Here is a 230,686-nt window from a genome sequence, read left to right as displayed (position 1 = left end):
CAAAAGCAGCACGTTTTGAAGAAATTGAAAAACAAGGTTATGAAATCGTCGTTTATGTGGGTGATAACCTCGATGACTTCGGTGATGCAATCTACGGTAAACAAAATGCAGAACGTCGTGATTTCGTGGCACAAAACAAAGCGAAATTTGGTAAAACATTCATCGTTTTACCTAACCCGAACTACGGCGGTTTTGAAGGTGGTTTAGCGAAAGATTACTTCAAAGGTGATTCAAGTAGCAAAGTGAAAGCGCGTTTAGATGCGATTAAAGCTTGGGATGGTAAATAATTCCCTTTTTTAGATAAAGCAACACCCGCAGAGATGCGGGTGTTTTGTTTTAGTCGAAAAGTGCGGTCTATTTTCGCATCATTTTTTCTTTATGCGCCGCAAAATCCCCACCTTTAGCAAGCATGCGAAGCTGTAAGATAACGCGTTCTTTTAACAAATCTTGTTCAGCTTTGGTCATATCTAAGGCATTAGAACCTGCCGTGAATACGATGGTTACCATGCCTTCTGCTTGTACATAAGAGACATATTGAGAGTAGTGATTTTTCTTCGCAATGTACTCAGCTAATTCATCGACAAAGTGTTTGATTTCACGAGCGGCTGCGGTACGGAATGCTTGAGAGGTTCCCGAACTTTCACGTAAAAGCAAACGGAACACGTTGGTGCTGTGAGTGATAAACTCAAAAAAGGTTTCAACAGAAACACGGATGACACTGCCGCCGGCATCAATGCGTTTACGCGCTTGGCGCATTAATTGGCGAAGCGTTAAGCCGGCTTCATCCACCATTTCTAATCCGAGCTCATCCATATCGCTAAAGTGGCGATAGAAAGAAGTTGGTGCAATGCCTGCTTCACGCGCAACTTCACGTAAACTTAAATTAGAAAAGCTTTTTTCTGCACTCAACTGATTGAACGCGGCGTCAATCAAGGCTCGACGGGTTTTTTCTTTTTGAATTGCTCGAACGCCTGCCATTTGGTTTTCCTCAGTCTATGATGAATTATTTTTTATTCGCTAAAATTGATTTAACTTGTTCACTGATCGCATTTGCAACGCGTTCATAACGATTACGTAATGGCGATCCTGGGCGATAAACAAGCTCAATAGTACGAGCGGGTTCTGGTGAATGGCAAGGAATATATTTTACGCCTTTACGTGTACCTTCATTTAATACAGCAAGTTCTGGCATAAAGGTAATACCTGCATTAGCTGCCACCATATTGCGTAAGGTTTCTAGGCTCGTCGCTTGGAAGTGAGAGTCCTCTTTCGCTCCTGCCGTAAAACAATAATCTAACGCTTGATTACGTAAGCAGTGCCCATCATCTAACATGAGCATTTCTTGACCTTTTAGGGTGTTCATGGCAATTTTGCTTTCTGAAGCCCATGGATGTTCTTCTGAAACAGCGAGTAACATTTTTTCATCAAAAATGGGTACTTCGATAAAGGCTTCCGTTTCGGGTACACGAGCCACAATTGCGCAATCTAAGCGACCTGTTTCTAATTGCTCTAATAGTTGATGCGTTTGAGCTTCGTAAAGAAAAACTTCTAAATCTGGGAAAGTTTCTTTTAATGTTGGTACAATGTAAGGAAGTAGATAAGGGCCAACAGTAGGGATGAGTCCAATGTGTAATGGACCGGTCATTTCTTTACCTTGATTGCTTGCCATTTCTTTAAGTAATTTTACTTCACGTAATACAGTGCGAGCTTGCTCAACAAGTAACATACCCGATTGTGTGAAGAGCACTTTACGGCTAGTACGTTCAAGTAAAATAATGCCTAACTCATCTTCGAGTTTGCGGATTTGACCACTTAAAGTTGGTTGGCTAACATTGCAAGAATCCGCAGCACGACGGAAATGTTTGAATTCAGAAAGGGCAACTAAGTATTCTAAATCACGAATATTCATAGGGTTCTCACTTTATAGAATATGTCAATTAAAAGGATAGAATTAATTGATTGTAACTATATCACAAAACTTTCTATAATGCCTATCAAGTTTTTAAGGCAAATTCATTTAACTAACAGAGGAGACACATTATGTCTAATATGGAAGGAAAAAAAGTCCCACAAGTTACATTTCGTACTCGTCAAGGTGATCAATGGGTTGATGTGACTACATCTGAATTATTTGATAACAAAACAGTTGTTGTATTCTCATTACCAGGTGCTTTCACGCCAACTTGTTCATCTTCTCACTTACCACGTTATAACGAACTCGCACCCGTTTTCAAACAACATGGTGTAGATGATATTTTAGTTGTATCAGTAAATGATACGTTTGTTATGAATGCGTGGAAAGAAGCTGAAGAAGCACATAACGTGAAATTCATTCCAGATGGTAACGGTACTTTCACTGAAGGTATGGGCATGTTAGTTGGAAAAGATGATTTAGGTTTTGGTAAACGTTCTTGGCGTTATTCTATGCTTGTGAAAAATGGCGTAGTTGAAAAAATGTTTATTGAACCAAATGAACCAGGCGATCCATTTAAAGTATCGGATGCAGATACCATGTTGAAATACATTGCACCAAATTACCAAGTGCAAGAATCAATCTCAATCTTCACTAAACCTGGTTGCCCATATTGTGCGAAAGCAAAACAACTTTTACGCGATAAAGGTTTAAGCTTTGAAGAAATCGTATTAGGTCACGATGCAACAATCGTGAGTGTACGTGCAGTTTCTGGTCGTTCAACTGTGCCACAAGTATTTATTGGTGGTAAACACATCGGTGGTAGCGACGATTTAGAAAAATACTTTGCATAATTGATTGCTAGGTAGGAATTTTTTATATTTTTGATTATTAGGGACATAATGTAAAAGGGAGCGAAAGCTCCCTTTTTTGTTGTTTGTTATATTTTTAAGCATTAAACCCAATGTAGCAAACTGAGATTAAAACGACATAAAAAACGACCGCACTTAACAGTAATAATTTTACGGCTAGTTTTGGTTTATGCTGATGCAATTTATAAAGTAAACGCGCAATTAAGACTAAAACAAAGGGATAAACCCAAAAGATAATCGAGAAAAGATCGATCTGAAAGTCGCTCAGTGTAGGGTTTTTCACAAAAGCAGTAGAAAGCAGAGAGGCCATAGGCCACAGTAAAATGGGTAAACAAAATGCCGCAAGTCCCCAAGCGAAGCCACTAAATCCTGTCGGCATAGTTTGTTTTTTCATAATGAACCTTATATGATGAACAAAATTAAATGAAAAAGGAATATAGCAAATGCAGCCTTTATTTGGTAGCGAAACAGATGGGATTCAAGAGAGAAAATTGGTGAAACGTCTATTAAGAAAGAAAAAAATTACGTTTATTTTGACCGCACTTTGCGCGGTGATTTATCTCTTGCAGAATATCGGATTTGAAGAGCCAATTATGGATTTATTCCATTATCCGGCTTATTCTTGGGAAGATCAGGAAGTATGGCGCTATTTCACTCATGCTATTGTTCATTTGTCGGTACCGCATATTTTATTTAACCTTTCGTGGTTTTGGTTATTCGGTGGCGCGATTGAACGCCGATTTGGTTCTCTCCATTTTTTATTATTAGTTTTAGTCTCAGCTGCAGTGAGTGGAGCTGTACAGAATTATTTTACCGGTCCCGCCTTTTTCGGGCTATCTGGTGTGGTTTATGCCGTGTTAGGTTATGTGTTGGTGGTGGACAAATTGCACCCGCATAGTTTTGACTTACCAGAAGGCTTTTTTACAATGTTACTGGTAGGGCTTGTATTTGGCTTTATTAGTCCGCTTTTTGGTATTAATATAGGAAACGCTGCTCACATTTCAGGCTTTATCTTAGGATTGGTTTGGGGATTTCTGCAGAGTAAAATTAAGGCTAAATTGTTTAGCTAATTCAAATTTATAGGCATTTATATGAAGCAATCATTACGCCATCAGAAAATAATTGAGCTTGTGAAGCTAAAAGGGTATGCCAGTACAGAAGAGCTGGTTATCGAACTGGAAGTCAGCCCACAGACCATTAGACGAGATCTGAATATCCTTGCAGAACAAGATTTAATTCGTCGTCATCATGGTGGTGCCGCTCCTTCTTCTACCGCAGAAAACTCTGATTACATTGAACGTAAACAATTTTTCCCTTCTCAAAAAAGTGCCATTGCTCGCGAAGTGGCAAAACGTATTCCAAACGGTGCATCCTTATTTATTGATATTGGTACCACGCCTGAAGCGGTAGCTAGTGCCTTGTTAAATCATGAACGGTTACGCATTGTGACGAATAATATCAATGCGGCTCATTTATTACGCCAAAATGAAACCTTTGATATTACGATGGCGGGTGGTTCCTTACGTAAGGATGGTGGCATTATTGGTGAGGCAACCGTTAATTTTATTTCGCAATTCCGGTTAGACTTTGGAATTCTGGGAATTAGTGCAATTGATCTTGACGGTTCATTGTTGGACTATGATTACCATGAAGTCCAAGTTAAACGAGCCATTATAGAAAGCTCTCGCCAAACGTTATTAGCGACCGACCATTCGAAATTCTCTCGACAAGCGATTGTGCGATTAGGGGAGCTTAAAGATGTAGATTATCTTTTCACTGATGATGTGCCAAAACAAATTGCGGATTATTTAGAAAATAGCAATACAAGGTTAGTGATTTGCAAATGATAGAAATAGGAAGTGCGGCCAAAATTGACCGCACTTTTTTGGTAAGCATCCATGCCTAGCCACTGCTGTTTCGACCAATTCAAAATTAACTTCATTCACCCAACCTCCTTATTGATGTGAGATGAAACTAATTTTGCTGCAATAGTTGTTAAATTTTAGGGATACAAATGGAGGGCAAATCATTCGACTGCCAATTCTTTATTTAGGACAACGGGGAAGGTTTGCTTGAAGAGTCAAGAAAGACTAGAGCTTGATAGATCAAGTGGGTACATCGAGATCCCTCTCTAAATGTAATTTATTTATACTGCTGTTTTGGTAAAAAGGGAATCTTAAAATTATAAATATGTGATCGAGATCACAAATTAAATGCAAAAAGAAAGCTGCTTATTTTTGTTTAGAAAATAAGCAGCTATTTTATTGGTTTTATCGATTTAAATTCACCGCGCCTTCGTAACCAAGTTGTCGCCAAGCTTCATAAACTGCAACAGCTACCGAGTTTGATAAGTTCATACTGCGGCTATTTGCTGTCATTGGGATACGGATTTTTTGTTCCATTGGCATTTTATCTAAAATAGACATTGGAATACCACGGGTTTCTGGGCCAAACATTAAATAATCCCCTAATTCAAATTGCACTTCACTATGCGCAGGGCAGCCTTTAGTGGTGAGGGCAAAAAGACGTTTCGGTTTTTCACTTTCTAAAAAGGCTTCAAAGGTTTTATGTTTTTTGATTTCAGCAAATTCATGATAATCCAAGCCGGAACGACGTAATTTTTTATCATCCCAGGTAAAACCAAGCGGCTCGATTAAATGAAGACGAAAGCCAGTGTTGGCACAAAGACGAATAATATTTCCCGTATTTTGCGGAATTTCAGGTTCGTATAACACAATATCTAACATAATGATTTCCTAATTTTTTTGATACAGGCGGTAGCTCACCATACCTGTGGTTTTTTCTTTTAGTAATTGCCAATTTTCAGGCACGCTTAGCGGTTTGTCTTTTTCTGTTTCAACATAAATCAACGCATGAGGTAAGAGCCAATTCTTTTCCTCTAATAGGGTAATTGCTTGTTCAGCTAAACCAAAATGAAAAGGCGGATCCAAAAATACCACATCAAAGTGCGGTTGATTTTGCACTTGTTTTAAAAACTCCAAGCTATTTTGATTGATTACTTGAGCTTGTTCATTCGTCGTTTTTAGCGTTTGCAAATTTTTTTTTAATTGATTCGCTACGGTTTTATCCAACTCTAAAAACGTTACCTGTTTCGCTTGTCGAGAAAGAGCCTCAAAGCCAAGTGAGCCACTACCCGCAAAGCAATCAAGACAATGGCTATCCACAATGTAAGGCATTAACCAGTTGAATAAGGTTTCTTTCACGCGATCACCTGTAGGGCGCAAGCCTTCCGCATTTAAAACCGGTAATTTTCGTCCACGCCAAAGACCCGCGATGATTCGAACTTCGCCTTTGGCATTTTGAACTTGCATTTTTTTCATAAAGAAACAGATTTTTAGTGAAAATTGTGCTTAGTTTAGACGATTTTTTGCTAGAATAGGCAGTATTTTTTAAAGATTTGTGTTTAAGAGAAGAATTTATGTCAGAAGAAAAGAAAAAAGGCGGGTTTTGGGCCTCTCTTTTTGGTCGCAATAAAAAGCAAGAAGAACAAAAAATTGAGCCAACTATTGAAGAGTCATCTGTTGAATCTGCCGATGTTTCGCCTACGGAAGAGATTGTTCACAATAGCGAGAACGTTCAATTAGAACAAGTTGAACAGGAAGAATTACAGGAGTTAGCGGAACAGCTGCAAGAGGATAAAGCTGAGAATACCATTGTTGAGCATATTGAACCTGTTGTAGAAGAAGTGATTTCACCTGAAAGTGCGCTCAATATTGAGCCAGTTTTAGATACACCGGTGATTGAGGCAACGGCTGAAGAGACAGAAAAAACAGAAGGAGTTTCTACCGCACTTTCTGAGGAAGAGCCAACAGAAAGCATTATTGAGCAAGATAATGTCGTTGAAGATCTTCCTGTGGTTGATGCTGAGATTGAGCCTGAAATTGTTGAAGATGTTAAAGATGAATTCCGTTCAGATATTAATACCGAAACGCAAGAAAAACCAAGTGAAGGTGGCTTTTTTAGTCGTTTAGTCAAAGGCTTACTCAAAACTAAACAAAATATTGGTGCAGGTTTCCGAGCGTTCTTTTTAGGTAAAAAGATTGACGATGATTTATTTGAAGAGTTGGAAGAGCAGCTTTTAATTGCCGATATTGGTGTGCCAACAACGAATAAAATCATTAAGAATTTAACGGAGCACGCAAGTCGTAAACAGTTACAAGATGCGGAATTGCTTTACCAACAACTTAAAGTTGAAATGGTAGAAATTCTAAAACCGGTTGCCAAACCATTGGTCATTGATACGACTAAAAAGCCTTATGTTATTTTGATGGTTGGCGTAAACGGTGTAGGTAAAACAACCACAATTGGTAAATTGGCTCGCAAATTCCAAAATGAAGGAAAATCAGTCATGTTAGCGGCAGGGGATACCTTCCGTGCTGCTGCAGTAGAACAACTTCAAGTATGGGGAGAACGTAATAATATTCCGGTTGTGGCACAAAGTACGGGTTCAGATTCTGCGTCTGTAATTTTTGATGCGATGCAATCTGCCGCGGCACGTAATATTGATATTTTAATTGCGGATACGGCTGGTCGTTTACAAAATAAAAATAATCTCATGGATGAATTGAAGAAGATTGTTCGTGTCATGAGAAAATACGATGAAACCGCGCCGCACGAAATCATGCTTACCTTAGATGCGGGTACAGGGCAGAATGCAATTAGCCAAGCTAAACTCTTTAATGAGGCGGTTGGGTTAACAGGTATTACATTAACCAAATTAGATGGAACAGCAAAAGGTGGGGTAATTTTCGCCATTGCAGATCAGTTTAATTTACCAATTCGTTATATTGGTGTGGGTGAAAAGATAGAAGATTTACGCGAATTTAATGCAGAAGAATTTATTGAAGCATTATTTGTTCACGAAAATGAAGAATAAAAAGGAATAATAAAGTGATTCGATTTTCAAATGTCTCTAAAGCTTATCACGGTGCGACTCAGCCGGCCTTACAAGGCTTGAATTTTCATCTTCCTGTTGGAAGTATGACTTATCTTGTTGGGCATTCTGGCGCGGGTAAAAGTACCTTGCTTAAATTAATCATGGGAATGGAAAAGGCGAATGCCGGTAATATTTGGTTTAATGGTCATGATATTACGCGTTTGTCTAAATATGAAATCCCATTTTTACGCCGCCAAATTGGCATGGTTCACCAAGATTACCGTCTATTAACGGATCGTAGCGTAGCAGAAAATGTGGCGTTGCCATCGATTATTGCTGGCATGAACCCGAAAGAAGCACATACACGCGCATTGGTTGCATTAGATCGTGTGGGCTTACGTAGTAAAGCGAATTATATGCCGCCACAAATCTCAGGTGGTGAGCAACAACGTGTGGATATCGCGCGTGCAATCGTACATAAACCGCAACTTTTATTAGCGGATGAGCCTACAGGTAACCTTGATGATGAACTTTCTTTAGGGATTTTTAATCTGTTTGAAGAGTTTAATCGTTTAGGCATGACGGTGTTAATTGCGACACACGATATCAATTTAATTCAACAAAAACCAAAACCATGTCTTGTACTTGAACAAGGCTACTTACGCTATTAAGGATAAAAAATGACAAGACGTATTGATGCTTCTTTTGGCGTGCAAACTGCTTATACTTTGCGTTCTGTTTTGAGCGATTTAGTAAAACGTAAATTTGGTACATTGCTAACAATTTTAGTTATTGCCGTATCTCTCACGATTCCAACGGTGAGCTATTTGTTATGGAAAAATTTACACTTAGCGACGACTCAATTTTATCCGGAAAGCGAACTCACGATCTATTTACACAAAAATTTAAGTGAAGAAGATGCTAACTTAGTGGTAGAAAAAATCCGTCAGCAAGAAGGCGTGGAATCGTTAAATTATGTTTCTCGCCAAGACAGTTTGAAAGAGTTTAAAAGTTGGTCTGGTTTTGGTGAAGAGTTAGAAATTTTAGATGACAACCCATTGCCGGCAGTGGTGATGGTGAAACCGTCTAAAGCGTTTAATGAATCAGAAAAACGAGCTGAGTTACGCGCAAATTTAAATAAAATTAAAGGTGTGCAAGAAGTTCGACTAGATAACGATTGGATGGAAAAATTGACCGCACTTTCGTGGCTTTTCGCACACGTGGCAATTTTCTGTACAGTGTTAATGACAATAGCCGTATTCCTTGTTATCGGAAATAGCATTCGATCCGATGTTTATAGCAGTCGTGCGAGTATTGATGTGATGAAGCTATTAGGTGCAACGGATCAATTTATTCTTCGTCCTTATCTTTATACTGGCATGATTTATGCTGTGCTAGGTGGATTTGTCGCAGCTGTATTTAGTAGTCTTATTGTGGGTTACTTTACTTCAGCCGTGAAATATGTGACGGATATTTTTGCGGTCACCTTTGAGCTCAATGGATTAGGTGTGGGCGAGCTGATCTTCTTATTAGTAAGTTGCTTGATTATGGGCTATGTTGGCGCTTGGATTGCCGCAACAAGACATATTGCAATGTTAGATAACAAACTATAAATTTTATTTATATAAAGTGCGGTCATTTTTCCAGGTGAAAAACACTCGAGAAAATGACCGCACTTTTTTATTTGTGGAAATTAATTGAACAAAAAGCTTGCATAATTAGGTGTTTTTGTGTAATATCCACGGGCTTTCAGATATTGAAAGCCGTTTAATGTAATCATTTATTAAACGAGTATTACGATATGTAATACTAACAATGTTTCCGATTTGGAGACTATATAACAGGTAACTTACACCTCCTTTTCTATTTTGAAGTTAGAATTGTGATTGGTGTTAGTTTTTTATTAGCTAAATTTTATTGGAGCTCTGGTCTAATGCAGAACCAAAGAATCCGTATCCGCTTAAAAGCTTTCGATCACCGTTTGATCGATCAATCTACTGCGGAGATCGTAGAAACAGCTAAACGTACTGGTGCACAAGTTCGTGGTCCAATCCCTTTACCAACTCGTAAAGAGCGTTTCACCGTGTTGATTTCTCCACACGTGAACAAAGACGCGCGTGACCAATACGAAATTCGTACACACAAACGTTTAGTAGATATCGTAGAGCCAACAGAAAAAACTGTTGATGCATTAATGCGTTTAGATTTGGCTGCCGGCGTGGACGTGCAGATCAGCCTAGGTTAATTAAGAGGTTATTACAATGATTGGTTTAGTCGGTCGTAAAGTTGGTATGACCCGTATCTTCAATGAAGACGGTGTTTCTGTACCAGTTACCGTTATCGAAATCGAAGCCAACCGCGTAACTCAAGTTAAAACTCTTGAAAACGATGGCTATACTGCAGTTCAAGTTACTACTGGTTCTAAAAAAGCGAATCGTGTAACTAAACCTGAAGCAGGCCATTTCGTGAAAGCAGGTGTTGAAGCTGGTCGCGGTTTATGGGAATTTCGTACTGAAGGTGAAGAATTCACTTTAGGTCAAGAAATCAATGTTGACATCTTTGCAGATGTTAAAAAAGTAGATGTTACTGGTACTTCTAAAGGTAAAGGTTTCCAAGGTGGTGTTAAACGTTGGAACTTCCGTACTCAAGATGCTACACACGGTAACTCTTTATCACATCGTGTACTTGGTTCTATTGGTCAAAACCAAACTCCAGGTCGTGTGTTTAAAGGTAAAAAAATGGCAGGACATTTAGGTGCTGAGCGTGTAACCGTTCAATCACTTGAAGTTGTTCGTGTAGATGCTGAGCGTAAATTGCTATTAGTAAAAGGTTCTGTACCTGGTGCTATCAATGGCGATGTTATCGTTAAGCCGGCAGTTAAAGCATAAGTCTAGGAGATAGAGATGGAATTACAAGTTGTAGGTGCAAACGCACTAACTGTTTCTGAAACTACCTTCGGACGTGAGTTTAACGAAGCTTTGATTCACCAAGTTGTTGTTGCTTATGCAGCAGGTGCTCGTCAAGGTACTCGTGCGCAAAAAACTCGTGCTGAAGTGTCTGGTTCAGGTAAAAAACCTTGGCGTCAAAAAGGTACAGGTCGTGCTCGTTCTGGTGATATCAAATCACCAATCTGGCGTTCTGGTGGTACAACCTTCGCGGCTAAACCACAAGATCACAGCCAAAAAGTGAACAAGAAAATGTACCGTGGTGCTATCAAAAGCATTCTTTCTGAATTAGTTCGTCAAGACCGTTTGGTTGTTGTTGAAAAATTCGAATTAGATGCACCAAAAACTAAAGTATTAGTACAAAAATTAAAAGATTTAGCAGTTGAAGATGCGTTAATTATCACAGCAAGTTTAGATGAAAATCTATTCTTAGCGGCACGTAACTTATATAAAGTTGATGTACGTGATGTTCAAGGTATCGATCCAGTTAGCTTAATCGCTTTCGATAAAGTGATTGTTACTGTTGACGCTGTGAAACAAATTGAGGAGATCCTAGCATGAGTCAAGAACGTTTGCTAAGCGTGCTACGTGCACCGCACATCTCTGAAAAAGCAACTAACAATGCTGAAAAATCTAACACTGTTGTACTTAAAGTTGCTTTAGATGCGAACAAAGCTGAAATTGCTGCTGCTGTTGCTCAATTATTTGAAGTAAAAGTTGACTCAGTTCGTACTGTGGTTGTTAAAGGTAAAACTAAACGCCGTGGTAACAAAATGGGTCGTCGCAGCGACTGGAAAAAAGCTTATGTAACTTTAGCCGAAGGCCAAAACTTGGACTTCGTGGACAGTGCAGAGTAATCGGAGGAAATTAGAGAATGGCTATCGTTAAATGTAAGCCGACCTCCGCTGGTCGTCGTCACGTTGTTAAAATCGTGAACCCTGAATTATACAAGGGTAAACCTTACGCGCCTCTTCTAGATACTAAATCTAAAACTGGTGGTCGTAACAATTATGGTCGTATTACCACTCGCCACATCGGTGGTGGTCATAAACAACATTACCGTTTAATCGATTTCAAACGTAACAAGTTAGATATCCCAGCGGTTGTTGAACGTTTAGAATATGATCCAAACCGTTCAGCTAACATTGCTTTAGTGCTTTATAAAGATGGTGAACGCCGTTATATCTTAGCACCTAAAGGTTTGTCAGTTGGCGATCAAATCCAATCTGGCGTTAACTCACCAATTAAAGTGGGTAACTCATTACCAATGCGTAATATCCCAGTTGGTTCAACAGTACATAACGTTGAATTAAAACCAGGTAAAGGCGGTCAAATCGCTCGTTCTGCTGGTGCTTATGTACAAATCATCGCTCGTGAAGGCAACTACGTAACTTTACGTTTACGTTCAGGCGAAATGCGTAAAGTATTAGCTGAATGTGTTGCTACAATCGGTGAAGTTGGTAACTCAGAACATATGCTTCGCGTATTGGGTAAAGCTGGTGCTAACCGCTGGAGAGGCATTCGCCCTACAGTTCGTGGTACAGCAATGAACCCAGTAGATCACCCACACGGTGGTGGTGAAGGTCGTAACTTTGGTAAACACCCAGTAACTCCTTGGGGCGTTCAAACTAAAGGTAAGAAAACTCGTCACAACAAACGTACTGATAAATATATCGTACGTCGTCGTGGCAAATAATTTAAATTAATAAGAGGATAAGCCATGCCACGTTCTCTCAAGAAAGGTCCTTTCCTTGACCTACACTTGTTGAAGAAGGTAGAGAAGGCGGTGGAAAGCGGGGATAAAAAACCAATCAAAACTTGGTCCCGTCGTTCAATGATCATTCCTTCAATGATCGGATTGACCATCGCAGTCCATAATGGTCGTCAGCACGTTCCTGTTTATGTATCTGATGAAATGATCGGCCATAAATTAGGTGAATTTGCACCGACTCGTACATACCGCGGTCACGCGGCAGATAAGAAAGCTAAGAAATAAGAGGTAAATAGATGGAAACTATCGCAAAACATCGTTACGCTCGCACTTCTGCCCAAAAAGCTCGCTTAGTTGCCGATTTAATTCGTGGTAAAAAAGTTGCGCAAGCATTAGAAATCTTAACTTTTACTAACAAAAAAGCTGCGGCTTTAGTGAAAAAAGTATTAGAGTCTGCTATTGCTAACGCAGAGCATAATGATGGTGCAGATATCGATGATCTTAAAGTTGCTAAAATCTTCGTTGACGAAGGTCCTAGCATGAAACGTGTTATGCCACGTGCTAAAGGTCGTGCAGATCGTATTTTAAAACGTACTAGCCACATCACTGTGGTTGTGTCAGATCGTTAATAAGTAGAGGAATAGCAATGGGTCAAAAAGTAAATCCAAATGGTATTCGCCTAGGTATTGTAAAACCTTGGAACTCTACTTGGTTCGCGAATACACAAGATTTCGCCGACAATCTTGACGGTGACTTCAAAGTACGCAAATTCTTAACTAAAGAATTAGCAAACGCTTCGGTTTCACGTATTACTATTGAGCGTCCAGCGAGAAGTATTCGTGTAACAATTCACACAGCTCGCCCTGGTATCGTTATCGGTAAAAAAGGTGAAGATGTTGAAAAATTACGTAACGCAGTATCTCAAATAGCTGGCGTTCCGGCTCAAATCAACATTGCTGAAGTGAAAAAACCGGAATTAGATGCAAAATTAGTTGCAGACAGCATCGCTTCTCAATTAGAACGTCGTGTAATGTTCCGTCGTGCTATGAAACGTGCGGTACAAAGCGCAATGCGTTTAGGTGCTAAAGGTATCAAAGTTGAAGTTAGCGGTCGTTTAGGTGGCGCAGAAATCGCACGTTCTGAATGGTATCGTGAAGGTCGTGTACCTCTACATACTCTTCGTGCGGACATCGATTATAACACTGCAGAAGCTCATACTACATACGGCGTAATCGGCGTTAAAGTATGGATCTTCAAAGGTGAAATTTTGGGTGGAATGGCTGCAGTTGCGCAATCAGAACAACAACCTGCCGACAAGCCTAAAAAGGCTCCACGTGGCAAAGGTCGTAAGTAAGGAGAAACGCTAAATGTTGCAACCAAAACGTACAAAATTCCGTAAAGTTCACAAAGGCCGTAACCGTGGTATCGCGGGTGGTACTGAAGTTAGCTTCGGTACATTCGGGTTAAAAGCAGTTGGTCGTGGTCGTTTAACCGCTCGTCAAATTGAAGCGGCTCGTCGTGCAATGACACGTGCAGTTAAACGTCAAGGTAAAATCTGGATCCGTGTTTTCCCAGATAAACCAATTACTGAAAAACCATTAGAAGTCCGTATGGGTAAAGGTAAAGGTAACGTTGAGTACTGGGTAGCCTTAATCCAACCGGGTAAAGTACTTTATGAAATGGATGGTGTGTCAGAAGAGATCGCAAGACAAGCATTTGCATTAGCAGCTGCTAAATTGCCAATCAAGACTACCTTCGTAACTAAGACGGTGATGTAATGAAAGCTCAAGATTTACGTACAAAAAGTGTTGAAGAGCTGAATAATGAATTAGTGAACCTTTTAGGTGAACAATTCAAATTGCGTATGCAAACAGCCACCGGTCAGCTTCAACAAACCCATCAGGCTAAACAAGTGCGTCGTGATATCGCACGCATTAAGACTATTTTAACTGAGAAGGCGGGTGAGTAATGACTGATAAAATTCGTAGCGTACAAGGTAAAGTTGTTAGCGACAAAATGGAAAAATCTTTCGTTGTTGCTATTGAGCGTAAGGTAAAACACCCGTTATACGGTAAATTTATCCGTCGTACAACTAAATTACACGTACACGATGAGAACAACGAAGCCAAATTAGGTGATGTAGTAGAGATTCGCGAATGTCGTCCTCTCTCTAAAACCAAATCTTGGACTTTAGTTCGTGTTGTTGAGAAAGCTGTTATTGCTTAATTAACAAATTAAAAAATAAAAGCCAATGGTTATGCCGTTGGCTTTTTTCTTTCCAAGACTTGCTAAAAAGTCATGAAAATTTGACCGCACTTTAAATACGCTAATTTAAGCATAAAATTTTAATTGCGTTTCTAGCTTGATTTTGGTAAACTCCGCCACCTATCCGCCATATATCTTTATAAGGCATGGGTAGGTTCGTCCCGCAAGGGTGTATTATTAACTTAACGGAGCATAAAATATGATCCAAGAACAGACTATGCTGGATGTTGCTGATAACTCAGGTGCTCGCAGCGTAATGTGTATCAAGGTTCTAGGTGGATCGCACCGTCGTTATGCTGCTATTGGTGATATCATCAAAGTTACTGTAAAAGAAGCAATTCCACGCGGTAAAGTTAAAAAAGGTGATGTATTAAAAGCAGTTGTTGTGCGCACCAAGAAGGGTGTTCGTCGCCCAGACGGATCAGTCATTCGCTTCGATGGTAACGCTTGTGTAATTTTAAACAATAACACAGAGCAACCAATCGGTACTCGTATTTTTGGACCGGTGACTCGTGAACTTCGTTCTGAGAAATTCATGAAGATCATTTCTTTGGCACCAGAAGTACTGTAAGGAGAAGTGAGAAATGGCTGCAAAAATTCGTCAAAACGATGAAGTAATCGTACTTGCCGGTAAAGACAAAGGCAAGCGTGGCAAGGTAACTAAAGTGTTACCAAACGGTAAAGTGTTTGTTGAAGGTATCAACATCATCACTAAACATGAAAAACCAGTTCCTGCTTTAGGACAAGCTGGTGGCTTAGTGAAAAAAGAAGCGGCTATCGATGCTTCTAATGTTGCGATTTTCAATCCAAAAACAAACAAAGCTGACCGTGTAGGTTTTAGATTCGAAGACGGCAAAAAAGTACGTTTCTTCAAATCTAACAATGAAATTATCTAACAAACTGGAGTAATGCGATGGCGAAACTGCATGATTACTACAGAGATCAAGTAGTAAACGAGTTAAAAAATAAATTCGGCTACAAATCTGTCATGCAAGTCCCACGAATCGAAAAGATTACCCTGAATATGGGTGTGGGTGAAGCATTGACCGATAAGAAATTGCTAGACAACGCAGTAGCGGACTTAGCAGCAATTAGCGGTCAAAAACCTTTAGTAACTAAAGCTCGTAAATCTGTTGCTGGCTTTAAAATCCGTCAGGGATATCCAATCGGTTGTAAAGTAACACTACGCGGTGAGCGTATGTGGGAGTTCTTTGAACGTTTAATTACAATTGCTGTTCCACGTATTCGTGACTTCCGCGGTTTAAGCGCGAAATCATTTGATGGTCGTGGTAACTACAGCATGGGTGTGCGTGAACAAATCATCTTCCCTGAAATCGATTACGATAAAGTAGATCGTGTACGTGGTTTAGATATCACTATCACAACTACTGCTAAGAATGATGAAGAAGGTCAAGCACTACTTGCTGCCTTTAATTTCCCATTCCGTAAATAAGGCAGGTTATAATGGCAAAACAATCAATGAAAGCACGCGATGTAAAACGCGTTAAATTGGCTGAAAAATTCTTCGCTAAACGTGCAGAATTAAAGAAAATCATTTCTGATGTCAATGCCTCTGACGAAGATCGTTGGAATGCAGTGTTAAAATTACAAACTTTACCACGTGATTCTAGCGCTAGTCGTCAACGTAACCGTTGCCGCCAAACTGGACGTCCTCACGGCGTTTTACGTAAGTTTGGTTTAAGCCGTATTAAGGTTCGTGAAGCTGCTATGCGCGGCGAGATCCCAGGCCTTAGAAAAGCGAGCTGGTAATATACCACTTTATTTTGGAATCGGAGAAAAAGTACAATGAGTATGCAAGATCCAATCGCAGATATGTTGACCCGTATTCGTAACGGTCAAGCTGCGAACAAAGTTGCAATCAATATGCCTTCTTCCAAGCTAAAAGTGGCAATTGCCAACGTATTAGCTGCTGAAGGTTATATCGAAAGCGTTAAAGTTTTAGAAGGTGCAAAACCTGAATTGGAAATTACTTTAAAATATTTCCAAGGCAAACCGGTTGTAGAAAGCATCCAACGTGTAAGCCGTCCTGGTCTTCGTATTTACAAACGTAAAGACGAATTACCAAAAGTTATGGGTGGTTTAGGTGTTGCTGTAATTTCTACATCTAAAGGTGTTATGACTGACCGTGCAGCTCGTCAAGCGGGCTTAGGCGGTGAGATCATCTGTTACGTAGCTTAATAGAGGGGTAGGAAAATGTCTCGTGTTGCAAAGGCACCTGTTAATATTCCTGCCGGCGTTGAAGTTAAACTCGACGGTCAGCTATTAACAGTAAAAGGAAAAAATGGCGAGTTATCTCGCACAATTCATCACTCAGTTGAAGTTAAACAAGATAATGGTCAATTTACTTTCACTCCACGTGAAGGTTTTGTTGAAGCGAATGCTCAATCGGGTACAGCTCGTGCATTAGTTAATGCAATGGTTATCGGTGTTACTGAAGGCTTCACTAAGAAATTACAACTAGTGGGTGTTGGTTACAGAGCTCAAGTTAAAGGCAACGTAGTTGCATTAAGCTTAGGTTTCTCTCACCCTGTGGAGCACACTTTACCAGCAGGTATTACTGCAGAATGCCCTTCACAAACGGAAATCGTTTTAAAAGGTGCTGACAAGCAGTTAATTGGTCAAGTTGCAGCAGATATTCGTGCTTATCGCCGTCCTGAACCTTATAAAGGTAAAGGTGTACGTTACTCTGATGAAGTAGTACGTATGAAAGAGGCTAAGAAGAAATAATTAAGGTAACACTATGGATAAGAAATCAGCTCGTATCCGTCGTGCAGCTCGTGCACGTCATATGATGAGAGAGCAAGGTGTAACTCGTCTAGTTATTCACCGTACTCCGCGTCATATCTACGCACAAGTTATTGCACCAAACGGTTCAGAAGTGCTTGCCGCTGCTTCAACTGTTGAAAAAGCAATTCGTGAGCAAGTTAAATATACCGGTAATAAAGATGCCGCAGCAGTAGTAGGTAAACTTGTTGCTGAGCGCGCATTAGCAAAAGGCGTTAAAGACGTTGCTTTTGACCGTTCCGGTTTTAAATATCATGGTCGTGTCCAAACTTTAGCGGACGCTGCACGTGAAGCTGGTCTACAGTTCTAATGAGGTAAATTGAGATGTCAAACATCGAAAAACAAGCTGGTGAACTGCAAGAGAAGCTAATCGCAGTAAACCGTGTATCAAAAACTGTAAAAGGTGGTCGTATTATGAGCTTTACTGCTTTAACAGTAGTAGGCGATGGTAACGGTCGCGTAGGTTTTGGTTATGGTAAAGCTCGTGAAGTTCCGGCAGCGATCCAAAAAGCGATGGAAAAAGCACGTCGCAATATGATTAATGTCGCTTTAAATGAAGGTACATTACAACACCCAGTTAAAGGTGTTCACACTGGTTCTCGCGTATTTATGCAACCAGCTAGCGAAGGTACAGGTATCATCGCAGGTGGTGCAATGCGTTCAGTGTTAGAAGTTGCTGGTGTACGTAACGTTCTTTCTAAAGCGTATGGTTCAACCAACCCAATCAACGTTGTTCGTGCAACTATTGATGCATTAGCAAATATGAAATCACCAGAAATGGTAGCTGCTAAACGTGGCAAAACCGTTGATGAAATTTTGGGGTAATTGATAATGGCTAAAACTATTAAAGTAACTCAAGTTCGTAGCGCAATTGCTCGTTTACCGAAGCACAAAGCTACCTTGCGTGGTCTTGGTCTTCGCCATATGCACCATACTGTTGAGTTAATCGATACTCCGGCAGTACGTGGTATGATTAACCAAGTTTCATACATGGTTAAAGTGGAGGAGTAAGAGAATGCGTTTAAATACTCTATCTCCGGCTGAAGGTGCTAAGCACAGTGCAAAACGCCTTGGTCGTGGTATTGGTTCAGGTTTAGGAAAAACTGGTGGTCGTGGTCATAAAGGTCAAAAATCTCGTACAGGCGGCGGTGTTCGTCGTGGTTTCGAGGGTGGTCAGATGCCATTATACCGTCGTTTACCAAAATTTGGTTTCACTTCAATGAAGTCAGCTGTAACTGCTGAAGTTCGTTTAAACGAATTAACAAAAGTTGAAGGAAATGTTGTCACTTTAGAGGCATTAAAAGCTGCAAATATTTTAACTAAAGATATTCAATTCGCTAAAGTTATCTTAGCTGGTGAAGTGAAATCTGCAGTTACTGTACGTGGTTTACGTGTAACTAAAGGTGCAAAAGCAGCAATCGAAGCTGCTGGCGGTTCAGTTGAGGAATAATTAGCAAATGGCTAAACAACCAGGTTATCAAAGCAGAAGTACTAATAGTGGTACTGGTGAACTAAAAAGCAGATTGCTTTTTGTATTAGGTGCACTTATCGTTTATCGTATTGGTTCTTTTATTCCGCTTCCTGGTATTGATGCCGCCGTGCTAGCTCAATTAGTTGAACAACAAAAAGGCACCATCATTGATATGTTAAACATGTTCTCTGGTGGTGCATTGAGCCGAGCATCAATTTTAGCATTAGGTATCATGCCGTATATCTCGGCATCTATCGTAATGCAATTGCTTGCTACGGTTTCACCTGCTTTAGCAGAATTGAAAAAAGAAGGTGCAGCAGGACAAAGAAAAATCACCAAGTATACTCGTTATGCAACGGTGGTTTTTGCTACTATCCAAGCTATCGCAATTTCTACCGGTTTACCGAATATGTTGCCACAATTAGTGCCAAATATCGGTTTTACTTTTTACTTCACAGCAGTAGTGAGCCTTGTTACCGGAACCATGTTCTTAATGTGGTTAGGTGAGCAAATTACTGAAAGAGGTATTGGTAACGGTATCTCAATTCTTGTTTTTGGTGGTATTGTTGCAGGATTGCCACATGCAATCATCGAAACAGTTGAGCAAGCTCGTCAAGGACAAATGCATCCTTTAGTTCTTCTACTAATCGCTGCTATTGTTTTTGCAGTAACTTACTTTGTTGTCTTCGTAGAACGTGGACAACGTAGAATTCGTGTTGAATATGCTAAGCGTCAACAAGGACGTCAAATTTTAGGTGGTCATTCAACTCACTTACCATTAAAAGTTAATATGGCAAACGTAATGCCAGCAATTTTTGCTTCAAGCATTATTTTATTCCCTGCTACATTGACACAATGGTTTGGTCAGAATGATAAGTTTGAGTGGTTAAATGACTTATCAATGTTGTTGAATCCTGGACAACCTTTATATCTTCTTGTTTATGCGGTAGCGATTATTTTCTTCAGTTTCTTCTACACTGCAATGCAATATAATCCACGTGATACAGCAGATAATCTAAAAAAATCTGGTGCATTTATCCCAGGAATTAGACCAGGTGAACAAACATCTCGTTACATTGATAAAGTAATGACTCGCTTAACATTAATTGGCGGTCTTTATGTAACGTTCGTATGTTTAGTCCCTTACATTATGACATCAGCATGGGATGTTAAATTCTACTTCGGTGGTACTTCCTTATTAATCGTTGTTGTTGTAATTATGGATTTTATCGTGCAAGTTCAGAGTCACTTAATGTCGTCTCAATATGAATCTGCGTTAAAAAAAGCAAACCTTAAAGGTTTTGGACAGTAATTGTTCATTTAAGTAAAAAGGATAAGCAATGAAAGTTCGTGCTTCCGTTAAGAAGATGTGTCGTAACTGTAAAATTGTTAAACGTGAAGGTGTTGTTCGCGTATTATGCAGCGACCCTAAACACAAACAACGTCAAGGTTAATTAACATTTCTTCTTGCAAAGAACCGGTTGAGTAGTTATACTACTCAACTCATTTATGTCCTTGGTATTCTGTTTGAGTATCCTGAAAACGGGCTTTTCAAGATCAGAATACCAAATTAGTTAAAATAATAGGAGTGCATAGTGGCCCGTATTGCAGGCATTAACATTCCTGATCACAAACACGCTGTAATCGCTTTAACTGCAATTTACGGTATCGGTAAAACTCGTTCTAAAAGCATTTGTGCTGCGGCGGGTATTGCTGAAGATGTTAAGATCAGCGAATTGTCTGAAGAGCAGATTGACAAACTGCGTGACGAAGTTGGTAAATTTACCGTTGAAGGTGACTTACGTCGTGAAGTAACACTAAACATCAAACGTCTTTTAGACTTAGGTTGTTACCGTGGTTTACGTCATCGTCGTAGTTTACCGGTACGTGGTCAACGTACTAAAACTAATGCGCGTACCCGTAAGGGTCCACGTAAGCCGATCAAAAAATAGTCGGGGTAAATAAAGAATGGCTAAAACACCAGTTCGTGCACGTAAACGTGTAAAAAAACAAGTTGTAGATGGCGTAGCACACATTCACGCATCTTTCAATAATACAATCGTTACCATTACTGACCGTCAAGGTAATGCTTTAGCTTGGGCTACAGCAGGTGGTTCAGGTTTCCGTGGTTCTCGTAAATCTACCCCGTTCGCTGCACAAGTTGCTGCAGAACGTTGTGCTGAAATCGTTAAAGAATTCGGCTTAAAGAACTTGGAAGTTATGGTTAAAGGTCCGGGTCCGGGTCGTGAATCAACAATCCGTGCATTAAATGCAGCGGGTTTCCGTATCACGAACATCACTGATGTGACTCCGATTCCTCATAACGGTTGTCGTCCACCGAAAAAACGTCGTGTTTAATGGCGTAATAGGATAGTTGGAGAAAGAAAATGGCAAGATATTTGGGCCCTAAACTCAAGCTCAGCCGTCGTGAAGGCACTGATTTATTCCTTAAATCAGGTGTGCGTGCGATTGATTCAAAATGTAAAATTGATACAGCACCAGGTCAACACGGTGCTCGTAAACCGCGTTTGTCTGACTATGGTAGTCAATTACGTGAAAAACAAAAAGTTCGTCGTATCTATGGTATTTTAGAGCGTCAATTCCGTAACTACTATAAAGAAGCAAACCGTTTAAAAGGTAATACTGGTGAAAACTTACTAGTATTATTAGAAGGTAGATTGGATAACGTTGTTTATCGCATGGGATTTGCTGCAACTCGCGCAGAAGCTCGTCAATTAGTGAGCCACAAAGCGATTGTCGTAAATGGTCGTGTTGTAAATATCCCATCTTTCCAAGTTTCTGTAAATGATGTCGTTGCTGTTCGTGAGAAATCTAAAAAACAAGCACGTATTAAAGCATCATTAGAATTAGCAGAACAAAGAGAAAAACCAACTTGGTTAGAAGTTGATTCTGCGAAAATGGAAGGTGTGTTCAAACGTGTTCCTGAACGTTCTGATTTATCAGCAGACATTAACGAACATCTGATCGTTGAGCTTTACTCTAAATAATAGTTAAGCTTAAAAGCAAAGAGAGGATAAAATGCAGGGTTCTGTTACAGAATTTTTAAAACCACGCTTAGTAGATATCGAGCAAATTAGCTCTACTCATGCTAAGGTGATCTTAGAACCGTTAGAGCGTGGCTTTGGTCATACTCTAGGGAATGCATTACGTCGTATCCTTCTGTCTTCAATGCCAGGTTGTGCTGTAACTGAAGTAGAAATTGATGGCGTATTGCATGAATATAGTAGTAAAGAAGGTGTTCAGGAAGATATTCTTGAAGTTCTTTTAAACCTTAAAGGTCTAGCGGTTAAAGTACAGAATAAAGATGATGTTATTCTGACATTAAATAAATCTGGAATTGGCCCTGTTGTTGCAGCAGATATCACCCACGATGGTGATGTTGAGATTGTTAATCCATCACATGTAATCTGTCACTTAACAGACGAAAACGCATCTATTAATATGCGTATTCGTGTTCAACGTGGTAGAGGTTATGTACCTGCATCTGCTCGTACTCATTCACAAAATGAAGATCGTCCAATCGGTCGTTTATTAGTAGACGCTTGTTATAGCCCGGTTGACCGTATTGCTTACAATGTTGAAGCAGCACGTGTTGAACAACGTACTGACTTAGATAAACTAGTTATCGAGTTAGAAACTAACGGGACTATTGATCCGGAAGAAGCAATTCGTCGTGCAGCAACAATTTTAGCAGAGCAACTCGATGCATTCGTTGATTTGCGTGATGTTCGTCAACCTGAAGTCAAGGAAGAAAAACCGGAATTTGATCCGATTTTATTACGTCCTGTTGATGACTTAGAGTTGACAGTTCGTTCTGCTAACTGTTTGAAAGCAGAAACAATTCACTATATCGGTGACTTAGTACAACGTACAGAAGTTGAGTTATTAAAAACGCCTAATCTTGGTAAGAAATCTCTTACTGAAATTAAAGACGTTCTCGCTTCACGTGGCTTGTCACTTGGTATGCGCCTTGAGAATTGGCCACCAGCAAGTATTGCTGAAGACTAGTTTGGTCATAGGTTAAGATTTTTCTGAGAAGGATAAGATCATGCGCCATCGTAAGAGTGGTCGTCAACTAAACCGTAATAGCAGCCATCGCCAAGCGATGTTCCGTAACTTAGCAAGTGCTTTAGTTAGTCATGAAATCATCAAGACTACTTTACCAAAAGCTAAAGAATTACGTCGTGTAGTTGAACCGTTAATTACATTAGCAAAAGAAGATAGCGTTGCAAACCGTCGTTTAGCATTCGCTCGTACTCGTAACATCGAAACTGTTGCGAAATTATTCAATGAATTAGGTCCACGTTTTGCTCAACGTGCAGGTGGTTACACCCGTATCTTAAAATGTGGTTTCCGTGCAGGTGACAACGCTCCAATGGCATACATTGAGTTAGTTGATCGTCCAGAAGTTGCAGAAGCAGCAGCGGAATAATAATTTGTTATAAAATGAAAAGGCTCACTAATGTGAGCCTTTTTTATATTTCTTTTTCTAGAATTCAGCTTCAGCTCTGAATGTCATTTTTTCACCTGTGATGGGGTGCGTAATCATAAGTTCTTCTGCATGTAAGCATAGGCGAGGTGACATCGCTTTAGCTTGTGGGTGAGAATAAAATTTGTCACCTAAAATAGGATGTCCTAGTGCGAGTGTATGTAAACGTAGTTGATGTGAACGTCCTGTGATTGGAGTCAGTTTAACTCGAGTGCAGTTAGTCGGTAACCGTTCTAAAACTTCATAAAACGTGACCGCTCTTTTGCCGAAAACAAAATCAATGCGTTGGCGTGGGCGATTTTCCCAATCACAAATCATAGGAAGATTAATTTCCCCACTATCTTGTTCTAAGTGTCCCCACACTAATGCTTGATAATATTTTTTGGGCTCACGTTCACGAAATTGACGTTTTAACTCTTTATCTGCTGCTTTACTTAATGCAAATAGAATAATCCCGCTTGTGGCCATATCTAAGCGGTGCGCAGGTTCACAAAATCCAAATTTCTCTTTCACCCGGCTCATTGCACTGTCATAGTATTCTGGCTGATTGCCCGGGACTGAAAGTAAACCGCTTGGCTTGTTTACCACGCAGATATGATTATCTTGATAGATAATATCTAAATACGGTTCTAAAGGTGGATGGTATTCAATAAGTGCCATATTATTCCTTGTTTGTCACTATTACCCGAAGGCTATCTAATCGCCAGCTTGCTTTACTTAACTCTTCCAGAGAAAGCACACGTTGTTTTTCTAATACATTAATTTCCGCTTGGCGAATATTTTTATTTACTGCTTTTAAGGCTATAAGTCGATTGAGCTCAGTGCTCAATGTTTGATCTGCTAATCTACTGGCTTCTTGAATTTGAGCTTGTGCGATTTCAGTTATTTTGCGATCGCCTAGTTTAATTAATTGCTCAATATTTGGACGAGCCATTTTGACCATTTTATTCGCAATGTCTTTGCTTAGTGGCTTAAGTTTATTTTGCAATGTATCAAAATTAACTTGTCCGGCTAGATTATTTCCTTTGCTATCTAGTAATAATCGAACAGGCGTAGGCGGAAGAAAACGATTCAGTTGCAAACCTTTTGGTGATTGGCTTTCAATCATATAAATCAATTCAACCAAAAGAGTGCCTGCAGGTAGCTGTTTATTAACTAATAATGCCATCGATGCTTTGCCGATGTCACCAGAAGCGATTAAATCAATGCCTTGACGTATCATTGGATGATCCCAGGTAAGAAATTCTAATTCCTCACGAGCAAGGGCTAGTTGTCGGTCAAAAGTTACTGTGACACCTTCTTCTTTTAGTCCTGGAAAATCAGGAACAAGCATGGTGCCTGTTGGCGTGATGACAATGCTGTTTTCACCTAAATCATTTTGTTCTACACCAATAATATCAAATAAATTCAGTGCAAAATCGACTAATTGGGGTGAATTATCAGTTTGAGCGATTTCTGCCGCAAGTCGCTGTGCCTTTTCTCCACCATTAGAATTTAATTCTAACAAACGATCACGACCTTTCTCTAAGGCTAAACGCAATGCTTTTGCTTGTTTTTGCGTTTGGAGGATGAGTTGCTCAAAATCTGCTTTATTTTCTGACCGCTCTTTTAATAAAGCTTCATATTGTTCAAACAATGCCATACCAATAGGGCAAGTTTGTTCAAAAGCATTTAAGCCCTCATGATACCAACGTGCTAAATCTTGCTGTACAGAGCCTGCTAGGCAGGGTACGTAAATTTGTACGTCTCTCGTTTGCCCGATGCGATCTAAACGGCCAATGCATTGCTCAAGTAAGTCAGGATTTTCTGGTAAATCGAAGAGTACGAGATGACAAGCAAATTGGAAGTTTCTTCCTTCAGAACCGATGCTTGAACTCAGTAAAACTTGTGCACCATTATCAGTATCTGCAAAATAAGCCGCTGCACGATCTCGTTCAATAATCGACATTCTTTCATGGAAAACGGCACTGCGAATGGCTTCTTTTTCTCTTAAAATTTGCTCAAGTTGAATTGCCGTTTGTGCTGTTTTACAAATGACTAAGATTTTTTCATTTCGGTGTGATTTTAAGAAATCAATTAACCAATGAATTTTTTCATCAGCCTCTGTCGCATCAATCGTTACCTGGTGATAAACCCGATGTGGAAAACCTTTTACACCTTGGCGTGTATTGCGAAATAAAATACGGCTTGTACCATGTCGATCGATAAGATTTTGAATGAGCTCTTGTCGAGCAGCTTGTTTCTCCTCATCATTATGACAGGCTAAAGCTTTGAATAATGGTTCGACATCCTGTTCATTGAGTAAATCAGAAATATGATTTTTTTCGACCGCACTTAGCGGCTTCTCTGAGAGTAAAGATTGAACAGCATCCGCAACAGGCTGATAGTTTTCTTGCTCCTTCAAGAACGCCTGGTAATCATAAAAACGCTCAGGATCAAGCAAGCGTAAGCGTGCAAAATGGCTTTCCAAACCCAGTTGTTCTGGCGTTGCGGTGAGTAATAAAACGGATGGAATAGCGTTCGCTAATTGTTCCACCAATAAATAAGCGGCACTTAGCGCATTTTCAGACCAAGCCAAATGATGCGCTTCATCGACAATTAAGCTGTCAAATTCAGCTTCAATAGCTTGTTGTACACGATTGGGATGGGCTTTCAACCAATCTAATGCACAAATAATTAAACTTTCCGTGCTAAATGGATTGATCGCTTGTTCGGCAAAATCTTCACAACGTTCTTCATCAAATAATGAAAAATGTAAATTAAAACGGCGAAGCATTTCGACAAGCCATTGATGTTGCAAGGTTTCCGGTACAATAATTAATACACGTTGTACTTTTTCAGCAAAAAGCTGATTTTGCAAAATCATCCCTGCTTCAATGGTTTTACCTAACCCTACTTCATCTGCCAAGAGCACGCGAGGATTAACACGATTTCCCACCTCTTGTGCAATATGAAGCTGATGAGGAATTAAACCCGCACGATTGCCTCGTAATCCACGCAAAGGCGATTGGAATTGAGCTTGTTGATGTAGAAGGGTTTTATAACGCAACGCAAAATGTTCACTGCGGTCAATTTGCGATGAAAAGAGGCGATCTTTCGCTTGGCTAAAGGAAATAATCGGAGAAAGTTCTTTTTCATTGACGATAATCTCTTCGCCTTGCGCATTTTTGGCTAAATAAAATAAGAGACCATTCATTTCTTGAACATCAAGAACTTCACCTTGCCAACCAGCCTGGTGATGAAGTTGTTCCCCTTTATTCAATACAATTCGGGTTAAGGGAGCTTGTGCCACCGCATAAATTCGGGTTTCATCTGTGGCGGGAAAGTGAAGGGTAACTGAACGGAAATCTAAGTCAGTAATTATCCCTAATCCGAGGCTATTTTCTGTTTCGCTAATCCAACGTTGACCGATTGCAAATGACATCATCTTCCTCTTAATGAATCTCTTAAAATGGGGCGATATTGTAGTCTGATTATAAGGGAAAGCAAGGTAGGGACATCTAAAAGTATGAAAAATAAAGTGTGATTTATCTCACAATAATCAAATTAAATACCCGCTATGCTTTACTTTAAAAAAGTGCGGTGTAAAAATGGCGTACTTTTTATAAAACAGGAGTGTTCCATGAATTGGACAGAACGACTTAAAGAAGAATTTTTATCCGGTTGGAAGCCTTTTGAAGTGGCATGGGTAGTTATTTTTCTTGCTGCACAAATTATTGCTTATGTTCTTGCACCGGATAGACCATTAGGCATGATTTCGGGGATTGCAGGTATTCTCTGTGTGGTATTGGTGAGTAAAGGAAAAATTAGTAATTATTTCTTTGGGCTTATTTTTGCTTACACCTATTTTTATGTCGCCTGGGGAAACAATTTCCTGGGTGAAATGAATACGGTGCTCTATGTGTATATCCCATCACAATTTATCGGTTATTTTATGTGGAAACAACACATGCAAAACGATAATGGCGGTGAAAGTGTGATTGCAAAAGCCTTAACACCAAAAGGTTGGGCAATTTTACTCGTGAGTGTTGGGATTGGTACATTCTGCTTTGTACAGGCTTTAAAGGCAGCAGGCGGGAGTTCTACGGGATTAGATGGCTTAACCACGATTATCACCGTAGCGGCGCAATTATTGATGATTTTGCGTTATCGTGAGCAATGGTTATTATGGATTGTTTTAAATGTGCTTTCTATTTTACTTTGGGCAGAACAGCCAGCGATGTACTTAATGTATAGTGCTTACTTACTTAACTCATTATATGGTTATTACAACTGGACGAAACTCGTCAAAGTGGAAAACCATTAATCACATCAATAGAAAAGGGCATAGTCATATGCCCTTACATTTTTAAATAAAATGCCTTCGTCAATGCAATAAATTCCTCTGTGTACTGATTGTTTTCGTTATAAATCACCAAGCTATCTTTTACCAGTGGTAAATGCTCTCGGCTAAACGTGAGTAACATTCGTTGTGGTGCTTTCCCTGTCTTTGTAATGACATTAGTCTGCTTAATACAATAAAGTGCGGTTGAATTTATCAATGTTTTTCCCGCCTCATAAGGCAAGACAAAACTGATTTTTCCTTTTTCGGATAAACAACTCGCCGCCCAATTTAACCAATCTAAATGGCTTTGTTGAACATAACGAGCAAGTGCTCGCTCATCATTTTTACATTCTATACCTTGCGCAAAATAAGGCGGATTCGCCACAATTAAATCAAATTGATGTGCAGTTTGTTGGCAATAGGTTTGCACATCTTGGTGTGTTAAATGAAGACGATTGTGCCATGGCGAAGCCTTGAAGTTTTCTTGCGCTTGTTGAGCGGCGAGGGAATCGAGTTCAACGGCTTCAATTTGGCAATGCTCATGACTTCGTTGGGCGAGCATTAATGCAACCAAGCCCGTGCCAGTCCCCATATCTAGAATATACTGACAATCAGACACATCCGCCCAAGCACCCAGTAAAATGCCATCTGTGCCGACTTTCATCGCACAATGTTGTTGATTAATATGGAATTGTTTGAAGGTAAAGCTGCTCATAAAATCTTGCGGAAAATGACCGCACTTTCAGGTATAATCAGCCCAAATTTTAACAAATTAACGCAAAATAATGAATTTATCCCCATTTGAAGAATTCGATCTTTCCCCTGAATTATTAAAGGCCTTAGAAAAGAAAGGTTATACCCGCCCAACCGCCATCCAATTAGAAGCGATTCCGGCAGCAATGGAAGAGCGTGACGTGTTAGGTTCTGCACCAACAGGTACAGGAAAAACTGCCGCATTTTTATTGCCAGCGATTCAGCATTTATTGGATTATCCACGTCGTAAGCCAGGCGCACCTCGCATTTTAATTTTAACGCCAACCCGTGAGTTAGCGATGCAGGTTGCGGAACAAGCGGAAGAACTGGCTCAATTCACGCATTTGAAGATTGCTACGATTACCGGTGGTGTGGCGTATCAAAATCATGGGGAAGTATTTAATTCAAATCAGGATATCGTAGTAGCAACACCGGGGCGTTTATTACAATACATCAAAGAAGAGAACTTTGATTGTCGTGCGGTAGAAATACTGATTTTTGATGAAGCAGATCGCATGTTGCAAATGGGCTTTGGCCAAGATGCAGAGAAAATTGCGGCTGAAACACGTTGGCGTAAACAAACTCTCCTTTTCTCAGCGACATTAGAAGGGGAGTTATTAGTTGATTTCGCAGAACGTTTATTGAATGACCCAGTAAAAATCGATGCAGAGCCAAGCCGTCGTGAGCGTAAGAAAATCAACCAATGGTATTATCACGCCGATAGCAATGAACATAAAATCAAGTTACTTGCACGTTTTATTGAAACCGAAAAAGTGAGCCGTGGTATTGTGTTTGTCCGTCGTCGCGAAGATGTGCGTGAGCTTTCTGAAACCTTGCGTAAGCGTGGCATTCGCTCTACTTATCTAGAAGGCGATATGGCGCAAACGCAACGTAATAATGCCATTGATAAATTAAAATCAGGTGTTGTTACTGTGTTAGTGGCTACTGACGTGGCTGCTCGCGGGATTGATATTGATGATGTGACGCACGTCATGAACTTTGATTTACCTTATAGTGCCGACACGTATTTACACCGTATTGGTCGTACCGCTCGTGCAGGGAAAAAAGGCACCGCAGTTTCTTTTGTGGAAGCCCATGATTACAAATTGCTCGGTAAAATTAAACGCTACACGGAAGAGCTGTTGAAAGCACGTATTTTAGAAGGGCTAGAACCGCGTACTAAACCACCGAAAGATGGGGAAGTAAAATCTATGTCTAAAAAGCAAAAAGCGCGTATTAAAGAAAAGCGTGAAGAAAAGAAAAAATCAGAGGTGAAGAAAAAAGCTAAACTGCGTCATAAAGATACGAAAAATATTGGCAAACGCCGTAAACCTAGCGCAGAAAAAACAGCCGAGAAATAATAAAAAACAACCGCACTTAATTAAGTACGGTTATTTTTTTGACTATTTATTGACTTGGCTACCGATTACGCCACCTAATGCGGCACCACCTAATGTGGTCGCGGTATTACCACCAAGCATATAGCCTGCTACGCCACCAATAGCTGCGCCAGCTGTTGTATTTTTTTGTGTACGGTTCATATTTCCACATGCAGCAAGGGAAATAACAGTCATCGCGATAACAAGTGATTTTCCAATTAATTTCATAGGATCTCTCCGTGTTTAACATATAAAACTATCCATATTGATAGTATTCTATAAGACAAACGGAGATGAATGAAAGTTCAGTAAATATATTTAATAGGATTGTTTATCGTATTTTTAATCGTATTTTTATAAGGGTGTTACATTTAATATATTGTTTTAAAATGATATAATTCCAATCTGGATTTATTTAATAACCCTAAGAGGAATCTACTATGAAAGTAAAACATACTTTATTATTAACTGTATTATCAGTTGCTTTAGCTGCTTGTGGCAGTGGTGGTGGCAGTGGTGATAGCAATAGCAATAGCAATAGCTCTAGCAATAGCTCTAGCCCTGCACCAAATAATTCTTCGAATAAAAAAGTTGAATTGAAGAAAGATAAAGTAACAGGCTTGAGTTTTACAGGAAACAATTCGATTTTCTTCGATTCTTATGAAAGAGACAATAATATTGATAAATTAAGTGTAAGAGGGAAAGATATTCCACTAGTTGGATCTGATATGATTCGTAATGATGGTTGGTTGCAAGATGCTAAGTCGACAACCTCTGGTGTTACAACTCGAATGATTGGTGATAACCTAAAAAATGCTCGTTATGGTTTGGTGGTTGATCAGATGTCGCATGAGGGTATTCTTTTTGCTCAGGGTAGAGAAACTGATGTAGAAAATATTCCAGCTAGTGGCTCAGCAAGATATGAAGGTCAACATTTGATTGAAGTAGATAATAAAGATAACAAGTTTAGCAACGCTAAATATTACCTTGTAACCGGTAAAGCAACACTTGACGTCAATTTCGGTGATAAGACTATTTCTGGCGCTTTTGAAGTTCCAGCTGAAGATGGTAAAGGTAAAGCAGATCTTCCTTTCAATGCTCAAATTAAAGGCAATAAATTTAGTAATGAAGACGCATCCTCAGTTAGAAGTTTAAGAGTTTCTGGTGGTTTTTATGGCAAAAATGCTGAAGAGGTTGCGGGAGTTTATAATAACTTCAATAGATATGGCGGAGCTTTTGGTGCTAAAAAAGTAAGCAATTAATTATTCTATTTGGTTTGGCCCTGTCTACTTGGCAGGGCCATTATCTAATACTTTCGCAACCACTTTCAAATATTCAATCGCCAATCCATGGTGTCCTGTACTCGCATTAAATACTAAATCTTCACTTAATACACCACAAGGCATATCCTCTGGGATTTTACCGTCCTCATAAGCTTGATAATCTTCTCGCCAGTCACCATCAAAATAATAGTGTTCTAAGGTTTTCATTTTTGGTAAGAAAGCCTGCCATTTTTCAAGAAATTGTTCTGCGTCGGCTAAGAAACTCTCTGCTTCATTAAGAAGGTTTTCCATTTCTGAAATTTTATCTAAGCGTGATTGAGGTAACATAGGTTTCTCCAAAATAAGGTAAAAATAAACCGCACTTTATGTGAACAAAGTGCGGTGAGTTTATCATACGTTTTTAGACTTACACATCATAAGTAGTAGATGCAGTATTACCGCCGCGACCTGTCCAGTTGGTGTGGAAGAATTCACCGCGTGGTTTGTCAGTACGCTCATAAGTATGTGCGCCGAAGTAGTCACGTTGTGCTTGCAATAAGTTTGCTGGCAAACGGGCTGAAGTGTAACCGTCTAAGAAGGTAATCGCAGATGCCATACATGGCATTGGAATGCCCACTTCGATAGATTTTGCCACCACTTTACGCCAGTCACTTAATGCGTTTTCTAAAATGCCTTTGAAGTAGCTATCTGAACCCAAGAAGATTAAATCTGGATTTGCTTCATATGCATCGCGAATGTTACCTAAGAAACGGCTACGGATAATACAACCTTCACGCCATAATAACGCTGTTGCACCGTAGTTGATGTTCCAGCCAAATTGTTCAGAGGCTTCACGAATCAGCATAAAGCCTTGTGCGTAAGAAATGATTTTTGACGCCAATAATGCTTTACGTACTGCTTCAATCCACACTTTTTTATCACCTTCAACCGGTTGAATTGTTTTGCCAAATAATTGATTAGCGGCAACACGTTGATCTTTAAATGAAGATACGCAACGAGCAAAGACGGATTCAGTGATTAAGGTTAATGGAATACCAAAATCTAATGCATTGATACCCGTCCATTTACCTGTCCCTTTTTGGCCTGCCGTATCTAAAATTTTTTCAACTAATGGTTCACCATCAGCATCTTTATAACCAAGAATATCGGTCGTGATATCGATTAAATAGCTATCAAGTTCAGTTTTTTTCCATTCTGCGAAGATCGCTTGCATTTCTTCATAGCTTAAGCCTAAACCTTCTTTTAAGAATTGGTAAGCCTCACAGATTAATTGCATATCGCCATATTCGATACCATTGTGAACCATTTTCACAAAGTGGCCTGCACCTTCACCGCCAACCCAGTCACAGCAAGGCTCACCTTGTTCGGTTTTAGCTGAGATTGCTTGGAAGATTGGTTTGACATATGGCCATGCTTCTTGGTTACCACCCGGCATAATAGATGGTCCATGACGCGCACCTTCTTCACCACCAGAAACCCCCGAACCGATAAAGCGGATGCCTTTTTCAGCCAATGCTTTTACACGACGGTTGGTATCAGGATAGTTTGAGTTACCCCCATCAATAATGATGTCGCCTTCTTCTAAATGTGGCAGTAATGCTTCAATGAATTGATCCACTACATCACCCGCGCGCACCATTAACATCACTTTACGTGGTTTTTCTAATTTAGAAGCTAAATCTTCTAAAGAATATGCGCCAATAATATTGGTGCCTTTTGCCGCACCTTGTAAAAATTCATCCACTTTTGACGTGGTACGGTTATATGCCACGACTTTAAAGCCATGATCATTCATATTTAAAATAAGGTTTTGCCCCATTACGGCTAAGCCGATAACACCGATGTCGCCTTTTACTGACATTGTTTTCTCCTGTTTGTGAGGTACGGATGCACCTATCATTTAGTATTTATTGTAAAGTATAAGAAGCTTGTTTCAGATATTCTGTAGCAAAACTTCTTTTAAATTTCTTTAATTAAAGAGCTGCCTTGCTCTAACGTGTCTAGCCACTGCCATTTTTCATGACCGATGAGTTTACTTTCTTCTAAAGAAAATGTTGTACAGCAACGCCCCAAACGATTTTCTAGAGATTGATTTAAATGTTGATACGTAAATTCAATTTGAGTATCGTTAATCCACTTCCCAATTAAAAAGCCTTTTAAAATTTCACCACCACAATATTCGGCCCAAATCATTTTACCTTGTTGATGGTAATGAAATTCTGTTTGGCTACTCACCTCACCATTTGCGGTGTTTTCAACAGCAACAAATTTTTTATTATCTAAATTCAACATTAAAGTCACCCTGCATCTGATGTATCTATATCTTATTTTTGCATAATGTAATGCATTTCTACATTTTTCGCTTTTGCGGCTTTTTCTAGATCTGCTTTATCACTTTGACTATCTCCAACAAGGTATAAAGATACATCCTTGCCGACCTTTTCTGCATTATTTAGTCCATACATAGCAACTGCTTTATTCACAGATTGACTGTTCCCTGCAATTCCAATGTGTAAATTATCTGTAGCTAAAAGAGATACGAGTCGTTTTCCTGAAGTACCACCTGCGGTTCTAATCGTTGCTACAAGCATTCCATTTGAAACTGGGTTTCCTGCTTCTGGAACTTGAAGCATTACTGAGCGATTATCTTTTGGCATTTGTGTCGCTAACTGATCTAAAGATGGACCAGATGAACAAGCAAATAACAACGTTGAAGTAAGTAGTACAAACAGTTTTTTCATTTTTGTCTCCATATCATTCTAATAAATTAACTCTTCGTCCATGCACTCATATGTTGAGTAAATCCAATATGCGGATAATAATCTACTGCTTGTGGAGCAGATAAAAGCACAATTTTGGCTTGTGTATGTAAGGCTTGTTTAGTGTGTTCAATTAACTGCAAGCCGATACCTTGTTTTTGATATTGCTCATCAACCGCTAAATCAGATAAATAACAGCAGTAGGCAAAATCCGTCACGGAACGTGCCACACCCACTAATCGTTCACCATCCCAAGCGGTGACTAATAAATCCGCATGATGCAACATTGCCGCGACGCGTTTTTCATCCTCTAACGGACGGCGTGCCCCGAGCGTTGTTTTATTTAACAATTCAATAAATTGTTTAACTGAAATTGGTTCATTTACTTTGTAGTCTATCATTTTGCAATCCTATGGTATTTGATACTCAACTTGTTATAGCAATTTCGCCGCCGCTTTATCCAAATACCATTCCGTCACGCCATTTTTTGCTTTAATTTTTGCTGCGGGATAAGGCAGATTCTCTGCAGGAGTCGTTTGGATTTCTTTTAAAATGTCTGCTTTGCTTTCGCCAGTGACTAAATAGGTAATGCGTTTGGCTTGTTCAATGAGTTTGGCTGTTTTAGAAATGCGAATTTGACCACTTTCAGGGTGTTTGGCAATGACAGCTAGGTTTTCATCATCAAAATTAGTTTGATGTGGGAAGAGAGAAGCGGTATGACCGTCAGTCCCCATACCTAAAATGATCCAATCAAAAACACCGTTTGGAATGACCGCACTTAATTCTTCTTCGAAACGTTTTAACTCAAAGTGCGGTTCATTTTCGCCACGAATTCGGTGGATATTTTCTGCGGGAATTTGAATATGATCAAATAAGCGTTTTTGCACTTCACCGTAGTTGCTTTCTGAATCTGTTGGCGGAACCATGCGATCATCACCCCACCAAAAATGCAGATTTCTCCAGTTGATTTGTTCGGTATAAGGCGCTTTGGCTAAAGTTTTGAATAACAGCTTAGGCGTTGAACCGCCAGAAAGAGAAATATGCACAGGGTGATTTAATTGGCTATAAATCACAAATTCTTGGGCGATCTTTTCAACAGCGTGTTGAGCCGTTGGGAAGGTGATGGTGTTCATGTTTGTTTCTCTCTATTCGGTGATAAGCCTTCTTCTATTTATTGAAGAAGGCGAGATATTGATGACTAAACCTTTTTCTTCATTTTACCGCTTGGTTTACGCCATACGCGACCACTTTTCGCAATGAGTTTTTCGGCTGCAATCGGTCCCCAAGTGCCCGCTTCATATTCGTAGATTCGACCACCAGCTTCTTTGTAATCCAAAATCGGTTGCACAAATTTCCATGCAGCGTGCACCGCATCCGTACGCGCAAAGAGTGTGGCATCGCCCTTCATCGCATCAAGCAATAAGCGTTCATAAGCCGTGAGCACTTGCTCATCGGCTAAATCGGCATAACGGAAATCCATTGAGACTTCTTTGGCTTCAAAGCCCGCACCTGGTTTTTTCAAACCAAAGCGCATTGAAATGGCTTCATCAGGTTGAATACGGATGATCAATTTATTCTCAGGCGCATTTTGACTGAATACCGGATGTGGTGTAGTTTTGAAATGAATCACAATTTCTGTCACACGTGCCGGTAAGCGTTTACCTGTACGCACATAGAAAGGTACGCCAGCCCAACGCCAGTTTTCGATTTCGCAACGTAATGCCATAAAGGTTTCAGTGCGAGAGTTAGCTGGAACGCCTTTTTCCTGTAAATAGCCTTTAACTTCTTTGCCATCAATTTCCGCTGCAGTATATTGACCAAGCACTAAGTTGTGCTCAACGTCATCTTGCGTTAATGGACGTAAAGAATGCATGACTTTGGCCACTTCATCACGCATTGAGTTCGCATTGATGATTGCGGGTGGTTCCATGGCAACCATGGCTAAAACTTGTAATAAGTGGTTTTGGAACATGTCACGCATTGCGCCAGAACCATCATAATAGCCACCACGTTCTTCTACACCAATGGCTTCGGCACCCGTAATTTCGACATAATCAATGTAATTACGGTTCCAAAGTGGTTCGAATAAGCCATTCGAGAAGCGCAAAACAAGCAAGTTTTGTACGGTTTCTTTACCAAGATAATGATCGATACGATAGATCTGATGTTCTTCAAAGAAACGATGAATTTGGACGTCGAGTTCTTGTGCTGTTTTTTCATCGTAACCAAAAGGTTTTTCGACAATAATACGTTTCCAACCGTCTTTTTCTTCGTTTAAACCATGGGCCGCGAGGCATTCTGGAATTACACCATATAAGCTTGGTGGCGTGGACATATAGTAAAGGGTGTTGCCATTTGTTTGATATTTAGTATGTAATTCTTCTAAACGTGGGACTAATTTACCGTAATCCGCAGCATCAGATGTGTTTACCGCTTGGTAATAGAGATGACTACAAAAAGCGTCTAGCGTTTCTGGAGTGGTTTCTTCTGTTTCAAGTAACGCTTCACGCATTTTTTCACGGAAAGTCTCATCGTTTAATTCTGAACGCGCGACACCTAATACAGAAAATTTGTTTAAACGACCAAATTTGAAGAGATTATAAAGTGCTGGAATGAGTTTACGGTGAGTTAAATCACCGGAAGCACCAAAAATCACGATACAGTTATTATTAGTTTGCATATTATTCCTTATTGTTCCGAGTAGTATTTTTAAATAATGCAATATATTACTGCACTTTACCAATCGAACCAATCAATTAAATTGAAAGACAGATGCCCAATTTTGTGTATTATCTGCCACCATCACAAAGGGTGGATTAATTAAACTTTTACGCTGATTATAGGTGAGTGGATGATACTGCGGATCGAAAATCATTCCATTGATTTCAGTTAATAAAATTTCAGCGCCTGCCGTGTCCCATTCGCCGGTTTTACCGAGGCGAACATAGCAATCAACAACCCCTTCTGCAACCAAACCACTTTTCAAACTGCTCGAACCCACCACAGTAAATTCACATGACAAATTCTTCGCTAAAATTGACCGCACTTTTTCTTGTGAAGTGGTGGCACCTACGGCGATTTTTAACGGTTTGGTAAGATCGATTTTTCTTGGACGTAACGCTTTTATTTCTTTGTCGTTTTGTTTAAATGCCCCAAAACCTTTCATGGCGTAATAGGTAATATTCAAAATAGGGAAGTGAATCACCCCCAGTACAGGTTGATGGTTTTGCACGAGTGTAATCAATACGGAGAATTGATCTGTGCGATCAATAAATTGCTGCGTGCCATCAAGGGGATCGATTAGCCAATAAGTTTGCCAAGTTTGGCGTTGTTCAAAGGGAATATTGCAGTTTTCCTCTGAAAGAACAGGAATGTCAGGGAAAAGTGCGGTCAGTTTTTCGATTAAAAATTGGCTGACAAATAAATCTGCTTCCGTAACGGGGGTGTTATCCGATTTGGTTTGTATTGTTACGTCCTGTTGGTAAAAACGCGCTAAATGTTTTCCCGCTTCATTAGCGAGCCTGCGTACTTGATCGAGAAGAGATTGAGATAATTGCATGTTTATTTCCTACTTTGATTTCGGTAATAACAAGGAGAGTAAGATTGTCGTATAGATTGCCAGGATAGAAGAACCCTCTAAGACGAATAATATACGGTCTGTCAGATATTGGGTATTTTGTGCGATGAGAAGATTGCCGATACTCCAATAACAAAAAAGAATGATGAATGAAAAAATGAGAATTTTATTCCACTGATGACGTAGATAGCCGCGGTATTTAGCAAAGTAAGCGTTGATTATCGCCGGCACGGTGAGTGGCCAAAATGTCAGAAAGAAACCAAATAATGCTGCATCGAAGTTCCCTTCTTTGCAGTAGTCCATTCCGAAAGCGACATAAGCAATAATGCTACCGATTATCTGTGTAACCAATGGGAAGATGATAATTGCTTTTAGATAAGGGGATTGCGTTGACACCTTAAGCTCCTAGAAAAATAGGCTATCCGAGGACAGCCTATTTAAATCCATTATTTCGATTTCTTCGCACGTAATACACGAGAAACGAAAATAAAGATACCAAAGATAAATACGGCAAGACCAAGTAATTCGCCAATATTATCCCAATTTTCTAATCCTAAGGCTAATGGATCTTCAGAACCACCTGATGTGACAGATGCCGCGATAATGAAGGCTAAGATGACGCCCATCAAGCTTTCACCCACAATTAAACCCGCAGCGAAAAGTGTGCCGAAACGTTCTGCTTTTTTCTCCACTTCAGTATCGTTAGTGCGTTTTGCATAGTTTTTAATGTGACGGGTGATAAACCATGCCATTACTGCACCGACTACAACCGGCATATTGATTGATGGTGGAAGGTAGATACCAATCCCCACCGCTAATACTGGTAAGGCAAAGCGGCTGTCACTGGTTTTACGCATGAATGCATCCACAATAATCAACACAATACCTAAACCTACACCAGTTAAAATGTAAGTCCATTCTAAATGGTTGGTGAAAATACCTTGTGAAATGGTAGTCATAAGGGTTGCTTGTGGTGCTGAAAGCGCTTGTGCAGGATCCATGTCTGGACGTGGTAATGCGCCAGTGAAACCATAAGCGTGGTATAGAATTTCTAATACTGGTGCAATGACTAATGCACCAACGAAACAACCGATAATCAATGCAACCTGTTGTCTCCAAGGAGTTGCTTCCACTAAAAGACCGGTTTTTAAGTCTTGTAAGTTATCGTTTGAAATGGTTGCAGTGGTTAAAACGATAGATGCTGTGAATAAGGTCAATGCGGTTAAGAATTTTTGACCGTCCGCTGTTTCAAATAAACCACTGCTTTTACCAATGGTCACTAAAACAAGTGAAATCACGATAACAGAAATAATCCCGATACCAGAAATAGGGCTAGAAGATGAGCCCACAAGTCCAGCCATATAACCCGATGCGGCAGCAACGAAGAAGCCAATTAACACCGCAAGTAGCGTACAAACCACCACTAATAATACGGCAAGCTCGGCAGAAATAGGCGCTGCGGCAACGAAGTGATATAAAGAAATCACGATTAGCACGACAGTCGCCAATAAAATGTAAATGATAGTTTTTGGAGATAAGTCGATATCAATACGATGTTCTGATTCAGCTTGTGAGCCTTTTAACATACGGAAAGAATGAACCATCCCTTCAATCATTGGTTTGAAAAGGATTAATAATGTCCAAATGGCTGCAATACCGATAGTACCTACACCGATAAAGCGAACTTTCGTTTTCCATTCAGCCATGGCATAACTAACAATAGAGGCATCCGTTGGCATATCGCCTGTTGCAGTGAAATAAGGTACCGCGACACCCCAAGCAAGGAATGTCCCGAATAACATAGCAAGACCGCCTACGATACCAATTAAGTAACCTGCACCCACTAAGGCAAGAGAGAATCCCATCGGTAATTGGAAAATCGCTTTGCCGTTAGAGAACCATGCGCTCGCGCTATCAGACATGACACGTAATGCGTTGGTTAAGAATGCAACGGCTCCTGCAAAAATACCACCGTAAGCAATATCTTTTACACCACTGTCGCTTTCGTCATTATTACCCGCTTTTAAGATTTCAGCAGCAGCCACACCTTCAGGGTAAGGTAAGTCACTATTCACCACCATTGCACGACGTAATGGAATAGTGAATAATACGCCCAATGTACCGCCAGCAGCACAGATGAGCACTGTTTGCCAGAATGGGAATTCTTGCCAGTAACCCATCATTAATAGGCCAGGAAGCACGAAAATAACAGAAGATAACGTCCCCGCTGATGAAGCTTGGGTTTGTACCATGTTATTTTCTAAAATACTGGAATCCTTGAAGAATTTTAAAACAGCCATAGAGATAACGGCAGCAGGAATAGAGGACGCAAACGTCATCCCCACTTTAAGACCCAAATAAACGTTAGATGCAGTGAAGATCACTGTAATTAACGCCCCAAGGAACATCCCCCGGAAGGTCAATTCTTTTAAATTATTATGAGACATAGATTTTCCTATATATATTTTTCAAAAAATGGCGATACATTCTCAAAAAAAGAATATTTATGCAAGTTTTCTTTAAAGTTAATCGCTTGCTATTAGAAATTATTTAAATTTATTCAATTAATTTTGGCGTTTTTTTTAAATGATCGCGCAAAGAATAAAGTGCAGCAAGATTTCTGGCCTCATTAAATTCATCACTGACCAAAAGTGCATCAAGTTGCGATAAAGGATAACGCACGATTTCTAATGGTTCAGGCTCATCGCCTTCTAGTTTATTTGGATACAGATCTTCGCCTAATAAAACGTGCATTTTATGCCCCATAATTTGTGGATTGATTTTCATGGTACGTAAAAATGTCCATTTTTTTGCGCCGAAGCCAATTTCTTCCTGTAATTCTCGATTGGCACTTTGTTCGGGCGTTTCTCCCATATCCATTCCACCTTTTACAAAGCCTAACTCATATTGTTCTGTTCCTACCGCGTATTCACGAACAAGAAGTAAATCTTCACCATCAATCGCAATCACCATCACTGAATCTCGATTGAAAGGGCGGAAACGTTCATAAGTGCGGTCAATTCCATTGGAGAATTTGAGTTCGACAGCTTGAATTTCAAATAAACGGGATTTTGCCACGGTGGAAAGGGAGAGAATGTGTGGAAGTTGTTTTTTCATGATATTAGCCCTATTATCTTGTCATTGGCTCATCATACGCAAAGTGAGAGAAATAGGAAGAGTTATGGCTGAAAATAACGAGGTACGATTAGATAAATGGCTCTGGGCAGCACGTTTTTATAAAACCCGTAGCATCGCGAAAGCGATGATTGAAGGGGGTAAAGTCCATTACAACGGTCAGCGTGCTAAAGTGAGTAAAACCGTAGAAGTTGGTGCAATGATTAAACTCCGCCAAGGTAGCGATGAAAAAGAAATTGAAGTGATTGCTTTGAGCGATCAACGTCGTGGTGCGCCTGAAGCACAATTGCTTTACCAAGAAACGGCGCAGAGTGTGAAAAAACGGGAAGAAATGGCGTGGGCAAGAAAAAATAATGCCCTTTCAATGCCACATCCTGATCGTCGTCCAAATAAAAAAGAACGTCGAGATTTATTGAAATTTAAACATCAAGATGAGTTCTAGAAAATAAAAGTGCGGTCAATTTTGACCGCACTTTTGGTATTAATGGTTTTTGTGGCTTGTACTGTAGAGAATTTTGTCGGTATAAGCCATGGCAATCGCTGAAATCAAGAAAGAAAAATGAATAATCACTTCCCACATAATCGTTTTTTCAGAAATTTTTGAGGCATTCACAAAGGTTTGCAATAAGTGAATGGACGAAATACTGATAATTGACATAGAAAGTTTCACTTTTAGTACTGTCGCATTCACATGGCTCATCCATTCAGGTTGATCGGGGTGGTTTTTCGTACGAAGTTTTGAAACGAAAATCTCATAACCACCTAATGTCACCATCACCAATAAGTTCGCAATCATCACTACATCAATGAGATTGAGCACGGCGAGCATAATGGTGTCTGCATCCATTTCATTAACATTGGTGATGAGATACCACAAGTTTTTCATAAACTTGTAGGCATAGATGCCTTGCACGACAATTAAACCTAAGTAAATAGGCACTTGTAACCAACGGCTTGCAAAAATTGTTTTGCTTAGAAAACTGGTTTGTTCGTTATATTTTGCACATGGATCCGTGATTTCTTTTTGTTCCGTTGTCATAAAATTCCCCACAAATAAAAAATTCAAATAAAAAAGCGGCAAGAAAATAGCCGCTTTTAAAGAAAAATTCAACAGGTATGCTTTATTTTACCCCGTTCTCGGTAGTGATAAGGGAGAGTCGCGTTAAATCCACGTCATTATTGAGCAATTCAACGTTTGGCATGCTCTTGTTAGCCTTCGCTGACAAGTCTTTAAATCGCTCTACTTTCCCCACTAAACCTTGTTGGCCCACAAGAGCGGTAACAGTACTGTTATATTGATTACTTACGGTGGAAAGGGTATTGCCCAGTTTGCTCAAACGTTCTGCTACCAAGCAAATCTGGTTGTAAATTTCGCCTGCTTTTTCTGCGATTTCTTTCGCCTCAGCATTACCTCGTTCGATACGCCATAAATTTGCCACTGTGCGTAAAATTGGCATGAGAGTTGTGTGTGAAACCATAATGACATTTTTCTCATACCCATAATTAAACAGACTTGGGTCTAATTTTAAGGCTTCAATATAAGCGGGTTCTACAGCGATGAACATCAAGACAAAATTAGGGCTGCGCATGCCAATCAAATTGCTGTAATCCTTGCGGTGCAAGTCATCAATGTGATTTTTCAGGGCTTTAATATGCTCCCTTAGTAAACGCTCACGTTCAAATTCATCCTCAGAATTGACCGCACTTTCATAAGCATTCAATGACATTTTGCTATCAATGATAATGTTTTTTTCATCGGGCAGATTCAGCACAAAATCAGGATAGTTTCGACCGCCTTGCTCATCTTTAAAATGGGCTTGTGCACTGTAATGCACGTTCTCAATTAAACCAGCCAACTGAAGTGCACGCTCAAGTTGCACTTCTCCCCAGTTACCTAAGGTTTTCTTTTCACCTTTTAGTGCAGAGGTTAAATTATTGGCTTCTTTCGACATGTTTAAGCCAATTTCCAACACCTTTTTGATTTCCGCTTCTAAACCCGCATTGCCTTTCACCGATTCCGAATGGATTTCATTGACTCGTTTTTGAAAGCCTTCGATTTGTTCACGGAAAGGCTTCAACAAGATTTCCAATGCGGTTTGATTGGTTTGATTAAAGGATTGGCTTTTTTCTTCCAAAATACGGTTGGCCAGATTTTGGAATTCCACACCAAGCTGTTGTTTGGATTGCTCAATATGCTGTTGCTGTTCAGCAAAATGTTTTTCTTTTTCAGAAAGCGTCGTTTTTAATTCTGTTAATTCTTGTGAGAGTGCGGTCAATTTTTCCTGCGTTTTTTGCTGCTCTTGTTCTTTTCTAAGTAGATTTTCCTGAGCTTGTTGTAATTGACCTTGCAAGCTTTCGGCTTGAGCGGATGCAATCCCAAAACGTTCTTTTAATGCGGTGATTTGCCCGCCAATTTGATCATGACGGAGCTGTTCTTCATCCAATTCTTTTTCTAAATATTGGATTTTTTCATCACGTTCATTCAGGCGAGTTTGCAAACCTTCTGCATGAGTTTGTGCTTTAACGGCTTGTTGTTCTAATTGATTTTTGACAGCACTTAAAGAATCAAAACGCTCCGCTAATTGATTGTAATCTTCGATAGTTTTATTGAGATCTTGTTGTAATTCTTGCGTATCTCGTTTGCTGCGGCTTAATAGAAAAAGCATCACAATGCTGATGAAAACCAGCACGGCAATGATGATTAAATATTGATTAGAGGTGAGTTCTGACATAAATAGGCTCCTGGAAACAGAAAAATTTTAGCATATTCCCAGAAACTTTTTAAAAATTAAGATTGTTAATTAGGTAAGAAAAGTGCGGTCAAAATAACCGCACTTTTTTTATAAAGATTAGTAGTTAGAGTTAATCAATACTTCTTCGCCGTAGCCACCAAGGGTTGGCATTGGTTGGTAAGTGGAGTTAGCGGCACGCATTAAACGAATACCACGAATACCTGCTTCTTTTGCGGCTAGGATATCGTCATCGCTGTCACCATAGTGAATACTTACTTTGTGCTCAATAATACCCGGTGTTTTATTATATTTAGTTGGAAGTTTGCGACCACCCATGAATTCTACAGGATGCATGTCTTTAATATTAAAGGCTTTTTGTAGCACAGGTGTCACACCATCTTTATCACCTGCTGTACGACCGGTAATGAAATAAATTTGGTCACCACGTGCTTGGTGCATATTAATTAAATCCACCGCAATTTGTTTTGGAATAGAATATTGGTCACAACCCGCATTTACTTCATTCCAGAAATCTTGATTTTTTAAGTAATCATTTTTACCTGGTGAGTATTTTTCTTGGCCGTGATAGAAACAAGGGCTACTGAAAAGGACAGTATCGTCAATGTCGAAGCTCACATTAATTGGTGCTTTGCCTTCCAATTCTTTTTTTAATTGTTCAACAGAGATCCAGTGAATCGGCTTTTGCTCTGTCATTTCACGAGCATTCGTACCTTGTTCAGTGTAAGGTTCTTTGTTTGATGCAAAAGTAGAGACTGCGCTTGCCGCTAAAACTGCAATGGCAGAAAGTTTAAGTAAATTTTTCATGTTTTCCTCATTAAGTAGTTTGTTTTACTTGTAACAAATCATATCCCTTTAAAATATGGGTGTGAAATAATAGCAATCGTTTGCTATTTAAAAAAGTGATCTTTATCACATTTTTTTCAGATGATTGTTTAATAAAGCATCAAAGAAAAATTACCCCTTGAATTTGGCTGAATCGAACGCCATATAACGAATAACTTTTCTTAAAAGAAGGATAAAAAGAATGACAACAATTGTAAGCGTACGTCGTAATGGCCAAGTGGTTGTTGGGGGCGATGGACAGGTTTCATTAGGCAACACCGTCATGAAAGGGAATGCCCGTAAAGTACGCCGTTTATATAATGGCAAAGTTTTAGCCGGTTTCGCAGGTGGTACAGCCGATGCGTTCACCTTATTTGAATTATTCGAACGTAAATTAGAAATGCATCAAGGGCATTTGTTAAAAGCCGCCGTGGAATTAGCGAAAGATTGGCGAACCGATCGTGCGTTACGCAAGTTAGAAGCAATGTTGATTGTGGCGGATGAAAAAGAAAGTTTAATCATTACCGGTATTGGTGATGTGGTGCAACCGGAAGCCGATCAGATTTTAGCCATTGGTTCTGGTGGTAATTATGCATTATCGGCAGCCCGTGCGTTGGTGGAAAATACCGATTTATCAGCTCGTGAAATTGTGGAAAAATCTTTAAAAATTGCCGGTGATATTTGCGTGTTTACCAATACAAATTTCACTATCGAAGAATTACCGAATAAATAAGGAAAAATTATGTCTGAAATGACCCCTCGTGAAATTGTTTCCGAATTAGATCAACATATTATCGGCCAAAAAGAGGCGAAAAGAGCGGTTGCGATCGCATTACGTAACCGTTGGAGAAGAATGCAGTTGCAAGAGCCACTTCGTCATGAAGTGACCCCTAAAAATATTTTAATGATTGGGCCAACGGGTGTGGGTAAAACCGAGATTGCGCGTCGTCTTGCAAAATTAGCCAATGCGCCATTTATTAAAGTGGAAGCGACCAAGTTCACCGAAGTGGGCTATGTGGGGAAAGAAGTGGATTCCATTATCCGTGATTTAACGGACAGTGCGATGAAATTGGTTCGCCAACAAGAAATTGCAAAAAATCGAGCGAAAGCAGAAGATGCGGCGGAAGATCGTATTTTAGATGCATTATTGCCCCCACCGAAAAATCAATGGGGTGAAGTCGAAAACCACGACACCAACAGCAGCACTCGCCAAGCGTTCCGTAAAAAATTACGTGAAGGACAATTAGACGATAAAGAAATCGAAATTGATGTGTCTGCAGGCGTTTCAATGGGTGTGGAAATCATGGCACCTCCAGGCATGGAAGAAATGACCAATCAGTTGCAATCCATGTTCCAAAGCCTGGGTTCGGATAAAACCAAAAAACGCAAAATGAAAATTAAGGATGCATTAAAAACCTTAATTGACGATGAAGCGGCCAAATTGATTAATCCGGAAGAATTGAAGCAAAAAGCCATTGATGCGGTTGAGCAAAACGGTATCGTGTTTATTGATGAGATCGACAAGATCTGTAAAAAAGGTGAATACAGTGGCGCAGATGTTTCTCGTGAAGGTGTGCAACGTGACTTATTGCCATTAGTGGAAGGTTCAACAGTTAATACGAAACACGGGATGGTGAAAACCGATCATATTCTCTTTATTGCATCAGGTGCATTCCAAGTGGCGCGTCCATCGGATTTAATCCCAGAATTGCAAGGTCGTTTACCGATTCGTGTCGAATTGTCTGCATTAACGGCAGAGGATTTTGAGCGTATTCTAACTGAGCCAAATGCCTCTTTAACAGAACAATATAAAGCGCTTATGGCGACAGAAGGCGTGAGCATTGAATTTACACAAGATGCCATTAAGAAAATTGCTGAAGCTGCTTTCCGTGTGAATGAGAAAACAGAGAATATCGGTGCAAGACGTTTACATACCGTTATGGAGCGTTTAATGGATAAAATCTCATTTGATGCGAGCGATATGAACGGACAAACCGTGAATATTGATGCGGCCTATGTGATTGAGGCATTAGGCGAAGTGATCGAGAATGAAGATTTAAGTCGATTCATTCTGTAATGAAAGTTTAGATAAAGAAAAAGTGCGGTTAAAAATAACCGCACTTTTTTTATCTCTTAAATGAAGATTAGTGACCGCCACAACCACAGCCGCCATGACCGTGTCCGTGATCATGATCGTGTTTATGACCACCGCCACAGCAACCGCCGTGTCCATGATCGTGATCATGGTGGTGATGACCGTGACTGCCGCAACCACAACTGTGACCATCTTCGTCATCATGATGGTGGTGATCATGTGCGCCATGTACGTGACCGTGAGCAATTTCTTCTAATGTTGCTTCACGAGTACCAACAACTTCCACAGTGAAGTGTAATTCTTGACCCGCTAACATGTGGTTACCATCAACTACCACTTCATCGCCATCCACTTCTGTGATCACAACAGGAACTGGACCAATATCTGTGTCAGCTAAGAAACGCATACCAACAACGACTTCATCTACGCCTTGGAATACATCTTTTGGTACACGTTGAACCATGTTTTCATTGTATTCGCCGTAGCCTTCTTCAGGTTGAACACGCACTTCAAATTTGTCGCCAACTTCTTTACCTTCTAAGGCATTTTCAAGACCAATGATTAAGTTATTGTGGCCTTGTAAATATTCTAATGGTTGATTTGCTGGTGCTTCATCAACTAATACACCGTCTTGAGTACGTACTTGGTAAGCGATACTCACAACCGTATTTTTTGCTATTTTCATAGTGTTTTCCTTATTAAAAAAATCGTCATTCATTGTATAGAAAATTATTCTTTAAGCAATGCAATTCGCGCATTCACACTGACTTTAATTTTCTCTTTGCCACTTTGAGTGTAAGTTTCATCTTTTTCATCTGAGTAAGAGAAACTTTTTGCCATCATTGCCCCTGCAGCATAAGGGCGGAAATCATTCGCGGAATCATTGGCAGAAGACACGTCAAGGCTTTGGGTGTGATAACCTTTCATCTGCAAAGATTCTTGAATTAATAGGGCTTTATCTTTAACTTTTGCTAAAGCCTCTTTGGTTAATTCATTTTCTAAACTACTTAATTTCTCACGTGAAACAGAGGCACTTACGCGATCAATGGCTAATACGCCATCTAATTCATGTACTAAGGTTGATAACGCTTGAGAATCTTTACTTTCCAAAGTTAATTCTGCACGCGCAATCCAACCTTGCTGTTTGCCTTTATTGTCATAGCGAATCCATGTGTTACGAGAATTGTCTTTAATTTCAACCGCACTTTGTGCTTTTGCTAGCTCAATGGCTTTATTCATTTTTTCTGCCATGGTTTTATTGAGCGCGGATAAATCATTGCCTTCCGCTTGGTAAAAAAGGGAGACTTGCAATAAATCGCGTTCTACCTCTTTTTCAGCTTCAACACTAAAGCTGACATCCGTTGGCTGATGAGATACGGGCTCTGCTGCAAAAGAAGTGATAGGCAAGGCAAGTAATGCTAAAGAAAGCGCTTTGAGTTTCATTTTTTCATTCCTATTTGGGTAAGATAAAAATTAAGGGCGGTTTAACACGCCCTTTGTTATTATTAATGTAAACGTTCGTTGTCGTCTTCGACATCTTCATCGTCAAAAAATTCGCCGTCATCGCCGTATTCATCATCTTCCGCATTCGGATCTTCAAAATACGTGCCCCAGCCATCATAAATGCCTTTGTATTTTTCCACTAATGGTAAAATTTCTTTTTGTTGTGCATCGATAATTTCGGGCTTTAATTCTACTTCACTGATGATGTCAAAGCAGAAAATCACCTTGCCACTTTCATCTTCAAATTCTTCCGCTTCTGACACTTCATAGCCTGCTTTGAAAGCATCTACGGCAATTTTTTCTAAAGTATCAAAATCATAATGGGCGATGTGATGTTCGATAATATAAAGCGCATCCGGATCGCTGCCGTCATTTAATAAATCTGTAATGATTTCACGGGTTTCTTCTTGAAGTTCGTTAAAGTTCGTCATAAGGCATTCCTTTTGTCAGAAAAAGTGCGGTCATTGTAGGGGATAAAGATGAAAATGTCGCTAAAAATTTATGCTCATTTCAGTTTGCCTTGACGGGGAGGAAAGGTTAAAATTCTGCGCGAATAAATTGTGCTTAACATGCCCAGCTGATCACGCTATTTATTGCAGCGAAAAAAGTTGGGCTTTCTTATTTTAGAACGAAAAAAATGGTCAAACATCTCCCTTATTTCACCTTAAAAACACCACCAAAAACGACCGCACTTTTAAAGCAAGCGTTCGCTGATTTTATTGTTAGAGAAGATCTTGGCTATGAAATGTCAGGTGAAGGCGAATTTGTAGCGGTAAAAATCCGTAAAACGGATTGCAATACATTGTTTGTGGGTGAAAAACTTGCCAAGTTCGCAGGCATTTCTGATCGAAATATGGGGTATGCAGGTTTGAAAGATCGTCATGGCATTACAGAGCAATGGTTTTGTTTGCAAATGCCGGGTAAGGAAACGCCAGATTTTAGCCAATTTCAGTTGGAAGGCGTCGAGATTTTAGACGTCACTCGCCACAATCGTAAAATTCGTACGGGGAGTCTTCAAGGAAATGCCTTCGAGATTTTATTGCGTGGTGCAAAAGAAAGTGATGAGTTAAATGAACGCTTAAATTTTGTGGCGAAATACGGTTTTCCTAACTATTTCACTGAACAACGTTTTGGGCGTGATGGTCATAATCTGACCCAAGCGATTCGTTGGGCGAAAGGAGAGATTAAGGTCAAAGATCGTAAAAAACGCAGTTTTTACCTTTCTGCAGCTCGCAGCGAAATTTTTAATTTAGTTGTAGCAGAACGAATTGAACAAAATGTGGCAGATCAGGTTCTAAGAGACGATATTGTGCAATTAAACGGATCGCACAGTTGGTTTAAGGCTGATGAAAATGAAGATTTAGTGGTCTTACAGCAACGTTTGAACGAACAAGATATTTTGCTCACTGCGCCTTTAATTGGCGAAGAAAATTTATCTGCAAGTGCGGTCGAAAATAAAGTCGTTTTGGAACATCAGATTTTCCAAGAATTAATGAAACAAGAACGAATGAAAGCCGCTCGCCGCCCTTTATTGATGCAGACAAAAGATTTCCATTGGACGTTTGTTGAAGAAGGATTGAAGCTCTCATTTTATTTGCCGGCAGGGAGTTATGCTACTGCATTGGTGCGAGAGTTAGTGAATATTAAGGAAGAAGAATAATGCGAATTTTAGTCAGCAATGATGACGGTTTTCATGCCGAAGGGATTCAAGTTTTAGCAAAAGAATTACGCAAAATTGCCGATGTGGTGATCGTTGCGCCCGATCGTAATCGTAGCGCGGCATCAAGCTCATTAACGCTTGTTGAGCCACTTCGCCCACGTCATTTAGATAGTGGTGATTATTGCGTGAATGGCACACCGGCTGATTGTGTGCATTTGGCACTAAACGGTTTTTTATCTGGACAAGTGGATCTTGTGGTATCAGGCATTAACGCGGGTTGCAATATGGGGGATGATACGATTTATTCAGGTACTTTGGCTGCAGCATTGGAAGGCCGACATTTAGGGTTGCCAGCTATTGCGGTATCTTTAGATGGCCGTTTGCATTATGAAACAGCGGCTCGCGTGGTGTGTGATTTGATTCCGAAATTACATCCTCAATTATTGAATAAACGCGAAGTGATCAATATCAATGTGCCAGATTTGCCTTACGAAGAGCTTAAAGGCATCAAAGTCTGTCATTTAGGTTATCGCTCATCCGCTGCAGAAGTGATTAAACAAGAAGATCCTCGTGGCGAAAATATTTATTGGATTGGCCCGTCAGGCTTGCCAGAATATGATGGTGAAGGTACAGATTTCCATGCGGTAAAAAATGGTTATGTTGCCATTACGCCAATTCAAGCGGATCTTACTGCTCATCAGTCAATTGCTGCTTTACAAGATTGGCTGGAAAGTGAATAATGTGCCGTTTTGAAACGAATTTTCCCTATTGAAGCAATAAAGGATAAGTGAATGAATATTTTTGGTGCGATGTATGATAAAACAATGCAATGGTCAAAACATCGCTTTGCCGTGTTTTGGTTATCCTTTGTGAGTTTTATTGAGGCCATTTTTTTCCCTGTTCCACCGGATGTGATGTTGATTCCGATGTCAATGTCAAAACCGAAAAGTGCATTTCGTTTTGCACTTTATACCACGATTGCTTCGGTTGTCGGTGGAATGATTGGTTATGCTATTGGTTATTACGCCTTTGATTGGGTGCAAGGCTATATTCAACAATGGGGATACCAAGCTGCTTGGGAACAGGCCATGGCGTGGTTTAAAGAATGGGGTATTTTAGTGGTCTTTGTTGCCGGTTTTAGTCCTATTCCTTATAAAGTTTTCACCATTTGTGCCGGCGTGATGCAAATGGCATTTATCCCCTTTGTGATAACCGCATTTGTATCGCGTTTTGCTCGTTTTATTTTAGTGGCAAAACTGGCCGCATGGGGCGGAGAGAAATTCGCCGCGAAATTACGTAAATCCATTGAAATCATTGGTTGGAGTGTGGTTGCTCTAGCTGTGATTGCTTATCTTATTTTAAAATAACAGGATGACCTTTTTTATGAATAAATTACTCTTAATTATCTCGAGTGCATTGCTGATCTCAGCATGTACAGGAGAACCACAAAAACAAGATCCCGATGCATTACCTAATGGTATTATGCAACCCGTAGAAGGAACGGGAGCGGTTGCCGGTGGTAGCTTTATGCCGGAAATTGAAAAGAATTCGATGCCAAATCAAATGAAATAAATTTAATGTTAAAGGAAGAATAAATGAAAAAATCGTTTTTATTGCTCCCTGTGAGTATCGCTATTTTAACGGCTTGTAGTTCAAATAGCCCTGCGCCAATTGAAAATGTAGATGGCACACTTTCTCCGGGTGTAATGCAGCCTGTTGATAATAATTCGAGCGGTACATGGCAGCCAGAAATCCAACAAAATACGATGCCAAATACCATGGGCAATAGCGTGCCAACAGGAACTCAAACACCACAACCTAGTTTCCAACCGACTTATCAACCGGTTCAACAACCTGCTGCAGCACAGCCTAAACCAACGCCTGCTCCAGCACCGGTTCAACCACAAACTAAAACGGTAACCAAAACGGTTTCTGATTGCACCAGCTCTGGCGCAATCAACGTGCCGCGTAATCCAAATACCAACGCACCGGATTACAGCCAAATTCAAAAAGGTTCATACAAAGGAAATACCTATAAAGTAAACAAAGGCGATACCATGTTCTTAATCGCTTACTTGACCGGTATGGACGTAAAAGATTTGGCAAGCATGAATAATATGAAAGAGCCTTATAGCTTAAGTGTGGGGCAAACGTTAAAAATTTCAAATTGTTCAACTAAAACGGTTACCACGACTGTACCAGTGAAAACTACAGCACCAGCTGCACCAGCAGCCCCTGCTGAGCCAGAAGTGACTTATACACCAGGTGCGAACGGTACTCAAATTGGTTCTGATGGTACGGTAATTGGTCCAATTAAATCAGGTGTTGCAACAGGTGGTGCATCAACACCAGCGTTTACCAACAATACACCTAGCACACCGGTGACAACGACAACTCAAGTGGAAACCACAAACAATACGCCAGTTAATGCAAACGTTGTAGCACCAGTGGCATCGAATGTGGCATGGCAATGGCCAACCCAAGGCAACGTGATCCAAGGTTTCTCTAACTCCGATGGTGGTAACAAAGGGATTGATATCAGTGGTTCTCGTGGACAAGCAGTTAAAGCGGCTGCGAGTGGTCGTGTTGTTTATGCGGGTAACGCATTACGTGGCTACGGTAACTTAATCATCATCAAACATAATGATGATTTCTTAAGTGCTTATGCACACAACGACAAGATCCTTGTGAGCGATCAACAAGAAGTGAAAGCGGGTCAAGAGATTGCGAAAATGGGTAGCACAGGAACCAATGCTGTGAAACTTCACTTTGAGATCCGTTATAAAGGTAAATCTGTCGATCCAGTTAGATATTTACCGAGAAGATAATCTTTTCTCAGAAAAAAGTGCGGTTAAAAATGACCGCACTTTTTGTTATACTCTCACCAATTTTTTCTCAATGCTTAGAATCTAAGGTTAATTCAATGCGTACAAGTCAATATTTATTCTCAACATTAAAAGAAACCCCAGCTGAAGCGGCCATTGTGAGCCATCAATTAATGCTTCGTGCGGGGATGATTCGTCCTCTTGCTTCAGGTCTTTATAACTGGATGCCAACAGGCTGGCGTGTGCTTCGTAAAGTAGAAAAAATCATCCGTGAAGAAATGGATAAAAGCGGCGCGCTTGAAATCAAAATGCCAGTCGTGCAACCAGCAGAATTATGGGAAGAATCAGGCCGTTGGGAACAATATGGCCCAGAATTACTTCGTTTTGAGGATCGTGGTAATCGTAACTTTGTATTAGGTCCAACACATGAAGAAGTGATTACGGATTTAGTTCGTCGTGAAGTGTCATCATACAAACAACTTCCGATTAACTTATACCAAATTCAAACCAAATTCCGTGATGAAGTACGTCCTCGTTTCGGTGTCATGCGTTCACGTGAATTTATCATGAAAGATGCGTATTCTTTCCATGCGGATCATGCGAGCTTGCAACAAACGTATGATGTGATGTACCAAACTTATAGCAATATTTTCAATCGCTTAGGTTTAGATTTCCGTGCAGTACAAGCGGATACCGGTTCTATCGGAGGGAGCGCCTCACATGAATTCCAAGTGTTAGCAAACAGCGGTGAAGATGATGTGATTTTCTCTACGGAATCAGATTACGCAGCAAACATTGAGTTAGCAGAAGCGGTGGCGATTGGTGAACGCGCCGCGCCAACGAAAGCAATGGAATTAGTTGATACGCCAAATGCAAAAACAATTGCTGAGTTGGTGGAACAATTCAATTTGCCAATTGAGAAAACAGTTAAAACCTTAATCGTAAAAGGGGCAAGCGAAGAGCAACCGTTAGTGGCATTAGTCATTCGTGGTGACCATGAATTAAATGAAATTAAAGCAGAAAAATTACCTGAAGTGGCTTCACCATTTGAGTTTGCGGATGAAGCTGTTATCAAAGCAAAAATTGGTGCGGGTGTTGGTTCATTAGGCCCTGTTAATCTCAATATTCCAGTGATTATTGACCGTTCAGTGGCGTTAGTGTCTGATTTCAGCGCGGGTGCAAACATTGATGGTAAACATTACTTCAATATCAACTGGGAACGTGATGTAGCGTTACCAAAAGTAGCGGATATTCGTAACGTAGTTGAAGGTGATCCAAGCCCAGATGGTAAAGGTACCTTATTGATCAAACGTGGTATCGAAGTGGGTCATATTTTCCAATTAGGTAAAAAATATTCAGAAGCCATGAATGCAACCGTTCAAGGTGAAGATGGTCGTCCAATGGTCGTAACCATGGGATGTTACGGTATTGGTGTAACGCGTGTGGTCGCAGCAGCGATTGAACAGCATTTTGACGAGCGCGGTATTGTATGGCCAACAGATGAAATTGCGCCATTCACCGTAGCTGTTGTGCCAATGAATATGCATAAATCTGAAAGCGTTCAAGAATATGCCGAAGAGTTGTACCGCACTTTACAAGCACAAGGCGTAGAAGTGATCTTTGATGATCGTAAAGAGCGTCCAGGTGTGATGTTTGCCGATATGGAACTTATCGGTGTACCACACATGGTGGTAATTGGGGAGAAAAATCTCGCAAACGGCGAAATTGAATACAAAAATCGCCGCACCGGTGAAAAACAAATGATTGCAAAAGATCAGTTGTTAGATTTCTTAAAAGGACAAATTAAAGCTTAATTAAGTCTTTGATGATTAAAAAGGAGATTGAGGCATCCACTTCAATCTCCTTTTTTATTATTGATTAGTAATTGCTTGAGGTATTACCAGAAGTACCAGTTATAATGGCAATCCCTGCGCTTGCACCAATTCGTGTCGCACCTGCTTCAATCATGGCTAGTGCGGTTTGAGTATCACGAATACCGCCAGAGGCTTTTACTCCAATGTTGCCTACCGTTTTCTTCATTAAAGCGACATCTTCTACGGTTGCACCGCCTTTATTGAAACCGGTTGAGGTTTTAACGAATGCCACACCTAACGCTTTACAGATTTCACAGGCTTTCACAATTTCTTCTTTGGTGAGTAAGCAGGTTTCCAAAATCACTTTAAGTGGCACGCCATGACAAGCGGTTAATACAGCTTGAATGTCGTCTTTTACGGCATCCCATTTATTGGATTTAATCAAGCCGACATTAATTACCATATCGATCTCACCCGCACCCGCTTTGATGGCTTCTTGGGTTTCAAACGCTTTGACTGAGGATAAGTTGGCACCGAGTGGAAAACCGACTACAGTACAAATTTTTACATCTGAGCCAGCGAGTTTTTCTTTGGCTAAAGGAATATAACCTGAATTAATGCAGACTGAATAAAAGCCGTATTGAATGGCTTCATCACAGAGTTTAAGAATATCTTGTTCTGTTTTTTCAGCAGTAAGGGCAGTGTGGTCAATATATTGTGCTAGTTGTTTACTATCCATATTTTTTCTCCTTATAAAATGATGTGATTATCATAACAAAATCTCTGCAATTTTGACCGCACTTTTCCGATCGATTACAATTCACTTATCCTAGATCATGAAATTTTATTGTGAAACTTAAAACCTTATTAAAAAATGCGATTTCGCTCCTGCTGACGTTGATTATCGTAAGCAGTATTCTCGATTTTATTCGTAAGCCCAATATTCCACCTGAAATCAATTCGACAGCACTTTATGATTTACAGGGGAATGCCTTCTTTTTACCCCAATTAGATCAAGCTAAGCCGACGATCATTTATTTCTGGGGAAGTTGGTGTGGTTATTGTCGCTATACTTCTCCAACGATTAATTCACTTTCAGAAGAAGGCTATCCCGTAGTCTCTGTCGCGCTGCGCTCGGGGACAAATAAGGACGTGGAGGATTATTTACAAACCCATCACTATCAGTTTACAACGGTGAATGATCCTCAAGGCAAGATTGCAGAGCAATGGCAGGTGAATGTGACGCCGACCATTATTATTTTAAACAAAGGAAAAATGGATTTGGCCACAACGGGTTGGACAAGTTACTGGGGCTTAAAAGTGCGGTTATTTTTCACAGAGTTTTTTGGCTAAGCGACACAAAATCTATTACAATACACAGACTTATTTTAAAGAGGACAGAATTATGATTATTGTAACAGGTGGCGCCGGTTTTATCGGCAGTAATATCGTTAAAGCATTAAACGATATGGGACGCAAAGACATTTTAGTGGTGGATAACTTAAAAGACGGGACTAAATTCATTAACTTAGTGGATCTTGATATCGCAGATTACTGCGATAAAGAAGATTTCATTGCGTCAATTATTGCAGGTGATGATTTAGGTGATATCGATGCCGTATTCCATGAAGGGGCTTGCTCGGCGACCACTGAATGGGACGGCAAATACATCATGCATAATAACTACGAATATTCAAAAGAGTTATTGCATTACTGCTTAGATCGTCAAATTCCGTTCTTGTATGCATCAAGTGCAGCAACTTATGGCGACAAAACTGAATTCCGTGAAGAGCGTGAATTTGAAGGCCCATTGAATGTGTACGGTTATTCTAAATTCTTATTCGACCAATATGTGCGTGCGATTTTACCTGAAGCAAAATCGCCAGTATGTGGTTTCCGTTATTTCAACGTGTATGGTCCGCGTGAAGGCCACAAAGGTTCAATGGCAAGCGTAGCATTCCACTTAAATAACCAGATTCTTAAAGGCGAAAATCCAAAATTATTTGCTGGCAGTGAACACTTCCGCCGTGATTTCGTTTATGTAGGCGATGTGGCGCAAGTTAATATTTGGTGCTGGCAAAATGGCATTTCGGGTATCTTTAACTGTGGTACCGGCAATGCAGAGTCTTTCGCAGAAGTGGCAAAAGCGGTGATTAAATTCCACGGAAAAGGTGAAGTGGAAACTATTCCGTTCCCTGAGCATTTGAAATCTCGCTATCAAGAATATACGCAAGCAGATTTAACGAAACTCCGTGCAACTGGCTACGACAAACCATTTAAAACTGTCGCGGAAGGTGTGGCAGAATACATGGCGTGGTTAAATAAATAAAAATATTGAACAAATAATGTCGTTCAATACTAGAAAATGAATAAAGTGCGGTTAAAATTAGTCTTATTTTTAGCCGCACTTTTGTTATAAGGTCAAGAATGAATATTTTAATTATCGGCCCGTCTTGGGTCGGCGATATGATGATGTCGCACAGTTTGTATCAACAACTCAAACTGCAATATCCCCATTGCCAAATTGATGTGATGGCACCGAATTGGTGTAAACCGCTTTTAGCCCGTATGCCAGAAGTGCGTCATGCCATTGAAATGCCGCTCGGGCACGGCAAGTTTGCCTTATGCGAACGTTATCGTTTAGGTAAAGCATTACGCAATCAATATGATATGGCGATTGTGTTACCAAACTCGTTGAAGTCAGCCTTTATTCCCGCCTTTGCAAAAGTTGCGGTGCGTCGTGGTTGGAAAGGGGAAAGTCGTTATTTCTTGCTTAACGATTTACGCAATAACAAACGTGATTATCCTATGATGGTGCAACGTTATGTAGCGTTAGCCTTTGAGCAAAATGCGGTACCTAAGGCGGACGATATTCCTGTTTTAAAACCTTATTTAACCGTTGACCCAACGCAACAAGCAGAAACCTTAAAAAACTTTGAAAAACAGACCGCACGTTTAGGCAAACGTCCGATTATCGGTTTCTGCCCTGGTGCAGAATTTGGACCAGCTAAACGTTGGCCGCATTATCATTATGCTAAATTGGCTGAAATGTTAATTGAAAAAGGCTATGCGATAGAATTATTTGGTTCACCAAAAGATGTGGATGCAGGCGAGAAAATCCGCAATGCGCTACCAGCAGAACTACAACCATTCTGTTTGAATTTGGCAGGGCAAACGAATCTTAATCAAGCGGTAGATTTAATTGCTAATTGTACCGCAGTGGTAAGCAATGACAGTGGCTTAATGCATATTGCTGCGGCGACAGATCGTCCATTGGTCGCGCTTTATGGCCCAACGAGCCCAACTTATACGCCACCATTATCGGATAAAGCGGTGATTATTCGTTTAATTGAAGGCGATTTAATTAAAGTGCGTAAAAGCACAGATAGTTCGGAAGGGTACCATCAAAGTTTGATTGATATTACACCTGAAATGGCATTAGAAAGATTAGAGGCACTATTAGCAAAATGAACCCTCTCCGCATACACTTACAATTAATCGGAATGGCTATTTTATGGGGTGCATCTTGGCCTTGGGGGAGAGTGGTTGCTCAAGCTATGCCGACGTTTGTTGCGTCCAGTTTACGATTTTTCTTTGCGATTATTCCGCTCATGATTTGGTTATATGCGGCAAATCGCTTTAAATATGCGAAACAACTAAGAGCAAACCAATGGATAGGGTTGTTTGTGACTGCCTTTTTCGGTGTTTTTGCCTATTCCACGTTTTTTATCTGGGGACTGAAATATCTTCCTGCAGGGCAAGCAGCCGTTATTGTGGCAACAAACCCAGTTTTCACGACGCTTTTGGCAATTTTTTTATTTAAAGAAAAATGGAATCGATGGGTAATACTCGGAATGATTATTGCCATGAGTGGATCGCTATTAGCTCTCACAAAAGGAAATTTTTCACAAATGATGGATTCCTTTGGCTTTGGGCAAATATTATTAATTGGGGCGCTAATTTGTTGGGTCGTTTACACCTTATTGGCGAGAAAAGTACTGGCGGGCATTGATTCACTCACCGCGACCACATTATCTTCCATTTTTGGTTTTTTACTGTTATTTATGAGCGCGTTATGCGTTGAAAGTGCAGATGATTGGCTTACGGTATTGAATTTATCTCAAGGTGAGTGGATCAGTTTGCTTGGCCTCGCATTTGGTGCCACAGTATTGGCCTATGCATGGTATTTTGATGGGGTGAAATACTTAGGGGCAGGTAATGCCTCAGCTTATATTATTCTTGTGCCGATTTTAGGGATTTTATTCTCAGCCATTTGGTTGAATGAACAAGTGGATTCATCCTTAATTATTGGGGGTATTTTAGCGGTATCAGGTCTCGGTATTATGCACTGGGGGAGAAGGTTAATTAAATGAAAGTATGCGTGATCAAAACGTCTTCTATGGGCGATGTAATCCATACTTTGCCGGCATTGACTGATGCGCAGCGTGTTATTCCTAATCTCTCCATTGATTGGGTGGTAGAAGAGAATTTTGCCGAAATTCCACGCTGGCATTCTGCCGTGAAGCAAATCATTCCAATTGCCTTAAGACGTTGGCGAAAATCGCCTTTTTCGATTCAGACCAAAAACGAGTGGAAATCTTACCGCACTTTATTGCAAGCCAATCAATATGATGCCGTGATTGATGCACAAGGTCTTTTTAAAAGTGCCTTTTTTGCAACACGCTTAGCTAATGGCATTAAACATGGCTATGATTGCAAAAGTATCCGTGAGCCGATTGCCTCATTTTTCTACGATAAAAAATACACTATTTCCTATCAACAACATGCGGTAGAACGTATTCGCCAACTTTTTGCTCAAGCCTTATCTTATCCATTATCGAAAGAAAAAGGGGATTATGGCATTGCTCGACATTTCATTTCCGCAGATTCTATCGAACCTTATGTGATCTTTTTTCATTCCACGACAAGAGATGAAAAGCATTGGCCAGAACATGAATGGCGAAATTTAATTGAAAAACTGACCGCACTTTCAGTTCAAGTTCGCTTACCTTGGGGAAATGAAAAAGAAAAGGCAAGAGCAGAGCGATTAGCCGTAGGTTTATCTCATGTGGTTGTTTTACCTAAACTTTCATTGAATGAATTGACTTACCAAATAGCCAATGCGAAAGCCGTAGTGTCCGTAGATACAGGGCTTGCTCATTTAACTGCGGCACTGGATAAACCCAATATTACGTTGTATGGTGCAACTGATCCGACCTTAATTGGTTGTTATGGTCAAAATCAGCATTATTTAACCGCTAACTCAATGGAAAAGATTACTTCGGAGCAGGTGTTCTCTAGTCTAAATACATTAATTAAATAGCCTCTAAAATAATTGAAAATGTATTTATCTGGATTGATTTTAGTCAAAATATTGCCTATTTTCTGATAGTTGGCAAAATTTAGGGTTGACCATTTAGGTTGTAGTGTATAAACTGCAAAAAGTTCAATTTTTTAATAAACTTCATTAAATAATAGGGAAAGCGTTATGAAAAAAACACTTCTTGCTTTATCTGTAGCGGCATTAGCAGCAGGAGCAGGTTCTGCACAAGCTTATAACTTCCACATTGACCAAACTGGTACAGATGTTGATTTTTACGGTTCTTTACGTGTTAAATGGGAAAGCACCTCTAACAAAACTAACTATGTAAACGGTGATGTAACTAAAGAGCACATCAATCACGCAGTTGATAACGACAACTCACGTTTCGGTTTCAAATTAAAACAAAGCTTAGGTGGGGATTTCTACGCTTTAGGCCGTGCGGAATGGCGTATGCGTGGTGATGCGCCTTCACAACATGATTTTGACCATGTTTATACTCGCCAACTTTATGCTGGTTTTGGCCACAAACAATTCGGTGAGTTAACTTACGGTAATATGACAACTATTACTGATGAAGTAACACAAAGTGATTTAGCAAATACTTATAGCTTGACTGATGGTTTATTAGAGACTTCAGCTCGTCGTGTAACACAATATGTTTATAATGGTGACTATGGTTCAAATAAAGTGAAATTTGGTGCGTACTACGGCGGTTCAAGCAAACGTAACATCAAAAACGTAGATTTAAAAAATAACCGTAAAAACACTTGGGGTACAGGTCTTATCTTTGATCATGAAATTGATAGTATCCAAAATGTAACTGTCGCAGCAGGTTTCACTCGTGAAATCTCTGAAAATGCTAACAAAACAGCATATTACAGCAATGCTTACGCTTTAGGCTTAGCATATAACTTTGTTCACACTACTTATGGTTTAGACTTTGCTCACAAAGATACTAAAAATAAAGATGGTGCAGGTAACAAAGTAAAAAATAATGAAGTGACCGCAGTAATTCGCCAAGGTTTAAATGAAGACTGGAATGTATATGCAATGTATTCTTACAAAACTGAGAAAACTTTACCTGTAGGTTCTGCATATTCAAAATCAACAGATCGCCAATTCTTAGTGGGTACTGAATACTATGTGTATAATCAAGGTTCATTAAAAGTGAAACCATTCTTAGAATGGCAAGCTACTCGTACTAAATACGAGAATACCTTCGATAAAGACTCAGGTAAACAGCTTGATCGTAGCCGTGACTTCAAAACTGTTATCGGTTTACGTGCATACTGGTAATTTATCAGTTTAATCTTATAAAACGAGCGGATAGTGAAAGCTATCCGCTTTTCTTTTTGGCTTGTAATTTTGATTTTCACCCCCATAATACTGCACAGGCACGAAGTGCGGTAACAAAACGACATCTTTTTTGAACGTTTTAGATTTATTCACAAAATTGACCGCACTTTTTACTCAAAGAATAAATAGGAACAAATAATGAATTATACTCAAGATAATGACAAACTTTACCGTTACCTTTTTCAAAACCGTGCAGTGCGTGGTGAATGGGTGCGATTAAACCAAACTTTTACTGATACCTTGAATACCCATCATTATCCAAAAGCAGTACAAAACTTATTGGGTGAGATGATGGTAGCGACTAATTTGTTGACCGCAACATTAAAATTTAATGGCAATATTACGGTTCAAATTCAAGGTGATGGCCCATTAAAATTAGCCTTAGTTAATGGCAATGATCAACAACAGATCCGTGCATTAGCGCGTTTGCAAGGTGATATTCAAGATGGCATGAGCCTACATGATATGATTGGCAAAGGTGTGTTAGTGATTACAATTGCTCCAACCGAGGGCGAGCGTTATCAAGGCGTTATCGGTTTAGATAAACCAACCATTACGGAATGTTTAGAAGACTATTTTGTTCGTTCAGAACAATTACAAACCCAACTTATTATTCGTACAGGTGAATATGAGGGCAAACCAGTTGCTGCAGGAATGTTGCTACAGACTATGCCAGATGGCCAAGGTACGCCAGAGGATTTTGAGCATTTAACGACCTTAGCAGCAACCGTAAAAGATGATGAGTTATTTGGATTACCTGCAGAAGAGTTGCTTTATCGTTTATATCACGAAGAAGTGGTGGAAGTTTTTGAACCTCAAGCAGTTTCTTTCTTCTGTGGTTGCTCACCAGAGCGTTCTGGGGCAGCATTATTACTGATTCCAGAAGCTGAAATTGAGGAAATTTTAGAAGAACATAAAGGCAGCATTGATATGCAGTGTGAATGTTGTGGCACGCATTACTTCTTCAATAAAGAAGCTATTGATAAACTTAAACAAGCCCAATAAGAAAAATCCCCGTTCATGATAACGGGGATTTTTTTATGCTCTTTTATTGTTGAACTTGTTCCAAGCAATGTTTGATGGCATCCGGAATCGAGCCACCATGATTTTTATTGGGAATAGAAATAAATTCCACGGAATTACCTTGTTTTTCTAATATTTCCGCCAATTGATGCGCATTGATTGTTCGCATTTGTTTCCGTTGATTAATACGCTGTAATTGTTCTTCAGTCATATTCGGATCCTGTTCAGGATGCTCTTCATAATAGCCTAATGTAATCAGAATATGTGATGGTTTTTTGCTAATCCATGGTTCATTTTGAGGTAGAAATGAGCCGTTCCCCCACCAAAGAGAAGGACTTGCCAAGGTGTAATATTGAAATAAATCCGGTTGATGGAAGAGTATGTACAGTCCAAATAACCCACCAAAAGAATGGCCAAAGAAATATTGTTTTTCCTTATTAATATCGAAATGCTGTTCAATATAAGGCTTTACGTCTTGTTGAATAAAGCGTAGAAAATCGGCTGCTTTTCCTCCTTTGGCGAATTCGGTACCTTCTGCAGGGAAAGTGTAGTCTCTCGTGCGTTCTTCAATAACATAAGCTTTATCAGATACATAACCGATACCGACAATAAGCGGGAGAGGTTTATTGGGATTGACAGCATTCACCGCCATTGGAAATTGAGCATTGCCATCTAAGGTGTAAAGTGCGGTCAGTTTTTGAGATGTTTTTGGCGGTACTGCAATAAACAAGCGGTAATGTTTTCCTTCAAAGGTAAAATCTTTTTGTTGAATTTGATACATTTTTTTCATGCTTTCTTGAATAGGTGGAATCTTAAAGTCAGGTTCTGCTTGCGTGCTTTGCGTAAACATCAGCAGACAAAATAAAAAGGGTAAACGCAGAAATGAGAACATAGGTATTGAGTCTTGAGTTGATAATGGTTCTCACTATATCGAAAATATGATGGGTAAATCAACCTTGTTGTATCTCAGCCTCTTAAACCACCTAAAAAGGGGTAGTATTTTCCAATGAATGTTCAAAAATGAGATCTAGTTAACATTTTTTTTTTGACAATTCCCATACAATAAACATAGGAAAAATTTTTAAACTTTAATCAAGAGGTGAACTATGACTGATGTTAAAAACGTAATTAAAGAACTTGAAGCCGTTGGTATTCATGATGTAAAAGAAGTGGTTTATAACCCAAGTTATGAACAACTTTTTGAAGAAGAAACAAAACCAGGCTTAGAAGGTTTTGAAAAAGGGACACTTACCACAACTGGCGCGGTGGCTGTTGATACAGGGATCTTTACCGGTCGTTCACCGAAAGACAAATACATCGTTTTAGATGATACCACAAAAGATACTGTGTGGTGGACTTCTGATGTGGCGAAAAACGATAACAAACCAATGACTCAAGAAACTTGGTCAAGCTTGAAAGGTCTTGTGACTAAACAACTTTCTGGCAAACGTTTATTCGTGGTTGATGGTTTCTGTGGCGCAAGTGAACAAGACCGTATCGCAGTGCGTATTGTGACTGAAGTAGCATGGCAAGCACACTTTGTGAAAAATATGTTCATTCGTCCGACAGAAGAACAATTAAAAACCTTTAAACCAGATTTCGTGGTGATGAATGGTTCTAAATGTACCAACCCGAACTGGAAAGAACAAGGTTTGAACTCTGAAAACTTCGTTGCATTTAACTTAACTGAGCGTATTCAATTAATCGGTGGTACTTGGTACGGCGGTGAAATGAAGAAAGGTATGTTCTCAATGATGAACTACTTCCTACCACTTAAAGGTGTAGGTGCAATGCACTGTTCTGCTAACGTAGGTAAAGACGGTGATGTAGCAATCTTCTTCGGTTTATCAGGTACAGGTAAAACCACACTTTCTACCGATCCAAAACGTGAATTAATCGGTGATGATGAGCACGGTTGGGATGATGTAGGTATCTTCAACTTTGAAGGTGGTTGCTACGCGAAAACTATCCATCTTTCTGAAGAAAATGAGCCAGATATCTACCGTGCAATCCGTCGTGATGCATTATTAGAAAACGTCGTGGTTCGTGCAGATGGTTCAGTTGATTTCGATGATGGTTCTAAAACAGAAAATACTCGTGTGTCTTACCCAATTTATCACATTGACAATATTGTTAAACCGGTGTCTCGCGCAGGTCACGCAACGAAAGTCATTTTCTTAACTGCGGATGCATTCGGTGTATTACCGCCAGTGTCTAAATTGACACCAGAGCAAACCAAATACTACTTCTTATCTGGTTTCACTGCTAAATTAGCCGGTACAGAGCGTGGTATTACTGAACCAACTCCAACCTTCTCAGCATGTTTCGGTGCAGCGTTCTTAACTCTCCACCCAACACAATATGCTCAAGTGTTAGTTAAACGTATGCAAGCTGCTGGTGCAGAAGCGTATTTAGTTAATACTGGTTGGAATGGTACAGGTAAACGTATCTCAATCAAAGATACTCGTGGTATTATCGATGCAATCTTAGATGGTTCTATCGAAAAAGCAGAAATGGGCGAGTTACCAATCTTTAATTTAGCGATTCCAAAAGCATTACCAGGTGTAGATCCAGCGATCTTAGACCCACGTGATACTTACGCTGACAAAGCACAATGGCAAGCTAAAGCTGAAGATCTTGCAGGTCGTTTCGTGAAAAACTTCGAAAAATATGCGACTAATGCAGAAGGTAAAGCACTTATCGCAGCTGGTCCAAAAGCTTAATTAGATTAGTATCTAGTTAAAATATCGATAAAAAATAACCGCACTTTGATTTATAAACCAAAGTGCGGTTTTATATTAAGATTATTTGCGAGTTATTCTTTTGCTACGGTAAGAATAGACCAAATATAAGCCAATATAACCAATACCGCAGAAACAGAAAACATGATGCTTATCACATCAACGAAAAAGAAACTTTCCAGAATCGGTTTAGTGAAGATGCGTTCTGCATATCTCGCGACAAAAGTGATGATATAAGCCCATAACCCCCAGGTGATTATATCGAGTACAAAGCTTTTGGCTTTAATCAGCAAGGGAAGGCTGCTACCTTTATTAATTACCATCAATTGTTGTAAAGTGGCGGTTGCCATTGTTTAAACTCCTCTGTCAGGGCTTGTCCAGACAGCTAGCTTGGACTTGTTTCTAAAAATCGCTTTTGGGATTCCAATGAGTAACGTTACAGTATTGAGTAACCAATAAACGTAGGGATACCAAATGCAAGAAATTCCATATTGGATCAATCCTTTTTCATAACGAGAGTCGATGTATAAGCTCAAGAGACACTGTAAGAAGAAGGAAAAAAACATGATCGAGATATTTGTTTCAAACAATTCCATGTTTTGAATGCCTATACCCAAAGTAATCTTGCGGTATAGTGCAAGCGCAACCAGTGTAACCAATAAGATTGCCCAAGTTGCGGTAATGAAATATTCTGCATACATAGGCCATAGGCGACGGTTTTTCCAGCGCCAGACCTGTGGGAAATATTTGAGGATGGTTTCTGCACCACCCTGTGCCCAACGCAAGCGTTGTTTATATAATCCGCGCAGGCTTTCGGGCATTAATACCCAACATAAGGCACGGGGTTCATACATGATGTTGTAACCGGCCGTTTGAATTTTCCAGCTGACATCAATGTCTTCCGTGATCATATTGGTGCTCCAGCCACCAATTTCTTCCATCACATCTTTGCGGAATAGACAACATACGCCGGATACCGTGAAGATCGTTCCCATCAAGCTTTGAGCTCGTTTGATTAAACCGATAATGGAGCTAAATTCAGACACTTGTAAACGTCCCAAGATAGTACTGCGGTTACGTACGCGTGGGTTGCCAGTAACAGCACCATAAGCACGGTTTAATTCGAGGGATTGCACCATGTAGTCGATCGCATCGAAATCTAATACGGCATCACCATCAATACAGGCTACATATTCACCTTTAGCAACTAACAAACCATGATTTAATGCGCTGGCTTTACCTTGGTTTTCTTGGTGAAGCGCCACGATGTGCTCATCAGCTTTTGCCCAACGATCAATAATTTCACCCGTGTTATCTTTACTGCCATCATTGATAAAGATCAGCTCATAGTTTGGGTATCGAAGTTGAAGCAAGTAAGGAATAGCTTCATCTAAGTTGTCCCCTTCGTTGTAGCAAGGCACCATAATGCTGACCATTGGCACGCGTTCTTTGGGCATTTGTTGGAAAGTTGGTTGCCCAAGTTTTCCTTCCATAAAAAGGTAATAACACAAACTTGCCGTCACCCAATATATTGCCATTCCAGCAGGATACATGAATACGAAAATACTCACTGCTTCTAAGAATTGTTGGTTCATGATCAATCCTTATTTTTTTCCTGCATTCGTATTTACAGAAAAATACGGTTTCATTTTGTTCAGATCCGGCTGATTAGTTAAAAAGTTATCTGGATAGTAGCCATAGCTATAAATATGATTTTTTTGTAATAGCATCATCCAATCAATCAATTCGGATTCAGGAATTGGCTTTTGAGTTCGCCAATTCACCGCTTGGAATTCAAATAAGACTTTATCTAATGGTGCTTGGGCTTTCACATTTTCAATGAGAGAGGCAAACCATTGATAGGCTTCTTCTTGTGAAATCGGCTGCTCATTTTCCATGTATGGCATCGCCATAATGGCCGTCGTGTCGTAATTGTCAGTGAGCGTTTTTAAGTTTTGTGCCAACCATTCTTCTGCATTGGGATTGGTGATCACTGATGCATAAAGATTACGAGCCGTTTTAAGAGAATATGAACCACGCAAGAAATAAGGTTTTAACGCATCAGTGAGTTGATGGGTTAATTGGATTAAATCTTGTGTTTTTTGTTTTGCTTGTGGGCTAACTATGCCTTCAGCGTGATTGCCTTCTGCGCCTTCAAAATCGGTTAGGAACGCATCATCATGGAATAAAATGCCATTAAATTTGGCGTAGAATGACAAATCGTTATAAATGGATTTAATGATTTCAACATTCTGTTTGTTATAAGGTGAAAGGCGTAAATAAGCCTTTGTTGAAGGCTTGCCCGTGCGGCTATCAATGACATATTCTGCCTCTTTTACGCTTTTGCGTAAATCAAAGGCGAGTACAGGCATCCAGGCGTAGACTTTTACGCCTGCGCGTGTTTGTAATTGCCAAGCAATTCGGCCAAAAATATCATCTCGTACAGGAAGATATTTATTGGGGAAATACAAGGCATCGGCTACACCATCCCCATCAGGATCGGAGAAAGCTTGAAGATAAACTGTCGTCACACCATAGCGATAGATGCGGTCGATTAACTTATCAAGGTTTTTGGCTTGCTGAGCTTTATCCGCATCATAGACATAATCTAAATCAACATGCAGTACTCGTTGAATTTGTTTGCTTTCATCAATGCCATCAAGATAGTTTTTAACGGTATTTAGATCGGTTTCTGCATTAAGTAATAAGCGTCCAATATGTTTATCGCCAACTTTATTGATGATTTTTTCACCTAATGAGAAATAGTGTGGCATTCCTGCTTGTCGTGTAAGTTGCACAGCAACATCATTAAATTGTCCATAAGGCCACACCATTACACGTGGTTTCTTACCGATATGATTGACTAACGTTTGAACAGAACGAGCAAAATCAGATTTCAATCTGTTTTTGTAGGCATCTTCTGTTTCATATTTTCCATTTTTATATTCAGGCGCAATCACTGAGGGTAATTGGCCACCAGATGGGTTAGCATTAATACCGTTATGAAGATTATGAGTATGTGAGGCTACTTCAACGAGCCCACTTTGTTCCATTTCTTTGACTTGCGACCAAGTGGCAAAAACAGAACGATCTAGCATTTTATCGGCATAAGCGATTTTTTGATTTGCCGGTGTATCCAACCAGCCTGTCACTGGCGCAAAAACAGCAGGGTAGTGATAGGCCTTTAATAGAGGGAAGACCACGTTATACATGGTCTCATAGCCATCGTCGAAGCTTAGCAATACCGCATTATCAGGCAATGTGTCTTTACCATTTTCAGCATCGATAACTTGCTGCCAACTGATTACGTTGTATCCGTTTTCTTTTAGCCAATTAAAATGTTTAATTAACGTTTGGGCTGAAATCGTTTGAGGAAAATAATGTTTTTGATTTTCAGCCGCACTTTCATCTACCACAGAGTGATAAGCTAATACGCCATAACGATCTTGCGCAAAGGCAAAAGCCGAAAAAAGGGAAAGCGTGCAAATAATTATTCTTGCAAAATGTTTTAGAGATTTCATAAGGTTATACCGTTAAGTATTTAATAATAAATAGAAAAGTTTAAATTTCCGAAATTGTTGAATTCAGCACTGCCGTCGTAAATATTCTTTTTACGACCAATTTCATAAGACACGCCAAATTTTTTACCAATACGCCATTGGTGTCCGTAACTTATCGACCACATTTTTTCTCGACTGAGTTCTGCCTGTTTATAAGCGCCCACACTGGCTTTCAGGTGATGATTTAAGACTAAGCCATAATTAAGTGGTTGGTAGTAACTTAAATCCGCACCGAATTCCAAGCTTGTCGCTTTTGATGGGTTGTAATATTCAGCAGAATCAATGGTTTTATTTTTGCTGTAATCGACTCTGAAATTGTTGGTGAGCGCCCAACGATCATGTTTGAATGTATTGAGATTCAACCAGAAATTGGCTTCTTTTCTTAAGTTGCCGTCATCAAATTTCATGATTCTACCACCTAGTCCGGCTTGGAAAATATCGGAATAGGAATACGTGGTATGGAAACCAATATCTTTGGTATACACACCTTTATTGACGGCTTTAACTGGGATGCCACTACCATTAATATTGGCATCTAAATTAAATGACCAGTGTTGGTTGAGGGTATAATTTGCCTCTGTAGAGAAATAGGCTTTATCATTAAGCTTAATACCTTTTCCGGTTTCCATTTTCACTTGGAGTGGATAGAAATTGAGCTCAGTTCCTACACCAATTCGGCGAGAAATAAGGCTTTCTTTGTCATAAGGGGAGCGAGTTTCTAAGTAATGAACGTAGAGATCGTGACCATTTGCTGTTTTAGGTGTATAAATCGCATAATCTTGACTACTTTCATTGCTATAACTTATTGGTGAGGTGCGATGCTGTAAGCCGACACTCCCTACAATTTTGCCAGAACGTGCTTGTTCGTAATGGCTTATGAGGGATTGTGCTGACTGACGTTGTTTTTCATTCATTGCATCAATTGTTTTTGAAACTGTTGGTAAATCATTTTGACTTAAGGCAGTTTCAGCTAGGTTATTGCGTGCTTCTTGCTGATCATTTTTACTCAAAAAATAACCGGCTTTTTCGGCCCATAATTTGGCATCATCATAGTTGCCGCGATTTCGCTCAAGTTCTGCTTTTTGCAACATAACCCATGGGTCACCTGGCGTTTTATTAAATAGACGATCATCAATCAGTTGCTGAGCTAATTTGCTGTTACCACGCCATAAGGCTAAACGTGCCAAACCAAAATAGCGAGAATCGTAGCCTGGATTTGTGATTTTTGATGTTCGGGTATAGTCATTGATATAAATATTTGAATTCATACGCTCTAAATATTGTTGCGCCAATTCAAATTTGCCTGCATCGCTTGCGGAGAGAGAGAGTTTATGAAGTAAACCATCACTCACCGCAAGTTTATTGTTTAAGGCTTGCTGTTCAATTGCTTGATAAATTGCTAATGCTTTGTGTGGTGAGCCTTTTGCCGCCCAGTAATCACCAAAGGCTTCTTCTAAATACGCAGGCACATTAGGTTGAGCCTGTAATGTATTGAAGTCATCCTCTATTTCATCAAATTTATTCAAGCGAACACCCATCACAAAACGATCTTGCAATGTTTGTTGATACAAAGGATGCTCAGGATTAATTTTGGCTAAAAGTGCGGTCAATTCTTCAAATGATTTTTCTTGTTGTGTAGGCGTTGTCGCATTTTTTGAAGAGGTAATTGTCTTACCATGCTCAAACCACATCATGTCTTTTTGATTGAATTGATCAGGATAGGCTTTTTGTAATTTCTCTTGTAATGGTTGAAGGTTGTATTTCGATGCTAAACGATACAACTCTCTCATTAAGGTGATATTTTTTGGATTTTGTTCTAACTGACGTTGCCAACGGCCAAGTTTAGCCATGTCGGGTTCGGTAAAATCAAGTAAATAACTTTCTGCATCAAGATAGGCGTTATCTTGTCCAAAACGTTTTTTATAAACACTCAGTGCATTTTTTGCCGCATTGTAGTTTTTGGTTTCTGTGAAAGCTAATGCGCCACCAAGCCAGCCATTTGGATTATCAGGGTATTGCTTTTGCAATTGGGAATAGAATGCAATGGCACGATCGTATTGTTTTTCATTTCGAGCGGCTTTGCCTAAATTTTCGAGTTCATTTTGGGAAAATTGCGCTGGTGCGCAGCTTTCGCAAAGTGAAAGTGCTTTAGCGGATTGATTCGTCCTCAGATAGAGTGTAATTAAATCATCGCGCACTTTCACATCGTGCGTCCTCTTAAATAAGGCCTCAAGTTTTGGAATAGCTTGATTTAATTGGGTATCTCCTTGACGAGAGAAAATGATGATATTTTCTCGTTCGGTATCAATAGAGGAATTTTGGGCATAGGCAACCTGTACTACTGAGGTACTGACACCTACTAATAGCACAGCCTTAAAGACATGGGATAGAGATTTCATTTTTTAGTTCCACTATATTTAATAATAATTATCTAGTGCTTCGTTATTTCAGACAGTGTAAAGAAGTGTAAGTTTTGCAAAGTGGTCGGATCTCTTTGCGGGCAATGGAAAATATTAATTGCGTATGAACGCAGGTGTTTTAGATAGAAAAATAGGCGTTTTAGTAAAATAAAACGCCTATTTGATATTTAGAGAAGTGATTGAAAGTTATTTCAAAATAAACATCGGTGTGTTACTGATAGGATCACGATGAATGATGACATCCAAATCAAACACATCCTTCAGCAACTCTTCGGTCATGACCTCATCAGGTGTGCCTTGTGCCATCACTGCACCTTTTTTCATCACGACTAAATAATCGCAATAGCGGCAGGCTTGGTTGAGATCATGCAACACCGTAATCACAGTTTTACCGTTTTGTTGCATTTGTCGCATCATGCCCATGAGTTCTGCTTGGCGGTTTAAATCCAGATAAGTGGTAGGCTCATCGAGTAGCACTAATTCGGCATCTTGCGCAAGAGTCATGGCTAAAAATACCCGTTGTTGCTGGCCACCGGATAAATCGGAAACTAACTGCTCGGCGAGTTCGGTAGTTTGTGTTTGCGCCATCGCCCAATTAACCAATTCTTCATCTTTTTGGCTGAGTTTGCCCCAGAGATTTAAGTAAGGCGAACGCCCGTAGGCGATCAATTCCCGCACTTTAATCCCTTCGGGTACCAGGTGTTGCTGCGGGAGAAAAGCCAATTCTTGGGCATATTCTTTAGGGGTTTTTTGCCAAATGTCCTTGCCTTTATGGGTGATTGAGCCTTGCTTTGGTTTGAGCAAGCGAGCCACCGCTTTTAATGTGGTGGACTTACCGCAACCATTTGGGCCGATTAATGCAATCACTTTATTTCTCGGGAATTTTAGCGACAGATTTTTAACCACGAGTTTATCTTGATAACCTAAAGATAAATTATTGATTTCAATGCTCATTATTTAGTTCTCATCAATAAGTAGAAGAAATATGGCGCACCGATAATCGCGGTCAGAATACCTGCCGGCAGTTCAGTTGGTGGGTCAATCACCCGCGCCAAAATATCCGAAAGTTGTAATAAGAGGGCGCCAATAATCAAGGCTGCCGGTAATAGGGTGCGATGTCTGCCACCGACTAAACGACGGGCAAGATGCGGCGCAACTAAGCCTAAAAAGGCAATCGGACCACAAATTGCCACAGCTGTAGTGGAAAGAGCTACCGCTAACACTAAAACGCTAATTTGCACTTTATTTACGGTTACGCCCAGGGTGGAGGCTTTGTTTTCACCTAAACCAAGGGTATCGAGATCGCGACAGAAAATAAATGGCAAGGGCAGCAATACCACTAACCATGGCAATACCACATTTAAATAAGACCAGCTGCGCCCCCACAGGCTTCCTGTGAGCCATAACATAGCCGTGTTGATCTCGACCGGATTGGTAAGCATCAGATAATGACTAATGGCTGCCCATAATGCGGAAAGTGCGACCCCAATGATTGCCATTTTGATAGGGCGGAAGTTAAAACCGCACACGATCCATAAAATGACAAAAGAGAGCACGCCGCCTAAAAAGGCAAAAATTGGCATCCAGTAAAATGCTAAGTTTGGCAAGAACATCAATACCGAAACAGCAACCAACCCAGCCGCGTTGTTAATCCCTAAAATGTCGGGAGAGGCAAGTGGATTGCGCACCACGCTTTGCACTAACACACCAGAAATTGCTAAGGCTCCGCCTAATAAAATCGCTAATACTGCACGGGGTAGGCGATATTCCATCAAGGTAAAATAGTTTTTATCATCAGGCTGAAAGGCCGCCCAAATTTCCTCAAAGGAAAGCGTATAAGTGCCAAGGCGAATACTCAATCCAAAGAGTAGTACTATCATACTGAGCGTGATGACATAAAAGCCGATAGCGTGAAAAGATACATGAGAGGTTCGCATTAGTGTCTTCCTCTGGCAAATAATACAAAGACTGGGGCACCGATTAAGGCAAGTACCGCACCAGCAGGCACTTCACTAGGGAAATTAACCGCGCGGGCAATGGTATCTGCAGCGAGCATTAAAATTGCGCCGAGTAACATTGCCATAGGGAGCGATTTTCGCAAGTCATAACCAATCCAATAGCGGGCAAGATGGGGCACGAGTAAGCCAATAAAGGCAACTGGGCCAGCAACACTCACGCTTGAGCCCACAATCAATAACGCCATGATGTTAGCGTACCAACGTAAACGAAAGAGATTGATGCCTAGGGAACGAGCGGATTCATCGCTTAAATTGAGTAAATTCAAACGACTGGCAAAAAACAGGCAGAAAAGTGCGGTCAAAATAAAGAACGGAAATAACGTCAATAATTCATTCCAACGAGCATGTGCAATGCCGCCAGCTAGCCAACTCATAATACCGAAGGCATGATCTTCCGCGATAATGAGCACCAATTTCGTGAGCGCGGCACAAAGTAGTGATACGGCAATCCCCGCTAAAATCACTCGGCTACGATCTCCACTGTTGTCTTTCCAACCATTGCTGATCAGCATTACCACAAACCAACTCAGACCGCCACCGATACTGGCCACTAAGGCAATGCTATAACCAGAAAGAATCAAGGGGCTAAACGCACTGGCGGTTACCATGGAAAGACTGGCTCCCGAGTTTACGCTGAGTAGCGTAGGCGAGGCTAGTGGATTGCGCGTAATGGTTTGTAACAACGCCCCCGCCACCGCAAGATTGGCACCTAAAATCATGCCAACTAATGCGCGCGGTAAGCGTAAATCGGTTACCGTAATTTTGGCAATTTCATCGCCATCGGGGAGGAGCGCTTGTAAAGCTGCAAGCGGTCGAATTTCGATGGGATAATACAAAAACAGGCTTCCCCATAATAGGAAAGCCAGAATAATAAGGGGAAGTCCCCAACGGAAAGTAGACTTCATCATTATTTTTGTTTCACGAAACCTTCAATTTGTTTTGCCATAATTTTGCTCGCTTCTAAGCCACGACCGCGAGCCCACATGTCGGCGTCAACGCTGTAAACATGATTCGCTTTTACGGCAGGAATGGCTTTCCAAAGTGGCTCGGCTTCCCATTTGCGCGCAATACTTTCATCACGATAATGGGCGATGAACAAGTATTCCGGTTTTTCCATTACTAATTGTTCAAGGTTGATTTCTACGAAAGCTTGATCACTATTGAGTTTAGTTGGGGCAAAACCTAATGTCGTTAAGAAACTACCCACATAGCCATTGTCATTTTGGATATTAAATTTATCTTCTCGGGAAGTACCAAATGAGGCTTTTTTGCCTTGTACACCTAGATTTTTTGCAATGTTGGCAATGTAATCATTATGTTCATTGATCTTCGCTTTCATTTCGCTACTTTTACCGACTAAATCACCAATTTTTTGTGCGGTTTCAAGATTTTCTTGGTAGCTTTCATGACGAGAATCGAACATCACTGTTGGCGCAATTTTTTTCAATTCTTCAAACACCGCTGTGTGACGGGAAGGATCGGCAATAATTAAATCGGGTTTGAGGGAAGCAATCACTTCAAGACTCGGTTGAGAACGCGTGCCAACGGATTGCCATGCAGCAATTTTTTCGCGCACTTGCGGCAAAATACGATCGACGTTGTTGTCGTCAGCCACACCCACTGGGCTAACACCGACTTGGGCTAACGCATCCACAAAAGAATATTCCAATGCCACAACACGGCTTGGGGTTTTATCAAGGGTAAATTCACCTTTCGCATCTTTAACCGTCACGGCGCTAGCGAATGCGGATACCATTAATAATGCAGAAGCTAAAGTGGTTTTTAATAATTTTTTCATATTGTGTCCTCAATAATAAAAAGCATTTGGATTATACACTCAAATAATGTTGTTGAGAATAGTTATATTTTATCTATTTGGTCGGACTTCTCTATTTTGCCCGCATTCTAGCAAGCAAGCTGACAGCGATAATGATGACTAATGAACCAATCCAGAAATTTAGGCTTGGTACGTTATCCCAGAAGAGCCAGTCACAGATACTGGAAAAAATGACGCCAGTAAAAGCAAAAGGCGTAATGACATTGGCAGGGGCGTATTTAAAGGCGCGAGTGAGTAATAATTGGAAAATAAGACCGAATCCGCCTACCAAAAGCAGTAATGCAAATCCATGTAATGTTGGCATTTTCCACTGTGCGATGAAAAAGAGTGGTAATAAAATCGAGCCTAATAAGTGAAAGTAAAACACGATATTTTTAGGTGAGTTGTGTTTATTGAGCTCTTGTAAGCTGATAAATGCCATGGCTGCTAGCATAGCAGCACCTAACGCATAGCCTACATGGATAGGGTTGATATTCATTGATCCGTTGGTCAGCATAATGATGGATACACCGATAAAACCCATAAAACTACAAGCTAATACTTTTAATGGTGTTCTGACTTTAAAGAAAAACAGCAATAAAGGCACAAAAAGTGAGGACGTATTCATCAATAAAGTCGCAATGGAAATTGGTAAATATTTAATCGCGTAAAAGGTTAACAACATACTGGCAATGCCGGCGAGATTACGCAAAACGAGAAACTTCCATTGCGACATATCAACTTTGAAATCGCCATCTTTAATTAAAAAGGGCAGGAGAAACACAAAACCAATAAAAAAACGGGAAAATAAAATTTCGCTGGACGGTAATTCATCAGAGGCGTATTTTACAAATACGCCCATTAAGGCAATGCTGATGTAAGCTAACACCATACAAACAACAGCTTTTTGATAATTATTGCGGAGATGTATGTTTGGCATAAGGGTTCCTTGCATAAAGTGCGGTAAAAAATTGCCTTATTTTGTAAGAAAATGGGCTTCTCTTCGTCTAATGAAATGTAATCTGAAGATATTTTCTATAATAAGGAAAGAAAATGAAATATACAAAAACATTTCTCATATTGACCGCACTTTTTGGCGGTTTGCAAAGTAGTTTAACGTATGCTGATCACACAGAATCATCAAAGGAGCAAAAAATGACAATGGAAAGTAAACAAGAACAACAAATTATTTATCTTGCCGGTGGTTGTTTTTGGGGACTAGAAGCTTATATGGAAAGAATTCAAGGCGTGACTGATGCCGTTTCTGGTTATGCCAATGGAAAAGGTGATACCACTAACTACCAATTATTGCATGCGACAGATCATGCGGAAACGGTGAAAGTCACTTACGATCCAAATAAAATTTCGTTAGATAAATTACTGCAATATTATTTCCGCGTTATCGACCCAACCAGTATCAATAAGCAAGGCAATGATCGTGGCAGACAGTATCGCACCGGCATTTATTATCAAAATGAACAAGATAAAGCGGTTATTGAGGCAGCATTGAAAACCTTACAAAGCAAATATCAAGAACCGATTCAAATTGAAGTAGAACCGCTGAAAAATTATGTAGAGGCGGAAGAGTATCATCAGGATTATCTCAAGAAAAACCCGAATGGCTATTGTCATATTGACATCAAAAAAGCGGATGAGCCATTAATTGATGATAAAAAATACCCAAAACCAAGTGATGCAGAATTAAAGCAAAAATTGACCGCACTTCAATATGACGTGACACAAGGCAAACATACCGAACGCTCTTTTAGTAACGAATATTGGGATAATTTCGCGCCTGGTATTTATGTGGATATTACTACGGGAGAACCGTTATTTTCTTCCAAAGATAAGTTTGAATCGGGCTGTGGCTGGCCAAGCTTTACTAAACCGATTGCCGCTGAAGTGGCGGAGTATCAAAGAGATAATAGCTTTAATATGACTCGCATAGAGGTGTTAAGTCGCAGTGGTCATGCTCATTTAGGGCATGTGTTTGACGATGGTCCACGCGATAAAGGTGGTTTACGTTATTGCATTAACAGTGCATCGATTAAGTTTATTCCATTAGATGAAATGGAAAAACAAGGCTATGGTGATTTGATTCCCTTTGTGAAATAAGAGGAAAAAATGAGAAAAATATTGACCGCACTTTTATTGTTTTTGAGTCCATTGAGTTTTGCACAAGAGAAGGTGTCTTTGGCGGATATCCCCTTGAAGACATTGGATAATCAAACCGTCTCTTTATCACAATATCAAGGCAAACCGCTTTATATCAAAATGTGGGCATCCTGGTGTCCAATTTGCTTAGCAGGCTTAGCGGAAATTGATGATCTCAGTGCTGAAAAGAATCTTGATTTTAATGTGATTACGATTGCCTCACCTGGACAAAAGAACGAACAAAATAGCCAAAAATTTATCAATTGGTATAAAGGCTTGGACTATAAAAATATCACTGTATTATTGGATGAAAATGGGGAAATTATTAAACGTGCTAATGTGTTAGGCTATCCGTTTAATTTGCTATTGGATAAGGATTTAAATCTTATCAAAGCGCAGCCAGGTCATTTGAATTCAGATCAAATTAAACAATTTGTGAAGGAATAAAAAAGTGCGGTCATTTTTGACCGCACTTTTTATATTGGCTTGATTATGCAAATGCCTGTAATTCAGGGTTGATTGGGGTTTCAGCAATGTTGTTCACATAGTTACATAATGTGGCGAGGCTAACCCCTAAAATCACATCAATGGCATTTTCTTGGGTATAACCCGCATCAAAGAAGACTTTAAGTTGTGCTTCGGTTAATTTTGCTTTTTGTAAAATCACAGCAAGAGTGAAGCGCGCTAAAGTATCGAGTTTTTTATCGCTTTCAATACGAGCAGTGGCACGAATTTGGTTTACAAGCTCTTCTTCAAGTTTTAACACTTTTAAAGAAATTTTCGTGTGGCCTGCTACACAGAAACCACAACCGTTAACTACAGCCGCAGTAATTTGCACCACTTCGCGTTCTGTTGCGGTTAGGCTGTTACGACCATTAATACCGCCCACTGTGCGATAAGTTTCAAGTGCAGTAGGGGCATTCGCAAGAACACCAATTAAATTTGGAATAAACCCATTGGCATTTTGGACGGCTTTTAAAGCTTCTTGTGCGGCTTCAGGGGCTGATTCAATAGTGTGAATTTTAAATTGAGACATAAACTACTCCTAAGGGATAACTCATAAATTTCCGTTTGATAATACCTTTCTAACTTAAGTAAGAAAAAGAAGAAAAGCTTATTTCATATAGCTAAAAGTTATATTTTGGCGTCGCTAGGCTAAATGCGTTTTAACGACAGACAGTAATCTCTCCAACTCTTTTTTGCCTTTTTCGGAAAGGACTTTGTTGTCGAGCAACATTTGGGTGGCACGAGCTTCAATAAAGCGAAGGTAATCACTGTTTTGGGTTTCTTGGAATTGCTTTTCGGCTAATTGCATTTCGGTGAAGTCTTTATTGGTTTGAGCAATCAGCATTTTTTGACCGATTAACACAATCAGTGCCGCAATTAAGGCGATGACGGCACCATAGCCATTGGTAGGATAATAAAGAATGCCCGCCAGAACAAAAAGTGCGGTCACTAAATTGGATGAATTTTTAATATAGCCTTCAGCCGGTGGTGGCTTAATGAGATCTTTCCAGTTCATAGGATTTATATGTCATGCTAAAAAATTTGCCTTCCCTCAAGAGAAAGAGGGAAGGCAATACCATAATATATTACGCTAACACACCAAAATGATAGCCTAAAATACCCACGCCGAATAAGGCGAAGATGATGTACATGGCGTTGATTTTTTTACGTAATAAGTACATACATAAGAAGGTTAAACCTAACGCCGCAAGGCCAGGGAGAAGATCGTTTAACACGCTTTGTACGGTGGTCACCACTTCTTCGCCCATTTGGTTTTTATAGCGGGAAAGTTCTAATGGAATATTAATACTTGTCCATTTCGATACCAGTGAGCCCATAACAAAGAGACCGAGGATAGACGCCCCCTGCGTTAATTTTTGTAAGCGGCCGCCGCCCATATCGTTAACGATTGTGGTACCTTTTTCATAGCCGTATTTGAAACCATACCAACGAGTTATTGCACGGCAAAGGTTGATACCGATGAAGAAAAGCAATGGCCCTAAAAGGCTACCAGTAATGGCTAAACCTGCACCAAGTGCGGCCAATACAGGACGTAATGTTCCCCAGAAAATTGGGTCACCCACACCGGCTAATGGGCCCATTAAACCGACTTTCACCCCGCTGATTGCTGAGTCATCAATATCGTTACCGTTCGCACGTTCTTGTTCCATCGCAGCGGTTACACCGATGATAGATGATGCGACCCAAGGTTGGGTGTTAAAGAATTCTAAATGGCGTTTTAATGCCGCTGCTTGATCTTCTTTTTTGCTGTAAAGACGTTTAATGGCTGGGATCATGGATACACAGAAACCCATTGCTTGCATACGTTCAAAGTTGAAGGATCCAAGCAAGAAAGTTGAACGCCAGTAAGTGCTACGAATATCGCCTTTTGTTAATGATTTTTTAGTTTGTTCAGTCATAATTTCTTCCTTATAGTCCTTCAAGTTCATCATCAGCTAATTCACGTTTTGCAACTGCTTGTGGTGCAGTAGATTGATGGAAACGTGGGTTCAATTGAATGTAAATCATCGCTAAGCATGTGCCTAAAATACCGAGACCGACAAGGTTGTAATTGGTGAAAGAGGCGATCACGAAGCCTAGGAAGAAGAATGGCATTAATGCGCCTGCACGCATCATATTGATGACCATCGCATAACCGACGACCACGATAAAACCACCAGCGATTTGTAAACCGCGAGTAACCACTTCTGGAATCGCGTTCAATGCTTCGGTTACCGTATCCGTACCTGCTACTAACGCAACGAAGAAGGTTGGAATTGCCACGCGTAACGCTTGTAATGCAAGGCCGCTAAAGTGACAGAATTCAATACCTCGGAAGTTCGCTTTTGCGGCAAAATCATCGGCTTTGTGTTGAAGGAAGATAGTTAAAGTACGAACGAAGATGGTTAATACTTGACCTGCCGCCGCTACCGGAATCGCAATCGCTAATGCGCTCCCTTTATCTTGTCCGCCTTTGATGACAAGGATAGTCGCAATCACACTGGCTAATGCCGCATCTGGTGCCATTGCTGCACCCACGTTCATCCAGCCTAATGCCACTAATTCAAGGGTACCACCGACAATAATACCGGTTTCTAAATCACCTAATACTAAGCCTATTAGGGTACAAGCAACTAAAGGACGATGGGTTTGACGTTCGTCCAATACACTCCCCATTCCGCAAATGGCGGCAACGAGCGTGACTAAAATAATTTCCATTGTTGTCATAATGAATTGTCCTCGTAATTAAAATTGAATCGCATCAAGCTCTTTGTGTGTGAGCATTGATTTCGGGCTGCTCGCCACTTGTTGTAAGCTTAATTCCACGCCTTTATCTAAAAGCTGTTTAAATGCCGCTACATCTGTTGGGTTGACGGCAACGGCTTGAGAAATAAGTTTATCGCCTTCGCGATAGGTCATACCGCCCACATTGACCTTATCAATTTTCACGCCACCCTCGATTAAACGCAGGATGTCCGTTGGGTTGGTCACTAACCAAAGAATATTTTTACCTGCATATTTTGGGTTGTGATACACCTTAATGGCTTTTTCCACAGGAATCACATAAGCTTTCAAATGTTCAGGCGCGATTTGGAGTAATAAATCACGACGAAGCGCATCATTCGCCACATCATCATTTATCGCAAAAATCGCTTCACATTTCACTGCTTTCGCCCAAGAGGTTGCCACTTGACCGTGGATTAAACGACTATCAATACGCAACAAGGAAATGTTCATATTGCCAGAAAGTGCGGTTGGATTTGGAGAGGTTTTTGGTGCTTCAGCTGGTTTAGAGGCTGGCGTTGGAGCAGGCTTGCTTTCTTTAGGTTGACGGAAGGATTTCACGGCAGCGACCCCGACTTCTTTCGCGGTTTCTACCAATTCATCTAAGCTAGCGCCATCTTTAGCATCAAGTACTTCTAGCAACATCGGTAGATTAATGCCGGTGACGATATCGGTATTATCCCTTTCACTGGCAACTCGGCTTGCCGCGTTATAAGGGCTACCACCAAATAAATCGACCAAAAAGAGCACCGGTTCATTTTCAGGCAGCGTGGCAATAATCGCATTGTATTTCTCGATTAAATGCTCACCACCTTCACCCGGTAAGAAAGTCACGACATGGCAGTTTTCATCTTCGCCATACACCATAGCGGCGGAATTGACGATTTCTTCAGAAAACTTACCGTGCGTTGCAACGATAATGTGGGTCATGGATATTCCTCCCATTGAGTTGATAAAATCAGTCTATTTTGCTTTCAATACGCATTACGCAAACGATTGCTCCGAATGGAGTTTAGTGTATGGATTTGAAGATTACCGTCAAATAAAGAATAGTCAAATAGTGATCGAGATCAAATAAACAGGTAAGATGACTTACAACTTTTGAGGTATTTATGAATGAAATGCAAAGTGCGGTTGATTTTTGGACGATTTTTATCGAATGGAAAGCATTTCGCGACAAGACAAATAGGAAAAGGTTAAAATAAGCCAAATTTTCTGTTGGGAGTTTCAATGTTTTTTGTTTATCTCATTATCGCCTTAGCGGCAGGTGTCGCACTCGCGACGCAATCAGCCATTAATACGCAGTTGGCGAAAGCCATGAGTGGCGAAGCAGTGATCGCGACCTTTATTTCTTTTGCAGTGGGAACGATCGTTCTCTTTTTTATTGCTTGGGTAAAAACCGATTTATGGGGCAATTTATCAACCGTCCCTTCACAACCTTGGTGGAAATTAATTGGTGGGATACTTGGTGCAGTTGTCGTGTTCACAACGGTTTTACTTGCACCTAAGCTAGGCATTACCGCGATGTTATTTTTTATCATCGTCGGACAATTAATTACCGCAACCACTATTGATTATTTCGGTCTTATCGGTATGCCGATTCGAGAAGTCAATATCACGAAATTTATTGGCTTAATTATTGTCGCCTTTGGATTAGTATTTTATTTCTTTGGGGATAAGTTGCTTGAGCTATTTAGATAAAATTAATGTTAAGAAAATAGTTTTTATATCACCTAAGTATAAATATTTATAATATGAAAAAAGTTATTTTATTATCTTGTGTATCAAAGAAAGCAAATGAAAAGGCAAAGGCAAAAGATTTATACCTTAGTCCACTATTTAAAAAGAGCCTAGCTTATGCCTATAAACTTAAGCCTGATGCGATATATATTCTATCGGCAAAGCATCATTTACTTGAGTTAGATAGTGTAATAGAACCTTATGATGTAACGCTGAATAAAATGAAAAAAAATGATAGATTGAACTGGGGCAAAAAAGTTATTGAGCTACTGAAATGGAAAGTTGACTTAGAAAGTGATCGATTCATTATTTTAGCGGGTAATAACTATATTTTCCCAATTAAAGATAGCTTAATTCATATTGAACAGCCGTTCTATAAAATGAGATTAGGTGAGAGATTAAGTTTTCTAAATAAAGAACTAGAGGATTATAAAGAAGAATGACTTCATTAGCTTGTGAATTACATTGTCTGCTGAACAAGAAAGAGCGATTTAAGTTTCCTTTTGACAAGTTTAAGCTACCTAAGAATGGTATTTATATCATCTTTGAGAAAGGTGAAAATTTTGGAAAAATGGACAGAATAGTGAGAATCGGTACTCATACAGGCGAAAATCAGTTACGTTCACGTTTGATGCAGCATTTTGTCAAAGAAAATAAGAATAGAAGTATTTTTAGAAAAAATATAGGTCGCTGCTTTTTGAACATAGAAAACCAAGATTATTTAGATTCATGGGAACTTGACATAACTCCAAAAGAAGGAAGAGAAGATAAACTGAAAAGGATTGATCGTGAGTTTGAAAAAACGTTAGAAAAGCGTATTAGCCAATATATTCAGGATAATCTTTCGTTTTGTGTTTTTGAAGTTAATACTAAAGAAGATCGCCTATTTTGGGAAAGTAAAATCACTTCAACACTTTCTAATGCTGCTAAATTTGGTGAAATTAAACCTTCAGAAAATTGGTTAGGTAATCACTCTACAAAAGATAAAATTAGAGAAAGCGGCTTATGGCAGGTTAATGAGTTATATAAAGAAAGTCTAACTGAAGCTGAATTAAAAAAACTAGCGACTTTTGTGAAATAATTATTTAGGTCTAGATATTTTATTCGTAACTGTATAATTGGGGAAACTATGCGAAAGCGTTGCCTGTGGGTGTTGATTATTTTGTTGCTATTGATCGTAATAAGCATTGGCTTATTACGCGTTTTTGCGACCCCGAAACGTGTAGCGCAACTTACCAATCATTTTTTAGCACCGCATTATCACATTGAATTAGCCGATGACTGGCAATGGGAAACCACAGGTTTAACACTGCCAGAGCTAAAAGTGAAAACTGACCAATGTACGCTAGTGAACCTGAATAATACTCAGGTGACTTGGTGGAATACGCATAGTCTTGATGTTGAAAAGGCTAGCTTGAATTATGATTGTTTAACCCATTTACCCAGTGATAATGCTGAAAAAACACCGCCAAATTTGACCGCACTTTGGGCAGCATTGCCTATTTCTCATGTTAACGTCAAACACTTTCAATTAACTAATGCCGAAGCCTTGACACAAGGGGCTTTAAAACCTTTCTTATCGGCTGATTGGGCGTTAGACGCAAACTATAACGGCAACCAATTAGCACTCGAAGCTCAAGCCAATAATGACGGGCTTGAGCTTCATCATCAATCGACTGTCACGCCACAAGATGGTATTTTCCAATGGGCGGGAAGTACCGACATCAAACAAGCAGACGATAAAACCTACGATCTTCATTTCTCTGCGAATTTTGATCCTGATCTTTCTCAACTCCCTCAACAAGGCAATGTCTTACTTAACTGGAATAACCCAGAACTGGCCGTCACAAAAGGCGAGGCAAAAGTGTCATGGCAAGGTGCAGACGGTCAGTTAAATGCTCAAGATTTAACAGCAAATTCGCCGTTGTTGGATGTGCCTTTCGTGTTCACCAAAGATGGCTTGGATATTTCGTGGGGGAAATTTTATTGGACCTTTGATAGCTATCAACCAATCAAAGGTTTCCTTGGGTTATCTATTCACCGTGCGGCAGAAGGCTTGTTGCCATTAAGCATTGATATGAACGTGATCTTACAAACCTTTGGCGAAATGGGCAAAGGGGAGATCGTGATTTCAGGCAAAAATGGTGAAATCGGTGGGGGCGATGACAATAATGAATTGGATTTTGAGCTGAAAACACGCGGGGATTTACGTTATAACGCTACTGTGGCACAAACCAATTTAACCTATCATCTCGGCGGGATTTTTACGCATCCAGTGGTGTATTTTTACCCGGGTTCCGTCTTTAAAATGGATACCATTCAGCCAGATACCAAGTTGCATGTTCGTTTACCGTTAGATGACATTATTATTGGTCGTTATGGTTTGGAAGGTCGTTTGCTCGCAACATTAAAGGGCACGACACCACAGTTTGAAAATCTCGATTTAAAATTAGACGGAAACGCCCATGAGTTTATTGCCGGTATTAAAACCGTGTTTGATTTGCGGGATGAAGAACATAAGTTGCAGTCTGTGGAAAAACAAGCGACAAACCGTTGGGATTGGACAATCAATGGCAGTGCAAACTGGAAATCCTTAAATACGCCAGTCAAAATGGAAGGGAAAGGCTTTTGGGAAGCGGATCATATTGAATTAAATCAGCTTTCTGCACGTTCTAATGAAGTGAATATGAAAGAGGTGAAAATGGCACCGCTTTCGTTGGAACTCAAAGACCGACTTCGCTGGGATTATGAAAAAGAGCATATTCGTGGTTTGTTACAAGCAAAAACGGATTGGGTTGAATTGGCTTATGGCGGTCGTTTTGTTTCGCCTGTTTTCGGTTTAGGTATTGATGGTAAGAGTATCAGTAACTTCAATTTTGCAGGTGATTTAAAGGCTGGTTCGCTTGGGCCTTTAGATGTCTTGGGTGTATATCAAAATACTGCACTTTCAGGCAAAATCAGCTGGAAAGAACAATCTGCAAAAGTATTCCAATCACTTTTCCCTCAACAATGGAATTGGTTAATTCATGAGGGCAGCATTAAAGGACAAAGTGAATTCGCAATCAATGGCAATGGCGTGAAGATGAAGGGGGAGCTGAATCTTAAAAATGGCAAAATCACTATGCCAGATGGCGAGATTTATGGCTTGAATATTCGCTTCCCGATGAATTATGAAAACTCGGCATTGCAAGTGGCTTCGGGTAAACCGATCCATATTTCGACTCAAAATATTCGCTATGGCGCGCTTTCTGTAGTAAATGGAGAGCTGGATTTATTTGGGCGTTATCCGAATACCATGAAAAATCCGCTTACTTTGAGAAATGTGAAACTTTCCTTATTTGATGGCGTATTAACGGTGCCTCAGCTCAGTTTCCCGCAAAGCAAAATGGCGACGCTTTCTTTCACCAATATTGATTTAGCCCAAGTGTTAGCTTTGGCACAATATAACCAAGTAACCTTAACCGGCCGCGCCAATGCTACCTTACCATTTTGGCTTGGACATAAGGAGTGTTTGATTTGTAATGGTACATTGGAACAAGTGGGAAATGTGTCCATCAAATTAACCGATGAAATGGTGAAAGGGTTGAAAAAAGGCGGGTGGACAGAAAATATTTTGGTAGATTTATTAAAAGAAATGGAACTGCAAAATTCCCATGCGGCGGTGACGCTCGATCCGAAAGGACAAATGACATTGCGTGCGAGTATTAGCGGATTTAATCCAACCAAGCGAACTAATAATCCGATAACGTTAAATTATACACATCAAGAAAATATGTTTGAATTGTGGAATATGATTGACTACGGCTCGCAATTTGAACAAAATCTGCAATATAAACTTTATAAGCAATTAGACAAAGACAAATGATAAAACACTTTAAATTTCAACCGCACTTTTTTATTTTGGCAGCAATGTTTACACTTATAGCTTGCACTCCGACCATTCAATTGGACACCCCAAAGGAAGGTATCACCATTAATATGAATGTGGTGGTAGATCACAATATTAAAGTGGAAATGGATGAGAAATCTCAGAAAGCGGTGGGTGAGGTAGAATCAGTGAAGAAATAATTGAATAAAAAAGACAATCTGAAAAGATTGTCTTTTTTGTATAAACTATAAAAATATTGCATATATAAATAATTAGAAGTGCTAGAATAAATCTTATATAAATATCAATTTATTTATGTCTTATGTCTAAAGAAATTTATCTTCCTCGAGTTCTACATGGTACTGATGGCAAAGAATTTAATGAATCTGAATTGCTTTCATTTAAGAATAAAGTGATTATTGTTCTAGCTGAGCCAGGAGCTGGTAAAAGTTGTTTATTGGATAGCTTGTCAGAGCAATTAGGTATCAGAAAAAGTGTTGCCAATATATTTATTCATTCGAATCCACAGCAATGTTCTTCGCTTGCTATTGATGGTTTTGATGAGTTAGTAAAAATTGATCCATCAACGGTAACACAAGCACTAATGATGGCCAGCAATACTTTGGCAAAAAGGATTATTTTATCTAGTCGTTCTAGTGAATGGTCTGAAAGTTATACACTACAGTGTAGAAATATTTTTAGTGAAGATCCTTTGTTGGTTTATTTGAAGCGATTTGATGAACAAGAACAAAAAATTCTCTTTTTACACTATTATCCAGAGCAAAATGTAGAAAAATTTTTAGAGGATGCAACTAACATTGAGTTAGCGTCTCTATTGTCTAATCCTTTATTTCTAAAATTATTTTCAAAATCTTATGTGGAAAATAATCAATATTTTGAAAATCGTCATTCTGCTTTTAAGTTGGCTATTGAAGGATTAGCAAAAGAAAATAATAGTGGTTATTCTTATGATAGAAATATATTACCAGCATCTAAAAAAATTGAATTAGTAGAAGATGTTTTTACTAAGCTGATGCTATCAGGTTCAGAAGGTGTGAGTTTAAGTGATTCTGCATCTAATCATTTCTACCCGCATATTGTTACTTTAAATTCAGATAAAAATATTAATCAAATTTTATCTACACAATTTTTTCTTCCTAGTGATGGAGTAGAACAACACAGGCCTGTTCATAGGATTGTTGCAGAATATTGTGCTGGTAATTATCTTGCTAAAAGATTGACCTCAATAGACAATCCATTATCACTGCTCAAAATCTTATCTATTATTGCTCCGAATAATATTGTACGTGATGAATTACGCGGTTTGTTCGCTTGGATGACTGTATTATCAGAAAATCAACGCATTCAGGAAGAGCTAATTGATTTAGATCCTTATGCTATTTTATCGAATGGAGACCCAGCTTTATTATTACCTTGCTCAAAGAAAAAACTACTATCCAAATTAAAAGTTTTAAATCAAGAAAATCCTTATTTTCGCCGTAGCGATAGATGGCGAAGTTTCAGTATCTCTGGATTTTTCACAGATGAATTGCTCGATGAACTGAAAAGTTTGTTATCTCCAGATAATTCTGATGGGGATTTACAAGGACTGTTATTAGAACTATTAATAGATTCTCCAATAGTTTCAAAACTAACTAATGAACTAAAAAGCATTGTTTGCAACATTAGCGTTGAATCTAGATATGAATATAACCGAAGATTGGCAGGAAAGTGTTTAGCAAAAATTAAAGACTCTAATTACCGAGAGATTTGGGAATATCTAATTGAAGCTAGAGATAATACCTCACTTGCTATCGTAGCGGATATGATGACCAAATCTAATGGTGAATTTGAAATAGATGATTATATTAAATTTTTAAGAATTTGCTCCGAGTTATATCCTACGGATTATCGTATTGAAAGCGTTATTGGTAAACGTTTCTTTATTAAGCGATTTATTCAAAAACTGAGTTTTGCTCTAGTTATACCATTGTTAAATGAGTTATCTGCTAATTTGTCTTGCTCTTGTCAAAGAAAGTATAATTGTCAATGCCGAGTTGGCATCAGTAAAATTATTAGTATGCTATTAGATCGCTATTTTGAGCTATCCCAAGAACCTTGGGATGCCGAAAAAATTTGGGGATGGCTAAAAAATACTTATTTTCAAAGAAAGATAGCAAAAGAAGAAAGTTTGTCAGTAAAGATTTTATCTGAAGATGATTTTTTAAGACAAAATATTATTAGAATTTCATTTAAAAACATATTTGATAATAAATCTATTCATGAAACTAAATTTTATATATTTGAAAAAGGCCATTCCGGCTTAAATTTCCAATTGCAAGATTACAAATGCATCATTGATTTAGCCTTTGATACTGATAATGTTGAATTATGGTCGAGCTTTATGGCTAGACATAATTTCTATGGTCACAAGGGAACCAATCTGTTGCGTCAACACATGCGCATGCAAGCATTTGAAAAGAATGCGTTTTTGCGTGTTTGGTATAGAAATAATATAGAAGATAAAAAGAGTTATAAACGTAATATTTATAGAGATAGTAGAAAAAAAGGACATAGAGAGCGTAATAAGAAACAACGAAATATTCGTTATAAAAATATTCAATATATTCAAAAAAATAGACAATTAATAGAAAGCGGGAAACACTGGAACTCTCTTTTACATTTTTCTAAAATTCTTTTACTCGAACCTAATAAAATTGTAGAAAATTTTGGAGATGAGCAACTGGTTAGGAATGCGCTCTATAACTGTTTAGATTATATACAGCCGAATATCCCAAGTTTATCTAAATTAGCAGAGTCACAATGCCAATCTCAATTTCTATATATTGAGTTCATTCTATATGCCTCTTGTTTAGAGATTTTAAAACGGGATGGAACATTAAATACTGTATCAGTCGAGGTATTAATTGCATTACGTACTAATTTATCTGCTTATTTTCCAGGAGTGAATTCTGATGATAGAGATCGACTAAAACAAGAAGTGGATAGATGTCTATTCTCTAACCCAGCCGATGCAGAAAAATTTTTACGTGAGTATATTGAGCCACAATTGGCTTGCTTGGAGTGTAAAAGTGCACAAGTAAATTGGCTAGCAGATGATGAAGCATTTAACTTTTTGCAAAATACTCTTCCTTTAGAGTGGTTGGAACATTTTCCCGATATGAATTTTTCAGCACAAAAGGAATTATTAAAGTTAGCTATTCAGTTTGGTAATCGCGAAAAACTTAAAGAGATCGTGCAGCAATACTGTGAAAACTTACTCAATATAAATCCTACCTTAGAAGAGGAAGATATTAAATTTAAAAGAAATTTTTGGTTTGCTCACGCTTTTTATCTATTAGATGAAAATTATGAGATTTTTTGGAAAGAGTTAATTAAGGATGTTAATAGTATCTTTATTTTAGAAGAGCATTTTGGCAGTTTTGGTGATTATACAAAATGGATAATGCTTTCGCCTGTCAAAATTGAATTAATTCTGAATGCTTTTATTAAAAAATGGGAAGAAGTGTATTTACCTAACTATTATGGCTCGGATAGCCCAGATTCAGAAAAAGCTTATCGTTTTTTAAGTGAACTAATTGATAAATTAGGAGATAGCTATCAAGATAATCCAATACCTGTTCTAGATCGCTTATTGAATAATAGTCAATATAGAAATTTTTATAATAGTTTAAAAAGTATTCGATTTAATTACTTATGTAAATTAGCAGTCCAAAATTTCCAAATGCCAACAGCGGATCAAGTGGCTAATTTTTTAGAGCGGAATGAAATAATTAGCGTTGAAAATTTACGCGCAGTTATATTGGAAGAATTACGAAATTATCAAAAAGATTTAGATGGACATGATATTACTACAAAATCAATCTTTTATCATGGAGAAATAAATATCCAGAATCGAGTTGATGAAAATACAGCAACACAGCGTATAGCAGAGCGTTTGAGATTACGGCTTGAAAATCAGCAAGTTAATATTATGCGTGAAGGCTATATGAAAGATAATAATCGATGTGATCTTGTTTTTTCTAAGCTGATTAACGGTAAAACAAAAATTCTACCTGTTGAAGTAAAAGGGCAATGGCATCTGAAACTTTATTCTGCATTCGATTCGCAGTTGGATCGTTTATATACTATTCACCCAAATGCCGATGGACAAGGTATTTATTTAGTATTATGGTTTGGTGCAAATGAAAAGGTAGCTAATCGGAGAACTCATGGAATAAATAATGCCAAAGAACTATATTTTGATCTTCAAAAGCACATGTCTGAAGAATTGAAAAAAAGGCTAGATGTTTTTGTTTTAGACTTATCAGTTGATTAAATAATATTCCTAGGGTATTTCTTGAAAGGCGGTCACAGTAATTAATATCCTAGACGCTCTTTTTCATTTCAAAGTGCGGCCAGATTTCAAAGCGTTTTTATAAATCGTCTTCAAAATCTGACCGCTTGTAAGCAGCCTATTTTTTGTAAAACCTCTGCTAATACATCTAATTTTACCGTATCCAAACCTGCTTCGTAACGGGCTTTTTGAAAAGCGCGTAAGGCTTCAAATTCACACGTAGGCTCGGTGATTTTTTTCCTTTTTATCCCACTAAAACCGACGTCATGCTGAGCGATCCGGCAATCAGATTATCGTTGAAAAACGTAATGTCGTCTTGCGGTTCACGTAATGCCATGATATACAGCAACGGCAAGTAATGATCGGGTGTTGGTACAGAAAGCTCAACCTTTTCACCTAGCTGATCATAATGCACCAAGGTTTTATCATCTTGTGTCGCAATTGCTTGATTGATCGATTCACGGAAAGCAAACGCCCAGTCATACCCCGCGCCGATTTGATTGATATGTTCCCAGCTTATCGCTCTCAGATTATGCACAATATTGCCGCTGCCGATAATTAACACGCCTTGTTCACGCAAAGCAGCTAATTTTTTCGCCAAGTTGAAATGCCATTCTGCCGATTGCAAACGGTTAAGGCTAAGTTGCACCGCGGGAATATCGGCATCAGGATACAGATATTTCAACACCGCCCAAGCACCATGATCAAAACCACGCGTCGGGTTCAGCTCCACATTTTCCGACTGTAATAATGACCGCACTTGCTCCGCCAATTCTGGCGAACCGGGCGCGGGATATTGCACTTGGTTGAGTTCATCGGGGAAGTCGTAGAAATCGTAAATCATTTCAGGGTGTTCACCTGATGTTACCTGCAAACGGCTGCTGTACCAATGCGCTGAAATCATCAAAATAGCTTTTGGTTTGGCAAACTTTTGCGTAATTAGGCTGAAATTCTGGTTGAACGGATTTTCTTTATCTAACGCATTCATCGGGCTACCATGCCCAACAAACAATACAGGCATTTTTTTCATTATTTTCTCCTAATATTTTCTCCTAAATATTTGATGGAGCAGATTGTACGGTTAAATCTTTGTGTGAAAAATACCACTTTATGAACAACATCTTTTACTAATCAGAAATAATGAATGATAAGGTTTAGAGAGATTGATGTGTTAAATAAGGTAAATATTACAAAGTGCGGTTAAATTTTACGAAAATTTTACTTAAAATTTACTTCATTCACAGTTTATTATCTTTATATTTAGGCGTATGATGACTATCAGTTTTACATAACCCCTAAATTTATTTAGGTAAATATATTATTTCTATTTAATTGGAGATTGAATGATGAAAAAATTACTCACAATAGTACTTTCTGCGGCAGCGATTGCCGTACCTTTTTTTGCTTCTGCGAATACTGCGCCACAAACAGAACAAAGTGCAGTACAACCGGAAAAAGCAAAAGGCGTTTGGATTGATGTACGTTCAGCCGAGGAATTTAACGCAGGTCATTTACAAGATGCGGTGAATATTCCACACGATAAAATCGTTGAAGGCGTTAAAGCGATTGGCTCAGATAAAGATGCACCAATCAATCTTTATTGTCGTAGCGGTCGCCGTGCGGAAGCCGCACTCACTGAGTTGAAAAATGCCGGCTATACCAATGTAACCAACCACGGCGGTTATGAAGACTTGGTTAAAAAAGGTTTGAAATAAACAACATATATTTAAAGCAAAAATCCCCTAGAGCAGAGCAGTAGGGGATTTTTACTATAAAGAGCGGTCAAATTTTCCAGTATTTTTGCAAATGCTCTTCAAAACTCGACCGCGTTTATTTTTACTTCAATTTAACTGCAATAGTCCCTTATTTAAAGCCGTTTTTTCAATGTCGGCAATATAGCATCCCAAGCCGCTAAGGCCTCTTGCTCACTGAGTGGCGAACCCTTGGTATTTTTCTTATTGGTACCGAAAGTCATCTTAAATCTCACACTGCCATCATCTTTTTCCCAAATAAATAGATATCGATTTCCCTGCCACTTAACCAGTTTTTCACTGCCGGTCATGCCATTGATATTGCGCTTTCCTTTGCGGATGGTGCTGTATTTCGCCCACGAGAAGAGTTTATCCAAAGCACTATCTTTAGTGAAAAGATCTCGTTCTAATAGCGGTTTATCACCTTCCTCCAAAGAGCCACCCGTCGTTAGTTCGGCATAAACGTCTTTATAGTCTTTGATTTTGATGCCCGCACTGCCAAAAAACGGCTCAGTTCCCTTATCGGCAATAAATCCTTCTGTTAAACAGACACCTTGTTGCTGTGGCATTTCAGTATCTTTACGATCTCTCAGCTTGTCGAAAAAATCATTTCGTATCTGCCCAATAGCTTCGTCAACTTTGCTTTTTTCCAGCTGTTTCAGGTTTGGGGGAGCTTTGCCATTAACAGGCATAATGCGCACAAAAGCTCTAATAGAATAGTCATCGTTCTTACCTAGCTTGAAATAGAAATCGACATAATAGAGCATACCTTTTAGGTGCTTTGACACCGAGTGTTCCCAAGAACCCGGAGCCTGTGTCACCATAGCTATCGCTTTATTAGGAAAGATTGTACGGTTTTCTATAAAAATATCACTTCCATTATATCCTTTTTCTTTAACCTCTAATACGGATTCTACTTCTAGATTCCAATAATCTGGTCGCACTCTTATCTGCCAACTATTGTATTTAAGCCAGCCAGTCCCACTTATACGGTTAGATGGTAAGTTAATTTGGTAACGCCCGCTGCAAAATGGCTGCTCAGTCCAATACGTTGCCGCATTTTGAGCATAATTGCTTGCTGTATTTTCTGCTGTTGAGTGGGTTTGGGGATATTGACTGCAAGAAGACAACATAACACTAGTCAAAATAGTGCTATAAAACATCAGTCTAGAAATTTTCATCTTCGGCATGTGATTTCTTCCTTATTGTAAATTTGAGAATGCTAAATAACATAGAAATTCTGCTAATACTTTTCTTTCCATATTAATCTTAATAGATGAGTTTACACGCATTAAGTGTAAAGTGCAACTCTTCACTATTCAAAATTGTGTTGAGTTAATTAAGAGAGGATTCAATACATTTTAGAGAGAATAAAAGGCCTTTTGACATTTCAAAAGACCTTTTTCACGCCAAAGAGCGGTCAGATTTTGTTTACTAAATACAATAATCTTCTTTTAATAAGTGACGATAGGCATAAAGATAAGATGCACCGACAAATGCTGCACCACCCGTGACATTGCCTAAAAAGACAGGAATCATATTGAAGAAGAATTGGCTCCAAGTCACATTAGCACCGGCAAAAATCCCGGCAGGAATAATAAACATATTAGCGACAAAGTGTTGTAATCCGATAAGCACAAAAATCATCACGGGGAACCATATGGCTAGGATACGACCGGAGGTTTGTTTGGCGCCAAAATAGAACCAAATACCCATGCAGACCATCCAGTTACAGGCAATAGCTGAAACAAAGGCACGACCAAAATCCATTTGCACTTTAGCCTCGGCAATCGCGATGGTTTTAGCGGCAGCAGCACCTTCTGATAAACCGACATAATGCCCTAAGAAATAGGCCATAAACAGCGCACCGAGCAGGTTGCCCAAACTCACTACAATCCAGTTACGAAATAATTTTTTAAGGCTTACTCTTTTTGTTAAACGGCCTAATGCCATCATCATCATATTTCCCGTGGCTAATTCACCACCACCGATTAATATACAAATCAAACAAATAGGAAACACAGCCGCACCAAGTAATGTTGATAGCCCACTCCACTCTGGAGGAATACCGCTCACTACTTTTAAATAGGCCATATAACCAAAACTCACATAGCCGCCACCTAAAAAACTTAAAATAGCCAGTGTTTTTAAGTGCCCTTCCGACTTAGCATAACTTTTATCAATAACATCTTGTAAGATTTCATGGGGATAAAGATCGCGATGCTGCATAATTGTACCTCTAGTGAAAATAAGACGGTAAAAATGTAGCAAACCACATAGCAAAATCGAAAGAATTGTTAAATATATGTACTGATTTTTAGTTATAACGAAATTGAATAATAATCTGAACCTAAAATTAGGTGTCTAGGTTCTTTTTTTGAGGGGCAAAGTGCGGTCAAAATTTAATGAATTTTTGCAAGAAATTATAAAAATTTGACTGCTTGTATGTATAGAAAAAGCGTTGTTCTAGCGATATAGAACAACGCTTTTGTTTTTAAATTATATGTAACTTAAAAGGGTTGTTTCTATATAAGGAAAGAATGAAAAATAAAACTCTAATTATTTCAACTTGTTGCAATCAAATATTGATAACTTCCTTAAAAATACGTAAAAATAACCCCGATAACAGAGTAATTATATCATTATATTTTACAATATTAACGTAAAATTTTTACACATTGCTTTCAAGAGCCAACCATTTATGTTCTCTGTTTTACTTTTTGAAAATAAAAACAGAGGACTTCTATACTTTGGTGTAAATAATTCTCTTGAATAAATTTCTGTTCTATAGCTATGCTCTATTTTTGAGTTTCAAATGTAGTATGGAGTTATCAAAATTGACAACTCCATAAATAATATTCTTATTCTTTGTTTAATCTAACAAGAAAATGCTTAAATTGTTCTTCGTCGTTATTCAACTTTCCGAAAAATAACTCATCAATTTGCTCAATTAACGGAACAGCTGTTTGTAATATTTTTTCTCCTTTTGAGACCTTTGCAAAATCCCCTCAAAATCCCCTAAATTCCCACCAAGACATTTAGGGGATTTTTCATGAGCACCTTCTTCCAACAAACCGTCCAAGCCATGATTGCCAAACACATCGACCGCTTCCCGCTATTGAAGTTGGATCAAGTGATTGATTGGCAGCCGATCGAACAGTACCTGAATCGTCAAAGAACCCGTTACCTTAGAGACCACCGCGGCCGTCCAGCCTATCCCCTGCTGTCCATGTTCAAAGCCGTCCTGCTCGGACAATGGCACAGCCTCTCCGATCCCGAACTCGAACACAGCCTCATTACCCGCATCGACTTCAACCTGTTTTGCCGTTTCGACGAACTGAGCATCCCCGATTACAGCACCTTATGCCGCTACCGCAACTGGCGGCGCAAGACGACGCCCTGTCCGAATTGCTGCAACTGATTAACCGCCAACTGACTGAAAAAGACCTAAAAGTAGAGAAAGCATCCGCCGCCGTCATTGACGCCACCATTATTCAAACCGCCGGCGGCAAACAGCGTCAGGCCATAGAAGTCGATGACGAAGGACAAGTCAGCGGTCAAACCACACCGAGTAAAGACAAAGATGCCCGTTGGACAAAGAAAAACGGTTTATACAGACTCGGTTACGAAACAACATACCCGCATCGATTCTGAAATCGCTTTCAGATGGCATTTCCGTATCAAGTGCGGTCGTTTTACAACCAGTTTTTTAGCAGCCCGCGAACAAATCGTTCAGCCCTTCGGCGATGGTCGGGTGGGTGAAGATTTGGTTTTTGACATAGCGGGCAGGGACGCGGAAATCGATTGCCATTTTAAACAGGTTGATGATTTCGTGCGCTTCGGCGCAGAACAGGGTTACGCCGAGGATTTCGCCGCTGTGCGCGTCCACCACGGCTTTGAGCAGGCCGTCGGTTTGGTTGAGGATTTTGGCTTTCGGAATCGCGTCGGCTTTCAGTTTCAACACTTTCACCTCGCGCCCCGATTGCTGCGCGGCGGTTTCGGTTAAGCCGATATGGGCGAGCGGCGGCTCGGTAAAGGTGGCGGTCGGGAACGGGGTGCGGTCGGCGCGGTTGCGTTTGCCGTCGCCGAAAAGCTGTTCGCGCACGATGCGATAGTCGTCGAGCGAGATGTAGGTGAACATCGGGCTGCCCGCCACGTCGCCCATCGCCCAGATGTGGTTTTTGCCTTGCACGCGCAGATGGTCGTCAACGAGGATGAAGCCGCTCGGGTCGGTTTCGATGCCCGCGTTTGCCAAGCCCAATCCTTGCGTGTTCGGCACGCGGCCTACGCCCACCAGCACCGCGTCGGCGGTAAATTCGCCTTGCGAGGTGATGACGCTGGTGTCCGCCGTATTGTCGCGGAACGCTTCAATTTTCACGCCTTGCAACACCTTGATGCCTTTGCTGTTTAATACGCGCAGCATTTCTTCGGCGATGTCGCGATCTTCACGCGGCAGGAAGCGGTCGCCGCCATCGAGAATGGTGATTTCGCTGCCGAAAGCGTGGAACATAAAGGCAAATTCCAAGCCGATGTAGCCGCCGCCGATGATGACGAGGCGGCGCGGGCGTTCGTTCAGCGCGAGTACACCGGTGCTGTCCAGTACGCGCGGGCTGTCTTCGCCCGCTACGCCCAGGCGGCGCGGGGTGGCACCGGTGTTGATGAAAATGCGTTCGGCGGTAAGGGTTTGCTCGCCGCCGTCTGGGTCAGTCAGTTTGACCGTGCGATCATCGAGAAACTCGGCGCGCGCGTTGAGCACGGTTACGCCGTCCAGATTGTCCAGTTTGGCGAAATTGGCGGCGCGCAATTTCGGAATCAGGGTGTTTTTCGCGTTCATCGCCGCCGCAAACACCGCCGCTTTGTCGGCGTTATGCCCGCGCTGCTCGCTCTCGACAATCAGTTTTTTGCTGGGAATACAGCCGATGTTGATGCAAGTGCCGCCGTACATCTGCGCCGACTGTTCCACCAGCACGACCTGTTGCCCGTGTTTCGCCAAATCCGCCGCCAGCGTTTTGCCCGCTTTGCCAAAGCCGATAATAAGATTTTGTGTGTGCATAATTTGTCTCCGTGAAATGATGGATTGCGCACCAATTATAGACCTTATCGATTTGTTTTTACATAAGACCTTTGCAAAATTCCCCCAAAATCCCCTAAATTCCCACTAAGACATTTAGGGGATTTTTTATGACTACCTTCTTCCAGCAAACCGCCCAAGCCGTGATTGCCAAACACATCAACCGCTTCCCTCTATTGAAGTTGGATCAGGTGATTGATTGGCAACCGATCGAACAGTACCTGAACCGTCAAAGAACCCGTTATCTCCGAGACCACCGCGACTGTCCCGCCTATCCCCTGTTGTCCATGTTCAAAGCCGTCCTGCTCGGACAATGGCACAGACTCTCCGATCCCGAACTCGAACACAGCCTCACACTGCAAATGCTTGATCCCGAAATCGCCATTGAGTTTGACAGCGACCCCAAACAGGCACGCGCCAGCCGCCAAGACGCGCTCAAAGATGCCGCCACACGTAAAATCTGGATAGCTGGCGCACATATGCCCTTCCCCGGCATCGGACACATCCGTGCCGAAAGCAACGGCAGCTACACTTGGCTGCCGGTGGAATATACCCCGATCGAAATCGACGGCAAAGTGCAATAAATTAACAAAAACCGACCGCACTCTTCTTAGAGGAAGCCGTCAAATGACGACTTTTTTGTGTTACGGCGATTTTCCTTTATAATACGAAAAATTTTTATGAATTAACAAAGGCAGGAATTATGGCGGTAGAAGCAGCTGACGGCGATTTATTGCACGTGGTGGTGTTATTGGGGGCGGCGGTAGTTGCCGTGCCGTTATTTAAACGTTTAGGTCTAGGCTCGATTCTGGGTTATTTGGCTGCGGGGCTGGTTATCGGACCCTTCGGATTAAAGCTCATTACCGATTCCCACGCTATTTTGCATATTGCGGAATTCGGCGTGGTGATGTTTCTGTTTTTGATCGGGCTGGAAATGAAGCCGTCGCATTTATGGAAATTGCGTAATCAGATTTTCGGCTTGGGTACCCTGCAGGTGACGCTTTCCAGTCTGTTCCTTACCCTAATCGGGCTAGCTTACGGTTTTTCTTTAGTGATGTCGTTTATTGCGGCGGTAGGTTTTACACTCACCTCCACCGCAATGGTCATGCAGATTATGGACGAACGTCATGAAATCAGCACACCGCAAGGTCAGCGCATTGTCTCCATTTTGCTGTTTGAAGATTTGCTGATTGTGCCCATGCTGGCGATTGTAGCATTTCTAGCGCCCGATAATCCCAATGCCGTTGCCGATGCCGTACCGCTATGGCAGAAAATCGGTGTTGCCGCGCTTTCTTTGGCAGCGTTGATTGCGACAGGTATTTGGCTGCTCAATCCGCTGTTTAAAATTCTGGCAAAATCCAAAGCACGCGAGGTGATGACTGCCGCCGCGCTGCTGGTGGTACTCGGTGCGGCTTATTTAATGGAGCTGGGCGGTCTGTCTATGGCGATGGGTGCGTTTCTGGCGGGAGTGCTGCTGTCGGAATCCGACTTCCGTCATCAGCTTGAAGCGGATATCGAACCGTTCCGAGGCCTTTTGCTCGGGCTGTTTTTCTTAGCTGTCGGGATGTCGCTGGATGTGGCAACGGTGCTCAATAACTGGAAGGTAATTCTTTCCGCCACTGTACTGATGATTATCTTGAAATGCTTTGCCATTTATGGAGTGGCGCGTTTTGCCAAAGCAAGCCATTTCACCGCGATACACCGCGCCGTACTGATGTCGCAGGGCGGTGAATTCGCCTTCGTATTACTCGCCTCCGCTGCCGCACAACGGGCGATTAATGCGGAAGTGCTAGCGAATATGACGGCAATCGTGGTGCTCTCCATGATTACGACACCCTTCAGCGTTATGCTGTTCGACCGCTATTTCAAAGAACCCAGCGCAGCTGCGGCAGTGGACGATGTGGAAGAACATGCGGGCGAACTCAACGGCAACGTGCTGATTATCGGATTCGGGCGCATGGGGCAGGTGGTCAGCCAAATGCCGCTAGCCTACGGTGCCACCATTTCCATTCTGGACAACGATCCCGACATCATCAACGTCGCACGCGAATACGGTTTCAAAGTCTATTACGGCGAAGCCACCCGCGCCGACGTGCTGCATGCCAGCGGCGTGGAACACACCGACATCGTAGCGGTATGCGTGGACAACGGAGAAAGTGCGGTCAGAATTGTGGAAAATATTCATCATATCAACCCGAACGCCAAGGTGTTCGTGCGCGCCTGGGACAGACGCAATGCGCTGGCCCTAGTGAAAGCGGAAGCGGATTTCGTAGTGCGCGAAACCTTCTATTCTTCCATGAAAATGGGCGATGAAATCGTCAAGGCATTGGGTGCTAGCGTGCAGGAATTACGTGCCGTACACGACAAAGTACGCGACGCCGACAAAGAACGCTTCGCTTTGGAAATTGCCGGCAAGGAATTTGAAGGGCGCAGATTACTGTTGGGGAATATAAAGAAAAATTCGTAAAATAGAGCGCACTTTTGTAGCTAACTTTTGTAGCTACAAGCGATGGAATTTAAGCGAAAAATTGCAAAAATTCCACCGCACTTTTTACGCCCAAGAGCGGTCAAATTTTCAGGTGTTTTTGCTAAAAGTTATAAAAATCTGACTGCTTGCATGTATAGAAAAAGCGTTGTTCTAGTCACATAGAACAACGCTTTTATTTTTAAATTATATGTAACTTAGAATGGAATGTTGTCGTCAAATGCGTCCATTGGTGGCTCAGCTTGTGGTGTTGGCGCAGATTGTGCTGGACGAGATTGATAGCTTGGTTGTGGTGCTGATTGAGCTGGTGCATAACCGCCCATCTCTTGATTACGACCACCTAACATTTGTAAGTTATCACCTTGGATTTCAGTGGTGTAACGATCTTGACCATTGTTATCTTGCCATTTACGGGTTTTTAAACGACCTTCAACATAAACTTGTGAACCTTTGCGTAAGTATTGTCCCGCAATTTCCGCTAAACGACGATATAACACGATACGGTGCCATTCGGTCACTTCACGGCGTTCGCCTGTGTTTTTATCTGTCCAGCTTTCACTTGTTGCCACGCTGATATTTGCTACCGCTTCGCCATTTGGCATCGTGCGGATTTCAGGATCATTACCTAAATTACCCACGATGATTACTTTATTAATACCTGCCATAGAATCCTCTATATTTTAGAAATAAGGTGAAAAATTTTGGCTATTTTGCCTTAAAAGAAACAAAAGATCCATAAAAATTAACTGGATATTTGCACAGATATTGAAATATGCGATAATAGTCGCAATTTTTGAATTTATTTTCTTAAGGCAATCGCTTTTTTTATGGATACTATCGACATTCGTGGGGCTAGAACTCACAACCTTAAAAACATCAATTTAACCATTCCGCGCGATAAATTAATTGTGATAACAGGCTTGTCCGGTTCGGGCAAATCTTCTTTAGCATTTGATACGCTTTATGCGGAAGGGCAGCGTCGTTATGTGGAATCGCTCTCTGCTTACGCGCGTCAGTTCCTTTCTTTGATGGAAAAACCTGATGTGGATTCGATTGAGGGCTTGTCGCCAGCGATTTCTATTGAGCAAAAATCCACTTCTCATAACCCGCGTTCAACCGTGGGCACGATCACCGAAATTTACGATTACCTGCGTTTGCTGTTTGCTCGAGTAGGGGAGCCACGTTGTCCGGATCATGATGTGCCATTAACGGCACAAACCATCAGCCAAATGGTGGATAAAGTTTTAAGTCTGCCTGAAGAAAGCAAAATGATGTTGCTTGCGCCCGTGGTGAAAAACCGTAAAGGTGAGCATGTTAAGTTGTTAGATAGCTTGGCGGCACAAGGTTATATTCGCGCAAGAATTGATGGTGAGATTTGTGATTTATCTGATCCACCAGAACTTGCTTTACAGAAAAAACATACCATTGAAGTGGTGGTAGATCGCTTTAAAGTGCGGTCAGATTTAGCTACACGTTTGGCAGAATCCTTTGAAACGGCTTTGGAGCTTTCTGGTGGTACAGCAGTTGTGGCGGATATGGATAATCCTAAGGCTGAAGAATTGGTTTTCTCGGCAAACTTTGCTTGTCCGCATTGTGGTTATTCTGTACCGGAATTAGAGCCTCGCTTATTCTCATTTAATAACCCGGCAGGGGCGTGTCCGACTTGTGATGGGTTAGGTGTTCAGCAGTTCTTCGATGAAAGCCGTGTGGTACAAAATGAAAGCATTTCCCTTGCAGGCGGTGCGGTAAAAGGTTGGGATCGTCGCAATTTCTATTACTATCAAATGCTTACCTCGTTAGCGAAACATTATAAATTTGATATTGAAACGCCATACGAAGATTTGCCACAAAAAATTAAAGATATTGTGATGCACGGTTCAGGCAAGGAAGAAATTGAATTCCAATACATGAACGACCGTGGCGATGTGGTGATCCGCAAACATCCTTTTGAAGGGATTTTAAATAATATGGCGCGCCGTTATAAAGAAACGGAATCCATGTCTGTACGCGAAGAATTGGCGAAAAATATCAGTAACCGTCCTTGTGCAGATTGTGGCGGCTCTCGTCTTCGCCCTGAAGCTCGTAACGTGTATATCGGTAATATTAACTTGCCACAAATTTCAGAGAAAAGTATTGGTGAAAGCCTTGAGTTTTTCCAAGGGCTTACTTTAACCGGTCAAAAAGCACAAATTGCAGAAAAAATCCTGAAAGAGATCAGAGAGCGGTTAGAATTTTTAGTGAATGTGGGCTTGAATTATCTTTCCCTTTCTCGTTCAGCCGAAACCCTTTCAGGTGGTGAAGCGCAACGTATTCGTCTTGCAAGTCAGATTGGTGCAGGTTTAGTGGGGGTCATGTATGTGTTGGACGAACCTTCTATCGGTTTGCATCAACGCGATAATGAACGTCTGTTAAATACGCTGATTCATTTGCGTAATTTGGGTAACACCGTAATTGTGGTGGAACATGATGAAGACGCCATTCGAGAAGCCGATCATATTATTGATATTGGCCCTGGCGCGGGTGTACACGGTGGCCAAGTGATCGCACAAGGCACAGCCAAAGAGATTATGGCAAACCCAAATTCAATTACAGGTAAGTTCTTATCGGGTGAAGAAAAAATCGAAATTCCGAAAAAACGAACCGCACTTGATAAAAGCAAACTTTTAAAATTAAAAGGCGCGACAGGGAATAACCTGAAAGGCGTGAATTTAGAAATTCCAGTGGGCTTATTTACTTGTATCACGGGGGTATCAGGTTCAGGCAAATCAACGCTAATCAATGATACCTTATTCCCACTGGCTCAAAATGCTTTAAATCGTGCGGAAAAAACGGATTTTGCGCCTTATAAATCCATTGAAGGCTTGGAGTATTTCGATAAAGTGATCGATATTAACCAAAGCCCGATCGGTCGTACACCGCGTTCTAACCCAGCGACTTACACGGGATTATTTACCCCAATTCGTGAATTATTTGCGGGCGTGCCAGAAGCGCGTGCGCGTGGTTATAACCCTGGTCGTTTTAGCTTTAACGTGCGTGGTGGACGTTGTGAAGCGTGCCAAGGTGATGGCGTGCTAAAAGTGGAAATGCACTTCTTGCCGGATGTGTATGTACCTTGTGATCAATGTAAAGGTAAACGCTATAACCGTGAAACCTTGGAAATCCGATACAAAGGTAAAACCATCCACCAAGTGTTGGATATGACGGTGGAAGAAGCGCGCGAGTTTTTTGATGCCATCCCAATGATTGCGCGTAAACTACAAACCTTGATGGATGTGGGCTTGTCTTATATTCGTCTGGGGCAGTCTTCTACCACACTTTCAGGTGGTGAGGCGCAACGCGTTAAGTTAGCGACAGAGCTTTCAAAACGCGATACTGGTAAAACTCTTTATATTTTGGATGAGCCAACAACCGGTCTACATTTTGCCGATATTAAACAGCTTCTCGAGGTGTTACATCGCTTACGTGATCAAGGCAATACCATCGTGGTGATCGAACACAACTTAGATGTGATCAAAACCGCAGACTGGATTGTGGATCTTGGTCCTGAAGGGGGCAGTGGCGGTGGTCAAATCATCGCGACTGGCACACCGGAAGACGTGGCTAAAGTCAAAGGTTCGCATACCGCGAGATTCCTCAAAGACATCTTAGCAAAAGGCTAGAAAAAACAACCGCACTTTTGAACATCATCAAAGTGCGGTTATTTTTTTGAGGTTTTTTAATGGCGATTTCCAAAAGGTGGTTTGGCGAACCAGACGATAACAAATAATGCTAAGAAAATTATCGCAGATAACCAGAAGATCTCATTAGCGCCAATAATAAAGCCTTGAGCGGTGATTTGTTTCGCGAGGTAGGTGGCAGTTTGTTCTTCACTTAAACCCAAACTTGTCATGGTTTGGAAGAATTGTTGGGAAATCGGGTTGTATGGATTAATCGCTTCCGTGAGTTGAGTATGATGCACGGCTTCGCGGTTATACCACATAAAGGTTGTGAGGGATGTTCCCACTGAGCCGGCAAGGGTTCGAAGGAAATTAAATAAGCTTGATGCCGAAGCCATTTTTTCTGGTGGTAAACCCGAAAGCGTGATGGTGGTCAGCGGCATAAAGAAGCAGGCGACCGCTAAACCTTGCACAAATTGTGGCAATGCAACATCGGCAAAGGTCATGCTAGGCTCAAAGGTCACGGCTCGCCAATAGAAAGTTAGGGCATAAACCATAAAGCTGATCGTGACTAAAATTCGCATATCAATTTTATGCCCAAATTTACCGATGATAGGAGACAGTAAAATCGGTAATAATCCCACTGGGGCAGCTGCGAGCCCTGCCCAGGTGGCGGTGTAGCCATAAACTTGTTGGAGTAGAAGTGGGATAAGCACAACAGACCCTAAATACACCAAAAAGGCGAGACTGGTTGAAAGGCAGCCTACGCTAAAATTGCGTGATTTGAACAGTGAAATATCTACAACGGGATTGTCATCAGTGAGTTCCCAAATGGTGAGTGCAATCAAACACACGACCGCAATCACGGTGAGAACAATAATCTCCGTTGAATTAAACCAATCTTGCTCTCTTCCTTGGTCCAGCATTAATTGTAAACAACCTACGCCGAGAACCAGTAAAACAAGCCCTACGGTATCAATAGGTTGATGAGAAATTTGGCTTTCTCGATTGCCTAGAATCTTCCAACTCATTAAGACGACGGCCAATCCAATGGGGACATTGATGAAAAAGATCCAACCCCAATGAATATTATCGCTGATCCAACCGCCTAAAATTGGACCACAAATCGGGGCGACCACTATCGTCATTGACCAAAAAGCCAATGCCATTCCGCGTTTTTCTGGCGGGTAGTTATTTAATAATAAACTTTGAGAAAGGGGAATGATGGGACCCGCTACTGCACCTTGAAGGACACGAAAAATGATCAACATTTCCAAACTGTGTGAAATGCCACAAAGCCAAGAGGCCAACACGAATAATAAGGTTGAGATTAAAAATAACCGCACTTCACCAAAACGTTTTGCTAGCCAGCCTGTAATCGGAATTGAAATAGCATTTGCCACACCAAACGAGGTGATCACCCAGGTTCCTTGACTCGACGACGCACCCAAATCACCAGCAATAGTTGGAATGGCTACGTTGGCGATGGTGGAGTCTAACACGAGCATAAAGGTGGCTAATGAAAGCACCAATGTGAGCATCGCTAACGCACCGCCTTGTAGCGGCTTGAAATGAGATTGCGGCATAACGAAACCTAATAGCTATTGTCGCGAATAATAGATTCGATCAAATTATTGACCGCACTTTCATCATATTGCAGCACATTCGTGGAATAAAGCGTTGTGGTTGGTGCTTGGTTACGCAAGGTTTCGCCTTGGCTATCACTCACATCCACTTTCACGGTGGCAGAAAGTCCAATACGTAATGGGTTTTCAGCCAGTTGTTGAGGATCTAATTGAATACGCACAGGCACGCGTTGCACCACTTTGATCCAGTTACCGGTCGCATTTTGAGTAGGCAATAATGAGAATGCACTGCCTGTACCCATTTCAATTCCGACAACTTTACCATCAAAGGTTTTATCTTTTCCGTAGAGATCGAAGTGAATTTTAACCGGTTGACCAATTCGCATATGGGTTAATTGTGTTTCTTTGAAGTTGGCGTCTAACCACATTTGATCGGTGGTAACCACTGCCATTAAAGCGCCACCAACAGAAACTGCTTGTCCTACTTGCGCATTGCGACGAGCCACATAGCCTTTAATTGGACTGCGGATTTTTGTGCGTTCTAAATTCAACCAAGCTTGTTTCAAATTACTGACCGCACTTTGAATTTGGGGTTGTTCACTTAAAGGCCCGTCTAGCAATAAGGCTTGATTAGCCTCAAGTTGGTTTTGTGAAGTCGTTAAGTTTGCTTTGGCAAGCTCAACCGCTTCTTTGGCGTGTTGGAAAGATTCTTTATCAATCGCCCCATCTTTGACTAATTGCACACGACGGTTCAAGTTTCCTTGTGCTTGAGCAAGGGTGATTTCATTCGCACGAACGGCGGATTTCAATTGTTTTACAGTGTAATTTAGTTGAGAAATTTGGCGAACCGCATTGGCTAAATTGCTTTTAGCTTGCTCAAAACTTAATTTGGCGTTGGTATCATCCAGTTCTAATAACACGTCACCCGCTTGTACGGGATCCATATTATCGACATTAATTTTCGCAATATTTCCTGCCACCTGTGCTGAGACCATCACCTGATTGCCGCTGACATAGGCATCTTCTGTTTCTTCAAAACCTTTAATAAAGAAAAACCAATAAGCCGCAGAACCGATTGCAATCAGAAGAAGCAAAAGAATAAAAATGGAAAGCCCTTTTTTACGTTGTTGAGATTTATTATTTGAGGAAGTTGGTGTATCTGTTTGTTGTTCGGACATAACGCAAGCCTTATTGGAAAATGCTGAAGTAAAAAGGCTTCAGTCTATAAAATATGAATGTCCGTTCATTATGAACGTGAATTAGAATTATTTCAAGAATGCCCGCGATTGTTTAGATAAAAGTGCGGTCAATTTTAATGACGTTTTTTCATTAAGCCATTTACGCCTAGCAAAATCAAACTGGTCCAAATCGGCACATAAGTGAAGTAATCGGATGGGGAAACTTGTGTGTTGAGCCAAAATATCGCAATTAAAAAGAGCAAAGTAGGTTCGAGATAACTGAGAACGGCGAACACACTGACCGGAATTTGTTGACTTGATTTTAAATTGGCAGACAAACCGATTGCACTCACTAAACCTAATGCAGGCAATAAATACCAATATCGGCTTTCACTGATTACAAAAGAAAATTGCTGTTCTTGTATGATCAAATAAATGATACAAGGAATGGCAATGAAGCACACATCGAGCGTGATGCCTTGCAATGCGGGGATCTTCATGGCTTTACGGCTTAAATAATAATAGGGATAAACTAGGCACACCCAGAGGCTGCTCCATGAAAAGGTTTGATTGTGCCAAAGCTCATGTGCCACACCGCAGGCGGCGATACATAAAGCGATGATTTGAATGGTGGAAAGGGTTTCTTTCAGCCAAATGCGTCCCAGTAATGCCATTACTAGTGGGAATAAGAAATACCCCATTGCAATGTTTACGCCCTCGCCATTAACTGGCGCCCACATAAATAACCAAAATTGACTGCCAGCATCAAGTGTACCGAGCAAAAACAACATCCAACGTTTTTTGTTTTTGCCTAAGGTTTCATTGACTAATTTTGATAATGAACGACAACCTACGGTTGGGAAGATAATCAAAAAGAGTCCAAATACCATCATGACCATTCGCCAAGCAAACACATCCGTGCCGTTAAGCGGCTGTAGCCATAAGCTGAATAGATATAGCAATCCAAATAAAAATTGCGAGATGATGCCGAGAAAAATACCTTGAGCCATTTTTATATTTCCTTAGGTTTGATAACGTCATTATAAAAGTCTGTCGTGGTAAATTTTCTCAATATAAAATGATTGGTGATTATTTTTCTCAAGTTTGAGCGTTATTTTGCATTTATTTTCAAGGTGTAAACATGGAATTAGATAAATTAGATCGGGATATTTTAAATATCCTCCAACAAGATGCGACTTTGCCATTAAAAGAGCTTGCGGAAAAAGTGCATAGCTCGGTAGCAACCTGTCAGCGTCGAATTCAATTACTGACAGAAAAAGGGGTTATTACCAAGCAAGTGGCGGTGGTATCGCCAAAGGCAGTGGGTAGAGGCATTAGTGTTTTTGTGATGGTGGAAATGGATAATCAACATTCCCGCTTTCAAGAGTTATTTGAACGGAAAATGCGACAAGAAACCGATGTGGTGAGCTGTTATGAAATTTCCGGCGATTATGATTTTATGCTGCTTATTCACGCTGAAAGCATGGAAAGCTACCATTCATTTACCCGTCGCGTTCTAACCGGTGAATATCATGTTCGTACTTATAAAAGTTTATTTGTTATGAATTTTACCAAAGCGGAGAGTGGGATTTTGTTGTAGTTGTGTAAATAAAAAAGAAAATCCTTTGCTAAAGTGGCAAAGGATTTTTTATTAAGACGTGATTATCTTGGTAACCTTGTTGTGGCTTTTAACGCGATATACCCCACAATCGCAGAAACAGTGGAACCTAATAAGATCCCTAATCGAGAAAGGGAGCTAATGCTTTCACCAGCATCAGCGTTGAAGGCTAGGCTTGCTAAGAACATCGACATAGTGAAACCGATACCGCATAAAATCGCTACGGCAAAAATTTGTTTAAAATTGATGCCTTGTGGTAGTTTTGCAATGCCAAGTTTAACGGAAAGATAACTGAAACCAAATACACCCAGCGGTTTTCCGATAATTAAGCCAAGAGAAATCGCGAGTAATAATGGTGATGTCAGCATGCTGAGATCAATACCATCAAAGCTTACACCCGCATTAGCAAACGCAAATAATGGCAGGATAACAAAGGATGACCAAGGGGCAAGTATGTGCTCAAAGTCATGTAACGGTGTTTCGCCATTTTTGCCTTTCAATGGAATACAAAATCCGATGATAACGCCAGCAAGGGTAGCATGCACGCCTGATTTTAATACCGAAGCCCATAAGATTGTTCCCACTACCATATAGGCACAAAGTGCGGTCACTTTAAAGCGATTTAATGCGATAAGTACAACAATAGCAACTGCAGCAAAGATGAGTGCTTGTACACTTAATCCGTGTGAGAAAAACAGTGCAATAACGACAATGGCGCCTAAGTCATCAATAATGGCTAAAGCAAGTAAGAAGATTTTTAGTGGGAGTGGCACTTGTTTACTTAATAACGCCATGATTCCAAGTGCAAAGGCAATGTCTGTTGCCATTGGAATAGCCCAGCCATCGGCTAAAGCGGGATCGTGTTGGGCGATAAATACATAAACTAATGCAGGAATAATCAGTCCCCCCACCGCTGCAATAGCGGGGAAAATCGCTTGTTGATAGCTTGAAAGGGAGCCTTCAAATAATTCTTTTTTGACTTCCATTCCTACTAAAACAAAGAATACCGCCATAAAACCATCGTTAATCCAATGGATTAAGGTTTTATCAATGGAAAAAGATCCTACTTGAATGCTGACTGGTAAATTTAAAAAGTCATTATAGGTTTGATTAAGCGGTGAGTTGACTAATAGCATTGCGACTACCGCTGAGAAAAGTAATAAAATTCCGCCAGCTGATTCTAATTTTAAAAAACGCTGAATTTGTTGAGTCAAACTAAGTTTATTCATTCATTCTCTCCTAAAAAAGTAATAAAAAATAATAAAGCTTAGATACTATCACAAATTTACTGATTTTGGAAAAAGCGTCGGTGGATAATGTGAGATTTAATCGGAGTGTGATAGATTTCGTGATCTATTTCACAAAATTTATTTTCATTTTTGGAATAAAAAAACAATTTAATAGTAAAATCCTTAAAATTTATTTATTCGAGAATACTTATGTTTTCAAAAAAAGACATCATCGTATTAGGCATGATGATTTTTGCTTTATTTTTAGGCGCAGGAAATATTATTTTTCCACCGATGGAAGGTTACTCCGCAGGTAACCATTGGGCAACTGCTTCGCTAGGATTTGTGATAACAGGCGTACTCATGCCATTTATTACATTGGTTGTCGTGTCAGTATTAGGACGTGGTGAAGAACTGACTAAGGACTTACCCAAGTGGGTAGGTGTAGCCTTTTTAACCATTCTTTATTTAGTCATCGGTTCAACCTTTGCCATGCCTCGAATTACCAATGTCGCTTATGAAATGGCATGGTTACCATTGGGGCTCGTTGAAGATAGTGCGACGACACGTCTGATTTTCTCTGTGATCTTTAATATTATCGCAATGGGATTCATGATTCGCCCAAGTACCATTATTTCAACGGTGGGTGAAGTGATGACGCCAGCATTATTGGTATTATTACTCGTTGTTGGGATCACGGTTTTTGTTTCACCTCTTTCTGACATTGTTGCCCCGTCGCAAGCGTATGCCGAGAATTCAGCATTAACTACAGGATTAATTAGTGGTTATCAAACGATGGATGTACTGGCTGCGATTGCCTTTGGTGGCATTGTTGCACGGGCGTTGTCTGCAAAAAATGTGACCAATCCACAAAAGATTGTTCAATATACGATTTCAGCGGGTTTTGTCTCTGTCATTTTATTAGCTTGTCTATATTTTGCCTTATTCTATTTAGGGGCGACTTCTGATGCTGTGGCACAAGGTGCAACAAATGGCGGCCAAATTTTCTCTCGTTATGTGAACAGTTTATTTGGCACGGCGGGAACCTGGATTATGGCGGGTATTATCACTTTAGCAAGCTTAACTACATTAGTGGGCGTAACCAGTGCGTGTGGTGATTATTTCTCCAAGTTTTCGACACGTTTTTCTTATCCATTTTGGATTGTCTTCTTCACCGCCATGACGACAATTATTTCACAATATGGCTTAACAAAATTACTCCGAGTGACAATTCCAGCCTTGTTGTTGATTTACCCAATGGCGATCATGTTAGTGGTTTTACAGCTTGTGCGTAATAAATTGCCTTCTATTCGATTGAGCTATTACGTAACCATCTTTGTAACGGTTTGTTTTAGTTTGGTTGATAGTTTGAAAAACTTAGATGTTTTGCCTGAAGGGTTGCATCAAGTCATGATTCATTTCCCGCTTTACTCACAAGGATTAGCTTGGTTGGTGCCTGCATTATGTACTTTACTGCTCTCCATACTATTAGGGAAAACCATTTCCAAATAACAAAAATGCCGACAATGATTTGTCGGCATTTTTTTATATCAAGTGCGGTCGTTTTTTCACGCGTTTTTAGGCGGCTAGACGTTGTCTCACAATTTCAAATAAACATACACCTGTTGCAACAGAAACATTCAGGGATGAAACTGAGCCCGCCATTGGAATACTAATGAGTTGATCGCAGTGCTCACGGGTAAGGCGACGCATGCCTTCACCTTCGGCTCCCATCACTAAAGCAAGAGAACCAGTAAGTTTACTTTGATAAATGGTTTCTGTTGCTTCACCAGCTGTACCCACTACCCAAATATTATGATTTTGTTGTAGATCTCTTAAAGTACGCGCTAAGTTAGTCACACGAATTAATGGCACAGTCTCCGCAGCACCACAAGCCACTTTACGTGCGATAGAAGTGAGTTGAGCGGATTTATCTTTTGGCACAATAACAGCGCTCACACCAGCAGCATCTGCAGTACGTAAACAGGCCCCCAGGTTATGGGGATCTGTCACACCATCAAGCACCAATAAAAGTGGATTTTGTTTACGAGTAAGAAGTTCATCCAGATCATGTTCATTCAGCTCTTTCGCTTCTTGCACACGCGCAATCACACCTTGATGCACTTCACCGTTGGATTTTTTATCTAATGTTTGGCGGTTTACAAATTGCACCGCAATGCCTAAAGCATAGAGCTCATTGAGTAAGGGTTGTAGGCGTTTATCTTCACGGCCTTTCAGCACAAACACTTCAATTAAACGTTCAGGGCTATTTGCTAAAATGCTGTTTACAGCATGGATACCATAGATATTTTCTGACATAGGGTTCTCTTATTTATTCTTTTTTGTCATTATCCTCCCTCTTTAGCAAAGAGGGGCCAGGGGAGATTGGGTAAAAATATTATTTCTTCCGTTTTCTAGTCGGTTTCTTAGAAACATCTTTATTTTTAACCGCACTTTTACGTTTTTTTGACGCTTTAGGTGGCAGTTCCTTAAAGACTTTTTTGGCTTTTTGTTTCGCCGTTTTGCCAACACGACGTGGTTTTCTGGCACTTTCGATTAAGCTGAAATCCACCATTTTTTGTTCTAAATGAACGGCGACCACGCGAATTTTAACTTTATCACCAAGGCGGTAGATCATACCACTATTTTCACCGATTAAACGTTGTTTAGCTGCATCAAATTGATAGTAGTCGTTATCTAAAGTGGAAATATGGACTAAGCCGTCAATGAATAAATCATCTAAACGTACGAATAAGCCAAAGCCCGTTACAGATGAGATCACTCCGCTAAATTCAGCCCCTACGTGATCTTGCATATATTCACATTTCAGCCAATCAGCTACTTCACGAGTGGCATCATCGGCACGGCGTTCGGTCATCGAGCAGTGATCGCCTAATAAATCCATTTCATCAAAGGAATAGTGATAGCCGCCAGTATCTGTTGTTTTACGTTTAGCGCCTTTTTCTTTTGCTAATAAATATTTAATTCCACGATGAAGGGTTAAATCTGGATAGCGACGAATCGGGGAAGTGAAGTGTGCATATTCCTCTAACGCCAAACCAAAGTGGCCGACATTATCCGCATGATAAACCGCTTGGCTTAATGAACGAAGCAACATGGTTTGAATGAGTTCGTGATCCGGACGATCTTTCACTTGCTCTAACAATTTTGCATAATCTTTTGTGGTCGGTTTCATGCCGCCTTCAAGGCTTAAACCGCATTCACTTAAGAATGCACGGAAAGACGTCAGTTTTTCTTCACTCGGTGTGGCATGAATACGATAGAGTGCAGGCTCTTTATGCTTTTCCATAAAGTTTGCTGCTGCAATATTTGCAAGAATCATGCATTCTTCAATGATTTTGTGAGCATCATTTCGCGCAACGGGTTCAATGCGATCAATTCGTCCCATGGCATTGAAAATAAATTTGGTTTCGATGGTTTCAAAATCGATGGCACCACGTTGTTTGCGTGCATTGAGTAATGCTTGATAGAGATGATGCAGTTCTTCTAAATGTGGTACTAGCCCTTGATAACGGGTGCGGAGCTCATCATCGCCGTCTAAAATTGCCGCGACTTTCGTATAGGTTAAACGTGCATGAGAATTCATTACCGCTTCATAAAAATGATAGTCCGTGAGTTTACCTTTGGCAGAAATGTGCATTTCACACACCATACACAAGCGATCAACTTGTGGATTCAGTGAACATAATCCGTTGGATAAAATTTCCGGTAGCATTGGCACGACACGATTTGGGAAGTAAACGGAGTTACCACGGTTATAAGCTTCAGTATCTAATGCAGAACGTAAACGCACATAATAGCTGACATCGGCAATCGCCACCCAAAGCTTCCAGCCTTTACCGCTTTTTTCGCAATATACGGCATCATCAAAATCACGTGCATCTTCGCCATCAATGGTAACCAGTGGCAGATTGCGTAAATCCACACGGCCTTTTTTTGCTTCTTCAGGCACTTCTTCCGTGAATTTTTTAACGTATTTTTCGACCGCACTTGGGAATTGGTGAGGAATGTCATGATTACGAAGGGCGATCTCCACTTCCATCCCTTTTGCCATATTGTCACCCAGAATTTCAGTGATGATGCCAACAGGTTGAGTAAAGGAGGCCGATCGCTCTTGCAATTCAACCACCACAACTTGTCCCATTCTTGCACCATTGCGGTGCTCATTAGGGACTAAAATATCTCGTCCGATACGACTATCATCAGGCACCACATAGCTAAAACCATTTTCTAAGAAGAAACGGCCGACAATTTGTTTTTTACGACTTTCAAGTACGCGAACAATACGGACTTCACGGCGACCACGACGATCCAAGCCAGCAGGCTGTGCTAACACAAAATCACCATGCATTACACGTTGCATTTGGTGATGAGGAATAAAGAGATCCTCTTTTTTGCCTTCGACTTGTAAAAAGCCATAGCCTTCGCGATGGCCAATGACCATGCCTTTGAATAAATCCAATTTTTCAGGCAAGGCATAGCGTTTACGTTTAGTGAAAACTAATTGTCCATCATTCTCCATGGCGCGTAAGCGGCGGCGCATAGCTTCTTGTTGTTCGTCACTTTTAATTGAAAGTGCGGTCAGAATTTCTTCCCGACTCATCGGGGTATTATTTTCACGGATAATTTGCAGAATGTAGTCTCTGCTTGGGATCGGATTACCGTATTTGGCTAATTCTTTTTGATAATTTGGATCCGCTTTTTTAAAAGATTTTTTGGTCATTTATTGTTTATTTTATGATTAATTTTTAAGTTGTGGGGTAGTTTACAGGTTAAAGGGGGGAATGCAAGCTTGTTATCAGACGTTTATGGCAGGACGGTTTAAGACAAACAAAAACCGCACCAAAGTGCGGTTTTATTTTTAAGCTGTTTTAATGCTTTAATTACGCTAATTTTTTGATTTGAGCAGCTAATTTAGCTTTGTGGTTTGCTGCTTTGTTAGCGTGGATTAAGCCTTTAGAAGCCATACGGTCAACAACTTTTTGCATTTCAACGAATGCTGCTTCAGCTGCTGCTTTTTCACCTGCTGCTACTTGAGCATATACTTTTTTGATGTAAGTACGCATCATAGAGCGTTGGCTTGCGTTGTGTTGGCGGCGTTTTTCAGATTGAACCGCACGTTTTTTTGCTGACTTGATATTAGCCAAGGTCAAACTCCTAAAATTTCTGTTAGATGATTATGACAAAATAAGGGCGTAGAATATGCCGATTTTTTATACTTTTGTCAATGAATAATTTGTGTTGATTTCGGTGAGACACAACCGAAAGTAAGCATCGTTATTTAAAAAAAGCGCTTTCTATTGGCTCACACAAACGATGTGGGCAGGATTTTATCAGTTTTTTTCGTTGGAATATAGCGTAAAAACAAAAATTCTATACAATTAAGGCAAATTTTTTTGAAGAGACCCCTATTTTGAGTAAACGACTTTTAAAATCCGGCATTATCGTGAGTGGGATGACATTAGTGTCCCGTGTGTTAGGTTTAGTCCGCGATGTGGTAATTGCCCATTTAATCGGTGCAGGTGCGGCGGCAGACGTGTTTCTATTCGCTAACCGTATCCCAAACTTTTTACGTCGTTTATTTGCGGAAGGCGCATTTTCTCAAGCCTTTGTACCCGTATTAGCCGAATATCAAAAATCGGGCGATCTTTCTAAAACCCGTGAATTTATCGGGAAAGTGTCGGGCACGCTAGGCGGGTTAGTCAGTATTGTTACTTTGCTTGCCATGGTGGGATCACCTGTTGTTGCGGCGATCTTTGGGATGGGCTGGTTTACCGATTGGCTAAATGACGGACCCGATGCGCACAAATTTGAACAAGCGTCTTTACTCTTAAAAATTACTTTTCCTTATTTATGGTTTGTCACCTTTGTGGCACTTTCTGGGGCAATTTTAAATACGATAGGCAAATTTGGCGTGATGTCGTTTTCGCCTGTTTTACTCAATATCGCCATGATTGCGACCGCACTTTTCCTCGCGCCAAGATTAGACAATCCTGATCTTGCCCTTGCTATCGGGATCTTCTTAGGCGGTTTATTACAATTTTTATTCCAAATCCCTTTCTTGAAGAAAGCCGGCTTGCTCGTAAAACCAAAATGGGCATGGCATGATGAAGGGGTGGTTAAAATTCGTCGATTAATGATTCCAGCTTTGTTCGGGGTTTCCGTAAGTCAAATCAACTTATTGCTTGATACGGTCATTGCCAGTTTCTTAATGACGGGCTCCATTAGTTGGCTTTATTATTCTGATCGTTTATTAGAGTTTCCACTTGGGCTATTTGGTATCGCAATTTCCACCGTGATTTTACCGACACTTGCTCGCCATCATGTGAATCGCGAAGATAATTCTTCCCAAAGTGCGGTTGATTTTCGCAACACCATGGACTGGGGCGTACGAATGATTTTATTACTCGGTGTGCCTGCCGCGATTGGTATTGCCGTGTTAGCCCAGCCGATGTTACTGGTATTGTTTATGCGTGGCAGTTTTACCTTAACCGATGTGCATGCAGCCTCTTATTCTTTATGGGCATTCAATGCCGGTTTACTTAGCTTTATGCTGATTAAGATCTTGGCTAATGGCTATTACGCACGCCAAGACACTAAAACGCCCGTGAAAATCGGGATTATCGCCATGGTGAGCAATATGGGCTTTAACGTATTGGCGATTCCATTTAGTTATGTGGGTTTAGCGATTGCTTCTGCCATGTCAGCAACCTTAAATGCTTATTTGCTTTATCGTGGTTTAGCTAAAGAGGATGTATACCATTTTTCACGTAAAAGTGCGGTCTTTTTTCTGAAAGTTTTAGGCGCCGCCTTAGCCATGGGTGGTTTGGTTTGGTATAACTGCCCGTCGATTCAAGAATGGGCAGCCATGACATTTTTAATGCGTATCTATTGGTTGGTTTGGTTAATTGGACTGGCTGCGGTGGTTTATTTAGGCGTATTGGTGCTCTTGGGTGTTCGTAAACACCATTTACTGACAAAACATTAAGTTACCGCTATAATGCACCGATTATTTTTCGTTTTTTGGAATAAGATGTAATGCAATTAATTCGTGGGCTTCATAATTCACAGCCATATTTGTCAGGGTGCGCATTAACCATTGGCAATTTTGATGGCGTGCATTTGGGGCATCAGGCGATTTTGCGTCATCTTCGTCAGAAAGCGAATGCGTTGAATTTACCCATGGCGGTGATGCTTTTCGAGCCGCAACCGCGCGAATATTTTATGGGCGACAAAGCCCCTGCGCGTTTAATGCGATTAAGAGATAAATTGCATTATTTGGCTCAGGCGGGTGTGGATGTGGTGATCGTCGCGAAATTTGACCGCACTTTCGCTAATCTTCCTGCAGAACAATTCATTGAAGATTGGCTTGTACGCAAATTAAATGTGAAGTTTCTCAGTATCGGAGATGATTTCAGATTTGGTGCGAAACGTTTAGGCAATTTTGCGATGTTGCAACAAGCTGGAAAACAGTTTGGTTTTGAAGTTGAAGACAGCCGCACCTTCTGTTTAGACGAGTTACGTATTAGTAGCACCGCTATCCGTGAAGCGCTGGCTAAAGATGATTTACAGCATGCGGAAAATTTACTCGGTAAGCCTTATCGTATTTTTGGACGAGTGATACACGGCAATAAATTAGGGCGAACCATTGGTTTTCCTACCGCGAATGTTCGCTTACATCGCCAAGTAAACCCTGTAAAAGGGGTTTATGCGGTGAAAGTGCGGTTAAAATCGGGCGAGATTTTTAACGGCGTTGCCAACATGGGAAAACGCCCAACGATTAACGGTACGATGCAATTATTAGAAGTCCATTTATTTGATTTTTCTCAGAATATTTATGGGCAAATGGTTGAAGTGGAATTCTGCCATAAGATTAGAGATGAGATAAAGTTTCCGTCTTTTGAAGTGTTGAAAGCGCAAATTGAACAAGACGTAAAAACAGCAAAAGCATTTTTTGCAAAATAGAATTATATTGAAATATAAAATTGGAAAATAACATGACAGTTGATTACAAAAACACGTTAAATTTACCTGAAACAGGTTTCCCAATGCGTGGCGATCTAGCCAAACGCGAACCTGTAATGTTAAAAAATTGGTATGACAAACAGTTGTATCAAAAAATCCGCCAAGCGACGAAAGGTAAAAAATCCTTTATTTTGCACGATGGCCCTCCGTATGCGAACGGCAATATTCATATCGGTCACGCCGTTAATAAAATTCTGAAAGATATTATTGTTAAATCCAAAACCGCATTAGGTTTTGACTCGCCTTATATCCCAGGTTGGGACTGTCATGGCTTGCCAATTGAATTAAAAGTAGAAGGTTTGGTAGGTAAGCCAAACGAGAAAGTGACTGCAGCTGAATTCCGCCAAAAATGCCGAGAATATGCGGCAGAGCAAGTAGAAGGGCAGAAAAAAGACTTTATCCGTTTAGGTGTGTTAGGCGATTGGGATAATCCTTATTTAACGATGAACTTCAATACTGAAGCAAACATCATCCGTACACTCGGTAAAGTGATTGCGAATGGTCACTTATACAAAGGTTCAAAACCTGTGCACTGGTGTTTGGATTGTGGCTCTTCTTTAGCGGAAGCGGAAGTGGAATACGAAGACAAAGTTTCTCCGTCTATCTATGTTCGTTTCCCAGCAGTAAGTGCGGTTGAAATTGAAGAGAAATTTAACGCAGTAGGCAAAGGCCATGGCAAATTATCTGCAGTGATTTGGACAACCACACCTTGGACAATGCCATCTAACCGTGCGATTTCGGTAAATGCAGACTTAGAATACAACTTAGTACAACTTGGCGATGAACGTGTGATTTTAGCTGCTGAATTAGTTGAATCCGTAGCGAAAGCCGTGGGCGTAGAACAAGTCGAAATTTTAGGTTCAGTAAAAGGTCAAGAGCTTGAGTTACTACGCTTTAACCATCCGTTCTATGATTTCACTGTGCCGGTGATTTTAGGTGATCACGTGACCACTGATGGCGGTACAGGTTTAGTACATACCGCACCGGATCATGGTTTGGACGACTTTATTGTAGGACAAAAATATAATTTACCAATGGCAGGTCTTGTATCGAATGACGGTAAATTTATTTCAACCACTGAATTCTTTGCAGGCAAAGGCGTATTTGAAGCCAATCCATTGGTTGTTGAAAAATTGCAAGAAGTGGGCAACTTATTAAAAGTTGAGAAAATCAAACACAGCTATCCACACTGCTGGCGTCACAAAACCCCGATTATTTTCCGTGCGACACCACAATGGTTTATCGGGATGGAAACACAAGGCTTACGCCAACAAGCATTAGGCGAAATCAAAGGTGTACGTTGGATTCCAGATTGGGGTCAAGCACGTATCGAAAAAATGGTTGAAAACCGTCCTGACTGGTGTATTTCTCGTCAACGTACTTGGGGTGTGCCGATGACTTTATTCGTGCACAAAGAAACCGAAGAACTTCATCCGCGTACTTTAGAGTTACTTGAAGAAGTGGCGAGACGTGTAGAGAAAGCCGGTATTCAAGCATGGTGGGATTTAGACGAAAAAGAATTATTAGGTGCTGACGCAGAAACCTATCGCAAAGTGCCTGATACCCTTGACGTATGGTTTGACTCAGGATCAACCTATTCTTCCGTTGTCGCAAATCGCCCAGAATTTAACGGTCAAGATATCGACATGTATTTAGAAGGTTCTGACCAACACCGTGGTTGGTTTATGTCTTCTTTAATGCTTTCTACGGCAACAGACAGCAAAGCACCATACAAACAAGTATTAACTCATGGCTTCACGGTGGATGGTCAAGGCCGTAAGATGTCAAAATCTATCGGTAACATCGTGACACCACAAGAAGTCATGGATAAATTTGGTGGTGACATTTTACGTTTATGGGTTGCTTCCACCGACTATACCGGTGAAATGACCGTTTCTGATGAGATCTTAAAACGTGCAGCGGACAGCTATCGTCGTATTCGTAATACGGCACGTTTCTTACTAGCTAACTTGAATGGTTTTGATCCGCAACGTGATGCCGTTAAACCGGAAGACATGATTAGCTTGGATCGTTGGGCAGTAGCTTGTGCGTTAGAGGCACAAAAAGAAATCAAAGAGGCGTACGATAACTATCAATTCCACACAGTAGTACAACGTTTAATGCGTTTCTGTTCTGTGGAAATGGGCTCGTTCTACCTTGATATTATCAAAGACCGTCAATATACCACCAAAGCAGACAGCCTTGCGCGTCGTAGCTGCCAAACAGCGTTATGGCACATTGCGGAAGCTTTAGTACGTTGGATGGCACCAATCTTGTCATTCACGGCAGATGAAATTTGGGGCTACTTGCCACAAACCGCGACGCCACGTGCTGAATTCGTCTTCACTGAAGAATTCTACGAAGGCTTATTTGGCTTAGGTGAGAATGAAAAATTAGATGATGCTTACTGGCAACAACTGATTAAAGTTCGTTCTGAAGTGAACCGTGTATTAGAAATCGCCCGTAACGACAAAGTGATCGGTGGTGGTTTAGAAGCAGAAGTAACGGTTTATGCAAACGATGAATATCGAGCATTGTTAGAACAATTAGGCAATGAATTACGTTTCGTGTTAATTACCTCAAAAGCGGAAGTGAAACCATTAGCTGACAAACCTGCGGATGTGGCTGCGGGCGAGTTAGAGGGAATTGCGGTAAGCGTCGCACGTTCTCACGGTGAAAAATGTCCACGTTGCTGGCATTATTCTGACAAAATCGGTGTGAACCCTGAACATCCTACACTTTGTCCACGTTGTGTGGAAAACGTAGCAGGTAACGGTGAAGTCCGTCAGTTCGCGTAAGCTTAACATCATGAAGCAAAAGAGCGGTCAAAATTGACCGCCCTTTTTTATGCTGAAATGAACAGAAATAAAAAAGGCTGACATGAGTCAGCCTTAAAGATTTTATTGGTTAAAGGTATTACACACAGAAGGGTTGGCGCTTTGTAAGCCTTTTCTGAACCATTCTAGACGCTGTGCAGATGTACCGTGAGTGAAACTATCCGGTACCACATAACCTTGGCTGCGTTTTTGTAAACGGTCATCGCCCACAGCTTCTGCTGCATTAAATGCTTTTTCTTCATCACCGCGTTCAAATAAACCACTTTTTACCGCTTGGCTCGCCCAAACACCGGCGAAACAGTCAGCTTGAAGTTCTAATTGAACAGAAAGTTGATTTGCAGTTTTACGATCGCTGCTTTGTTGCGCGCGATTCACTTGCGGCAGAATGCCGAGCATATTTTGTACGTGGTGACCGACTTCGTGCGCAATCACATAAGCAAAGGCTGAATCACCTGCTGCACCCAGTTTATTTTTCATTTCATTATAGAATGATAAATCAAGGTAAACTTTGCGATCGCTCGGACAGTAGAATGGGCCCATTGCTGATTGACCGGTACCACAAGCGGTTGGCGTTACACCATTGTAAAGCACCATGGTTGGCTCGCTATAAGTTTTACCCATTTGTCTGAAATATTGTCCCCAAACGGTTTCAGTGTCCGCTAATACAACTTTAGAAAGACTCGCAAGCTGCTGTTCTTCTTGGGTTTCTAATTGTTGAGAACTTTGTCCTGAAAAATCAGGCGTACCCACTAAGCCTGAAAGATCCACACCATAATAAGCGCCGACTAAAAGAATGATAATACCGAGCACACCGGTGCCTTTTCCGCCACCGAAGTTACCGCCGCCAGAGCCACGTCTATCTTCAATATTTGAGCTTTCTCTACGACCTTCCCAACGCATAATTTGTCCTTTTTGTGTGAGTAAATTAAAAATCGGCGTATTCTATCAAAGTGCGGTCAATTTTAGATCCGTTTTCTTGAAATATTTACATAGCTTTACACTCTGATTTATAGACTTCTTAAGGGAATTTCAGTATCGTAATACTCCCTTAAACAAACATACAAAAGGAACTTTAAAATGGGTTTATTTGATTTTGTCAGTGACATTGGTAAGAAAGTTTTCTCTAAAGAAGAAGATGCATCTAAAGCAGTGACTCAACACATCGCTGAAGATAATCCAGGCGTAGAAAACTTATCTGTTACCGTTGAAAATGGTGTAGCAAATATCCAAGGTGTGGCGGCAAACGCGGCGGCATTAGAAAAAGCAGTGTTAATGGCGGGTAACATTCAAGGTATCCATTCAGTAACCAGCGATGCAAGCATCAATAACGGTGAAACCTTAGGCAGTGATGAAACATTCTACGTAATCCAAAAAGGTGACACTTTGTGGAAAATCGCTGAGAAAGCTTATGGAAACGGTGCGAAATATACCGCTATCGTTGAAGCGAACAAAGAAGTGATTAAAGACGCGGATAAGATTTTCCCAGGTCAAAAAATTCGTTTACCGAAAGGTTTATAATTCGATAAAAAGTGCGGTTATTTTTGGCCGCACTTTTTTCTTTATTAAAAATTGTTGATAAATTGTGCAGTTTTAGCTGGTTTTCTATTGAATTTTCCGGTTTCTATCGACTGTTTGATTTTCTTTCGCTATAATTTGGCGGTTTTTTACTTTTACAAACAATAACGTGTTCGGTGTGGTTTTTACCGAGTGCAACATTAATTGAGGTTACAAATGTCATTAAATATTGAAACAACTCAAGGTTTAGAGCGTCGTGTGACGATCACCGTTCCAGCTGAAGCTGTAGAAAAAGCAACTCGTGAAGAATTCAAACGTGCAGCAAAAAATGTACGTGTTGATGGTTTCCGTAAAGGTCACGTGCCAGCTCACATCATTGAACAACGTTTTGGCGCATCAATCCGTCAAGATGTATTAAACGATCTATTACCACGTCATTTCTTTGATGCAGTCATCGCTGAGAAAATCAACATCGCAGGTCGTCCAACTTTCGCTATCGAAACGTTTGAACCAGGTAAAGATTTATCATTCACAGCAACTTTCGAAGTATACCCAGAAGTTGAATTAAAAGGCTTAGAAAATATCAAAGTTGAGAAACCAACTGTTGAAATCACTGAAGCTGATATCGATAAAATGATTGAGGTATTACGTAAACAACAAGCCACTTGGGTTGAAAGCAAAGCCGCAGCGAAAGCAGATTCTCGCGTAACAATCGACTTCGTTGGTTATGTTGATGGCGAAGAGTTCGAAGGTGGTAAAGCAACTGATTTCGTTCTCTTCATGGGCCAAGGCCGCATGATTCCTGGTTTCGAAGAAGGTATCGTAGGTCACAAAGCAGGCGAACAATTCGATATCAATGTGACTTTCCCAGCGGAGTACCATTCTGAAAACTTAAAAGGTAAAGATGCAAAATTTGCGATCACCTTGAAAAAAGTAGAAGAAATGGAATTACCAGAATTAACAGATGAATTCGTTGCTAAATTTGGTCCAAACACCAAAACTGTGGCAGATTTACGTGCAGAAATCCGTAAAAACATGGAACGTGAATTGAAAAACGCATTAGTTTCACGTGTTAAACAACAAGTAATCAACGGTTTAATCGAACAAAACCCAATTGATGTTCCAGCTTCTGCAGTAGAAGAAGAAATCAATGTATTACGTAACCAAGCAGCACAACGTTTCGGTGGCAATGCACAACAAGCGGCACAATTACCACGTGAATTATTTGAAGCGGATGCAAAACGTCGTGTTCAAGTCGGTTTATTATTCTCTGAAGTGATCAAATCAAACGAATTGAAAGCGGATGAAGAACGTGCGAAAGCAATGATCGCGGATATCGCTTCTGCTTACGAACAACCAGCTGAAGTAGTTGAATATTACAGCAAAAATGAAGAGTTAATGAACAACATTCGCAACGTAGTATTAGAAGAACAAGCAGTTGATGCCGTTCTTGCTAAAGCTCAAGTGACTGAAAAAGCGTCTTCATTTGATGAGATCATGAATCCACAAGCATAATAATTGATAGAACGTGAATTAAATTCACAAGCATATCATCGAAAAGTGCGGTTGTTTTTTTTCAATGAAAAGCGACCGCATTTTTGTTTTTACTGATTTTCGGGTAGAATATTGCCCGATTTTTTAGCACATATTTAGGGGCAAAAATGAGTGTAATTCCTATGGTTGTCGAACAAACCTCTCGTGGTGAACGTTCGTACGACATTTATTCCCGCCTATTAAAAGAGCGCGTGATCTTCTTGAGTGGTGAAGTAGAAGATCGTATGGCAAATTTGATCGTGGCACAGCTACTTTTCTTAGAATCAGAAGATCCGAAAAAAGACATCAATATTTATATTAACTCACCGGGTGGCTCGGTGACTGCGGGTATGGCAATTTACGATACCATGCAATTTATTAAACCGGATGTGCGTACCCTTTGTATTGGGCAAGCTTGCTCAATGGGTGCATTTTTACTTGCGGGGGGGACAGCAGGAAAACGTGCTGCATTACCGAATGCACGCGTAATGATTCACCAACCGTTAGGTGGTTTCCGTGGACAAGCATCAGATATTCAGATCCACGCACAAGAAATTTTAAAAATTAAACAAACCTTAAACGAGCGTCTTGCTTTCCATACTGGTCAAAGCATCGAGCGTATCGAAAAAGACACAGATCGTGATAACTTTATGTCGGCAGAAGAAGCAAAAGCTTACGGCTTAGTGGACGATGTGTTGATTAAACGTTAAGGATTTAACATGACAACAAATGATAACGATCTTCACTGTTCTTTCTGCGGAAGAGAAAAAAGTGAAGTAGGTAAATTAATTGCGGGTACAGATGGTTATATTTGTAACGAGTGTATCGAGCTTTGCCACAGTATGTTGGAAGACAGTGGAGAAATCGAAACACCTAGCGAACTGGCAGTTGAAGAAAAATTACCAACCCCACACGAAATTCGTGCGCACTTAGATGATTATGTAATTGGGCAAGATTATGCGAAAAAGGTCTTATCAGTGGCGGTTTACAATCACTATAAACGCTTGCGCACGAACCACCAAAGCAATGATGTGGAATTAGGTAAAAGTAACATCTTGTTAATTGGTCCAACAGGTAGCGGTAAAACCTTATTAGCACAAACCTTGGCGCGTCGTTTGAATGTGCCTTTTGCTATGGCCGATGCGACGACGTTAACTGAAGCCGGTTATGTGGGGGAAGACGTGGAAAATGTTCTGCAAAAATTATTGCAAAACTGCGATTACGATACGGAAAAAGCAGAGCAGGGCATTATCTATATTGATGAAATTGATAAAATTAGCCGTAAATCAGAAGGCGCATCTATTACTCGTGATGTGTCTGGTGAAGGTGTGCAACAAGCCTTGTTGAAATTAATTGAAGGTACTATTGCGTCTGTACCGCCACAAGGTGGACGTAAACATCCTCAACAAGAAATGTTGAAAGTGGATACCTCAAAAATCCTCTTTATTTGTGGTGGGGCATTTGCTGGCTTAGATAAAATCATCGGTAAACGTACACAAACTGATACTGGAATTGGTTTTGATGCGAAAGTAGAGAAGGAAGAAGAGAAAGAAAATCTTTCTGAATTATTCCGTCAAGTTGAGCCAGATGATTTAATGAAATTTGGTTTGATTCCAGAATTTATTGGCCGTCTTCCAATGATTGCGCCATTAAGCGAATTAGATGAAGAAGCATTAATTCAGATCCTGACTCAACCGAAAAATGCACTGACCAAACAATATCAAGCATTATTTGGCTTAGAAGATGTAGAGCTTGAATTTACACCAGAAGCATTGAAAGCGATGGCGAAAAAAGCCCTTGAACGTAAAACCGGTGCGCGTGGTTTACGCTCAATCGTTGAGGCTGTATTGTTAGATACGATGTATGATTTACCTTCAATCGAAAACTTGAAAAAAGTGATTGTGGATGAAGAAACGATCGTTGATAACAAACCACCAAAACTCGAATATAAAAATTAACAGAAAGTGCGGTTGTTTTTTCTGACATTTTTCATAGGCAATTCCGAAAGAAAATGCTACAATCGCACGTTCTGAAATTAATCTAAAAATTATTTATCCCTTATTTTATACGGATTCAATTATGGCAACTGAAATTGTTGAGAAAAAGAAACACGACCAAGAACAAGTCGTAGAAGGAAAATCAAAAGGCTTAAACACGCTTCTTTGGATTCTTTCTGTGGCATTTTTTACCGCAGCAGCAATTGGTAACGTTTATTTTAAAGAAGCCTTTTCTTTACCTGTGCGTGTAGTTGGCGTAGTTGTCGCCTTATTAATTGCCTTTGGTTTCGCTGCAATTACCAACCAAGGTACAAAAGCTCGTACATTCTTTAGCGAAGCAAAAGTTGAAGGTCGTAAAGTGGTATGGCCAACTCGTGCAGAAACACGTCAAACAACTTTAATCGTTATTGCGGTAACCGTGCTTACCTCTTTATTCTTCTGGGCAATTGATTCAATTATCATTGCATTGATTAACTTCTTAACTGATTTGAGATTCTAAAATGAGCGAAACTGAAAACGTATCCAAAAAACGTTGGTATGTATTGCAAGCATTCTCAGGCTTTGAGAGTCGTGTTGCAATCACATTGCGTGAATATATCAAACAACAACAAATGGAAGATCAGTTTGGCGAAGTGTTAGTGCCGACTGAAGAAGTCGTTGAAAACGTAGCAGGTAAACGTCGTAAAAGCGAACGTAAATTCTTCCCTGGCTATGTATTAGTTGAAATGGCAATGAACGATGACACATGGCACTTAGTGAAAAGTGTACCACGTGTAATGGGCTTTATCGGAGGTACTCCAGATAAGCCAGCACCAATTTCTAAACGTGAAGCAGATTTAATTTTAAATCGTTTAGAGCAAAGTGCTGAAAAACCACGTCATCGTAAAGAATATCAACCAGGTGAAGAAGTGCGTGTGACAGAAGGTCCATTTGCTGACTTTAATGGTACGGTTGAAGAAGTAGACTACGAAAAAGGCCGCTTAAAAGTGTCTGTATCTATCTTCGGTCGTGCAACACCAGTTGAGCTTGAATTTGGTCAAGTGGAAAAAACACGTTAATTTCCCTTTTCCAAAATAAGAGATTTAATGACCGCACTTAAACAATAAAGTGCGGTTGTTTTTCGAGTAGTTTTCTACTTGAAATTTCGAGGCTGATTAATTAGAATACAGCCTTTCATTAACAGGGGAGCCGATTTCGGCGTTATCACCCATTTAGAGGAAACTAAAAAATGGCAAAAAAAGTCCAAGCATACGTTAAGTTGCAAGTTGCAGCTGGTATGGCAAACCCATCACCACCAGTTGGTCCTGCATTAGGTCAACAAGGTGTGAACATCATGGAATTCTGTAAAGCATTCAACGCTCGTACTGAGAGCATTGAAAAAGGTTTACCAATTCCAGTTGTTATCACTGTATATGCAGACCGTTCATTCACTTTCATTACTAAAACTCCACCAGCAGCAGTATTATTGAAAAAAGCTGCAGGTATCAAATCTGGTTCTGGTAAACCGAACAAAGATAAAGTGGGTAAAGTAACTTTAGATCAAGTTCGTCAAATCGCTGAAACTAAAGCAGCAGATATGACTGGCGCGACTATCGAAACTAAAATGAAATCAATTGCTGGTACTGCTCGCTCAATGGGCTTAGTGGTGGAGGAATAATACGATGGCTAAATTGACTAAAAAAATGAAAGCAATCAAAGCTGGCGTAGATTCTACTAAAGCATACGAAATCAACGAAGCAATCGCGTTATTAAAACAATTCGCAACTGCTAAATTCGTTGAAAGTGTTGACGTTGCAGTAAACTTAGGTATCGATCCTCGTAAATCAGACCAAAACGTTCGTGGTGCAACTGTATTACCACACGGTACTGGTCGTGAAGTACGCGTAGCTGTGTTCACCCAAGGTGCTAACGCAGATGCAGCTAAAGAAGCTGGCGCTGATTTAGTCGGTATGGAAGATTTAGCAGAGCAAATCAAAAAAGGCGAAATGAACTTTGACGTTGTTATCGCTTCTCCTGATGCAATGCGTGTTGTTGGTCAATTAGGTCAAGTATTAGGCCCACGTGGTTTAATGCCAAACCCTAAAGTTGGTACCGTAACACCAAACGTTGCTGAAGCAGTTAAAAATGCTAAATCTGGTCAGATCCGTTATCGTAACGATAAAAATGGTATCATCCACACAACAATTGGTAAAGCAAACTTCTCTGAAGTTCAATTAAAAGAAAACCTTCAAGCATTATTGGCTGCTTTAAACAAAGCAAAACCAACTACTGCAAAAGGTATCTTTATCAAGAAAGTAAGCATCTCTACAACTATGGGTGCTGGTGTGGCTGTTGATCAAGCTTCACTATAATTAAGCGTTAAAACTTAATTCAAATTAACCGCACTTTGGGTAACTAAAGTGCGGTTATTTTTTGTGTTCTTTTCAATAAAGTGAAATATTGAGAATATAAAAAGAGCGGTCAAATTCCATTGTTTTGTGAATTTGGTCGCTCTTTTTTATGAGAGATTACTTCGCTAAAGCGAAAATGGCTTCAATAGCTTCTTTAGTATACGTTTTTTCCACTTTCGCTCTGATTGCAGTTTGAGCCGCATTTTCAATAATTTCAGCTAAGGTTTCATCATCAATACCAAGTTGTTCAAGACTCGTTGGTGTGCCGATTTTATCAAACCAAGCTTTTAAGGCTAGGATAGCGTCTTCAGCCTTGTCTAAGCCAAATATTTCTTTAGCAAAACGTTTGAATTGAGCAGGTCTTTGAAATTGATACCATTGCATCCACGCAGGCATAATCACGGAAAGGCCAGCACCATGTGGCACATCTGAAATTGCACTCATGGAATGCTCAATCATATGATTTGGGAAACCGTAAGGTGAGATACCTAAATGCGTTAAACCATTTAACGCAAGTGTAGCCGCCCAGGCAAATTCACCACGTGCATTGAGATCTTGTGGATCATTGAGCAAGATTTCAGTCGTACGAATAACGGTTTTAATATTACTTTCTACCAAGAAATCAATAATTTCAGGGCGATATTCTGCTGTGAAGTAGGCTTCAATAGAATGAGCAATAATATCTGCAGCAGAATACACTAAATAATTACGGCTGACAGTCGCTTGTAATTTCGGATTAATGACTGATACTTTTGGGAATAAATGATTGCTATGAATCGAATATTTTTGCTGTGTTTCTTCATTGGTAATGACTGAGCCCCAGTTCATTTCACTGCCTGTTGCCGCAAGGGTGATCACATCGAAAATCATTAATGCTTTTTGTACCGGTGTGCCTTTAAAGAAGTCCCAAGTATCACCCTCATAGCACGCCCCTGCCGCGATCGCTTTCGCACTATCAAGGCAAGAGCCGCCACCGATACTCAACACACTATCTGCACCAAAGGTTTTAGCCATTGCAACGGCTTCACGAACTTTACTGATTGTAGGGTTGCTTTTTACCCCGCCACATTCAATGTATTCAATGCCATGCTCACGCAAACTTTTCGCCACATCTTCAAATAAACCGGATTGTTTGATACGCTCACTGCCATAGATAATTAAGGCCTTTTTTGCACCGTATTCGTGCATATATTTCCCCATCTCTTTTTCTTTATCGAGACCAAATTCAATGCGAGTAGGGTTTTGAAAACTAAATGGATACATATTTATCTCCTTATTATCTATTAAGTGCGGTCAGTTTTTGCGTTGTTTTTATTCTATAAAGTAATGCGGAATAAAGTGGCTATCATTGCCGGTAACTGGGGTAAAATCTTCTCTCAATCCGATACCACAAGCCACATCACCCACTACCCAAGAACCAATCATAGGGTACATGCCATCAAAATTTGGCAGTTCAAATTTTTGTTGATAGATGTAGCCAGCTTGATCGTAAAAGGCAGAATGCTCACTGCCTTTGGCGGCAAATTCTAGACCATTACGTTTTTCATAGTAAGAAACATTGGCGCCCTCACGACCTAACGTCGGTTTTTTCACCCATATCGATTGGCGATCGGTAATATCATGCTTGCTAAAGTAAGCTGGTAGTAATAATGGGTGATTTGGGTACTTTTGCCATAATTTAGCTAATAGCACTTTATTGCTTAATAGTAATTTCCACGCCGGTTCAATAAAGGTGGTGGATGAGTTAAGCATGTGTGGTGCATATTCTGTCGTAGTCATCCATTCAAGTGGGTAGAGCTTAAATAAACAATCAATAGGTTGATTATTCAGATCGAGGAATTGCTGACTGTCTTTATCGTAACCCACGTCTTCAATAGCAAGTTGATGAATATGCCAACCCGCGTTGTAAGCCACATCTGCTAGGTAATCGATATTGCCCCAATCTTCACGCCCAGCTTCTTGCATGGCACTAAAATGGAAATCTTTTAGCCCAGTTTGTTGTTGAATAAACTGAAAGCGATTAAGCAATTCTTCGTGAATCCAATTGAATTGATCACGATGCGATAAGCCTTCAATTTGCTCTAACCATTGCCATTGCACCACAGCAGCTTCAAGCAGAGAAGTAGGGGTGTCGGCATTGTATTCAAACATTTTGAGGTTTTCGCCGTCATAACCAAAATCAAAACGGCCATATAAGTGCGGTACGTTTTTAGCCCATGTTTGTTCAATCAGTTTTTTTTGTAAATCGGTGAAGCGATAATAGGCATAATCACCTTGTTTCACTTCATCGGCAACAAAATCCATACACATCGCATGCAATTCGTTGGTGGCATCTTCAATACGATCGATTTCAGCTAGAGTAAATTCATATGCCACATTGTCCGACCAATAATGCGAGCCGTCAGAGGAAGGCAGATTATAGTAATCAAAGCCCACATCTAATAATTGTTGCACCATATTGGGGCGAGTAGGAAAGCCCGTGATTCGTTTCATATTTAACCGCCTGAGCTACGGTTACTGCTTGAGTTTGAGCTTTTAAAGCCACCGCGTGAAACTGGTTTGCTGTAAGTGCTACCCGCATTGCCTTTTACTAATACAGGCTTACCGACAGAACGATTAGTTTGCGGTTGGATAACTTGCCCCGTTGGTGTTGAAACGGCGCGATTGCTTGGATTGTAACTAGGGCCTAAAAATGAGCCCATCGTACGCGCGATCATATAGCCCATTGCTGCACCTGCAATCGCACTACCCATACTGCCGTGTCCTTCTCCTGTTGCAGAACTCGTGTGGCTTGTTCCTTCAGCGCTACTTGAATTGCTAGAGTGAGTTGCTCCATCTGGATTTAAGGTTTGTTTAATGGTCTGATTGTCTTCTGACCATTCACTATTATTGCTTGGACGAGTATTTAAATTGCCCGAGAGAGAGGAGCCAGAGCCAGCATGTGCAGTCGTGCTGCTGTTATTTTCATTAGATTGGTCAGCTTCGCATAATTCGATTTTTTGCCAATCGGCTAAACAATCCTCAAGACTGTTATAAACATCTCGTTGAACTTGCTCTTCTGAGCAGCCGCCCAATAAAGCCACAATAGAAAGACTGACGAGAACTTGATTTTTCTTTTTCATCATAGGGTTAAAGTGTTAATAATTCAGTTAAATGATTGATTTCTAATGTAGGCAAAACACTTGCTTCAGTAAATGAATTGAGGTTTTTGCCAGATAAATTAATCCATACAGCTTGGCAGCCAGCTTGAATAGCGCCTTGAACATCCGTGGTTAAGTTGTCACCGATATGTAAAATTTCACTCGGTTTTACGCCAAAATAATGTGCGGTTTGGTGGAACAAATCTTGATGAGGTTTCGCTCTGCCTTGTTCTCCTCCACGTAAACTCAGCTGAAAGTGTTTAAGCCCAATGCGTGTTGCAATCACATTACCATTGGTAATCACACTAAGCGGGTAGCGTTCTTTAAGCTGGTTTAATACTTCAATGCTTTCAGTGGGCACATCAATTTTATGTCGCCATTCAATAAATTCTTCCATGGCAATCGCTAAAGTGCGGTCAATTTCAACCGCATTTTTACCATGATGTGCCAGTAAGTTACGTAACGTTTCGACACGCCAGACAATCACATCTTCAGCAATCAAGGGATCTTTCTCTGCCAGTTGCCATTTCCATTCTCGCCAATATTCTGAGGTAAGATCGCTCAGTTGTGCGTGTTCTTGCACACATTGAAGAAAGCGTTCTTCGGCCAAACGAATGACATCACTGTTATCGTAAAGGGTGTCATCAAGATCAAAACTCATGACCTTGAAAGGCTGAAGACCGCGGTAAAATCGCATAGTTAATCCTATTTAATGGTATTCACACCAAGCCATGCGGTTGCTCGTTCATTGGTGATTTCTTCGTGTGTCCACATGCTCATTAAGTCAGGCTGAGGATGCTTGTTGGTGTTATAGCCGATCAAATGAGCAAAATCAAATACGGCATGCGGATAGCCGTTAATAAGCAATAAGGCTAAATAACCGCTTTCATCCCAGCAAATTTCTAATTTACGTGCCTCGTGGTGATTGCGAGTGTTATCGACGTTATAAACATGTAAGCAATCGACAATAGGCTGCGCATTTTGACGCATATCTAATGCATAAAAATAGCCCGTTTCACCGTCATCTTCAAACATCACCGCTAGATGATCATGCACAGTTGAGTGTGTGCCGACTTGTTTTGGTTGACCGAGAAAGAGTTGATCTTCAAGGGTTAAGTGTAACATTTTCTTTCCTTTAAATATTAGATAGAAAAACACCGCACTTTTTGCAAAGTGCGGTGCTATTTTACATTAAATTAAGCAAAAATTATGCTTGACCTTTAACCGCTTTTAAACCTAAGAACGGAGCTGGTGTGCCAGCACGTTCTAATGCTTCTTCGATACGGATTAATTGGTTGTATTTCGCAATACGGTCAGAACGGCTCATAGAACCAGTTTTGATTTGACCTGCTGCTGTACCAACCGCTAAATCAGCGATAGTTGCATCTTCGGTTTCACCTGAACGGTGAGAGATAACTGCTGTGTAACCTGCATCTTTAGCCATTTTGATTGCTGCTAAAGTTTCAGTTAAAGAACCGATTTGGTTGAATTTGATTAAGATAGAGTTTGCGATACCTTTTTCGATACCTTCTTTTAAGATTTTGGTGTTAGTGACGAATAAGTCGTCGCCCACTAATTGAACGCGGTCGCCTAACACTTTAGTTTGGTATGCGAAACCATCCCAGTCAGATTCATCTTGACCATCTTCGATAGACACGATTGGGTATTGTTTGGTTAATTCTTCAAGATAGTGTGTGAACTCTTGAGAAGTGAATGAACGGCCTTCGCCTTTCATTTCGTATTTGCCAGTTTCTTTGTTGTAGAACTCAGAAGATGCACAGTCCATTGCTAAAGTCACGTCTTTACCTAATACATAACCTGCTTTTTCTACAGCTTCTTTGATACATGCTAAAGCGTCAGCGTTAGATGCTAAGTTAGGTGCGAAACCACCTTCATCACCTACAGCCGTGCTCATGCCTTTAGATTTTAATACTTTAGCAAGGTTGTGGAATACTTCAGCACCGATACGAAGTGCTTCGCGTAATGTTTTCGCACCAACTGGTTGAATCATGAATTCTTGGATATCAACGTTGTTATCTGCGTGCTCACCACCGTTGATGATGTTCATCATTGGTAATGGCATAGAGTAAACGCCTGGCGTGCCGTTAAGTTCTGCGATGTAAGCGTAAAGAGGTAAACCTTTAGACGCTGCAGCGGCTTTTGCGTTTGCTAAAGATACCGCTAAGATTGCGTTTGCACCGAAGTTAGATTTGTTTTCGGTACCGTCTAAATCGATCATGATTTGGTCGATTTCAGCTTGGTTAGACGCTTCTTTACCCACTAATGCATCTGCGATAGGACCATTTACAGCCGCAACCGCTTTTAATACACCTTTGCCTAAGAAACGAGATTTGTCGCCGTCACGTAATTCTAATGCTTCACGAGAACCAGTAGATGCACCTGATGGAGCAGCTGCTAAACCAACGAAACCACCTTCAAGATGAACTTCAGCTTCTACAGTTGGGTTACCACGAGAGTCGATGATTTCACGACCAATGACTTTAACGATTTTTGCCATTTTGTTTTCCTCTGTTTAAAGTTAATTAAAATTAGTTAGGCGAACCTAAAACGGAGATATAATAAAGCAAATTTAGAAATTTGTCTTGGAAAAATGACCGCACTTTGATCTGCATCTTGTTTTTCAATAAAGTGCGGTAAGTTTTTATCTCTTTTTCGCCAATTATTTCTTTTATTTCAGTGGAATTGCCTTCAAAAGTTGGTTAAAGTTGCGCGAAATTTCGTATTATTTTACGACGCATTATTTATTCTTAATTGAGACTTTGTTGCATTGAAAAAGGAATCATTATGTCTCTTTCGACTTTTTTTCAGCAAACTAAAATACAAATAAAATCAGCGATATCTACCCATCCGATTGAAATCTTCATGATTGCTGCGTTTGCTCTTGGAATTTGGTTTGTGGATATGAACTCAGAAAAAGATCATTTAGCTTATTGGCTATTTGAGCCGATGCTACTTGCCTTTATTTATTTGTCTCGTCCTTACTCATGGTATCGTTTTTCGTGGATTGTGCCTCTCATTACTGTTTTCATCATTTGGCAAGTGAATGATAATGCTGATTTTTATGGCTATAGCCCTAAGTTTTGGGGCGCTCAATTTATTGTGTTATTGATATTATTCGGCTTTCCATTTGTCAGAAACAATCAAGCCTTTACTTATCGTAATTTTACGACTCTATATTACATCACTTCATCCATTGCTGGCTGGGGGCTAGTTTCTGGTTTGGTCGCTGCAATTTTGGCTTCAATCAGTACATTATTTAACATTGATTTTGGTGAATGGTTTCAAAAGCATCTTTATTCCTCCATTACTGCATTTTGCCTTCCTTTGTTCTTTTTGGTCTTTCAACAGCGCCAAGAAAATACAGAGATGACGCTAAATCGTAGTTTTGACATTTTAGTGAATTTTATCTTAGCGCCCGCCTTGATGATTTTTACTGCACTACTTTATGCTTACGTTGGCAAAATTATCTTAGCAGGGGCTTTGCCAAAAGGTATGGTGTCGAATATTGCGTTGCCTTACTTAGTTGGAGGCTTAGGTGTTTACGCTTTACGTAGTATTAGTGTTAAAGCAAATTGGGACAGTTTCTTTAAGTTTTTCCCATACCTTTCCATTGTGCCAATTGTATTGTTATGGTTGGCCATTGATCGTCGAATTAGTGCCTATGCTTGGACTGAACAACGGATTTATTTAGTGGCATTAGCCTCGGCGATTACGATTGCTTATGCTATTTTAATCATCCCTAAAATTCGTCAATATCGTTTGATTTCTGTCGTTGTAATGGCCGCAATTTTTGCCATGACTTGGGTGGTGAAACCCAAAGAAATTGCTTATCAAAGCCAAACGGAACGTTTTGAGCATTTACTCACAAAGCTTAATTTATCTGATGGACAAGGAAAAATTCGTGATGATGTGGATTTTTTAAGTCGTTTAGAAAATATGCCAGAAAACGAACGCCAAGATTGGAATGAATTAGATGATGTATCTGATTATTTAGTCCATCATTTGGACTTAGGGGCTGATGACGGCTCTAATTATGAGGATAAACGAAAAGCCTTTGTACAAAGATATGGTGAAAAAGCGAATGAACTGATTTCATTGGATGTTTATGAGCATTCTTTCCGTATCAATGATAGCGACATTATGGCTCTGCAAAATAGCCCGGTTAGAGAAGCGGAGTTTGAATGGTCATCAATTGATGTGAGTTCGTATAAAAAATGGATCCATGTGCCAGTCTATCAATTCTATCGTGTGGACGATAACAGCTCGAAAAAAGAAGAGAATGAGCCAAAAGAACGAGCCGAAGTTTGTTTTGTTGAAGAACATGATAGATATTGTACCGATATGGATCAGCATATTAAACAGGTCTTTCAACAACATCATTTAGATTCAATGAAAAAACTGGCGGAATCAGATCTTAAACTAATCAGCAAAGACTTACTAAAAATTGATGCGCCAAGTTTTGCTATCTATTTAGGTTCACTTGAAATGCAATTTACTCAAGAAAAGGGCTATCACTACAAGGAATTAACCGTCGAAGCTATTTTTGATAAATAGGCTAGATATGTAAAGTGCGGTGATGTTATTGCAAAAAATTTGACTAAAAATGACCGCACTTTGATATTAAAACAGATAAAAATTTCCCCAATTCTATTTAGATTGGGGAAGTAGTCTGATGAAGTAAAAGCTTTATTGTGTTCTTTGATACAAAAGCTTTTTCAAGAATTGTGTATGCGCATCTAAAATACTAAACATCGTTTCCCGATCTTCACCAAATAGTGAGATTTCATTATTTGAACGAACTTTGTCATAAGCTGAAAAGGCGATTTCAAACTCTTCAGTGCGTAATTTAATGGTTTTCCCGTGTAGTATAAGACTTAATAGGCTGACTTCTTTAGGTGTTAATTCTGGAAATAAATGACTTATCCATAGCTCCATAGAGTATTGAACTGCTTCATTTATTTTTTCTTGTTTTTTACTTTCTTGCCCTGGGTGTAGCCGATAAAGCAACAAGGGTTCTGGTAAATTCGCAAATGTCTTTTTGTGTAATGCACATTGTACCCACATATGAAAATCGGGCGCAGTAGCTGTTTGGGCATAATTAATTTCGAGCGCTTTGATACTAGAATGTCGCCACATTGAAGAGGGATTAATGATATTGTCACGAGCTAAAGAAAAATGTGCTTTTATATCTTTATCTAAAAGAGGAAGTGTACTCACTTTAGTCGCTTTATCAGTTTGCCCATCATTAAAGAGCAGAGCATTACTTCCTAAAATATCAATTTCGGGATGCTCATCTAAATATTGAACTTGTTTTTCAAAACGGTGTGGTACACAAATATCATCGGCATCCATACGTGCAACATATTCAACATTCATATAGTTAAGCATATCCATGGCAAATTGCATTACAGCAGGCTCACCTTGGTTTTGTGGTAAATGGTAAACACGTAAGCGAGCATCTTTTGTCGCATAGCTTTCGAGAATGTCACCTGTGTTATCGGTAGAAGCATCATTAACTGCCAGAATACAAAAATCACTAAAGGTTTGATTCAACAATGAATCTAAACATTCAGTGAGAAAATTTTCTGCATTATATGCGGGTAAAATAACAGCAAGTTTCATTTTTAGTTATCCATTATTAAATGAGTGAATAAGGCACAGATGATATTATTCCTTATTAATACAAAGTGCGGTCAAAAACACAAGGATTTTTGACCGCACTTGTTTATTGAATTATCAGTAAATTACTTTTCAGTTTTTAACTGGTTTTCTCTTGCTGCTTTGACAAAGCCTTCGAATAATGGGTGTCCATCACGTGGTGTTGACGTAAATTCAGGGTGGAATTGACATGCAACAAACCATGGGTGGTTTGGTACTTCAATGATTTCCACTAATTTACGATCCGCAGATAAACCAGTCACTTTAAGACCCGCTTTTTCAATTTGTGGAAGCAGATTATTGTTCACTTCATAACGGTGACGGTGACGTTCTTCAATGGTTTCTTTGCCATATAATGCACGCGCTTTTGAGCCTTCAATTAAATGACATTGCTGTGCCCCTAAACGCATCGTACCACCAAGATCTGAATTATCATCACGGGTTTCAATGTGGCCTTCCGCATCTTGCCATTCTGTAATTAAACCAACTACTGGTTGTTCGCAGTGGCGATCAAATTCAGATGAGTTCGCTTTTTCAAGACCAGCAACGTTGCGCGCATATTCGATTAATGCAATTTGCATCCCTAAACAAATGCCTAGGTAAGGAACATTGTTTTCACGCGCATATTTTGCAGTCAAGATTTTGCCTTCTACACCGCGATAGCCAAAGCCGCCCGGTACCAAAATACCATCGACGCCTTTCAATACTTCAGTGCCTTTGGTTTCGACATCTTGTGAATCAATATATTTGATATGCACGCTTAAACGGTTTTTCAAACCTGCGTGTTTTAAGGCTTCATTCACTGATTTATAGGCATCAGGTAATTCAATGTATTTACCGACCATACCAATGGTGACATCGCCCACAGGGTTGGCTTCTTGATAAAGCACTTGTTCCCATTCAGAAAGATCAGCTTCAGGACAGTCTAAGTGGAAACGTTGACAGATGAATTCATCTAAACCTTGTGATTTTAATAATGCCGGAATTTGGTAGATCGAATTCACATCTTTTAATGAGATGACCGCACGTTCTGGTACGTTACAGAATAAGGCGATTTTTGCACGCTCGTTTGGTGGAATCATACGATCTGAACGGCAGATAAGCACATCTGGCTGAATACCAATTGAAAGTAATTCTTTTACAGAATGTTGTGTCGGTTTGGTTTTTACTTCGCCTGCCGTTGGAATATATGGCACTAACGTTAAGTGCATAAAGAGAGTATTCTCACGGCCCACTTGTACGGCAAGTTGACGAAGTGCTTCTAAGAATGGAAGCGATTCAATATCACCCACTGTTCCGCCTACTTCCACGATAACCACATCATGGCCTTGTGCGCCGGCAATCACGCGATCTTTAATTTCATTGGTGATGTGTGGGATAACTTGAATTGTCGCACCTAAATAATCACCACGACGCTCTTTGCGTAATACTTCAGAATAAATTTTACCTGTGGTGAAGTTGTTGCGTTTTGTCATTTTGGTACGAATAAAACGCTCGTAGTGACCTAAGTCTAAATCGGTTTCCGCCCCGTCTTGTGTCACGAATACTTCGCCGTGTTGGGTTGGGCTCATTGTACCCGGATCCACGTTGATGTAAGGGTCTAATTTCATAATAGTCACGTTTAAGCCACGTGCTTCTAAAATTGCTGCCAATGATGCTGCAGCAATACCTTTACCTAACGATGAAACCACACCGCCTGTAACGAAAATATAATTTGTAGCCATAGTGAGAGACCTAAAATGTTGGGATAAAAATGATTATAGCCAATCATCTTTTATGCAAATTTGTGCAGAATGCTGAAAAGTGCGGCCAAAAATAAAAGAAAAAGATGATTAGCTATCAAGACGGGAGGATAGTTTACAGGATTTGAGATTTTTATACAATCTTGTCTTGTCAGGAATGTATGAAAATTAAATGGCTTATCATATTCTCCATTCTACGATAGAATACGCCCAAATTTTTTATAAAGAAGAGAAGAATTTATGACAAATAAAGCATTAAGCGTGGTGATTTTAGCGGCCGGTAAAGGCACTCGTATGTATTCTGATTTACCTAAAGTCTTGCATAAAGTGGCAGGTAAACCAATGGTAAAACATGTGATCGATACGGCGAATCAATTAGGTGCAGAAAACGTGCATTTAATTTATGGTCACGGTGGCGAATTAATGCGTGAACGTTTGGCAAATGAAAGTGTGAACTGGGTCGTTCAAGCAGAACAATTAGGTACAGCCCATGCGGTTCAACAAGCAGCACCATTCTTCAAAGATGATGAAAATATTGTGATTTTATATGGTGATGCGCCATTAGTGACCAAAGAAACATTGGAAAAACTCATTGCAGCGAAACCAGAAAATGGGATTGCATTACTTACTGTCAATTTAGATAACCCAACGGGTTACGGTCGTATTATTCGTGAAAATGGCAATGTGGTGGCGATCGTAGAACAAAAAGATGCCAACGCAGAGCAATTAAAAATCCAAGAAGTGAATACTGGCGTATTAGTAGCAGATGGCGCACATTTCAAAAACTGGCTTTCTCGTGTGAAAAATAACAATGCACAAGGCGAGTTTTATTTAACGGATGTGATTGGTTTAGCAAATCAAGATGGTTGTCAGGTTACTGCCGTTCAAGCCTCTGAATTTATGGAAGTAGAAGGTGCCAATAACCGTTTACAACTTGCTGCATTAGAGCGTTTTTATCAACGTAAACAAGCAGAAAAACTTTTACTTGCAGGCGTGATGTTAATTGACCCTGAGCGTTTTGATTTACGTGGTACATTAGAACACGGTAAAGATGTTGAAATTGATGTGAACGTAATTGTGGAAGGCAATGTGCGTTTAGGTGATCGTGTAAAAATCGGTGCGGGTTGTGTATTGAAAAATGTAACCATTGGTGATGATGTTGAGATCAAGCCTTACTCTGTTTTAGAAGATGCCACAATTGGTGAGAAAGCAGCGATTGGTCCATTCTCTCGTTTACGTCCAGGTGCTGAATTAGCCGCTGAAACCCATGTGGGTAACTTTGTGGAAATTAAAAAATCCACAGTAGGTAAAGGTTCTAAAGTAAACCACCTCACTTATGTCGGTGATACCGAAATAGGTGAAAACTGTAATATCGGTGCTGGTGTTATTACTTGTAACTATGACGGTGCGAATAAATTTAAAACAATCATTGGTAACAATGTATTTGTTGGATCGGATACGCAGTTAGTCGCGCCAGTTACCGTCGCAGATGGAGCAACCATTGGTGCTGGTTCAACGATTACTCAAAATATTGAGAAAGATGAGCTTGTGATTACTCGTGTGCCACAACGTCATATTCAAGGTTGGCAAAGACCGGTGAAGAAAAAGTAATTAACATTGAAAGGCGAACCAATGTGTTCGCCTTTTATGATTTGATGCCTTTTACTTTATAAAGGTTGTTCGAGTTGCTAAAATCATCGTCCATTTATAAAGACAGATAATTTCCTATGACAAAAAATAAAACAGGACTTTCATTCCTTTGGTTAAGTGCGGTCGCATTTATCCTTGATTTACTGACCAAATATATCGTAGTGCAACGCTTTGATCTCTATGAAAGCGTGAACCTATTACCCGTTTTTAATTTAACCTATGTGCGTAACTATGGCGCAGCGTTTAGCTTTTTAGCTGAGCATGATGGTTGGCAGAAATATTTCTTTATCGTGCTAGCAATCGGGATTTCTTTAATGCTGGCTTACTTTATGAAAAAGAATTCTGCAGAACAAAAATTACAAAACTCGGCTTATGCGTTGATTATTGGCGGTGCGTTAGCGAATATGGTAGATCGTGTGTACAACGGTTTTGTGGTGGATTTCTTAGATTTTTATTGGGATATTTATCATTATCCGGTATTCAATGTAGCAGATATTGCGATTTGTATTGGTGCGGGTTTATTAGCATTAGATGCCTTTAAAGGTGATAAAAAGAGCGGTCAAAAATGAAGATAATTTTAGCCAATCCTCGCGGATTTTGCGCAGGTGTCGATCGAGCCATTAGCATTGTTGAATTAGCGCTTGAAATTCATGGCGCACCGATTTATGTGCGTCATGAAGTGGTGCACAATCGTTTCGTGGTAAATGGTTTGCGTGAGCGTGGAGCGATTTTTGTGGAAGAACTGAGCGAAGTGCCTGATGGCGCTATTGTGATTTTCTCTGCTCATGGTGTGTCACAAGCCGTTCGTCAAGAAGCGAAAGATCGTCAGTTAAAAGTATTTGATGCAACTTGTCCGTTGGTAACCAAAGTACATATGCAAGTGGCGCGTGCGAGCCGCAAAGGGACGAAAGCGATTTTGATCGGACACAAAGGGCATCCCGAAGTGGAAGGCACAATGGGGCAGTATAATAACGCTGAAGGTGGTATTTTCTTAATTGAAAGCGTGGAAGATATTGCTCGTTTGCCGGTTCAAGAAAATGATGATTTAACCTTTATGACACAAACCACACTTTCTCTTGATGATACGGCGGAAACTATCAGTGCATTGAAAGACAAATATCCTGCTATTCAAGGCCCACATAAAAACGATATTTGCTATGCCACAACCAATCGTCAAGAAGCGGTGCGTGAATTAGCAAAACAATGTGATTTAGTGGTTGTTGTAGGTTCTAAAAACTCATCGAATTCTAACCGTTTAGCTGAGTTGGCATCACGTATGGGCGTGAAATCAAAATTGATTGATGATCCAAATGATGTGGCAGCAGATTGGTTTGAAGGCGTTGAAACAATTGGTGTGACTGCGGGGGCTTCAGCACCAGAAGAGTTGGTGCAATCCGTGATTGCTCGATTAAAAGAATTTGGTGCCGATACTATCGAAGAGCTTCAAGGCTTAGAAGAGAATATGTTCTTTGAAGTGCCAAAAGAGCTACGAATAAAAGAAGTAAACTAATTCTATTAAAAAAGTGCGGTTAATTTACCGCACTTTTTTTGTGTTATTTTATTTTTTATTGTGCACTTTAAGCCATTTTTGCATTTGTTCAATTTCTGCCTGTTGAGCGTTAATAATATTCTCAGCAAGCTTACGCATCTCAGGATCTTTTCCGTATTTTAATTCAACTTCCGCCATTTTTACTGCGCCAATATGGTGTGGCAACATACCTGCTGCAAAAGCAACATCAGGATCTTTATATTGCGCAGCTGCCATCATGTCTTGATGCATTTGACTCATACCTTGCATCAATTCTTGTTGCATTGCAGAATCTGTCGACATTGGCATATTCATGTGTGCTTGATGCGGTTGTTCATTAGCTTGGGCATAAATTGAAACTGCAGCAGCGCTAAGTGTGATAAAAGTCATAAGTTTTTTCATGTTTTTCTCCTATGTGATAACTGAATGAGTACCAATCATAAACTTTGACCTAAGGTTAAAGTCAATATTTATTCCGAAAATTTTTGGTGAGGTGCTAAAATAAGACAATATTTGATATGAGGGACAGAATCATGAAGCAAAAAATTGTGCTTGCCACGGGCAATAAAGGCAAAGTAAAAGAAATGGCGGATGTATTAGCCAATTTCGGTTTTGAAGTGATTGCTCAAACGGATTTAGGCATCGAAAGTCCAGAGGAAACGGGCTTAACGTTTGTCGAAAATGCGATCCTTAAAGCACGCTATGCAGCTGAAAAATCAGGTTTACCGGCAATAGCGGATGATTCTGGTCTCGTGGTGGATGCGTTAAATGGTGCACCTGGATTATATTCTGCACGCTATGCGGGTGTAGATGGTAATGAAGCTGATGCGAAAAATCGTGAAAAATTACTGGCAGAATTAGCTGATGTTCCATCTGAACGTCGCCAAGCAAAATTTGTGAGTACGATTGTGTTATTGCAACACCCAAGTGATCCTTCTCCAATCATTGCTCAAGGTGAATGTGAAGGGAATATCATTTATGAAGAAAAAGGTGAAAATGGCTTCGGTTATGATTCGCTCTTTTTTAGCCCAGAAAAAGGCTGTACTTTTGCAGAATTAGAAACCGTAGAGAAAAAGAAAATCTCTCATCGTGCGAAGGCATTAGCTATTTTAAAATCAAAATTAAGCGTCTAAAGTGCGGTTAATTTTTAACGAGAATTTAAGGATACAAAATGATTGTGACAACAACCCCTAATGTTGAAGGGAAACAAATCGTAGAATATAAACAAGTCGTCTTCGGTGAGGTGATTGCGGGTGCCAATTTCATGCGTGATTTTTTTGCTGGCATTACGGATGTGATTGGTGGGCGTTCTAGTGTTTATGAGCGTCGTATTAGTCGTGCGCGTCAAGATGCGTTGAAAGAACTAGAAGAAAAAGCCTATGCCTTGGGTGCTAATGCTATTGTTGGCGTGGAAGTTAACTACACAACAGTGGGCACGAAAAGCATGTTTATGGTGATTGCAAGTGGCACGGCAGTGGTGGTGCGCTAAGGTCGTTTTTTCATTTACTTAAATGTGATTTTTGCGATCAGGATCGCAAAAGTGCGGTCAATTTCTTGCGTGTTTTGGGTGTTTCTTAAAAATGTCGCTGTTGATATGAATCAACGGTACTTTTTGTTAATAAAGGACATTTTTATGAAATTGATGAAACATTTATTTAGTTCATTATTTGTTGCGACCACAATGTTGAGCTCGCAAGTGTTTGCAGAAGAAAAGGTGGCTGAACAGGCTCAACCTCAAGCGCAAGTTCAGCAACAAACCGCATCACAAACTACACAACAAGCAGTGAGTGATAAATTAAATATCAATACCGCTAGCGCATCAGACATTCAAAAAGCACTGATTGGTATTGGGGCGAAAAAAGCAGAAGCCATTGTGCAGTATCGTGAAAAACACGGTAATTTTACTATGGCAGAGCAATTGCTTGAAGTACAAGGCATTGGTAAAGCAACGTTAGAGAAAAATCGCGATCGTATTGCGTTTTAATCTGCGTTATTTATATATAAAAAGCGGGATAGTGATATCTCGCTTTTTTTGTATTTGAAGATAAAATTTACCAAAACTTGCAAAATATCAAATTTTTTTGAAATAAGTAGGGGATTTCTTGCAAAGGTTTTTTAAGAGAGTAGAATGACGATAGGTATCAAAATACCTATGTTGAAGTATAAAAATAATCAATCAATTATTTGGAGTAAGATATGGCATCAGAAAATTTAAATCAATCTTCTGTTGCTCTCACACCAGTTGAAGCAACGGATTATGCTGAAAACGTCGCTGCGTATAAAGCGCAAAAACGTCCATTTTTATCATTCATGTCTGGTATTAGTGCTGGGGCTTGTATTGCTTTAGCCTTTGTATTTTATACGACAACTCAAACAGCGAGCGCTGGTGCGCCTTGGGGATTAACCAAGTTAGTAGGTGGATTAGTCTTCTCTTTAGGCGTAATTATGGTGGTGATTTTAGGATCTGAATTATTCACCTCTTCTACTTTAACCTTAGTTGCCCGCGTAGGCGGTAAGATAACCACAACTCAAATGATCCGAAATTGGATTGTGGTATATTTGGGCAACTTTGTGGGCGGTTTATTTATTGCTGCAGTGATTTGGTTTGGGGGACAAACCATGGCAGCAAGTGGTCAATGGGGTTTAACCATTTTGGCAACCGCGCAACATAAAATTCATCATACTTGGTTTGAAGCATTTAACCTTGGTATTTTATGTAACATTATGGTGTGTGTAGCGGTATGGATGTCTTATTCCGGTAAAACTGTTACAGACAAAGCATTTATTATGATTATGCCAATTGGCTTATTTGTGGCATCAGGTTTTGAACACTGTGTGGCAAATATGTTTATGATTCCGCTTGGCATTATTACAGCACATTTTAGTACACCAGAATTTTGGCAACAAATAGGTGTGGATCCAATGAAATATGCAGACTTAGATCTTTATCATTTCATTGTGAAGAATTTAATTCCCGTAACGTTGGGCAACATTGTGGGCGGCGCAGTTTGTATCGGCTTATTCCAACGTTATTTAACCAAAGCTCACTAATGTACTAACGAACTAACAGACTTATTTTTTATCAATTAAAAAAGGAAATGACTATGTCAGAACTTAATGAAGCACAAAAAGTTGCGTGGGCAGGATTCGTTGCCGGTGATTGGCAAGAAAACGTCAACGTGCGTGATTTTATTCAAAAGAACTACACCCCGTATGAAGGTGATGATTCTTTCTTAGCAGGTCCAACCGAAGCGACAACCAAACTTTGGGAAACCGTTATGGAAGGAATTAAAGTTGAAAACCGCACACATGCGCCATTAGACTTTGACGAACATACGCCTTCAACGATTACTTCTCACGCACCAGGTTATATCAATAAAGACTTAGAGAAAATCGTAGGTCTTCAAACCGATGCTCCATTAAAACGTGCCATTATGCCATTTGGTGGTATTAAAATGGTGGAAGGATCATGCAAAATTTACGGTCGTGAATTAGATCCTGAAGTGAAAAAAATCTTCACTGAATATCGTAAAACCCACAACCAAGGTGTATTCGATGTTTATACGCCAGACATTTTACGTTGTCGTAAATCAGGTGTATTAACTGGTCTTCCAGATGCTTACGGTCGTGGTCGTATCATCGGTGACTATCGTCGTGTCGCACTTTATGGTGTTGACTTCTTAATGAAAGATAAATACGCACAATTCACTTCTTTACAAAAAGACTTAGAAGATGGCGTAAATCTAGAAGCAACTATTCGTTTACGTGAAGAAATCGCAGAACAACACCGTGCATTAGGCCAAATGAAACAAATGGCAGCAAGTTACGGTTTCGATATTTCTAATCCTGCAACTAACGCGAAAGAAGCAATTCAATGGATGTACTTTGCTTACTTAGCAGCAATCAAATCACAAAATGGTGCAGCGATGTCATTCGGTCGTACTGCAACCTTCATCGATATCTATATCGAGCGTGATTTAAAAGCAGGTAAACTTACTGAAACTGAAGCGCAAGAATTAGTTGACCACTTAGTCATGAAACTTCGTATGGTTCGTTTCTTACGTACACCTGAATACGATCAATTATTCTCAGGTGACCCAATGTGGGCAACAGAAACTATCGCAGGTATGGGTTTAGATGGCCGTACATTAGTCACCAAAAATACATTCCGTATTTTACATACCCTTTACAACATGGGTACTTCTCCAGAACCAAACTTAACAATTCTTTGGTCTGAGCAATTACCTGAAAACTTCAAACGTTTCTGTGCAAAAGTATCGATTGATACCTCATCAGTTCAATACGAAAACGATGATTTAATGCGTCCAGACTTCAACAATGATGACTACGCAATCGCATGTTGTGTATCACCAATGGTGGTGGGTAAACAAATGCAATTCTTCGGTGCGCGTGCAAACTTAGCAAAAACATTGTTATACGCAATCAACGGCGGTATCGATGAAAAATTAGGTATGCAAGTTGGTCCGAAAACTGCACCAATCACTGATGAAGTGTTAGATTTCGACACAGTCATGACTCGTATGGACAGCTTTATGGATTGGTTGGCAAAACAATACGTGACTGCCTTAAACATCATCCACTATATGCATGATAAATATTCATACGAAGCAGCATTAATGGCATTACATGATCGTGATGTATACCGTACCATGGCTTGTGGTATCGCAGGGCTTTCTGTTGCAGCGGACTCACTTTCAGCAATTAAATATGCGAAAGTTAAACCAATTCGTGGCGACATCAAAGATAAAGATGGCAATGTTGTAGCAAGCAACGTCGCGATCGACTTCGAAATCGAAGGTGAATATCCACAATATGGTAACAACGACAACCGTGTTGATGACATCGCTTGTGATTTAGTTGAACGTTTCATGAAGAAAATTCAAAAACTTAAAACTTACCGCAATGCTGTGCCTACACAGTCTGTATTAACCATTACTTCTAACGTGGTTTATGGTAAGAAAACTGGTAACACCCCAGATGGTCGTCGCGCAGGTGCACCATTCGGACCAGGTGCTAACCCAATGCACGGTCGTGACCAAAAAGGTGCGGTCGCATCGTTAACTTCTGTGGCTAAACTTCCATTTGCTTACGCGAAAGATGGTATTTCTTATACCTTCTCAATCGTACCAAATGCGTTAGGTAAAGATCCAGAAGCACAACGTCGCAACCTTGCGGGCTTAATGGATGGTTACTTCCACCACGAAGCCGCAGTAGAAGGTGGTCAACACTTAAATGTGAACGTATTAAACCGTGAAATGTTATTAGATGCGATGGAAAATCCGGATAAATATCCGCAATTAACCATCCGTGTATCTGGTTACGCAGTACGTTTCAACTCTTTAACTAAAGAACAGCAACAAGACGTCGTCACTCGTACATTCACAGAATCGTTCTAAAACACGATAAAATTTAACCGCACTTTAGCGGGAACATAAAAATTATGAGCCTGATTTAAGTCAGGCTCATTTTTTATAGATAATATTTTTGATAAAATTTAGCTAGATTTATTTTTTGGAAATTTATGTATGTCTGTTTTAGGAAGAATTCACTCCTTTGAATCCTGTGGTACCGTAGATGGTCCCGGCATTCGTTTTATTTTATTTATGCAAGGCTGTTTAATGCGTTGCAAATATTGCCACAACCGTGATACTTGGGATCTTGATGGTGGTCGCGAAATCAGTGTGGAAGAACTCATGAAAGAAGTCGTGAGCTATCGCCATTTTATGAATGCAACCGGTGGTGGTGTGACAGCATCAGGTGGTGAAGCCATTCTTCAAGCTGAGTTTGTACGAGATTGGTTCCGAGCTTGTAAAGCAGAAGGGATTAATACGTGTTTAGATACCAATGGTTTTGTACGTCATTATGACCATATTATTGATGAACTACTCGATGTAACTGATCTCGTTTTGCTTGATTTAAAAGAGCTGAACGATCAAGTGCACCAAAATCTTATTGGAGTGCCAAACAAACGGACGCTTGAGTTTGCGAAATATTTGCAAAAACGTAATCAGCGAACCTGGATTCGTTATGTAGTCGTTCCAGGTTATACCGATAACGATCATGATGTTCATCTGCTCGGACAGTTTATTGAAGGTATGACCAATATTGAAAAAGTCGAACTTCTCCCTTATCATCGATTAGGTGCCCATAAATGGAAAACCCTTGGCTTTGACTATGAGCTCGAAGATGTTTTACCGCCGACAAAAGAATCACTTGAGCATATTAAAACAATCCTTGAAGGATATGGACATACGGTAAAATATTAAGCTAAGGTATAAAAAGATTAACAGCAGGCTTTAGAAAGCTTTAAGGAGTAAAAATGAAAAAATTAGCATTAACGATTTTAGGTGTAGCCCTTTTAGCAGGCTGTTCAGCTGTTCAATCGCCAGTTACACAAGAAGAGGTGACATTAACGCCACCTTCAAAAGATAGGGTAGGGTATGTTCGATTAGTAAAAGATAAAAATTACTACATTGATACCGATTCAATTTGGGTGGATAACCAAGATTTAAACCAAGTGCATTTTGATGCCGTGGTGAATTTGGATAAAGGTTTATATGTGTATCCAAATGAGAAAAGACGTTATGCACGTTCTGTTCGCCAATATAAAATCTTAAACTGTAAGAACTACCATTTAACCCAAGTTCGTACGGATTTTTATGATGATTTCTGGGGTGAAGGTTTACGTGCCGCACCGAAAAAACAAGAGAAATACACCATTAGCTTAAAGCCTAATACAACGCTCTATGCGGCTGCGCAAGTTATTTGTGTTAACTCAGATAGAAAACCTTCTTTAGAGTTAGAAAGCTCAAAAGCAAAATAATCAATCAAAGTGCGGTTAGAAATAACCGCATTTTTTATCTCTATGAAACTAATGAGCAGGCAATAAAAACGGCCAATATTCATTAAATATTGACCGCGCTTTTCATCTCTCAATGAAAGATTATTTCACACGAGAAACGTATTCGCCTGAACGAGTATCGACTTTAATTACTTCACCGATTTGAACGAAAAGAGGTACTTTCACCACAGCACCAGTACTTAATGTTGCTGGTTTACCGCCTGTACCCGCAGTATCACCTTTAAGACCAGGGTCAGTATCGATGATTTCTAATTCTACGAAGTTTGGTGGAGTGACAGTAATTGGCGCACCGTTCCATAAAGTCACGATACAATCTGCTTGGTCTAATAACCATTTTTCAGCATCACCCACTGCTTTTGCATCAGCAGAGTATTGTTCAAATGTTTCAGGGTGCATGAAGTACCAGAATGCATCATCTTTGTATGAATAAGTCAGGTTAAGATCCATAACATCAGCAGCTTCAACCGAAGTACCAGATTTGAAGTTTACATCTAATACTTTGCCTGAAATTAATTTACGAATACGAGTACGAGTAAAAGCTTGGCCTTTACCTGGTTTAACGAATTCGTTTTCAACGATCACACAAGGCTCACCGTCTTGCATAAATTTTAGACCTGGTTTGAAATCACTGGTAGTATATGTAGCCATATTAAAAATATCCTAAAAAATAGAGATTGTTTGAAAGTGCGTATTTTAACCCGAAATATTGCGATTAGAGAAGAACAAAATTGGTTAGAAACCCTAAAAAATGCGATTTCTGATCCGAAAATCTTATTAAAAACCTTAAATTTGCCCGTTGAAGATTTTGCCGAGGATATCGCTGCTCGTAAACTTTTTGCTATGCGAGTGCCTTTACCTTTTGTTGAAAAAATGGAAAAAGGGAATCCTAAAGATCCACTTTTTTTACAAGTGATGACATCTCAACAAGAATTTATTGAGGCCGAAGGGTTTAGCCAAGATCCTTTAGATGAGCAACAAAAAAATGCCGTGCCTAATATTCTGCATAAATATCAAAATCGCTTGCTGTTCATGGCAAAAGGAGGCTGTGCAGTTAACTGTCGCTATTGTTTCCGTCGTCATTTCCCTTATGATCAAAACCCAGGCAATAAAGCGAGCTGGCAACAAGCAATAGACTATATTGCGGCCCATCCAGAAATTGAAGAAGTGATTTTTTCGGGTGGCGATCCGATGATGGCAAAGGATAGTGAATGGGCATGGCTATTAGAACGCCTTGAAAAAATACCGCACTTACAGCGTTTACGTATTCACTCTCGTTTGCCAGTCGTGATTCCAGATCGCATTACGGATGAATTTTGTGATTTATTGCTAAAAAGCCGATTACAAGCGGTGTTTGTAACGCATATCAATCACCCAAATGAAATTGATGAGGCGCTCTCTTTGGCTATGCAAAAACTGGCAGGTGCTAAAGTCACCTTACTTAATCAATCAGTCCTTTTAAAAGATGTGAATGATAACCCACATACATTAAAAGTATTGAGCGATAAGCTATTTCAAGCGGGAATTTTGCCTTATTACTTGCATTTATTGGATAAAGTGCAGGGGGCGAGACATTTTTATATCTCAGATGAGAAAGCATTACAAATTTACAAAGAATTACAGGCGCTCACTTCTGGCTATTTAGTGCCCAAATTAGCACGAGAAATCGGCGGAGAGCCAAATAAGACTTTATACACCGCTTAAGATCCGATAAAATACGATTCAATTTTTCACCGCACTTTTGTGCGATCTTTAGTTTAGCAAATCGAGGTAATACCGTGGATAATAAAAATCAACCTAACGACAATTCATCTCAAAATGAATTAGATTTAGGATTTAATCACTCTGACTCTGTGACACCAAGAAAACCGGTTCAACAAAGTGGCTCAATTTTTGATAAAGCCAAAGGTTTATTTGGTAAAAAAGAACAGCCAGATACACAATTCCATGTTCGTCGCGAACCAACTTTTGGTGCGGCAGCAAGCCAACCTTTTTCACCTTCTCAAGCATTCCAAAGTGAAAATACTGAACAATCAGTGCAATCCAGTGCTTTCGGAGCTCAAGAGCCCGTTGAAAATGTTCAAGTAGAAAACGTAGCGGAAGAAAAAGTGATTTTTGAAAATTCACCTGCAGAAGAGATTGTGGAAGAAGTGACAACTCAAGCCGAAACAGTTGCACCGGCAGCAACCGCTGCGGCAGCAAGCTTGAAATCACCAGAAAAATGGAAGGTTTTACAAATGTTACCAGAAAAACATCGCCGTTTATTTATTGCTATCTTGGGGTTAGTGGTATTGTTGATCATTTTCTTCACCCTAAAACCAAATTCAGATACGGTAGAGTCTTTTGAACAACAAAACAGCAATGAAATTCCGGTTCAATTCCAATCATTGGATCAGTCTCAACCGGTTGAAACCACTGTATTAGATAACAATAATACTACGGCTCCTGCAACAACAGAACAAACAGCAAATGACGCTAAATCAGATACACCTCCAGCCATGGAGTACGTAGGTGATAAAGCAGATGCGGCGAAATCACAACCTGCAGAGCCTGCACAACAAACTGTTGCTCAACAACCAGCAACTCAATCTGCACCGGTTCAACCAGCTGTTGCTCCTGCACCAGTTAAAGAACCTGTGAAAACAGTGCAACCAACTGTAGAAAAACATACCACAACAGTTGAGCATAAAGCAGAACCTCGTCGTGAACAAACATCGGTGGTTCAAGAGAAAAAACAACCTAAACTTGTAGCGGAAAAAGCAACAGTTCAGCCGACTCAAACCGTGAAAAAAGAGTCAAGCAAAATTCAAGAGGCGAAACCGGTTGCGACTAAAGACAGTAAGGTTCAAATTGTGGAAGCGAAATCAGCAACCCACAATGCGGTGAAAGCAGCTGAACCTGCAGCACAAACTGCTTCAACCGGTGCAACAAAAACATTAACTGTGCCTCAAGGTGTCTCACTGATGCAAGTATTCCGTGATAATAAATTGAATATTTCAGATGTGAATGCCATGACAAAAGCAAGCGGTGCAGGTAATGCATTAAGCAGTTTCAAACCTGGTGATAAAGTACAGGTTTCGTTGAATAGTCAAGGCCGAGTGAGTGAGCTTCGTTTATCAAATGGCGGTAAGTTCATTCGTCAAGCCGATGGTTCATATCAGTATAAAAAATAATTTTTAGTGGGCGAGTAATCGCCCATTTTTCTAGATAAGATTGTTTATCCTTGCTCATTTCGTAAAGTGAGCAATCATAAACAAACCTTGATGGAAATAGAATTCATGTTAAAAAAATTAAGCGTAATTTTGACCGCACTTTGTCTTTCTGCTTGTTCACAAAATGTTGAATTAAGCAAACCCGCACCACAGAAAATGAAAGTGCAAACCGTTGATAAAAAATCCCAAAAGGGTTCAGCGACGGTTTATTTGTGTAAAGGCAATAAAGAAGTGAGTGTGGTTCATACCAAGCAAAAGCAGAAAAGTAAAAAAACACTCAGTCAGGTGACCGTTACTTTTAATGATGTAACCGAAAAATTGACACGAGTGATTTCTGAGCGTGGGAGAAATTATGCGAATATTCGTTGGTATTGGCAGGAGCGTGATGACTTCAGTCAATTACAAACTAGTGTAGGTGAAGTGCTCGCAGAACGCTGTGTGAAACAACCAAGTGAATTAAAATCAGGCAAATAATTCTTGTATGGATCTCCAACGCGGCTTTGTGTTACATCGTCGTCCTTATAGTGAAACCAGCCTTTTGGTGGATTTGTTCACAGAAGAAACAGGGCGTTTGACGGTTATTGCAAAAGGTGCACGTGCGAAACGTTCTGCATGGAAATCTGTCTTACAGCCTTTTACGCCATTACTTCTTCGTTGGTCAGGAAAAGGTGCATTAAAAACGCTCACCAAAGCAGAGCCCGCAGCAATTACTCTGCCTTTGCAGCAAACGGCTTTATATAGTGGCTTTTATGTGAATGAATTGATTACGCGAGTGATCGAGCCCGAAACGGCCAATCCACAACTTTTTCAGCATTATCTGCACTGCTTAACAGGCTTAGCGACTCAGCCACAGGTTGAACCTACATTACGCTTATTTGAATTTCATTTACTTAAAATCTTAGGTTATAGCATCGATTTTCTGCATTGTGCAGGCTCAGGTTTACCAGTGGATGAATCGATGACTTACCAATACCGTGCGGAAAAGGGTTTTATCGCCTCGTTAGTGAAAGATAACTTAACCTTTTATGGACGAGATTTACTTGCTTTTGACCGTTTGGAATTCACCGATGAATCGGTATTACAAACGGCAAAACGTTTTACTCGCATCGCACTTAAACCTTATTTAGGCGATAAGCCGCTGAAAAGTCGAGAATTATTTACGCAAAACGTACTTTATTTAAAATAATTCCTTTCTTTGATACAAATAAATTAAAACACCATCATGGCTTTACTTTACGCTCCACAAAAAAAACAGAAAACCAAACAAAAAGTTGTCGCTGAAATTCAGGATTTAGATTATCAAGGGCTAGGTGTCTCTAAAATTCAAGGTAAAACCTGGTTCATTGAAAATGCCTTGCCAACGGAAAAAGTGGAAGCGGTAGTCACCGATGAAAAACGTCAATATGGGTTAGCCATTGCACAAAAGTGGCTACAAAAGAGTAGTCAGCGTGTTGAACCGCAATGCAGTTATTATGAACGTTGTGGTGGATGCCAAGGGCAGCATATCCCTGTAGAAATGCAGCGTAAAGCGAAAGAAAAAGCCCTTTTTTCTCGATTAAGTAAACTGCAAGCAGAGCCTATTCAATTAATGCCCATGATTTGTGGCGAACAATGGGCTTATCGTCGTCGCGTACGATTAAGTTTACTGTGTAATGCTAAAAACAAAATCATTGAAATGGGATTTCGTCAGAAAAATTCCAATCAGTTAGTGAGTATTCAGAAATGCTTAGTGGCAGAGCCTGCTATCAATGATCTTATCCCAAAATTGACCGCACTTTGGGCGCAATATTTAGCCCCGAAACAATTAGGGCATATTGAATTAGTTTCAGCAGAGAATGGCGTAGCCATGTTGTTACGTTACAAAGGAAATCTAGCTGAAACTGACCGCACTTTATTGCTCGAGTTTGCACACCTCAATGCCGTGAATTTGTTTTTACAAGATGATCAAAACATCCAACTTGTGCATGGTGAAATGCCCTATTATGCGTTAGACGATATTCGTTTATCTTTTGATATCCGCGATTTTATTCAAGTGAACACCCACTTAAATCAGCAAATGGTTGATACTGCTTTAGACTGGCTTAATTTAAATCCGGATGATCATGTATTAGATTTGTTCTGTGGCATGGGCAATTTCACGTTGCCTTTAGCCAAACGTGTGAAAAGTGCGGTTGGAATTGAAGGTGTTTTGGATATGGTGAAAAAAGCCCAAGCGAATGCACAGTTTAATCACATCGATAATGTTGAATTTTATCAAGCCGATTTAGACCAAGCTTTTTCAGAACAGACTTGGGCAAAACAACATTTCAATAAAATTCTTCTTGATCCGCCTCGCAGCGGTGCGGCTTTTGCACTGAATTCGTTATGTGAGCTGGGTGCAGAAAGCATTCTTTATGTATCTTGCAATCCCGCAACTTTAGTACGAGATGCTGAGATTCTTCGCTTTTTCGGCTATCGCATTATCAAAACCGCGATGATTGACATGTTCCCAAATACCAGTCATTTGGAGTCGGTGACATTATTTATCAAATAAGGTGTAAATTCTGATAGAATAATCGGACTTTTTTGTTGTCTTAAAAAGACAACTCGGTTGACAGGATGTTGCCGAGCCATATTCATCAACAAGGGGGGTATTATGGTTGCAGTTCGTGGTTCTCACTTATCAAATCCACATGATTTTGAGATCGAACAATGGTGTTCGAGCCTTAAACTTGCTGCCCCCGTAGAAAAGTCTTTGATTGATGCATGGTATTATGCCCAAGCCAAAATAGCTGAACATGCCGATCAAATGGAGAATGCAATCCTCACATTGCAATCTGGTGTGGAAATGGTGGAAATTCTGCATGAAATGAATATGGACAGCGAAAGCTTACTCACCGCTATGCTATTCCCCTTAGTAGCAAATAAAATTGTCGATTGGGAGCAAATTCAGGAACATTTTGGTCCTAAAATCACCAAACTGCTTAAAGGTGTGGAGGAGATGGATAATATCCGTCAGCTCAACGCCAGTCATTCTGCCAATGCTTCTCAAGTAGATAATGTACGCCGTATGCTCCTTGCGATGGTGGACGATTTCCGCTGTGTGATTATCAAACTTGCTGAACGTATTACCTTTCTTCGCGATGCAGAAAATCATTTTTGCGAAGAAGAAAAAGTGTTGGCAGCCAAAGAGTGTTCCAATATTTATGCTCCGTTGGCGAACCGTTTAGGTATCGGTCAATTGAAATGGGAACTTGAAGATTACTGCTTCCGTTATTTGCATCCAGAACAATATCGAAATATCGCCAAATTATTACATGAGCGCCGCTTAGATCGTGAGCAGTATATTACTGATTTTGTGACAGAATTAACCGGTTATTTAAAAGAAAATATTGATCAGGTTGAGGTTTACGGTCGTCCAAAACATATCTATAGCATTTGGCGAAAAATGCAAAAGAAACATTTGGAATTCAGTGGTTTATATGATGTAAGAGCGGTCAGAATTATTGTGCAAAAATTGCAGGATTGTTATACCGCGCTTGGTATCGTACACACTCATTTCAAACATTTACCAAAAGAATTTGATGACTATGTTGCCAATCCAAAACCGAATGGCTATCAATCCATTCATACGGTGGTATTGGGCAAAGGTGGTAAGCCGATTGAAGTGCAAATTCGTACTCAACAAATGCATGATGATGCTGAACTTGGCGTTGCAGCACACTGGAAATACAAAGAAGGGACGACTGGTAGCCTTTCTGCTTACGAAGAAAAAATCACTTGGTTGCGTAAATTACTTGCATGGCAAGATGATATTACAGATTCTGGCGAAGTGATGGCCGAATTGCGTAGCCAAGTCTTTGATGACCGAGTCTATGTGTTTACGCCAAAAGGTGAGGTAGTAGACTTGCCAGCTGGTTCTACACCGCTCGATTTTGCTTATGCGATTCATAGTGAAATTGGACACCGTTGTATTGGGGCGAAAGTCGGGGGACGTATCGTGCCATTCACTTATCACCTGCAAATGGGTGAGCAAGTAGATATCATCACGCAGAAAAATCCTAACCCAAGCCGAGATTGGGTAAATCCAAACTTAGGTTTTACGCATACGTCAAAAGCGCGTGCTAAAATCCAAGCGTGGTTCAAAAAACAAGATCGTGATAAAAACATTCCTGCGGGTAAAGAGCTATTAGATAATGAGCTTGCGCGTTTGAATATCAGTTTAAAACAAGTAGAGCAGCTTGCCTTACCACGTTATAACTTAAGAAACCTAGAAGATTTATATGCAGGCATTGGTAGCGGAGATATTCGCTTAAATCAGTTGATGAATTTCCTGCAAAGCCGATTGATCAAAGTGACGGCTGAAGAAGCAGATCAAGAAATTCTCCGTCATGTGGCGAGCAAAAGTGCAAATACTGCACAGCAAAAGGCGCAGCAGAAAGCCGAGCAACAACAGAATAAAGGCTATGTCATTGTTGAAGGGGTCGGTAATTTAATGCACCACATGGCGCGTTGTTGTCAGCCTATTCCAGGTGATGCGATTGCAGGCTACATTACGATGGGACGAGGTATCTCAATTCATCGTTGCGATTGTGAACAGTTCATTGAATTACAAGCTGCCCATCCGGAACGTGTAGTGGAAGCCCTTTGGGGGGATAACTATGCGGCTGGTTTCCATATTAATATTCGTATCGTGGCCAGTGATCGCAATGGTTTATTACGCGACATTACGACTGTACTGGCGAATGAAAAAGTCAGTGTGCTAGGTGTTTCAAGCCGTGCGGACACCAAAAAACAAGTGGCAACGATGGATATGGAAATTGAACTGAAAAATGTCGAAAGTTTAAGTAAAATACTGGCCAGATTAGCGAAGTTAGACGACGTTATCGAAGCAAAACGTTTATAGATTACAACATAGGAACTTTTATGTATAAAACCACGGGATTAACCCATTTAATTAACTCCACAAAATATTCCTTACAAGGCTTAAAAAGTGCATTTAAAAATGAAACCGCATTTCGCCACGAATGTTTTTTTGCGTGCATTCTAATTCCGCTCGCATTTTGGCTCGGTGACACTAAAATTGAAATTGCCTTGATGATTTCATCGGTTTTACTTGTGATGGCAGTGGAACTGTTAAATAGTGCAGTTGAAGCGGTGGTGGATCGTATCGGTACAGAACGTCACGAGCTTTCAGGAAGAGCCAAAGACCAAGGCTCAGCAGCGGTATTTATTGCACTTTGCATTGTTGCCGTTGTTTGGGGAAGTATTTTATTTTTCTAAAGTGCGGTCAATTTTCAGTAATAATTTCGGCTTATGTGTTTTACATAAGCCGTTTTTGTTGGTGGAAGTCGGACAAGATTTTATTCCTCTACTTTTGCTGATATAAATAAGAAAGATTTTTGCATATTCATATCAACAGGAGGACGCTATGCCTACAGTCTCAGCCTTAGGTGCGCTCATTGCACTCATTGTCGCTATTTTCCTTATTTTGAAAAAAGTCTCACCAGCCTATGGTATGTTAGTCGGGGCTTTAGTCGGGGGATTAGTTGGTGGCGCTGATTTATCTCAAACCGTGAGTCTCATGATCGGTGGCGCTCAAGGTATCACTACCGCAGTCATGCGAATTCTCGCAGCAGGGGTATTGGCGGGAGTACTGATTGAATCAGGTGCGGCTAATACCATTGCTGAAACCATTACCAACAAGTTAGGTGAAACAAGAGCATTATTGGCTTTAGCGTTGGCCACATTAATTTTAACCGCCGTTGGTGTATTTATTGATGTTGCCGTGATTACGGTCTCTCCAATCGCCTTAGCACTTGCTCGTCGTACTGACTTATCAAAACCTGCGATTCTCTTAGCGATGATTGGTGGGGGAAAAGCAGGAAACTTAATGTCACCTAATCCTAATGCGATTGCTGCAGCAGATACATTCCATCTTCCTTTAACGTCAGTGATGATGGCAGGGATTATCCCCGCTATTTTTGGCTTAATATTGACCTATTTCTTAGCAAAACGTTTAAGAAACAAAGGTTCGCGCGTTTCATCCCAAGAGGTTGTCGCAGTAGAAACACAGAATCTACCCTCATTTTTGACCGCACTTGTGGCGCCTTTGGTTGCCATCTTCTTACTGGCACTTCGTCCATTAGCCGATATTAAAGTCGATCCTTTAATCGCCTTACCACTTGGTGGTCTGATTGGCGCATTATGTATGGGCAAGCTTCGCCAAGCCAATAACTATGCGATTAGCGGTTTAGGGAAAATGGCTCCGGTGGCGATTATGCTACTTGGTACGGGGGCTTTAGCCGGTATTATTGCTAATTCCGGTATGAAAGATGTGCTTATTGAAGGCTTAAAACATTCTGGCTTACCTTCTTATATCCTTGCGCCAATTTCAGGCGCACTCATGTCGCTTGCTACGGCATCAACAACTGCAGGTACTGCTGTTGCTTCTAATGTGTTTAGTTCAACGCTATTAGAGTTGGGGGTGAGTAGTCTGGCAGGTGCCGCGATGATTCATGCGGGGGCGACAGTTTTCGATCATATGCCACATGGTTCTTTCTTCCATGCAACTGGTGGTAGCGTAAATATGGACATGAAAGAACGCTTAAAATTGATTCCTTATGAAAGTGCAGTGGGGTTAATTATGACCATTGTGTCCACTTTAATTTTTGGTGTATTTAGTTAGTTTAAGGAGAGAATATGAAAATTGTCATTGCGCCAGATTCATTTAAAGAAAGTTTAACCGCACTTGAAGTGGCTAATGCGATTGAAACTGGTTTTAAACGTATTTTCCCAAACGCTGAATATGTGAAATTACCAATGGCAGATGGGGGAGAGGGAACTGTACAATCTTTGGTAGATGCTACTCAGGGGCGCTTAATTGAGGCAGAAGTCACTGCACCGTTAGGCAACCAAGTAAAAAGTTTTTTCGGTTTATCAGGTGATGGTAAAACGGCGATTATTGAAATGGCTGCAGCATCTGGATTACATCTTGTCCCGATGGATAAACGCAATCCTTGTCAAACCACTAGCTTTGGTACGGGGGAGCTGATTAAGCAAGCCCTAGATCTTGGCGTACAACATATCATTTTAGGAATTGGTGGGAGTGCCACAAATGACGGTGGTGCGGGTATGCTGCAAGCATTAGGCTTACGTTTATTGGATAAAAATGGGCAATCCATTGGCTTTGGCGGTGCGGAATTATCCAATCTTACTGAAATTCAACTGATTGATTTAGATCCTAGATTGCAACACGTACAAATCGAAGTGGCTTGTGATGTGAATAATCCACTTTGTGGTGAACGCGGTGCTTCTGCAATTTTTGGCCCACAAAAAGGTGCGACGCCTGAGATGGTGAAGGAACTTGATGCTGCATTAGCCCATTTCGCCGAAATTGCCGAACGGGATTGTGGTAAAAAAATTCAAGATCAACCAGGGGCGGGGGCGGCCGGTGGTATGGGTGGTGGTTTATTGCTTTTACCTAATGTGCAACTGAAAGCTGGTGTGCAGATCGTGTTAGATAATTTGAAACTCGCTGAGCAAGTTAAAGAGGCTGATTTAGTGATTACTGGTGAAGGCCGTATGGATGCGCAAAGTATCTTAGGTAAGACCCCAATCGGTGTGGCGCGCACGGCGAAACAATTTAATAAGCCTGTCATTGCGATTGTAGGTTGTTTGCGTGAGGATTATGAAGTGGTGTATGAACATGGCATTGATGTGGTGTTCCCAATTATTCGTAATCTGGGCGATTTACTGACAATTCTCAAACAGGGCGAGCAGAATTTAATCTCAACAGCTCAAAATGTGGCGAGATTGTTGTCATTGAAATAAGCTTTTCATACTAAAGTGCGGTCAAAAATAACGATAGATTTGACCGCACTTTTTAATTTTATCCCCTCGGATGAAATCTTTCGTGAAGGTGTTTCAAGCGTTCTTTAGCTACATGAGTGTAGATTTGCGTGGTGGAGAGATCGCTGTGTCCGAGGAGCATTTGCACCACACGGAGATCCGCACCATGATTCACCAAATGTGTCGCAAAGGCATGACGAAGAACGTGTGGCGAGAGCGCATCCGTATCGATTCCCGCTAACACAGCATAATGCTTTATACGATGCCAAAAGGTTTGGCGAGTCATTTGCTGAGCCCGTTGACTTGGAAAGACCACATCAGAACTTTGTCCATTGAGCAAAATAGGGCGACCGTAAAGTACGAATTGTCGCACCCAAAACGCGGCTTCTTCTCCCATTGGTACGATGCGTTCTTTGTTACCTTTACCAATCACACGCACGACACCTTGTTGTAAATTCATATTCTCAATAGTGAGCGTGACCAATTCCGTGACACGTAATCCAGTTGCGTATAGCAATTCCAACATAGCTTTGTCGCGTAACTCGAGCGGAATTTTGACATCAGGCGTATTTAATAAATCCGTGACTTGTTGCTCGGTTAAATATTTAGGCAAGCGGCTTGGCAATTTAGGTGAGCTCAGTACAGCACTCGGGTCATCCGTACGATACTTTTCACGATATAAATATTGGAATAATTTTCGCATTGCACTCAACATTCGAGCAGTACTCGTGGCTTTGTAACCTTGCTCTAAACGGCTGCCTAAAAATTGTTGCAGATCTAAAGGTTCGAGAGTTTCGAGGGATAAATTTTGTTTATCCAGCCAATCACAAAGTGCGGTCAAATCGAGACGATAAGACTGCACGGTGTTTTCCGACAATCCTTTTTCGATCCAATATTCATTCAAGAATAAATCGACTAGCGTGAGATTATTCATGTTTATACTCTATGTACCAAAAAGGCTTTCACGCCACGTGGAGTGATAAATAACCCAATGAAAGCAAAGGCAGCCATTAAACTAAAGGCATAAACTGGCGAAATTGGATAAAGTACGCCAGAAAGCGCAGTGAAAATCGCAATGGCTGCACACCCCGCCAAGGCATTGTATAAGCCTTGTAATTTCGCAATATGGGTTTGTGGTTGAGTGGTGATATAACGCACGGTCGCGTAATGGCCGACGACATAAGTAAGACTGTGAAAACATTGCAATAGGACGATTTCAACAAAGGTATCGGCATAACCGAAAGCGAGCCAACGCACGATAGCCGCAATACCGGTGAGATAGAAAAGGGCTGTAATACTCCAATTTTTGAATAATCGGGTGGAGAAGAAAAAGACGACAATTTCTACTAATACACTGATTCCCCAAAATAAGCCTGCATCGGAAACAGAATGACCGTGGCTTGTCCAGAAGATGGTGCTGTATGAGTAATAAGCCGCGTGCGATCCTTGAATCAGTGCAATAGCAATAAATAAACGAAGTGTCGTTTTATTTTTGAGTAAGCCTAAAAATCCAACAGAATTTTCGACCGCACTTTGTGGCTCATCTTGTGGCATTGGATTAGGATGAAGTAATTGCACAATACTATAGAAAATAAGGATGCCCGTAATCATCCATGTGATGTATTGTTCACCAATTATCCTCGCTAAATACCCAAACACCATCACGCCGACAACAAATGCAAAGGAGCCAATCAAGCGTACTTTGCCGTAATCTAAATGAATTTGTTGTTGCCACGTACTCGCTAGGCTATCACCAATCGGCATCCCCGCAGCATTCACCATGGAATACAAGGCAAGTCCAATAAATAATAACCAGAAATTATGCGACATGAGCCCAATTAACGCCATGGTGACAGCGCTGGCAACAGCTAAGTAACGTAAGCCATTCACTAAAAGGGAAACGCGTTTTATTAAGCCAGAAAATAAAATACTGCCACTGAAACGGAAAATATAACCACAGGCTAGCAATAAACCGATGCTTTCTTCGCTATAAGATTGCGTTTTCAACCATGCAGGGAAAAGCGGAAGAAACACGCCGTAGGCGCAGTAGTAGCCAAAAAAGCTCAAGGCGAGCCAAGTAAAAGGACGAACTTGCATTAGAATAATTTTTCCATTTCTTGTGAGCGTGCCACACAGGCCTGCATCGCTTGTTTAATGATGTCGTTAAATTGGTGTTGATTGAACACATTCAACGCGGCTGCGGTGGTACCGCCTTTTGAGGTGACATTTTCTCGTAAAGTCGAAAGGGCTGTTTGAGGATTTTCAATCACCAGCTTAGCCGAGCCTAACATAGCTTGTTGTACCAACTCTCGCGATTGGTTTTCATCTAATCCCATTTCTATTAAGCCTTGTTGCATGGCTTCTAAAAATTGGAAGAAGTAAGCCGGGCTACTGCCAGACGCAGCGGTGACTGCATGCATTTGCTCTTCATTTGTCACCCAAGTAGTTTTCCCTACGGCTGAAAGTAAATTCTCCGCAAAAGTGCGGTCAATTTCAGGTGTGTTTTTATCAGCAAATAAGCCAGCCATACCTTCACCCACTAATGCAGGTGTGTTTGGCATGACGCGAACAATGGATTTTGCTGTTGGAAGGAGTTCAGCTAATCGGGCAGTAGAAATACCCGCCGCAATAGAAATGATTAATTTATCAGAAAAATCAACCGCACTTAATGGCTTGCAAACATCAGCGAGGACTTGCGGTTTAACCGCAAATAAGACTACTTGAGATTGTGTGATGGATTGATCGTTATCCGTAGAAACCGCGACGCCATATTGAGCAAAAAAGGCACGTTTCTCTTCATTAGGATCATTAACAATAATTTTGTCGGCTGGATAACCTTGTTTTAATAGGCCTAACACAATCGCTTGTGCCATATTGCCACCGCCGATGAAGGCAATTAATTTCTGTTGCATCATTTTTTCCCGTGAGTTTATGGGCTACAATGTCGCGTATTTTACCCTATTATGAAGGAAGTGTTACGATGTGGTTTAAAAATTTAATGTCATATAGGCTGACGAAGCCCTTAGATTGGGATCTTAATGAATTACAACGCCAGTTGTCAGATTGTGAATTTCATCCTTGTGGTTCACAAGATCAAAGTAAATTTGGCTGGACGAATCCGTTGAAAGGCAGCGAATTATTGCATTTTTCTGTCGGTAAACACATTTTATTGGTTGCGAAAAAAGAAGAGAAAATGTTGCCAGCGAATGTGGTGAAACGTGAATTAGATGAACGCATTGAAAGTCTTGAGCAAAAAGAAAACCGTAAATTGAAGAAAACGGAAAAACAAACGTTAAAAGATGATATGGTGATGAATTTATTGCCACGCGCATTCACTAAAAATCAGCAAACTTCTGTATGGATTGATACGGAGAACAACCTTGTGCATGTCGATGCGGCATCCAGTAAACGTGCAGAAGATGCGTTGGCGTTATTGCGTAAATCACTTGGTTCGTTACCCGTTGTGCCGTTGGCTTTTGCGAATGAACCTTCGACCATTTTAACGGATTGGATTGTGCAGGAAAAAATCCCGCATTGGTTGGTGGCGTTAGAAGAGGCTGAATTGCGTGGAAGCCAAGAAGACAGCGTGATTCGCTGTAAGAAACAGCCTTTAGAAAATGAAGAGATTCTGGCGCTTTTACAAGATGGCAAAAAAGTGGTGAGCAAGCTCGCATTAGAATGGGAAGATACGCTGACGTTTGTATTTAATGAAGATTGCACGCTCAAACGTTTAAAATTTGCTGATGCGGTGCGTGAGAAAAATGCGGATATTTTAAAAGAAGATTATGCACAACGCTTTGATGCTGATTTTGTATTAATGACAGGCATTTTATCCAAGTTAACCGAAAACTTGCTTGATGAATTCGGTGGCGAGAAAGTCAGATTAGGCTAGTTTTAATCATGAAATAAAAAAGGCGAACATGATGTTCGCCTTTTGTTTGTTTAAAAGTGCGGTCAAATTTCCGCACTTTTTTAATTAGTGTGTGCTCGTACTGGTTGTCGTACGGTTTGCACGTTTACGATCGTTTTCCGTTAAGAGTTTTTTACGGATACGGATCGACTCTGGTGTCACTTCCACTAACTCGTCATCATCGATAAACTCGATAGCTTGTTCAAGTGTAAATTTTACCGGTGTGGTTAATACGATGGCATCATCTTTACCCGATGCACGCATATTGGTGAGTTTTTTACCTTGCAAACAGTTTACCGTTAAGTCGTTTGTGCGGCTGTGAATACCGATGATTTGACCTTCGTAAACCTCTACGTTAGCTTCGATCATTAATTTACCACGCTCTTGTAAACCAAATAGCGCATAAGCTAATGCTTTACCTGTCGCGTTAGAAATTAACACACCATTTTTACGTTGGCCAATTTCACCTGGTTTGATGTCATCGTAGTGATCGAAACTAGAGTAAAGTAAACCAGTACCTGACGTCATGGTCATGAATTCACCACGGAAACCGATTAAGCCACGGCTAGGGATGATGTATTCTAAACGTACACGACCTTTGCCATCTGGCATCATGTCACGAACTTCACCTTTACGGATACCTAATGCTTCCATAACAGAACCTTGGTGCTGTTCTTCCACATCGATAGTTACTTGCTCATAAGGCTCTTGTTTTTTACCGTTGATTTCGCGATAGATTACTTTAGGGCGAGAAACCGCAAGCTCATAACCTTCACGACGCATATTTTCAATTAATACAGAAAGGTGTAATTCACCACGACCAGAAACACGGAATTCATCTGGGTTTGGTGTTTCTTCTACGCGTAATGCCACGTTGTGAACTAACTCTTTGTTTAAACGCTCAAGAATTTGACGAGAAGTCACATATTTACCTTCTTGACCCGCAAACGGAGAGGTGTTTACACAGAAGAACATGGTTACGGTTGGTTCATCAACGGTTAATGAAGGTAAGGCTTCAACCGCATTGATATCACAAAGGGTGTCAGAAATATTTAATTCACCTAAACCGGTAATTGCAATGATGTCACCTGCATAAGCGATATCTTCTTCATAACGTTGTAAACCAAGGTGACCTAATACTTGACCTACACGGCCTTGACGAGTTTTACCTTCGCCATCAATGATCGTCACAGGTTGATTTGGTTTGATAGCACCACGTTTGATACGACCGATACCGATAACACCCACATAGCTGTTATAGTCTAATTGTGAGATTTGCATTTGGAATGGGGCATCAAGTTCCACTTTTGGCGGTTCGACGTGTTGAACGATCGCTTCAAATAATGGGGTCATGTCTTCCGCTAATTCTTCGTGTTCAAGACCCGCAACACCATTTAATGCAGATGCATAGATAATTGGGAAGTCTAATTGCTCGTCTGTTGCACCAAGGTTAACGAATAAATCGAATACTTGATCCACCACCCAATCAGGGCGTGCGCCTGGACGGTCAACTTTGTTGATAACTACAATTGGTTTTAAACCATGAGCAAAGGCTTTTTGTGTCACGAAACGCGTTTGTGGCATTGGGCCGTCAAAAGCATCTACCACTAAAAGTACAGAATCCACCATAGAAAGTACACGTTCTACTTCACCACCGAAGTCGGCGTGTCCTGGGGTATCTACGATGTTAATGCGATAACCATTCCAGTTAATTGCAGTATTTTTTGCCAGAATGGTAATACCACGTTCTTTTTCAAGATCGTTTGAGTCCATTACGCGTTCATCAACATCACCACGAGTTGATTCAAATGTACCAGATTGTTGAAGGAGTTTGTCAACGAGGGTGGTTTTACCATGGTCAACGTGAGCGATAATTGCGATATTGCGCAATTTATTAATATCAATGTCGTTTTTCATTTATTACGTTCTTAATGTTTAAGTTTTGTAGGGTGGAATTTTTATGCCACCGAATAGTCCAAGTAGTTTGAATTAGTGAGTAAACCCACTCTACGAGAATCTCGAAAGGGCAAAAATTATACACGATATTTCGTTACTCTGCTATGCTGGTGTTTAAAATAAATCCCATGAAAAAAGTAAGCGGTTGCGTTATAATGCTCTTTTAATTTTAAAAGATTACACACATAGCAAAATAGAGGACTCCTTATGCCAAATGCAAATGCAATTGCCAACGTATTCAAACTGATCGAAGAGAACGATATTAAGTTCGTGCTACTTCGTTTCACCGACATTAAAGGTAAAGAACACGGTGTTTCCATCCCCGTTAGCCTTGTCGATGAAGATATGTTTGAAGATGGCAAAATGTTCGATGGCTCTTCTGTTGAAGGTTGGAAAACCATTAACAAAGCCGATATGCTTTTAATGCCAATCGCTGAGACTGCAGTAGTCGATCCATTTGCGCAGATCCCAACCCTCTCTATTCGTTGTAGTATTTATGAACCAACAACCATGCAAAGCTATGATCGTGACCCGCGTTCAATTGCCATTCGTGCCGAAAACTATATGCGTTCAATCGGTATTGCGGATCAAGCATTCTTTGGTCCTGAACCAGAGTTCTTCTTATTTGATGATGTACGTTTTGATGTATCAATGAACCGTGCTTCTTTTGTCGTTGATGACATTGAAGCGGCTTGGAACACCAACAAAAAATACGAAGGTGGTAACAACGCCTATCGTCCATTGAAAAAAGGCGGTTACTGTGCGGTTGCTCCAATTGATACAGCACACGATATTCGTTCTGAAATGTGTTTGATTTTAGAAGAAATGGGCTTAGTCGTAGAAGCTCACCACCATGAAGTGGCGACTGCAGGTCAAAATGAAATTGCAACGAAATTCAATAGCTTAACCTTGAAAGCGGATGAAACTCAAATCTATAAATATGTGGTGCAAAACGTTGCATTAGAACATGGTAAAACCGCTTGCTTTATGCCAAAACCAATCACAGGTGATAATGGTTCGGGTATGCACTGTAATATGTCATTAAGCAAAGACGGTAAAAATATTTTCCAAGGTGATAAATATGCAGGTCTTTCTGAAACCGCACTTTATTACATTGGTGGTATCATTAAGCACGCTAAAGCATTAAATGCATTCACTAACCCAAGTACTAACTCATACAAACGTTTAGTGCCAGGTTTTGAAGCGCCAGTATTGTTGGCTTACTCTGCAAGCAACCGTTCTGCTTCAATCCGTATCCCGGCAGTAACTAACCCGAAAGCGATCCGTATTGAAGCGCGTTTCCCAGATCCATTGGCAAACCCATACCTGGCATTCGCTGCATTATTGATGGCTGGCCTTGATGGCGTAGTAAACAAAATCCACCCAGGCGATGCAATGGATAAAAATCTTTACGATCTTCCACCAGAAGAATTAAAAGATATTCCAGCGGTAGCAAGCTCACTAGAAGAAGCATTGAATTCATTAGAAAAAGACTATGAATTCTTAACGCAAGGTGGCGTATTTGCTAAAGACTTTATCGAAGCATTTATTAGTGTTAAACGTAAAGACGTGGAACGTTTAAATATGACACCACATCCTGTTGAGTTTGAGATGTATTATGCTTAGTAACAAACAGCGGAATTCTAGTGTTTAACAGGGAAAGTGCGGTCAAAAATGACCGCACTTTTTTCATAAGTATTGTATTCTTTAATTGTGAAATAGTATTATTTCAAATAGAATACAGGGTAATGTTTTATTTGTTAAATAACCAAGAGGATGAAAATGAGCAAAACAATTTTGGTTACTGGTGGTGCTGGTTTTATTGGCTCTGCAGTTGTTCGCCACATTATTGAAAACACGCAAGATAACGTGGTAAATGTTGATAAATTAACTTATGCAGGTAATTTAGAATCTTTAGAATCCGTAGAAAATAATCCACGCTATGCATTTGAACAAGTGGATATTTGTGATGCAAAAGCATTGGCACGTGTATTTGAACATCATCAACCTGATGCCGTAATGCATTTAGCAGCAGAAAGTCATGTTGACCGTTCTATTGATGGACCAGCAGCTTTTATCGAAACAAATATAGTAGGTACTTACACGCTATTAGAAGCAGCCCGTGCTTATTGGAATTCTTTAAATGATGAAAAAAAAGCAGCGTTCCGTTTTCACCACATTTCAACAGATGAGGTATATGGTGATTTAGAAGGAACAGATGACTTGTTTACTGAAACTACACCTTATGCACCTAGCAGTCCTTATTCAGCATCTAAAGCTTCAAGTGATCACTTAGTGCGTGCATGGTTACGTACTTATGGTTTACCAACGATTGTGACTAACTGCTCAAATAACTATGGTCCATTCCACTTTCCCGAAAAACTTATTCCACTAATGATTTTAAATGCACTAGATGGAAAGCCATTACCAGTTTATGGGAATGGTCAACAAATTCGAGACTGGTTATTTGTAGAAGATCATGCTCGTGCATTATATAAAGTAGTAACTGAAGGAGAAGTAGGAGAAACATACAACATTGGTGGGCATAACGAGAAAGCAAACATTGATGTAGTACGTACTATTTGTCGTTTATTAGAAGAACTAGTGCCAAACAAACCAAAAGGTGTAGCAAAATATGAAGATCTTATTACCTATGTAAAAGATCGCCCTGGTCACGACGTACGCTATGCGATTGATGCAGCCAAAATTGGCCGAGAATTAGGTTGGAAGCCACAAGAAACTTTTGAATCAGGTATCCGCAAAACGGTAGAATGGTATTTAAATAACAAAAAATGGTGGAGCCGTGTATTAGATGGCTCGTATAACCGTGAGCGTTTAGGTAACTAATTATTAACAAGCGGTGAAGTTTTTCTAATAATTTGCAAAAATTTAAGAAAATCTATCCGCTCTTTTAAAGGTATCCTTATGAAAGGTATTATTCTTGCAGGCGGTTCTGGTACTCGCCTCTATCCCATTACTCGAGGTGTGTCTAAGCAGCTTTTGCCTGTTTATGATAAACCGATGATTTACTATCCACTTTCAGTATTAATGTTAGCGGGTATTCGTGATGTTCTTATTATTACTACCCCTGAAGATAATGAAAGTTTCAAGCGCTTATTAGGTGATGGTTCAGACTTTGGTGTGAATTTACAGTACGCAATTCAACCAAGTCCAGATGGTTTAGCTCAAGCATTTCTTATTGGTGAAGAGTTTATCAATGGTGATAGCTGTTGCTTAGTATTGGGCGACAACATTTTCTACGGTCAACACTTTAGTCAAATGTTGCAAGAGGCAGTTAAACAGCCCCGCGGTGCAACAGTGTTTGGATATTTAGTGAAAGATCCTGAGCGCTTTGGTGTAGTGGAATTTGATGAAAACTTCAAAGCGGTTTCGATTGAAGAAAAACCAGTTCAACCAAAATCAAACTATGCTGTAACAGGTTTATATTTTTATGATAACCGTGTGGTGGAATTTGCAAAACAAGTCAAGCCCTCTGCTCGTGGAGAATTAGAGATTACTACTCTTAACGAAATGTATTTAAACGATGACTCACTCAATGTGCAATTGCTTGGACGAGGTTTTGCTTGGTTAGATACTGGTACACACGAAAGTTTACATGAAGCGGCTTCATTTGTTCGTACCATTGAAAAGGTGCAAGGTTTACAAGTAGCATGTTTAGAAGAAATAGCATGGCGTAATGGTTGGCTCACTTCAGAACAAGTTGAAAAACTAGCGAAACCAATGACGAAAAATGAGTATGGTCAATACTTGCTTAGAATAATTAAGGAAAAAAAATAGTGTGGCAAAATTCCTAATCACAGGGGCAAATGGACAAATAGGTTTCGCTTTGACACAAAGATTAAGGATTGAAAAAGGTCATGATATATTAGCTTTAAAACATAGCGAGCTTGATATCACGAATAAAAATGCTGTACTGTCTTTGGTTGATTCGTTTAAGCCGAATATTATTATTAATGGGGCAGCTTATACTCATGTGGATAGAGCTGAAACTGAAGAGTCACTGGTTCATGACGTTAATGTAAAAGGTCTAAAATATTTAGCTGAAGCTGCAAATAGAGTTAATGCAAGTATCTTACATATATCTACTGATTATGTATTTGATGGATATAAAAAAGGTAAATATACAGAAAGCGATATTACTTGCCCCTTAAGTGCTTATGGCAAAAGTAAGGCTGAGGGAGATAAGGTGCTTCTTTCCCTTTTTTCAAGAGTAATCATTTTGCGTACTTCTTGGGTTTTTGGCGAACATGGCAATAATTTTGTGAAAACTATGCTTCGCTTAGCAAGAAAACACGATACATTAAACGTTGTTGCGGACCAAATTGGTGGGCCAACTTATGCTGGAGATATTGCTAACGCGTTAGTTCAGATTGCCGAAAAAATTATTAGAGGCGAAAGTATCGAATATGGCATTTATCATTTTAGTGGAGAGCCCTATGTTAGTTGGTGTGATTTTGCTAAAGTTATTTTGGCTGAGGCTGTTTCACAAAATGTATTAGAGAAAGTTCCTTTTGTAAACGAGATTACCACTGCGGATTATCCAAGCCTGGCTAAACGGCCAGCCAATACTTGCTTAGATTTAACTAAAATTCAGCAAGCGTTCGGAATTAAACCAAGTGATTGGCGAAACGCGTTGAAAAATATTAAGGCTTATGCAGAATAAGAAGAAAATACGTTGAAAATATAAGGATTCATAATGAAAGTTATTAATACTAAAATCCCAGATGTAAAATTATTAGAACCTCAAGTGTTCGGTGATGAACGTGGTTTCTTTATGGAAACCTTTCGTGATGAATGGTTTAAACAAAACATAGCAGATCGCACTTTTGTACAAGAAAATCATTCAAAATCGGTAAAAGGAGTGTTACGTGGATTACATTATCAAACTGAAAATACACAGGGTAAGTTAGTACGGGTAGTGTTTGGTGCCGTGTTTGATGTTGCAGTCGATATGCGAGAAAACTCTCCTACATTTGGACAATGGGTAGGTGAAATTTTATCTGCTGAAAATAAACGTCAGCTTTGGGTGCCTGAAGGGTTTGCACATGGCTTTTACGTTTTAACTGATGAAGCTGAATTTACTTATAAATGTACTGATTACTATAATCCTAAAGCAGAGCATTCTTTAATTTGGAATGATGAGACTGTCGGTATTGAATGGCCTTTAGAGGGCGAACCGAGTTTGTCAGCAAAAGATTTAGCTGGGAAAATTTTAAAGGATGCGATGAAGTTTAAATAAGATGATATTGCTTATGAAACCATTTGTAAATCAAATTAAATATATCGAATTATTGAAGCAGTTAGTCCTTAAGGATATAAAACTAAAATATAGAAGAAGTTATTTAGGCTATATTTGGAGTATTTTAAATCCTTTGCTGATGATGATTGTATTAACAGTGGTTTTTTCAAACTTATTTAAATTCGATATTCCTAATTTTTCAGCCTATCTGCTTACAGGGCAATTAATTTTTGGTTTTGTTTCAGAAGCTACCTCTAGTTCTGTAACAGCTATTGTTCATAATGCTTCTTTAATTAAAAAGACATATGTACCGAAGTATATTTTTGTTTTATCTAAAATAACAAGTTCATTAGTTAATATGCTGTTTGCAATGATAGCCCTAATTCTTGTAATGATTTTTACCCAAGTAGAAATTACATTGAATGTTCTATGGGTTCCCATAATTTTCTTAGAGCTTTATATTTTTAGTTTAGGATTAGGATTCATTTTATCGGCTTCAACTGTATTTTTTAGAGATATTCAATATTTATGGGGTGTTTTTACTTCTATTTGGATGTATTTAACCCCTATAATTTATCCTGTGTCTATTATTTCTCAAGAATATCGTTGGTGGTATGATAACCTTAATCCTATGGTGAATTATGTTGAGCAATTTAGAGATGTAATTCTAAATAGTCAGAGTTTGTCAATAGAGTCTTTATCTCAAGGTTTTATTATATCGATAATTCTATTATTAGTCGGTATTTGGTTTTTTAATCGTAAAGAAAATGAATTTATACTTTATATCTAAATAATTATGAATGATATAGTGATCGAAGTAAAAAATGCTACAGTAAGATTTAATAAATCAGCTGAAAGTATTAGTGGTTTAAAAGAATATATTATTAAGATGTTAAAAAGAGAGCTAATGTTTCAAGAGTTCTTGGCACTTAAAAATATTAATTTTACTGTAAAACGAGGGGAGTCTTGGGGGTTGATTGGGAAGAATGGTTCAGGAAAATCTACTTTACTTAAATTAATTTCAGGAATTATCAGTCCTTACCAAGGAAATGTAACAGTCAATGGATCTATTTCACCATTAATTGAATTAGGAGCTGGCTTTGATCCGGAATTGACAGCAAAAGAAAATATTTTTCTTAATGGGGCTTTATTAGGCTATAGTAAAAGATTTATTGAATCTCATTTCCAAGAGATTGTTGACTTTGCAGAATTAAATGATTTTGTTGATGTTCCTATTAAGAATTTTTCTTCAGGTATGTCTGCTAGATTAGGATTTGCTATTGCAACAGTGCAGAAACCTGACATTTTGATTGTTGATGAAGTATTAGCTGTAGGTGATTTTGCCTTTCAACAAAAATGTAAAGAGAGAATGGAGAACTTGTTGAGTAATGGTACAACATTATTATTTGTTTCTCATTCAATTGAGCAAGTTAAAGAGTTATGCTCTAAAGCTATTTGGATTGATAATGGTGAAGTAAGAGCTATAGGGGATACTTCTTCTGTTTCTCAAGAATATATATCTTCTATGGTTAATAACTAAATCTAAGGAAAAAAATGAAAAGATTAGCAATTTATTTATTTTATGATCACGATGGAATAGTAGATGATTATATCCCATATAAACTTGAAAAATTAAAAGAATTTGTTCAGGATATCTGGTTTGTTTCAAATTCAGGATTAACTGTTGATTCGCGTAAAAAGATTCAACATTGCACAGATTATATTATGTGCCGAGAAAATGTAGGATTTGATGTCTGGGGATATAAAGAGGCAATTGAGAAAATTGGCTTCGATAAACTAGCTGAATATGATGAAGTTATTTTATTAAATTATACTTTCTTTGCGCCTATCTTCCCATTCTCAGAATTATTTGAGTGGTCAGAAAAGCAAGATGTTGATTTCTGGGGAATTTCGGATCATGCAGAAATAAAACCAAATCCTTATACGGGAACAGGTATTTTGCCTAAGCATATTCAATCACATTTTATTGCAATTAGAAAGACTTTATTAGTCTCTCATGAATTCCAAGATTATTGGAAGAATATGCCTATGATTCGTTCATATACTGATTCAGTATTAATGCATGAATCTAGGTTTACTAATCATTTTTTAACAAAAGGATATAATTATTCTGTTTATATTGATTCAGATAATTTCTCTGTAAATTACCCAACTTTTTTATCAATAGAAGATACGTTAAAACACCGCTGTCCTATACTAAAAAGAAGGCCTTTTTTTCATGACCCACTTTATCATGACGTAGAATGCTTATTTTTACGTAGAAGTATAGAGTATATTGAAAATAACTCTGATTATGATACGACTCTTATATTTAAAAATATACTTAGAACAACTAAACCTAAGGATATTTCGACTAACCTAACTTTATTGAAAGTTTTTGATTCACAGTGTGAAGAAGAAGTAAGATCAGATATTAAAATTTTAGTTATTGCGCATATTTATTATCCAGATATGCTCGATGAAATCGTTGGTTATACTAAAAATATACCTTGTTCTTATGATTTACTTATTACTACTTCTAGTACAGAAAATAAATGCAAGATTGAATCTAATTCAATATTGCGATCTAGTGGTGCAAAATCAATTAATGTAAAAGTAGTAGAGCAAAATCGTGGTAGAGATATGTCATCTCTTTTTATCACATGTAAAGAAGAAGTTTTATCAAATAAATATGATTGGATTTGTCGATTACATTCTAAAAAATCACCACAAAATTCCCATAATATGTCTCAACACTTTAAAGAGATGATGTATCTAAATCTTTTAAAAGATAAAGCTTATACATCTAAGGTATTAAATTACTTAGATAAAAATAAATCTATAGGATTTGCAATGCCTTCAATGGTGCATATAGGTCACCCTACTTTAGGCCATGCTTGGTTTACTAATAGGGAATTAGCTATAAAAATAGCAGAAGAGATTGGTGTTAAAATTCCATTTGATGACATTTCTCCATTTGCTGCATACGGTACTATGTTTTGGTTCAGACCAAAGGCATTGCGTAAACTTTTTGAATATAACTGGAAGTTTGAAGAGTTTAATAAAGAACCAATGCATTGTGATGGATCGTTGGCTCATGTTCTAGAACGTTTATTAGCTTATACCGCACATGATGCTGGTTACTTAGCATGTAACATTATGTCGTCAGAAATGATGGAGCTTAATTACACTAAGTTAGAATATAAAATGCAGAGATTAGTAAGTAATCTTTCTAATGGAGACATTCCATATCAAATTAGTCTGGCTCATAATGCTAAATATATGGTGGGAAATAATATTTCATCTGGAAATCCAAATATTAGCCGTTATTTTATAATTAATGTGGTTCGCCTATTAAAAAATCATGTATTAGGTAATTATCCTAAATTATCCAAAGTAACACGTATGCCATATAGAAAATTAAGACACTATTATCATAAATTAAGAGGACATTAATTCAATGAATATTATTGTAACGGGAGCCAATGGTTATATCGGTAGAAATGTCGTAAGAGGTTTATTAGATAAAGGACATCAAGTCACAGCAATGCTTTTTGATGGAGAAACACCCCATCATTTTTTAGATGGAGCAAGCTTATTTTATGGGAATATCTTCGCTTTATCTCAAGATAAAAAATGTGACTTAGTGAAAGATGCAGAATGTTTATTGCATTTGGCTTGGCAAGCAGGGTTTAATCATCGAGATCCTTCTCATTTAGCTAACGTGATGAAACATTATGAATTTCTCACATCTATGGCAGAATTAGGTATAAAAAATATCTCTGTTGCAGGAACAATGCATGAGGTTGGATACTTTGTTGGACCTATTGATGAAAATACACCTTGTAATCCTAGAAATCCTTATGGAATTGCAAAAAACTTCTTACGCCAAGCAATGTTTGATTTTGCTAGTGTAACGCCTGAATTAAATTTACAGTGGTTACGCTTTTACTATATTACAGGAGATGATCGTTTTAGTAATTCTATTTTTACGAAGATCTTAAAGGCTGAAGATGAAGGACAAGAGTTTTTTCCATTGAATAGTGGTGAAATGCTTTATGACTTTGTTGATATTAGAGAACTGTCAGAACAAATCGAAGAAAGAATTTCAAGCAAACAGTCTGGTATATTTAACTGTTGCTCAGGTAAACCAAAGAGTTTGCGAACAGCAGTAGAAGAATTTATTGCAGTACATAACCTGAAAATTAAGCCTAAATATAATGTTTTCCCTGCTCGACCTTATGATTCCATGGCTGTGTGGGGGAAAAAATAGGTAGAAATTTATGAAGGAAAAATTTTTCTATATTGATTTTATTAAAGTTATTTCTTGCATTGCCGTAATGTTATTTCATTTGGATATGCATTCTTTTTATGCAGATAATAATGCTCCGTTATTTTTTGGACTAAAATTTTTAGGAATGAATGTTGGAGATATCGCAGTATCTCTCTTTATTATATCTTCTGGTTTTGGTTTGGGGCTGTCAGCTAAAGAAAATTTTTCTCTAACCTCTTATATAAGAAAGCGATTTCTAGCTATTTATCCTTCGTATTGGCTTAGTTATGCTGCTGTTGCGTTATTATTTATATTATTGAGTAAGCCAATAGGTGAAGGTGTTCCAGGTATTAGGTTCTTGTTAACAATAATCGGTTTAGATGGACTATTCCTTTATAAGTTTCCTACTTTTTACTTGGTTGGTGAATGGTATACTGGATATATGTTAATAACATATATATTTTTTCCATTCTTATTTCTATATGGTTTAAAAAAGCCTTTGTTATCATTTCTCATTTTAATAGGATTAGTTGTTTCTTTGCACATAAAATATGGGGCTATATTTGAAATGTGGGAACCAATAAACCCTCTGATGCGATTACCAGAGTTCTTTTTTGGTATTTGTTTTGCTCAAAATATTAGAAAAGACAAGTTACTAAGAGGAATCTTGACAGTTGTTGCTCTAGCTATCCTAGTAAATACATCAATTTTACTAGATAAAATACCATATCATTTTGTGCTTATTATGGGTGGAATTTCTTTCTTTGTTATTATATCTAGCGTATTTGATATAATTTTTATTCCTAAATATATGAGGGAACTATTTAGCCAGTTATCTCGTTACAGCTTTCTAGCATTTTTAGTTCATCATCAAATTTTATTACTTTTTTATAGTGCATTTGATGTTACTCACTCAAATAATTTTGTGAAATTTTCTGTATTAATTACTGTAATAACATTAAGTTTTTTTTATGGTTACTTAGTCTATCCATTGGTTAATTACATAACAGAAAAACTAAACAATTTACTCTTTTATCGAAATAAAGAATTATATGGATAAAGCATTTAAATATGATGTAATTGTATGCACCTTCAACGGTGCATCTTTTATATCCTCACAATTAGAAAGTATTTTATCGCAAACCATTTTGCCGCAAAAAATTATTGTGTCTGATGATGGATCTTGTGACGAGACGCTTTCTGTTGTCAGAAATACCTTTGCTAATGCTAATTTTACTGCTTATGACATTATTCAAGGTCCGAGAAAAGGAGTGATTGCTAATTTTTTATTTGCACTAAAATATAGTGAAGCAGATTTTACCTTTTTAGCAGATCAAGATGACATTTGGCATATAAATAAAGTGGCTGAATTTGCTAAAATTGCCAAGCATAAAGATAATGCTATTCCAACGCTCATCTTTAGTGATGCGTGTTTGATTGATGAACAAAATAATGAAATTTCGCCAAGTTTTTTTACTTATCAGGCTTTAAGTGCGAAATGCTTAAGTGATGATTCGATTTTGTATAAAAACTGTGTGCAAGGCGCAGCTTGTATGATCAATCGAGCCTTACGTAATCTAGCACTAGATTCTTTATCTTATATTCAACTTTCTGAACTTTATATGCACGATTGGTGGTTGGCACTGTTAGCGCGCTATTATGGTGAAACACAATTTATAGATAAGCCTTTGCTAGATTATCGTCAACATTGCCAAAATCAAGTGGGGGTGTTTAACCATAAATTGCGTCTATTTTATTATTTTATTCGATTTAAGTCTTACTGGAAAAATATTCGTCAGGCAATCCGGCAAGTTAAAATGTTTGAACAATTTGCTACACAATATGGCAAACCACACTGTTTACCTCCCTCTTCAAAAAGAGAGTACCAAAGTGTGCCAAAATTAAAGCAGTGGCTATTATCCCTTTTGGTAAAATAAGGACGAAAAATGACCGCTCTTCAATTTGCATTATGTGTACCAACTTATAACGCGGGTAATAAATGGCAAGATTGGATCGCTGCCTATCAATCTCAACTCTTGAAAGCTGATAAAGTAATTGTAATTGATTCTTCTTCTTCCGATAATACGGCAGAACACGCAGATGAGTCGGGGTTCTTAGTACATTCTATCCCGAAATCAGAGTTTAATCATGGCGGAACTCGTAATCAAGCGGTTGAATTTGCCAAAAGTTTTGCGGATGTAGTGGTATTTATGACTCAAGATGCAATTTTGGCTTCACCAGATTCATTAGCGAATTTACTTGCCCCCTTTGTTGATCCTGAAGTAGCAGCTGTTTGTGGGCGACAGTTGCCGCATCATGAGGCAACACCGCTAGCAGTTCATGCTCGTTATTTTAATTATCCGTCTGAGTCCAGAGTGAGAACTATGGCTGATATTTCAGCGTTAGGTATCAAGACAGCATTTATGTCTAATTCTTTTGCTGCATACCGCTTATCTGTATTTGATAAATTAGGAGGATTTCCGGATAACACAATTCTAGCTGAAGATATGTATTTAGCAGCAAAAATGATTTTATCTGGATATAAAGTTGCCTACTGCGCTGAGGCAACAGTATTTCACAGTCATAACTACACACTAAAACAAGAATTCCAACGCTATTTTGATACAGGTGTATTTCAGCAAGAACAGAAATGGATTCAACAAAAATTTGGTAGTGCTGCTTCTGAGGGAAAAAGGTTTGTACTATCAGAATTAAAGTTTTTATCCATAAAGTCACCGCATTTAATTCCTAAAGCTATATTATCTACATGTGTTAAGTGGCTCGGTTTTAAATTAGGTTATTATTACTATAGATTACCTTATAAGTGGTGTAGGGTTTTTAGTATGCATAAAGGATATTGGGATAAAGTAACATGAATAGAGCCAATTTTATTAAGTTTTTTCAAATTTCTGTAGATTTTGTTTCTTTTTGGATTTCTATTTTTTTAGCATCCTTTGTTTTACTTAAATTTAGTAGGGCGAATGGTCAATATTTTCCCATAGAGCAGCTTTCATCTTTTATTTTTATTCATAGCCTTATGGGAGGATGCTGTGTTATTTGGTTTTGGATTCGTTTGCGTCATTACACCTACCGCAAGCCATTTTGGTTTGAGTTAAAAGAGATATTTAGAACATTATTAATTATTTTTGTTATTGAGCTAGCCATAGTTGCTTTTTCCCGTCTTTATGTTTCTCGTTATTTTTGGTCTATAACTTGGCTTTTTGTTTTTACTTTAGTGCCCTTGGGGCGAGTTTTAATCAAAAATTTACTTATCAAATTAGGATGGTATTTGAAAGAAACCATTATTATTGGCAATGGTAAGAATGCGAAAGAAGTATTTGATGCATTAAATAATGAGCCATATTTAGGGTTTAATATTAAATTGTTTATAAATACTGAAGAATATAAATCAGAGTTCATTGAAGGGGTGCCAGTTATGCGCCATAATCCTGAGTTGCTGATCAAACTGGTATCTCCAGAATTTACACAGTTTATTCTTGCTATAGATGAGGAAAATAAAGTAAAGCAGGATTTCTGGTTGCGTTATTTAATTCGAAAAGGCTGTCGTTCTATCTCAGTTATTCCTGATTTTCGAGGTATTCCGCTTTATGGTACGGATATGTCTTTTCTGTTTAGCCATGAAATGGTACTGTTTCGAGTAAATAATAACTTAGCAAAACGGTCTTCTCGATTTATTAAAAGAGTCTTTGATATATTGGGGGCCTCTTTTCTTTTGATTTTTTTATTTCCATTATGTATCCCATTGTATTTTCTTATTAAGAAAGATGGTGGAAAACTAATTTATGAGCATTCAAGAATTGGTCAGAATAAAAAAGAATTCAAATGTTTGAAGTTTAGAACAATGGTAAATAATTCTGATGAGGTTTTAGAAAGAATTTTAGCAACGGATGAAAATGCTCGTTTAGAATGGGAGAAAGACTTTAAACTTAAAGATGATCCTCGTATTACACCTATTGGAAGATGGCTAAGAGCTAGAAGTCTAGATGAATTGCCACAGCTTTGGAATGTTCTCAAAGGTGAAATGAGTTTAGTGGGACCTCGCCCAATAGTAAAAGAGGAGTTACCTTATTATCAGGAGGACGTTGATTATTATCTTATGGCAAAACCTGGAATGACAGGTTTATGGCAGGTGAGCGGACGAAATAATGTAAGTTATGATATTCGTGTCTATTTTGATACTTGGTACGCAAAGAACTGGTCATTATGGAATGATATCGTGATTCTATTTAAAACATTTAAAGTTGTATGGAAGAAGACCGGAGCTTATTAGCAAAGTAACTTATACAATAAATAAAGGAGAACAACCACATGCAAATTACATTATCAACGGCTCCCGCTTCGGAGAGTTGGGGCAAAGATGCTATTTTAAGTTTTAATCAAGATCAAGCCGTTATTCATCTTAAAGATGATGAAAAATCGAACCTTGTTTTAGTGCAAAAAGCGGCACGTAAATTACGTGGGCAAGGTATTAAAGATGTTGAGCTTGTAGGGGATGCATGGGAATTAGAAAATTGCTGGGCATTTTATCAAGGTTTTTACTCGGCGAAGCAAGACTATTCGATTGAATTTCCTCATTTAGATGATGAGCCGCAAGATGAGTTATTAGCGCGTATTGAATGTGGTGATTTTGTACGTGGAATTATTAATGAACCAGCCGAAACACTCACGCCAGTTAAATTAGCAGAGCGTGCAGCTGAGTTTATTTCTAAACAAGCCGAAAATTATGCCGATAAAAGTGCGGTCAGTTTTCAAATCATTTCTGGTGAAGCATTAAAAGAGCAAGGCTACCACGGGATCTTTACTGTGGGTCGTGGTTCTATTAATCCGCCCGCTATGTTGCAATTAGATTTTAATCCGACTAATGACCCAAATGCGCCGGTATTAGCTTGTTTAGTGGGCAAAGGCATCACTTTTGATAGTGGTGGTTATAGCATCAAACCAAGTGATGGTATGAGTACTATGCGTACCGATATGGGCGGCGCTGCATTATTAACAGGTGCGTTAGGATTTGCCATTGCGCACGATTTAAATCAACGAGTAAAACTCTATCTATGCTGTGCAGAAAACTTGGTGAGCGGTAATGCGTTTAAATTAGGTGATATCATCACGTATAAAAATGGTGTAACCGCTGAGATTTTAAATACTGATGCGGAAGGCCGTTTAGTATTGGCGGATGGCTTAATTGAAGCCGATAGTCAAAATCCACAATTTATTGTCGATTGTGCAACCTTAACCGGTGCAGCGAAAGTGGCAGTCGGTAATGATTACCACAGCGTGCTTTCTATGGATGATGCGTTGGTAAATAGCCTATTCCAAGCTGCCAAAGAAGAAAATGAACCGTTCTGGCGTTTGCCTTTCGAAGCGTTTCATCGTAGCCAAATCACTTCTTCTTTTGCGGATATTGCCAATACAGGCACTGCGCCAGTTGTCGCGGGGGCGAGTACTGCAACGGCATTTTTATCGTATTTTGTGAAAAACTATCAACAACGTTGGTTACATATTGATTGTTCGGCCACTTATCGTAAATCAGGTAGTGATTTATGGGCGGTTGGCGCAACCGGAATTGGTGTGAAAACTTTAGCAAATTTATTAGTAACGAAAGCAAGTTAAGTAGGATTTTATGGTAGAACGTACTTTTTCAATTATTAAACCTGATGCAGTAAAGCGTCATTTAATTGGTGCTATTTTAGGGCGTTTTGAATCTCAAGGATTCCGTGTCGTTGCGCTTAAAATGGTGCAATTAACTAAAGAACAAGCGGAAGGTTTCTATGCGGAACACCAAGGTAAACCGTTTTTTGAACCGTTGGTGGAGTATATGCTCTCTGGTCCGATGGTGGTTTCTGTGTTGGAAAAAGAAAATGCCGTAAAAGATTACCGCACTTTGATTGGTGCAACGAATCCCGCTGAGGCAGCAGAAGGCACTATCCGCAAAGACTTCGCGTTAAGTCAGCGTGAAAATTCTGTTCATGGTTCTGATAGTGTTGAAAGCGCAAAACGAGAAATTGCTTATTTCTTCGTAGATTCAGAAATCCAGCCGTAATTCATTTCTATAAAAAAGCACTTAGTGAATATCTAAGTGCTTTTATTTTATTGCTTTTCAATTTTTGAGATAGTCTTTTTTATTGGATCAATTTCAGCCCGAATATGAAAGGCTTTCGCTAAATTCTCCGCATTTAACACGGCTTGCGTCTCACCTACAGCTAACAATTTTCCTTTATCTAATAGAACAATTTCATCACAAAATTGATAAGCCAACGAAAGGTGATGAATTGCGACGACACACGTATGTTCCGGTGTGAGTGATTGAAGCTGTTCCATCATATCAATTTGATAATAAGGGTCGAGCGGTGCAATCGGCTCATCGACTAATAAAACAGGTGATTCCTTAATACAGCAACGAGCGAGTTGTACACGCGCTTTTTCGCCTCCAGAAAGTTGTTGGAAAGGTTTGTCGAGCAAATGAGCTACCGCAAACTTTTCTGAAAACGCTTGAATTTTTGACCGCTCTTTTTCTTTTGGTAAGGTCGCAGCTAAACCTAATGCAATCACATCATAAACGGATAAATCCCAATGAATTTGCGTATTTTGTGCAAGGTAAGCAATGTGTTGGCTTTTTTCGGTTGCGTTCATCTTACTTAATGGCTGATCATCAAACCAAACCTCCCCTTGTTTGAGGGGCAGGATACCCGCAATGGTTTTCAATAAGGTGGATTTTCCCGCCCCATTGGCACCCATAATGCCAATCAATTTACCTGATGGAAGCGTACAGTAGATATCATTTAAGCAATAAGATTGGGTGAGTTTTTCAATTCTAATCATAGATTTTTCTCTGTTGCGTTAATAACATCCAAATCAAGCAAGGTGCACCGATAAGTGCAGTCAATGTGCCGATGTAAATATGTGAGAACAGCGGGATATATAAAATGGCTAAATCGGCCAGTAACAGCAATAATGCCCCGATTAACGCACTCGTAAGGTAAAGTTGCGATGGACGTGCTTTCAGTAAAATACGGGCGAAGTGTGGCGCGATTAAGCCGATAAAACCGATGGTACCGGTTTGTGGAATGGTTGCACCGACTAATAAGGCCACACCAAAGGTGCTGATGAAAAAGCTACGTTTCGGATCTACGCCCATGGTGCTCGCAGTTTCTTCACCAAAGGTGAGTAAATCTAAGTATCGACGAGTGTGGTATAAGCAGAAAACCCCTGCCAGAACAATCGGGAGTGAAATAAGCAGGGTATCTAATTTCGCCCACATCAATGAGCCTTGTAGCCAACGATAAAGTTCAGCTAATGCCCATGGGCTTTCTGCGTTGGATAGCAGTAATGCAATTGCTGAACCAAGTAACATATTGACCGCTAGCCCGCTTAGAATCATCATCGTGGTGCCGTAGTTTTTAGCAATCAAATACACGATTAAAAAGCTTAAAAGCGCACCAATCACACCACCGGCTAAGAGCAGTGAAAATGGCACGGCAAAATAATAGAGGATAAATACACTAGCGGCTGTTGCCCCAGCGCTACTGCCGAGTAAGCCTGGACTCGCTAATGGGTTTTGGAAAATACCTTGCATCGCATTGCCGGCAATCGCGAGACTTGCTCCCGTCAATAAAGCTAAACCAATGCGTGGAAAACGAATATCCCACAGCACCATCGAACGCATATCGGTGAGCACACCATCAGCATTTTTGAGATGGGCAAAGTCGCCGATCTGATGATAAATCGCAAAGCCGCTAATCAACAGCAACGCTAAGAAAAGTGCGGTATTTAATTTTAGTGTTTTGGTCAATGATCAATTTCCTATGTAATCCAAATATCATTTGTTAATTTTATTTTGTCAAATCTCCCCTAACCCCTCTTTGCTAAAGAGGGGGATTATAGTGTCAAGATTTATAATTCTGATGTTTTATTTTAATCATTTATATATAAAAGCTGTAAACACATTATTTTGGGTTAATCTAATCATGCAATACCTCTCTTTAGTAGAGTGGGTGGGATTATAGTGTCAAGATTTATAATTCTGATGGTTTATTCTAATCATTTATACATAAAGACATATAAATATGTCATCTAGAGTTAATTTAATAATGGAATTCCCCTCTTTAGCAAAGAGGGGTTAGGGGAGATTTGTCAGCTACATTATTTTAACTGCTCATAAATCTTCTCCGCCCCTTGCCACACACCGTGATCGAAGCAATAGGTATATTTCATCGGAATGCTTACAAGCGGTTGGTTTTTGAAAAAATCTTGTAACATAGGGTGGTGCAGTAATTCGGCTTGTGCATTGTAACCTTGTTTGTCAGTCAGAGAAATGAGCACATTCGGTTGGCTTAAAATCACTTTTTCTAACGAGAAATTTTGTGCGGTAAGTGGTGTTTTTAACGGTGTTAATCCGAGTAAACTTAACAGCACGGGATATTGCGGATAATAACTTTCTACCACACCAGTTTCTGACAAAATCAGTGTATCAGTAAGCGGTCGATTTAAGTGAAAGTTTTGCGATTTGAGTTTTGTTACTAAATCAGCCGCTTTTTGCTCATTACCCAGTTGTTTGCCTAAGTCTAGAATCAACGTAAATAATTCATCAGGCGTTTGTGGACTGTCGTTAATCGGGATAATCTTCACACCGAGTTTTTTCAGCTCCGCGACTAATTGTGGATAAAAGGTTTCGTTAATCAGAATCGTTTTATCCAAATAGGGCAATAATTCCGTTAATTGCGGTTCTAGTACAGGTTTGTCGGTATTAATTTTATCCAACATCATCAACGGTTTTTTCGAATAAGGCGATTGAGCAGCAATTTGCGAAGGCTCAGCCAGTTCGATAAGCAGTCGGTCACTGCAAAGCGTAAGCGAGACAAATTGTTCCGAAGCCTGAGCGGTAAACGGAAGGAAAAGTGCGGTTAAAATTAAGCGAGTTTTTTGCATATAGATAATGATACGCTACGCTATCAAGAATGTAAAAAGGCGTGCTAAGCACGCCCTTGTTAGTGGGTAATAATTAGAACGATCCTTTCAACCCAACGTAAACATTACGTCCATCTTGACCGTAGCCAAGGTAGTTTTCATATTTTTTGTTGAAGAGGTTGTTGAAGTTCGCATAAATCATCAAGTTTGGAATCACTTGATAATTCACACCAAGGTTTGCCAAAGTATAAGCAGGCATTTTAGTGCGTAGCGGATAAGTGCCAATGCGTTTTCCAACGTAGGAAAGGCTAACATCGATGCCGAATTTCTCTGTGATTTGGTACGCTAAACCTGCATTGGTAGTATGTTTTGGACGATAAGCCACTTCAACACCATTACTGTTTTTCGCACGCATATAGGTGTAGTTAGTGTAAGCGGTCAATTTTTCGGTAAGTTTTCCGTTATATGCTACTTCTACACCTTTAATTTTGGTAATACCTTCAGAGTTAATTGAACGAGAAACAGAATTTGGCCATACGCCTATTGTTTCTGTGGTAATTAAACGATCTACATTACGTCCAAAGTAAGTAATATCAAGGCTGTGTACTTTATCGTTAGTTTCAATCAATAGACCAACATCTCCACCACGGCTGCGTTCAGGTTTTAAGTTAGGATTTCCGATAAATTTACCACTCCAGCCATAAAATTCAGTCATAGTTGGGTTTTGAATAGCAGTCCCTAAACTTGCATGCGCTTTAAAGTTTGGAGATAAGCGATAAGCTCCTGAAATACGTCCTGTCCATGCATTTTCATATTGCGAGCTGCTATTGTAACGACCACTTACAGAAAGGCTATGATCATCTTCAGTAAAAAGGCGATATTCTGCCGCTGCACTTTTCTCTGTTAATTTTTTATTTTGGAAAGTAGCAAAAGAGGATTGGGCATCATAGTGCGTATTTTGATATTCACTTAAGAAGCTAACGCCTTGTTTTACATCACCTTCACGATCAAAATTTACATTTAATTGATAATTTGCGTTGAGTTTTTTACCATCATAGTAGCTATCATTTCCACTTTCTGTGGTATCGCTATCTGTTTTAACATGGCTCATGCTAACTTTATTTTTGAATAGTTCTTCATCGCTACCGACATAACCGCTGAGTTTGAATACGGTTTCACGTGTGCGAGTATAGCTGTCTGAAGTTGGGTTAATTTCAACCAAATGCCCATTACTAAATGAAGAATTATCATAATGCCCTGTTTGTGAAGAATGAGAAGCTAACACTTCTACGCCTTTATCGCCAACATCGTAGCCTAAACGAACAGAAGCATTATCGCGGTGGAATTTATCTTTTTCAAGAGCTCCACCTGTCGTAAATTGTGTACCATTTTCTGCGGTGTAATGGAAAGTGTTTGAGCTAATCGCTGAAATGCCATGAGTGCGATGACTGTCGCCGTGAACAGCATAATAGAAACCGTTATTTTGTCCTGAAGCAGTAACTGAAGCATCTCGGGTGCGGTGAGATCCAGTGCCAAAATCGAAATCTACATTGAATGGTTTATCTTTGTATAAGCCACTTTTGGTAGTGATATAAATTACACCGCCCATTGCATCACTACCCCACAGAGCAGATTGTTCGCCACGTAGTACTTCAATGCGTTCAATGTTGCTCAATGATAAACCGCCGAAGTCATAGCCATAGCCAGAAACTGGGTTTACTTTTACGCCATCAATAATCACAGCAGTGTGATTAGTTTCAGAGCCACGAACGGAGAAATTGGTTAATGTACCACGACCGCCATAAGCCATCATCGTTACTCCTGGCACAGTCTTCAACACATCACTGACATAAGTTGCACCACGTTGTGCGAAATCTTTTTCAGTTAAAACAGTAACAGATGAGGCGGTTTGATGAAGGCTAGTTGGTGTTGCTGATGCTGAATAGACGTTAATCACATCTAATTTTGCCACGTCTTCAGCCGCAGCTAATGCTGGAATCGCTAATAAAATCGCTGAAGTAATCACATTTTTTTTCATTTTAAAATCCCTAGGATAAAAGTCTGTATAAAAGCGCCAGCAGTTTACACATTTGAGGCCTGGCAAGCAAATCTCTCATGATGAAAATAACTCATCATGAAAATGAATGAAATTTAAGAGAAATAAAAAATTTAAGGATTTTTCTGACCGCACTTTTTCGCCTTTATCCGCCTTATAGTTTCAAGTATAATGCCTGTATTTTTCATCACATTGTTATTAAAAAAATTATGAGTACAAAATTCAACGTAAAAACATTCCAAGGCATGATTTTAGCCTTGCAAGAATATTGGGCAAATCAAGGCTGTACCGTTGTTCAACCATTTGATATGGAAGTGGGCGCAGGGACTTCTCACCCAATGACTGCATTACGCGCGTTAGGCCCAGAGCCGATGGCATTTGCTTATGTGCAACCTTCACGTCGTCCGACCGATGGTCGCTATGGCGAAAACCCGAACCGTTTACAACATTACTATCAATTCCAAGTAGTGATTAAACCGTCTCCAGACAACATTCAAGAACTCTATTTAGGTTCCCTTGAAATGCTCGGTTTTGATCCAACACAAAACGACATCCGTTTCGTGGAAGATAACTGGGAAAACCCAACCTTAGGTGCTTGGGGGTTAGGCTGGGAAGTGTGGTTAAACGGTATGGAAGTGACCCAATTTACCTATTTCCAACAAGTGGGCGGCTTAGAATGTAAACCAGTAACAGGTGAAGTAACTTACGGTTTAGAGCGTTTAGCCATGTACATTCAAGGCGTGGATTCTGTGTATGACTTAGTTTGGTCTGACGGCCCGCTTGGCAAAACCACTTACGGTGATGTGTTCCATCAAAACGAAGTCGAGCAATCCACTTACAACTTTGAATACGCGGATACTGATTTCTTATTCTACTGCTTCGATCAATACGAAAAAGAAGCGAAAAGCTTATTAGAATTAGAGCGTCCGTTACCATTACCAGCTTACGAGCGTATCTTAAAAGCGGCACACAGCTTCAACTTGTTAGATGCACGCAAAGCGATTTCGGTCACAGAGCGTCAACGCTATATTTTACGCATTCGAGCATTAACCAAAGGCGTGGCGGAAGCGTACTATGCGAGCCGTGAAGCCCTAGGTTTCCCTGGTTGTAAAAAATAAGGCGAAAAATGACCGCACTTTAAGCATTAACCCAATGAAGCATCAACCCAATGATATAAGGAGAAAATGATGAAAGATTTTCAATACCCAGATGATATCTACACGGAAGCAGAAACCGATCCTAATACGCTCGCGAATTTAGGCCCATTGGCTAGATTAGCGGGTGTTTGGGAAGGTAAGCGTGGTGTGGATATCAACCCGAAAGCAGAAGGGCCAGAAAAAGATCCTTATATCGAGCGTTATGAAGCACACCCAACCGATGGTCAAACCAATGGCCCGCAACTCTATTATGGATTACGTTATCACACCCATATTGTTGAGCCAGGCGAAGTGGAAACATTCCACGATCAAGTCGGTTATTGGTTATGGGAACCTGAAACAGGCAATATTTTATTAACTGGTAGCATTCCACGCGGCCAAACGTTTATTGCTGTCGGTAATGCACCGGCTGATGCAAAAGAGTTTACTGTAAAAGCGGTACGCGGTTCACTAACAAACGGTATTATTTCGAATCCGTTCTTGGAGCGTTCATTTACCACGGAAAGTTTTGAAATGACGGTGAAATTCCATGATGATGGCAGTTGGTCATATGATCAAACCACTATCCTGATTATCCCGAATTATGATGCCCCATTTGAACATCGCGATCGTAACCGCTTAACTAAAATTGGCGAACCGAAATTGAACCCAACTGCGGCAGCCGAACAAGAAGGTGAATAATGAAACCCATTCTTTATTATGCGGCAGATTGCCCAGATACAGCGCCATTTGTGGCAGAGTTAAAACGCTTGGGTGTGGATTATGAGTCAGTGGAAGTATTATCTTCCATTCCAAACTTGAAACAATGGTTACGCTTACGTGATCGTCACGCCGCATTTGATGATGCCAAAGCACAAGGCTATGCGGGCTTTCCAGCGTTATTGTTAGATGATGATCGTGTTATTTTAGATGAATCCAAATTAAAAGAGATTTTTTAAAGTGATGAAGAAGGTCAGTTTTTTACAATTTTTATTTAAAATTGGCGATGACTATTTAATGTTTCTACGAAATTTAACGCCTGCAGTGTTATTTTTATCACTGGCATTATTTATGTTTTCTGAGCTGGATTGGGTACATTGGGGCTGGAGTGATGTACCAGTGCTGTTTTTATGCCTCGCTTCTGGATTTATTGCACTCAGTGTAATGGCAATCAATACTGTCGCTTTTGTACGCAAGATGCTGAAAACCTTAAGAGCATTAAGCGGAGAGAGTGAACTTGATGAAAATATTGGTACGCTCGCATTATTTAAAATGCTCTGGGTGGAGAGCAACAGTAAACAACTAATCTTTTTTGCGGTAGTCAATATTGTTGCAGTATTTATGGTGTTAGTTTACGGCAGCAAATATGCCTTGAATTTTTATAGCTCAATTTCAGCATTAAATGATTAAGTCTCGAATATGAAAAAAATAACCCTAAAATTCACCGCACTTTTGCTTGGTTCTGCTTTAGCAACTAGCGTGTTGGCAACAGAAAATCACCAAAATACACAGAATTCAGATTATGAGCTTGAGAAAGTCTTAATTTTCAGCCGTCATGGATTACGCTCGCCAGTGGAAAAAGATCCACAAGAAATGGCAAAATATTCCCCGTATGAGTGGGCGAAATGGGATGTGCCATCAGGTTATCTCACGGCAAAAGGTACAGTATTAGAAACCTACTTCGGACAATATTTAGGTCAATGGCTTGCGGATAAAGGGTTATTAACAACTGAACGTTGTGCATCAGGCGAAGGCATTTTCGCTTATGCGAATGGCGTGCAACGCACAATTGCAACGGGGCAAGCTATTGTGGCAGGGGCTTTTGCCGGATGTAATGTGCAATTACACCATCGCGGTGAAATTGGTTCAGAAAAAGATCCAATTTTTACTACAAAAGTCCACAACCCAAGCAAAGCCTTGATTGAATCTGCAAAAAATAATGTTGATTTAACCGCTTTACAGAAAAAATTAGCACCAAATTATGCGCTATTGAGTGAAATCATTGATTACAAAAATTCACCAAACTGCTTACAAAAAGGCGAATGTGATTTAGGTGGAAAAGTCGGTGAATACAGTATTAAAGATGGCAAGTCGGTCAAGATTACTGGTTCTATTAGCACCGGGAAGAAAATTGTCAGTGCGTTATTGCTTGCACATTATGTGGGTAAGCCTGATTCAGAAATTGCCAACGGTCGTGTGAATAGCCAAGACAAATGGCGTGCAATTAACGAAATTAAAAATGAATATTACCGCACGTTATTTAAAAATAACGAAGCGTTAGCACAAAATGCATCATACCCGCTATTGGCATTTATTCAGCAACAGCTAAATAGTGAAAACAAAATTAACTTGTTGGTTGGACACGATTCTAATATCGTCGCTCTGCTTGCCGCACTGGGTGTTGAGCCTTATGAGTTGGATGATTCGTTGGAAAATATCCCAATCGGTGGCAAGTTGCTATTTGAAGTGTGGAAACACAAACCCAGTGGTAAGCTCAAATTTAAGTTGGATTATGTTTATCAAACCACTGAACAGCTGATTAATATCACGCCATTAAGTTTATCAACACCACCAAACCAAACCGCCTTAACTCTCAAAGGCTGTGAAAAAGATGAAAAGGGCTTCTGTGATTACGAACGTTTTCAACAGGTGTTGAGTGAGAGTATTAAGAACGGTAAGAAATAGCGTTCATGCAACCCTATGAAAAATACTTAAAAGAGAATTCGCAGAAATTGCGAGTGGATCAAACGGATGCGGAAAGAAAATTATGGCAACGCATCAATCGAGATCAATTATTAGGATTTCGATTTAATCGACAAAAGCCACTTTTAAGTTATATCGTTGATTTTTATTGTGCGAAAGCAAAGCTGATTATCGAATTAGATGGTAGTCAGCACTATGAACCTGATTATCAGGAAAAAGACGCATTGCGAGATGCAGAATTAAATTCACTTGGTTTTACGGTGATGCGATTTAGTAATGATGAAGTCATGCGTGAAATTGAAGGTGTAGTAGAGCAGATTTATTTGTTTTTGGAGAATGTGAGGGCTGATTGAGTATGAGGTTGGATTAACCTCTGCCAAATCTCCCCTAACCCCTCTTTGCTAAAGAGGGGGATTTATTGAGTAAATTGATAGTAACTGACTCATTTACATTTTAATTTCAATAGAGATTAAATTATCTGCTTTCAAAAAACGTTAAAGTAGAACATAAATATTTAACCCTCCAAAGATCCAATCCCCTCTTTAGCAAAGAGGGGTTAGGGGAGATTTGGCAGAGGTAATAACAAAGAAAATAAGAATTTAAATCTACAGAATTTTTAAATAAGAGAAACAAAATGACAACCCAAAACTTCCTAGTAGAAATCGGCACAGAAGAGCTGCCACCAAAAGCTCTCAAAACATTAGCGACCTCTTTTGCGGATAACGTTGAGGCGGAATTAAACCAAGCGGGCTTATCATTCGACAAAATCGAATGGTTTGCGGCGCCGCGTCGTTTGGCGGTGAAAGTATTAAACTTAGCAACACAGCAACCGAGCAAAGAGATCGAAAAACGTGGTCCGGCAGTGTCAGCTGCCTTTGATGCAGAAGGTAAACCAACTAAAGCGGCAGAAGGCTGGGCGCGTGGTTGTGGAATTACCGTTGATCAAGCAGAACGTATTGCGACCGATAAAGGTGAATGGTTAGTTCACCGTGCAAAAATTGAAGGTCAACCGACCAAAAACTTGCTGAACGATATTGTGGCTAATGCCTTGGCGAAATTGCCAATTCCAAAACCAATGCGTTGGGCAGACAAAACCGTGCAGTTTATTCGTCCGGTTCATACTGTGACTATGTTGTTAGGTGATGAGTTAATTGAAGGCGAAATTTTAGGTGTGGCAAGTGCTCGCACCATTCGCGGTCACCGTTTCTTAGGCGAGAAAGAATTTGAAATTCAACATGCAGACCAATATCCACAATTATTGCGTGATAAAGGTTCTGTGGTAGCAGACTTCAATGAACGTAAAGCAGAAATTCTTGCAAAATCTCAAGCAAAAGCGACCGCACTTGGCGGCGTGGCTGACATTGAAGAAAGCTTACTTGAAGAAGTGACTTCGTTGGTGGAATATCCAAATGTTTTAGCGGCAAAATTTGAAGAGCGTTTCTTAGAAGTGCCTGCGGAAGCCTTGGTTTACACCATGAAAGGCGACCAAAAATATTTCCCGATTTATGACAAAGACGGCAAATTATTACCGCACTTTATTTTTGTATCAAACATCAACCCAGAAGATCCAACCGCGATTATCGAAGGGAACGAAAAAGTGGTTCGCCCACGTTTAACCGATGCGGAATTCTTCTTCAAAACCGACTTAAAACAAAAACTGGTTGATCGTTTACCACGTTTAGAAACTGTGTTGTTCCAACAACAGCTCGGTACATTGAAAGACAAAACTGACCGTATTGAACAACTTGCAGGCGAAATTGCAAAACAAATCGGTGCAGATGAAGCGAAAGCAAAACGTGCGGGTTTACTGTCAAAATGTGACTTGATGACCAACATGGTATTTGAATTCACCGATACGCAAGGTGTAATGGGTATGCACTACGCTCGTCATGATGGTGAAGATGAAGAAGTGGCAGTAGCATTAAATGAGCAATATATGCCACGCTTTGCGGGTGATGAATTACCTAAATCTTTGGTGGCAAGTGCGGTCGCTTTAGCAGATAAATTTGACACCTTAACGGGGATCTTCGGCATCGGGCAAGCTCCGAAAGGCAGTGCAGACCCGTTCGCATTACGCCGTGCAGCATTAGGTGCATTGCGTATTATCGTTGAGAAAAACTTGCCTCTGGATTTGGAAGATTTAGTGAAAAAATCCACCGCACTTTTCGGTGATAAACTCACGAATCAAAACGTGGTTACTGATGTGGTGGACTTCATGCTCGGTCGTTTCCGTGCATGGTATCAAGATGAAGGTATTGCGGTGGATGTGATTCAAGCAGTATTGGCACGTCGTCCAACTCGTCCTGCTGATTTTGATGCGCGCGTGCGTGCGGTTTCACACTTCCGTACTTTAGATTCAGCGGAAGCGTTAGCAGCAGCAAACAAACGTGTAAGCAATATCTTAGCGAAAGCGGATGCTGCAATTGGCGAGATCAATTTGACCGCTTGCGTAGAGCCAGCAGAAAAAGCCCTTGCTGAAGCGGTACTTGTATTACGCACTGAAGTACAACCGCTTATCGCGCAAAGTGATTACACGGCTGTATTAGATAAATTAGCGAACTTACGTGCACCGGTAGACAGTTTCTTTGATAACGTAATGGTAAATGCTGAAGATCCAGCATTACGCCAAAACCGCTTAGCGATTTTAAACACGTTACAAGGTCTGTTCTTACAAGTGGCGGATATTTCGGTATTGCAATAATAGATCTAAAAAGGATGGTCAATTTTCAAACGACCATCCTTTTGTATATAGACTTCAACGGATTATTTCTCTATAATCACCCGCACTTTCCCCCCTTAGCTCAGTCGGTTAGAGCAGGCGACTCATAATCGCTTGGTCACTGGTTCAAGTCCGGTAGGGGGGACCATTCACAGAGATCGCATTAGGCGGTCTTTTTTATTGCCTTTCTCTGATGCGTTTTAGGTTGTTATATCCTTTCAATAATTCAGCCCAATTTTCTTCATTGAATTGAATATTCATTCTGCCGACTTCTTTGACAAAAGAGCGGTGTAATCTTTCTAAGTTGCTTTGTTTCCAAAAATCGCCTGATTTTTGACCGCACTTATCGAAATCAATGAGCCAACATTTTTGTTCATTTCCAAGTTGTTGAACGAGAATATTGTGAGCGTTGAGATCCGTATGGCAAATTTGTAAATCATGTAACTGGCGAATTAATTTACCAATGGCTTGCCAGATATCATTCGGTAGCTGCTGGGTTTGCAAAAGTGCGGTCAGATCCTGGGCATTTTCGATCTTTTCAATCAATATATCCGCTTGGTAGCAAATACCTAATTTGCCTTTTTTAACACGTGCAGCAATCGGTTTGGGTACGGCTACACCTGCTTGATGGAGTTGATTTAAAAGCTGAAATTCCGCCACGCTGCGAGTTTCAGTAAATGATTGAAAACGATAGCGATCTTTGTTGAATTTTCCCCATAAACCACCGCGATAATAGTGACGAAGGGCTGTATTTACACCAAACAGATCTTTTGTATCCAGGAAGTAGGTTGTGCCACGTCCTTTGGCTGAACCGGTAATACGTTGTTGTTTTTCCCAAAACGCCGATTCAAAAAATAAAGCGGGCTCCGTTGGTTTTTCCGTGAGATTAAAAAGAAAGAATTGATTATCTTGTTGGAATTCAAGCATTTTAGTTGAACCGAATAATAGAAAATGCTCTCATTCTACTTTAAAATAGGTGGAAATTAAATGCGCGAGGAACTCAAATGTCCCATTCTCCACTTTTTACCTCTCCCCCTAAATCACTTTGTATTTTGCGTTTGTCTGCGGTGGGTGATGTTTGCCATGCACTTGCGGTGGTACAACATATTCAACGTTATTGGCCGCAAACAAAATTAACGTGGATTGTGGGTAAAACAGAAATGGGCTTGCTTTCTGGTATAGAAGGCGTGGAACTTGTTCCTTACGATAAAAAGAGCGGTTGGAAAGGCGTATGGAATTTATGGATGTTTTTGAAAAATAATCAATTTGATGCGCTTTTGAATATGCAGACGGCATTTCGTGCTTCTATTATCTCTCTTGGTATTCAAGCGAAATATAAAATTGGGTTTGGCAAAAAACGTTCTCGAGAAGGGCAGTGGTTGTTTGTGAATCGTCGAGTTCAAGATCCTGAAACGCCTCATGTACTAGATGGTTTCATGGCTTTTGCAGATTATCTTGGTGTACCACCGGCAGAGATGCTTTCTTGGCAATTGGCAATTTCTGATTCAGATCGAGAATATGCCAAACAGTTTATTGATCCTACACGTAAAAATCTGATTATTTCCCCTTGTTCTAGTAAAGTCGAGAAAGATTGGTTGATTAAACGTTACGCGGAGGTGGCGAACATTGCTCATCAACATAATGTGAATGTAATTTTTTGTAGCTCGCCGGCAAAACGTGAATTAGATATGGTGAAAAAAATTACCGCACTTTGTGACTTTCAACCGGTTGATGCTTCAGGAAAAACCAGTTTGAAACAACTTGCTGCATTAATTCATCAAGCAAATTTAGTCATCTCGCCTGATTCTGGGCCCGCTCATATCGCGACCACGCAAGGAACACCTGTCATTGGATTGTATGCCTATCATAATCCATTGCGCACCGCGCCTTATCATAATCTGGATAATGTGGTGTCAGTATATGAAGAAAATGTGCAAAAAGAACAAGGAAAACCTTCATGTGAATTACCTTGGGCAACAAAATTAAAAGGCAAAAATTTAATGGCTGAAATTCAGGTAGAGCAAGTGGTAGCTCAGATGAGAGCGTTGAATTTATTTTAAAGTGCGGTCAATTTTAGAGATAAAAAAGCCCTCAAATGAGGGCTAAAAGAATCATAAAGTTCCTTGCGAATTATTCGCCTTTTTGTGCGTTGTAAGCTTCTAATGCACGAAGAGAGTAGGTGTAAGCTGCACCTGCATTTAATGCGATAGACATCGCTAATGCTGCTGCCACTTCTTCTTCAGTTGCACCTGCTTTCACTGCTTCATCAGCATGTACGCCAATGCAGCTTTCACAACGTGTTGTTACGGCAACTGCTAATGCAATTAATTCACGGGTTTTGGCATCTAATACGTTACCTTCTGCCGCCGCCGCACCTAATGCGCCGTAAGCTTGTAACATTTTAGGGTATTTTTTACCTAATGCACCGAATGATTTTTTAACGTGTGCTACATCATTTTTCCAATCTGCAAACATTGTTTTTCTCCTTAAATTAAGTACAAATTTCGAGAGGAATTATAAGCAGATTAGCGTATGATACTTGTCAAATTGTCTTAACTTTTAGACGGAAAATCTCACAATGGATTATTTAGATAAATTAACTCAGCTAGCGCAAGTGCGTGGGGAAATTAATATTCGCTGCTTGTTTCAAGGGGATTGGCAAGTTGAACATCAGCCAGATACGGCGGAATATCAAGGTTTATTTCATTTAATCGAGCAAGGTGAGTGCTGGGTAACCTTGGCGGGAAAACAGTTTCATTTGAAGAAAGGCGATCTCTTTTTTCTCCCTCAAAATCGACCGCACTTTTTGGGCAGTTCTCAACAAAAAAGAGAGAATAGTCTACAGAGAGCGCAATCAAATGCACTTTTTCATGTTCATCAAATAGGAGCAGGTACGCCCGATCTGAAGATGTTTTGTGGAACATTTTATTATCAAAAACCGTCATTATTAATTGATTCGTTACCAGATTATTTACATCTTTCGCTGCAAAATACACCTGTGCAGCCCTTGGTTTCACTTTTTTTACAAGAAGCCGAGAAACCAGAGCAAGGCACAAAATCCGTGATCGACGCACTATCAAATGTGTTGTTTATTTATATTTTGCGTCATGCACAGCAAATAGGTTTGCTCAATCAAGGCTTATTAGCCGCGTTACAGGATAAAAGGCTGAATCAAGTCCTTGAAAAAATTCTGTTTTCACCTCAATTAGATTGGAATATTGAGCAATTAGCAGAGTTGGCATCGATGTCTCGAGCGACCTTTATGCGGATCTTTCAACAGCAATTAGGGATGCCACCAGGAAAATTTCTCACACAAGTGCGGTTAGAAATGGCGGCGGTTTTATTGAAAAATACGCAAAAGACTATTTTGGCAATCGCTCTTGAAATAGGGTATCAATCAGAAGCACATTTTAGTAAGGCGTTTAAAGCAATTTATGGGCTTTCACCGAGCCAATTTCGCAAAACCTAGCCCATCGTTTAAAACTTGCGTTATAATGACCGCACTTTAGGCGGCTCTGTCGCCTTTCATTTTTTAAGGTATTGTTATGTTTAATAAAATATTTTCATGGTTTGAAAACCGTTTAAATCCTTATCCAGAAAGTAATCCAACGACGCCTGAAAAAGGCTTATTCCGTTTTATTTGGTCAAGCATTGATGGCATGAAAGGCTGGATCTTTTTACTCGCGGTATTGACGGTCGGTACTGGTGTAATGGAAGCCTTACTTTTCCAATTTATGGGGTTATTGGTGGACTGGCTAGGCGCTTATACACCAAGCACGCTTTGGCAGGAAAAAGGGCATTTGCTTGCCGGCATGGCAGCCTTGCTCATTTTCAGTATTGTATGGTCATTTGTGGGCGTGAATGTACGCTTACAAACGTTACAAGGGGTGTTTCCAATGCGTTTGCGTTGGAATTTCCACCGTTTGATGCTGGGACAAAGCTTAAGTTTCTACCAAGATGAATTTGCAGGTCGTGTATCGGCGAAAGTGATGCAAACTGCTCTTGCGGTGCGAGATACCGTCATGACCATTGCGGATATGCTGGTGTATGTTGCCGTCTATTTTATTACTTCAGGCTTGGTGCTTGCAGCTTTAGATACTTGGTTTTTAGTGCCGTTTTTCTTATGGATTGTGGCATTTGTGACTATTTTACTCCTGCTTATTCCTCGTTTAGCAAAAACTGCACAACGACAAGCTGATGCGCGCTCTTTAATGACAGGACGTATTACGGATGCTTACTCAAATATTGCAACGGTGAAACTCTTTTCACATGATGCGAGAGAAGCCAATTATGCAAAACGTTCCATGGAAGAATTTATGGTCACCGTGCATGCACAGATGCGTTTGGGGAGTTCATTAGATACCTTAACTTATGCAACCAATATTTTCTTAACGTTAAGCACCGCGATTTTAGGCGTGGTGTTGTGGCAAAACGGTCAAGTCGGTGTGGGAGCAGTAGCTACAGCAACCGCGATGGCGTTACGTGTAAATGGTCTTTCTCGTTGGATTATGTGGGAATCAGCTCGTTTATTTGAAAATATCGGGACAGTGAATGATGGTATGGCAACACTAACCAAACCGCATACCATTGTTGATAAGCCAAATTGTGTTGCATTAGAAGTAAAACAAGGTGAGATCAAATTTAATAATGTTTCGTTTGCCTATGATCCGAATAAACCGTTACTTAACCATTTTAATCTCACCATCAAACCGGGTGAAAAAGTGGGCTTAATTGGCCGTTCTGGTGCAGGTAAATCAACCATTGTGAATTTACTTCTACGTTTCTACGAAGCGCAAGAAGGTTCAATTACCATTGATGGTCAAAATGTTTTAGATGTAAGCCAAGAAAGCCTTCGTAGTCAGATTGGTCTTGTAACACAAGATACCTCGCTTTTACACCGTTCTGTTCGTGATAACATCATTTATGGTCGCCCAACTGCGACGGACGAAGAAATGATCAATGCGGCTAAACGTGCGGAAGCAGCCGATTTCATCCCTTATCTCAGCGATGCGCAAGGTAGAAAAGGTTATGATGCTCATGTCGGTGAACGTGGGGTAAAACTGTCGGGTGGTCAACGCCAACGTATTGCGATTGCACGTGTCATGTTAAAAGATGCACCAATTTTACTACTAGATGAAGCGACCAGTGCACTAGACTCCGAAGTGGAAGTGGCGATCCAAGAAAGTCTCGACAAGATGATGGAAAATAAAACGGTTATTGCCATCGCTCACCGTTTATCCACTATTGCGGCAATGGATCGTTTAATTGTGTTAGATAAAGGGCAAATTGTCGAGCAAGGGACTCACGCAGAATTACTTGAACAAAATGGCCTTTATGCTCGCCTTTGGAAACATCAAAGTGGCGGCTTCTTGAGTGAGCATGCTGAGTAAAACACAGGAAAAAATGACCGCACTTTGCAAAGGTGTAAATCTTGAGAGAGTTTAGATAGAGATTGAACTTTTCTCATAATTAGTGCGAATTTCCTTTGACTATTTTATTGACAACAGGTAATATTCGCACCCTATGCAAAAGGTAAAACTACCCCTAACCGTTGATCCGGTTAAAGACGCTCAACAAAGAATTGATTATGATGGTTATTATACCGCTAGTCAGTTAGTGCGTTTAGCTGAATCTACGGGGAAAGTGCTCAGCGATGCACAGGTAACATTATCGTTTTATATTGATCCACAAAAATTAGTGGTGATGAAAGGGCAAGTACAAGTTGATGTCGAACTAGACTGTCAACGTTGTGGCGAACCATTCAAACAAACATTGGAATGTCATTTTATGTATAGTCCAGTGGCTAATTGGGATCAGGCTGATGACTTGCCGGAAATTTATGAGCCAATCGAATTTAATGAGTTTGGTGAAATAGATTTACTTGGTGCAGTGGAAGACGAACTTATTTTAGCTCTACCGCTTGTTCCAATGCATTCATCTGAACACTGTGAAGTGTCCGCGCACGAACAGGTTTTTGGCGAATTGCCTGAAGAATTGGCAAAAAAACCGAACCCGTTCGCTGTATTAGCTAATTTAAAGCAAAAGTAAATTAAATTTAGGAGTATAGCCAATGGCTGTTCAACAAAACAAAAAATCTCGTTCACGTCGTGATATGCGTCGTTCACACGATGCATTAACTACTGCTGCAGTATCAGTGGATAAAGCAAGCGGTGAAACTCACTTACGCCACCACGTAACTGCTGACGGTTACTACCGTGGTCGCAAAGTGATCAATAAGTAATTTCACTTATAAGGTATTCACTTGAACCGTCTAACCTTAGCGTTAGATGTGATGGGCGGGGACATTGGTCCCCGTATTACTATCCCCGCATCTCTTTCAGCGTTGGAAGCAGATCCAATGCTCTCTTTAGTGCTGTTTGGCGATAGCCAACAAATTTCCCCTTTACTGGAAAATGCACCTTCTTCCCTTTTAGAACGTATTCAAATTCATCATTGCACAAAGACTATTGATAACAATCAAGGTATTTCTCATGCATTGCGTCATAGCAAAGGTACGTCGATGCGTTTAGCTATTGAAATGGTTCAGAAAGGTGAGGCGCAAGGTTGTATCAGCGCAGGAAATACGGGTGCATTAATGGGATTGTCAAAGGTTCTCTTACAGCCTTTAGAGGGGATTCAACGCCCAGCGTTGGTATCCTTATTACCGTCGATGACGGGTGATAAAACCGTGATGTTAGATTTAGGCGCAAACGTAGAATGTTCTGCTCAAAATCTTTATGAATTTGCCATCATGGGCTCGATCTTTGCCGAAAACCGATTGAACTTAGTTTATCCACGTATTGCCTTACTCAATATTGGTGTGGAAGAAATTAAAGGGCATCAATCCATTCGTGAAGCTGCGAATTTATTAGAAAAATCGACCGCACTTAATTATACCGGCTTTATTGAAGGTAACTTTTTATTAAATGGCGAGGCTGATGTGATCGTGAGTGATGGGTTTTCGGGAAATATTGCATTAAAAACCCTTGAAGGGGCGGCTAAAAATCTGTTATCTCTTCTGAAAGGAAAAGAAAAACAGCCTATTTTTAAATCGCTTGCCAAATTTATTCTGCGTTTTTTCTTTAAAGATGCTTATCATCGCTTGAAACGCATTAACCCTGATGAATATAATGGGGCGTCTTTACTCGGATTAACGGCTGTTGTGGTGAAAAGCCATGGCAGTGCAAATGTGGATGCATTTGCTCGTGCAATTGCGGATGCAGCTTTGCAAGCGCGTTTGCAAATTCCACAAAAAATCTTGGCGGGTTTACAACGTTATTAATTAATAAGTTTTGATATTATGAATAGTAGAATTTTATCCACCGGTAGCTATTTGCCGAGCCATATTCGTACCAATGCGGATTTGGAAAAAATGGTTGATACTTCAGATGAATGGATCGTGACTCGTTCAGGCATTCGTGAACGTCGTATTGCAGCAGCAGATGAAACTGTTGCAACAATGGGATATGAAGCAGCCAAAAATGCACTTGAAATGGCCAACCTTGATCCTCAAGAAATTGAGTTGATCATCGTTGCGACAACCAGTGGTTCTCATGCTTATCCAAGTTCAGCTTGCCAAGTTCAAGGTTTATTAGGCATCGAAGACGCAATTTCTTTTGACTTAGCGGCGGCTTGTACCGGTTTTGTTTATGCTTTAGGCGTAGCGGATAAATTTATTCGTTCAGGCAGCGTGAAAAAAGCCCTTGTGATTGGTGCAGATCTTAACTCGCGTAAATTAGATGAAACCGATCGTAGCACTGTCGTGTTATTTGGTGATGGTGCAGGTGCGGTGATCTTAGAGGCATCAGAGCAAGAAGGCATTATTTCAACGCATTTACATGCATCGCCAGATAACAATGCGGCATTACTACTTCCACAAGCTGAACGTGGTGTGGAGAAATCTGGTTATATTGAAATGCAAGGTAACGAAACCTTTAAATTAGCGGTACGTGAGCTTTCTAATGTGGTGGAAGAAACCCTTTCTGCTAATAATCTCCAAAAAACAGATATTGACTGGCTTGTGCCACATCAAGCGAATTTACGTATTATCACCGCGACAGCGAAAAAATTAGAGATGGATATGTCGCAAGTCGTGGTAACGCTTGATCGTACAGCGAATACCAGTGCGGCGACTGTACCAACCGCTTTAGATGAAGCAGTGCGAGATGGTCGAATTCAACGCGGTCAATTGCTTTTACTCGAAGCTTTTGGCGGTGGTTGGACTTGGGGTTCAGCATTGGTGCGATTCTAATTAATTTGTTAGAATCTCGACAGAATTTTAAAAGTGCGGTTAAATTTGACCGCACTTTCAACATTTAAACGATGAAGAAATAGGAAGAAAACATGAAAAAATTCGCAATGGTTTTTCCAGGACAAGGTTCTCAAGCTGTTGGCATGTTAGCTGATCTTGCTAACGAATATCCGGTAGTCACCGAAACTTTTAAACAAGCATCTGAAGCGCTTGGCTATGATTTATGGAACTTGGTTCAACAAGGGCCAGCAGAAGAATTAAATAAAACTTGGCAAACTCAGCCGGCATTATTAGCGGCATCCGTTGCGATCTTCCGTGTATGGCAAGAAAAATACCCACAATTGCAACCAAGTGTGATGGCTGGTCACAGTTTAGGTGAATATTCAGCATTAGTTTGTGCAGGTGTCATTGATTTTAAAGATGCGATTAAATTAGTGGAATTACGCGGTAAATTAATGCAACAAGCAGTACCAGAAGGTACTGGTGCAATGTATGCGATTATTGGCTTAGATAATGAAGCGATTATCAATGCATGTAAACAAGCCGAGCAAGGCGAAGTGGTATCTGCGGTAAACTTTAACTCACCAGGTCAAGTAGTCATTGCTGGAGCGAAAGAAGCGGTAGAACGTGCAGCAGCATTATGTAAAGAAGCGGGTGCAAAACGTGCTTTACCATTAGCGGTAAGCGTGCCTTCACATTGTGCATTAATGAAACCAGCAGCAGAACAATTGGCCGTAACACTTGAAGGCATTACGCTTAATGCGCCAGCAACACCAGTATTAAACAACGTGGATGTCAAAGCGGAAACAGAAAGTGCAGAAATTCGTACCGCACTTATTCGTCAGTTATATAGCCCAGTTCGTTGGACTGAAACCGTTGAGAAAATGGCGCAAGATGGCGTAGAAGTTTTAGTTGAAATCGGCCCAGGTAAAGTATTAAACGGTTTAACAAAACGTATCGTGGCAGAATTACAAGCAACATCAGTAAATGATGCAGCATCATTAGATGCTGTTGAAGCATTATTAGCATAAAAGGGGATTAAAAATGCAAAATAAAATCGCATTAGTGACAGGTGCAACACGTGGTATTGGCCGCGCAATTGCAGAAGAATTAGCATCAAAAGGTGCATTTGTAATTGGTACCGCAACCTCTGAAAAAGGTGCTGATACAATTTCAGCTTACCTTGGTGACAAAGGTAAAGGTTTAGTATTAAATGTGGCAGACAAAGAAAGTATTGATGCCGTATTAGAACAAATTAAAGAACAATTCGGTGATATTGATATCCTCGTGAATAACGCAGGTATCACTCGTGATAACTTATTAATGCGTATGAAAGATGAAGAATGGTTCGATATTATGCAAACCAACTTAACCTCTGTATTCCATCTTTCTAAAGCAATGTTGCGCTCCATGATGAAAAAACGTTTCGGTCGTATCATTACTATCGGTTCAGTGGTGGGCTCAATGGGTAACCCTGGTCAATCTAACTACTGTGCCGCAAAAGCCGGCTTAATTGGTTTTTCTAAAGGCTTAGCAAAAGAAGTGGCATCACGTGGTATTACTGTAAACGTTGTGGCGCCAGGCTTTATCGCAACAGATATGACAGAAGTGCTTACTGAAGAACAAAAAGCGGGTATTCTTGGTAATGTCCCAGCTGGTCGTTTAGGTGAGCCAAAAGATATCGCAAAAGCGGTAGCGTTTTTAGCTTCTGACGATGCGGCTTATATTACCGGTACCACATTACATGTGAATGGTGGCTTATATATGAGCTAACCCTTTCATGGGGATATATGAGTGATTTTGTCTATAACATATAGCAAAGCAGTTTAGTTAATGATAAAATCCCAATCGCAATGTAACTTTTTCTCTGTATGTGTTTTTACATTGCCTGTTTTTTTGTGGTGCGACCACCTAAGAAATAGTTGCAACTTTATCAAAAATGCATACACTAACCGCTCTTAAATGAGTTAAAACAACAATAGGAAAAACAAATGAGTATTGAAGAACGCGTGAAAAAAATCATCGTTGAACAATTAGGTGTTAAAGAAGAAGACGTAAAACCAGAAGCTTCTTTCGTTGAAGATTTAGGTGCGGACTCTTTAGATACAGTTGAATTAGTAATGGCTTTAGAAGAAGAATTCGATATCGAAATTCCTGATGAAGAAGCTGAAAAAATCACAACTGTTCAATCTGCGATTGACTACGTTCAAAACAATCAGTAATTTTTAAGTTGGGCGATCTTTTAGGTCGCCTAATTTTTTTCTTTAAATTTCTTTTCTACATTCTTTATCTTCAAATAAAAAAATATATCTAAATCTCTTAAATTTCTGACCGCACTTTCCTTTTTTAATCTTTCTCAGATTTGCTTTTATTATTAAGTCCCTTTATTTTTTGATTTAAAACAAGATTTACCTTAAAAGTACTTATTATGAGTTAATTTTGATGCTAGTATTCGATCAAAATTTTTTCTAATTAACCATAAAATGATTCGGAGTATCTTATGGATTTTCTAATGAACCTAGGTGAAGGTAGCCAGTTTGCTATTCAGCTTGTTATTGTTCTTATCTGTTTGTTTTACGGGGCAAAAAAAGGTGGTATCGCACTGGGTATGCTTGGTGGGGTAGGCTTAATTGTTCTTGTTTTCGGCTTTGGTATTGAACCAGGTAAGCCAGCTATCGATGTAATGCTAACTATCCTTGCGGTGGTAGTGACATCGGCAACATTACAAGCCAGTGGTGGTTTAGATGTCATGTTACAAATCGCGGAGAAAATGCTTCGTCGTAACCCGAAATATGTCAGTATTTTGGCACCATTTGTAACTTGTTTCTTAACTATTTTATGTGGTACAGGTCACGTGGTTTATACCATGTTACCAATCATTTATGATATTGCGATCAAAAATGATATTCGTCCTGAACGTCCAATGGCAGCAAGCTCAATTGCTTCTCAAATGGGTATCATTGCGTCACCTGTTTCTGTGGCAGTAGTGACTTTAACCACATTCTTAGTGAATGCTAAAACACCATTAGCAGGTTTTGATGGTTATTTAGATTTATTAAAAATTACCGTGCCTTCAACCCTTTGCGGTGTATTGGCTATCGGTATTTTCAGCTGGTTCCGCGGTAAAGATTTAGATAAAGACCCAGAATTCCAAGAGAAATTAAAAGATCCAGAATTCAAAAAATATGTTTATGGTGATAGCACATCATTATTAGATAAAAAATTACCACAATCTAGCTGGAATGCGATGTGGATCTTCTTTGGTGCAATTTTAGTGGTAGCGGTATTAGGTTACTTTAAAGATTTACGCCCAGCCTTTGAAAAATCAGCACCAGCTCAAGTAGTTGAAATTGTTTCTGCCGATAAAGCAGTGAAATCTTTCAATGTTAAAGACGGTAAAATTGTTGCATTAGCAAAAGATGGTACATTAGTGCTTGATGTTAAAGACAGCAAAGCGAAAACACAAACAGCCTACAATAACGTTGCAATTTATAACGATAAAGGTGAAGTCGCTCAAACAATTACCGCTCAAGATAACAATGTTGTCATCACTGCGGGTGATAAAACTGAAACTATCGATAACGCTGCAATCGTATTAAAAGACACTGCGAAGAAAAAAGTGAATTTAAGTATGGTTCACGTTATTCAAATCTTCATGTTATTAGCGGGTGCATTAATTGTTATCTTTACTAAAACTGATGCGGGTAAAATCAGTAAAAATGAAATTTTCCGTTCAGGTATGATTGCATTAGTGGCTGTATTCGGGATTTCTTGGATGGCAGAAACCATGTTTACCGTTCACACTCCAATGATGAAAGCAGCACTTGGTGATGTGGTAAAAGCACATCCTTGGACTTACGCCGTGATGTTGTTATTAATTTCTAAATTCGTAAACTCACAAGCGGCAGCATTGGTTGCATTCGTTCCATTAGCTTTAGGTATCGGCGTTGATCCAGCTGTTATATTAGCCTTTGCTTCAGCTTGTTACGGTTACTACATTTTACCAACTTACCCAAGTGACCTTGCGGCAATCCAATTCGACCGTTCAGGCACAACCCACATTGGTAAGTTTGTAATTAACCACAGCTTTATTTTACCGGGCTTAATCGGTGTAATCACTTCATGTATCTTTGGTTACATTTTCACAAGCTTGTTTGGTTATCTATAATAACTAACAGATAAAAGAAAAGGCTATTCGTTTGAATAGCCTTTTTTGTTTGTAAAGTGCGGTTAAATTTTAGGATGTTTTATCTCAATGCTACATTTGACTTTATCATTCATAAACATTCCTAAAACTGACCGCACTTTTGCTCTTCTTAAAATAAATTCCTGCTAAAGGTTGAAACATAGGGGGATTTATTGCGATAATCCTCATTATTTTTTGGGTGATCTTTCGGGCTACCATTTTTTCAGGTGGCCAGTTTTTATTAGGAAAGATTAAATTGAACATTATTTAAGTAAGTTAGAAGAATAACAATGGCTGAAAAACGTAATATTTTTTTAGTAGGTCCAATGGGCGCAGGTAAAAGCACCATTGGCCGTCAGCTTGCGCAACAATTGAATATGGACTTTGTCGATTCAGATGCAGTAATTGAGGAACGTGCGGGAGCAGACATTAGCTGGATTTTTGATTTAGAAGGCGAAGAAGGTTTTCGTAAGCGTGAAGAGCGAATTATCAATGAATTAACCCAATTACAAGGCGTTGTGCTTTCCACTGGTGGGGGAGCAGTGATGTCAAAAGAGAATCGTAATTATCTTTCTGCTCGTGGTATTGTGATTTATTTAGAAACCTCAGTAGATAAACAATATCAACGTACGCAACGTGATAAAAAACGTCCTTTATTACAAGGAACGGATAACCCGCGCCAAGTGTTGGAAGACTTAGCCAAAGTACGCAATCCGTTATACGAAGAAATTGCAGATATTACTTTGCCAACAGATGAGCAAAATGCCAAAGTAATGGTTAATCAAATTGTTGATTTAATTGATAATCTAAACGGCTTAAACGGTTCACTCTAAGGATTAAAAATGTTGTGCGTAAATGTTGAATTAAAAGAACGTCGTTATCCTATTTATATTGGCGAAGGGTTACTTAAAGATGAAACCTGTTATCCGCTGAAGAAAGGGGATAAAGTGATGATTGTGACTAATCCAACCGTCGCACAATATTATCTTGAGCCCGTTACAGAAACGTTAGAAAAAATAGGTTGTCAGGTTGAATCGGTATTATTGCCTGATGGCGAAAAATATAAAACGCTCGAGTCTTTAAACCTCATTTTTACCGCACTTTTAAAGCATAATCATGGGCGAGATACCACGATTGTTGCATTAGGTGGTGGCGTGATTGGTGATGTAGCAGGTTTTGCTGCAGCAAGTTATCAGCGTGGTGTGCGTTTTATTCAAATTCCTACCACATTATTAGCCCAAGTGGATTCTTCTGTTGGTGGCAAAACTGCCGTTAATCATGAGTTAGGCAAAAATATGATTGGGGCGTTTTATCAACCTTCTACGGTGATCATTGACACCCTTACACTCAATACCTTGCCAAAACGTGAAGTGAATGCGGGACTTGCGGAAGTCATTAAATATGGGGCGATTTTAGATTATGCCTTTTTTGAATGGCTTGAAGCACATATCGATGAATTAGTTGCGTTAAATCAACATTCATTACAGCATTGCATTGCACGTTGTTGCCAAATTAAAGCGGATGTTGTTGCGCGTGATGAAACCGAAAAAGGTGATCGAGCATTACTAAATCTCGGTCATACTTTTGGACATGCGATCGAAACACATTTAGGCTATGGGAACTGGTTACATGGTGAAGCTGTTGCAGCTGGAACTATGATGGCCGCTGTGTTATCTGAACAATTAGGCGATCTTTCTTTTGAAGATGTTGCACGTTTAGAAAAACTTTTAGCGCGTGCTAATTTGCCGACTGTTTCGCCTGATACCATGCAGCCAGACGATTATTTACCGCACATGATGCGTGATAAAAAAGTGTTGGCAGGCAAGTTGCGTCTTGTGTTGCTAAAAGCGCTTGGTCAAGCCCACGTGGCGACTGATACTGACAAATCTCTTGTGCTAAACGCGATTGAGCGTTGCACACAACATGACTAACTGTCATTGCTCTCATGTTGCGTCCAAAAAATAACAAAACGAAACCTCGAATTAAACACCGCCCGTTTTTAAAATGGGCGGGCGGTAAATTTCGTTTAACGGACGATCTCAATCGTGTCTTTCCAAAAAGAAAACAATGCTTAATCGAGCCTTTTGTGGGGGCGGGTGCTGTTTTTTTGAATTCCCATTTTGAACGTTATATTTTGGCGGATATTAATCCTGATTTAATTAACTTGTTTAATATCGTCAAAGAAAATGTAGATGCCTATATTGAGGCTTGTAAGCCAATTTTCTTCGCTGAGAATGCGAATACAGCCGACTATTATTACGCACAGCGAGATGCCTTTAATCAATCAACCGATCCTTTCGTGCGTTCGGTGTTGTTCCTTTATTTGAACCGTTTTGGGTTTAACGGCTTGTGCCGTTATAACAGTAAAAATGAGTTCAATGTGCCCTTTGGCGCTTATAAAACTCATTATTTCCCAGAAGATGAATTACGCTATTTCGCCCATAAAGCGCAAAGTGCGGTCTTTTTATGTGCCGATTTTCAACAAACGTTTGAATTAGCGGATAAACACAGCGTGATCTATTGTGATCCGCCTTATGCACCGCTTGCGCAAGATACCAATTTTACTGGATATGCAGGGAATGCTTTTGGACTTGAACATCAAAAGAATTTAGCAGAATGCGCCAAAAAAGCACAAAAAGAAAAGCAAATTTCTGTTGTGATTTCTAACCACGATACGAAATTTACGCGTGAGATTTATAAAGGGGCAAAATTTAAACGCGTTAAAGTACAGCGCTCGATCAGTCAATCTTCAGAAAAACGAGTTAAAGTAAAAGAATTAATCGCCATCTTTAAAGGTTAGCTTAGCAGGTTAATTCAGGATTAATTTTAATCTCAAAGCCTTTTACTTCGGGATAGGTAGGTTGAATTGCCGCGAGTAATTCGCTTTGGCGAAATAAAATCCCTTGGCGAACGACCGCACTTTTGACTTCGATAAAGAGTTTCCCATCCGTAATGGCACCTAAACGAAAAAGCCCTTTGAATTCTTGTGGGAAAAGGCGACTAATGTTTTGGTTCAGTTCATTCAATATTAACCCTTTCTGCATGATTTTGGCAAATTGTGATCCTTCTAGCACATCAATAATATTCATGGCTTTTTGATAACGCTCATGCTTGTTTTCCACAAAAATACCCCAATAATGACTTTACGTTGAATTTCCGATACAATACACACAAATTTTGTCAGAGACAATAAGATGATGAAATCAAACAAAGGTAAAACAAATTTCTGGTCGCAGTTGCTGTTAAGCATGATTGCGATTTTTGCTTTACCTGTCGCTCAGGGATTAGAAGCACCGCCTTCATCAAATATGAGTGGCGAAAATTACCAAACATCATCTGAACAATATATGTTGATTGCAGTGCGTGAAATTCGTCAAGCATTGCAGGTTCAACCTCAGCCAACAAATCACAAAACCCATTCCAATCAAAAACACGAAAAAATTCAACCGCACTTTATCGCGGCAGAGTTTCCTGTTTTTGCCCCTATTCGGGCCGGTCCTGCTATTATTTAATTTTCTTTTATCTTTAAACGAACCGATTTTTTAATCGGATGATCCTTTTTATTTTTTATTTGAAAGAGAAATTATGAGTTTTTTAACAAAAATTTTTGGCAGCCGTAACGAACGTATTTTACGCAGATTAAGAAAACAAGTTGCGAAAATCAACAAAATGGAGCCAGCTTTTGAAGCATTAAGTGATGATGAATTAAGAGCAAAAACAGAAGAATTCCGCAGTCGTTTAGCTAATGGTGAAACTTTACAACAACTTTTACCTGAAGCTTTTGCTACCGTGCGTGAAGCGGGTAAACGTGTACTTGGTATGCGCCATTTCGATGTGCAATTAATCGGTGGTATGGTGCTAACAAACCGTTGTATCGCAGAGATGCGTACGGGTGAAGGTAAAACCTTAACCGCAACCTTGCCTTGTTATTTGATGGCGTTGGAAGGTAAAGGTGTACACGTTGTAACCGTGAATGATTACTTAGCACGTCGTGACGCGGAAACTAACCGCCCATTATTTGAATTCTTAGGTATGACTGTTGGGGTGAATATCCCTGGTTTACCGCCTGAAGCAAAACGTGAAGCTTATGCGGCAGATATTACATATGCCACAAACAGCGAGCTAGGTTTTGATTACCTTCGTGATAACTTAGCGCATTCCAAAGAAGAGCGTTTCCAACGTCATTTAGGCTATGCCTTAGTGGATGAAGTGGACTCTATCTTAATTGATGAAGCACGTACGCCGTTGATTATTTCAGGTCAAGCGGAAGACAGCTCTGAGCTTTATATTGCGGTAAATAAATTAATTCCGAATTTAATTAAGCAAGAAAAAGAAGATACGGAAGAATATACCGGTGAAGGCGACTACACCTTAGATCTTAAAACCAAACAAGCGTATTTGACTGAACGTGGTCAAGAAAAAGTTGAAAATTGGTTAATTGAACAAGGTTTAATGCCAGAAGGTGATTCTCTTTATTCACCAGCGCGCATTGTATTGCTACACCATGTTATGGCAGCGTTACGTGCGAATACTTTATTTGAGCGCGATGTAGACTATATCGTGAAAGATGGTGAGATCGTGATCGTCGATGAACATACTGGTCGTACTATGGCGGGTCGTCGTTGGTCTGATGGTTTACACCAAGCAATCGAAGCAAAAGAAGGCGTAGAAATTAAGAGTGAAAACCAAACTGTTGCGTCGATTTCTTACCAAAACTACTTCCGTCTTTATGACAAATTAGCGGGTATGACTGGTACAGCAGATACCGAAGCCTTTGAATTCCAACAAATTTATGGTTTGGAAACTGTCGTTATCCCAACCAATCGTCCAATGATTCGTGATGATCGTACGGACGTCATGTTTGAGAATGAAGAATACAAATTCAATGCAATTATTGAAGATATCAAAGACTGTGTCGCTCGCAATCAACCAGTTCTTGTCGGTACCGTATCAGTTGAAAAATCTGAAATGCTTTCTCAAGCGTTAGATAAAGCGGGTATCAAACACAACGTATTGAATGCAAAATTCCACGCACAAGAAGCGGAAATTGTTGCGGAAGCAGGGGCGCCAGGTGCAGTAACCATTGCAACTAACATGGCGGGTCGTGGTACCGATATTATCCTCGGTGGTAACTGGAAAGCAAAAGCTGCAAAATTAGAGAACCCAACTCCAGAGCAAATTGAGGCACTTAAAGCTGAGTGGGAGAAAAATCACGAGATCGTGATGCAAGCTGGTGGCTTACACATTATCGGGACAGAACGTCATGAATCACGCCGTATTGATAACCAGTTGCGTGGTCGTTCAGGTCGTCAAGGTGACCCAGGTTCTTCACGTTTCTACCTTTCTTTGGAAGATGGCTTAATGCGTATTTATCTGAATGAAGGTAAATTAAATATGATGCGTAAAGCCTTCACCCAACCAGGTGAAGCGATGGAGTCTAAACTTCTCGCTAAAGTGATTGCATCGGCGCAAGCGAAAGTAGAAGCCTTCCACTTTGATGGTCGTAAAAACTTGCTTGAATATGATGATGTGGCTAACGACCAACGTCATGCAATTTACGAACAACGTAATTACTTGCTCGATAACGATGATATTTCAGAGACTATCAAAGCAATTCGCAGCGATGTATTTAATGATGTGATTGACCAATATATTCCGCCACAATCATTGGAAGAACAATGGGATATTAAAGGCTTAGAAGAGCGTTTAGCGCAAGAGTTTGGTCTTGAGTTACCAATTGAACATTGGTTGGAAGAAAATAACAATCTTCATGAAGAAAACTTGCGTGAGCGCATTATTCAAGAAGCCGAAGATGAATACAAAGCGAAAGAAGCGCTTGCGGGTGAAGAAACCATGCGTCATTTCGAAAAAGGTGTGATGTTACAAACTCTTGATGAGCTTTGGAAGGAGCACTTGGCGGCAATGGATTATTTACGTCAAGGTATCCATTTACGCGGTTATGCGCAAAAAGATCCAAAACAAGAGTACAAAAAAGAATCTTTCCGTATGTTTACTGAAATGTTGGATTCTTTAAAACATCATGTGATTACGACACTTACTCGAGTGAAAGTCCGTACACAGGAAGATATTGAAGAAGCGGAACGTGCACGTCAGGAAATGGCTGAACGTGAAGCATTAACTCATCAACCTGTAGATGAAAATACAGAGCAAGCTCAAAGTGAGGACTATTCTGATCGTCATATTGGACGTAATGAACCTTGTCCTTGTGGGTCAGGTAAAAAATACAAGCATTGTCACGGCAGTAAAGCCCGATATGCTTAGTTAAGGTAAAGAGCGGTTAAATTTTTGCGTGTTTAAAACACCGCTAAAAATGACCGCTCTTTCTACTTTTGAGATAAGGAAAAACGATGAGTAAGCCTATCATTCAAGTTGCGGCAGGGATTATTCGTAATGAATTTGGGCAGCTATATTTGACCCAGCGCTTAGAAGGGCAAGATTTTGCGCAGGCATTGGAATTTCCAGGCGGTAAAGTTGATGCAGGTGAAACCCCTGAAGAAGCCTTAAAAAGAGAATTGGAAGAAGAGATTGGCATTCATATTTTAAATGCTGAACTGTACGAACGTTTTCAATTTGAATATCCAACCAAAATTTTAGATTTTAGTTTTTATTTGGTTACTGAATGGATCGGCGAGCCTTTTGGACGAGAAGGCCAAGAAGGTTTTTGGCTTGAACAACGTGAGCTTGATGCAGGACAATTCCCGCCAGCAAATTTAAGGCTGATTCAGCGTTTAGTGGCTGAAAGTGTCAAATAATATTTAGTCAAATTTATTTATTATGATTCCAAGTATTTTTCTGAGTTTATTTTTTATTGCGACGGTGATTTTTATCGTCAATTCGCACTATCGTTGGACATATTTTTTTGCGATTGCATTATTCGTTTTATTGTTTAGCTCAATGTTTGCGATAACCGGTCAATGGCAACGCGGATTGAATTTTGCGTCCGTGCTTTTTGTGGTGTTGATGTTATTCCATCGAATGAAAATTCATTACTACAAACAACCTTTACTTATTTCAGATTTTTGGCTCGTAACAGACTGGCGAAATTGGGAAACCCTTTTACATTATAAAGGCGCTATTTTTGGTGTATTAGGGCTATTAGGCCTACTTGGCTATGCTGTCTTCGGTTGGTCAGATGTGGAAACTGCATCTACTGGATTTCGCGTATTTGCAGCAATACTTGCGGCAACGAGTTTTGGTTTAATGTGGCATTATTCTAAAGATCCGGATGCAACAAAAGTCTGGCTGGATTCATTGCCGGATGATGGTCGAGATGTCTTTTTAAACTTACCAATGTCTTGTCGTGGCGTATTCTTTAAAGTGCCAGAATTTGAAGGTAATAGTCAAAAATTTAAAGAAAAAATGACCGCACTTTTAAGTGAAAAAGCTGAGAGTAAAACTGAAAGTGCAGAAAAGCCAGACATAGTGGTGTGTCTACAAGAATCAACCTTGAATCCTCATCAATTTGATTTTGATGCAGAAACTATCCCACCATTTTCAATGTTTAATAAGCAGGAAGATACCGCATTTGTTAGTCCATTGCGTGTACATACGCTGGGCGGTGCAACGTGGAAATCTGAATTTGCTTTCCTTGCAGGGGTGCCTTCAACCGATTTTGGTGCTTTGGCAAGTGGGGTGTTTTATTCCGTTGTCCCACACTTACAGACTGGTTTTATTAAAAATCTCCGTGAACAAGGCTATTTTTGCGTGGCATTATCGCCTTTTACGAAAGGTAACTACAACGCAAAACCTGCTTATGACCACTTTGGTTTTGATTTGATGTTGCAACCACAAGATTTAGGTTATCCCGCATCAATCAGCAAAAATCTCTGGCATATTAGCAGTGAAGAGATGATGTACTACACTAAGCTTATTTTACAGAAACAGCATCCATCATTGGAAAATGTGAAACAGCCGATGTTTGTTTATGTGCTCACCATGAAAGAGCACGGTCCTTACAACACGAATATGCCAAACCATTTTAATTTGGTAAGTAAGCGTTTAGGGGGAAAAGCGATTTCTTGCTTGAACGATTATATTGATCGTATTGATAGCCTTAATGAGGCGATCGAAGGTTTAAATGATTATTTAAAATCACGTGAAACACCTTATGTATTCGGTTATTTTGGTGATCACCAAGTCGCTTTTGATAATCAGCTTCCACCGAAAAAAGGTAACTTTGCGAATCCAGATTATGTGACTCAATTTGTGATTAGAACTAATCGTAAGACTGACTTTGTTCAACAGCAAGATTTCTTAGATTTAGCCTTTGTTGGTGGCGTATTACTTGATGTGGCAGGTTTATCACCGAAAGATGACTTTATGCGAGCAAATATCGCTATGCGTCAGTTAAGCCAAGGGAAGCTCGAAGATGCAGAGGATATGGATTTAGTGAATAGCTATCGAAATTATCTGTATCAAGATTTAAAAATTGCGCAATAATAAAAAATCTCGGTTAACGCCGAGATTTTTTTATAAGCAAAATTTAACCGATAAGTCTGCTAATTTTACCCACACGTCTTGACCATATTCTTGCTTGGTTGTGCGCTCAATATCTGCCAATTCTTGCAATATGTCAAAGAGCTTTTGATAGGTGAGTCGTTGTATCGCTGCCATATAAAGGTGACGACGATTCTGCCAAATTTTGAGACGGTCAAAATCCGCTTTGAGTGTCTGTGTAGGCAAACTCATGTTAAGAGAGGGGTTACGTAGCTGTGGTTTTGTTAATTCTAACAAGGTGAGCAGTTCACGTTGTAAAGTACGCAATAAAATAACTGGCTGCACATCTTCAGCTTGTAAACCTCGTAAAATCCGCTTTGAACGATTTGCTTTGCCTGATAACAACGCATCAATCCATTGGAAAGGGGTAAAGATTGAAGATTGCTCTACGACGGATTTAACACGGTTATAAGTGAGTTTATGATCAGGATAAAGCAAATCTAAAAGCTGTAATGCTTGTTTCAATGCCAATAGATTATTTTCATAACTGTAACAAAGTAGTTGAATGGCTTCCTCATCAGCTGATAATCCCATGTTTTTTGTACGATGCTTCACCCAACGAGAAAGTTGTTCTGAACTCGGCGTTTGGCAGTTCACGACAACCGATTGCGGATCAAGTTGATTTGCCTGAATAAACCACTCTTGTTTTTCGGCTGCTTTAGACAATTTAGGCAAGTTGAGAACAAGCAAGCTATCTTCATTTAATCCACTGATAAATTGCTGAAGGTTTTTCTGCAAAAGTGCGGTCAAATTTTCGGGTAAATTAAGAATGAAAATTTGCTTATTAAAGAAGAGCCCCATAGATTGGCTGGTCTCAATTAATGCAGACCAGTCAGTATTAGTATCTATGATGATTTGATTTTTTTCATCAAAACCTTGAGAAAGAGCGGTTTGATAAATGAGATCTTCACTTTCACTGAGCAACAGGGGATCTGTCCCAACCAACAAATAGACTTTCGCTAAATGGCTGTTCAGGTTAGAGGCCAGTTGCTCAGGAAAAATGCGATTCATTATTTTCCTTGAACTTGATGTTGCAAGGCAGCCATTTTATTAATTAATTGGCGAGCCGCTTGTTCGCGCATATCATTCCAAATCACATCACGTTCAGCTGATTTTGCTAATGCAGCACGTGAGTTATCAAAGAAAGTGCGGTTGATTTTTGCAGAGATTGGATAGGTTTCTCCGTTAGCCAAACGTACGCTTGCTTCAACATCAAGAGTCAGTACTTTTTCTGCTTCACGGCCTTGTTTAAAGACAGATGCGACTTTATCGCTTGAAGTCTGTTTATTTAAACGCAACACTGGCACCCCTTGTTTTGCAGGCACAAGGTTTACGTTGTTGCTAAGCAGTTGCTTACGCATAGCCATAGACATTTCACTGTATGGGTCGCTACTTTCAAGAGCCATTGTTTTTAATTCTGCAGGAACAGCCGCACCATTATCGAAGTGCCAACCACAAGCAGTTAAAAAGGCTGTTGCCCCAACAAAGCAGATCGTTTTGATTGATTTCATCATAAAAATTACCTGTAAAATTCACCGCACTTTATTTTGTTTAAGAGTCGTTTATGCAACGCTTGGAATAAAATGCGGTTATTTTATGGATTATTGCGGTTTAACCACCACATTTAACAATTTACCTGGTACATAAATCACTTTCACGATTTGTGTATTGTCAGTAAATTTCTTCACATTTTCATCTGCAAATGCAACCGTTTTCACGGTTTCTTCACCCGCATCAGCAGCAACGGTGACTTTACCACGAACTTTACCGTTGACTTGAACCACGATAAGTTTTTCATCTTCGACCATCGCTGCTTCGTCAGCTTTCACCCATTCGGCATGATCAATGTTACTTTCGTTGCCTAAGGCTTTCCATAATTCAAAGCAGATATGTGGTGTGATTGGGTAAAGCATACGTACGACTGCGCTTAATGCTTCTGCCATAACAGCGCGATCTTGTTCACTTTCTAATGGCGCGCGGGTTAATTTATTCATTAACTCCATTACTGCCGCGATAGCGGTATTGAACGTTTGACGACGACCAATGTCATCGCTCACTTTGGCGATCGTTTTATGCACATCACGGCGAAGTGCTTTTTGGTCTGCAGAAAGTGCGGTCACATCTAAAGCGGTTTTTGCAGGATTTTGACTGTATTCATACACCAAATTCCATACACGACCTAAGAAACGTTTTGCCCCTTCTACACCGGATTCTTGCCATTCAAGTGTCATTTCTGCAGGAGATGCGAACATCATGAAGAGACGCACAGTATCTGCACCGTATTTTTCCACCATCTCTTGTGGGTCGATACCGTTGTTTTTGGATTTCGACATTTTGGTCATACCGGTATGCACCAATTCACGGCCTTCCGGATCGGTGGCTTTGATGATACGACCTTTTTCATCACGCTCAAGAGTCACTTGCGTTGGGCTCACCCAAATACGCTCGTTGGTTGGACTGGTGTAGTAGAACGCATCAGCTAACACCATGCCTTGGCATAATAATTTTTGTGCCGGTTCATCGCTAGTGACGAAACCTGCATCACGCAATAATTTGTGGAAGAAACGGAAGTAGAGCAAGTGCATTGTCGCGTGCTCGATACCACCGATATATTGATCCACCGGTAACCAGTAATTAGCTTCATCTTTATCCAACATGCCTTCAGCATAGCTAGGTGAAGTATAGCGAGCGTAGTACCAAGACGATTCCATAAAGGTATCAAAGGTATCGGTTTCTTTTAATGCAGGCTCTCCGTTGAAAGTGGTTTTCGCCCAATTTGGATCCGCTTTAATTGGACTTTTCACGCCATCCATGACCACATCTTCCGGTAGAATAATCGGTAAATCTTCGATTGGTGCCGGTACGGTTTCTCCGTTTGGCAAGGTCAGCATTGGAATTGGTGCACCCCAATAACGTTGACGGGAAACGCCCCAGTCACGTAAACGATAGTTAACTTGGCGTTTACCTACACCTAATTTTTCTAATTTATCCGCGATACCGTTGAATGCGCCATCAAAATCCAAACCGTCAAACTCAGCAGAGTTAACCAATTTTCCGTGCTCAACAAAAGCTTGTCTAGTTAAATCAATTTCTTCATCCGCAAGCGGTGCGATCACTTGTTTAATTGGCAAACTGTATTTTTGAGCAAATTCAAAGTCACGTTGGTCATGTGCTGGAACCGCCATTACCGCGCCAGTACCGTAGTGCATTAATACGAAGTTTGCGACCCAAATTGGTAGTTTTTCACCCGTTAACGGATGAATCGCAAATAAGCCAGTTGCCATCCCTTTTTTCTCCATAGTGGCAAGGTCTGCTTCTGCCACTTTGGCGTTTTTCGCTTCACGGATGAATTCAGCCAATTGAGGATTTTTTTCTGCCGCTAAGTCCGCTAATGGATGCGCTGCCGCGATACCTAAATAGCTTACGCCATAGAAGGTATCTGGACGGGTCGTATAAACCGCAACTTTTTCTGCGGTATCTGCTACATCAAAAGTAATTTCTACCCCTTCAGAACGACCGATCCAGTTGCGTTGCATGGTTTTAACCATATCTGGCCATTGTGGTAGTTGGTCTAATCCACCTAATAATTGTTCTGCATAATCAGTGATTTTAATAAACCATTGAGGGATCTCTTTTTGTTCTACTGGAGTATCACAACGCCAACAACAACCGTCGTGCACTTGTTCGTTCGCCAACACAGTTACATCGTTCGGACACCAGTTTACGGTTGAGTTTTTTTTGTACACTAAGCCTTTTTTGTAAAGCTCAGTGAAGAACCATTGTTCCCATTTATAGTATTCTGGACGGCAGGTCGCAATTTCGCGATCCCAGTCATAACCAAAGCCCAACATTTTGAGCTGGTTTTTCATGTATTCGATATTTTCGTAAGTCCATTTCGCGGGTGCAGTTTTATTTTTAATTGCAGCCCCTTCAGCCGGCAAACCAAATGCATCCCAACCAATTGGCTGTAACACATTTTTGCCGTTCATACGTTGATAACGAGAAACCACATCACCGATCGTGTAGTTACGCACGTGGCCCATGTGTAAACGACCAGATGGGTAAGGGAACATTGAAAGGCAGTAATATTTTTCTTTAGATGTATCTTTGATGGCTTTGAAGACTTTATTTTCAGCCCAATATTGTTGAACAGCGGGTTCAATCAAATCAGGACGGTAATGTTGTTGCATAGAAAATCACCTTAAATTTTGACCGCACTTTGCGGCATATTTTGCTTTATAAAATGTGGTATAGGATAGCGTAAAATGGGGAAAATTGGTAGAAAGTGCGGTGATTTTTTTACTGATTTTATAAGAGATTTTGAATTTCAGATGGAATTAATTTGGGCGAAGGAATCCAAACTTGTTTATGTCGGTTTAATTCACCTTTTTCAAGAACTATCGAGCTTTTAGGTACTTTGAATGCTTTACTCAAAAATTTCAGCAAGTGAGTATTTGCTTGACCATCAACAGGTGGTGCGCTAATCGTGATTTTGAGTTCATCATCATGCAATCCCACAATTTGATCTTTACTGGCTTTGGGTTGCAGAATGATTTTAAGACGTAGTCCTTCAGGTGTTTGTTCGATTGCTGACATAACTAAATTTACTCACCACATTTACAATAAGGGCTGGAAGATCCAGCCCGAAAAAATAATGTTATTTTTGACCGCACTTTAAGCGGCGATAGCCCATAAAACCTGGAAGTAGTCGTAAAAGAGATTATTCAAAAATAACAGAATAATGGCGATAACCATCGGTGAAAAATCAATCGCGCCCACAGTTGGTAAAATACGTTTAATTGGTTTTAATAATGGCTCAGTAAGTTGATATAACGCATAGAATGCAGGGTTATTGCCACGATTAAACCAACTTAAAATTGCGCCAGCGATTAACACATAGAAAATGGCTATACCGATATTTTTAATCAGCCCTAATATGCCCAATAGTAGGAAGTAGTTGAGATTTAACCCGCCAAACAGAACCGATTTCAATCCGCAAAGCAAGAAGACTAAAACCAGTGCAGTAGTTTCCACTTTTTTCACCACAGGAAAAACTTTACGCAATGGGGCAATAACTGGCTGGGTTAATTTCAGCGTAAATTGAGAAATAGGATTGTAATAATCCACGTTCGCTAAGGGGAGCCATACGCGTAAAATTAACACTAAACAATACAGATCGATAATCGATCCTAAAAATAATGCAGTTTGGGAAATTTCCATTATAACCAACCTTTCCGTTTAAAATAGATATAAGGCGTAAGCGCCGCACCAATCATTAATCCAATAGCCATTGGGTAACCATATTTAAAATGGATCTCTGGCATAAATTCAAAGTTCATCCCGTAAGTAGATGCCACAAGTGTTGCCGGTAGGAACATCACCGACACCACCGAGAAGAATTTCATGATTTTATTCTGCTCGATATTAATATAACCCATTGCCGCCTGCATTAAAAAGTTTACTTTTTGGAACAATGATTCATTATGCGGTTGCAATGATTCGATATCTCGTAAGATTTCTCGTGCTTGTTCTAACTGATTTGGCGGTAAGCGAGTTTTACGCACCAAGAAACCCAATGCACGTTGTGTATCCATCAAACACAAACGCACTTTAGAACTGGTATCTTCTTGTTCTGTTAGGGTATTTAAGGCTTCATTGAAAGCTTCATCTTGCGTACCGTTTAAAATCACGCGACTTAATTTTTCTAAATCCGCATAAACGTTTTCGATAACATCGGCTAATTGCTCAATTTTGGTCTCAAATAAGTCGAGTAAGACTTCATACGCATTGCATTCCAATAAGCGTTGGCTACGGGAACGCATACGATATAAACGGAATGCCGGTAATTCACGATCACGCAGGGTGAATAAACGACCATCACGAATAGTAAATGCTACGCTTGCGAGGTCAGCGTAGTTTTCTTCGTCTTCACAATAGAAGAATGAGTGCAAGTGCAAGCCATCTTCGTCTTCGAAGAAACGTGCGGACGCTTCGATATCTTCCAATTCGAGGAATGAGGCGAGACTTTGTCCTAAGCCTTCTTGCAACATTTCACGTTCTTCCCCTGTCGGCTCCAGCAAATCTAACCAAATGGCAGAGCTGAGATCGGCTGGTTCGTCATCAATACGAAGCAAGCGGGAATCGTTAATGGCAAAAGCGTTAATCATTGGTCATACTCCTTTTGGGATTATGAAGATCCAACTGTGAACAAAAAAAGATCAAACGAAATTGGCACTAGAGAAAAGTGCGGTCAAATTTTTGTATGTTTTAAAAATGGGTTTCGTTCGATAAAAGATGCCGAAGAAAGGTAAATTGATTACCAGCGAGCTCTCGCTGATAAGAGGCGAGAGTCTAAAGCGATATTCGGTATCGACTATGACTGTCCAAAGTGTGTGTCCTTCTCGTTAAAAAATCGGTCGAATGTTACGCTTGAAAGGTGTATTCGTCAAGTGATTATTGAAAAGGACACGGCACTTTTTAATTAATTGGTATATTGATTAATTGCGTTAGTAACTTCTTGATCTTGATAGATATTATTAACAATATCTTTGAAGGTTTCACCTAATACTTTTTGAATTTCATCATTGCTCGCATTAAATGCGCCAGACTGTGAACGTGTTGCATTAAAGGTTTTGTTGTATTGTCCGCGTGGACCTTGTACATAAACCACCGCTTGAATTTTGCTGTTCAAGGTATAACGTAAATTACCTTGATCTACGTGAGTGTTGAATTCTTTCACTTCAACGGTTACACCCGCATTCGCATTATTAGCTTGTCCGATACGGAAACCTTTGCTGACTAAATTTTGTTGCATTACTTGTTGGAAAAGTTGAGTAACGCTTGGTGAGGCGTTTAATTTAATTAGTTCGCCTGATTTAGTATAAGTTGCAATTTCTTGTTGTGGACGAGAATCGCGAGTATTAACTGTTACCACTGCTGATTGGTTAATATTCATTGATGCAGTTGGCGATTGAGGGGTAAAAGTTAAGGTATTAGATTGTGCTTGGCAACCCGCTAAAAATAATGTCGCAGCCGCCAACGTCATTGTTGATAATGCTTTGATTTTGTTTGTTACTTTCATAATTTCCTCATTGAATTAGGTTAATTTGTGTTATTCTTACAAACTTAACGCTGAATGTATAGCAAAAAGTTAGGGAGTTTATTTATGTCAAAACAGCAAGAATTATTAGAGAGAATTCAAGCCGAATTCCAACCGCACTTTGCCACGGTAGAAAATGAAAGTCATATGCACAGTTCTGGCCGTGGAGCCGATTCTCATTTTAAGTTGGTGATCGTAAGTGATGCTTTTGAAGGTATGCGTAAAGTGCAACGTCACCAAAAACTTTACCAACTTTTTGCTGATGATTTAAAAAATGGCATTCACGCATTAGCTCTTCACCTCTATACAAAAAGCGAATGGGAGAGTCTAGGTGAAGCATTTCCAAAATCACCAAATTGTCTTGGTGTTGGACAGTAAGTATGCCCTTACGTTCCCTATATTAGATTTTCATAAGAAGAGAGAAGGCGAGAGACATTCTCTCTTTTTTATTTTTAATTCCTATTTATTTTTAACTCCTAATAAGTATAAGCCTAAAAGGTTCACAAATATTTCACAAAAAGTGAGGGCGTAAAGTGGAATAAAAGCCCATTTTTCGATAGAATAAGGCGCTTTTAATTTTAGAATTTCAATTTCTGGATAAGTGGGCGATTCCTTACTCGTCGAGAAATTAAACAGATTTGAGTTTTTAAATTTATGTGTCAGTTAATAATGCTTTGATCTCAAAGTATTTTCTGTCACGCTCAATCGCGAGATTGCTTTTAAGGCATATGCTTTGATTGCAATCGTGTTTTTAACCTAGAAAAGTAGTGCAAACAGTATGATTACAATCAAAAAAGGCTTGGATCTTCCTATTGCAGGAAAGCCAGCACAAGTAATCCATAGCGGTAACGCTGTGAATCAGGTTGCGATTCTTGGTGAAGAGTATGTGGGTATGCGTCCTTCTATGAAAGTACGCGAAGGCGATGTTGTTAAAAAAGGCCAAGTGCTTTTTGAAGACAAGAAAAACCCTGGAGTGGTTTTTACAGCCCCTGCGAGTGGTACTATCACTGTAATTAATCGTGGCGAAAAACGTGTATTACAATCTGTGGTCATTGATGTGCAAGGTAACGATCAAGTTACTTTCGCTAAATATAACGCAGGTGAGCTCAATACGCTTTCTTCTGAACAAGTTAAACAAAACCTCGTTGAATCCGGTTTGTGGACAGCGTTCCGCACTCGTCCGTTCAGCAAAGTGCCTGCCTTAGATGCAGAACCTTCTTCTCTGTTTGTAAATGCGATGGATACCAATCCTTTGGCTGCAAATCCAGAGGTGGTATTAAAAGAGCATTGGCAAGATTTTATTGACGGTTTAACGGTATTAAGTCGTCTATTCCCAAATAAACCATTAAATTTATGTAAAGCTGGTGATAGCAATATCCCAACCGTGGATTTACCTAACCTAAAAGTACATGATTTTGGCGGTGTCCATCCTGCTGGTTTAGTGGGTACTCATATTCACTTTATTGATCCAGTTGGTGTGAATAAAACTGTATGGCATATCAATTACCAAGATGTGATTGCTGTAGGTAAATTATTCACCACGGGCGAACTTTATGTAGAACGCATTATTTCTCTTGCGGGTCCGCAAGTGAAAGAACCTCGTTTAGTTCGTACCGTAATCGGTGCTAACCTTTCTCAATTAACCGCAGGTGAATTAAAAGACGGTAATAACCGTGTGATTTCTGGTTCAGTACTTTGTGGTCAAACAGCAAAAGATGCTCACGACTATTTGGGTCGTTATGCATTACAAGTTTCTGTGATTGCAGAAGGTAATGAGAAAGAGTTCTTAGGTTGGATCACACCACAATCGAACAAATATTCGATTACCCGTACCGTATTAGGTCACTTTGGTAAGAAATTATTCAACTTCACTACCGCAGAGAATGGTGGTGAGCGTGCAATGGTACCAATCGGTAGCTATGAGCGCGTAATGCCGTTGGATATTTTACCGACATTATTATTACGTGATTTAATCGTGGGCGATACCGATGGCGCACAAGCGTTAGGTTGTCTTGAATTAGATGAAGAAGACTTAGCATTATGTTCTTTCGTTTGCCCGGGCAAATATGAATACGGTTCAATCTTGCGTCAAGTATTAGATAAGATTGAGAAGGAAGGTTAAAAATGGGTTTAAAAAATCTTTTTGAAAAAATGGAACCCGCGTTTTTACCAGGTGGTAAATACAGCAAGCTTTATCCGGTCTTTGAATCGATTTATACCTTGCTTTATACACCAGGTACGGTAACGCACAAAAACACACACGTTCGTGATGCGTTAGACTCAAAACGTATGATGATTACGGTTTTCCTTGCGTTGTTCCCAGCGATTTTCTACGGGATGTACAATGTGGGTAACCAAGCGATCCCTGCCTTAAATCAATTAGGCAATTTAGATCAATTAATTGCTAACGATTGGCACTATGCGCTTGCAAGTTCATTAGGTTTAGATTTAACCAATAATGCAACTTGGGGCTCAAAAATGGCGTTAGGGGCGATCTTCTTCTTACCAATTTACTTAGTGGTATTTACCGTTTGTACAATTTGGGAATTATTATTCTCAGTGGTGCGTGGTCATGAAGTAAATGAAGGGATGTTCGTTTCAACCATTTTATTTGCGTTAATCGTTCCACCAACATTACCACTATGGCAAGCTGCACTAGGTATCACCTTTGGTATCGTGGTAGCGAAAGAAATCTTCGGTGGTGTAGGTCGTAACTTTATGAACCCAGCGCTTGCTGGTCGTGCGTTCTTATTCTTTGCTTATCCGGCTCAAATTTCCGGTGACTTAGTATGGACTGCTGCAGATGGTTTCTCTGGTGCAACCGCACTTTCACAATGGTCTCAAGGTGGTCAAGCAGCATTACAACACACTGTAACCGGTCAACCTATTACTTGGATGGATGCATTCATTGGTAATATTCCAGGTTCAATGGGTGAGGTTTCAACGCTTGCGTTGTTAATCGGTGGTGCAGTGATTGTATTCACTCGAATTGCTTCTTGGCGCATTATGGCTGGTGTCATGATCGGTATGATTGGTACAGCAACCTTATTCAACTTAATCGGTTCTGATTCTAACCAAATGTTCTCAATGCCTTGGCATTGGCACTTTGTATTAGGTGGTTTTGCACTTGGTATGATCTTTATGGCAACCGACCCAGTATCAGCTTCATTTACCAACACGGGTAAATGGTGGTACGGTGCGTTAATTGGCGTGATGGCGGTATTAATTCGTACAGTGAACCCAGCTTATCCAGAAGGGATGATGTTAGCGATTTTATTTGCAAACTTATTTGCACCAATTTTCGACTACATCGTGGTTCAAGCAAATATCAAACGTCGGAGAGCAAGAACAAATGGCTAAATTTAATAAAGATAGCGTTAGCGGTACAGTTACCGTTGTTGTGTTGCTAAGTTTAGTGTGTTCTATCGTGGTTTCTGGTGCTGCAGTAGCATTAAAATCCAAACAAGATGAACAAAAAGCACTCGACGTTCAACGTAACATTTTAACTGTTGCTGGCTTAATGAAAGAAGATAATGCATCAGTAATTAAAGACACTTACAGCAAATTTATTGAACCACGTTTAGTTGATTTGCAAAGTGGTGATTACGTTCAAGCTTCAGCAGAAGAAATTAATAAATTTGAACCTAAAGATGCCGTTAAAGATCCCGCTAAAAGCCAAGCTATCCCAGCTGAGGCTGATAAAGCAGGAATTAAGGTTCGTGCAAACCAAGCGCGTGTTTATCTTGTAAAAGATGAACAAGGCAATGTAACCCAAGTGGTATTACCAATGTATGGCCGTGGTTTATGGTCAACCATGTATGGTTTTGTTTCTGTTGCACCAGATGCGAATACCATCAAAGGTATTACTTACTATGATCAAGGTGAAACAGCTGGTCTTGGGGGCGAAATTGCGAACCCACGTTGGCAAGCACAGTTCGTTGATAAAAAATTATTCGATGAACAAGGTAACCAAAAATTCAAAATCTATAAAGGTAGCTCTGCTGCAGATAAAGAGCACGGTGTAGATGGTTTATCAGGTGCAACTTTAACCAGTAATGGTGTTCAAGGTTCATTTGATTATTGGTTCAGCCAAAATGGCTTTGGTCCATTCTTAGCGAAATTTAAAGCAGGAGAAATCAAATAATGGCTGATGCAAAAGTAAACTTAAAAGGTCTTTTATTCGATCCTATTGTTAAAAATAACCCGATTGCCTTGCAAATTTTGGGTATCTGTTCTGCATTAGCGGTAACGACCCAATTACAAACCGCGATCGTTATGGCGATTGCGGTAAGTTTGGTAACCGGTTTCTCCAGTTTGTTCATTTCATTGATTCGCAACTATATTCCAAATAGTATCCGTATCATTGTGCAACTGGCGATTATCGCATCTTTAGTAATCTTAGTTGACCAAGTACTAAAAGCTTATGCTTATGGTTTATCTAAACAACTTTCTGTATTCGTTGGTCTTATCATTACAAACTGTATCGTAATGGGACGCGCAGAAGCGTTTGCGATGAAATCACCTCCGCTAGAAAGCTTTGTTGATGGTATCGGTAACGGTTTAGGTTATGGTGCGATCTTATTAATTGTTGCAACATTACGTGAACTAATTGGTTCTGGTCGTTTATTTGGTTTCCCTGTATTCCAAACAATTCAAGACGGTGGTTGGTATCAACCAAACGGTTTATTCCTTCTTGCACCAAGTGCGTTCTTTATTATCGGCTTCGTTATTTGGGGCTTAAGAACGTGGAAACCTGAGCAACAGGAGAAATAATCAATGGAACATTATATTAGCCTATTCGTGAAGGCGATCTTCATTGAAAACATGGCGCTCTCTTTCTTCTTAGGGATGTGTACTTTCCTTGCGGTTTCTAAGAAAGTTTCTACGGCATTTGGCCTTGGTGTTGCGGTAACAGTAGTACTTGGTATTGCGGTACCAGCGAACCAATTTGTGTATGAACATGTATTAAAAGATGGCGCTTTGGTAGAAGGTGTGAGCCTTGAGTTCTTAAACTTCATTACCTTTATCGGGATTATTGCGGGTCTTGTTCAATTACTTGAAATGACTTTAGATAAATTCTTCCCAGCACTTTATAACGCATTAGGTATCTTCCTTCCACTTATCGCCGTAAACTGTGCGATCTTTGGTGGTGTATCTTTTGCGGTACAACGTGAATACACTTTTGCAGAATCTGCAGTTTATGGTGTAGGTGCGGGGCTTGGTTGGATGTTAGCAATCGTTGCGCTTGCAGGCTTAACCGAAAAAATGAAATATGCCGATGTACCGGCAGGCTTAAAAGGATTAGGGATTACCTTTATCACTGCAGGCTTGATGGCGCTTGGCTTTATGTCATTCTCTGGTATTCAGTTATAAGGAGGCATAAATGAGCGAATCTTCAATTTTATTATTAGGTGTTGCGGCATTTACGGTTATCCTTTTAGTGCTCGTTGCGATTATTTTATTCGCTAAATCAAAATTAGTGGATTCTGGTGATATTACCATTTCTATTAATGATGATCCTGAAAAAGCGATCACTTTACCAGCTGGTGGCAAATTACTTGGCGCGTTAGCAAGTAAAGGTATTTTCGTTTCTTCTGCTTGTGGTGGCGGTGGCTCTTGTGGTCAATGTATTGTGAAAGTGAAAAGTGGCGGTGGTGAAATTCTCCCAACTGAACTTTCTCATATTAATAAACGTGAAGCAAAAGAAGGCTATCGTTTAGCTTGCCAAGTGAATGTAAAAGGCAATATGGACGTTGAACTTCCAGAAGAAATCTTCGGTGTGAAAAAATGGGAATGTACCGTTATTTCTAACGATAACAAAGCAACCTTTATTAAAGAGCTTAAATTAGCGATTCCTGAAGGTGAAGAAGTTCCTTTCCGTGCGGGTGGTTATATCCAAATCGAAGCTGATCCACATACGGTTTACTATAAAGATTTTGATATTCCAGAAGAATACCACGAAGATTGGGACAAATACGATTTATGGCGTTATGTGTCTAAAGTGGATGAGCATATTATCCGTGCTTACTCAATGGCTTCATATCCAGAAGAGAAAGGCATCATTATGCTTAACGTGCGTATTGCAACGCCTCCACCACGTCAACCTGATGCGCCTCCAGGTCAAATGTCTTCTTACATTTGGTCATTAAAACCAGGTGATAAAGTGACAATTTCTGGTCCATTCGGTGAATTCTTCGCGAAAGAAACCGATAATGAGATGGTATTCATCGGTGGTGGGGCAGGTATGGCACCAATGCGTTCTCATATTTTTGACCAATTAAAACGTTTACACTCTAAACGTAAAATGTCATTCTGGTATGGTGCACGTTCTAAACGTGAAATGTTCTATGTGGAAGATTTTGATCAGCTTCAAGCAGAAAATCCGAACTTTACATGGCATGTGGCATTATCTGATCCGTTACCAGAAGATAACTGGACAGGTTACACCGGCTTTATTCACAACGTACTTTATGAAAACTACTTGAAAAATCATGAAGCACCAGAAGATTGTGAATACTATATGTGTGGACCTCCGGTGATGAACGCTGCGGTAATCAAAATGTTGAAAGACCTCGGTGTTGAAGATGAAAACATTTTATTAGATGACTTTGGTGGATGATTTTAGTTAATCAATTCATCATAAAAACTGACCGCACTTTGTGATGAAGTGCGGTCAAAATTTAAGGTATTTTTAGAAAATTTTCTATGATTACAGGTAAGTTTTGTTGAGTTTGCCGGTAATTCACAGATGTAGGAAATCCAGATGAAAAAATTAATAAGCGGTATCATGGCGGTGGCAATGGCATTAAGTCTTGCTGCCTGTCAAAAAGAAACAAAAGTTATCTCATTAAGTGGTAAAACAATGGGAACAACTTATCATGTTAAATACCTTGATGAAGGCTCAATGAAAGCAACATCTGAAAAGACGCATGAAGAAATTGAAGCTATCTTAAAAGATGTGAACGCGAAAATGTCCACTTACAAAAAAGATTCGGAACTGAGCCGTTTCAATCAAAATACCCAAGTGAACACACCGATTGAGATTTCAGCAGATTTTGCCAAAGTATTAGCCGAAGCGATTCGTTTAAATAAAGTGACTGAAGGTGCATTGGATGTAACTGTTGGTCCTGTCGTGAATTTATGGGGATTTGGTCCTGAAAAACGTCCGGAAAAACAACCTACACCAGAACAATTAGCTGAACGCCAAGCATGGGTTGGTATTGATAAAATTGCCCTCGATATGAGTGGTACAAAACCGACATTAAGCAAAGCACTTCCTCAAGTTTATATCGATTTGTCCTCGATTGCTAAAGGCTTTGGCGTTGATCAGGTGGCTGAAAAGTTAGAACAATTAAATGCTCAGAATTACATGGTTGAAATCGGCGGTGAAATTCGTGCGAAAGGAAAAAATATTGAAGGCAAACCTTGGCAGATCGCAATTGAAAAACCAACTACAACAGGTGAAAGAGCGGTTGAAGCTGTCATTGGATTAGACAATATGGGAATGGCAAGTTCTGGCGATTATCGTATTTACTTTGAAGAAAATGGTAAACGCTTTGCTCATGAAATTGATCCGAAAACAGGTTACCCAATTCAGCATCATTTAGCCTCAATTACGGTCCTTGCTCCAACCTCAATGACTGCAGATGGTTTATCAACAGGGTTATTTGTGCTGGGTGAAGACAAGGCGTTAGAAGTGGCAGAAAAAAATAATCTTGCCGTTTACTTAATTATTAAAACAGATAATGGTTTTGTCACAAAATCATCCTCTGCGTTCAAAAAATTAACAGAAACAAAAGAATAGTTATGCAAACTTTATTTTTTACTTTAATCGCTTTTGTCGCGATTATATTGTTGATGTCTATCGGATTTATTATCAAAAAACAAAGTTTAAAAGGCAGCTGCGGTGGTTTATCTACCCTTGGTATTGCCAAAGCTTGCGATTGTGATAAACCTTGCGACACGCTTCAATCAAAATTAGATGCGGGCGATGAACAAGCAAAAGCCGAATATGAGCAAAAATTTGCGAAAAAAGATGATGATTCGCAATTTTATGAAGTGAAATAACTTGCTCAAAAATGACCGCACTTTATGTGCAAAATAAACCTAACGGCAAAATTATTTTGCCGTTTTCTCATTCAATGACCAATGTGCTTCGCCTTAACCGAAGTTACGGGAGAACTATGTTAATTTCAAATACTTATAATCAACACTTTCCTCAACTTACACAAGAACAGCTTGCGAGAAATGCTACCAAAAAAGTGATTTGTGGTATGTCTGGCGGCGTGGATTCTTCTGTGTCAGCTTTTATTCTTCAACAGCAAGGCTATCAGGTGGAAGGCCTGTTTATGAAAAACTGGGAAGAAGATGATGATACGGATTACTGTACTGCCGCAGCTGATCTTGCAGACGCTCAGGCTGTATGTGATAAGTTGGAGATTAAACTACATAAAATTAATTTTGCTGCAGAATATTGGGATAATGTTTTTGAGCATTTTCTAACTGAATATAAAGCAGGGCGCACGCCTAACCCAGATATTCTGTGTAATAAAGAAATTAAATTTAAAGCATTTTTAGAATATGCAGCAGAAGATCTTGGTGCCCATTACATTGCAACAGGGCATTATGTACGTAGAGCCGGTGATGATGAAAATGCAAAATTATTACGTGGTCTAGATGCCAATAAAGATCAAAGTTATTTTCTTTATACCTTAAGCCATAAACAAGTAGGGCAAAGTTTATTCCCCATTGGTGAAATTGAGAAGCCGATTGTTCGCGCTATTGCTGAAGATCTTGGCTTAATTACGGCAAAGAAAAAAGACTCTACCGGTATTTGTTTTATTGGTGAGCGTAAATTTAAGGATTTCTTAGCGCGTTACTTACCGGCTCAACCTGGTGATATTCGTACTGTTGATGGTGAAATTATTGGTCGCCATGATGGTTTGATGTATCACACGTTGGGACAGCGTAAAGGATTAGGCATTGGTGGTTTAAAAAATGCGGGTGATGAGGCTTGGTACGTGGTAGATAAGGATGCAGAAAATAACGAACTTATTGTCGCTCAGGGGCATGACCATCCTCGTTTATTTTCAAAAGGTTTGATTGCTAGCCAATTACATTGGGTTGATCGCGAACCAATTCGAGAGTTATTACGTTGTACGGTGAAAACACGTTATCGCCAACAAGATATTCCTTGTGTGATTGAACCGATTGATGATGAAACTATTAGAGTGATTTTCGATGAACCTCAATCAGCCGTCACACCAGGACAATCTGCCGTATTTTACCTTGGTGAAATTTGTTTGGGCGGTGGGATTATCGAAGAACGGATTAAATAACCTAACAAAAAAGGCTTGGGATCCCAAGCCTTTTTCTTTGCGAAATTATTCGCCCAAACGCTCTTTAATACGAGCAGATTTACCTGAACGTTCACGTAAGTAGTAAAGTTTAGCTTTACGTACTGCACCTTTACGTTTAACAGTGATTGAATCTACAACTGGTGAGTGAGTTTGGAATACACGCTCAACACCTACACCGTTAGACACTTTACGTAAAGTAAATGCTGAGTGCAAGCCACGGTTACGAATTGCAATAACCACGCCTTCGAATGCTTGCAAACGACGTTTGCTACCTTCAACTACCCATACTTTAACTTCTAAAGTATCACCTGGGCGGAAGCTAGGTACGTTTTGTTTTAATTGTTCTTGTTCAAGTTGTTTAATAATGTTAGACATTGTTTGATCCTTTATTGATCCTAGATGTAACTGAAACTAACTGTTATATTCGGCTTGCGCCTCTTTTAACAGTTTACGTTGTTCGTCAGTCAGAGCTAGGCCTTCTAAGAGCTCAGGGCGTCGGAGCCACGTTCTTTGTAGCGATTGTTTTAATCGCCATTTGCGAATTTCTTCGTGATGTCCCGACATCAGCACGGATGGCACAGTTAATCCTTCTAACACTTCCGGTCTGGTGTAATGCGGGCAATCTAATAAACCGTCTGCAAAAGAATCTTCTTCTGCGGAGGCTTGTTTGCCTAATACACCGGGAATAAAACGAGCAACAGCATCAATTAATGTCATTGCCGGCAATTCCCCACCAGTCAGAACGTAATCGCCAATTGACCATTCTTCATCAATTTCAGTTTGAATCAATCGCTCATCAATACCTTCGTAACGTCCACATACCAAAATCAATTTCTGATTTTTAGCAAGCTCGGTTACGCCGCCTTGATCGAGTTTACGTCCTTGTGGCGAAAGGTAAATCACCTTTGCGCCTTCTCCTGCCGCTGCTTTCGCAGCATGAATCGCATCCCGTAAAGGTTGCACCATCATCAGCATTCCCGGACCACCACCATAAGGACGGTCATCCACGGTTTTATGCTTGTCGAATGTAAAATCTCTTGGATTCCAACATTCTACTTGCAGAAGATTATGTTTTACGGCTCTACCTGTAACCCCAAATTCCGTAATCGCTTTAAACATTTCGGGGAATAATGAAATCACCCCTATCCACATAAAAAGCCTACTACATTACGTTTGTGCATACTTGAGATTAGAAACCAGCGTCCCAATCCACTTCAATTGTTTTCGTGGTGAGATCGACTCTTTTAACTACTTGTTCATACAAGAATGGAATTAACCGCTCTTGTTTTCCAAAAGCATCTTTAGTATTGGCTTTAACCACTAATACATCATTAGAACCGGTTTCCATCATCTCTGTTACCGTTCCCATTGTATAACCTTCTAGGTTGACGACTGAACAACCGATTAAATCGTGCCAGTAATAATCGCCCTCTTCCAGTTCTGGGAAAACAGATAAATCCACACCAATTTCAACATTTGCTAAAGTTTGTGCAGCTTCACGATCATCAACGCCTTTTAATTTAACGATGATTTCGTGATTATGATGGCGCCAGTTTTCTAATTCAGTTGGCTGCCATTCACCTTTGATTTTTAAAAACCAAGGTTGATAATCAAAAATGCTTTCAGCTTGTTCTGTTGATGAATAAATACGTAACCACCCACGGATACCGTAGGTTGAGCCTAATTTGCCCACAACTTCAATGCGTTGTTGTTCCATATTTTTCACCTATCTTAGTTTAAGAACTAAATCAAAAAGCGAGATTATGCTTTTTGAGCTTCTTTCACCAAAGTTGCAACACGGTCTGAAAGTGATGCACCTTGAGCAACCCAGTGGTTTACACGCTCAAGATCAACACGAAGACGCTCTGCGTTACCTTGTGCGATTGGGTTGAAGAAACCTATACGCTCAATGAAACGATCGTCACGTGGTGAACGGCTGTCAGCTACTACGATTTGATAAAATGGGCGTTTTTTAGCTCCGCCACGAGATAAACGAATGGTTACCATAACCTTCCTCTAAATGTTTAATTACTAAAAGAATATTCT

The 230,686-nt window shown here is 39.9% G+C and carries 236 protein-coding genes, 1 tRNA gene and 3 pseudogenes (1 of these 240 cut by a window edge); 153 read left to right on the top strand and 87 right to left on the bottom strand.

Going from position 1 to position 230,686, the window contains the following annotated elements; translation table 11 throughout:
- On the top strand, positions 1 to 287 hold the end of the coding sequence (locus ADA56_RS06940; RefSeq protein ID WP_049368061.1) for a 5'-nucleotidase, lipoprotein e(P4) family. It extends 532 nt beyond the left edge of the window; 287 of the gene's 819 nt are visible here — the last part of the coding sequence; its start codon lies off the left edge, out of view; it ends in the stop codon at positions 285 to 287.
- Between the two features lie 67 nt (positions 288 to 354).
- Here the strand turns inward: ADA56_RS06940 and fabR are convergent, their stop codons facing one another.
- Positions 355 to 978, bottom strand: coding sequence for an HTH-type transcriptional repressor FabR (fabR, locus tag ADA56_RS06935; protein WP_014064558.1), 624 nt, complete (start codon positions 976 to 978; stop codon positions 355 to 357).
- A 25-nt stretch (positions 979 to 1,003) separates the two neighbouring features.
- Positions 1,004 to 1,909, bottom strand: a complete 906-nt coding sequence (gene oxyR, locus ADA56_RS06930) for a DNA-binding transcriptional regulator OxyR (RefSeq protein WP_049369921.1) — start codon at positions 1,907 to 1,909, stop codon at positions 1,004 to 1,006.
- Between the two features lie 131 nt (positions 1,910 to 2,040).
- Between oxyR and pgdx the strand changes: the two genes are divergently transcribed.
- Positions 2,041 to 2,766, top strand: coding sequence for a hybrid peroxiredoxin PGdx (pgdx, locus tag ADA56_RS06925; RefSeq protein ID WP_049364685.1), 726 nt, complete (start codon positions 2,041 to 2,043; stop codon positions 2,764 to 2,766).
- 94 nt (positions 2,767 to 2,860) lie between these two features.
- Here pgdx and ADA56_RS06920 read toward each other — a convergent pair whose 3' ends face one another.
- On the bottom strand, positions 2,861 to 3,178 hold the full coding sequence (locus tag ADA56_RS06920; protein ID WP_049369920.1) for a DUF5389 domain-containing protein: 318 nt from the start codon (positions 3,176 to 3,178) through the stop codon (positions 2,861 to 2,863).
- Positions 3,179 to 3,227: 49 nt separating this feature from the next.
- Here ADA56_RS06920 and ADA56_RS06915 point away from each other — a divergent pair, with 49 nt between their 5' ends.
- Positions 3,228 to 3,854 (top strand): rhomboid family intramembrane serine protease, encoded by a 627-nt coding sequence (locus ADA56_RS06915; RefSeq protein WP_049369919.1) that lies wholly within the window; start codon positions 3,228 to 3,230, stop codon positions 3,852 to 3,854.
- A gap of 21 nt (positions 3,855 to 3,875) precedes the next feature.
- A complete protein-coding gene (locus ADA56_RS06910; RefSeq protein WP_005698899.1) occupies positions 3,876 to 4,631 on the top strand; it encodes a DeoR/GlpR family transcriptional regulator in 756 nt (251 codons plus the stop codon).
- A 423-nt stretch (positions 4,632 to 5,054) separates the two neighbouring features.
- On the opposite strand, the gene trmL is transcribed toward ADA56_RS06910, so the two are convergent.
- On the bottom strand, positions 5,055 to 5,531 hold the full coding sequence (trmL, locus tag ADA56_RS06905; RefSeq protein WP_049369918.1) for a tRNA (uridine(34)/cytosine(34)/5-carboxymethylaminomethyluridine(34)-2'-O)-methyltransferase TrmL: 477 nt from the start codon (positions 5,529 to 5,531) through the stop codon (positions 5,055 to 5,057).
- 9 nt (positions 5,532 to 5,540) lie between these two features.
- Positions 5,541 to 6,125, bottom strand: a complete 585-nt coding sequence (rsmD, locus tag ADA56_RS06900) for a 16S rRNA (guanine(966)-N(2))-methyltransferase RsmD (protein ID WP_049369917.1) — start codon at positions 6,123 to 6,125, stop codon at positions 5,541 to 5,543.
- Between the two features lie 98 nt (positions 6,126 to 6,223).
- Between rsmD and ftsY the strand changes: the two genes are divergently transcribed.
- The 31 genes from ftsY to rplQ all read left to right on the top strand — a co-directional run bounded on the left by ftsY (position 6,224) and on the right by rplQ (position 23,331).
- On the top strand, positions 6,224 to 7,681 hold the full coding sequence (gene ftsY, locus ADA56_RS06895; RefSeq protein ID WP_049369916.1) for a signal recognition particle-docking protein FtsY: 1,458 nt from the start codon (positions 6,224 to 6,226) through the stop codon (positions 7,679 to 7,681).
- A gap of 14 nt (positions 7,682 to 7,695) precedes the next feature.
- Complete coding sequence (ftsE, locus tag ADA56_RS06890; RefSeq protein WP_049369915.1) at positions 7,696 to 8,352, top strand: cell division ATP-binding protein FtsE; 657 nt, start codon at positions 7,696 to 7,698, stop codon at positions 8,350 to 8,352.
- Positions 8,353 to 8,361: 9 nt separating this feature from the next.
- On the top strand, positions 8,362 to 9,294 hold the full coding sequence (gene ftsX, locus ADA56_RS06885; protein ID WP_049369914.1) for a permease-like cell division protein FtsX: 933 nt from the start codon (positions 8,362 to 8,364) through the stop codon (positions 9,292 to 9,294).
- A gap of 320 nt (positions 9,295 to 9,614) precedes the next feature.
- A complete protein-coding gene (gene rpsJ / locus ADA56_RS06880) occupies positions 9,615 to 9,926 on the top strand; it encodes a 30S ribosomal protein S10 (RefSeq protein WP_001181005.1) in 312 nt (103 codons plus the stop codon).
- Positions 9,927 to 9,942: 16 nt separating this feature from the next.
- Positions 9,943 to 10,569: a 50S ribosomal protein L3 gene (gene rplC, locus ADA56_RS06875; protein WP_005632753.1), complete on the top strand. Its 627-nt coding sequence runs from the start codon at positions 9,943 to 9,945 to the stop codon at positions 10,567 to 10,569.
- A gap of 15 nt (positions 10,570 to 10,584) precedes the next feature.
- Positions 10,585 to 11,187: a 50S ribosomal protein L4 gene (gene rplD, locus ADA56_RS06870; protein ID WP_005695085.1), complete on the top strand. Its 603-nt coding sequence runs from the start codon at positions 10,585 to 10,587 to the stop codon at positions 11,185 to 11,187.
- Positions 11,184 to 11,483, top strand: coding sequence for a 50S ribosomal protein L23 (gene rplW / locus ADA56_RS06865; RefSeq protein WP_005632756.1), 300 nt, complete (start codon positions 11,184 to 11,186; stop codon positions 11,481 to 11,483). Before rplD ends, rplW begins: the two co-directional genes overlap by 4 nt.
- A gap of 17 nt (positions 11,484 to 11,500) precedes the next feature.
- Entirely contained in the window at positions 11,501 to 12,322 is an 822-nt protein-coding gene (gene rplB / locus ADA56_RS06860; protein WP_005640979.1) for a 50S ribosomal protein L2, read from the top strand.
- A gap of 24 nt (positions 12,323 to 12,346) precedes the next feature.
- Positions 12,347 to 12,622: a 30S ribosomal protein S19 gene (rpsS, locus tag ADA56_RS06855; protein ID WP_005539416.1), complete on the top strand. Its 276-nt coding sequence runs from the start codon at positions 12,347 to 12,349 to the stop codon at positions 12,620 to 12,622.
- Positions 12,623 to 12,633: 11 nt separating this feature from the next.
- On the top strand, positions 12,634 to 12,966 hold the full coding sequence (gene rplV, locus ADA56_RS06850) for a 50S ribosomal protein L22 (protein WP_005625897.1): 333 nt from the start codon (positions 12,634 to 12,636) through the stop codon (positions 12,964 to 12,966).
- Positions 12,967 to 12,983: 17 nt separating this feature from the next.
- Positions 12,984 to 13,691 (top strand): 30S ribosomal protein S3, encoded by a 708-nt coding sequence (gene rpsC, locus ADA56_RS06845; RefSeq protein ID WP_049369913.1) that lies wholly within the window; start codon positions 12,984 to 12,986, stop codon positions 13,689 to 13,691.
- A 13-nt stretch (positions 13,692 to 13,704) separates the two neighbouring features.
- Positions 13,705 to 14,115, top strand: coding sequence for a 50S ribosomal protein L16 (rplP, locus tag ADA56_RS06840; protein ID WP_005695088.1), 411 nt, complete (start codon positions 13,705 to 13,707; stop codon positions 14,113 to 14,115).
- Entirely contained in the window at positions 14,115 to 14,306 is a 192-nt protein-coding gene (gene rpmC, locus ADA56_RS06835) for a 50S ribosomal protein L29 (RefSeq protein WP_049369912.1), read from the top strand. The genes rplP and rpmC overlap by 1 nt, the downstream gene beginning before the upstream one ends.
- Entirely contained in the window at positions 14,306 to 14,563 is a 258-nt protein-coding gene (gene rpsQ, locus ADA56_RS06830) for a 30S ribosomal protein S17 (protein WP_005695091.1), read from the top strand. Before rpmC ends, rpsQ begins: the two co-directional genes overlap by 1 nt.
- 238 nt (positions 14,564 to 14,801) lie before the next feature.
- Positions 14,802 to 15,173: a 50S ribosomal protein L14 gene (gene rplN, locus ADA56_RS06825; RefSeq protein WP_005619403.1), complete on the top strand. Its 372-nt coding sequence runs from the start codon at positions 14,802 to 14,804 to the stop codon at positions 15,171 to 15,173.
- Positions 15,174 to 15,186: 13 nt separating this feature from the next.
- Complete coding sequence (rplX, locus tag ADA56_RS06820) at positions 15,187 to 15,498, top strand: 50S ribosomal protein L24 (protein ID WP_005695092.1); 312 nt, start codon at positions 15,187 to 15,189, stop codon at positions 15,496 to 15,498.
- A gap of 17 nt (positions 15,499 to 15,515) precedes the next feature.
- Positions 15,516 to 16,055 carry a 50S ribosomal protein L5 gene (gene rplE / locus ADA56_RS06815; RefSeq protein WP_005695093.1) on the top strand — a complete coding sequence of 180 codons (540 nt, stop codon included), beginning with the start codon at positions 15,516 to 15,518 and terminating at the stop codon, positions 16,053 to 16,055.
- Between the two features lie 11 nt (positions 16,056 to 16,066).
- A complete protein-coding gene (gene rpsN, locus ADA56_RS06810) occupies positions 16,067 to 16,372 on the top strand; it encodes a 30S ribosomal protein S14 (protein WP_049369911.1) in 306 nt (101 codons plus the stop codon).
- Between the two features lie 36 nt (positions 16,373 to 16,408).
- On the top strand, positions 16,409 to 16,801 hold the full coding sequence (rpsH, locus tag ADA56_RS06805) for a 30S ribosomal protein S8 (protein ID WP_005625877.1): 393 nt from the start codon (positions 16,409 to 16,411) through the stop codon (positions 16,799 to 16,801).
- A gap of 15 nt (positions 16,802 to 16,816) precedes the next feature.
- On the top strand, positions 16,817 to 17,350 hold the full coding sequence (gene rplF, locus ADA56_RS06800) for a 50S ribosomal protein L6 (RefSeq protein WP_005698881.1): 534 nt from the start codon (positions 16,817 to 16,819) through the stop codon (positions 17,348 to 17,350).
- Between the two features lie 13 nt (positions 17,351 to 17,363).
- Positions 17,364 to 17,717 (top strand): 50S ribosomal protein L18, encoded by a 354-nt coding sequence (rplR, locus tag ADA56_RS06795; protein WP_005695097.1) that lies wholly within the window; start codon positions 17,364 to 17,366, stop codon positions 17,715 to 17,717.
- Positions 17,718 to 17,731: 14 nt separating this feature from the next.
- Positions 17,732 to 18,232, top strand: coding sequence for a 30S ribosomal protein S5 (rpsE, locus tag ADA56_RS06790; protein WP_005695098.1), 501 nt, complete (start codon positions 17,732 to 17,734; stop codon positions 18,230 to 18,232).
- A gap of 6 nt (positions 18,233 to 18,238) precedes the next feature.
- On the top strand, positions 18,239 to 18,418 hold the full coding sequence (rpmD, locus tag ADA56_RS06785) for a 50S ribosomal protein L30 (protein WP_046339253.1): 180 nt from the start codon (positions 18,239 to 18,241) through the stop codon (positions 18,416 to 18,418).
- A gap of 4 nt (positions 18,419 to 18,422) precedes the next feature.
- The gene (gene rplO / locus ADA56_RS06780) at positions 18,423 to 18,857 is read left to right on the top strand and encodes a 50S ribosomal protein L15 (protein ID WP_005695100.1); all 435 of its coding nucleotides are present in this window, start codon (positions 18,423 to 18,425) and stop codon (positions 18,855 to 18,857) included.
- A 7-nt stretch (positions 18,858 to 18,864) separates the two neighbouring features.
- The gene (gene secY, locus ADA56_RS06775; RefSeq protein WP_005695101.1) at positions 18,865 to 20,190 is read left to right on the top strand and encodes a preprotein translocase subunit SecY; all 1,326 of its coding nucleotides are present in this window, start codon (positions 18,865 to 18,867) and stop codon (positions 20,188 to 20,190) included.
- A 28-nt stretch (positions 20,191 to 20,218) separates the two neighbouring features.
- Entirely contained in the window at positions 20,219 to 20,332 is a 114-nt protein-coding gene (gene rpmJ, locus ADA56_RS06770) for a 50S ribosomal protein L36 (RefSeq protein WP_005625868.1), read from the top strand.
- Between the two features lie 141 nt (positions 20,333 to 20,473).
- A complete protein-coding gene (gene rpsM / locus ADA56_RS06765; protein ID WP_005548758.1) occupies positions 20,474 to 20,830 on the top strand; it encodes a 30S ribosomal protein S13 in 357 nt (118 codons plus the stop codon).
- A 16-nt stretch (positions 20,831 to 20,846) separates the two neighbouring features.
- The gene (gene rpsK, locus ADA56_RS06760) at positions 20,847 to 21,236 is read left to right on the top strand and encodes a 30S ribosomal protein S11 (RefSeq protein ID WP_005543603.1); all 390 of its coding nucleotides are present in this window, start codon (positions 20,847 to 20,849) and stop codon (positions 21,234 to 21,236) included.
- Positions 21,237 to 21,265: 29 nt separating this feature from the next.
- Positions 21,266 to 21,886 (top strand): 30S ribosomal protein S4, encoded by a 621-nt coding sequence (gene rpsD, locus ADA56_RS06755; protein WP_005625866.1) that lies wholly within the window; start codon positions 21,266 to 21,268, stop codon positions 21,884 to 21,886.
- Between the two features lie 31 nt (positions 21,887 to 21,917).
- Positions 21,918 to 22,907 carry a DNA-directed RNA polymerase subunit alpha gene (locus ADA56_RS06750; protein ID WP_005695102.1) on the top strand — a complete coding sequence of 330 codons (990 nt, stop codon included), beginning with the start codon at positions 21,918 to 21,920 and terminating at the stop codon, positions 22,905 to 22,907.
- 40 nt (positions 22,908 to 22,947) lie between these two features.
- A complete protein-coding gene (gene rplQ / locus ADA56_RS06745; RefSeq protein WP_005695104.1) occupies positions 22,948 to 23,331 on the top strand; it encodes a 50S ribosomal protein L17 in 384 nt (127 codons plus the stop codon).
- A gap of 57 nt (positions 23,332 to 23,388) precedes the next feature.
- Here the strand turns inward: rplQ and rluA are convergent, their stop codons facing one another.
- A complete protein-coding gene (rluA, locus tag ADA56_RS06740; protein ID WP_049369910.1) occupies positions 23,389 to 24,048 on the bottom strand; it encodes a bifunctional tRNA pseudouridine(32) synthase/23S rRNA pseudouridine(746) synthase RluA in 660 nt (219 codons plus the stop codon).
- 1 nt (position 24,049) lies between these two features.
- On the bottom strand, positions 24,050 to 26,812 hold the full coding sequence (gene rapA, locus ADA56_RS06735; protein WP_049369909.1) for an RNA polymerase-associated protein RapA: 2,763 nt from the start codon (positions 26,810 to 26,812) through the stop codon (positions 24,050 to 24,052).
- A 198-nt stretch (positions 26,813 to 27,010) separates the two neighbouring features.
- Between rapA and pnuC the strand changes: the two genes are divergently transcribed.
- Complete coding sequence (gene pnuC / locus ADA56_RS06730) at positions 27,011 to 27,694, top strand: nicotinamide riboside transporter PnuC (protein ID WP_049369908.1); 684 nt, start codon at positions 27,011 to 27,013, stop codon at positions 27,692 to 27,694.
- A gap of 34 nt (positions 27,695 to 27,728) precedes the next feature.
- Here the strand turns inward: pnuC and ADA56_RS06725 are convergent, their stop codons facing one another.
- Positions 27,729 to 28,427 (bottom strand): tRNA1(Val) (adenine(37)-N6)-methyltransferase, encoded by a 699-nt coding sequence (locus ADA56_RS06725; RefSeq protein ID WP_049369907.1) that lies wholly within the window; start codon positions 28,425 to 28,427, stop codon positions 27,729 to 27,731.
- A 70-nt stretch (positions 28,428 to 28,497) separates the two neighbouring features.
- Between ADA56_RS06725 and srmB the strand changes: the two genes are divergently transcribed.
- Positions 28,498 to 29,826 carry an ATP-dependent RNA helicase SrmB gene (srmB, locus tag ADA56_RS06720; protein WP_049369906.1) on the top strand — a complete coding sequence of 443 codons (1,329 nt, stop codon included), beginning with the start codon at positions 28,498 to 28,500 and terminating at the stop codon, positions 29,824 to 29,826.
- Between the two features lie 42 nt (positions 29,827 to 29,868).
- Here the strand turns inward: srmB and ADA56_RS06715 are convergent, their stop codons facing one another.
- Positions 29,869 to 30,072: a surface antigen gene (locus tag ADA56_RS06715; protein WP_049369905.1), complete on the bottom strand. Its 204-nt coding sequence runs from the start codon at positions 30,070 to 30,072 to the stop codon at positions 29,869 to 29,871.
- Positions 30,073 to 30,284: 212 nt separating this feature from the next.
- Here ADA56_RS06715 and ADA56_RS06710 point away from each other — a divergent pair, with 212 nt between their 5' ends.
- Positions 30,285 to 31,106 (top strand): transferrin-binding protein-like solute binding protein, encoded by an 822-nt coding sequence (locus tag ADA56_RS06710; RefSeq protein ID WP_049369904.1) that lies wholly within the window; start codon positions 30,285 to 30,287, stop codon positions 31,104 to 31,106.
- A 24-nt stretch (positions 31,107 to 31,130) separates the two neighbouring features.
- Here ADA56_RS06710 and ADA56_RS06705 read toward each other — a convergent pair whose 3' ends face one another.
- The 11 genes from ADA56_RS06705 to nudE all read right to left on the bottom strand — a co-directional run bounded on the left by ADA56_RS06705 (position 31,131) and on the right by nudE (position 40,580).
- Entirely contained in the window at positions 31,131 to 31,454 is a 324-nt protein-coding gene (locus ADA56_RS06705; protein ID WP_049369903.1) for a DUF4298 domain-containing protein, read from the bottom strand.
- Positions 31,455 to 31,533: 79 nt separating this feature from the next.
- A complete protein-coding gene (gnd, locus tag ADA56_RS06700) occupies positions 31,534 to 32,988 on the bottom strand; it encodes a decarboxylating NADP(+)-dependent phosphogluconate dehydrogenase (RefSeq protein WP_049364697.1) in 1,455 nt (484 codons plus the stop codon).
- A gap of 98 nt (positions 32,989 to 33,086) precedes the next feature.
- On the bottom strand, positions 33,087 to 33,419 hold the full coding sequence (locus ADA56_RS06695) for a hypothetical protein (RefSeq protein WP_049369902.1): 333 nt from the start codon (positions 33,417 to 33,419) through the stop codon (positions 33,087 to 33,089).
- Between the two features lie 32 nt (positions 33,420 to 33,451).
- Positions 33,452 to 33,868 (bottom strand): hypothetical protein, encoded by a 417-nt coding sequence (locus ADA56_RS06690; protein WP_065420070.1) that lies wholly within the window; start codon positions 33,866 to 33,868, stop codon positions 33,452 to 33,454.
- Between the two features lie 26 nt (positions 33,869 to 33,894).
- A complete protein-coding gene (locus ADA56_RS06685; protein WP_049369900.1) occupies positions 33,895 to 34,287 on the bottom strand; it encodes a GNAT family N-acetyltransferase in 393 nt (130 codons plus the stop codon).
- A 33-nt stretch (positions 34,288 to 34,320) separates the two neighbouring features.
- The gene (gene pgl / locus ADA56_RS06680; protein ID WP_049369899.1) at positions 34,321 to 35,019 is read right to left on the bottom strand and encodes a 6-phosphogluconolactonase; all 699 of its coding nucleotides are present in this window, start codon (positions 35,017 to 35,019) and stop codon (positions 34,321 to 34,323) included.
- 65 nt (positions 35,020 to 35,084) lie between these two features.
- Complete coding sequence (zwf, locus tag ADA56_RS06675; protein ID WP_049369898.1) at positions 35,085 to 36,566, bottom strand: glucose-6-phosphate dehydrogenase; 1,482 nt, start codon at positions 36,564 to 36,566, stop codon at positions 35,085 to 35,087.
- Between the two features lie 72 nt (positions 36,567 to 36,638).
- Entirely contained in the window at positions 36,639 to 37,445 is an 807-nt protein-coding gene (gene cysQ / locus ADA56_RS06670) for a 3'(2'),5'-bisphosphate nucleotidase CysQ (protein ID WP_049369897.1), read from the bottom strand.
- A gap of 9 nt (positions 37,446 to 37,454) precedes the next feature.
- A complete protein-coding gene (locus ADA56_RS06665) occupies positions 37,455 to 37,859 on the bottom strand; it encodes a hypothetical protein (RefSeq protein WP_049369896.1) in 405 nt (134 codons plus the stop codon).
- Positions 37,860 to 37,909: 50 nt separating this feature from the next.
- Positions 37,910 to 39,910 (bottom strand): OPT family oligopeptide transporter, encoded by a 2,001-nt coding sequence (locus ADA56_RS06660; protein WP_080972349.1) that lies wholly within the window; start codon positions 39,908 to 39,910, stop codon positions 37,910 to 37,912.
- Positions 39,911 to 40,019: 109 nt separating this feature from the next.
- The gene (gene nudE, locus ADA56_RS06655) at positions 40,020 to 40,580 is read right to left on the bottom strand and encodes an ADP compounds hydrolase NudE (protein ID WP_049369895.1); all 561 of its coding nucleotides are present in this window, start codon (positions 40,578 to 40,580) and stop codon (positions 40,020 to 40,022) included.
- Between the two features lie 64 nt (positions 40,581 to 40,644).
- Between nudE and hslR the strand changes: the two genes are divergently transcribed.
- Entirely contained in the window at positions 40,645 to 41,040 is a 396-nt protein-coding gene (gene hslR, locus ADA56_RS06650) for a ribosome-associated heat shock protein Hsp15 (protein WP_049363966.1), read from the top strand.
- Between the two features lie 39 nt (positions 41,041 to 41,079).
- Here hslR and ADA56_RS06645 read toward each other — a convergent pair whose 3' ends face one another.
- From ADA56_RS06645 to aphA, 3 genes are all read right to left on the bottom strand, one after another.
- Complete coding sequence (locus ADA56_RS06645; RefSeq protein WP_049369894.1) at positions 41,080 to 41,637, bottom strand: TIGR00645 family protein; 558 nt, start codon at positions 41,635 to 41,637, stop codon at positions 41,080 to 41,082.
- Between the two features lie 82 nt (positions 41,638 to 41,719).
- Positions 41,720 to 43,330, bottom strand: a complete 1,611-nt coding sequence (rmuC, locus tag ADA56_RS06640; protein WP_049369893.1) for a DNA recombination protein RmuC — start codon at positions 43,328 to 43,330, stop codon at positions 41,720 to 41,722.
- A gap of 117 nt (positions 43,331 to 43,447) precedes the next feature.
- Complete coding sequence (gene aphA, locus ADA56_RS06635; RefSeq protein WP_049369892.1) at positions 43,448 to 44,155, bottom strand: acid phosphatase AphA; 708 nt, start codon at positions 44,153 to 44,155, stop codon at positions 43,448 to 43,450.
- 220 nt (positions 44,156 to 44,375) lie between these two features.
- Between aphA and hslV the strand changes: the two genes are divergently transcribed.
- Both hslV and hslU read left to right on the top strand, forming a co-directional pair.
- The gene (gene hslV / locus ADA56_RS09815; protein ID WP_005695137.1) at positions 44,376 to 44,906 is read left to right on the top strand and encodes an ATP-dependent protease subunit HslV; all 531 of its coding nucleotides are present in this window, start codon (positions 44,376 to 44,378) and stop codon (positions 44,904 to 44,906) included.
- 9 nt (positions 44,907 to 44,915) lie between these two features.
- Complete coding sequence (hslU, locus tag ADA56_RS06625) at positions 44,916 to 46,250, top strand: HslU--HslV peptidase ATPase subunit (RefSeq protein WP_049369891.1); 1,335 nt, start codon at positions 44,916 to 44,918, stop codon at positions 46,248 to 46,250.
- A gap of 67 nt (positions 46,251 to 46,317) precedes the next feature.
- Here hslU and slyD read toward each other — a convergent pair whose 3' ends face one another.
- The 3 genes from slyD to rraB all read right to left on the bottom strand — a co-directional run bounded on the left by slyD (position 46,318) and on the right by rraB (position 48,202).
- A complete protein-coding gene (slyD, locus tag ADA56_RS06620; RefSeq protein ID WP_049369890.1) occupies positions 46,318 to 46,953 on the bottom strand; it encodes a peptidylprolyl isomerase in 636 nt (211 codons plus the stop codon).
- A 44-nt stretch (positions 46,954 to 46,997) separates the two neighbouring features.
- The gene (locus ADA56_RS06615) at positions 46,998 to 47,711 is read right to left on the bottom strand and encodes an SIMPL domain-containing protein (protein WP_049369889.1); all 714 of its coding nucleotides are present in this window, start codon (positions 47,709 to 47,711) and stop codon (positions 46,998 to 47,000) included.
- A 62-nt stretch (positions 47,712 to 47,773) separates the two neighbouring features.
- Positions 47,774 to 48,202: a ribonuclease E inhibitor RraB gene (rraB, locus tag ADA56_RS06610; protein ID WP_005695141.1), complete on the bottom strand. Its 429-nt coding sequence runs from the start codon at positions 48,200 to 48,202 to the stop codon at positions 47,774 to 47,776.
- A 206-nt stretch (positions 48,203 to 48,408) separates the two neighbouring features.
- Between rraB and truD the strand changes: the two genes are divergently transcribed.
- From truD to proS, 6 genes are all read left to right on the top strand, one after another.
- Entirely contained in the window at positions 48,409 to 49,431 is a 1,023-nt protein-coding gene (truD, locus tag ADA56_RS06605; protein ID WP_049369888.1) for a tRNA pseudouridine(13) synthase TruD, read from the top strand.
- Entirely contained in the window at positions 49,431 to 50,171 is a 741-nt protein-coding gene (surE, locus tag ADA56_RS06600) for a 5'/3'-nucleotidase SurE (protein ID WP_049364714.1), read from the top strand. The genes truD and surE overlap by 1 nt, the downstream gene beginning before the upstream one ends.
- 51 nt (positions 50,172 to 50,222) lie before the next feature.
- A complete protein-coding gene (locus ADA56_RS06595; RefSeq protein WP_049364715.1) occupies positions 50,223 to 50,798 on the top strand; it encodes a YqaA family protein in 576 nt (191 codons plus the stop codon).
- A gap of 16 nt (positions 50,799 to 50,814) precedes the next feature.
- Positions 50,815 to 51,003, top strand: a complete 189-nt coding sequence (locus ADA56_RS06590; protein WP_049363974.1) for a hypothetical protein — start codon at positions 50,815 to 50,817, stop codon at positions 51,001 to 51,003.
- 23 nt (positions 51,004 to 51,026) lie between these two features.
- Positions 51,027 to 52,259 (top strand): murein hydrolase activator NlpD, encoded by a 1,233-nt coding sequence (gene nlpD, locus ADA56_RS06585; RefSeq protein WP_049364716.1) that lies wholly within the window; start codon positions 51,027 to 51,029, stop codon positions 52,257 to 52,259.
- A 95-nt stretch (positions 52,260 to 52,354) separates the two neighbouring features.
- Positions 52,355 to 54,070 carry a proline--tRNA ligase gene (proS, locus tag ADA56_RS06580; protein WP_049369887.1) on the top strand — a complete coding sequence of 572 codons (1,716 nt, stop codon included), beginning with the start codon at positions 52,355 to 52,357 and terminating at the stop codon, positions 54,068 to 54,070.
- A gap of 64 nt (positions 54,071 to 54,134) precedes the next feature.
- Here the strand turns inward: proS and deoC are convergent, their stop codons facing one another.
- On the bottom strand, positions 54,135 to 54,809 hold the full coding sequence (deoC, locus tag ADA56_RS06575) for a deoxyribose-phosphate aldolase (protein ID WP_049369886.1): 675 nt from the start codon (positions 54,807 to 54,809) through the stop codon (positions 54,135 to 54,137).
- A 110-nt stretch (positions 54,810 to 54,919) separates the two neighbouring features.
- On the opposite strand from deoC, the gene ADA56_RS06570 reads away from it, so the two are divergent.
- From ADA56_RS06570 to hslO, 7 genes are all read left to right on the top strand, one after another.
- Entirely contained in the window at positions 54,920 to 55,423 is a 504-nt protein-coding gene (locus ADA56_RS06570; protein WP_049369885.1) for a protein disulfide oxidoreductase, read from the top strand.
- A gap of 52 nt (positions 55,424 to 55,475) precedes the next feature.
- On the top strand, positions 55,476 to 56,399 hold the full coding sequence (gene rfaD, locus ADA56_RS06565) for an ADP-glyceromanno-heptose 6-epimerase (RefSeq protein ID WP_049369884.1): 924 nt from the start codon (positions 55,476 to 55,478) through the stop codon (positions 56,397 to 56,399).
- Positions 56,400 to 56,497: 98 nt separating this feature from the next.
- Positions 56,498 to 57,541, top strand: a complete 1,044-nt coding sequence (gene waaF / locus ADA56_RS06560) for a lipopolysaccharide heptosyltransferase II (protein ID WP_049369883.1) — start codon at positions 56,498 to 56,500, stop codon at positions 57,539 to 57,541.
- The gene (locus ADA56_RS06555; RefSeq protein ID WP_049369882.1) at positions 57,538 to 58,443 is read left to right on the top strand and encodes a DMT family transporter; all 906 of its coding nucleotides are present in this window, start codon (positions 57,538 to 57,540) and stop codon (positions 58,441 to 58,443) included. The genes waaF and ADA56_RS06555 overlap by 4 nt, the downstream gene beginning before the upstream one ends.
- Entirely contained in the window at positions 58,440 to 59,393 is a 954-nt protein-coding gene (gene rfaC / locus ADA56_RS06550) for a lipopolysaccharide heptosyltransferase RfaC (protein ID WP_049369881.1), read from the top strand. The genes ADA56_RS06555 and rfaC overlap by 4 nt, the downstream gene beginning before the upstream one ends.
- A 165-nt stretch (positions 59,394 to 59,558) precedes the next feature.
- Entirely contained in the window at positions 59,559 to 60,689 is a 1,131-nt protein-coding gene (locus ADA56_RS06545) for a porin (RefSeq protein ID WP_049369880.1), read from the top strand.
- A gap of 198 nt (positions 60,690 to 60,887) precedes the next feature.
- On the top strand, positions 60,888 to 61,754 hold the full coding sequence (gene hslO / locus ADA56_RS06540; RefSeq protein ID WP_049369879.1) for an Hsp33 family molecular chaperone HslO: 867 nt from the start codon (positions 60,888 to 60,890) through the stop codon (positions 61,752 to 61,754).
- 43 nt (positions 61,755 to 61,797) lie between these two features.
- On the opposite strand, the gene ADA56_RS06535 is transcribed toward hslO, so the two are convergent.
- Positions 61,798 to 62,622, bottom strand: coding sequence for an alpha/beta hydrolase (locus ADA56_RS06535; protein ID WP_049369934.1), 825 nt, complete (start codon positions 62,620 to 62,622; stop codon positions 61,798 to 61,800).
- Positions 62,623 to 62,878: 256 nt separating this feature from the next.
- On the opposite strand from ADA56_RS06535, the gene pckA reads away from it, so the two are divergent.
- Positions 62,879 to 64,495, top strand: a complete 1,617-nt coding sequence (gene pckA, locus ADA56_RS06530; RefSeq protein WP_049369878.1) for a phosphoenolpyruvate carboxykinase (ATP) — start codon at positions 62,879 to 62,881, stop codon at positions 64,493 to 64,495.
- A 92-nt stretch (positions 64,496 to 64,587) separates the two neighbouring features.
- Here pckA and ADA56_RS06525 read toward each other — a convergent pair whose 3' ends face one another.
- The 9 genes from ADA56_RS06525 to ADA56_RS06485 all read right to left on the bottom strand — a co-directional run bounded on the left by ADA56_RS06525 (position 64,588) and on the right by ADA56_RS06485 (position 75,267).
- Complete coding sequence (locus ADA56_RS06525; RefSeq protein WP_049369877.1) at positions 64,588 to 64,863, bottom strand: hypothetical protein; 276 nt, start codon at positions 64,861 to 64,863, stop codon at positions 64,588 to 64,590.
- 3 nt (positions 64,864 to 64,866) lie between these two features.
- Positions 64,867 to 66,108 carry a poly-beta-1,6-N-acetyl-D-glucosamine synthase gene (gene pgaC / locus ADA56_RS06520; protein WP_049369876.1) on the bottom strand — a complete coding sequence of 414 codons (1,242 nt, stop codon included), beginning with the start codon at positions 66,106 to 66,108 and terminating at the stop codon, positions 64,867 to 64,869.
- A 9-nt stretch (positions 66,109 to 66,117) separates the two neighbouring features.
- Positions 66,118 to 68,034, bottom strand: coding sequence for a poly-beta-1,6-N-acetyl-D-glucosamine N-deacetylase PgaB (gene pgaB, locus ADA56_RS06515; RefSeq protein WP_049369875.1), 1,917 nt, complete (start codon positions 68,032 to 68,034; stop codon positions 66,118 to 66,120).
- 20 nt (positions 68,035 to 68,054) lie between these two features.
- Complete coding sequence (gene pgaA / locus ADA56_RS06510) at positions 68,055 to 70,472, bottom strand: poly-beta-1,6 N-acetyl-D-glucosamine export porin PgaA (protein WP_049369874.1); 2,418 nt, start codon at positions 70,470 to 70,472, stop codon at positions 68,055 to 68,057.
- Positions 70,473 to 70,679: 207 nt separating this feature from the next.
- The gene (fecE, locus tag ADA56_RS06505; RefSeq protein ID WP_049369873.1) at positions 70,680 to 71,447 is read right to left on the bottom strand and encodes a Fe(3+) dicitrate ABC transporter ATP-binding protein FecE; all 768 of its coding nucleotides are present in this window, start codon (positions 71,445 to 71,447) and stop codon (positions 70,680 to 70,682) included.
- Positions 71,447 to 72,430 (bottom strand): Fe(3+) dicitrate ABC transporter permease subunit FecD, encoded by a 984-nt coding sequence (gene fecD, locus ADA56_RS06500; protein WP_049369872.1) that lies wholly within the window; start codon positions 72,428 to 72,430, stop codon positions 71,447 to 71,449. Before fecD ends, fecE begins: the two co-directional genes overlap by 1 nt.
- Positions 72,430 to 73,419 carry an iron-dicitrate ABC transporter permease FecC gene (gene fecC, locus ADA56_RS06495; protein WP_049369871.1) on the bottom strand — a complete coding sequence of 330 codons (990 nt, stop codon included), beginning with the start codon at positions 73,417 to 73,419 and terminating at the stop codon, positions 72,430 to 72,432. Before fecC ends, fecD begins: the two co-directional genes overlap by 1 nt.
- Positions 73,419 to 74,309, bottom strand: coding sequence for a Fe(3+) dicitrate ABC transporter substrate-binding protein (locus tag ADA56_RS06490; RefSeq protein ID WP_049369870.1), 891 nt, complete (start codon positions 74,307 to 74,309; stop codon positions 73,419 to 73,421). Before ADA56_RS06490 ends, fecC begins: the two co-directional genes overlap by 1 nt.
- Positions 74,310 to 74,400: 91 nt before the next feature.
- Positions 74,401 to 75,267 (bottom strand): DMT family transporter, encoded by an 867-nt coding sequence (locus tag ADA56_RS06485; protein ID WP_049369869.1) that lies wholly within the window; start codon positions 75,265 to 75,267, stop codon positions 74,401 to 74,403.
- A 113-nt stretch (positions 75,268 to 75,380) separates the two neighbouring features.
- Between ADA56_RS06485 and msrAB the strand changes: the two genes are divergently transcribed.
- Both msrAB and ADA56_RS06475 read left to right on the top strand, forming a co-directional pair.
- Complete coding sequence (gene msrAB, locus ADA56_RS06480; RefSeq protein ID WP_014064283.1) at positions 75,381 to 76,442, top strand: bifunctional peptide-methionine (S)-S-oxide reductase MsrA/peptide-methionine (R)-S-oxide reductase MsrB; 1,062 nt, start codon at positions 75,381 to 75,383, stop codon at positions 76,440 to 76,442.
- A 9-nt stretch (positions 76,443 to 76,451) separates the two neighbouring features.
- Positions 76,452 to 76,928 carry a redoxin family protein gene (locus tag ADA56_RS06475; RefSeq protein WP_049369868.1) on the top strand — a complete coding sequence of 159 codons (477 nt, stop codon included), beginning with the start codon at positions 76,452 to 76,454 and terminating at the stop codon, positions 76,926 to 76,928.
- 43 nt (positions 76,929 to 76,971) lie between these two features.
- Here the strand turns inward: ADA56_RS06475 and ADA56_RS06470 are convergent, their stop codons facing one another.
- The 5 genes and pseudogenes from ADA56_RS06470 to ADA56_RS09630 all read right to left on the bottom strand — a co-directional run bounded on the left by ADA56_RS06470 (position 76,972) and on the right by ADA56_RS09630 (position 80,702).
- The gene (locus tag ADA56_RS06470; RefSeq protein ID WP_049369867.1) at positions 76,972 to 77,517 is read right to left on the bottom strand and encodes a carboxymuconolactone decarboxylase family protein; all 546 of its coding nucleotides are present in this window, start codon (positions 77,515 to 77,517) and stop codon (positions 76,972 to 76,974) included.
- 117 nt (positions 77,518 to 77,634) lie between these two features.
- Positions 77,635 to 78,003: pseudogene (locus ADA56_RS06465) on the bottom strand (hypothetical protein); the annotation flags it as partial.
- Positions 78,004 to 78,073: 70 nt separating this feature from the next.
- Positions 78,074 to 78,907, bottom strand: coding sequence for a PTS mannose transporter subunit IID (manZ, locus tag ADA56_RS06460; protein ID WP_049369865.1), 834 nt, complete (start codon positions 78,905 to 78,907; stop codon positions 78,074 to 78,076).
- Between the two features lie 10 nt (positions 78,908 to 78,917).
- Entirely contained in the window at positions 78,918 to 79,715 is a 798-nt protein-coding gene (locus ADA56_RS06455) for a PTS mannose/fructose/sorbose transporter subunit IIC (RefSeq protein WP_005695178.1), read from the bottom strand.
- An 18-nt stretch (positions 79,716 to 79,733) separates the two neighbouring features.
- Positions 79,734 to 80,702 carry a mannose/fructose/sorbose PTS transporter subunit IIB gene (locus ADA56_RS09630; RefSeq protein WP_065420069.1) on the bottom strand — a complete coding sequence of 323 codons (969 nt, stop codon included), beginning with the start codon at positions 80,700 to 80,702 and terminating at the stop codon, positions 79,734 to 79,736.
- A 300-nt stretch (positions 80,703 to 81,002) separates the two neighbouring features.
- On the opposite strand from ADA56_RS09630, the gene ADA56_RS06445 reads away from it, so the two are divergent.
- The 6 genes from ADA56_RS06445 to ADA56_RS06420 all read left to right on the top strand — a co-directional run bounded on the left by ADA56_RS06445 (position 81,003) and on the right by ADA56_RS06420 (position 89,719).
- On the top strand, positions 81,003 to 81,473 hold the full coding sequence (locus ADA56_RS06445; protein WP_049369864.1) for a DMT family transporter: 471 nt from the start codon (positions 81,003 to 81,005) through the stop codon (positions 81,471 to 81,473).
- 53 nt (positions 81,474 to 81,526) lie between these two features.
- Complete coding sequence (locus tag ADA56_RS06440; RefSeq protein WP_049369863.1) at positions 81,527 to 81,955, top strand: DUF6884 domain-containing protein; 429 nt, start codon at positions 81,527 to 81,529, stop codon at positions 81,953 to 81,955.
- Positions 81,952 to 82,593: a hypothetical protein gene (locus tag ADA56_RS06435; RefSeq protein WP_049369862.1), complete on the top strand. Its 642-nt coding sequence runs from the start codon at positions 81,952 to 81,954 to the stop codon at positions 82,591 to 82,593. Before ADA56_RS06440 ends, ADA56_RS06435 begins: the two co-directional genes overlap by 4 nt.
- A 48-nt stretch (positions 82,594 to 82,641) precedes the next feature.
- Positions 82,642 to 85,377 carry a YdbH family protein gene (locus ADA56_RS06430; RefSeq protein ID WP_049369861.1) on the top strand — a complete coding sequence of 912 codons (2,736 nt, stop codon included), beginning with the start codon at positions 82,642 to 82,644 and terminating at the stop codon, positions 85,375 to 85,377.
- A complete protein-coding gene (locus ADA56_RS06425; protein ID WP_049369860.1) occupies positions 85,374 to 85,580 on the top strand; it encodes a YnbE family lipoprotein in 207 nt (68 codons plus the stop codon). Before ADA56_RS06430 ends, ADA56_RS06425 begins: the two co-directional genes overlap by 4 nt.
- 122 nt (positions 85,581 to 85,702) lie before the next feature.
- The gene (locus tag ADA56_RS06420) at positions 85,703 to 89,719 is read left to right on the top strand and encodes a hypothetical protein (protein WP_049369859.1); all 4,017 of its coding nucleotides are present in this window, start codon (positions 85,703 to 85,705) and stop codon (positions 89,717 to 89,719) included.
- Positions 89,720 to 89,981: 262 nt separating this feature from the next.
- Here the strand turns inward: ADA56_RS06420 and ygiD are convergent, their stop codons facing one another.
- Positions 89,982 to 90,767, bottom strand: a complete 786-nt coding sequence (ygiD, locus tag ADA56_RS06415) for a 4,5-DOPA dioxygenase extradiol (protein WP_049369858.1) — start codon at positions 90,765 to 90,767, stop codon at positions 89,982 to 89,984.
- A 316-nt stretch (positions 90,768 to 91,083) separates the two neighbouring features.
- Between ygiD and ADA56_RS06410 the strand changes: the two genes are divergently transcribed.
- Positions 91,084 to 91,452: a rhodanese-like domain-containing protein gene (locus tag ADA56_RS06410; RefSeq protein ID WP_049369932.1), complete on the top strand. Its 369-nt coding sequence runs from the start codon at positions 91,084 to 91,086 to the stop codon at positions 91,450 to 91,452.
- Positions 91,453 to 91,604: 152 nt separating this feature from the next.
- On the opposite strand, the gene ADA56_RS06405 is transcribed toward ADA56_RS06410, so the two are convergent.
- Together ADA56_RS06405 and ADA56_RS06400 are read right to left on the bottom strand one after the other, a co-directional pair.
- The gene (locus ADA56_RS06405) at positions 91,605 to 92,678 is read right to left on the bottom strand and encodes a T6SS immunity protein Tli4 family protein (RefSeq protein ID WP_049369857.1); all 1,074 of its coding nucleotides are present in this window, start codon (positions 92,676 to 92,678) and stop codon (positions 91,605 to 91,607) included.
- A 244-nt stretch (positions 92,679 to 92,922) separates the two neighbouring features.
- The gene (locus ADA56_RS06400) at positions 92,923 to 93,717 is read right to left on the bottom strand and encodes a formate/nitrite transporter family protein (protein WP_049369856.1); all 795 of its coding nucleotides are present in this window, start codon (positions 93,715 to 93,717) and stop codon (positions 92,923 to 92,925) included.
- An 823-nt stretch (positions 93,718 to 94,540) separates the two neighbouring features.
- On the opposite strand from ADA56_RS06400, the pseudogene ADA56_RS06395 reads away from it, so the two are divergent.
- Positions 94,541 to 95,143 (top strand): annotated as a pseudogene (locus tag ADA56_RS06395) (transposase); the annotation flags it as partial.
- Between the two features lie 54 nt (positions 95,144 to 95,197).
- Here ADA56_RS06395 and ADA56_RS06390 read toward each other — a convergent pair.
- The gene (locus tag ADA56_RS06390; RefSeq protein ID WP_049369855.1) at positions 95,198 to 96,541 is read right to left on the bottom strand and encodes an FAD-dependent oxidoreductase; all 1,344 of its coding nucleotides are present in this window, start codon (positions 96,539 to 96,541) and stop codon (positions 95,198 to 95,200) included.
- A 128-nt stretch (positions 96,542 to 96,669) separates the two neighbouring features.
- On the opposite strand from ADA56_RS06390, the pseudogene ADA56_RS09860 reads away from it, so the two are divergent.
- Both ADA56_RS09860 and ADA56_RS06380 read left to right on the top strand, forming a co-directional pair.
- Positions 96,670 to 96,954 (top strand): annotated as a pseudogene (locus ADA56_RS09860) (transposase); the annotation flags it as partial.
- Positions 96,955 to 97,262: 308 nt separating this feature from the next.
- On the top strand, positions 97,263 to 99,026 hold the full coding sequence (locus ADA56_RS06380; RefSeq protein WP_049369854.1) for a monovalent cation:proton antiporter-2 (CPA2) family protein: 1,764 nt from the start codon (positions 97,263 to 97,265) through the stop codon (positions 99,024 to 99,026).
- Between the two features lie 215 nt (positions 99,027 to 99,241).
- Here the strand turns inward: ADA56_RS06380 and ADA56_RS06375 are convergent, their stop codons facing one another.
- Positions 99,242 to 99,709 (bottom strand): single-stranded DNA-binding protein, encoded by a 468-nt coding sequence (locus ADA56_RS06375; RefSeq protein WP_005699508.1) that lies wholly within the window; start codon positions 99,707 to 99,709, stop codon positions 99,242 to 99,244.
- A 162-nt stretch (positions 99,710 to 99,871) separates the two neighbouring features.
- Here ADA56_RS06375 and uvrA point away from each other — a divergent pair, with 162 nt between their 5' ends.
- Positions 99,872 to 102,703: an excinuclease ABC subunit UvrA gene (gene uvrA, locus ADA56_RS06370; RefSeq protein WP_049369853.1), complete on the top strand. Its 2,832-nt coding sequence runs from the start codon at positions 99,872 to 99,874 to the stop codon at positions 102,701 to 102,703.
- 56 nt (positions 102,704 to 102,759) lie between these two features.
- On the opposite strand, the gene ADA56_RS06365 is transcribed toward uvrA, so the two are convergent.
- The 3 genes from ADA56_RS06365 to rarD form a co-directional block, all read right to left on the bottom strand.
- On the bottom strand, positions 102,760 to 104,286 hold the full coding sequence (locus ADA56_RS06365; protein WP_049369852.1) for a DHA2 family efflux MFS transporter permease subunit: 1,527 nt from the start codon (positions 104,284 to 104,286) through the stop codon (positions 102,760 to 102,762).
- Positions 104,287 to 104,294: 8 nt separating this feature from the next.
- Positions 104,295 to 105,464, bottom strand: a complete 1,170-nt coding sequence (locus ADA56_RS06360; protein WP_049369851.1) for an EmrA/EmrK family multidrug efflux transporter periplasmic adaptor subunit — start codon at positions 105,462 to 105,464, stop codon at positions 104,295 to 104,297.
- Positions 105,465 to 105,598: 134 nt separating this feature from the next.
- Positions 105,599 to 106,474 (bottom strand): EamA family transporter RarD, encoded by an 876-nt coding sequence (gene rarD / locus ADA56_RS06355; RefSeq protein ID WP_080972347.1) that lies wholly within the window; start codon positions 106,472 to 106,474, stop codon positions 105,599 to 105,601.
- A gap of 131 nt (positions 106,475 to 106,605) precedes the next feature.
- Here rarD and ADA56_RS06350 point away from each other — a divergent pair, with 131 nt between their 5' ends.
- A complete protein-coding gene (locus tag ADA56_RS06350) occupies positions 106,606 to 107,064 on the top strand; it encodes an Lrp/AsnC family transcriptional regulator (RefSeq protein WP_032822534.1) in 459 nt (152 codons plus the stop codon).
- 62 nt (positions 107,065 to 107,126) lie between these two features.
- Here the strand turns inward: ADA56_RS06350 and nhaA are convergent, their stop codons facing one another.
- A complete protein-coding gene (nhaA, locus tag ADA56_RS06345; protein WP_049369849.1) occupies positions 107,127 to 108,311 on the bottom strand; it encodes a Na+/H+ antiporter NhaA in 1,185 nt (394 codons plus the stop codon).
- 210 nt (positions 108,312 to 108,521) lie between these two features.
- Here nhaA and brnQ point away from each other — a divergent pair, with 210 nt between their 5' ends.
- On the top strand, positions 108,522 to 109,823 hold the full coding sequence (brnQ, locus tag ADA56_RS06340; protein ID WP_049369848.1) for a branched-chain amino acid transport system II carrier protein: 1,302 nt from the start codon (positions 108,522 to 108,524) through the stop codon (positions 109,821 to 109,823).
- A gap of 66 nt (positions 109,824 to 109,889) precedes the next feature.
- On the opposite strand, the gene rlmB is transcribed toward brnQ, so the two are convergent.
- The 3 genes from rlmB to rpsT all read right to left on the bottom strand — a co-directional run bounded on the left by rlmB (position 109,890) and on the right by rpsT (position 113,479).
- On the bottom strand, positions 109,890 to 110,630 hold the full coding sequence (gene rlmB, locus ADA56_RS06335; protein WP_005698098.1) for a 23S rRNA (guanosine(2251)-2'-O)-methyltransferase RlmB: 741 nt from the start codon (positions 110,628 to 110,630) through the stop codon (positions 109,890 to 109,892).
- 79 nt (positions 110,631 to 110,709) lie between these two features.
- Entirely contained in the window at positions 110,710 to 113,055 is a 2,346-nt protein-coding gene (gene rnr, locus ADA56_RS06330) for a ribonuclease R (RefSeq protein ID WP_049369847.1), read from the bottom strand.
- Positions 113,056 to 113,215: 160 nt separating this feature from the next.
- Positions 113,216 to 113,479 (bottom strand): 30S ribosomal protein S20, encoded by a 264-nt coding sequence (rpsT, locus tag ADA56_RS06325; RefSeq protein ID WP_005695217.1) that lies wholly within the window; start codon positions 113,477 to 113,479, stop codon positions 113,216 to 113,218.
- A 266-nt stretch (positions 113,480 to 113,745) separates the two neighbouring features.
- On the opposite strand from rpsT, the gene murJ reads away from it, so the two are divergent.
- From murJ to ileS, 3 genes are read left to right on the top strand one after another with little or no spacing between them, the layout of a single operon-like run.
- Entirely contained in the window at positions 113,746 to 115,320 is a 1,575-nt protein-coding gene (gene murJ, locus ADA56_RS06320) for a murein biosynthesis integral membrane protein MurJ (RefSeq protein WP_049369846.1), read from the top strand.
- 50 nt (positions 115,321 to 115,370) lie between these two features.
- Positions 115,371 to 116,297 (top strand): bifunctional riboflavin kinase/FAD synthetase, encoded by a 927-nt coding sequence (ribF, locus tag ADA56_RS06315; RefSeq protein WP_049369845.1) that lies wholly within the window; start codon positions 115,371 to 115,373, stop codon positions 116,295 to 116,297.
- Positions 116,298 to 116,329: 32 nt separating this feature from the next.
- Positions 116,330 to 119,155, top strand: a complete 2,826-nt coding sequence (gene ileS / locus ADA56_RS06310; protein ID WP_049369844.1) for an isoleucine--tRNA ligase — start codon at positions 116,330 to 116,332, stop codon at positions 119,153 to 119,155.
- A 102-nt stretch (positions 119,156 to 119,257) separates the two neighbouring features.
- On the opposite strand, the gene ADA56_RS06305 is transcribed toward ileS, so the two are convergent.
- Positions 119,258 to 120,094 carry a KPN_02809 family neutral zinc metallopeptidase gene (locus tag ADA56_RS06305; RefSeq protein ID WP_005699634.1) on the bottom strand — a complete coding sequence of 279 codons (837 nt, stop codon included), beginning with the start codon at positions 120,092 to 120,094 and terminating at the stop codon, positions 119,258 to 119,260.
- 177 nt (positions 120,095 to 120,271) lie between these two features.
- Here ADA56_RS06305 and lysM point away from each other — a divergent pair, with 177 nt between their 5' ends.
- From lysM to rplA, 8 genes are all read left to right on the top strand, one after another.
- Positions 120,272 to 120,712, top strand: coding sequence for a peptidoglycan-binding protein LysM (lysM, locus tag ADA56_RS06300; RefSeq protein ID WP_005699640.1), 441 nt, complete (start codon positions 120,272 to 120,274; stop codon positions 120,710 to 120,712).
- 213 nt (positions 120,713 to 120,925) lie between these two features.
- Positions 120,926 to 122,224: a trigger factor gene (tig, locus tag ADA56_RS06295; protein ID WP_049369843.1), complete on the top strand. Its 1,299-nt coding sequence runs from the start codon at positions 120,926 to 120,928 to the stop codon at positions 122,222 to 122,224.
- A gap of 146 nt (positions 122,225 to 122,370) precedes the next feature.
- Positions 122,371 to 122,952: an ATP-dependent Clp endopeptidase proteolytic subunit ClpP gene (gene clpP, locus ADA56_RS06290; RefSeq protein ID WP_005695224.1), complete on the top strand. Its 582-nt coding sequence runs from the start codon at positions 122,371 to 122,373 to the stop codon at positions 122,950 to 122,952.
- Positions 122,953 to 122,961: 9 nt separating this feature from the next.
- Positions 122,962 to 124,200 (top strand): ATP-dependent protease ATP-binding subunit ClpX, encoded by a 1,239-nt coding sequence (gene clpX, locus ADA56_RS06285; protein ID WP_049369842.1) that lies wholly within the window; start codon positions 122,962 to 122,964, stop codon positions 124,198 to 124,200.
- Between the two features lie 121 nt (positions 124,201 to 124,321).
- Entirely contained in the window at positions 124,322 to 124,738 is a 417-nt protein-coding gene (gene secE / locus ADA56_RS06280; RefSeq protein WP_005695226.1) for a preprotein translocase subunit SecE, read from the top strand.
- A 1-nt stretch (position 124,739) separates the two neighbouring features.
- Complete coding sequence (gene nusG / locus ADA56_RS06275) at positions 124,740 to 125,297, top strand: transcription termination/antitermination protein NusG (protein WP_005695227.1); 558 nt, start codon at positions 124,740 to 124,742, stop codon at positions 125,295 to 125,297.
- Between the two features lie 170 nt (positions 125,298 to 125,467).
- Positions 125,468 to 125,896, top strand: a complete 429-nt coding sequence (rplK, locus tag ADA56_RS06270) for a 50S ribosomal protein L11 (protein ID WP_005695228.1) — start codon at positions 125,468 to 125,470, stop codon at positions 125,894 to 125,896.
- Between the two features lie 4 nt (positions 125,897 to 125,900).
- Positions 125,901 to 126,590: a 50S ribosomal protein L1 gene (rplA, locus tag ADA56_RS06265; RefSeq protein WP_005695230.1), complete on the top strand. Its 690-nt coding sequence runs from the start codon at positions 125,901 to 125,903 to the stop codon at positions 126,588 to 126,590.
- A gap of 156 nt (positions 126,591 to 126,746) precedes the next feature.
- Here the strand turns inward: rplA and ADA56_RS06260 are convergent, their stop codons facing one another.
- From ADA56_RS06260 to eno, 6 genes are all read right to left on the bottom strand, one after another.
- Positions 126,747 to 127,892 (bottom strand): iron-containing alcohol dehydrogenase, encoded by a 1,146-nt coding sequence (locus ADA56_RS06260; protein WP_049369841.1) that lies wholly within the window; start codon positions 127,890 to 127,892, stop codon positions 126,747 to 126,749.
- A 48-nt stretch (positions 127,893 to 127,940) separates the two neighbouring features.
- Positions 127,941 to 129,122 (bottom strand): glutathionylspermidine synthase family protein, encoded by a 1,182-nt coding sequence (locus tag ADA56_RS06255; protein WP_049369840.1) that lies wholly within the window; start codon positions 129,120 to 129,122, stop codon positions 127,941 to 127,943.
- Between the two features lie 2 nt (positions 129,123 to 129,124).
- Positions 129,125 to 129,751 carry a hypothetical protein gene (locus ADA56_RS06250; RefSeq protein ID WP_049369930.1) on the bottom strand — a complete coding sequence of 209 codons (627 nt, stop codon included), beginning with the start codon at positions 129,749 to 129,751 and terminating at the stop codon, positions 129,125 to 129,127.
- Positions 129,752 to 129,758: 7 nt separating this feature from the next.
- Positions 129,759 to 130,466 carry an HAD-IA family hydrolase gene (locus tag ADA56_RS06245; RefSeq protein WP_049369839.1) on the bottom strand — a complete coding sequence of 236 codons (708 nt, stop codon included), beginning with the start codon at positions 130,464 to 130,466 and terminating at the stop codon, positions 129,759 to 129,761.
- Positions 130,467 to 130,474: 8 nt separating this feature from the next.
- Complete coding sequence (locus ADA56_RS06240; RefSeq protein WP_049364766.1) at positions 130,475 to 130,894, bottom strand: DUF2251 domain-containing protein; 420 nt, start codon at positions 130,892 to 130,894, stop codon at positions 130,475 to 130,477.
- Positions 130,895 to 130,976: 82 nt separating this feature from the next.
- Entirely contained in the window at positions 130,977 to 132,287 is a 1,311-nt protein-coding gene (gene eno / locus ADA56_RS06235; protein ID WP_005627703.1) for a phosphopyruvate hydratase, read from the bottom strand.
- A gap of 287 nt (positions 132,288 to 132,574) precedes the next feature.
- Here eno and ADA56_RS06230 point away from each other — a divergent pair, with 287 nt between their 5' ends.
- Positions 132,575 to 134,344, top strand: a complete 1,770-nt coding sequence (locus ADA56_RS06230) for a DUF4153 domain-containing protein (RefSeq protein ID WP_049369838.1) — start codon at positions 132,575 to 132,577, stop codon at positions 134,342 to 134,344.
- Between the two features lie 132 nt (positions 134,345 to 134,476).
- Here ADA56_RS06230 and ADA56_RS06225 read toward each other — a convergent pair whose 3' ends face one another.
- Both ADA56_RS06225 and pyrG read right to left on the bottom strand, forming a co-directional pair.
- Entirely contained in the window at positions 134,477 to 135,412 is a 936-nt protein-coding gene (locus tag ADA56_RS06225) for a glycosyltransferase family 2 protein (RefSeq protein WP_049369837.1), read from the bottom strand.
- Positions 135,413 to 135,534: 122 nt separating this feature from the next.
- The gene (gene pyrG, locus ADA56_RS06220; protein WP_049369836.1) at positions 135,535 to 137,172 is read right to left on the bottom strand and encodes a glutamine hydrolyzing CTP synthase; all 1,638 of its coding nucleotides are present in this window, start codon (positions 137,170 to 137,172) and stop codon (positions 135,535 to 135,537) included.
- A gap of 258 nt (positions 137,173 to 137,430) precedes the next feature.
- Between pyrG and glmU the strand changes: the two genes are divergently transcribed.
- From glmU to ispH, 3 genes are all read left to right on the top strand, one after another.
- Entirely contained in the window at positions 137,431 to 138,801 is a 1,371-nt protein-coding gene (glmU, locus tag ADA56_RS06215) for a bifunctional UDP-N-acetylglucosamine diphosphorylase/glucosamine-1-phosphate N-acetyltransferase GlmU (protein ID WP_049369835.1), read from the top strand.
- Between the two features lie 116 nt (positions 138,802 to 138,917).
- A complete protein-coding gene (lspA, locus tag ADA56_RS06210; protein ID WP_049369834.1) occupies positions 138,918 to 139,409 on the top strand; it encodes a signal peptidase II in 492 nt (163 codons plus the stop codon).
- Positions 139,406 to 140,350 carry a 4-hydroxy-3-methylbut-2-enyl diphosphate reductase gene (ispH, locus tag ADA56_RS06205; protein WP_049369833.1) on the top strand — a complete coding sequence of 315 codons (945 nt, stop codon included), beginning with the start codon at positions 139,406 to 139,408 and terminating at the stop codon, positions 140,348 to 140,350. The genes lspA and ispH overlap by 4 nt, the downstream gene beginning before the upstream one ends.
- Positions 140,351 to 140,398: 48 nt before the next feature.
- Here the strand turns inward: ispH and copM are convergent, their stop codons facing one another.
- Positions 140,399 to 140,770 carry a CopM family metallochaperone gene (gene copM, locus ADA56_RS06200; RefSeq protein WP_049357924.1) on the bottom strand — a complete coding sequence of 124 codons (372 nt, stop codon included), beginning with the start codon at positions 140,768 to 140,770 and terminating at the stop codon, positions 140,399 to 140,401.
- A gap of 131 nt (positions 140,771 to 140,901) precedes the next feature.
- On the opposite strand from copM, the gene rdgB reads away from it, so the two are divergent.
- From rdgB to ADA56_RS06165, 7 genes are all read left to right on the top strand, one after another.
- The gene (rdgB, locus tag ADA56_RS06195; RefSeq protein ID WP_049369832.1) at positions 140,902 to 141,501 is read left to right on the top strand and encodes an RdgB/HAM1 family non-canonical purine NTP pyrophosphatase; all 600 of its coding nucleotides are present in this window, start codon (positions 140,902 to 140,904) and stop codon (positions 141,499 to 141,501) included.
- Between the two features lie 38 nt (positions 141,502 to 141,539).
- Positions 141,540 to 141,857, top strand: a complete 318-nt coding sequence (locus tag ADA56_RS06190; RefSeq protein ID WP_005698058.1) for a heavy metal-binding domain-containing protein — start codon at positions 141,540 to 141,542, stop codon at positions 141,855 to 141,857.
- 144 nt (positions 141,858 to 142,001) lie between these two features.
- Positions 142,002 to 142,352 carry a helix-hairpin-helix domain-containing protein gene (locus ADA56_RS06185; protein ID WP_049369831.1) on the top strand — a complete coding sequence of 117 codons (351 nt, stop codon included), beginning with the start codon at positions 142,002 to 142,004 and terminating at the stop codon, positions 142,350 to 142,352.
- A 212-nt stretch (positions 142,353 to 142,564) separates the two neighbouring features.
- The gene (gene focA / locus ADA56_RS06180) at positions 142,565 to 143,419 is read left to right on the top strand and encodes a formate transporter FocA (RefSeq protein ID WP_049369830.1); all 855 of its coding nucleotides are present in this window, start codon (positions 142,565 to 142,567) and stop codon (positions 143,417 to 143,419) included.
- 53 nt (positions 143,420 to 143,472) lie between these two features.
- Positions 143,473 to 145,785, top strand: coding sequence for a formate C-acetyltransferase (pflB, locus tag ADA56_RS06175; RefSeq protein WP_049369829.1), 2,313 nt, complete (start codon positions 143,473 to 143,475; stop codon positions 145,783 to 145,785).
- A gap of 129 nt (positions 145,786 to 145,914) precedes the next feature.
- Positions 145,915 to 146,655: a pyruvate formate lyase 1-activating protein gene (pflA, locus tag ADA56_RS06170; protein ID WP_049369828.1), complete on the top strand. Its 741-nt coding sequence runs from the start codon at positions 145,915 to 145,917 to the stop codon at positions 146,653 to 146,655.
- A gap of 53 nt (positions 146,656 to 146,708) precedes the next feature.
- Positions 146,709 to 147,212 carry a surface-adhesin E family protein gene (locus ADA56_RS06165; RefSeq protein ID WP_049369827.1) on the top strand — a complete coding sequence of 168 codons (504 nt, stop codon included), beginning with the start codon at positions 146,709 to 146,711 and terminating at the stop codon, positions 147,210 to 147,212.
- Between the two features lie 120 nt (positions 147,213 to 147,332).
- On the opposite strand, the gene efp is transcribed toward ADA56_RS06165, so the two are convergent.
- A complete protein-coding gene (gene efp / locus ADA56_RS06160; RefSeq protein ID WP_005695259.1) occupies positions 147,333 to 147,899 on the bottom strand; it encodes an elongation factor P in 567 nt (188 codons plus the stop codon).
- A 36-nt stretch (positions 147,900 to 147,935) separates the two neighbouring features.
- On the opposite strand from efp, the gene epmB reads away from it, so the two are divergent.
- From epmB to ADA56_RS06115, 9 genes are all read left to right on the top strand, one after another.
- Complete coding sequence (gene epmB, locus ADA56_RS06155; protein ID WP_049369929.1) at positions 147,936 to 148,952, top strand: EF-P beta-lysylation protein EpmB; 1,017 nt, start codon at positions 147,936 to 147,938, stop codon at positions 148,950 to 148,952.
- A gap of 74 nt (positions 148,953 to 149,026) precedes the next feature.
- On the top strand, positions 149,027 to 150,421 hold the full coding sequence (oapA, locus tag ADA56_RS06150) for an opacity-associated protein OapA (RefSeq protein WP_049369826.1): 1,395 nt from the start codon (positions 149,027 to 149,029) through the stop codon (positions 150,419 to 150,421).
- Between the two features lie 105 nt (positions 150,422 to 150,526).
- The gene (locus tag ADA56_RS06145; RefSeq protein WP_049364780.1) at positions 150,527 to 150,934 is read left to right on the top strand and encodes an MliC family protein; all 408 of its coding nucleotides are present in this window, start codon (positions 150,527 to 150,529) and stop codon (positions 150,932 to 150,934) included.
- Between the two features lie 7 nt (positions 150,935 to 150,941).
- A complete protein-coding gene (gene recO / locus ADA56_RS06140; protein WP_049369825.1) occupies positions 150,942 to 151,646 on the top strand; it encodes a DNA repair protein RecO in 705 nt (234 codons plus the stop codon).
- 36 nt (positions 151,647 to 151,682) lie between these two features.
- On the top strand, positions 151,683 to 152,993 hold the full coding sequence (rlmD, locus tag ADA56_RS06135; protein WP_049369824.1) for a 23S rRNA (uracil(1939)-C(5))-methyltransferase RlmD: 1,311 nt from the start codon (positions 151,683 to 151,685) through the stop codon (positions 152,991 to 152,993).
- A 102-nt stretch (positions 152,994 to 153,095) separates the two neighbouring features.
- Positions 153,096 to 155,345: a GTP diphosphokinase gene (gene relA, locus ADA56_RS06130; protein WP_049369823.1), complete on the top strand. Its 2,250-nt coding sequence runs from the start codon at positions 153,096 to 153,098 to the stop codon at positions 155,343 to 155,345.
- Between the two features lie 20 nt (positions 155,346 to 155,365).
- Positions 155,366 to 155,722 carry a diacylglycerol kinase gene (locus tag ADA56_RS06125; protein ID WP_049369822.1) on the top strand — a complete coding sequence of 119 codons (357 nt, stop codon included), beginning with the start codon at positions 155,366 to 155,368 and terminating at the stop codon, positions 155,720 to 155,722.
- A 148-nt stretch (positions 155,723 to 155,870) separates the two neighbouring features.
- A complete protein-coding gene (locus ADA56_RS06120; protein WP_005698132.1) occupies positions 155,871 to 157,127 on the top strand; it encodes a GntP family permease in 1,257 nt (418 codons plus the stop codon).
- Positions 157,128 to 157,141: 14 nt separating this feature from the next.
- Entirely contained in the window at positions 157,142 to 158,272 is a 1,131-nt protein-coding gene (locus tag ADA56_RS06115) for a glycerate kinase (RefSeq protein WP_049369821.1), read from the top strand.
- Positions 158,273 to 158,330: 58 nt separating this feature from the next.
- Here the strand turns inward: ADA56_RS06115 and xerD are convergent, their stop codons facing one another.
- Genes xerD through proC form a run of 3 tightly spaced genes read right to left on the bottom strand, consistent with a single transcriptional unit; the run spans position 158,331 to position 161,202 of the window.
- On the bottom strand, positions 158,331 to 159,224 hold the full coding sequence (gene xerD / locus ADA56_RS06110; protein ID WP_049369820.1) for a site-specific tyrosine recombinase XerD: 894 nt from the start codon (positions 159,222 to 159,224) through the stop codon (positions 158,331 to 158,333).
- Positions 159,225 to 159,226: 2 nt separating this feature from the next.
- Entirely contained in the window at positions 159,227 to 160,387 is a 1,161-nt protein-coding gene (locus ADA56_RS06105; protein ID WP_049369819.1) for a 3-phenylpropionate MFS transporter, read from the bottom strand.
- Positions 160,387 to 161,202 (bottom strand): pyrroline-5-carboxylate reductase, encoded by an 816-nt coding sequence (proC, locus tag ADA56_RS06100; RefSeq protein WP_049369818.1) that lies wholly within the window; start codon positions 161,200 to 161,202, stop codon positions 160,387 to 160,389. Before proC ends, ADA56_RS06105 begins: the two co-directional genes overlap by 1 nt.
- Positions 161,203 to 161,270: 68 nt before the next feature.
- Here proC and rdgC point away from each other — a divergent pair, with 68 nt between their 5' ends.
- The gene (gene rdgC / locus ADA56_RS06095) at positions 161,271 to 162,182 is read left to right on the top strand and encodes a recombination-associated protein RdgC (protein WP_049369817.1); all 912 of its coding nucleotides are present in this window, start codon (positions 161,271 to 161,273) and stop codon (positions 162,180 to 162,182) included.
- Positions 162,183 to 162,266: 84 nt separating this feature from the next.
- Here rdgC and typA read toward each other — a convergent pair whose 3' ends face one another.
- On the bottom strand, positions 162,267 to 164,117 hold the full coding sequence (gene typA / locus ADA56_RS06090; protein WP_049369816.1) for a translational GTPase TypA: 1,851 nt from the start codon (positions 164,115 to 164,117) through the stop codon (positions 162,267 to 162,269).
- 246 nt (positions 164,118 to 164,363) lie between these two features.
- Between typA and glnA the strand changes: the two genes are divergently transcribed.
- From glnA to ndk, 15 genes are all read left to right on the top strand, one after another.
- Positions 164,364 to 165,782, top strand: a complete 1,419-nt coding sequence (gene glnA / locus ADA56_RS06085; protein ID WP_049369815.1) for a type I glutamate--ammonia ligase — start codon at positions 164,364 to 164,366, stop codon at positions 165,780 to 165,782.
- A gap of 156 nt (positions 165,783 to 165,938) precedes the next feature.
- A complete protein-coding gene (rffG, locus tag ADA56_RS06080; RefSeq protein WP_049369814.1) occupies positions 165,939 to 167,003 on the top strand; it encodes a dTDP-glucose 4,6-dehydratase in 1,065 nt (354 codons plus the stop codon).
- Between the two features lie 78 nt (positions 167,004 to 167,081).
- On the top strand, positions 167,082 to 167,954 hold the full coding sequence (rfbA, locus tag ADA56_RS06075; protein WP_049369813.1) for a glucose-1-phosphate thymidylyltransferase RfbA: 873 nt from the start codon (positions 167,082 to 167,084) through the stop codon (positions 167,952 to 167,954).
- Between the two features lies 1 nt (position 167,955).
- Positions 167,956 to 168,840 carry a dTDP-4-dehydrorhamnose reductase gene (rfbD, locus tag ADA56_RS06070; protein WP_049369812.1) on the top strand — a complete coding sequence of 295 codons (885 nt, stop codon included), beginning with the start codon at positions 167,956 to 167,958 and terminating at the stop codon, positions 168,838 to 168,840.
- Positions 168,841 to 168,873: 33 nt separating this feature from the next.
- Complete coding sequence (gene rfbC, locus ADA56_RS06065; protein WP_049369811.1) at positions 168,874 to 169,416, top strand: dTDP-4-dehydrorhamnose 3,5-epimerase; 543 nt, start codon at positions 168,874 to 168,876, stop codon at positions 169,414 to 169,416.
- Between the two features lie 13 nt (positions 169,417 to 169,429).
- Positions 169,430 to 170,206, top strand: coding sequence for an ABC transporter permease (locus tag ADA56_RS06060; RefSeq protein WP_152671327.1), 777 nt, complete (start codon positions 169,430 to 169,432; stop codon positions 170,204 to 170,206).
- 6 nt (positions 170,207 to 170,212) lie between these two features.
- Positions 170,213 to 170,956 carry an ABC transporter ATP-binding protein gene (locus tag ADA56_RS06055; RefSeq protein WP_049369809.1) on the top strand — a complete coding sequence of 248 codons (744 nt, stop codon included), beginning with the start codon at positions 170,213 to 170,215 and terminating at the stop codon, positions 170,954 to 170,956.
- 14 nt (positions 170,957 to 170,970) lie between these two features.
- Complete coding sequence (locus ADA56_RS06050; RefSeq protein WP_049369808.1) at positions 170,971 to 172,872, top strand: rhamnan synthesis F family protein; 1,902 nt, start codon at positions 170,971 to 170,973, stop codon at positions 172,870 to 172,872.
- 4 nt (positions 172,873 to 172,876) lie between these two features.
- Positions 172,877 to 173,689: an NAD-dependent epimerase/dehydratase family protein gene (locus tag ADA56_RS06045; RefSeq protein ID WP_049369807.1), complete on the top strand. Its 813-nt coding sequence runs from the start codon at positions 172,877 to 172,879 to the stop codon at positions 173,687 to 173,689.
- 10 nt (positions 173,690 to 173,699) lie between these two features.
- Entirely contained in the window at positions 173,700 to 174,749 is a 1,050-nt protein-coding gene (locus tag ADA56_RS06040) for an acyltransferase family protein (protein WP_049369806.1), read from the top strand.
- Positions 174,742 to 175,626: a glycosyltransferase family 2 protein gene (locus tag ADA56_RS06035; RefSeq protein WP_049369805.1), complete on the top strand. Its 885-nt coding sequence runs from the start codon at positions 174,742 to 174,744 to the stop codon at positions 175,624 to 175,626. Before ADA56_RS06040 ends, ADA56_RS06035 begins: the two co-directional genes overlap by 8 nt.
- 9 nt (positions 175,627 to 175,635) lie before the next feature.
- Positions 175,636 to 176,565: a glycosyltransferase family 2 protein gene (locus tag ADA56_RS06030; protein ID WP_049369804.1), complete on the top strand. Its 930-nt coding sequence runs from the start codon at positions 175,636 to 175,638 to the stop codon at positions 176,563 to 176,565.
- A complete protein-coding gene (gene wbaP / locus ADA56_RS06025) occupies positions 176,562 to 177,980 on the top strand; it encodes an undecaprenyl-phosphate galactose phosphotransferase WbaP (RefSeq protein WP_049369803.1) in 1,419 nt (472 codons plus the stop codon). Before ADA56_RS06030 ends, wbaP begins: the two co-directional genes overlap by 4 nt.
- Before the next feature lie 38 nt (positions 177,981 to 178,018).
- Positions 178,019 to 179,320, top strand: a complete 1,302-nt coding sequence (pepB, locus tag ADA56_RS06020; protein WP_049369802.1) for an aminopeptidase PepB — start codon at positions 178,019 to 178,021, stop codon at positions 179,318 to 179,320.
- A gap of 10 nt (positions 179,321 to 179,330) precedes the next feature.
- A complete protein-coding gene (ndk, locus tag ADA56_RS06015; RefSeq protein WP_049369801.1) occupies positions 179,331 to 179,750 on the top strand; it encodes a nucleoside-diphosphate kinase in 420 nt (139 codons plus the stop codon).
- 47 nt (positions 179,751 to 179,797) lie between these two features.
- On the opposite strand, the gene ADA56_RS06010 is transcribed toward ndk, so the two are convergent.
- From ADA56_RS06010 to ADA56_RS05995, 4 genes are all read right to left on the bottom strand, one after another.
- Positions 179,798 to 180,529 carry an ABC transporter ATP-binding protein gene (locus ADA56_RS06010; RefSeq protein ID WP_049369800.1) on the bottom strand — a complete coding sequence of 244 codons (732 nt, stop codon included), beginning with the start codon at positions 180,527 to 180,529 and terminating at the stop codon, positions 179,798 to 179,800.
- Positions 180,522 to 181,499: a FecCD family ABC transporter permease gene (locus tag ADA56_RS06005; RefSeq protein WP_049369799.1), complete on the bottom strand. Its 978-nt coding sequence runs from the start codon at positions 181,497 to 181,499 to the stop codon at positions 180,522 to 180,524. Before ADA56_RS06005 ends, ADA56_RS06010 begins: the two co-directional genes overlap by 8 nt.
- 350 nt (positions 181,500 to 181,849) lie before the next feature.
- Positions 181,850 to 182,635 carry a helical backbone metal receptor gene (locus tag ADA56_RS06000; protein WP_049369798.1) on the bottom strand — a complete coding sequence of 262 codons (786 nt, stop codon included), beginning with the start codon at positions 182,633 to 182,635 and terminating at the stop codon, positions 181,850 to 181,852.
- Between the two features lie 73 nt (positions 182,636 to 182,708).
- Positions 182,709 to 184,652 (bottom strand): TonB-dependent receptor plug domain-containing protein, encoded by a 1,944-nt coding sequence (locus ADA56_RS05995; RefSeq protein ID WP_049369797.1) that lies wholly within the window; start codon positions 184,650 to 184,652, stop codon positions 182,709 to 182,711.
- A 227-nt stretch (positions 184,653 to 184,879) separates the two neighbouring features.
- On the opposite strand from ADA56_RS05995, the gene glyQ reads away from it, so the two are divergent.
- From glyQ to ADA56_RS05955, 8 genes are all read left to right on the top strand, one after another.
- The gene (gene glyQ, locus ADA56_RS05990; protein WP_005695296.1) at positions 184,880 to 185,788 is read left to right on the top strand and encodes a glycine--tRNA ligase subunit alpha; all 909 of its coding nucleotides are present in this window, start codon (positions 184,880 to 184,882) and stop codon (positions 185,786 to 185,788) included.
- Between the two features lie 69 nt (positions 185,789 to 185,857).
- On the top strand, positions 185,858 to 186,508 hold the full coding sequence (locus ADA56_RS05985; protein ID WP_049369796.1) for an FABP family protein: 651 nt from the start codon (positions 185,858 to 185,860) through the stop codon (positions 186,506 to 186,508).
- On the top strand, positions 186,508 to 186,765 hold the full coding sequence (locus ADA56_RS05980) for a hypothetical protein (protein ID WP_005709778.1): 258 nt from the start codon (positions 186,508 to 186,510) through the stop codon (positions 186,763 to 186,765). Before ADA56_RS05985 ends, ADA56_RS05980 begins: the two co-directional genes overlap by 1 nt.
- 4 nt (positions 186,766 to 186,769) lie before the next feature.
- Positions 186,770 to 187,216 carry a hypothetical protein gene (locus ADA56_RS05975; RefSeq protein ID WP_049369795.1) on the top strand — a complete coding sequence of 149 codons (447 nt, stop codon included), beginning with the start codon at positions 186,770 to 186,772 and terminating at the stop codon, positions 187,214 to 187,216.
- Between the two features lie 9 nt (positions 187,217 to 187,225).
- The gene (locus ADA56_RS05970) at positions 187,226 to 188,491 is read left to right on the top strand and encodes a histidine-type phosphatase (RefSeq protein ID WP_049369794.1); all 1,266 of its coding nucleotides are present in this window, start codon (positions 187,226 to 187,228) and stop codon (positions 188,489 to 188,491) included.
- 5 nt (positions 188,492 to 188,496) lie between these two features.
- On the top strand, positions 188,497 to 188,862 hold the full coding sequence (locus tag ADA56_RS05965; protein WP_049369793.1) for an endonuclease domain-containing protein: 366 nt from the start codon (positions 188,497 to 188,499) through the stop codon (positions 188,860 to 188,862).
- A gap of 281 nt (positions 188,863 to 189,143) precedes the next feature.
- Positions 189,144 to 191,210, top strand: a complete 2,067-nt coding sequence (gene glyS / locus ADA56_RS05960) for a glycine--tRNA ligase subunit beta (RefSeq protein ID WP_049369792.1) — start codon at positions 189,144 to 189,146, stop codon at positions 191,208 to 191,210.
- An 89-nt stretch (positions 191,211 to 191,299) separates the two neighbouring features.
- Positions 191,300 to 191,376 (top strand) — tRNA-Ile (locus tag ADA56_RS05955).
- Positions 191,377 to 191,405: 29 nt separating this feature from the next.
- Here ADA56_RS05955 and ADA56_RS05950 read toward each other — a convergent pair.
- Positions 191,406 to 192,155, bottom strand: coding sequence for a 3-deoxy-D-manno-octulosonic acid kinase (locus ADA56_RS05950; protein WP_049369791.1), 750 nt, complete (start codon positions 192,153 to 192,155; stop codon positions 191,406 to 191,408).
- A gap of 77 nt (positions 192,156 to 192,232) precedes the next feature.
- On the opposite strand from ADA56_RS05950, the gene ADA56_RS05945 reads away from it, so the two are divergent.
- The gene (locus tag ADA56_RS05945) at positions 192,233 to 193,288 is read left to right on the top strand and encodes a glycosyltransferase family 9 protein (RefSeq protein ID WP_049369790.1); all 1,056 of its coding nucleotides are present in this window, start codon (positions 192,233 to 192,235) and stop codon (positions 193,286 to 193,288) included.
- A gap of 70 nt (positions 193,289 to 193,358) precedes the next feature.
- Here ADA56_RS05945 and ADA56_RS05940 read toward each other — a convergent pair whose 3' ends face one another.
- Positions 193,359 to 193,703, bottom strand: coding sequence for a carboxymuconolactone decarboxylase family protein (locus tag ADA56_RS05940; protein ID WP_005698020.1), 345 nt, complete (start codon positions 193,701 to 193,703; stop codon positions 193,359 to 193,361).
- A gap of 103 nt (positions 193,704 to 193,806) precedes the next feature.
- On the opposite strand from ADA56_RS05940, the gene ADA56_RS05935 reads away from it, so the two are divergent.
- From ADA56_RS05935 to ADA56_RS05875, 13 genes are all read left to right on the top strand, one after another.
- The gene (locus tag ADA56_RS05935; protein WP_005699604.1) at positions 193,807 to 194,697 is read left to right on the top strand and encodes a cupin domain-containing protein; all 891 of its coding nucleotides are present in this window, start codon (positions 193,807 to 193,809) and stop codon (positions 194,695 to 194,697) included.
- A gap of 76 nt (positions 194,698 to 194,773) precedes the next feature.
- The gene (locus ADA56_RS05930; protein ID WP_049369789.1) at positions 194,774 to 196,618 is read left to right on the top strand and encodes an ABC transporter ATP-binding protein; all 1,845 of its coding nucleotides are present in this window, start codon (positions 194,774 to 194,776) and stop codon (positions 196,616 to 196,618) included.
- Positions 196,619 to 196,751: 133 nt separating this feature from the next.
- Entirely contained in the window at positions 196,752 to 197,276 is a 525-nt protein-coding gene (gene yceD, locus ADA56_RS05925) for a 23S rRNA accumulation protein YceD (RefSeq protein ID WP_049357999.1), read from the top strand.
- A gap of 22 nt (positions 197,277 to 197,298) precedes the next feature.
- A complete protein-coding gene (rpmF, locus tag ADA56_RS05920; protein ID WP_005544470.1) occupies positions 197,299 to 197,469 on the top strand; it encodes a 50S ribosomal protein L32 in 171 nt (56 codons plus the stop codon).
- Positions 197,470 to 197,490: 21 nt separating this feature from the next.
- Positions 197,491 to 198,510 carry a phosphate acyltransferase PlsX gene (gene plsX / locus ADA56_RS05915; protein ID WP_049367330.1) on the top strand — a complete coding sequence of 340 codons (1,020 nt, stop codon included), beginning with the start codon at positions 197,491 to 197,493 and terminating at the stop codon, positions 198,508 to 198,510.
- A gap of 18 nt (positions 198,511 to 198,528) precedes the next feature.
- On the top strand, positions 198,529 to 199,479 hold the full coding sequence (locus ADA56_RS05910; RefSeq protein WP_049367331.1) for a beta-ketoacyl-ACP synthase III: 951 nt from the start codon (positions 198,529 to 198,531) through the stop codon (positions 199,477 to 199,479).
- Between the two features lie 92 nt (positions 199,480 to 199,571).
- Positions 199,572 to 200,510, top strand: coding sequence for an ACP S-malonyltransferase (fabD, locus tag ADA56_RS05905; RefSeq protein ID WP_005699605.1), 939 nt, complete (start codon positions 199,572 to 199,574; stop codon positions 200,508 to 200,510).
- A 13-nt stretch (positions 200,511 to 200,523) separates the two neighbouring features.
- Positions 200,524 to 201,252, top strand: coding sequence for a 3-oxoacyl-ACP reductase FabG (gene fabG, locus ADA56_RS05900; RefSeq protein WP_005695317.1), 729 nt, complete (start codon positions 200,524 to 200,526; stop codon positions 201,250 to 201,252).
- 218 nt (positions 201,253 to 201,470) lie between these two features.
- Positions 201,471 to 201,701, top strand: a complete 231-nt coding sequence (gene acpP, locus ADA56_RS05895) for an acyl carrier protein (RefSeq protein ID WP_005544465.1) — start codon at positions 201,471 to 201,473, stop codon at positions 201,699 to 201,701.
- 278 nt (positions 201,702 to 201,979) lie between these two features.
- Positions 201,980 to 203,647 (top strand): anaerobic C4-dicarboxylate transporter, encoded by a 1,668-nt coding sequence (locus ADA56_RS05890; protein ID WP_005699616.1) that lies wholly within the window; start codon positions 201,980 to 201,982, stop codon positions 203,645 to 203,647.
- A 308-nt stretch (positions 203,648 to 203,955) separates the two neighbouring features.
- A complete protein-coding gene (aroK, locus tag ADA56_RS05885) occupies positions 203,956 to 204,498 on the top strand; it encodes a shikimate kinase AroK (protein ID WP_005699620.1) in 543 nt (180 codons plus the stop codon).
- A gap of 9 nt (positions 204,499 to 204,507) precedes the next feature.
- Positions 204,508 to 205,596 carry a 3-dehydroquinate synthase gene (aroB, locus tag ADA56_RS05880; RefSeq protein WP_005699613.1) on the top strand — a complete coding sequence of 363 codons (1,089 nt, stop codon included), beginning with the start codon at positions 204,508 to 204,510 and terminating at the stop codon, positions 205,594 to 205,596.
- A 14-nt stretch (positions 205,597 to 205,610) separates the two neighbouring features.
- Positions 205,611 to 206,465 carry a Dam family site-specific DNA-(adenine-N6)-methyltransferase gene (locus ADA56_RS05875; protein ID WP_005699603.1) on the top strand — a complete coding sequence of 285 codons (855 nt, stop codon included), beginning with the start codon at positions 205,611 to 205,613 and terminating at the stop codon, positions 206,463 to 206,465.
- 1 nt (position 206,466) lies between these two features.
- Here ADA56_RS05875 and ADA56_RS05870 read toward each other — a convergent pair whose 3' ends face one another.
- Positions 206,467 to 206,787: a DciA family protein gene (locus ADA56_RS05870; RefSeq protein WP_005699602.1), complete on the bottom strand. Its 321-nt coding sequence runs from the start codon at positions 206,785 to 206,787 to the stop codon at positions 206,467 to 206,469.
- A gap of 72 nt (positions 206,788 to 206,859) precedes the next feature.
- Here ADA56_RS05870 and secM point away from each other — a divergent pair, with 72 nt between their 5' ends.
- From secM to ADA56_RS05850, 4 genes are all read left to right on the top strand, one after another.
- Positions 206,860 to 207,177 (top strand): secA translation cis-regulator SecM, encoded by a 318-nt coding sequence (gene secM, locus ADA56_RS05865; RefSeq protein ID WP_005699597.1) that lies wholly within the window; start codon positions 206,860 to 206,862, stop codon positions 207,175 to 207,177.
- A 73-nt stretch (positions 207,178 to 207,250) separates the two neighbouring features.
- Positions 207,251 to 209,947, top strand: a complete 2,697-nt coding sequence (secA, locus tag ADA56_RS05860) for a preprotein translocase subunit SecA (protein WP_049369788.1) — start codon at positions 207,251 to 207,253, stop codon at positions 209,945 to 209,947.
- An 86-nt stretch (positions 209,948 to 210,033) separates the two neighbouring features.
- Positions 210,034 to 210,438: an 8-oxo-dGTP diphosphatase MutT gene (gene mutT, locus ADA56_RS05855; protein WP_049369787.1), complete on the top strand. Its 405-nt coding sequence runs from the start codon at positions 210,034 to 210,036 to the stop codon at positions 210,436 to 210,438.
- 22 nt (positions 210,439 to 210,460) lie between these two features.
- Positions 210,461 to 212,125: a sulfatase-like hydrolase/transferase gene (locus ADA56_RS05850; RefSeq protein ID WP_049369786.1), complete on the top strand. Its 1,665-nt coding sequence runs from the start codon at positions 210,461 to 210,463 to the stop codon at positions 212,123 to 212,125.
- A gap of 30 nt (positions 212,126 to 212,155) precedes the next feature.
- On the opposite strand, the gene holA is transcribed toward ADA56_RS05850, so the two are convergent.
- From holA to ADA56_RS05815, 7 genes are all read right to left on the bottom strand, one after another.
- Positions 212,156 to 213,193 carry a DNA polymerase III subunit delta gene (gene holA, locus ADA56_RS05845; RefSeq protein ID WP_049369785.1) on the bottom strand — a complete coding sequence of 346 codons (1,038 nt, stop codon included), beginning with the start codon at positions 213,191 to 213,193 and terminating at the stop codon, positions 212,156 to 212,158.
- Positions 213,193 to 213,696: an LPS assembly lipoprotein LptE gene (gene lptE, locus ADA56_RS05840; RefSeq protein ID WP_049358012.1), complete on the bottom strand. Its 504-nt coding sequence runs from the start codon at positions 213,694 to 213,696 to the stop codon at positions 213,193 to 213,195. Before lptE ends, holA begins: the two co-directional genes overlap by 1 nt.
- 87 nt (positions 213,697 to 213,783) lie before the next feature.
- Positions 213,784 to 216,372 (bottom strand): leucine--tRNA ligase, encoded by a 2,589-nt coding sequence (leuS, locus tag ADA56_RS05835; RefSeq protein WP_049369784.1) that lies wholly within the window; start codon positions 216,370 to 216,372, stop codon positions 213,784 to 213,786.
- A gap of 118 nt (positions 216,373 to 216,490) precedes the next feature.
- Positions 216,491 to 216,778 (bottom strand): DUF167 family protein YggU, encoded by a 288-nt coding sequence (gene yggU / locus ADA56_RS05830; protein ID WP_049358014.1) that lies wholly within the window; start codon positions 216,776 to 216,778, stop codon positions 216,491 to 216,493.
- Positions 216,779 to 216,856: 78 nt separating this feature from the next.
- Entirely contained in the window at positions 216,857 to 217,402 is a 546-nt protein-coding gene (locus tag ADA56_RS05825) for a YggT family protein (RefSeq protein WP_049358015.1), read from the bottom strand.
- Complete coding sequence (gene corA, locus ADA56_RS05820; RefSeq protein WP_049358016.1) at positions 217,402 to 218,349, bottom strand: magnesium/cobalt transporter CorA; 948 nt, start codon at positions 218,347 to 218,349, stop codon at positions 217,402 to 217,404. The genes ADA56_RS05825 and corA overlap by 1 nt, the downstream gene beginning before the upstream one ends.
- Positions 218,350 to 218,663: 314 nt before the next feature.
- Positions 218,664 to 219,263, bottom strand: coding sequence for a YajG family lipoprotein (locus ADA56_RS05815; RefSeq protein WP_049369783.1), 600 nt, complete (start codon positions 219,261 to 219,263; stop codon positions 218,664 to 218,666).
- An 84-nt stretch (positions 219,264 to 219,347) separates the two neighbouring features.
- On the opposite strand from ADA56_RS05815, the gene ADA56_RS05810 reads away from it, so the two are divergent.
- The 10 genes from ADA56_RS05810 (at position 219,348) to mnmA (ending at position 228,619) form a co-directional block, all read left to right on the top strand.
- On the top strand, positions 219,348 to 219,659 hold the full coding sequence (locus tag ADA56_RS05810) for a BolA family protein (RefSeq protein ID WP_049369782.1): 312 nt from the start codon (positions 219,348 to 219,350) through the stop codon (positions 219,657 to 219,659).
- A gap of 400 nt (positions 219,660 to 220,059) precedes the next feature.
- The gene (locus ADA56_RS05805) at positions 220,060 to 221,403 is read left to right on the top strand and encodes a Na(+)-translocating NADH-quinone reductase subunit A (RefSeq protein WP_005695371.1); all 1,344 of its coding nucleotides are present in this window, start codon (positions 220,060 to 220,062) and stop codon (positions 221,401 to 221,403) included.
- Between the two features lie 2 nt (positions 221,404 to 221,405).
- On the top strand, positions 221,406 to 222,641 hold the full coding sequence (locus tag ADA56_RS05800) for an NADH:ubiquinone reductase (Na(+)-transporting) subunit B (RefSeq protein ID WP_014064157.1): 1,236 nt from the start codon (positions 221,406 to 221,408) through the stop codon (positions 222,639 to 222,641).
- Positions 222,634 to 223,425 (top strand): Na(+)-translocating NADH-quinone reductase subunit C, encoded by a 792-nt coding sequence (locus tag ADA56_RS05795; protein ID WP_005695373.1) that lies wholly within the window; start codon positions 222,634 to 222,636, stop codon positions 223,423 to 223,425. Before ADA56_RS05800 ends, ADA56_RS05795 begins: the two co-directional genes overlap by 8 nt.
- Complete coding sequence (locus ADA56_RS05790) at positions 223,425 to 224,054, top strand: NADH:ubiquinone reductase (Na(+)-transporting) subunit D (protein WP_005695375.1); 630 nt, start codon at positions 223,425 to 223,427, stop codon at positions 224,052 to 224,054. Before ADA56_RS05795 ends, ADA56_RS05790 begins: the two co-directional genes overlap by 1 nt.
- A 3-nt stretch (positions 224,055 to 224,057) precedes the next feature.
- Positions 224,058 to 224,654: an NADH:ubiquinone reductase (Na(+)-transporting) subunit E gene (nqrE, locus tag ADA56_RS05785; RefSeq protein ID WP_049362633.1), complete on the top strand. Its 597-nt coding sequence runs from the start codon at positions 224,058 to 224,060 to the stop codon at positions 224,652 to 224,654.
- Between the two features lie 10 nt (positions 224,655 to 224,664).
- Positions 224,665 to 225,900, top strand: coding sequence for an NADH:ubiquinone reductase (Na(+)-transporting) subunit F (gene nqrF, locus ADA56_RS05780; RefSeq protein ID WP_049362635.1), 1,236 nt, complete (start codon positions 224,665 to 224,667; stop codon positions 225,898 to 225,900).
- A 144-nt stretch (positions 225,901 to 226,044) separates the two neighbouring features.
- The gene (locus ADA56_RS05775; RefSeq protein ID WP_049369781.1) at positions 226,045 to 227,085 is read left to right on the top strand and encodes an FAD:protein FMN transferase; all 1,041 of its coding nucleotides are present in this window, start codon (positions 226,045 to 226,047) and stop codon (positions 227,083 to 227,085) included.
- A gap of 2 nt (positions 227,086 to 227,087) precedes the next feature.
- Positions 227,088 to 227,348: a (Na+)-NQR maturation NqrM gene (gene nqrM / locus ADA56_RS05770; RefSeq protein WP_005629187.1), complete on the top strand. Its 261-nt coding sequence runs from the start codon at positions 227,088 to 227,090 to the stop codon at positions 227,346 to 227,348.
- A gap of 116 nt (positions 227,349 to 227,464) precedes the next feature.
- Positions 227,465 to 228,619 (top strand): tRNA 2-thiouridine(34) synthase MnmA, encoded by a 1,155-nt coding sequence (gene mnmA, locus ADA56_RS05765; protein WP_143422662.1) that lies wholly within the window; start codon positions 227,465 to 227,467, stop codon positions 228,617 to 228,619.
- 45 nt (positions 228,620 to 228,664) lie between these two features.
- Here the strand turns inward: mnmA and rplS are convergent, their stop codons facing one another.
- Genes rplS through rpsP form a run of 4 tightly spaced genes read right to left on the bottom strand, consistent with a single transcriptional unit; the run spans position 228,665 to position 230,647 of the window.
- Positions 228,665 to 229,015: a 50S ribosomal protein L19 gene (rplS, locus tag ADA56_RS05760; protein WP_049358025.1), complete on the bottom strand. Its 351-nt coding sequence runs from the start codon at positions 229,013 to 229,015 to the stop codon at positions 228,665 to 228,667.
- Between the two features lie 36 nt (positions 229,016 to 229,051).
- Positions 229,052 to 229,792, bottom strand: a complete 741-nt coding sequence (gene trmD / locus ADA56_RS05755) for a tRNA (guanosine(37)-N1)-methyltransferase TrmD (protein ID WP_049369774.1) — start codon at positions 229,790 to 229,792, stop codon at positions 229,052 to 229,054.
- 37 nt (positions 229,793 to 229,829) lie between these two features.
- Positions 229,830 to 230,357, bottom strand: a complete 528-nt coding sequence (gene rimM, locus ADA56_RS05750; protein WP_005697003.1) for a ribosome maturation factor RimM — start codon at positions 230,355 to 230,357, stop codon at positions 229,830 to 229,832.
- Positions 230,358 to 230,401: 44 nt separating this feature from the next.
- Positions 230,402 to 230,647: a 30S ribosomal protein S16 gene (rpsP, locus tag ADA56_RS05745; protein ID WP_049369775.1), complete on the bottom strand. Its 246-nt coding sequence runs from the start codon at positions 230,645 to 230,647 to the stop codon at positions 230,402 to 230,404.
- Positions 230,648 to 230,686 lie beyond the last annotated feature (39 nt).

It is taken from the genome of Parahaemophilus parainfluenzae (assembly GCF_001055095.1).
GTDB classification, from domain to species: Bacteria; Pseudomonadota; Gammaproteobacteria; order Enterobacterales; family Pasteurellaceae; genus Haemophilus_D; species Haemophilus_D parainfluenzae_Z.
The sequence above is the reverse complement of the archived record's forward strand: the minus strand, read 5'-3'. Positions and strand labels throughout refer to the sequence as shown.

Bases quoted from the DNA above. Each gene is read 5' to 3' on its own strand.
- fabR (WP_014064558.1), bottom strand. From the start codon at position 978: ATGGCAGGCGTTCGAGCAATTCAAAAAGAAAAAACCCGTCGAGCCTTG.
- oxyR (WP_049369921.1), bottom strand. From the start codon at position 1,909: ATGAATATTCGTGATTTAGAATACTTAGTTGCCCTTTCTGAATTCAAA.
- pgdx (WP_049364685.1), top strand. From the start codon at position 2,041: ATGTCTAATATGGAAGGAAAAAAAGTCCCACAAGTTACATTTCGTACT.
- ADA56_RS06920 (WP_049369920.1), bottom strand. From the start codon at position 3,178: ATGAAAAAACAAACTATGCCGACAGGATTTAGTGGCTTCGCTTGGGGA.
- ADA56_RS06915 (WP_049369919.1), top strand. From the start codon at position 3,228: ATGCAGCCTTTATTTGGTAGCGAAACAGATGGGATTCAAGAGAGAAAA.
- ADA56_RS06910 (WP_005698899.1), top strand. From the start codon at position 3,876: ATGAAGCAATCATTACGCCATCAGAAAATAATTGAGCTTGTGAAGCTA.
- trmL (WP_049369918.1), bottom strand. From the start codon at position 5,531: ATGTTAGATATTGTGTTATACGAACCTGAAATTCCGCAAAATACGGGA.
- rsmD (WP_049369917.1), bottom strand. From the start codon at position 6,125: ATGAAAAAAATGCAAGTTCAAAATGCCAAAGGCGAAGTTCGAATCATC.
- ftsY (WP_049369916.1), top strand. From the start codon at position 6,224: ATGTCAGAAGAAAAGAAAAAAGGCGGGTTTTGGGCCTCTCTTTTTGGT.
- ftsX (WP_049369914.1), top strand. From the start codon at position 8,362: ATGACAAGACGTATTGATGCTTCTTTTGGCGTGCAAACTGCTTATACT.
- rpsJ (WP_001181005.1), top strand. From the start codon at position 9,615: ATGCAGAACCAAAGAATCCGTATCCGCTTAAAAGCTTTCGATCACCGT.
- rplC (WP_005632753.1), top strand. From the start codon at position 9,943: ATGATTGGTTTAGTCGGTCGTAAAGTTGGTATGACCCGTATCTTCAAT.
- rplD (WP_005695085.1), top strand. From the start codon at position 10,585: ATGGAATTACAAGTTGTAGGTGCAAACGCACTAACTGTTTCTGAAACT.
- rplW (WP_005632756.1), top strand. From the start codon at position 11,184: ATGAGTCAAGAACGTTTGCTAAGCGTGCTACGTGCACCGCACATCTCT.
- rplB (WP_005640979.1), top strand. From the start codon at position 11,501: ATGGCTATCGTTAAATGTAAGCCGACCTCCGCTGGTCGTCGTCACGTT.
- rpsS (WP_005539416.1), top strand. From the start codon at position 12,347: ATGCCACGTTCTCTCAAGAAAGGTCCTTTCCTTGACCTACACTTGTTG.
- rplV (WP_005625897.1), top strand. From the start codon at position 12,634: ATGGAAACTATCGCAAAACATCGTTACGCTCGCACTTCTGCCCAAAAA.
- rpsC (WP_049369913.1), top strand. From the start codon at position 12,984: ATGGGTCAAAAAGTAAATCCAAATGGTATTCGCCTAGGTATTGTAAAA.
- rplP (WP_005695088.1), top strand. From the start codon at position 13,705: ATGTTGCAACCAAAACGTACAAAATTCCGTAAAGTTCACAAAGGCCGT.
- rpmC (WP_049369912.1), top strand. From the start codon at position 14,115: ATGAAAGCTCAAGATTTACGTACAAAAAGTGTTGAAGAGCTGAATAAT.
- rpsQ (WP_005695091.1), top strand. From the start codon at position 14,306: ATGACTGATAAAATTCGTAGCGTACAAGGTAAAGTTGTTAGCGACAAA.
- rplN (WP_005619403.1), top strand. From the start codon at position 14,802: ATGATCCAAGAACAGACTATGCTGGATGTTGCTGATAACTCAGGTGCT.
- rplX (WP_005695092.1), top strand. From the start codon at position 15,187: ATGGCTGCAAAAATTCGTCAAAACGATGAAGTAATCGTACTTGCCGGT.
- rplE (WP_005695093.1), top strand. From the start codon at position 15,516: ATGGCGAAACTGCATGATTACTACAGAGATCAAGTAGTAAACGAGTTA.
- rpsN (WP_049369911.1), top strand. From the start codon at position 16,067: ATGGCAAAACAATCAATGAAAGCACGCGATGTAAAACGCGTTAAATTG.
- rpsH (WP_005625877.1), top strand. From the start codon at position 16,409: ATGAGTATGCAAGATCCAATCGCAGATATGTTGACCCGTATTCGTAAC.
- rplF (WP_005698881.1), top strand. From the start codon at position 16,817: ATGTCTCGTGTTGCAAAGGCACCTGTTAATATTCCTGCCGGCGTTGAA.
- rplR (WP_005695097.1), top strand. From the start codon at position 17,364: ATGGATAAGAAATCAGCTCGTATCCGTCGTGCAGCTCGTGCACGTCAT.
- rpsE (WP_005695098.1), top strand. From the start codon at position 17,732: ATGTCAAACATCGAAAAACAAGCTGGTGAACTGCAAGAGAAGCTAATC.
- rpmD (WP_046339253.1), top strand. From the start codon at position 18,239: ATGGCTAAAACTATTAAAGTAACTCAAGTTCGTAGCGCAATTGCTCGT.
- rplO (WP_005695100.1), top strand. From the start codon at position 18,423: ATGCGTTTAAATACTCTATCTCCGGCTGAAGGTGCTAAGCACAGTGCA.
- secY (WP_005695101.1), top strand. From the start codon at position 18,865: ATGGCTAAACAACCAGGTTATCAAAGCAGAAGTACTAATAGTGGTACT.
- rpmJ (WP_005625868.1), top strand. From the start codon at position 20,219: ATGAAAGTTCGTGCTTCCGTTAAGAAGATGTGTCGTAACTGTAAAATT.
- rpsK (WP_005543603.1), top strand. From the start codon at position 20,847: ATGGCTAAAACACCAGTTCGTGCACGTAAACGTGTAAAAAAACAAGTT.
- rpsD (WP_005625866.1), top strand. From the start codon at position 21,266: ATGGCAAGATATTTGGGCCCTAAACTCAAGCTCAGCCGTCGTGAAGGC.
- ADA56_RS06750 (WP_005695102.1), top strand. From the start codon at position 21,918: ATGCAGGGTTCTGTTACAGAATTTTTAAAACCACGCTTAGTAGATATC.
- rplQ (WP_005695104.1), top strand. From the start codon at position 22,948: ATGCGCCATCGTAAGAGTGGTCGTCAACTAAACCGTAATAGCAGCCAT.
- rluA (WP_049369910.1), bottom strand. From the start codon at position 24,048: ATGGCACTTATTGAATACCATCCACCTTTAGAACCGTATTTAGATATT.
- rapA (WP_049369909.1), bottom strand. From the start codon at position 26,812: ATGTCATTTGCAATCGGTCAACGTTGGATTAGCGAAACAGAAAATAGC.
- pnuC (WP_049369908.1), top strand. From the start codon at position 27,011: ATGAATTGGACAGAACGACTTAAAGAAGAATTTTTATCCGGTTGGAAG.
- ADA56_RS06725 (WP_049369907.1), bottom strand. From the start codon at position 28,427: ATGAGCAGCTTTACCTTCAAACAATTCCATATTAATCAACAACATTGT.
- srmB (WP_049369906.1), top strand. From the start codon at position 28,498: ATGAATTTATCCCCATTTGAAGAATTCGATCTTTCCCCTGAATTATTA.
- ADA56_RS06715 (WP_049369905.1), bottom strand. From the start codon at position 30,072: ATGAAATTAATTGGAAAATCACTTGTTATCGCGATGACTGTTATTTCC.
- ADA56_RS06710 (WP_049369904.1), top strand. From the start codon at position 30,285: ATGAAAGTAAAACATACTTTATTATTAACTGTATTATCAGTTGCTTTA.
- ADA56_RS06705 (WP_049369903.1), bottom strand. From the start codon at position 31,454: ATGTTACCTCAATCACGCTTAGATAAAATTTCAGAAATGGAAAACCTT.
- gnd (WP_049364697.1), bottom strand. From the start codon at position 32,988: ATGTCAGTAAAAGGCGACATCGGTGTTATCGGCTTAGCCGTAATGGGG.
- ADA56_RS06695 (WP_049369902.1), bottom strand. From the start codon at position 33,419: ATGTTGAATTTAGATAATAAAAAATTTGTTGCTGTTGAAAACACCGCA.
- ADA56_RS06690 (WP_065420070.1), bottom strand. From the start codon at position 33,868: ATGAAAAAACTGTTTGTACTACTTACTTCAACGTTGTTATTTGCTTGT.
- ADA56_RS06685 (WP_049369900.1), bottom strand. From the start codon at position 34,287: ATGATAGACTACAAAGTAAATGAACCAATTTCAGTTAAACAATTTATT.
- pgl (WP_049369899.1), bottom strand. From the start codon at position 35,019: ATGAACACCATCACCTTCCCAACGGCTCAACACGCTGTTGAAAAGATC.
- zwf (WP_049369898.1), bottom strand. From the start codon at position 36,566: ATGCAAACTAATAATAACTGTATCGTGATTTTTGGTGCTTCCGGTGAT.
- cysQ (WP_049369897.1), bottom strand. From the start codon at position 37,445: ATGCAATTATCTCAATCTCTTCTCGATCAAGTACGCAGGCTCGCTAAT.
- ADA56_RS06660 (WP_080972349.1), bottom strand. From the start codon at position 39,910: ATGTCTCATAATAATTTAAAAGAATTGACCTTCCGGGGGATGTTCCTT.
- nudE (WP_049369895.1), bottom strand. From the start codon at position 40,580: ATGAAAAAACAACTTCCACACATTCTCTCCCTTTCCACCGTGGCAAAA.
- hslR (WP_049363966.1), top strand. From the start codon at position 40,645: ATGGCTGAAAATAACGAGGTACGATTAGATAAATGGCTCTGGGCAGCA.
- ADA56_RS06645 (WP_049369894.1), bottom strand. From the start codon at position 41,637: ATGACAACGGAACAAAAAGAAATCACGGATCCATGTGCAAAATATAAC.
- rmuC (WP_049369893.1), bottom strand. From the start codon at position 43,330: ATGTCAGAACTCACCTCTAATCAATATTTAATCATCATTGCCGTGCTG.
- aphA (WP_049369892.1), bottom strand. From the start codon at position 44,155: ATGAAAAATTTACTTAAACTTTCTGCCATTGCAGTTTTAGCGGCAAGC.
- hslV (WP_005695137.1), top strand. From the start codon at position 44,376: ATGACAACAATTGTAAGCGTACGTCGTAATGGCCAAGTGGTTGTTGGG.
- hslU (WP_049369891.1), top strand. From the start codon at position 44,916: ATGTCTGAAATGACCCCTCGTGAAATTGTTTCCGAATTAGATCAACAT.
- slyD (WP_049369890.1), bottom strand. From the start codon at position 46,953: ATGAAAATAGCAAAAAATACGGTTGTGAGTATCGCTTACCAAGTACGT.
- ADA56_RS06615 (WP_049369889.1), bottom strand. From the start codon at position 47,711: ATGAAACTCAAAGCGCTTTCTTTAGCATTACTTGCCTTGCCTATCACT.
- rraB (WP_005695141.1), bottom strand. From the start codon at position 48,202: ATGACGAACTTTAACGAACTTCAAGAAGAAACCCGTGAAATCATTACA.
- truD (WP_049369888.1), top strand. From the start codon at position 48,409: ATGGTCAAACATCTCCCTTATTTCACCTTAAAAACACCACCAAAAACG.
- surE (WP_049364714.1), top strand. From the start codon at position 49,431: ATGCGAATTTTAGTCAGCAATGATGACGGTTTTCATGCCGAAGGGATT.
- ADA56_RS06595 (WP_049364715.1), top strand. From the start codon at position 50,223: ATGAATATTTTTGGTGCGATGTATGATAAAACAATGCAATGGTCAAAA.
- ADA56_RS06590 (WP_049363974.1), top strand. From the start codon at position 50,815: ATGAATAAATTACTCTTAATTATCTCGAGTGCATTGCTGATCTCAGCA.
- nlpD (WP_049364716.1), top strand. From the start codon at position 51,027: ATGAAAAAATCGTTTTTATTGCTCCCTGTGAGTATCGCTATTTTAACG.
- proS (WP_049369887.1), top strand. From the start codon at position 52,355: ATGCGTACAAGTCAATATTTATTCTCAACATTAAAAGAAACCCCAGCT.
- deoC (WP_049369886.1), bottom strand. From the start codon at position 54,809: ATGGATAGTAAACAACTAGCACAATATATTGACCACACTGCCCTTACT.
- rfaD (WP_049369884.1), top strand. From the start codon at position 55,476: ATGATTATTGTAACAGGTGGCGCCGGTTTTATCGGCAGTAATATCGTT.
- waaF (WP_049369883.1), top strand. From the start codon at position 56,498: ATGAATATTTTAATTATCGGCCCGTCTTGGGTCGGCGATATGATGATG.
- ADA56_RS06555 (WP_049369882.1), top strand. From the start codon at position 57,538: ATGAACCCTCTCCGCATACACTTACAATTAATCGGAATGGCTATTTTA.
- rfaC (WP_049369881.1), top strand. From the start codon at position 58,440: ATGAAAGTATGCGTGATCAAAACGTCTTCTATGGGCGATGTAATCCAT.
- ADA56_RS06545 (WP_049369880.1), top strand. From the start codon at position 59,559: ATGAAAAAAACACTTCTTGCTTTATCTGTAGCGGCATTAGCAGCAGGA.
- hslO (WP_049369879.1), top strand. From the start codon at position 60,888: ATGAATTATACTCAAGATAATGACAAACTTTACCGTTACCTTTTTCAA.
- ADA56_RS06535 (WP_049369934.1), bottom strand. From the start codon at position 62,622: ATGTTTACGCAAAGCACGCAAGCAGAACCTGACTTTAAGATTCCACCT.
- pckA (WP_049369878.1), top strand. From the start codon at position 62,879: ATGACTGATGTTAAAAACGTAATTAAAGAACTTGAAGCCGTTGGTATT.
- ADA56_RS06525 (WP_049369877.1), bottom strand. From the start codon at position 64,863: ATGGCAACCGCCACTTTACAACAATTGATGGTAATTAATAAAGGTAGC.
- pgaC (WP_049369876.1), bottom strand. From the start codon at position 66,108: ATGAACCAACAATTCTTAGAAGCAGTGAGTATTTTCGTATTCATGTAT.
- pgaB (WP_049369875.1), bottom strand. From the start codon at position 68,034: ATGAAATCTCTAAAACATTTTGCAAGAATAATTATTTGCACGCTTTCC.
- pgaA (WP_049369874.1), bottom strand. From the start codon at position 70,472: ATGAAATCTCTATCCCATGTCTTTAAGGCTGTGCTATTAGTAGGTGTC.
- fecE (WP_049369873.1), bottom strand. From the start codon at position 71,447: ATGAGCATTGAAATCAATAATTTATCTTTAGGTTATCAAGATAAACTC.
- fecD (WP_049369872.1), bottom strand. From the start codon at position 72,430: ATGCGAACCTCTCATGTATCTTTTCACGCTATCGGCTTTTATGTCATC.
- fecC (WP_049369871.1), bottom strand. From the start codon at position 73,419: ATGATGAAGTCTACTTTCCGTTGGGGACTTCCCCTTATTATTCTGGCT.
- ADA56_RS06490 (WP_049369870.1), bottom strand. From the start codon at position 74,309: ATGAAAAAATTATTAAAAACCACTTTAGCTTCTGCATTATTAATGGTA.
- ADA56_RS06485 (WP_049369869.1), bottom strand. From the start codon at position 75,267: ATGCCAAACATACATCTCCGCAATAATTATCAAAAAGCTGTTGTTTGT.
- msrAB (WP_014064283.1), top strand. From the start codon at position 75,381: ATGAAATATACAAAAACATTTCTCATATTGACCGCACTTTTTGGCGGT.
- ADA56_RS06475 (WP_049369868.1), top strand. From the start codon at position 76,452: ATGAGAAAAATATTGACCGCACTTTTATTGTTTTTGAGTCCATTGAGT.
- ADA56_RS06470 (WP_049369867.1), bottom strand. From the start codon at position 77,517: ATGTCTCAATTTAAAATTCACACTATTGAATCAGCCCCTGAAGCCGCA.
- manZ (WP_049369865.1), bottom strand. From the start codon at position 78,907: ATGACTGAACAAACTAAAAAATCATTAACAAAAGGCGATATTCGTAGC.
- ADA56_RS06455 (WP_005695178.1), bottom strand. From the start codon at position 79,715: ATGACAACAATGGAAATTATTTTAGTCACGCTCGTTGCCGCCATTTGC.
- ADA56_RS09630 (WP_065420069.1), bottom strand. From the start codon at position 80,702: ATGACCCACATTATCGTTGCAACGCACGGTAAGTTTTCTGAAGAAATC.
- ADA56_RS06445 (WP_049369864.1), top strand. From the start codon at position 81,003: ATGTTTTTTGTTTATCTCATTATCGCCTTAGCGGCAGGTGTCGCACTC.
- ADA56_RS06440 (WP_049369863.1), top strand. From the start codon at position 81,527: ATGAAAAAAGTTATTTTATTATCTTGTGTATCAAAGAAAGCAAATGAA.
- ADA56_RS06435 (WP_049369862.1), top strand. From the start codon at position 81,952: ATGACTTCATTAGCTTGTGAATTACATTGTCTGCTGAACAAGAAAGAG.
- ADA56_RS06430 (WP_049369861.1), top strand. From the start codon at position 82,642: ATGCGAAAGCGTTGCCTGTGGGTGTTGATTATTTTGTTGCTATTGATC.
- ADA56_RS06425 (WP_049369860.1), top strand. From the start codon at position 85,374: ATGATAAAACACTTTAAATTTCAACCGCACTTTTTTATTTTGGCAGCA.
- ADA56_RS06420 (WP_049369859.1), top strand. From the start codon at position 85,703: ATGTCTAAAGAAATTTATCTTCCTCGAGTTCTACATGGTACTGATGGC.
- ygiD (WP_049369858.1), bottom strand. From the start codon at position 90,767: ATGAAAAAAATGCCTGTATTGTTTGTTGGGCATGGTAGCCCGATGAAT.
- ADA56_RS06410 (WP_049369932.1), top strand. From the start codon at position 91,084: ATGAAAAAATTACTCACAATAGTACTTTCTGCGGCAGCGATTGCCGTA.
- ADA56_RS06405 (WP_049369857.1), bottom strand. From the start codon at position 92,678: ATGCCGAAGATGAAAATTTCTAGACTGATGTTTTATAGCACTATTTTG.
- ADA56_RS06400 (WP_049369856.1), bottom strand. From the start codon at position 93,717: ATGCAGCATCGCGATCTTTATCCCCATGAAATCTTACAAGATGTTATT.
- ADA56_RS06390 (WP_049369855.1), bottom strand. From the start codon at position 96,541: ATGCACACACAAAATCTTATTATCGGCTTTGGCAAAGCGGGCAAAACG.
- ADA56_RS06380 (WP_049369854.1), top strand. From the start codon at position 97,263: ATGGCGGTAGAAGCAGCTGACGGCGATTTATTGCACGTGGTGGTGTTA.
- ADA56_RS06375 (WP_005699508.1), bottom strand. From the start codon at position 99,709: ATGGCAGGTATTAATAAAGTAATCATCGTGGGTAATTTAGGTAATGAT.
- uvrA (WP_049369853.1), top strand. From the start codon at position 99,872: ATGGATACTATCGACATTCGTGGGGCTAGAACTCACAACCTTAAAAAC.
- ADA56_RS06365 (WP_049369852.1), bottom strand. From the start codon at position 104,286: ATGCCGCAATCTCATTTCAAGCCGCTACAAGGCGGTGCGTTAGCGATG.
- ADA56_RS06360 (WP_049369851.1), bottom strand. From the start codon at position 105,464: ATGTCCGAACAACAAACAGATACACCAACTTCCTCAAATAATAAATCT.
- rarD (WP_080972347.1), bottom strand. From the start codon at position 106,474: ATGGCTCAAGGTATTTTTCTCGGCATCATCTCGCAATTTTTATTTGGA.
- ADA56_RS06350 (WP_032822534.1), top strand. From the start codon at position 106,606: ATGGAATTAGATAAATTAGATCGGGATATTTTAAATATCCTCCAACAA.
- nhaA (WP_049369849.1), bottom strand. From the start codon at position 108,311: ATGAATAAACTTAGTTTGACTCAACAAATTCAGCGTTTTTTAAAATTA.
- brnQ (WP_049369848.1), top strand. From the start codon at position 108,522: ATGTTTTCAAAAAAAGACATCATCGTATTAGGCATGATGATTTTTGCT.
- rlmB (WP_005698098.1), bottom strand. From the start codon at position 110,630: ATGTCAGAAAATATCTATGGTATCCATGCTGTAAACAGCATTTTAGCA.
- rnr (WP_049369847.1), bottom strand. From the start codon at position 113,055: ATGACCAAAAAATCTTTTAAAAAAGCGGATCCAAATTATCAAAAAGAA.
- ribF (WP_049369845.1), top strand. From the start codon at position 115,371: ATGCAATTAATTCGTGGGCTTCATAATTCACAGCCATATTTGTCAGGG.
- ileS (WP_049369844.1), top strand. From the start codon at position 116,330: ATGACAGTTGATTACAAAAACACGTTAAATTTACCTGAAACAGGTTTC.
- ADA56_RS06305 (WP_005699634.1), bottom strand. From the start codon at position 120,094: ATGCGTTGGGAAGGTCGTAGAGAAAGCTCAAATATTGAAGATAGACGT.
- lysM (WP_005699640.1), top strand. From the start codon at position 120,272: ATGGGTTTATTTGATTTTGTCAGTGACATTGGTAAGAAAGTTTTCTCT.
- tig (WP_049369843.1), top strand. From the start codon at position 120,926: ATGTCATTAAATATTGAAACAACTCAAGGTTTAGAGCGTCGTGTGACG.
- clpP (WP_005695224.1), top strand. From the start codon at position 122,371: ATGAGTGTAATTCCTATGGTTGTCGAACAAACCTCTCGTGGTGAACGT.
- clpX (WP_049369842.1), top strand. From the start codon at position 122,962: ATGACAACAAATGATAACGATCTTCACTGTTCTTTCTGCGGAAGAGAA.
- secE (WP_005695226.1), top strand. From the start codon at position 124,322: ATGGCAACTGAAATTGTTGAGAAAAAGAAACACGACCAAGAACAAGTC.
- nusG (WP_005695227.1), top strand. From the start codon at position 124,740: ATGAGCGAAACTGAAAACGTATCCAAAAAACGTTGGTATGTATTGCAA.
- rplK (WP_005695228.1), top strand. From the start codon at position 125,468: ATGGCAAAAAAAGTCCAAGCATACGTTAAGTTGCAAGTTGCAGCTGGT.
- rplA (WP_005695230.1), top strand. From the start codon at position 125,901: ATGGCTAAATTGACTAAAAAAATGAAAGCAATCAAAGCTGGCGTAGAT.
- ADA56_RS06260 (WP_049369841.1), bottom strand. From the start codon at position 127,892: ATGTATCCATTTAGTTTTCAAAACCCTACTCGCATTGAATTTGGTCTC.
- ADA56_RS06255 (WP_049369840.1), bottom strand. From the start codon at position 129,122: ATGAAACGAATCACGGGCTTTCCTACTCGCCCCAATATGGTGCAACAA.
- ADA56_RS06250 (WP_049369930.1), bottom strand. From the start codon at position 129,751: ATGAAAAAGAAAAATCAAGTTCTCGTCAGTCTTTCTATTGTGGCTTTA.
- ADA56_RS06245 (WP_049369839.1), bottom strand. From the start codon at position 130,466: ATGCGATTTTACCGCGGTCTTCAGCCTTTCAAGGTCATGAGTTTTGAT.
- ADA56_RS06240 (WP_049364766.1), bottom strand. From the start codon at position 130,894: ATGTTACACTTAACCCTTGAAGATCAACTCTTTCTCGGTCAACCAAAA.
- eno (WP_005627703.1), bottom strand. From the start codon at position 132,287: ATGGCAAAAATCGTTAAAGTCATTGGTCGTGAAATCATCGACTCTCGT.
- ADA56_RS06230 (WP_049369838.1), top strand. From the start codon at position 132,575: ATGTCTCTTTCGACTTTTTTTCAGCAAACTAAAATACAAATAAAATCA.
- ADA56_RS06225 (WP_049369837.1), bottom strand. From the start codon at position 135,412: ATGAAACTTGCTGTTATTTTACCCGCATATAATGCAGAAAATTTTCTC.
- pyrG (WP_049369836.1), bottom strand. From the start codon at position 137,172: ATGGCTACAAATTATATTTTCGTTACAGGCGGTGTGGTTTCATCGTTA.
- glmU (WP_049369835.1), top strand. From the start codon at position 137,431: ATGACAAATAAAGCATTAAGCGTGGTGATTTTAGCGGCCGGTAAAGGC.
- lspA (WP_049369834.1), top strand. From the start codon at position 138,918: ATGACAAAAAATAAAACAGGACTTTCATTCCTTTGGTTAAGTGCGGTC.
- ispH (WP_049369833.1), top strand. From the start codon at position 139,406: ATGAAGATAATTTTAGCCAATCCTCGCGGATTTTGCGCAGGTGTCGAT.
- copM (WP_049357924.1), bottom strand. From the start codon at position 140,770: ATGAAAAAACTTATGACTTTTATCACACTTAGCGCTGCTGCAGTTTCA.
- rdgB (WP_049369832.1), top strand. From the start codon at position 140,902: ATGAAGCAAAAAATTGTGCTTGCCACGGGCAATAAAGGCAAAGTAAAA.
- ADA56_RS06190 (WP_005698058.1), top strand. From the start codon at position 141,540: ATGATTGTGACAACAACCCCTAATGTTGAAGGGAAACAAATCGTAGAA.
- ADA56_RS06185 (WP_049369831.1), top strand. From the start codon at position 142,002: ATGAAATTGATGAAACATTTATTTAGTTCATTATTTGTTGCGACCACA.
- focA (WP_049369830.1), top strand. From the start codon at position 142,565: ATGGCATCAGAAAATTTAAATCAATCTTCTGTTGCTCTCACACCAGTT.
- pflB (WP_049369829.1), top strand. From the start codon at position 143,473: ATGTCAGAACTTAATGAAGCACAAAAAGTTGCGTGGGCAGGATTCGTT.
- pflA (WP_049369828.1), top strand. From the start codon at position 145,915: ATGTCTGTTTTAGGAAGAATTCACTCCTTTGAATCCTGTGGTACCGTA.
- ADA56_RS06165 (WP_049369827.1), top strand. From the start codon at position 146,709: ATGAAAAAATTAGCATTAACGATTTTAGGTGTAGCCCTTTTAGCAGGC.
- efp (WP_005695259.1), bottom strand. From the start codon at position 147,899: ATGGCTACATATACTACCAGTGATTTCAAACCAGGTCTAAAATTTATG.
- ADA56_RS06145 (WP_049364780.1), top strand. From the start codon at position 150,527: ATGTTAAAAAAATTAAGCGTAATTTTGACCGCACTTTGTCTTTCTGCT.
- recO (WP_049369825.1), top strand. From the start codon at position 150,942: ATGGATCTCCAACGCGGCTTTGTGTTACATCGTCGTCCTTATAGTGAA.
- rlmD (WP_049369824.1), top strand. From the start codon at position 151,683: ATGGCTTTACTTTACGCTCCACAAAAAAAACAGAAAACCAAACAAAAA.
- relA (WP_049369823.1), top strand. From the start codon at position 153,096: ATGGTTGCAGTTCGTGGTTCTCACTTATCAAATCCACATGATTTTGAG.
- ADA56_RS06125 (WP_049369822.1), top strand. From the start codon at position 155,366: ATGTATAAAACCACGGGATTAACCCATTTAATTAACTCCACAAAATAT.
- ADA56_RS06120 (WP_005698132.1), top strand. From the start codon at position 155,871: ATGCCTACAGTCTCAGCCTTAGGTGCGCTCATTGCACTCATTGTCGCT.
- ADA56_RS06115 (WP_049369821.1), top strand. From the start codon at position 157,142: ATGAAAATTGTCATTGCGCCAGATTCATTTAAAGAAAGTTTAACCGCA.
- xerD (WP_049369820.1), bottom strand. From the start codon at position 159,224: ATGAATAATCTCACGCTAGTCGATTTATTCTTGAATGAATATTGGATC.
- ADA56_RS06105 (WP_049369819.1), bottom strand. From the start codon at position 160,387: ATGCAAGTTCGTCCTTTTACTTGGCTCGCCTTGAGCTTTTTTGGCTAC.
- proC (WP_049369818.1), bottom strand. From the start codon at position 161,202: ATGCAACAGAAATTAATTGCCTTCATCGGCGGTGGCAATATGGCACAA.
- rdgC (WP_049369817.1), top strand. From the start codon at position 161,271: ATGTGGTTTAAAAATTTAATGTCATATAGGCTGACGAAGCCCTTAGAT.
- typA (WP_049369816.1), bottom strand. From the start codon at position 164,117: ATGAAAAACGACATTGATATTAATAAATTGCGCAATATCGCAATTATC.
- glnA (WP_049369815.1), top strand. From the start codon at position 164,364: ATGCCAAATGCAAATGCAATTGCCAACGTATTCAAACTGATCGAAGAG.
- rffG (WP_049369814.1), top strand. From the start codon at position 165,939: ATGAGCAAAACAATTTTGGTTACTGGTGGTGCTGGTTTTATTGGCTCT.
- rfbA (WP_049369813.1), top strand. From the start codon at position 167,082: ATGAAAGGTATTATTCTTGCAGGCGGTTCTGGTACTCGCCTCTATCCC.
- rfbC (WP_049369811.1), top strand. From the start codon at position 168,874: ATGAAAGTTATTAATACTAAAATCCCAGATGTAAAATTATTAGAACCT.
- ADA56_RS06060 (WP_152671327.1), top strand. From the start codon at position 169,430: ATGAAACCATTTGTAAATCAAATTAAATATATCGAATTATTGAAGCAG.
- ADA56_RS06055 (WP_049369809.1), top strand. From the start codon at position 170,213: ATGAATGATATAGTGATCGAAGTAAAAAATGCTACAGTAAGATTTAAT.
- ADA56_RS06050 (WP_049369808.1), top strand. From the start codon at position 170,971: ATGAAAAGATTAGCAATTTATTTATTTTATGATCACGATGGAATAGTA.
- ADA56_RS06045 (WP_049369807.1), top strand. From the start codon at position 172,877: ATGAATATTATTGTAACGGGAGCCAATGGTTATATCGGTAGAAATGTC.
- ADA56_RS06040 (WP_049369806.1), top strand. From the start codon at position 173,700: ATGAAGGAAAAATTTTTCTATATTGATTTTATTAAAGTTATTTCTTGC.
- ADA56_RS06035 (WP_049369805.1), top strand. From the start codon at position 174,742: ATGGATAAAGCATTTAAATATGATGTAATTGTATGCACCTTCAACGGT.
- ADA56_RS06030 (WP_049369804.1), top strand. From the start codon at position 175,636: ATGACCGCTCTTCAATTTGCATTATGTGTACCAACTTATAACGCGGGT.
- wbaP (WP_049369803.1), top strand. From the start codon at position 176,562: ATGAATAGAGCCAATTTTATTAAGTTTTTTCAAATTTCTGTAGATTTT.
- pepB (WP_049369802.1), top strand. From the start codon at position 178,019: ATGCAAATTACATTATCAACGGCTCCCGCTTCGGAGAGTTGGGGCAAA.
- ndk (WP_049369801.1), top strand. From the start codon at position 179,331: ATGGTAGAACGTACTTTTTCAATTATTAAACCTGATGCAGTAAAGCGT.
- ADA56_RS06010 (WP_049369800.1), bottom strand. From the start codon at position 180,529: ATGATTAGAATTGAAAAACTCACCCAATCTTATTGCTTAAATGATATC.
- ADA56_RS06000 (WP_049369798.1), bottom strand. From the start codon at position 182,635: ATGCAAAAAACTCGCTTAATTTTAACCGCACTTTTCCTTCCGTTTACC.
- ADA56_RS05995 (WP_049369797.1), bottom strand. From the start codon at position 184,652: ATGAAAAAAAATGTGATTACTTCAGCGATTTTATTAGCGATTCCAGCA.
- glyQ (WP_005695296.1), top strand. From the start codon at position 184,880: ATGAGTACAAAATTCAACGTAAAAACATTCCAAGGCATGATTTTAGCC.
- ADA56_RS05985 (WP_049369796.1), top strand. From the start codon at position 185,858: ATGAAAGATTTTCAATACCCAGATGATATCTACACGGAAGCAGAAACC.
- ADA56_RS05980 (WP_005709778.1), top strand. From the start codon at position 186,508: ATGAAACCCATTCTTTATTATGCGGCAGATTGCCCAGATACAGCGCCA.
- ADA56_RS05975 (WP_049369795.1), top strand. From the start codon at position 186,770: ATGAAGAAGGTCAGTTTTTTACAATTTTTATTTAAAATTGGCGATGAC.
- ADA56_RS05970 (WP_049369794.1), top strand. From the start codon at position 187,226: ATGAAAAAAATAACCCTAAAATTCACCGCACTTTTGCTTGGTTCTGCT.
- ADA56_RS05965 (WP_049369793.1), top strand. From the start codon at position 188,497: ATGCAACCCTATGAAAAATACTTAAAAGAGAATTCGCAGAAATTGCGA.
- glyS (WP_049369792.1), top strand. From the start codon at position 189,144: ATGACAACCCAAAACTTCCTAGTAGAAATCGGCACAGAAGAGCTGCCA.
- ADA56_RS05950 (WP_049369791.1), bottom strand. From the start codon at position 192,155: ATGCTTGAATTCCAACAAGATAATCAATTCTTTCTTTTTAATCTCACG.
- ADA56_RS05945 (WP_049369790.1), top strand. From the start codon at position 192,233: ATGTCCCATTCTCCACTTTTTACCTCTCCCCCTAAATCACTTTGTATT.
- ADA56_RS05940 (WP_005698020.1), bottom strand. From the start codon at position 193,703: ATGTTTGCAGATTGGAAAAATGATGTAGCACACGTTAAAAAATCATTC.
- ADA56_RS05935 (WP_005699604.1), top strand. From the start codon at position 193,807: ATGGATTATTTAGATAAATTAACTCAGCTAGCGCAAGTGCGTGGGGAA.
- ADA56_RS05930 (WP_049369789.1), top strand. From the start codon at position 194,774: ATGTTTAATAAAATATTTTCATGGTTTGAAAACCGTTTAAATCCTTAT.
- yceD (WP_049357999.1), top strand. From the start codon at position 196,752: ATGCAAAAGGTAAAACTACCCCTAACCGTTGATCCGGTTAAAGACGCT.
- rpmF (WP_005544470.1), top strand. From the start codon at position 197,299: ATGGCTGTTCAACAAAACAAAAAATCTCGTTCACGTCGTGATATGCGT.
- ADA56_RS05910 (WP_049367331.1), top strand. From the start codon at position 198,529: ATGAATAGTAGAATTTTATCCACCGGTAGCTATTTGCCGAGCCATATT.
- fabD (WP_005699605.1), top strand. From the start codon at position 199,572: ATGAAAAAATTCGCAATGGTTTTTCCAGGACAAGGTTCTCAAGCTGTT.
- fabG (WP_005695317.1), top strand. From the start codon at position 200,524: ATGCAAAATAAAATCGCATTAGTGACAGGTGCAACACGTGGTATTGGC.
- acpP (WP_005544465.1), top strand. From the start codon at position 201,471: ATGAGTATTGAAGAACGCGTGAAAAAAATCATCGTTGAACAATTAGGT.
- ADA56_RS05890 (WP_005699616.1), top strand. From the start codon at position 201,980: ATGGATTTTCTAATGAACCTAGGTGAAGGTAGCCAGTTTGCTATTCAG.
- aroK (WP_005699620.1), top strand. From the start codon at position 203,956: ATGGCTGAAAAACGTAATATTTTTTTAGTAGGTCCAATGGGCGCAGGT.
- aroB (WP_005699613.1), top strand. From the start codon at position 204,508: ATGTTGTGCGTAAATGTTGAATTAAAAGAACGTCGTTATCCTATTTAT.
- ADA56_RS05875 (WP_005699603.1), top strand. From the start codon at position 205,611: ATGTTGCGTCCAAAAAATAACAAAACGAAACCTCGAATTAAACACCGC.
- secM (WP_005699597.1), top strand. From the start codon at position 206,860: ATGATGAAATCAAACAAAGGTAAAACAAATTTCTGGTCGCAGTTGCTG.
- secA (WP_049369788.1), top strand. From the start codon at position 207,251: ATGAGTTTTTTAACAAAAATTTTTGGCAGCCGTAACGAACGTATTTTA.
- mutT (WP_049369787.1), top strand. From the start codon at position 210,034: ATGAGTAAGCCTATCATTCAAGTTGCGGCAGGGATTATTCGTAATGAA.
- ADA56_RS05850 (WP_049369786.1), top strand. From the start codon at position 210,461: ATGATTCCAAGTATTTTTCTGAGTTTATTTTTTATTGCGACGGTGATT.
- holA (WP_049369785.1), bottom strand. From the start codon at position 213,193: ATGAATCGCATTTTTCCTGAGCAACTGGCCTCTAACCTGAACAGCCAT.
- lptE (WP_049358012.1), bottom strand. From the start codon at position 213,696: ATGATGAAATCAATCAAAACGATCTGCTTTGTTGGGGCAACAGCCTTT.
- leuS (WP_049369784.1), bottom strand. From the start codon at position 216,372: ATGCAACAACATTACCGTCCTGATTTGATTGAACCCGCTGTTCAACAA.
- yggU (WP_049358014.1), bottom strand. From the start codon at position 216,778: ATGTCAGCAATCGAACAAACACCTGAAGGACTACGTCTTAAAATCATT.
- ADA56_RS05825 (WP_049358015.1), bottom strand. From the start codon at position 217,402: ATGGAAATTTCCCAAACTGCATTATTTTTAGGATCGATTATCGATCTG.
- corA (WP_049358016.1), bottom strand. From the start codon at position 218,349: ATGATTAACGCTTTTGCCATTAACGATTCCCGCTTGCTTCGTATTGAT.
- ADA56_RS05815 (WP_049369783.1), bottom strand. From the start codon at position 219,263: ATGAAAGTAACAAACAAAATCAAAGCATTATCAACAATGACGTTGGCG.
- ADA56_RS05810 (WP_049369782.1), top strand. From the start codon at position 219,348: ATGTCAAAACAGCAAGAATTATTAGAGAGAATTCAAGCCGAATTCCAA.
- ADA56_RS05805 (WP_005695371.1), top strand. From the start codon at position 220,060: ATGATTACAATCAAAAAAGGCTTGGATCTTCCTATTGCAGGAAAGCCA.
- ADA56_RS05800 (WP_014064157.1), top strand. From the start codon at position 221,406: ATGGGTTTAAAAAATCTTTTTGAAAAAATGGAACCCGCGTTTTTACCA.
- ADA56_RS05795 (WP_005695373.1), top strand. From the start codon at position 222,634: ATGGCTAAATTTAATAAAGATAGCGTTAGCGGTACAGTTACCGTTGTT.
- ADA56_RS05790 (WP_005695375.1), top strand. From the start codon at position 223,425: ATGGCTGATGCAAAAGTAAACTTAAAAGGTCTTTTATTCGATCCTATT.
- nqrE (WP_049362633.1), top strand. From the start codon at position 224,058: ATGGAACATTATATTAGCCTATTCGTGAAGGCGATCTTCATTGAAAAC.
- nqrF (WP_049362635.1), top strand. From the start codon at position 224,665: ATGAGCGAATCTTCAATTTTATTATTAGGTGTTGCGGCATTTACGGTT.
- ADA56_RS05775 (WP_049369781.1), top strand. From the start codon at position 226,045: ATGAAAAAATTAATAAGCGGTATCATGGCGGTGGCAATGGCATTAAGT.
- nqrM (WP_005629187.1), top strand. From the start codon at position 227,088: ATGCAAACTTTATTTTTTACTTTAATCGCTTTTGTCGCGATTATATTG.
- mnmA (WP_143422662.1), top strand. From the start codon at position 227,465: ATGTTAATTTCAAATACTTATAATCAACACTTTCCTCAACTTACACAA.
- rplS (WP_049358025.1), bottom strand. From the start codon at position 229,015: ATGTCTAACATTATTAAACAACTTGAACAAGAACAATTAAAACAAAAC.
- trmD (WP_049369774.1), bottom strand. From the start codon at position 229,792: ATGTGGATAGGGGTGATTTCATTATTCCCCGAAATGTTTAAAGCGATT.
- rimM (WP_005697003.1), bottom strand. From the start codon at position 230,357: ATGGAACAACAACGCATTGAAGTTGTGGGCAAATTAGGCTCAACCTAC.
- rpsP (WP_049369775.1), bottom strand. From the start codon at position 230,647: ATGGTAACCATTCGTTTATCTCGTGGCGGAGCTAAAAAACGCCCATTT.